211 protein-coding genes, 6 tRNA genes, 2 pseudogenes and 2 riboswitches (2 of these 221 cut by a window edge) are annotated in these 223,988 nt (G+C 72.8%); of the genes and pseudogenes, 101 read left to right on the top strand and 118 right to left on the bottom strand.

Translation table 11 applies throughout. The features are described from left to right. A protein-coding gene (locus ACWAT2_RS05650; protein ID WP_402373862.1) for an ATP-dependent Clp protease ATP-binding subunit crosses the window boundary here: on the bottom strand, positions 1-174 show its start. The gene continues 2,394 nt to the left of window position 1, outside the view; only the first 174 of its 2,568 coding nucleotides appear in the window; the start codon lies at positions 172-174; the stop codon falls past the left edge of the window. Positions 175-459: 285 nt separating this feature from the next. On the opposite strand from ACWAT2_RS05650, the gene ACWAT2_RS05645 reads away from it, so the two are divergent. Both ACWAT2_RS05645 and ACWAT2_RS05640 read left to right on the top strand, forming a co-directional pair. After that, positions 460-1,044: a hypothetical protein gene (locus ACWAT2_RS05645; protein WP_402373859.1), complete on the top strand. Its 585-nt coding sequence runs from the start codon at positions 460-462 to the stop codon at positions 1,042-1,044. 23 nt (positions 1,045-1,067) lie between these two features. Beyond that, a complete protein-coding gene (locus ACWAT2_RS05640) occupies positions 1,068-1,934 on the top strand; it encodes a universal stress protein (RefSeq protein WP_402373856.1) in 867 nt (288 codons plus the stop codon). Here ACWAT2_RS05640 and ACWAT2_RS05635 read toward each other — a convergent pair. Then, positions 1,915-2,967: a glycoside hydrolase family 43 protein gene (locus tag ACWAT2_RS05635; protein ID WP_402373853.1), complete on the bottom strand. Its 1,053-nt coding sequence runs from the start codon at positions 2,965-2,967 to the stop codon at positions 1,915-1,917. The genes ACWAT2_RS05640 and ACWAT2_RS05635 overlap by 20 nt on opposite strands. Positions 2,968-3,036: 69 nt before the next feature. Between ACWAT2_RS05635 and ACWAT2_RS05630 the strand changes: the two genes are divergently transcribed. Next, positions 3,037-3,639, top strand: coding sequence for an alpha/beta hydrolase family protein (locus ACWAT2_RS05630; RefSeq protein ID WP_402373850.1), 603 nt, complete (start codon positions 3,037-3,039; stop codon positions 3,637-3,639). 86 nt (positions 3,640-3,725) lie between these two features. After that, positions 3,726-4,505, top strand: coding sequence for a hypothetical protein (locus tag ACWAT2_RS05625; RefSeq protein ID WP_402373847.1), 780 nt, complete (start codon positions 3,726-3,728; stop codon positions 4,503-4,505). A gap of 21 nt (positions 4,506-4,526) precedes the next feature. On the opposite strand, the gene def is transcribed toward ACWAT2_RS05625, so the two are convergent. Then, positions 4,527-5,213: a peptide deformylase gene (def, locus tag ACWAT2_RS05620; protein WP_402373844.1), complete on the bottom strand. Its 687-nt coding sequence runs from the start codon at positions 5,211-5,213 to the stop codon at positions 4,527-4,529. Positions 5,214-5,255: 42 nt separating this feature from the next. Here def and ACWAT2_RS05615 point away from each other — a divergent pair, with 42 nt between their 5' ends. Both ACWAT2_RS05615 and ACWAT2_RS05610 read left to right on the top strand, forming a co-directional pair. Then, positions 5,256-6,215: a CPBP family intramembrane glutamic endopeptidase gene (locus ACWAT2_RS05615; protein ID WP_402373842.1), complete on the top strand. Its 960-nt coding sequence runs from the start codon at positions 5,256-5,258 to the stop codon at positions 6,213-6,215. A 181-nt stretch (positions 6,216-6,396) separates the two neighbouring features. Then, the gene (locus ACWAT2_RS05610; protein ID WP_402373839.1) at positions 6,397-6,744 is read left to right on the top strand and encodes a DUF8129 domain-containing protein; all 348 of its coding nucleotides are present in this window, start codon (positions 6,397-6,399) and stop codon (positions 6,742-6,744) included. 67 nt (positions 6,745-6,811) lie between these two features. Here the strand turns inward: ACWAT2_RS05610 and ACWAT2_RS05605 are convergent, their stop codons facing one another. From ACWAT2_RS05605 to tmk, 9 genes are all read right to left on the bottom strand, one after another. Next, positions 6,812-7,342, bottom strand: coding sequence for a hypothetical protein (locus tag ACWAT2_RS05605; RefSeq protein ID WP_402373837.1), 531 nt, complete (start codon positions 7,340-7,342; stop codon positions 6,812-6,814). Positions 7,343-7,589: 247 nt separating this feature from the next. Next, a complete protein-coding gene (locus tag ACWAT2_RS05600) occupies positions 7,590-8,381 on the bottom strand; it encodes a DUF3800 domain-containing protein (protein WP_402373834.1) in 792 nt (263 codons plus the stop codon). Then, the gene (locus ACWAT2_RS05595) at positions 8,378-8,584 is read right to left on the bottom strand and encodes a hypothetical protein (protein ID WP_402373831.1); all 207 of its coding nucleotides are present in this window, start codon (positions 8,582-8,584) and stop codon (positions 8,378-8,380) included. The genes ACWAT2_RS05600 and ACWAT2_RS05595 overlap by 4 nt, the downstream gene beginning before the upstream one ends. Before the next feature lie 465 nt (positions 8,585-9,049). Further along, positions 9,050-9,559, bottom strand: coding sequence for a hypothetical protein (locus tag ACWAT2_RS05590; RefSeq protein ID WP_402373829.1), 510 nt, complete (start codon positions 9,557-9,559; stop codon positions 9,050-9,052). Positions 9,560-9,697: 138 nt separating this feature from the next. Continuing rightward, positions 9,698-9,770, bottom strand: a tRNA-Thr gene (locus ACWAT2_RS05585). A 174-nt stretch (positions 9,771-9,944) separates the two neighbouring features. Beyond that, the gene (locus ACWAT2_RS05580) at positions 9,945-11,516 is read right to left on the bottom strand and encodes an alpha/beta hydrolase (RefSeq protein ID WP_402373826.1); all 1,572 of its coding nucleotides are present in this window, start codon (positions 11,514-11,516) and stop codon (positions 9,945-9,947) included. A gap of 41 nt (positions 11,517-11,557) precedes the next feature. Then, the gene (locus tag ACWAT2_RS05575; RefSeq protein WP_402373824.1) at positions 11,558-13,255 is read right to left on the bottom strand and encodes an enoyl-CoA hydratase-related protein; all 1,698 of its coding nucleotides are present in this window, start codon (positions 13,253-13,255) and stop codon (positions 11,558-11,560) included. A gap of 111 nt (positions 13,256-13,366) precedes the next feature. After that, on the bottom strand, positions 13,367-14,533 hold the full coding sequence (locus ACWAT2_RS05570) for a DNA polymerase III subunit delta' (RefSeq protein WP_402373822.1): 1,167 nt from the start codon (positions 14,531-14,533) through the stop codon (positions 13,367-13,369). Further along, entirely contained in the window at positions 14,530-15,171 is a 642-nt protein-coding gene (tmk, locus tag ACWAT2_RS05565; protein ID WP_402373821.1) for a dTMP kinase, read from the bottom strand. The genes ACWAT2_RS05570 and tmk overlap by 4 nt, the downstream gene beginning before the upstream one ends. Before the next feature lie 82 nt (positions 15,172-15,253). Here tmk and ACWAT2_RS05560 point away from each other — a divergent pair, with 82 nt between their 5' ends. Then, complete coding sequence (locus ACWAT2_RS05560) at positions 15,254-15,649, top strand: pyridoxamine 5'-phosphate oxidase family protein (protein WP_402373818.1); 396 nt, start codon at positions 15,254-15,256, stop codon at positions 15,647-15,649. A 27-nt stretch (positions 15,650-15,676) separates the two neighbouring features. Here ACWAT2_RS05560 and ACWAT2_RS05555 read toward each other — a convergent pair whose 3' ends face one another. After that, the gene (locus tag ACWAT2_RS05555) at positions 15,677-16,750 is read right to left on the bottom strand and encodes a Gfo/Idh/MocA family protein (protein ID WP_402373815.1); all 1,074 of its coding nucleotides are present in this window, start codon (positions 16,748-16,750) and stop codon (positions 15,677-15,679) included. After that, entirely contained in the window at positions 16,747-17,214 is a 468-nt protein-coding gene (locus tag ACWAT2_RS05550; protein WP_402373813.1) for a MarR family winged helix-turn-helix transcriptional regulator, read from the bottom strand. Before ACWAT2_RS05550 ends, ACWAT2_RS05555 begins: the two co-directional genes overlap by 4 nt. Before the next feature lie 75 nt (positions 17,215-17,289). Here ACWAT2_RS05550 and ACWAT2_RS05545 point away from each other — a divergent pair, with 75 nt between their 5' ends. After that, positions 17,290-17,508 (top strand): hypothetical protein, encoded by a 219-nt coding sequence (locus ACWAT2_RS05545; RefSeq protein ID WP_402373810.1) that lies wholly within the window; start codon positions 17,290-17,292, stop codon positions 17,506-17,508. Between the two features lie 66 nt (positions 17,509-17,574). Here ACWAT2_RS05545 and ACWAT2_RS05540 read toward each other — a convergent pair whose 3' ends face one another. From ACWAT2_RS05540 to ACWAT2_RS05505, 8 genes are all read right to left on the bottom strand, one after another. After that, positions 17,575-18,906 carry a glycoside hydrolase family 11 protein gene (locus ACWAT2_RS05540; RefSeq protein WP_402373807.1) on the bottom strand — a complete coding sequence of 444 codons (1,332 nt, stop codon included), beginning with the start codon at positions 18,904-18,906 and terminating at the stop codon, positions 17,575-17,577. A gap of 267 nt (positions 18,907-19,173) precedes the next feature. Continuing rightward, positions 19,174-21,966 (bottom strand): type I DNA topoisomerase, encoded by a 2,793-nt coding sequence (gene topA / locus ACWAT2_RS05535; protein WP_402373805.1) that lies wholly within the window; start codon positions 21,964-21,966, stop codon positions 19,174-19,176. A gap of 144 nt (positions 21,967-22,110) precedes the next feature. Then, positions 22,111-24,225, bottom strand: coding sequence for a glycosyl hydrolase 53 family protein (locus ACWAT2_RS05530; RefSeq protein WP_402373802.1), 2,115 nt, complete (start codon positions 24,223-24,225; stop codon positions 22,111-22,113). 25 nt (positions 24,226-24,250) lie between these two features. Further along, on the bottom strand, positions 24,251-25,165 hold the full coding sequence (locus ACWAT2_RS05525) for a sugar ABC transporter permease (RefSeq protein ID WP_402373799.1): 915 nt from the start codon (positions 25,163-25,165) through the stop codon (positions 24,251-24,253). After that, complete coding sequence (locus ACWAT2_RS05520) at positions 25,165-26,760, bottom strand: ABC transporter permease subunit (protein ID WP_402373797.1); 1,596 nt, start codon at positions 26,758-26,760, stop codon at positions 25,165-25,167. The genes ACWAT2_RS05525 and ACWAT2_RS05520 overlap by 1 nt, the downstream gene beginning before the upstream one ends. Positions 26,761-26,850: 90 nt before the next feature. Beyond that, complete coding sequence (locus ACWAT2_RS05515; protein ID WP_402373795.1) at positions 26,851-28,110, bottom strand: sugar ABC transporter substrate-binding protein; 1,260 nt, start codon at positions 28,108-28,110, stop codon at positions 26,851-26,853. Positions 28,111-28,236: 126 nt separating this feature from the next. Beyond that, positions 28,237-30,285, bottom strand: a complete 2,049-nt coding sequence (locus tag ACWAT2_RS05510; protein WP_402373794.1) for a beta-galactosidase — start codon at positions 30,283-30,285, stop codon at positions 28,237-28,239. A gap of 158 nt (positions 30,286-30,443) precedes the next feature. After that, positions 30,444-31,493, bottom strand: a complete 1,050-nt coding sequence (locus ACWAT2_RS05505; protein ID WP_402373791.1) for a phosphatase PAP2 family protein — start codon at positions 31,491-31,493, stop codon at positions 30,444-30,446. 96 nt (positions 31,494-31,589) lie between these two features. On the opposite strand from ACWAT2_RS05505, the gene ACWAT2_RS05500 reads away from it, so the two are divergent. After that, positions 31,590-32,618 carry a serine hydrolase domain-containing protein gene (locus ACWAT2_RS05500; RefSeq protein ID WP_402373789.1) on the top strand — a complete coding sequence of 343 codons (1,029 nt, stop codon included), beginning with the start codon at positions 31,590-31,592 and terminating at the stop codon, positions 32,616-32,618. 156 nt (positions 32,619-32,774) lie between these two features. On the opposite strand, the gene ACWAT2_RS05495 is transcribed toward ACWAT2_RS05500, so the two are convergent. After that, positions 32,775-34,481, bottom strand: coding sequence for an HNH endonuclease signature motif containing protein (locus tag ACWAT2_RS05495; RefSeq protein WP_402373786.1), 1,707 nt, complete (start codon positions 34,479-34,481; stop codon positions 32,775-32,777). Positions 34,482-34,585: 104 nt separating this feature from the next. On the opposite strand from ACWAT2_RS05495, the gene ACWAT2_RS05490 reads away from it, so the two are divergent. Further along, positions 34,586-34,954 carry an SdpI family protein gene (locus ACWAT2_RS05490; RefSeq protein WP_402373784.1) on the top strand — a complete coding sequence of 123 codons (369 nt, stop codon included), beginning with the start codon at positions 34,586-34,588 and terminating at the stop codon, positions 34,952-34,954. A gap of 6 nt (positions 34,955-34,960) precedes the next feature. Here ACWAT2_RS05490 and ACWAT2_RS05485 read toward each other — a convergent pair whose 3' ends face one another. From ACWAT2_RS05485 to ACWAT2_RS05475, 3 genes are read right to left on the bottom strand one after another with little or no spacing between them, the layout of a single operon-like run. Further along, entirely contained in the window at positions 34,961-35,296 is a 336-nt protein-coding gene (locus ACWAT2_RS05485) for a YnfA family protein (RefSeq protein ID WP_402373782.1), read from the bottom strand. Positions 35,297-35,342: 46 nt separating this feature from the next. Further along, complete coding sequence (locus ACWAT2_RS05480; RefSeq protein WP_402373780.1) at positions 35,343-36,287, bottom strand: CAP domain-containing protein; 945 nt, start codon at positions 36,285-36,287, stop codon at positions 35,343-35,345. A gap of 43 nt (positions 36,288-36,330) precedes the next feature. Beyond that, positions 36,331-37,284 carry a LysR family transcriptional regulator gene (locus tag ACWAT2_RS05475; protein WP_402373777.1) on the bottom strand — a complete coding sequence of 318 codons (954 nt, stop codon included), beginning with the start codon at positions 37,282-37,284 and terminating at the stop codon, positions 36,331-36,333. Between the two features lie 133 nt (positions 37,285-37,417). On the opposite strand from ACWAT2_RS05475, the gene ACWAT2_RS05470 reads away from it, so the two are divergent. Then, positions 37,418-38,179 carry an alpha/beta hydrolase family protein gene (locus ACWAT2_RS05470; protein ID WP_402373775.1) on the top strand — a complete coding sequence of 254 codons (762 nt, stop codon included), beginning with the start codon at positions 37,418-37,420 and terminating at the stop codon, positions 38,177-38,179. 18 nt (positions 38,180-38,197) lie between these two features. On the opposite strand, the gene ACWAT2_RS05465 is transcribed toward ACWAT2_RS05470, so the two are convergent. From ACWAT2_RS05465 to ACWAT2_RS05455, 3 genes are all read right to left on the bottom strand, one after another. Then, positions 38,198-39,790, bottom strand: coding sequence for a DUF7059 domain-containing protein (locus ACWAT2_RS05465; protein WP_402373772.1), 1,593 nt, complete (start codon positions 39,788-39,790; stop codon positions 38,198-38,200). Then, entirely contained in the window at positions 39,787-40,314 is a 528-nt protein-coding gene (locus ACWAT2_RS05460) for a hypothetical protein (protein WP_402373770.1), read from the bottom strand. The genes ACWAT2_RS05465 and ACWAT2_RS05460 overlap by 4 nt, the downstream gene beginning before the upstream one ends. Positions 40,315-40,466: 152 nt before the next feature. Beyond that, positions 40,467-41,573: a hypothetical protein gene (locus ACWAT2_RS05455; RefSeq protein WP_402373768.1), complete on the bottom strand. Its 1,107-nt coding sequence runs from the start codon at positions 41,571-41,573 to the stop codon at positions 40,467-40,469. A gap of 115 nt (positions 41,574-41,688) precedes the next feature. Between ACWAT2_RS05455 and ACWAT2_RS05450 the strand changes: the two genes are divergently transcribed. Continuing rightward, positions 41,689-42,210: a DinB family protein gene (locus tag ACWAT2_RS05450; protein ID WP_402373765.1), complete on the top strand. Its 522-nt coding sequence runs from the start codon at positions 41,689-41,691 to the stop codon at positions 42,208-42,210. A 386-nt stretch (positions 42,211-42,596) separates the two neighbouring features. Continuing rightward, positions 42,597-44,177 (top strand): glycoside hydrolase family 10 protein, encoded by a 1,581-nt coding sequence (locus tag ACWAT2_RS05445; RefSeq protein ID WP_402373763.1) that lies wholly within the window; start codon positions 42,597-42,599, stop codon positions 44,175-44,177. Between the two features lie 86 nt (positions 44,178-44,263). On the opposite strand, the gene ACWAT2_RS05440 is transcribed toward ACWAT2_RS05445, so the two are convergent. Continuing rightward, positions 44,264-45,244, bottom strand: coding sequence for a LacI family DNA-binding transcriptional regulator (locus tag ACWAT2_RS05440; RefSeq protein WP_402373760.1), 981 nt, complete (start codon positions 45,242-45,244; stop codon positions 44,264-44,266). Positions 45,245-45,399: 155 nt separating this feature from the next. Between ACWAT2_RS05440 and ACWAT2_RS05435 the strand changes: the two genes are divergently transcribed. The 4 genes from ACWAT2_RS05435 to ACWAT2_RS05420 are packed head-to-tail and all read left to right on the top strand — an operon-like array spanning position 45,400 to position 50,772. After that, complete coding sequence (locus tag ACWAT2_RS05435) at positions 45,400-47,067, top strand: HAD family hydrolase (RefSeq protein WP_402373757.1); 1,668 nt, start codon at positions 45,400-45,402, stop codon at positions 47,065-47,067. A gap of 59 nt (positions 47,068-47,126) precedes the next feature. Continuing rightward, the gene (locus ACWAT2_RS05430) at positions 47,127-48,104 is read left to right on the top strand and encodes a DUF8171 family membrane protein (RefSeq protein WP_402373754.1); all 978 of its coding nucleotides are present in this window, start codon (positions 47,127-47,129) and stop codon (positions 48,102-48,104) included. Further along, positions 48,104-49,891 (top strand): ABC transporter ATP-binding protein, encoded by a 1,788-nt coding sequence (locus ACWAT2_RS05425; RefSeq protein WP_402373751.1) that lies wholly within the window; start codon positions 48,104-48,106, stop codon positions 49,889-49,891. Before ACWAT2_RS05430 ends, ACWAT2_RS05425 begins: the two co-directional genes overlap by 1 nt. Next, positions 49,888-50,772 (top strand): energy-coupling factor transporter transmembrane component T family protein, encoded by an 885-nt coding sequence (locus tag ACWAT2_RS05420; RefSeq protein WP_402373748.1) that lies wholly within the window; start codon positions 49,888-49,890, stop codon positions 50,770-50,772. Before ACWAT2_RS05425 ends, ACWAT2_RS05420 begins: the two co-directional genes overlap by 4 nt. A 28-nt stretch (positions 50,773-50,800) precedes the next feature. Here the strand turns inward: ACWAT2_RS05420 and ACWAT2_RS05415 are convergent, their stop codons facing one another. Continuing rightward, complete coding sequence (locus tag ACWAT2_RS05415) at positions 50,801-53,089, bottom strand: sodium-translocating pyrophosphatase (protein WP_402373745.1); 2,289 nt, start codon at positions 53,087-53,089, stop codon at positions 50,801-50,803. Positions 53,090-53,320: 231 nt separating this feature from the next. Here ACWAT2_RS05415 and ACWAT2_RS05410 point away from each other — a divergent pair, with 231 nt between their 5' ends. From ACWAT2_RS05410 to ACWAT2_RS05390, 5 genes are all read left to right on the top strand, one after another. Beyond that, on the top strand, positions 53,321-55,069 hold the full coding sequence (locus tag ACWAT2_RS05410; RefSeq protein ID WP_402373743.1) for a carbon starvation CstA family protein: 1,749 nt from the start codon (positions 53,321-53,323) through the stop codon (positions 55,067-55,069). After that, entirely contained in the window at positions 55,069-55,335 is a 267-nt protein-coding gene (locus tag ACWAT2_RS05405) for a cory-CC-star protein (RefSeq protein WP_402373741.1), read from the top strand. The genes ACWAT2_RS05410 and ACWAT2_RS05405 overlap by 1 nt, the downstream gene beginning before the upstream one ends. Positions 55,336-55,373: 38 nt before the next feature. Beyond that, positions 55,374-56,297 carry an ArsA family ATPase gene (locus ACWAT2_RS05400; protein ID WP_402373738.1) on the top strand — a complete coding sequence of 308 codons (924 nt, stop codon included), beginning with the start codon at positions 55,374-55,376 and terminating at the stop codon, positions 56,295-56,297. A 101-nt stretch (positions 56,298-56,398) separates the two neighbouring features. Beyond that, a complete protein-coding gene (locus tag ACWAT2_RS05395) occupies positions 56,399-57,364 on the top strand; it encodes a glycoside hydrolase family 19 protein (RefSeq protein WP_402373736.1) in 966 nt (321 codons plus the stop codon). 131 nt (positions 57,365-57,495) lie between these two features. Continuing rightward, positions 57,496-58,809, top strand: coding sequence for a M18 family aminopeptidase (locus ACWAT2_RS05390; protein WP_402373734.1), 1,314 nt, complete (start codon positions 57,496-57,498; stop codon positions 58,807-58,809). Positions 58,810-58,827: 18 nt separating this feature from the next. On the opposite strand, the gene ACWAT2_RS05385 is transcribed toward ACWAT2_RS05390, so the two are convergent. Together ACWAT2_RS05385 and ACWAT2_RS05380 are read right to left on the bottom strand one after the other, a co-directional pair. Beyond that, the gene (locus ACWAT2_RS05385) at positions 58,828-59,637 is read right to left on the bottom strand and encodes a transglycosylase family protein (protein ID WP_402373732.1); all 810 of its coding nucleotides are present in this window, start codon (positions 59,635-59,637) and stop codon (positions 58,828-58,830) included. Between the two features lie 186 nt (positions 59,638-59,823). Further along, positions 59,824-60,678 carry an LPXTG cell wall anchor domain-containing protein gene (locus ACWAT2_RS05380; RefSeq protein WP_402373730.1) on the bottom strand — a complete coding sequence of 285 codons (855 nt, stop codon included), beginning with the start codon at positions 60,676-60,678 and terminating at the stop codon, positions 59,824-59,826. A gap of 215 nt (positions 60,679-60,893) precedes the next feature. Here ACWAT2_RS05380 and ACWAT2_RS05375 point away from each other — a divergent pair, with 215 nt between their 5' ends. Beyond that, on the top strand, positions 60,894-63,497 hold the full coding sequence (locus ACWAT2_RS05375) for a DEAD/DEAH box helicase (protein ID WP_402373728.1): 2,604 nt from the start codon (positions 60,894-60,896) through the stop codon (positions 63,495-63,497). 16 nt (positions 63,498-63,513) lie between these two features. Continuing rightward, positions 63,514-64,380, top strand: coding sequence for an HpcH/HpaI aldolase/citrate lyase family protein (locus ACWAT2_RS05370; RefSeq protein WP_402373726.1), 867 nt, complete (start codon positions 63,514-63,516; stop codon positions 64,378-64,380). An 18-nt stretch (positions 64,381-64,398) separates the two neighbouring features. Here ACWAT2_RS05370 and ACWAT2_RS05365 read toward each other — a convergent pair. From ACWAT2_RS05365 to ACWAT2_RS05325, 9 genes and pseudogenes are all read right to left on the bottom strand, one after another. Then, a pseudogene (locus tag ACWAT2_RS05365) lies at positions 64,399-64,758 on the bottom strand (Rv3654c family TadE-like protein); the annotation flags it as partial. Then, the gene (locus ACWAT2_RS05360) at positions 64,755-65,105 is read right to left on the bottom strand and encodes a TadE family type IV pilus minor pilin (protein ID WP_402373723.1); all 351 of its coding nucleotides are present in this window, start codon (positions 65,103-65,105) and stop codon (positions 64,755-64,757) included. The gene ACWAT2_RS05360 and the pseudogene ACWAT2_RS05365, both read right to left, overlap by 4 nt. Further along, positions 65,102-65,344 (bottom strand): DUF4244 domain-containing protein, encoded by a 243-nt coding sequence (locus ACWAT2_RS05355; protein WP_402373720.1) that lies wholly within the window; start codon positions 65,342-65,344, stop codon positions 65,102-65,104. The genes ACWAT2_RS05360 and ACWAT2_RS05355 overlap by 4 nt, the downstream gene beginning before the upstream one ends. Before the next feature lie 100 nt (positions 65,345-65,444). Continuing rightward, the gene (locus ACWAT2_RS05350) at positions 65,445-66,185 is read right to left on the bottom strand and encodes a type II secretion system F family protein (protein ID WP_402373718.1); all 741 of its coding nucleotides are present in this window, start codon (positions 66,183-66,185) and stop codon (positions 65,445-65,447) included. Further along, entirely contained in the window at positions 66,182-66,865 is a 684-nt protein-coding gene (locus ACWAT2_RS05345; protein ID WP_402373716.1) for a hypothetical protein, read from the bottom strand. The genes ACWAT2_RS05350 and ACWAT2_RS05345 overlap by 4 nt, the downstream gene beginning before the upstream one ends. After that, positions 66,850-68,049: a TadA family conjugal transfer-associated ATPase gene (locus ACWAT2_RS05340; protein WP_402373714.1), complete on the bottom strand. Its 1,200-nt coding sequence runs from the start codon at positions 68,047-68,049 to the stop codon at positions 66,850-66,852. The genes ACWAT2_RS05345 and ACWAT2_RS05340 overlap by 16 nt, the downstream gene beginning before the upstream one ends. After that, positions 68,046-68,861: a CpaE-like family protein gene (locus tag ACWAT2_RS05335; RefSeq protein ID WP_402373712.1), complete on the bottom strand. Its 816-nt coding sequence runs from the start codon at positions 68,859-68,861 to the stop codon at positions 68,046-68,048. Before ACWAT2_RS05335 ends, ACWAT2_RS05340 begins: the two co-directional genes overlap by 4 nt. An 89-nt stretch (positions 68,862-68,950) precedes the next feature. Then, positions 68,951-70,243, bottom strand: a complete 1,293-nt coding sequence (locus tag ACWAT2_RS05330; protein WP_402373709.1) for an MFS transporter — start codon at positions 70,241-70,243, stop codon at positions 68,951-68,953. Beyond that, a complete protein-coding gene (locus ACWAT2_RS05325; RefSeq protein WP_402373707.1) occupies positions 70,240-70,848 on the bottom strand; it encodes an ArsR/SmtB family transcription factor in 609 nt (202 codons plus the stop codon). The genes ACWAT2_RS05330 and ACWAT2_RS05325 overlap by 4 nt, the downstream gene beginning before the upstream one ends. A gap of 111 nt (positions 70,849-70,959) precedes the next feature. On the opposite strand from ACWAT2_RS05325, the gene ACWAT2_RS05320 reads away from it, so the two are divergent. The 5 genes from ACWAT2_RS05320 (at position 70,960) to ACWAT2_RS05300 (ending at position 78,677) form a co-directional block, all read left to right on the top strand. Then, positions 70,960-71,886, top strand: a complete 927-nt coding sequence (locus ACWAT2_RS05320; protein ID WP_402373704.1) for an HAD family hydrolase — start codon at positions 70,960-70,962, stop codon at positions 71,884-71,886. Positions 71,887-72,218: 332 nt separating this feature from the next. Then, complete coding sequence (gene acs / locus ACWAT2_RS05315; protein WP_402373701.1) at positions 72,219-74,225, top strand: acetate--CoA ligase; 2,007 nt, start codon at positions 72,219-72,221, stop codon at positions 74,223-74,225. 61 nt (positions 74,226-74,286) lie between these two features. Beyond that, a complete protein-coding gene (gene mshD, locus ACWAT2_RS05310) occupies positions 74,287-75,225 on the top strand; it encodes a mycothiol synthase (protein ID WP_402373699.1) in 939 nt (312 codons plus the stop codon). A gap of 159 nt (positions 75,226-75,384) precedes the next feature. Beyond that, a complete protein-coding gene (locus ACWAT2_RS05305) occupies positions 75,385-77,622 on the top strand; it encodes an RNA degradosome polyphosphate kinase (RefSeq protein ID WP_402373944.1) in 2,238 nt (745 codons plus the stop codon). Positions 77,623-77,720: 98 nt separating this feature from the next. Further along, complete coding sequence (locus ACWAT2_RS05300; protein ID WP_402373696.1) at positions 77,721-78,677, top strand: NUDIX domain-containing protein; 957 nt, start codon at positions 77,721-77,723, stop codon at positions 78,675-78,677. A gap of 7 nt (positions 78,678-78,684) precedes the next feature. Here ACWAT2_RS05300 and ACWAT2_RS05295 read toward each other — a convergent pair whose 3' ends face one another. The 3 genes from ACWAT2_RS05295 to ACWAT2_RS05285 form a co-directional block, all read right to left on the bottom strand. Beyond that, positions 78,685-79,689 (bottom strand): inorganic phosphate transporter, encoded by a 1,005-nt coding sequence (locus ACWAT2_RS05295; RefSeq protein ID WP_402373693.1) that lies wholly within the window; start codon positions 79,687-79,689, stop codon positions 78,685-78,687. A gap of 2 nt (positions 79,690-79,691) precedes the next feature. After that, the gene (locus tag ACWAT2_RS05290) at positions 79,692-80,312 is read right to left on the bottom strand and encodes a DUF47 domain-containing protein (protein ID WP_402373690.1); all 621 of its coding nucleotides are present in this window, start codon (positions 80,310-80,312) and stop codon (positions 79,692-79,694) included. A 217-nt stretch (positions 80,313-80,529) separates the two neighbouring features. Continuing rightward, complete coding sequence (locus ACWAT2_RS05285; protein WP_402373942.1) at positions 80,530-81,129, bottom strand: hypothetical protein; 600 nt, start codon at positions 81,127-81,129, stop codon at positions 80,530-80,532. Between the two features lie 189 nt (positions 81,130-81,318). Here ACWAT2_RS05285 and ACWAT2_RS05280 point away from each other — a divergent pair, with 189 nt between their 5' ends. From ACWAT2_RS05280 to ACWAT2_RS05265, 4 genes are all read left to right on the top strand, one after another. Continuing rightward, complete coding sequence (locus ACWAT2_RS05280; protein WP_402373688.1) at positions 81,319-82,779, top strand: sugar porter family MFS transporter; 1,461 nt, start codon at positions 81,319-81,321, stop codon at positions 82,777-82,779. A 132-nt stretch (positions 82,780-82,911) separates the two neighbouring features. Further along, positions 82,912-83,364 carry a MarR family winged helix-turn-helix transcriptional regulator gene (locus tag ACWAT2_RS05275; protein WP_402373685.1) on the top strand — a complete coding sequence of 151 codons (453 nt, stop codon included), beginning with the start codon at positions 82,912-82,914 and terminating at the stop codon, positions 83,362-83,364. Next, positions 83,361-84,998, top strand: a complete 1,638-nt coding sequence (locus tag ACWAT2_RS05270; protein ID WP_402373682.1) for an MDR family MFS transporter — start codon at positions 83,361-83,363, stop codon at positions 84,996-84,998. Before ACWAT2_RS05275 ends, ACWAT2_RS05270 begins: the two co-directional genes overlap by 4 nt. A 182-nt stretch (positions 84,999-85,180) precedes the next feature. Further along, entirely contained in the window at positions 85,181-85,714 is a 534-nt protein-coding gene (locus ACWAT2_RS05265) for a MarR family winged helix-turn-helix transcriptional regulator (RefSeq protein ID WP_402373679.1), read from the top strand. On the opposite strand, the gene ACWAT2_RS05260 is transcribed toward ACWAT2_RS05265, so the two are convergent. Genes ACWAT2_RS05260 through ACWAT2_RS05250 form a run of 3 tightly spaced genes read right to left on the bottom strand, consistent with a single transcriptional unit; the run spans position 85,683 to position 88,294 of the window. Further along, positions 85,683-86,402, bottom strand: coding sequence for a tyrosine-protein phosphatase (locus ACWAT2_RS05260; RefSeq protein ID WP_402373676.1), 720 nt, complete (start codon positions 86,400-86,402; stop codon positions 85,683-85,685). The two genes, ACWAT2_RS05265 and ACWAT2_RS05260, sit on opposite strands and share 32 nt — an antisense overlap. A gap of 33 nt (positions 86,403-86,435) precedes the next feature. Beyond that, positions 86,436-86,840, bottom strand: coding sequence for a peptide-methionine (R)-S-oxide reductase MsrB (gene msrB / locus ACWAT2_RS05255; protein WP_402373673.1), 405 nt, complete (start codon positions 86,838-86,840; stop codon positions 86,436-86,438). Positions 86,841-86,899: 59 nt separating this feature from the next. After that, the gene (locus tag ACWAT2_RS05250; protein ID WP_402373670.1) at positions 86,900-88,294 is read right to left on the bottom strand and encodes a DEAD/DEAH box helicase; all 1,395 of its coding nucleotides are present in this window, start codon (positions 88,292-88,294) and stop codon (positions 86,900-86,902) included. 168 nt (positions 88,295-88,462) lie between these two features. Here ACWAT2_RS05250 and ACWAT2_RS05245 point away from each other — a divergent pair, with 168 nt between their 5' ends. After that, positions 88,463-89,212, top strand: a complete 750-nt coding sequence (locus ACWAT2_RS05245) for a M50 family metallopeptidase (RefSeq protein ID WP_402373667.1) — start codon at positions 88,463-88,465, stop codon at positions 89,210-89,212. A 42-nt stretch (positions 89,213-89,254) separates the two neighbouring features. Here ACWAT2_RS05245 and ACWAT2_RS05240 read toward each other — a convergent pair whose 3' ends face one another. Together ACWAT2_RS05240 and ACWAT2_RS05235 are read right to left on the bottom strand one after the other, a co-directional pair. Further along, on the bottom strand, positions 89,255-90,076 hold the full coding sequence (locus ACWAT2_RS05240; RefSeq protein WP_402373664.1) for a DUF1206 domain-containing protein: 822 nt from the start codon (positions 90,074-90,076) through the stop codon (positions 89,255-89,257). 137 nt (positions 90,077-90,213) lie between these two features. Then, the gene (locus tag ACWAT2_RS05235; RefSeq protein ID WP_402373661.1) at positions 90,214-90,501 is read right to left on the bottom strand and encodes an iron-sulfur cluster biosynthesis family protein; all 288 of its coding nucleotides are present in this window, start codon (positions 90,499-90,501) and stop codon (positions 90,214-90,216) included. Between the two features lie 244 nt (positions 90,502-90,745). Between ACWAT2_RS05235 and ACWAT2_RS05230 the strand changes: the two genes are divergently transcribed. Together ACWAT2_RS05230 and ACWAT2_RS05225 are read left to right on the top strand one after the other, a co-directional pair. Next, positions 90,746-90,818 (top strand) — tRNA-Lys (locus ACWAT2_RS05230). 37 nt (positions 90,819-90,855) lie between these two features. Continuing rightward, positions 90,856-91,638 carry a glycerophosphodiester phosphodiesterase gene (locus ACWAT2_RS05225; protein WP_402373658.1) on the top strand — a complete coding sequence of 261 codons (783 nt, stop codon included), beginning with the start codon at positions 90,856-90,858 and terminating at the stop codon, positions 91,636-91,638. Between the two features lie 35 nt (positions 91,639-91,673). Here ACWAT2_RS05225 and ACWAT2_RS05220 read toward each other — a convergent pair whose 3' ends face one another. Then, positions 91,674-93,362, bottom strand: a complete 1,689-nt coding sequence (locus ACWAT2_RS05220; protein ID WP_402373657.1) for a mechanosensitive ion channel family protein — start codon at positions 93,360-93,362, stop codon at positions 91,674-91,676. A gap of 245 nt (positions 93,363-93,607) precedes the next feature. Between ACWAT2_RS05220 and ACWAT2_RS05215 the strand changes: the two genes are divergently transcribed. Beyond that, a complete protein-coding gene (locus ACWAT2_RS05215; RefSeq protein WP_402373655.1) occupies positions 93,608-94,792 on the top strand; it encodes a D-alanyl-D-alanine carboxypeptidase family protein in 1,185 nt (394 codons plus the stop codon). A 21-nt stretch (positions 94,793-94,813) separates the two neighbouring features. Here the strand turns inward: ACWAT2_RS05215 and ACWAT2_RS05210 are convergent, their stop codons facing one another. Next, entirely contained in the window at positions 94,814-95,158 is a 345-nt protein-coding gene (locus ACWAT2_RS05210) for a metallopeptidase family protein (protein WP_402373940.1), read from the bottom strand. Positions 95,159-95,246: 88 nt separating this feature from the next. Here ACWAT2_RS05210 and ACWAT2_RS05205 point away from each other — a divergent pair. The 3 genes from ACWAT2_RS05205 (at position 95,247) to ACWAT2_RS05195 (ending at position 95,671) form a co-directional block, all read left to right on the top strand. Next, positions 95,247-95,319: transfer RNA gene (locus tag ACWAT2_RS05205), tRNA-Glu, on the top strand. Positions 95,320-95,468: 149 nt separating this feature from the next. Continuing rightward, a tRNA-Asp gene (locus tag ACWAT2_RS05200) sits at positions 95,469-95,542 on the top strand. Between the two features lie 56 nt (positions 95,543-95,598). Then, a tRNA-Phe gene (locus ACWAT2_RS05195) sits at positions 95,599-95,671 on the top strand. 27 nt (positions 95,672-95,698) lie between these two features. Here the strand turns inward: ACWAT2_RS05195 and ACWAT2_RS05190 are convergent. The 7 genes from ACWAT2_RS05190 to ACWAT2_RS05160 all read right to left on the bottom strand — a co-directional run bounded on the left by ACWAT2_RS05190 (position 95,699) and on the right by ACWAT2_RS05160 (position 101,794). Then, complete coding sequence (locus ACWAT2_RS05190) at positions 95,699-96,853, bottom strand: tyrosine-type recombinase/integrase (protein ID WP_402373652.1); 1,155 nt, start codon at positions 96,851-96,853, stop codon at positions 95,699-95,701. Between the two features lie 1,102 nt (positions 96,854-97,955). After that, positions 97,956-98,972: a hypothetical protein gene (locus ACWAT2_RS05185; protein WP_402373649.1), complete on the bottom strand. Its 1,017-nt coding sequence runs from the start codon at positions 98,970-98,972 to the stop codon at positions 97,956-97,958. A gap of 60 nt (positions 98,973-99,032) precedes the next feature. Beyond that, positions 99,033-99,620 (bottom strand): hypothetical protein, encoded by a 588-nt coding sequence (locus ACWAT2_RS05180; protein ID WP_402373646.1) that lies wholly within the window; start codon positions 99,618-99,620, stop codon positions 99,033-99,035. Continuing rightward, a complete protein-coding gene (locus ACWAT2_RS05175; RefSeq protein ID WP_402373644.1) occupies positions 99,617-100,237 on the bottom strand; it encodes a hypothetical protein in 621 nt (206 codons plus the stop codon). The genes ACWAT2_RS05180 and ACWAT2_RS05175 overlap by 4 nt, the downstream gene beginning before the upstream one ends. Positions 100,238-100,267: 30 nt before the next feature. Continuing rightward, positions 100,268-100,507, bottom strand: coding sequence for a hypothetical protein (locus ACWAT2_RS05170; RefSeq protein WP_402373642.1), 240 nt, complete (start codon positions 100,505-100,507; stop codon positions 100,268-100,270). Between the two features lie 163 nt (positions 100,508-100,670). Further along, a complete protein-coding gene (locus tag ACWAT2_RS05165) occupies positions 100,671-101,468 on the bottom strand; it encodes a hypothetical protein (protein WP_402373639.1) in 798 nt (265 codons plus the stop codon). 98 nt (positions 101,469-101,566) lie between these two features. Beyond that, entirely contained in the window at positions 101,567-101,794 is a 228-nt protein-coding gene (locus tag ACWAT2_RS05160; RefSeq protein WP_402373637.1) for a helix-turn-helix domain-containing protein, read from the bottom strand. A gap of 552 nt (positions 101,795-102,346) precedes the next feature. Here ACWAT2_RS05160 and ACWAT2_RS05155 point away from each other — a divergent pair. Both ACWAT2_RS05155 and ACWAT2_RS05150 read left to right on the top strand, forming a co-directional pair. Further along, a complete protein-coding gene (locus ACWAT2_RS05155) occupies positions 102,347-102,763 on the top strand; it encodes a phage holin family protein (RefSeq protein WP_402373635.1) in 417 nt (138 codons plus the stop codon). Then, positions 102,760-103,092 (top strand): DUF3618 domain-containing protein, encoded by a 333-nt coding sequence (locus ACWAT2_RS05150; RefSeq protein ID WP_402373632.1) that lies wholly within the window; start codon positions 102,760-102,762, stop codon positions 103,090-103,092. Before ACWAT2_RS05155 ends, ACWAT2_RS05150 begins: the two co-directional genes overlap by 4 nt. A gap of 57 nt (positions 103,093-103,149) precedes the next feature. Here ACWAT2_RS05150 and ACWAT2_RS05145 read toward each other — a convergent pair whose 3' ends face one another. Continuing rightward, positions 103,150-103,404 carry a BldC family transcriptional regulator gene (locus ACWAT2_RS05145; protein ID WP_402373629.1) on the bottom strand — a complete coding sequence of 85 codons (255 nt, stop codon included), beginning with the start codon at positions 103,402-103,404 and terminating at the stop codon, positions 103,150-103,152. 360 nt (positions 103,405-103,764) lie between these two features. Here ACWAT2_RS05145 and ACWAT2_RS05140 point away from each other — a divergent pair, with 360 nt between their 5' ends. Beyond that, the gene (locus ACWAT2_RS05140) at positions 103,765-103,968 is read left to right on the top strand and encodes a DUF3073 domain-containing protein (protein ID WP_402373627.1); all 204 of its coding nucleotides are present in this window, start codon (positions 103,765-103,767) and stop codon (positions 103,966-103,968) included. 72 nt (positions 103,969-104,040) lie between these two features. Here the strand turns inward: ACWAT2_RS05140 and purM are convergent, their stop codons facing one another. The 6 genes from purM to ACWAT2_RS05110 all read right to left on the bottom strand — a co-directional run bounded on the left by purM (position 104,041) and on the right by ACWAT2_RS05110 (position 112,137). Beyond that, complete coding sequence (gene purM, locus ACWAT2_RS05135; protein ID WP_402373625.1) at positions 104,041-105,144, bottom strand: phosphoribosylformylglycinamidine cyclo-ligase; 1,104 nt, start codon at positions 105,142-105,144, stop codon at positions 104,041-104,043. Between the two features lie 31 nt (positions 105,145-105,175). After that, positions 105,176-106,723 carry an amidophosphoribosyltransferase gene (gene purF / locus ACWAT2_RS05130; RefSeq protein ID WP_402373624.1) on the bottom strand — a complete coding sequence of 516 codons (1,548 nt, stop codon included), beginning with the start codon at positions 106,721-106,723 and terminating at the stop codon, positions 105,176-105,178. A 43-nt stretch (positions 106,724-106,766) separates the two neighbouring features. Beyond that, positions 106,767-107,102, bottom strand: a complete 336-nt coding sequence (locus ACWAT2_RS05125) for a histidine kinase (RefSeq protein WP_402373622.1) — start codon at positions 107,100-107,102, stop codon at positions 106,767-106,769. A 30-nt stretch (positions 107,103-107,132) separates the two neighbouring features. Next, positions 107,133-109,916: an ExeM/NucH family extracellular endonuclease gene (locus ACWAT2_RS05120; RefSeq protein WP_402373619.1), complete on the bottom strand. Its 2,784-nt coding sequence runs from the start codon at positions 109,914-109,916 to the stop codon at positions 107,133-107,135. 309 nt (positions 109,917-110,225) lie between these two features. Beyond that, positions 110,226-110,597: a sterol carrier family protein gene (locus tag ACWAT2_RS05115; RefSeq protein ID WP_402373617.1), complete on the bottom strand. Its 372-nt coding sequence runs from the start codon at positions 110,595-110,597 to the stop codon at positions 110,226-110,228. A 46-nt stretch (positions 110,598-110,643) separates the two neighbouring features. Next, on the bottom strand, positions 110,644-112,137 hold the full coding sequence (locus ACWAT2_RS05110; RefSeq protein ID WP_402373614.1) for an RNB domain-containing ribonuclease: 1,494 nt from the start codon (positions 112,135-112,137) through the stop codon (positions 110,644-110,646). Positions 112,138-112,259: 122 nt separating this feature from the next. On the opposite strand from ACWAT2_RS05110, the gene ACWAT2_RS05105 reads away from it, so the two are divergent. Next, complete coding sequence (locus tag ACWAT2_RS05105; RefSeq protein WP_402373611.1) at positions 112,260-114,491, top strand: NADP-dependent isocitrate dehydrogenase; 2,232 nt, start codon at positions 112,260-112,262, stop codon at positions 114,489-114,491. An 88-nt stretch (positions 114,492-114,579) separates the two neighbouring features. On the opposite strand, the gene ACWAT2_RS05100 is transcribed toward ACWAT2_RS05105, so the two are convergent. After that, positions 114,580-114,972 carry a hypothetical protein gene (locus ACWAT2_RS05100; RefSeq protein WP_402373609.1) on the bottom strand — a complete coding sequence of 131 codons (393 nt, stop codon included), beginning with the start codon at positions 114,970-114,972 and terminating at the stop codon, positions 114,580-114,582. Positions 114,973-115,193: 221 nt separating this feature from the next. On the opposite strand from ACWAT2_RS05100, the gene ACWAT2_RS05095 reads away from it, so the two are divergent. Beyond that, positions 115,194-115,679 (top strand): Dps family protein, encoded by a 486-nt coding sequence (locus tag ACWAT2_RS05095; RefSeq protein ID WP_402373607.1) that lies wholly within the window; start codon positions 115,194-115,196, stop codon positions 115,677-115,679. Positions 115,680-115,776: 97 nt separating this feature from the next. On the opposite strand, the gene gdhA is transcribed toward ACWAT2_RS05095, so the two are convergent. The 3 genes from gdhA to ACWAT2_RS05080 all read right to left on the bottom strand — a co-directional run bounded on the left by gdhA (position 115,777) and on the right by ACWAT2_RS05080 (position 120,335). After that, positions 115,777-117,114, bottom strand: a complete 1,338-nt coding sequence (gdhA, locus tag ACWAT2_RS05090) for an NADP-specific glutamate dehydrogenase (protein ID WP_402373605.1) — start codon at positions 117,112-117,114, stop codon at positions 115,777-115,779. Positions 117,115-117,250: 136 nt separating this feature from the next. After that, entirely contained in the window at positions 117,251-119,596 is a 2,346-nt protein-coding gene (purL, locus tag ACWAT2_RS05085) for a phosphoribosylformylglycinamidine synthase subunit PurL (RefSeq protein ID WP_402373602.1), read from the bottom strand. A 169-nt stretch (positions 119,597-119,765) separates the two neighbouring features. Then, positions 119,766-120,335, bottom strand: a complete 570-nt coding sequence (locus ACWAT2_RS05080; RefSeq protein WP_402373600.1) for a MarR family winged helix-turn-helix transcriptional regulator — start codon at positions 120,333-120,335, stop codon at positions 119,766-119,768. Between the two features lie 112 nt (positions 120,336-120,447). Between ACWAT2_RS05080 and ACWAT2_RS05075 the strand changes: the two genes are divergently transcribed. The 5 genes from ACWAT2_RS05075 to ACWAT2_RS05055 are packed head-to-tail and all read left to right on the top strand — an operon-like array spanning position 120,448 to position 124,475. After that, positions 120,448-121,329 (top strand): phytoene/squalene synthase family protein, encoded by an 882-nt coding sequence (locus ACWAT2_RS05075; protein ID WP_480048577.1) that lies wholly within the window; start codon positions 120,448-120,450, stop codon positions 121,327-121,329. Beyond that, complete coding sequence (crtI, locus tag ACWAT2_RS05070) at positions 121,326-122,930, top strand: phytoene desaturase family protein (protein ID WP_402373594.1); 1,605 nt, start codon at positions 121,326-121,328, stop codon at positions 122,928-122,930. The genes ACWAT2_RS05075 and crtI overlap by 4 nt, the downstream gene beginning before the upstream one ends. Beyond that, on the top strand, positions 122,927-123,274 hold the full coding sequence (locus tag ACWAT2_RS05065) for a lycopene cyclase domain-containing protein (RefSeq protein WP_402373592.1): 348 nt from the start codon (positions 122,927-122,929) through the stop codon (positions 123,272-123,274). Before crtI ends, ACWAT2_RS05065 begins: the two co-directional genes overlap by 4 nt. Beyond that, entirely contained in the window at positions 123,271-123,582 is a 312-nt protein-coding gene (locus ACWAT2_RS05060) for a lycopene cyclase domain-containing protein (protein WP_402373591.1), read from the top strand. The genes ACWAT2_RS05065 and ACWAT2_RS05060 overlap by 4 nt, the downstream gene beginning before the upstream one ends. Next, complete coding sequence (locus ACWAT2_RS05055) at positions 123,579-124,475, top strand: prenyltransferase (RefSeq protein WP_402373588.1); 897 nt, start codon at positions 123,579-123,581, stop codon at positions 124,473-124,475. Before ACWAT2_RS05060 ends, ACWAT2_RS05055 begins: the two co-directional genes overlap by 4 nt. Here the strand turns inward: ACWAT2_RS05055 and ACWAT2_RS05050 are convergent. Further along, entirely contained in the window at positions 124,441-124,995 is a 555-nt protein-coding gene (locus ACWAT2_RS05050; RefSeq protein ID WP_402373585.1) for a hypothetical protein, read from the bottom strand. The genes ACWAT2_RS05055 and ACWAT2_RS05050 overlap by 35 nt on opposite strands. 154 nt (positions 124,996-125,149) lie before the next feature. On the opposite strand from ACWAT2_RS05050, the gene ACWAT2_RS05045 reads away from it, so the two are divergent. Next, positions 125,150-125,623, top strand: coding sequence for a hypothetical protein (locus ACWAT2_RS05045; protein ID WP_402373583.1), 474 nt, complete (start codon positions 125,150-125,152; stop codon positions 125,621-125,623). Positions 125,624-125,779: 156 nt separating this feature from the next. Next, positions 125,780-126,103: a hypothetical protein gene (locus ACWAT2_RS05040; protein WP_402373581.1), complete on the top strand. Its 324-nt coding sequence runs from the start codon at positions 125,780-125,782 to the stop codon at positions 126,101-126,103. A 33-nt stretch (positions 126,104-126,136) separates the two neighbouring features. Here ACWAT2_RS05040 and ACWAT2_RS05035 read toward each other — a convergent pair whose 3' ends face one another. Continuing rightward, positions 126,137-128,245 (bottom strand): acyl-CoA dehydrogenase family protein, encoded by a 2,109-nt coding sequence (locus tag ACWAT2_RS05035; protein WP_402373578.1) that lies wholly within the window; start codon positions 128,243-128,245, stop codon positions 126,137-126,139. After that, positions 128,245-128,979: a TetR/AcrR family transcriptional regulator gene (locus ACWAT2_RS05030; protein ID WP_402373576.1), complete on the bottom strand. Its 735-nt coding sequence runs from the start codon at positions 128,977-128,979 to the stop codon at positions 128,245-128,247. The genes ACWAT2_RS05035 and ACWAT2_RS05030 overlap by 1 nt, the downstream gene beginning before the upstream one ends. An 88-nt stretch (positions 128,980-129,067) precedes the next feature. Between ACWAT2_RS05030 and ACWAT2_RS05025 the strand changes: the two genes are divergently transcribed. Genes ACWAT2_RS05025 through ACWAT2_RS05010 form a run of 4 tightly spaced genes read left to right on the top strand, consistent with a single transcriptional unit; the run spans position 129,068 to position 134,283 of the window. Beyond that, entirely contained in the window at positions 129,068-130,423 is a 1,356-nt protein-coding gene (locus tag ACWAT2_RS05025; RefSeq protein ID WP_402373574.1) for an acetyl-CoA C-acetyltransferase, read from the top strand. A 16-nt stretch (positions 130,424-130,439) separates the two neighbouring features. Further along, positions 130,440-131,786 carry a 3-oxoacyl-ACP reductase gene (locus ACWAT2_RS05020; protein WP_402373571.1) on the top strand — a complete coding sequence of 449 codons (1,347 nt, stop codon included), beginning with the start codon at positions 130,440-130,442 and terminating at the stop codon, positions 131,784-131,786. Next, positions 131,783-132,775 (top strand): MaoC family dehydratase, encoded by a 993-nt coding sequence (locus ACWAT2_RS05015; RefSeq protein ID WP_402373568.1) that lies wholly within the window; start codon positions 131,783-131,785, stop codon positions 132,773-132,775. Before ACWAT2_RS05020 ends, ACWAT2_RS05015 begins: the two co-directional genes overlap by 4 nt. A gap of 35 nt (positions 132,776-132,810) precedes the next feature. After that, entirely contained in the window at positions 132,811-134,283 is a 1,473-nt protein-coding gene (locus ACWAT2_RS05010) for an amidase (RefSeq protein ID WP_402373565.1), read from the top strand. Between the two features lie 24 nt (positions 134,284-134,307). Here the strand turns inward: ACWAT2_RS05010 and ACWAT2_RS05005 are convergent, their stop codons facing one another. After that, entirely contained in the window at positions 134,308-135,738 is a 1,431-nt protein-coding gene (locus ACWAT2_RS05005; RefSeq protein ID WP_402373562.1) for an aminotransferase class V-fold PLP-dependent enzyme, read from the bottom strand. Positions 135,739-135,768: 30 nt separating this feature from the next. Beyond that, positions 135,769-135,884, bottom strand: a riboswitch (SAM riboswitch). A gap of 107 nt (positions 135,885-135,991) precedes the next feature. Between ACWAT2_RS05005 and ACWAT2_RS05000 the strand changes: the two genes are divergently transcribed. Further along, positions 135,992-136,663, top strand: a complete 672-nt coding sequence (locus ACWAT2_RS05000) for an HAD family hydrolase (protein ID WP_402373559.1) — start codon at positions 135,992-135,994, stop codon at positions 136,661-136,663. Here the strand turns inward: ACWAT2_RS05000 and ACWAT2_RS04995 are convergent. Then, complete coding sequence (locus ACWAT2_RS04995) at positions 136,646-137,941, bottom strand: ATP-binding protein (protein ID WP_402373556.1); 1,296 nt, start codon at positions 137,939-137,941, stop codon at positions 136,646-136,648. The genes ACWAT2_RS05000 and ACWAT2_RS04995 overlap by 18 nt on opposite strands. A gap of 291 nt (positions 137,942-138,232) precedes the next feature. Between ACWAT2_RS04995 and ACWAT2_RS04990 the strand changes: the two genes are divergently transcribed. Both ACWAT2_RS04990 and ACWAT2_RS04985 read left to right on the top strand, forming a co-directional pair. After that, positions 138,233-138,688, top strand: a complete 456-nt coding sequence (locus tag ACWAT2_RS04990; RefSeq protein WP_402373554.1) for a rhodanese-like domain-containing protein — start codon at positions 138,233-138,235, stop codon at positions 138,686-138,688. Beyond that, positions 138,685-139,956, top strand: coding sequence for an O-succinylhomoserine sulfhydrylase (locus ACWAT2_RS04985; RefSeq protein ID WP_402373551.1), 1,272 nt, complete (start codon positions 138,685-138,687; stop codon positions 139,954-139,956). The genes ACWAT2_RS04990 and ACWAT2_RS04985 overlap by 4 nt, the downstream gene beginning before the upstream one ends. A 44-nt stretch (positions 139,957-140,000) precedes the next feature. Here the strand turns inward: ACWAT2_RS04985 and ACWAT2_RS04980 are convergent, their stop codons facing one another. Continuing rightward, positions 140,001-141,056 carry an aromatic acid exporter family protein gene (locus ACWAT2_RS04980; RefSeq protein ID WP_402373549.1) on the bottom strand — a complete coding sequence of 352 codons (1,056 nt, stop codon included), beginning with the start codon at positions 141,054-141,056 and terminating at the stop codon, positions 140,001-140,003. A 132-nt stretch (positions 141,057-141,188) separates the two neighbouring features. On the opposite strand from ACWAT2_RS04980, the gene ACWAT2_RS04975 reads away from it, so the two are divergent. The 3 genes from ACWAT2_RS04975 to ACWAT2_RS04965 are packed head-to-tail and all read left to right on the top strand — an operon-like array spanning position 141,189 to position 143,956. After that, a complete protein-coding gene (locus tag ACWAT2_RS04975) occupies positions 141,189-142,226 on the top strand; it encodes an LLM class flavin-dependent oxidoreductase (protein WP_402373546.1) in 1,038 nt (345 codons plus the stop codon). Positions 142,227-142,244: 18 nt separating this feature from the next. After that, complete coding sequence (locus ACWAT2_RS04970; RefSeq protein WP_402373543.1) at positions 142,245-143,018, top strand: MBL fold metallo-hydrolase; 774 nt, start codon at positions 142,245-142,247, stop codon at positions 143,016-143,018. A 32-nt stretch (positions 143,019-143,050) separates the two neighbouring features. Next, positions 143,051-143,956 (top strand): LLM class flavin-dependent oxidoreductase, encoded by a 906-nt coding sequence (locus tag ACWAT2_RS04965; protein WP_402373540.1) that lies wholly within the window; start codon positions 143,051-143,053, stop codon positions 143,954-143,956. Here ACWAT2_RS04965 and ACWAT2_RS04960 read toward each other — a convergent pair whose 3' ends face one another. The 7 genes from ACWAT2_RS04960 to ACWAT2_RS04930 form a co-directional block, all read right to left on the bottom strand. Continuing rightward, complete coding sequence (locus ACWAT2_RS04960; RefSeq protein ID WP_402373537.1) at positions 143,957-144,466, bottom strand: GNAT family N-acetyltransferase; 510 nt, start codon at positions 144,464-144,466, stop codon at positions 143,957-143,959. It abuts the gene before it with no gap. A gap of 16 nt (positions 144,467-144,482) precedes the next feature. After that, positions 144,483-145,214, bottom strand: coding sequence for a phosphoribosylformylglycinamidine synthase subunit PurQ (gene purQ / locus ACWAT2_RS04955; RefSeq protein ID WP_402373534.1), 732 nt, complete (start codon positions 145,212-145,214; stop codon positions 144,483-144,485). Continuing rightward, complete coding sequence (purS, locus tag ACWAT2_RS04950; RefSeq protein ID WP_402373532.1) at positions 145,214-145,486, bottom strand: phosphoribosylformylglycinamidine synthase subunit PurS; 273 nt, start codon at positions 145,484-145,486, stop codon at positions 145,214-145,216. Before purS ends, purQ begins: the two co-directional genes overlap by 1 nt. Positions 145,487-145,691: 205 nt before the next feature. Continuing rightward, the gene (locus ACWAT2_RS04945) at positions 145,692-146,669 is read right to left on the bottom strand and encodes a phosphoribosylaminoimidazolesuccinocarboxamide synthase (protein WP_402373530.1); all 978 of its coding nucleotides are present in this window, start codon (positions 146,667-146,669) and stop codon (positions 145,692-145,694) included. Then, a complete protein-coding gene (purD, locus tag ACWAT2_RS04940; RefSeq protein ID WP_402373527.1) occupies positions 146,666-147,955 on the bottom strand; it encodes a phosphoribosylamine--glycine ligase in 1,290 nt (429 codons plus the stop codon). The genes ACWAT2_RS04945 and purD overlap by 4 nt, the downstream gene beginning before the upstream one ends. A gap of 58 nt (positions 147,956-148,013) precedes the next feature. Beyond that, positions 148,014-149,309, bottom strand: coding sequence for an adenylosuccinate synthase (locus ACWAT2_RS04935; RefSeq protein ID WP_402373525.1), 1,296 nt, complete (start codon positions 149,307-149,309; stop codon positions 148,014-148,016). Positions 149,310-149,424: 115 nt separating this feature from the next. Then, positions 149,425-149,802 (bottom strand): STAS domain-containing protein, encoded by a 378-nt coding sequence (locus ACWAT2_RS04930; protein ID WP_402373522.1) that lies wholly within the window; start codon positions 149,800-149,802, stop codon positions 149,425-149,427. Between the two features lie 113 nt (positions 149,803-149,915). Here ACWAT2_RS04930 and ACWAT2_RS04925 point away from each other — a divergent pair, with 113 nt between their 5' ends. Next, positions 149,916-150,359, top strand: a complete 444-nt coding sequence (locus ACWAT2_RS04925; protein WP_402373520.1) for a DUF3151 domain-containing protein — start codon at positions 149,916-149,918, stop codon at positions 150,357-150,359. A gap of 10 nt (positions 150,360-150,369) precedes the next feature. On the opposite strand, the gene ACWAT2_RS04920 is transcribed toward ACWAT2_RS04925, so the two are convergent. After that, positions 150,370-152,625, bottom strand: coding sequence for an ATP-binding SpoIIE family protein phosphatase (locus ACWAT2_RS04920; RefSeq protein ID WP_402373518.1), 2,256 nt, complete (start codon positions 152,623-152,625; stop codon positions 150,370-150,372). Between the two features lie 114 nt (positions 152,626-152,739). Here ACWAT2_RS04920 and ACWAT2_RS04915 point away from each other — a divergent pair, with 114 nt between their 5' ends. Further along, positions 152,740-153,162 carry an STAS domain-containing protein gene (locus ACWAT2_RS04915; protein WP_402373515.1) on the top strand — a complete coding sequence of 141 codons (423 nt, stop codon included), beginning with the start codon at positions 152,740-152,742 and terminating at the stop codon, positions 153,160-153,162. A gap of 64 nt (positions 153,163-153,226) precedes the next feature. On the opposite strand, the gene fbaA is transcribed toward ACWAT2_RS04915, so the two are convergent. From fbaA to ACWAT2_RS04900, 3 genes are all read right to left on the bottom strand, one after another. Continuing rightward, positions 153,227-154,246, bottom strand: a complete 1,020-nt coding sequence (fbaA, locus tag ACWAT2_RS04910) for a class II fructose-bisphosphate aldolase (RefSeq protein WP_402373512.1) — start codon at positions 154,244-154,246, stop codon at positions 153,227-153,229. A 160-nt stretch (positions 154,247-154,406) separates the two neighbouring features. Then, the gene (locus ACWAT2_RS04905) at positions 154,407-155,087 is read right to left on the bottom strand and encodes a TrmH family RNA methyltransferase (RefSeq protein WP_402373509.1); all 681 of its coding nucleotides are present in this window, start codon (positions 155,085-155,087) and stop codon (positions 154,407-154,409) included. Further along, a complete protein-coding gene (locus tag ACWAT2_RS04900; protein ID WP_402373506.1) occupies positions 155,080-156,054 on the bottom strand; it encodes a DUF368 domain-containing protein in 975 nt (324 codons plus the stop codon). The genes ACWAT2_RS04905 and ACWAT2_RS04900 overlap by 8 nt, the downstream gene beginning before the upstream one ends. A gap of 29 nt (positions 156,055-156,083) precedes the next feature. Between ACWAT2_RS04900 and ACWAT2_RS04895 the strand changes: the two genes are divergently transcribed. Next, positions 156,084-156,860 carry an HAD-IIA family hydrolase gene (locus ACWAT2_RS04895; RefSeq protein WP_402373504.1) on the top strand — a complete coding sequence of 259 codons (777 nt, stop codon included), beginning with the start codon at positions 156,084-156,086 and terminating at the stop codon, positions 156,858-156,860. Positions 156,861-156,965: 105 nt separating this feature from the next. On the opposite strand, the gene pyrE is transcribed toward ACWAT2_RS04895, so the two are convergent. After that, positions 156,966-157,571, bottom strand: a complete 606-nt coding sequence (gene pyrE / locus ACWAT2_RS04890; RefSeq protein ID WP_402373501.1) for an orotate phosphoribosyltransferase — start codon at positions 157,569-157,571, stop codon at positions 156,966-156,968. A 186-nt stretch (positions 157,572-157,757) separates the two neighbouring features. Here pyrE and ACWAT2_RS04885 point away from each other — a divergent pair, with 186 nt between their 5' ends. From ACWAT2_RS04885 to ACWAT2_RS04875, 3 genes are read left to right on the top strand one after another with little or no spacing between them, the layout of a single operon-like run. After that, on the top strand, positions 157,758-158,720 hold the full coding sequence (locus ACWAT2_RS04885; RefSeq protein ID WP_480048560.1) for an ATP-binding cassette domain-containing protein: 963 nt from the start codon (positions 157,758-157,760) through the stop codon (positions 158,718-158,720). Then, entirely contained in the window at positions 158,717-159,541 is an 825-nt protein-coding gene (locus tag ACWAT2_RS04880) for an ABC transporter permease (protein ID WP_402373496.1), read from the top strand. Before ACWAT2_RS04885 ends, ACWAT2_RS04880 begins: the two co-directional genes overlap by 4 nt. Positions 159,542-159,597: 56 nt before the next feature. After that, the gene (locus tag ACWAT2_RS04875; protein ID WP_402373494.1) at positions 159,598-160,629 is read left to right on the top strand and encodes a TetR/AcrR family transcriptional regulator; all 1,032 of its coding nucleotides are present in this window, start codon (positions 159,598-159,600) and stop codon (positions 160,627-160,629) included. Between the two features lie 35 nt (positions 160,630-160,664). Here ACWAT2_RS04875 and ACWAT2_RS04870 read toward each other — a convergent pair whose 3' ends face one another. Continuing rightward, positions 160,665-161,438, bottom strand: a complete 774-nt coding sequence (locus ACWAT2_RS04870; RefSeq protein ID WP_402373491.1) for an SDR family NAD(P)-dependent oxidoreductase — start codon at positions 161,436-161,438, stop codon at positions 160,665-160,667. Positions 161,439-161,468: 30 nt separating this feature from the next. On the opposite strand from ACWAT2_RS04870, the gene ACWAT2_RS04865 reads away from it, so the two are divergent. The 7 genes from ACWAT2_RS04865 (at position 161,469) to ACWAT2_RS04835 (ending at position 168,274) form a co-directional block, all read left to right on the top strand. Next, positions 161,469-162,269 carry an exodeoxyribonuclease III gene (locus ACWAT2_RS04865; RefSeq protein WP_402373489.1) on the top strand — a complete coding sequence of 267 codons (801 nt, stop codon included), beginning with the start codon at positions 161,469-161,471 and terminating at the stop codon, positions 162,267-162,269. 43 nt (positions 162,270-162,312) lie between these two features. Beyond that, positions 162,313-163,065, top strand: a complete 753-nt coding sequence (locus tag ACWAT2_RS04860) for a septum formation family protein (RefSeq protein ID WP_402373487.1) — start codon at positions 162,313-162,315, stop codon at positions 163,063-163,065. Between the two features lie 325 nt (positions 163,066-163,390). Continuing rightward, a riboswitch (cyclic di-AMP (ydaO/yuaA leader) is annotated at positions 163,391-163,540 on the top strand. 1 nt (position 163,541) lies between these two features. Then, positions 163,542-164,411 carry a C40 family peptidase gene (locus tag ACWAT2_RS04855; protein ID WP_402373485.1) on the top strand — a complete coding sequence of 290 codons (870 nt, stop codon included), beginning with the start codon at positions 163,542-163,544 and terminating at the stop codon, positions 164,409-164,411. 188 nt (positions 164,412-164,599) lie between these two features. Continuing rightward, on the top strand, positions 164,600-165,313 hold the full coding sequence (locus ACWAT2_RS04850; RefSeq protein WP_402373482.1) for an ABC transporter ATP-binding protein: 714 nt from the start codon (positions 164,600-164,602) through the stop codon (positions 165,311-165,313). Continuing rightward, positions 165,313-166,191 carry a hypothetical protein gene (locus ACWAT2_RS04845; RefSeq protein WP_402373480.1) on the top strand — a complete coding sequence of 293 codons (879 nt, stop codon included), beginning with the start codon at positions 165,313-165,315 and terminating at the stop codon, positions 166,189-166,191. Before ACWAT2_RS04850 ends, ACWAT2_RS04845 begins: the two co-directional genes overlap by 1 nt. Before the next feature lie 92 nt (positions 166,192-166,283). After that, positions 166,284-167,615, top strand: coding sequence for a sensor histidine kinase (locus tag ACWAT2_RS04840; RefSeq protein WP_402373478.1), 1,332 nt, complete (start codon positions 166,284-166,286; stop codon positions 167,613-167,615). Continuing rightward, complete coding sequence (locus ACWAT2_RS04835) at positions 167,612-168,274, top strand: response regulator transcription factor (protein WP_402373476.1); 663 nt, start codon at positions 167,612-167,614, stop codon at positions 168,272-168,274. The genes ACWAT2_RS04840 and ACWAT2_RS04835 overlap by 4 nt, the downstream gene beginning before the upstream one ends. On the opposite strand, the gene clpB is transcribed toward ACWAT2_RS04835, so the two are convergent. Continuing rightward, on the bottom strand, positions 168,264-170,891 hold the full coding sequence (gene clpB / locus ACWAT2_RS04830; protein ID WP_402373474.1) for an ATP-dependent chaperone ClpB: 2,628 nt from the start codon (positions 170,889-170,891) through the stop codon (positions 168,264-168,266). The genes ACWAT2_RS04835 and clpB overlap by 11 nt on opposite strands. Positions 170,892-171,048: 157 nt before the next feature. On the opposite strand from clpB, the gene ACWAT2_RS04825 reads away from it, so the two are divergent. The 4 genes from ACWAT2_RS04825 (at position 171,049) to ACWAT2_RS04810 (ending at position 175,103) form a co-directional block, all read left to right on the top strand. Beyond that, positions 171,049-172,005, top strand: coding sequence for an LppM family (lipo)protein (locus ACWAT2_RS04825; protein WP_402373471.1), 957 nt, complete (start codon positions 171,049-171,051; stop codon positions 172,003-172,005). A 14-nt stretch (positions 172,006-172,019) separates the two neighbouring features. After that, complete coding sequence (locus tag ACWAT2_RS04820) at positions 172,020-172,997, top strand: alpha/beta hydrolase (protein WP_402373469.1); 978 nt, start codon at positions 172,020-172,022, stop codon at positions 172,995-172,997. A gap of 67 nt (positions 172,998-173,064) precedes the next feature. Then, positions 173,065-174,591, top strand: a complete 1,527-nt coding sequence (locus ACWAT2_RS04815) for an AlkA N-terminal domain-containing protein (protein ID WP_480048555.1) — start codon at positions 173,065-173,067, stop codon at positions 174,589-174,591. Next, complete coding sequence (locus ACWAT2_RS04810; RefSeq protein ID WP_402373463.1) at positions 174,588-175,103, top strand: methylated-DNA--[protein]-cysteine S-methyltransferase; 516 nt, start codon at positions 174,588-174,590, stop codon at positions 175,101-175,103. Before ACWAT2_RS04815 ends, ACWAT2_RS04810 begins: the two co-directional genes overlap by 4 nt. A gap of 30 nt (positions 175,104-175,133) precedes the next feature. Here the strand turns inward: ACWAT2_RS04810 and mnhG are convergent, their stop codons facing one another. From mnhG to dcd, 8 genes are all read right to left on the bottom strand, one after another. Further along, complete coding sequence (gene mnhG / locus ACWAT2_RS04805) at positions 175,134-175,601, bottom strand: monovalent cation/H(+) antiporter subunit G (RefSeq protein WP_402373460.1); 468 nt, start codon at positions 175,599-175,601, stop codon at positions 175,134-175,136. Beyond that, the gene (locus tag ACWAT2_RS04800; protein WP_402373458.1) at positions 175,598-175,939 is read right to left on the bottom strand and encodes an MrpF/PhaF family protein; all 342 of its coding nucleotides are present in this window, start codon (positions 175,937-175,939) and stop codon (positions 175,598-175,600) included. Before ACWAT2_RS04800 ends, mnhG begins: the two co-directional genes overlap by 4 nt. Further along, complete coding sequence (locus ACWAT2_RS04795) at positions 175,939-176,541, bottom strand: Na+/H+ antiporter subunit E (RefSeq protein WP_402373455.1); 603 nt, start codon at positions 176,539-176,541, stop codon at positions 175,939-175,941. Before ACWAT2_RS04795 ends, ACWAT2_RS04800 begins: the two co-directional genes overlap by 1 nt. Then, complete coding sequence (locus tag ACWAT2_RS04790) at positions 176,538-178,145, bottom strand: Na+/H+ antiporter subunit D (protein WP_402373453.1); 1,608 nt, start codon at positions 178,143-178,145, stop codon at positions 176,538-176,540. The genes ACWAT2_RS04795 and ACWAT2_RS04790 overlap by 4 nt, the downstream gene beginning before the upstream one ends. Next, positions 178,142-178,684 (bottom strand): Na(+)/H(+) antiporter subunit C, encoded by a 543-nt coding sequence (locus ACWAT2_RS04785; protein WP_402373451.1) that lies wholly within the window; start codon positions 178,682-178,684, stop codon positions 178,142-178,144. The genes ACWAT2_RS04790 and ACWAT2_RS04785 overlap by 4 nt, the downstream gene beginning before the upstream one ends. Further along, a complete protein-coding gene (locus ACWAT2_RS04780) occupies positions 178,681-181,560 on the bottom strand; it encodes a Na+/H+ antiporter subunit A (protein ID WP_402373449.1) in 2,880 nt (959 codons plus the stop codon). Before ACWAT2_RS04780 ends, ACWAT2_RS04785 begins: the two co-directional genes overlap by 4 nt. A gap of 79 nt (positions 181,561-181,639) precedes the next feature. After that, positions 181,640-182,764: a hypothetical protein gene (locus ACWAT2_RS04775; RefSeq protein ID WP_402373447.1), complete on the bottom strand. Its 1,125-nt coding sequence runs from the start codon at positions 182,762-182,764 to the stop codon at positions 181,640-181,642. 104 nt (positions 182,765-182,868) lie between these two features. Then, entirely contained in the window at positions 182,869-183,444 is a 576-nt protein-coding gene (gene dcd, locus ACWAT2_RS04770; RefSeq protein ID WP_402373446.1) for a dCTP deaminase, read from the bottom strand. 160 nt (positions 183,445-183,604) lie between these two features. Between dcd and ACWAT2_RS04765 the strand changes: the two genes are divergently transcribed. Further along, positions 183,605-183,678: transfer RNA gene (locus ACWAT2_RS04765), tRNA-Gly, on the top strand. Between the two features lie 230 nt (positions 183,679-183,908). On the opposite strand, the gene ACWAT2_RS04760 is transcribed toward ACWAT2_RS04765, so the two are convergent. After that, a complete protein-coding gene (locus ACWAT2_RS04760; RefSeq protein ID WP_402373443.1) occupies positions 183,909-184,280 on the bottom strand; it encodes a type II toxin-antitoxin system RelE family toxin in 372 nt (123 codons plus the stop codon). 2 nt (positions 184,281-184,282) lie between these two features. Continuing rightward, a complete protein-coding gene (locus tag ACWAT2_RS04755; protein WP_402373440.1) occupies positions 184,283-184,576 on the bottom strand; it encodes a type II toxin-antitoxin system Phd/YefM family antitoxin in 294 nt (97 codons plus the stop codon). 185 nt (positions 184,577-184,761) lie between these two features. Here ACWAT2_RS04755 and ACWAT2_RS04750 point away from each other — a divergent pair, with 185 nt between their 5' ends. Then, positions 184,762-185,253, top strand: a complete 492-nt coding sequence (locus ACWAT2_RS04750) for a DUF6328 family protein (protein WP_402373438.1) — start codon at positions 184,762-184,764, stop codon at positions 185,251-185,253. 135 nt (positions 185,254-185,388) lie between these two features. Then, positions 185,389-186,708: a hypothetical protein gene (locus ACWAT2_RS04745; RefSeq protein WP_402373436.1), complete on the top strand. Its 1,320-nt coding sequence runs from the start codon at positions 185,389-185,391 to the stop codon at positions 186,706-186,708. Between the two features lie 6 nt (positions 186,709-186,714). Here the strand turns inward: ACWAT2_RS04745 and ACWAT2_RS04740 are convergent, their stop codons facing one another. From ACWAT2_RS04740 to ACWAT2_RS04730, 3 genes are all read right to left on the bottom strand, one after another. Then, positions 186,715-187,761, bottom strand: a complete 1,047-nt coding sequence (locus ACWAT2_RS04740; protein ID WP_402373433.1) for a pirin family protein — start codon at positions 187,759-187,761, stop codon at positions 186,715-186,717. Between the two features lie 757 nt (positions 187,762-188,518). Further along, the gene (locus tag ACWAT2_RS04735; RefSeq protein ID WP_402373431.1) at positions 188,519-189,520 is read right to left on the bottom strand and encodes a hypothetical protein; all 1,002 of its coding nucleotides are present in this window, start codon (positions 189,518-189,520) and stop codon (positions 188,519-188,521) included. A gap of 67 nt (positions 189,521-189,587) precedes the next feature. Beyond that, complete coding sequence (locus tag ACWAT2_RS04730; protein ID WP_402373429.1) at positions 189,588-190,142, bottom strand: DinB family protein; 555 nt, start codon at positions 190,140-190,142, stop codon at positions 189,588-189,590. Between the two features lie 52 nt (positions 190,143-190,194). On the opposite strand from ACWAT2_RS04730, the gene ACWAT2_RS04725 reads away from it, so the two are divergent. Further along, positions 190,195-190,800 carry a TetR/AcrR family transcriptional regulator gene (locus ACWAT2_RS04725; RefSeq protein WP_402373426.1) on the top strand — a complete coding sequence of 202 codons (606 nt, stop codon included), beginning with the start codon at positions 190,195-190,197 and terminating at the stop codon, positions 190,798-190,800. Positions 190,801-190,811: 11 nt separating this feature from the next. On the opposite strand, the gene ACWAT2_RS04720 is transcribed toward ACWAT2_RS04725, so the two are convergent. Continuing rightward, complete coding sequence (locus ACWAT2_RS04720; protein WP_402373423.1) at positions 190,812-191,699, bottom strand: sugar phosphate isomerase/epimerase family protein; 888 nt, start codon at positions 191,697-191,699, stop codon at positions 190,812-190,814. 102 nt (positions 191,700-191,801) lie between these two features. Between ACWAT2_RS04720 and ACWAT2_RS04715 the strand changes: the two genes are divergently transcribed. Further along, complete coding sequence (locus ACWAT2_RS04715) at positions 191,802-192,443, top strand: HAD family hydrolase (RefSeq protein ID WP_402373421.1); 642 nt, start codon at positions 191,802-191,804, stop codon at positions 192,441-192,443. Between the two features lie 7 nt (positions 192,444-192,450). Here ACWAT2_RS04715 and ACWAT2_RS04710 read toward each other — a convergent pair whose 3' ends face one another. Next, complete coding sequence (locus ACWAT2_RS04710) at positions 192,451-193,215, bottom strand: GAP family protein (protein WP_402373419.1); 765 nt, start codon at positions 193,213-193,215, stop codon at positions 192,451-192,453. Positions 193,216-193,352: 137 nt separating this feature from the next. Here ACWAT2_RS04710 and ACWAT2_RS04705 point away from each other — a divergent pair, with 137 nt between their 5' ends. The 4 genes from ACWAT2_RS04705 to ACWAT2_RS04690 are packed head-to-tail and all read left to right on the top strand — an operon-like array spanning position 193,353 to position 197,306. Beyond that, complete coding sequence (locus tag ACWAT2_RS04705) at positions 193,353-194,711, top strand: sensor histidine kinase (protein WP_402373416.1); 1,359 nt, start codon at positions 193,353-193,355, stop codon at positions 194,709-194,711. Further along, positions 194,708-195,400: a response regulator gene (locus tag ACWAT2_RS04700; protein ID WP_402373413.1), complete on the top strand. Its 693-nt coding sequence runs from the start codon at positions 194,708-194,710 to the stop codon at positions 195,398-195,400. Before ACWAT2_RS04705 ends, ACWAT2_RS04700 begins: the two co-directional genes overlap by 4 nt. Before the next feature lie 41 nt (positions 195,401-195,441). Then, entirely contained in the window at positions 195,442-196,437 is a 996-nt protein-coding gene (locus tag ACWAT2_RS04695) for a phosphotransferase family protein (protein ID WP_402373410.1), read from the top strand. Positions 196,438-196,487: 50 nt separating this feature from the next. After that, a complete protein-coding gene (locus ACWAT2_RS04690; protein WP_402373407.1) occupies positions 196,488-197,306 on the top strand; it encodes an SDR family NAD(P)-dependent oxidoreductase in 819 nt (272 codons plus the stop codon). A 1-nt stretch (position 197,307) separates the two neighbouring features. Here the strand turns inward: ACWAT2_RS04690 and ACWAT2_RS04685 are convergent, their stop codons facing one another. The 3 genes from ACWAT2_RS04685 to ACWAT2_RS04675 form a co-directional block, all read right to left on the bottom strand. Continuing rightward, entirely contained in the window at positions 197,308-198,183 is an 876-nt protein-coding gene (locus ACWAT2_RS04685; RefSeq protein ID WP_402373404.1) for a carbohydrate kinase family protein, read from the bottom strand. Positions 198,184-198,185: 2 nt separating this feature from the next. Further along, entirely contained in the window at positions 198,186-200,180 is a 1,995-nt protein-coding gene (locus ACWAT2_RS04680; protein ID WP_402373402.1) for an NHL domain-containing thioredoxin family protein, read from the bottom strand. Positions 200,181-201,078: 898 nt separating this feature from the next. Then, a complete protein-coding gene (locus ACWAT2_RS04675) occupies positions 201,079-201,420 on the bottom strand; it encodes a TetR family transcriptional regulator C-terminal domain-containing protein (protein WP_402373400.1) in 342 nt (113 codons plus the stop codon). Positions 201,421-201,463: 43 nt separating this feature from the next. Between ACWAT2_RS04675 and ACWAT2_RS04670 the strand changes: the two genes are divergently transcribed. The 4 genes from ACWAT2_RS04670 (at position 201,464) to ACWAT2_RS04655 (ending at position 203,440) form a co-directional block, all read left to right on the top strand. Further along, complete coding sequence (locus ACWAT2_RS04670; RefSeq protein ID WP_402373398.1) at positions 201,464-202,000, top strand: DnaJ family domain-containing protein; 537 nt, start codon at positions 201,464-201,466, stop codon at positions 201,998-202,000. Between the two features lie 96 nt (positions 202,001-202,096). Then, positions 202,097-202,510 (top strand): ChaB family protein, encoded by a 414-nt coding sequence (locus ACWAT2_RS04665; RefSeq protein ID WP_402373396.1) that lies wholly within the window; start codon positions 202,097-202,099, stop codon positions 202,508-202,510. Positions 202,511-202,681: 171 nt separating this feature from the next. Next, entirely contained in the window at positions 202,682-203,206 is a 525-nt protein-coding gene (locus ACWAT2_RS04660) for a potassium channel family protein (RefSeq protein WP_402373394.1), read from the top strand. Between the two features lie 102 nt (positions 203,207-203,308). After that, on the top strand, positions 203,309-203,440 hold the full coding sequence (locus ACWAT2_RS04655; RefSeq protein WP_402373392.1) for a hypothetical protein: 132 nt from the start codon (positions 203,309-203,311) through the stop codon (positions 203,438-203,440). A 31-nt stretch (positions 203,441-203,471) separates the two neighbouring features. On the opposite strand, the gene ACWAT2_RS04650 is transcribed toward ACWAT2_RS04655, so the two are convergent. Next, the gene (locus tag ACWAT2_RS04650; protein ID WP_402373389.1) at positions 203,472-203,693 is read right to left on the bottom strand and encodes a hypothetical protein; all 222 of its coding nucleotides are present in this window, start codon (positions 203,691-203,693) and stop codon (positions 203,472-203,474) included. Between the two features lie 79 nt (positions 203,694-203,772). On the opposite strand from ACWAT2_RS04650, the gene ACWAT2_RS04645 reads away from it, so the two are divergent. Then, positions 203,773-204,615: an aldo/keto reductase gene (locus tag ACWAT2_RS04645; protein WP_402373387.1), complete on the top strand. Its 843-nt coding sequence runs from the start codon at positions 203,773-203,775 to the stop codon at positions 204,613-204,615. Between the two features lie 94 nt (positions 204,616-204,709). On the opposite strand, the gene ACWAT2_RS04640 is transcribed toward ACWAT2_RS04645, so the two are convergent. Beyond that, positions 204,710-205,543, bottom strand: a complete 834-nt coding sequence (locus ACWAT2_RS04640) for an ABC transporter permease (RefSeq protein WP_402373385.1) — start codon at positions 205,541-205,543, stop codon at positions 204,710-204,712. A gap of 80 nt (positions 205,544-205,623) precedes the next feature. Beyond that, complete coding sequence (locus tag ACWAT2_RS04635) at positions 205,624-206,622, bottom strand: ABC transporter ATP-binding protein (protein WP_402373382.1); 999 nt, start codon at positions 206,620-206,622, stop codon at positions 205,624-205,626. 92 nt (positions 206,623-206,714) lie between these two features. Here ACWAT2_RS04635 and ACWAT2_RS04630 point away from each other — a divergent pair, with 92 nt between their 5' ends. The 3 genes from ACWAT2_RS04630 to ACWAT2_RS04620 all read left to right on the top strand — a co-directional run bounded on the left by ACWAT2_RS04630 (position 206,715) and on the right by ACWAT2_RS04620 (position 209,340). Then, entirely contained in the window at positions 206,715-207,467 is a 753-nt protein-coding gene (locus ACWAT2_RS04630) for a TetR/AcrR family transcriptional regulator (protein ID WP_402373380.1), read from the top strand. A gap of 98 nt (positions 207,468-207,565) precedes the next feature. Then, complete coding sequence (gene rox / locus ACWAT2_RS04625) at positions 207,566-208,993, top strand: rifampin monooxygenase (protein ID WP_402373377.1); 1,428 nt, start codon at positions 207,566-207,568, stop codon at positions 208,991-208,993. A gap of 59 nt (positions 208,994-209,052) precedes the next feature. Continuing rightward, positions 209,053-209,340 carry an HPr family phosphocarrier protein gene (locus ACWAT2_RS04620; protein ID WP_402373375.1) on the top strand — a complete coding sequence of 96 codons (288 nt, stop codon included), beginning with the start codon at positions 209,053-209,055 and terminating at the stop codon, positions 209,338-209,340. Here the strand turns inward: ACWAT2_RS04620 and ptsP are convergent. Next, entirely contained in the window at positions 209,321-210,994 is a 1,674-nt protein-coding gene (gene ptsP, locus ACWAT2_RS04615) for a phosphoenolpyruvate--protein phosphotransferase (protein ID WP_402373372.1), read from the bottom strand. The two genes, ACWAT2_RS04620 and ptsP, sit on opposite strands and share 20 nt — an antisense overlap. Before the next feature lie 130 nt (positions 210,995-211,124). Here ptsP and ACWAT2_RS04610 point away from each other — a divergent pair, with 130 nt between their 5' ends. The 3 genes and pseudogenes from ACWAT2_RS04610 to ACWAT2_RS04600 all read left to right on the top strand — a co-directional run bounded on the left by ACWAT2_RS04610 (position 211,125) and on the right by ACWAT2_RS04600 (position 212,830). Continuing rightward, a complete protein-coding gene (locus ACWAT2_RS04610; RefSeq protein ID WP_402373370.1) occupies positions 211,125-211,589 on the top strand; it encodes a PTS sugar transporter subunit IIA in 465 nt (154 codons plus the stop codon). Continuing rightward, positions 211,586-212,305, top strand: a complete 720-nt coding sequence (locus ACWAT2_RS04605) for a GntR family transcriptional regulator (protein WP_402373367.1) — start codon at positions 211,586-211,588, stop codon at positions 212,303-212,305. Before ACWAT2_RS04610 ends, ACWAT2_RS04605 begins: the two co-directional genes overlap by 4 nt. A 77-nt stretch (positions 212,306-212,382) precedes the next feature. Continuing rightward, positions 212,383-212,830 (top strand): annotated as a pseudogene (locus tag ACWAT2_RS04600) (helix-turn-helix domain-containing protein). Positions 212,831-214,219: 1,389 nt separating this feature from the next. Here ACWAT2_RS04600 and ACWAT2_RS04595 read toward each other — a convergent pair. After that, a complete protein-coding gene (locus ACWAT2_RS04595; protein WP_402373364.1) occupies positions 214,220-215,296 on the bottom strand; it encodes a chymotrypsin family serine protease in 1,077 nt (358 codons plus the stop codon). Positions 215,297-215,425: 129 nt separating this feature from the next. Here ACWAT2_RS04595 and ACWAT2_RS04590 point away from each other — a divergent pair, with 129 nt between their 5' ends. Then, positions 215,426-215,644 carry a hypothetical protein gene (locus ACWAT2_RS04590; RefSeq protein WP_402373362.1) on the top strand — a complete coding sequence of 73 codons (219 nt, stop codon included), beginning with the start codon at positions 215,426-215,428 and terminating at the stop codon, positions 215,642-215,644. Between the two features lies 1 nt (position 215,645). Here the strand turns inward: ACWAT2_RS04590 and ACWAT2_RS04585 are convergent, their stop codons facing one another. After that, positions 215,646-217,895, bottom strand: a complete 2,250-nt coding sequence (locus tag ACWAT2_RS04585) for a YhgE/Pip family protein (protein WP_402373359.1) — start codon at positions 217,893-217,895, stop codon at positions 215,646-215,648. Continuing rightward, on the bottom strand, positions 217,892-220,747 hold the full coding sequence (locus ACWAT2_RS04580; protein WP_402373356.1) for an MMPL family transporter: 2,856 nt from the start codon (positions 220,745-220,747) through the stop codon (positions 217,892-217,894). Before ACWAT2_RS04580 ends, ACWAT2_RS04585 begins: the two co-directional genes overlap by 4 nt. Before the next feature lie 135 nt (positions 220,748-220,882). Here ACWAT2_RS04580 and ACWAT2_RS04575 point away from each other — a divergent pair, with 135 nt between their 5' ends. Then, positions 220,883-221,557 (top strand): TetR/AcrR family transcriptional regulator, encoded by a 675-nt coding sequence (locus tag ACWAT2_RS04575; protein WP_402373354.1) that lies wholly within the window; start codon positions 220,883-220,885, stop codon positions 221,555-221,557. Here ACWAT2_RS04575 and ACWAT2_RS04570 read toward each other — a convergent pair. The 3 genes in view from ACWAT2_RS04570 to ACWAT2_RS04560 are tightly spaced (each overlapping or abutting the next) and all read right to left on the bottom strand, a layout consistent with a single transcriptional unit that may run on beyond the window. Further along, positions 221,550-222,425: a carbohydrate ABC transporter permease gene (locus tag ACWAT2_RS04570; protein ID WP_402373351.1), complete on the bottom strand. Its 876-nt coding sequence runs from the start codon at positions 222,423-222,425 to the stop codon at positions 221,550-221,552. The two genes, ACWAT2_RS04575 and ACWAT2_RS04570, sit on opposite strands and share 8 nt — an antisense overlap. Beyond that, entirely contained in the window at positions 222,422-223,378 is a 957-nt protein-coding gene (locus ACWAT2_RS04565) for a carbohydrate ABC transporter permease (protein ID WP_402373348.1), read from the bottom strand. Before ACWAT2_RS04565 ends, ACWAT2_RS04570 begins: the two co-directional genes overlap by 4 nt. Further along, a protein-coding gene (locus ACWAT2_RS04560; protein ID WP_402373345.1) for an ABC transporter substrate-binding protein crosses the window boundary here: on the bottom strand, positions 223,378-223,988 show its end. 805 nt of this gene lie beyond the right edge of the window; the window shows 611 of its 1,416 coding nt (coding positions 806-1,416); its start codon lies beyond the right edge, outside the window; its stop codon occupies positions 223,378-223,380. Before ACWAT2_RS04560 ends, ACWAT2_RS04565 begins: the two co-directional genes overlap by 1 nt.

Here is a 223,988-nt window from a genome sequence, read left to right as displayed (position 1 = left end):
GCCGTCGAGCGAGATGCCCAGCGACTCCAGCGCCTTGGCGGCGACGCCCTCACCCTCGTGGATGAGACCGAGGAGGATGTGCTCCGTGCCGATGTAGTTGTGGTTGAGCATCCTCGCTTCTTCCTGAGCGAGGACGACCACCCGACGGGCTCGATCCGTGAATCTCTCGAACATGTGCTGCTCCCTCACGAGCGGCGTTTTCCTGGCCCCGTCGGATCGACGGCGACAGCCTGACCGCTACGACTCTATTCGCTCCCAACACGCCGACCCCCCTCCAGATGCCCGTGTTCGCCAGGGGCGTGACGGCGCGCCCCGTTGCCGAGACGCCGCCCCCGGAGCAATGGTGGTCGGAACAGGTCGCCGCACACGGGGAGGGCCACCATGGACGACGTCGGGCACGAGGCGGGGCAGGGCAGGAACAGTCGGCCGAGAGGGGCCCGGCCCGGCCCGGATCATCCGGTGGACGCCCGCATGGCGCGCTTCTCGGGAGTGGTCGGCGAGGTCGTGGACCCGTTGACGTGGGGCCTCGACCTGGAGGACGAGGCGCTGACAGGGTACGACGACGAGACGGACCCGACGTCGGACCGGTTCGTCCGGTCGTACCGCACCTTCGCGCGGGAGTCCTTCGAGGTGGAGACGCTGCGGACGCCGGTGGCGGCCGACGCGGTGGAGGACGTGGTCCGTGCGGCGGCGAGCGGCGCGCTGGTTGCCCCGCTGCACGCCGACATCGCCTCCCCCGTCGAACCCGACACGACGCAGACGCCGCGCGGCACCTCGGACTTCGCCGACGACTTCGCGGACTACCGCAGCGCGATGCAGTCGATCGTGGCGGAGGTGGACGGCGTCCCGCTGGAGTCCTCGGAGCTCACCGTGGACGGCACGGCCCGGCCGGCCACCCGGGTCCGAGTCCGGGACGTCGAGGCCGTGCACGTCGCGCTGCGCGGGCGCGACCTCGTCGTGACGGGACCCGCGGACCTGGTCGACCGGGTCGAGGTCGTCACCCGGCCGATCCGTTCCCTGCTGCAACCGCCCGGGCGGCGCTGACCCGGCACCACTAGGCTGGCCGCATGGAAGGCATCCTCGTGGGCGTCAACGGAACCGTCGAGGCCGACGAGGCGCTGGACTGGGCGGTCAGGGAGGCCTCGTCGAGCGGCCACCCGCTCACCGTCGTCCGGGTCGCCCCGGCCGTGGACGAGGCCCGGCTCACCGGCGTCCTGGAGGAGGTGCGGGCCGAGACGGCGGCCATCCTGGACCGAGCCCGGGAGCGGCACGAACCGTTCGACGCCGAGTACGCCGTGCTCCCCGGCCCGGTCCCCGACGCGTTGCTCACCGCGAGCGCCGACGCACAGATGCTCGTGCTCGGCCGACGACGGCGTGGCCGGATCGGGCGCCGCGTGCTCGGTTCCGTCTCCACGACCGTCGTGGAGAACGCGCAGGTACCCGTCACGGTGGTGCGCCACATCGACCGGCCGACCGGCGAGCCGCTCGACGTCCCTCCGCCGTCGGACGGCCCGCGCGTGGTGGTGGGTGTGGACACGTCCACCCCGTCCGTCGCCGCGCTGCGGCACGCTGCGGAGGTCGCGGCGCACTCCGGGGCGCTGCTGGAACCCGTGTTCGCCTGGCAGATCACGACGCTCGCGCCGCTGCCCGGCTCGTGGGGCTGGGCGCCGCCGATCGACGACTACGAGAACTTCGCGCGGGAGTGCCTCGACGCAGCGATCTCCGCGGCCGAGGTCGACCTGCCGGCGGGCCGCCTGCGCCCTCGGGTGGTGCACGGGCAGGCCGCGAAGGTCCTCATCGAGGCCTCCCAGGGCGCGGACCGGCTGGTGGTCGGCGCTCGCGGTCTGGGCGGCTTCGACCGCCTGCTGCTCGGTTCCACGAGCCGTCAGGTGCTGGACTTCGCCGGCTGCCCGGTCACCGTCCTGCGGGGGTGAGGTCGCCGGCGCTCCGGGCCCCGGTCCCGTCCGGGGCGAGCACCTCGGTCGAGGTCGGCACCGGGCGCGTTCCCGCCACCGGTGCGCCCCAGAGCGGGTTGCCGGCCGCGTCGAAGGGCAGCACCTGGGCGCACGCGTGCCGGTTGGGGTCCCACAGCGGGTCCCCGACGATCTCCGTGTACGTGCGCGCGTGGTAGACGAGGACGGTCTCGCCGTCGGGCGTCTGCGTGAACGAGTTGTGCCCCGGGCCGAACTGACCTGCTGCCGGGTCCGAGACGAAGACCGGCTCCGCGCTCTTGGTCCACGACGCCGGGTCGAGGAGGTCGGCGTCCGCGTCGGCGGTCAGCAGGCCCATGGCGTAGTCGACGCCGGTCGCCGCACCCGAGTAGGTCAGCAGGACCCGTCCGTCGCGGACGAGCACCGAGGGCCCTTCGTTGACCCAGAAGCCCTTGGTCTCCCAGTCGTGCTCCGGCCGGGTGAGCTCCACGGCCGCCGTGGCGAGCGTCCACGGGTTCGCCATCCGGGCGATGTAGAGGTTGGAGTGGCCCCGGACGGCGAGGTCCTGCTGGGCCCAGACGAGGTACTGGTCGCCGCCGTGGACGAACGTCGTCGCGTCGAGCGCGAAGCTCTCCCAGCCGGTGTCCACCTGGCCGCGGTCGACCCACCCGCCGGTCAGGGGGTCGTCGGCCGTGCACTCCAGGACGAACACCCGGTGGTTGAAGGTCTCGTCGGCACCGGGGGCGTCCGCGGTGCCGTGGTCGTCGGGCGCGGCGGCGTAGTAGACGTACCAGGCGCCGTCGACCCGGTGGATCTCGGGAGCCCAGATCAGGTGGGACTGCGGGCCGGACTCGTGGCGGGTCCAGATGGTGACCTCGGGGGCCTCCTGGAGGTCCTCGAGCCGGCCGGCCCGGCGCAGCACGACCCGGTCGTACGCCGGGTACGAGCCGGTGAAGTAGTACTGCCCGTCGTGGCGCAGCACGTGCGGGTCGGCGCGCTGGAGCACGATCGGGTTGCTGGCGACCTGGTCCGTCATGGATGTCCTCGTTCAGTCGTATACAACGATGTAGAACGCCACGGTACCTGGTGCGCGAGACTGGGGTCCATGTCGACCACGCAGCACCCCCGCCCGGCCGGGCTCCTCCTGACCCCCGGAGCCGGGGCCGGCCGCGACCACCACACCCTGCGCGCCGTCGCCGACCGGCTCGCAGCACCTCCGGAAGGGTCGACGCGGCTCCCGCTGCCCGTCCGGCGGGTCGACTTCCCGTACCGCCTCGCCGGCAGACGGATGCCCGACCGCCCGCCCGTGGCGATCGCCCACCTGCGGGCCGAGGCGGAGAGCTTCGCGACGGAGCTCGACGTCGGCACGGACCAGATCCTGCTCGGTGGACGCTCCTACGGAGGGCGCATGTGCTCGATGGCGGTGGCCGACGGGCTGCCGTCCGCCGGGCTGGTGCTCCTCAGCTACCCCCTCCACCCGCCCGGCAAGCCCGAGAAGCTGCGGGTCGACCACTTCGGCGACCTCGACGTCCCCGTGCTGTTCGTCTCCGGCGACCGGGACCCCTTCGGCAGCCCCGCCGAGCTCGCCGCCCACACCGGCGCCATCCCGGGCCAGGTCACCCGCGTCACCCTGCCGGGCGCCCACGACGTGCGGAACCAGGACGACGCCGTCGCGGAAGCCGTCGCCGACTGGCTCACCGTGTTCTGACCAGGCGTCCCGGCCGGACGGGCGCGTCCCTTACGATGTGGTTCGCCCCCGCCGGAGCCCCGGCACCCAGCGTCGGAAGGTCACGCGTGCGCGTCGCCAGCCTTGCGGTCCGTGCCGTGCTCGTCGGTGCCCTCGGCGCCGGCCTCGCCCTCGCGGCACCGCTGCCAGCGACGGCAGACGACCTCGACGTGACCACGGACGGCGTCGCCTTCGACGGCAGGGAGCTCGACCACCGGGACCGGGACCGGCACGTCGGCTACTCGATCCGCAGCCTCGAGGGCTGGGACTACGCCTGGCTCACGGAGTCGCTCGACGGCGGCCGACGCGGCTACGTGACCTTCGCGTCCGCGGCGGACGAGATGCCCGAGGGCTACTGCGTCGCCTACGTCCACGTCCCCGGCGTCGGCGAGTGGTACGAGTCCCACCGCAACCCACGGTGCACCGAGCCCGCGGCGGCAGAGGCCGCCCCGCCGGACGAGCCGTCCCCGACGCCAGCACCCAGCGAGTCCGCCGACCCCTCCCCCAGCCCGACGGCGGAACCGTCGGCCGAGGCGCCGTCGTCGACCCCCAGCGCCTCGCCCACCCCGGAACCGACACCGAGTGCCACCCCGACGCCGAGCCCGTCGGACGAGCCGAGCCCGTCCCCGTCCGCCGTGGCGACCGGCGCGGCGATGGGTGCCGAGCAGTTCGAGGCGCTGGGCCGCAGCTTCAGCGGCGAGCTGCCCGCCGTCGACGAGCGGAACGAGGCCGCGGAGCCGGCGGTGAACGACAGCGAGCTGTGGGCTGTCACCGGGCTCGGGCTCGCCGCGGCCGGGCTCACCGCCGGCGGCGTCGTCGTCTGGCGGCTCCGCGCACGCGGCGACTGACGGCGCCCGTCGCGGAAGGGCTCAGCGTCCGCCCGCGGGCTCCGCGGGATAGTCGGCCGGCGTCTTGTCCAGCTCGATCGCGATCTCGCGACGCGCCGCCAGGACCTCCGCCCGCTCCTCGTCCCGCTGCCGCAGGGCGTCGCGCTGGTCCTCCGCCGACAGGTGGTCCCAGTAGAGCGTGCCGTCGAGGTGCTGGGACTCGTGCACGAAGCACCTCGCCAGGAACCCGGTGGCCTCGAGCCGGACCGGGCCGCCGTGCTGGTCCACGCCCCGGACGGACGCCCTGGACCTGCGCGCCAGCGGCACGTACGCACCCGGCACGGAGAGGCAGCCCTCCTCCTCTGTGACGAGCTCGGCCGAGGTGTCGATCTCGAGCAGCGGGTTCACCACGTGACCCACGTGGCGGTCGCCGCGCTCGTCCGTCACGTCGTAGACGAAGACCCGCAGGTCCACGCCGACCTGCGGGGCCGCCAGCCCGACGCCCTGCGCGACCTCCATCGTCGCGAACATGTCGTCCACCAGGCGGGCCAGCTCCGGGGTCGAGAACTTCTCCACAGCACGAGCCGGCGTGTGCAGGACAGGCTCACCGATCTCCGTGATCCGCCGGACCCGGCCGCGCCGCGACTCGGGCGCCTGGGCAGGGTACGGGTCGACCGCCTCGCCGAGCAGATACGTGGTGGGACGCCGCCGACCGAAGCTCCAAGCCATGGGCCCGAGCCTACCGGCGCGCCGCTCCGCTACGGTGTCCGCGTGCGCGCGCTGACCACCTACCTCGTGATCTCGTTCGGCCTGTCATGGCTGGTGGCGCTGCCGCTGTGGCTCGGGGACGGCCTGGACAGCCCGCTGCTGGGAGTGGTGGCGATCACCATGATGCTCGCGCCGGCGATCGCTGCGCTCGTCGTGGTGCGGTGCGTCGAGCGCCGATCTCTCGCCCGGTCGCTCGGCCTGGCTCCGGTACGCCCGTGGGGACGGTTCCTCGGGTGGCTGACGCTGGCGTTCCTGGTGCCCGTCCTCCTCGTCCTGGCCGCCCTGCCGGTCGCCTCCGCCCTCGGGCTCTACGAGATGGACCTGGAGACGTTCTCCGGGTTCCAGGAGGTGGTGGACGGCCAGCTCGCCGCCGTCGGCGTGGCGGGCCAGGTGGACGTCCCGATCCAGGTGCTCGTCGCCCTGCAGCTGGTGAACGTCATGATCGGCGCGGTGGTCAACCTCGTCCCCGCGCTCGGCGAGGAGCTGGGCTGGCGGGGCTGGCTGCTCCCCCACCTGGCATGCCGGACGCACGTGGCGACCGCCGTCGTCGTCTCCGGGGTGGTCTGGGGGCTGTGGCACGCCCCGCTGGTGCTCCTCGGGTACAACTACCCGAACGCCTCGCCCTGGCTCGCGCTCGTCACGATGGTGGGATCGTGCACCGTCGTCGGGGCGATCTTCTCGTGGCTGCGCCTGCGCAGCGGCACCGTGTGGGCGCCCGCGCTCGCGCACGGCGCGCTCAACGCCGCCGCGGGCATGCACCTCGTCCTCGGCGCGGCCGGCACCACCGTGGACACCACGCGAGCGACGATCCTGGGCTGGAGCGGGTGGATCGTGCCGGTCGTGCTGATCGCCGTCCTGGCAGCCACCGGACAGTTCCGGGAGCGGCGCGCACCCGGAGCGCCGGCGGCTCCCGGAGCGCCGGCCGCACCCGTGCCGGGGAGCGAGCACGCGCCCGGCGCGTGATCCTTCACCGAGCGCGGCGCCGACCTGCGCACCACGCACGCGGCAGTGGCCTGAGCGGGGCGGCCTCCGGCTGGCTGCGGACGGCGTTCGGGCGGCGTCCGACGCGAGGATGCGGGCCGACGAGGTGCGTGCCTACGGTCGTCAGGTACAGGTACCGCCGTGAGCCCGCGAGGAGGACACCATGACCGACGACCGGACGAACGAGCCGGACCACGACGACCTGCCGCTGCCCGACTACGACCACCTGCCGGTGGGCACGCTCGCCCACCGTGTCCGGCAGCTCGACGCCGACGGGCTGGAGAAGATCCTCGCCTACGAGCGCGCCCACGGGAACCGGATGCCTGTGCTGACCGTGCTCCAGCAGCGCCTCGACGAGGTGCGCCAGGGTGCCACCCCCTCGGGCGGCGACCCCGACGCGGCACCCCCGCAGGGCGAGACACGGCACGGGAGCAAGGCCTCGCCGCAGACGGCGGCCGAGCCGAGCCCGCCGGACCGGTTCCAGCAGACCAGCTCGCAGCCGCGCGGCTGAGTCGGCGCCTCGCGGCCGGTGGGCCGACGACCAGCCTGTGCGCTGCTGCCTCAGTCCAACTGAGGCCTCACCAGAACTTCCACCACGGATCCTTCTGCTCGTCAGAGATGCCCACGTCGGCGTCGATCTCTCGCCGCATTGCCACCATCACGGGACGCTCCTGCGTCTCCCAGTCGCGGAAGCCTGGTTCTCGCTGGAGCAACACCTCATGGACCGCGGCCCTGAACCACGCGAGGTACGCGGTGATGGCCGCCTCAACGTCTGGACCCACCAGTAGGAGTGCGCGACGCTCCAAGGCGTCGAGTTCATGGGTCCACTGCCTGAGGTCACGGGCGAACGCGGGAACAAGTTCCTCCCGTGTGAGGTCCTTGCCAGTGGAATCCATCCAGGTTGCGACCTCGTCGACCACACCTTGCATGTGGACCAGGAGCGCCGCATATGCGGTCCGGCGGACTTCTGCCCGCTCCTGGCGCCTAACCTCGTGATGTTCCTCGCGCCGCCAACCGTGTGTGAGCCGTGCAGTGAGCAGCCCGATGATCCCGGTGATCGCGACGCCACCCAGCGCGCCGATCACGCCCTGCCACTCGCTCCACGCCACGCCGTCACACTACGGCGGATGGCTCGCCCAGGCATCCGACGACCGGCGCTCGGACGCGCGCTGTCTATCGACCCGCGGGGGTAAGACACTTTGCGGACCATCCCGATTCGACACGGCTGTGACGCGCCTCATTGCAATGCGCTGTGCAACGTGCTCTAGTGGACGTGCACGCTGATCCTGGCTGCTGCCAGGGGTAGGCATGCGATCAAGGGAGGCCCCTCTGGGGGCCTCCCCTTCTCTCTTCTTCCTACGTGGGGTACACGACAATCCCGTGCGTGTTGCTTCGGCTCACCTCAATGCGATGGATGCCTGCCAGTTCGCTCCACATGCGCTCGTTGCAGACCGAGGCGACCTTTCGGCCCGGTGGCTGGAACCGTCGGAAGGCCGCATAGGCCGCGAGATCGGCGGACTGGACAAAGTACGACAGCGCCGAGTCGCGGACGACCGGATCTTCCACGAGGAGCGGAGCGTCCACCGAGTGCCCACCTGGTGCCCACGAGTGCCTGCGGAATCGACGGTGATGCTTGCGGACGGCAGCATTCTCGCCATCATCGTGGACGACGATGATCGGGTGTCTCTGCGTACGGGACCGCATCCTCAGTCGCTGGAACAGGTACTCCCACGCCCGCTCGTGTGCGTCGCCCGCGTAGCGCCCGTGCTCCTTATCGATGATGACGGCGAATGTCCCGCTCGCAGCAACCGCCGTCGCGCGTAATAGCCGCTGGTAGATGTCACGCCGCTGACCGTCTCCCAGCCTCATCTCCGAAAGCGGTCCGCGTCCGCGGATCAGGTAATTCGCCTTGAGCTCGTCGCGGAGGCGCACACCGTAGATACGTCGGATGTCGCGCCGCGCCTCTGTAAGAATGCCTAGGCGGTCGGTCCACTGATCCAGCGGGACCAACACGCACCCGAGGGTGAAAGTGCGGGTCCCACCCTTAGTCGTGGGGCCGACGTCTCCCGACTCATCGATGTATGCAAACTCAGCGCTCGGACTGCGGTCCGACGCCTGGAGCGCCCCGAACGTGCTAATGACGCTCACACATCCTCCTGCTGCGCCTCGGCCTCTTCGTCGTCCACCTCGCACGCGGCGAGCGTGTGGTCGTCGGGGTCGATCCGATCACCCTGAAGAGTGGTTAAGGTTGCGCGACCATCCACAGCTTCACGGTCGCGCATGGAGGCCTTGTCGGTCGCGATGATGGACGCGCCAGCAGTGACGACGGACGCTAGTACGCGGCGAGGCATGGCCGAAGCCTACGCCGCCGCCGTCGGGGCAAACCCTTGCAGCGGTTCCGTTCGATCCACCAGCCAACGTTGCGACGGGTCCAGCTGAGAGGTCAGAGCGACGCGCACAGGCCCCCGTGGTGCCACCTGCTCGCCAGGTCTGGCTGGGAAACCGAGGCTACTGAAGCCGTACGGCGCCAGATCGAGGTGATGTCAGACGGTGAGGACCAGCAAAGCCTGGACGGCGTAGTAGATGTCCGGCTTGCCAGACGTCGGCGGAGGGACGGTTCGCGGCATCGAGCTCGTGCCGCCAAGAACCGCGCTCCGGGTCGACGATCTGTTGCCCGGATCAGCTCCCATCAGTCCGCGGCCAGGTCGGCGTACCGGGACGGAGCCGATGACGTCGGCCTCGGTGGCGACGAGAGCGACGGTACGAAGAAGTGTGCGCATGCCCAACACAGTGAGGGCGGCGCGCGTGATGCCCCGTCAGGGCTCTCTGGCAAGAGTCAGCCGGCACTCACTCTCGATGGCGCGCACGCCCGCGAGCACTTCTCCCTTCACCCGCTCAAACTCAGGCGGGTTATTCATTGTGCGTTCCCACTCGTCGAGGAGCGCCTCCATCTCTACGAAGGCGTCATAGGTGCCGCGAAAGCTCTCGTCCTCCACCACGGCTGGTGCTATGCGCTCGATTCTCGGCTCGAGGTCGGTACGGAGGTCGGCGATGAGGTCGTTGATCTCAGCGGACTCATCTCGAGCAGGTTCGTCCCGGGGCGACGGTTTCGGTGTCCCGACAGGCCCAAGGTAAGCCCGCTCACCCTCGTTGTCCCCGGCGGCTTGGGGGCTCGTGGCTGGAGCCTCACCCCAGCCGACGCAGGCTGCTTGTGCCGCGGCCACGGCGTCGCTGCTCCCAGTGCTGCAGGAGCCGGTGGCGAGAACGAGCACTCCAGCACCAGCAGCACGGAGCGCGTAACCCGTCCATCGCGCCGTCAATCCCACGACACAACGGTACTCGGCATCTTTGCAAAGCGGCTGGCGCCCACCGGGCGAAGTTCGACGTTTCCGTCGACCTGCCTGCCGGGCTCGCCAACGAAGAAGCCCCTCACCAGGGTTTGCACTGGTGAGGGGCTTTTCCTGAGCCGCCTATCAGAATCGAACTGATGACCTGTTCATTACGAGTGAACCGCTCTACCGACTGAGCTAAGGCGGCGCGCCCGACGACGTACGAGGCAGGGCCTCGTTCAGCGGGCGCGCCCAGACTACCCGACGCCTGGCCGCGACTCCAAAAGTATCGCCCGGGCCGACGGCGTCACGTGGCTCACACCCGGCGCCGGACCTCCTACCCCGGCCAAGCCGGTACTACCCCGGCGAGCGACCCAGTACCTCAGCAGGTGAGGCCGTCCTCGGGGACCGTGCCGTCCACGAGGTAGTCCTCCAGCGCGTTGTCGATGCAGCTGTTGGAGCGCCCGTACGCGGTGTGCCCCTCGCCCTCGTAGGTGACGAGCACGGAGGTGTCCAGCGCCTCCGCCATGCCCTCCGCCCAGACGTACGGCGTCGCGGGGTCGTTGGTGGTGCCGACCACGACGATCGGTGCGGCGTCCGGGGCGGCGACGTCGTACTCCTGCTCCGCCACGGGGTAGGGCCAGTCGGCGCAGGTGATCCCGCCATAGCTGAAGAACGTCCCCACGGTGGGGGCCGCCGCCTCGATCTCGGCCGCCTCGGCCCGCATGGCCTCGACGTCCGGGTCGCTGCGACCGTCCAGGCAGTTGACCGCCGTGAACGCCTCGGTCGAGTTGGTGGAGAAGGACCCGTCGGCGTTCCGGTCGTTGTAGAAGTCGGCGAGGAACAGCAGCATCGTGCCGGTGCGCTGGTCGATGGCCTCCTCGAGCGCCTGCGTGAGCAGCGACCAGTTCTGCTCGTCGTACAGCGTGACGGCCACGCCGTAGAACGCGAGCGTCTGCGTCACCTCGCGGTCGCTGTCCGTGGGGTACGGCCGGTCGAGTGCCTGGTCGAGGACGTCCCGCACCTGCTGCATGCCGTCGTCGACGGAGCCGGTCAGCGGGCACCCGGAGCCGCCCTGGCAGTCGGCGACGTAGGCGCGCAGGGCGTTCTCGAACCCGACGGCCTGCCCGGCCGACATCTCGGCCGAGTCGATGCGCGGGTCGATGGCGCCGTCCAGCACGAGCCGGCCGGTCCGCTCCGGGAACAGTCCCGCGTACGTCGCCCCGAGGCTCGTCCCGTACGACGCGCCGAGGTAGTGGAGCTGGTCGTCACCGAGGGCGGCACGGAGCATGTCCATGTCCTTGGCGGCGCTCTGGGTGTCCACGTTGCCGAGCAGCTCCCCGGTGTTCTCCGCGCAGGCCTCGGCCCAGGCGGCGCTCGACTCGCGCGCGGCCGCCAGACCCTCGTCCGTCGAGCGGTCGAAGTCCTCGCTGAGGTACCGGTCCTTCTCCGCGTCGTCGTAGCACTCGACCTCCGTCGAGTCCCGCACGCCCCGCGGGTCGAAGCCGACGACGTCGTACGCCTCGAGCAGCCGGTCCCCGAAGGTTCCCGCCGCGGCCTCGAGGTAGTCGACGCCGGACCCGCCCGGTCCGCCCGGGTTGATCAGGAGCGAGCCGATCTTGTCCCCGGTGGCGCGGGTGCGCATGATCGACAGCTCGATCTCGCCGGCGTCCGGGTCGCTCCAGGACAGCGGCGCGGAGACGGTGGCGCACTCGAACTCGGTGCGGCACTCCGTCCAGACGATGTCCTGGGAGTAGTGCTTCTCGAAGCCCTCGGGCGCCCCGCTCCCGGAGGCGGTCGGCGCCTGGTCGGCCGGAGTCTGGTCCTTCGCGGGGGCGTCCGCCGTGCATCCGGCGACCACGAGCAGCGCGGCGACGACGGCGGTCACGCCGACGGCCCGCCGGCCGTTCGAGCGGGCGGGCGGCGGGCTCGGGCGGCGGTGGGTGAAGATCACGGGGCCAACCTACCGGCCAGGGCCGGGCGTCCGGCGACCATTCACCGAACCTCCTCGCGCGCGCCTCCTGCCAGCGAGAACCGGAGCCGCTCGGGAGTCTCCGGTGCCGCCGACTTGCGCAGGAAGTCCCGCCGGCGGGCGGCGAACCCGTGGCGGTCGTCGAAGATGTCGCGGGCCATCTCGGCCAGCTCGATCGTCCGGTGGTAGGACAACGGGCGGTCCGGTGCCCGGCGGTCCGCCACCTCGGTCGCGGCGGCCAGCTCCGCGGGGCCCGCGAGCTCGGCGACACGCTTGGCGAGCCACGCGTCGAACTCGCCGGTGTTCCGCGGACCGACGGCGTCGATCAGCCCGAGCTCGGCGGCCCGGACGGCGGAGACGGGCAGCCGGCCCGTGAGGAGCATGTCCGCGACCTCGGGCCCGACGCGCGCTGCGACGGTCCACGTGTGCAGCTCGGAGCCGTAGATCCCCATGTCGTAGAACGGGTTGAGCACGACCCCGTCGCGCGAGAGGACGACGTCGGCGCACAGCCCGGCCATCACGCCGCCCGCGCCCGCGCTGGCGGTGAAGGCGGCCACGGTGAGCTGCTCCGCACGGGCCACGGCCTCGCACAGGTCGTCGATGGCCTGGATGTTGGCCCAGGCCTCGGCGGCCGGGTCGTCGGAGGCCTCGATGACGCCGAGGTGGATGCCGTTGGAGAACAGGCTCTCCGTGCCACGCAGCACGAGCACCCTCGTGTCCTCGGCGAGCGCGTCGTCGACGGCGGCGGCGAGCCGGTGGCACTGGGCGGTGTGCATCGCGCCGTTGTAGGAGCGGATCGTCAGGAGGCCGACCTCGCCGTCGCGCTCGTAGTGCGTCTCGGCCAGCTCGGACGGGCCGGCGTGCCGCGGCGACGTGCCGGCGGGGTCCAGGACCATGCGCGCCGGCAGCTTGGTGCCGCGCCGCTCGGCCAGGGTGGCCGCGTAGCCGACCCACAGCGTGCCCCCGGTGGCGGCGAGCGCCACGGCGTCGACGTCGTGGCCGACGACGGCGCCCGGCTCGGCCTGCGGGTCCAGCACGTCGAGGGTGGCGACGGCGTCGAACAGGCAGAAGCGTGCGCCGTCGACCTGTGCCGGGGCGCCCGGGGCGCCGTCGGCGGCCGCGATGCGGCGTGCCAGCTCCTCGACGGGCAGCGACCAGTCGACCTCGAACGCGGGCCGCCGCAGGAGCGGCAGCTCACTGGTCCCGGGCACCTCGCGCGGCATCTCGTCGGCGGGGACCGGCTGCTCGCCCGCGGCGACCATGCGCACCACCTCGGCGACGCACGCCATGGCGGCGTCCGCGACGGGGCCGTTGTAGAGGGCGCTCTTCGCGACGGGCGCGTCGGGCAGCGTGAAGTTCGACGTCGCCCAGACGGGTCCGGCGTCCATCTCCTCGACGGTGGACAGCGCCGTGACGCCCCAGCGCTCCTGCCGCGTGAGGATGGCGTGGTCCAGCGAGGACGGCCCGCGGTCCCCCACCGGCCCGGGGTGGACGACGACGGTGGTCCACCGGTCCCACACGTCCCGCGGCACGCGGTGCTTGAGGAACGGGCACAGGATCAGGTCGGGGTCGGCGTCCGCCACGGCGGCCGTCAGCGCCTCCGGCGAGTCGAAGGCCGGCGCGATCTCCACCCCGACGTCGTGGCCTTGGTCCTTCAGCGCGCACCAGACGCGCTGCGTCAGGCCGTTGAACGCCGAGACCAGCAGCAGGATCCGCATCATCATCCTCATCGTCGTCGGAATGCCCGGGTGGCACGCCACGGACGATCACAGAGCAAAGCGGGTGAAAACGCAAGCCCCCTCTTGACGCGCGGCGTGGTCCTGGGCTTCTGGTCAGCCCTGCGGGCGCAGCGCGATCGCCATCGCCTCGAGCGCCAACAGCGGCGCGACGTTGCCCTCGAGGCGTTCGCGGGCCGTGCCGATGGCGTCCATCCGGCGCACCGTCTGCTCGGGCGTGGCGTCGCGCGCCAAGGAGCGCACGACGTCGGCGTGCGCGGCGTTCACGAGATCGACGTCGGCGCCGAGCTGAACCACGAGGACGTCCCGGTAGAGCGAGAGCAGATCGACCATGGCCCGGTCGAGCACGTCCCGCTGGCGACGCGTGGCCCGGCGCTTCTGGTCGTCCTCGAGCTGCTTGAGCTGCGAGCGCAGCTTGGGCGGGAGGGTGTCGCCCTCGCCCACGCCGAGCGCCCGCATCAGCTCGGCCTTCTCGGTCGCGTCCCGCTCGACGGTGGCCGCGGCAGCCTCGGCCTTGGCGACCTCGACGAGCTCGGACGCCGCGAGCACGGCGTCCGGGACGCCTCGGATCCGCCGCGCGACCTCCAGGACGGCCGTGCGCCGCGAGCGCGCCTCCGGGTCCCGTGCGAGCCGGCGAGCCAGCCCCACGTGCGACTGCGCCGCCCGCGCGGCGTCCAGCGCCAGGTCCGGGTCGGCTCCGTCGCGGCGCACCAGCAGATCGGCCACGTCCTGCGGCGGCGGCACCCGCAGCGCCACGGCCCGGCAGCGGGACCGGATGGTGGGCAGCACGTCCTGCACGCTGGGGGCGCAGAGCACCCACACGGTGTGCGACGGCGGTTCCTCGACGGACTTCAGCAGCACGTTGGTGGTGCGCTCGGCCATGCGGTCGGCGTCCTCCACGACGATGACCCGGTAGCGCCCGACCGACGGTGTCCGTGCGGCCGCCGTGATGAGGTCGCGCACCTCGTCGATGGTGATGACCACCTTCTCCGTCGCGACCACGGTGAGGTCGGGGTGCGTGCCGGCGAGCGTGGTGGTGCACGCCTGGCACCGGCCGCAGCCGGGGGTGCCGTCCGTGCTGCCGGTGCACTGCAGGGCCGCGGCGAAGGCTCGCGCCGCCACGGAGCGGCCGGAGCCGGGCGGGCCGGTGACCAGCCAGGCGTGGGTCATCGCCGCGGGGTCGGACGCCGCCCGCTGCAGCACGCGCACCGCGTCCGGCTGCCCGACGACGTCGTCCCACACGGTCCCGCTCGTGGCCGTCACGACGGAACCTCCGGCGGCAGGCCGAGGCGCACCGCGACGTCGACCCGGATCTGCCCCTGGACGTCCTCGGGCGAGGCGGCGGCGTCGACGACGAGCCATCGGGCCGGGTCTGCCGAGGCGCGCCGCAGGAACGCGTCGCGCGTGCGGTGGTGGAACGCGCTGCCGGCGCGCTCGAGCCGGTCCGGCGACCCGGTGAGCCGGCCGGCGGCCTCGACCGGGTCCAGGTCGAGCAGCACCGTGACGTCGGGCAGCAGGCCCTCGGTGGCCCAGAGCGAGAGGTTCTCCACCTCGCTCTCGGACAGCTCCCGGCCACCGGCCTGGTAGGCCACCGACGAGTCGAGGTAGCGGTCGGTGACCACGACGGCGCCGCGCGCGAGAGCTGGCCGGACGACGGTGGCGACGTGGTGGGCGCGGTCGGCGGCATACAGCAGCGCCTCGGTCCGGGGGTCGAGGTCCTCGCCGTGCAGGACGGCCTGCCGGAGCTGTGCCCCGAGCTCCGTCCCGCCCGGCTCACGGGTCACCACGATCTCTCGGCCGGTGACCTCGCCCAGCCACTCACCCAGGAGCCGCACGTGCGTGGACTTGCCGGCGCCGTCGCCGCCCTCGAACGAGACGAAGTACCCGGGTGCTGTGCTCACGGCTGCCACCCTAGCCGCGGCCACCCACAGCGGACGCCCGCGTGGCAGGATGGCAAGCACCACCGTCACAGGGAGGCCGCGCATGACCGCACAGACCGTCGAGAAGCTCACCGAGGACGAGTGCTGGGAGTTCCTGCGCGACCGACCGGTGGGCCGGCTCGCGACCGCCGTCGCCGGCGACCCGGAGATCTTCCCCGTGTCGTTCAGGGTTGCCGACCGCGTCGTGTACTTCGTGACGCACCCGGGCAGCAAGCTGGCGGAGGTCGCGATCAACGCCCACGTGGCGTTCGAGTCCGACGAGTGGACGCCGGAGGTCGCCACGAGCGTGGTGGTCAAGGGCACCGCCGAGATCCTCGAGCACCACACCGACGTCGCGGCCGCGGAGGCCACCGGCCTGGTCAGCTACCTCGACGACGGCAAGAGCGTCTGGGTCCGCATCACACCGGTCACGGTGTCCGGGCGGCGCCTGACGCGCTGACCCGCTGGGAGTCCCCGGACGACGGCGTCACTCGCCCGGGTAGACGACCCCGAGCCCGGCGCGCACCTCGTCGAGGACGGCCATGACCTCGAGCGTGTCCGACCAGGGCATCCTGGCGCTCTGGGTCTGCCCCGCGGCCAGGCACCGGGCGACCTCGGCGGCCTCGTACGCCTTGCCCTCGCCGTCGGGCGACGTGAAGGTCCAGGAGGGGCCGTCGTCGCGCACCACCTCGAAGCCCGTCGGGCCGAAGAAGAAGTGCGGGATCTCGATGCGGCCGCGCGTTCCGATGATGCGCGCACCGGCGCCGCCCGACGCCCCGGACGAGGTGTGCAGGATCGCCTGCGCGCCGCCGTCGTACCCGAGGATCATGCTGACGTGGTCGTCGACGCCGGTCTCGGCGAGCGTGCCGTGCGCCAGCACGGTGTCCGGCGCTCCGAGCAGGTCGTGGGCGAACGTGATCGGGTAGATCCCGAGGTCGAGCAGCGCGCCGCCCGCGAGCTCCGGCGCGAAGAGCCGGTGCGACGGGTCGAACGCGAAGGCCACGTCGAACTCGGCGATGACGGTGCGCACCTCGCCGATCTCACCGCGTGCGATCGCGCCGCGGATCGCCGCGACGTGCGGCAGGAAGCGCGTCCACACCGCCTCCATGCAGAACACGCCGGCAGCCTCCGCGGCGTCGAGGAGCGTGCGGGACTCGGACACCGAACGCGTCAGCGGCTTCTCGACCAGCAGGTGCTTGCCCGCCTCGATCGCCAGCAGCGCGTGCTCCAGGTGGTGCGAGTGCGGGGTGGCGACGTAGACGGCGTCCACCTCCTCGTCCGCCACCAGGGCCTCGTACGAGCCGTGGGCACGGGCGCCCGGCGCGTGCGCGTCGGCGAAGGCCTGCGCCTTGTCCGCCGAGCGCGACCCGACGGCGACGACGGAGCCTGCGGTGCGGTCCCGGACGCCGTCCGAGAACGAGGCGGCGATGTTCCCGGCGCCGAGCACGCCCCACCGCAGCGCGGGTGCGTCGAGCAGATCCGGGACGGTGCCCGCCAGGTCGGCGGTGGTCAGGCGGGCAGCGTAGGTGGCCGGGTCGACGGCGGCAGCGGTGTCGGTCATGCGCTCACCGTAGCGGTGCCGTGCGCGGCCGTGATGACGGCGTCCGCCGCCACCTTGACCCGCTGGAGCTCGTCCAGGCTGAGCCCGCTGGACTCGACCACGCGGTGGGGTACCTGGAGCGCCTCCCGGCGCAGCGCGGTTCCTGCCTCGGTCAGGTGCACCTCGACCACCCGGGCGTCCGTGGTGGCGCGGCGTCGCGCGAGGAGGCCCTGCCGCTCCAGCCGTTTGAGCAGCGGCGACAGCGTGCCCGGGTCGAGGTAGAGGCGACCTGCCAGTCCCGTCACCGTCGTGGTGCGGCCGGCCCCGGCGTCCTCCCAGAGCCCGAGCAGCACGAGGTACTGCGGATGGGTGATGCCGAGCGGCTCAAGAATCGGCTTGTACAGGGCCACCATGGCCCGGGCGGACGCCGAGAGCGCGAAGCACACCTGGGCCTCGAGCGCGAGCGAGTCGTCAGGCTGATCCATGCCGATCATCGTACGGCGGGGATACGCTTGGTGCACCAACATCGGGCCGGGGCACCGGCGCACCAAGGAGCACGGATGGGACTTTTCAGCCGCCGCCCCGGCGACGACCGCACCTGGGGCATGCGCCTCACCGAGACGTTCCTGCCGATCTTCGGTCCCGCGTCGATCCGGCGCGGGCCGGCCGTCTCCCCGCGCCCCGAGGACCAGGCGCGCGACGCCGAGCTGCGACGGACCCTGCAGCGCGTCACCGGGCCCGACGGGAACACCTACCTGGTGGAACGCCCGGAAGACTGATCGAGCACGACGTCGGCCCCGGCTCCACGAGGGAACCGGGGCCGACATCCAGCCACGACGGACGAATCAGGCCGCCGAGCAGGAGACCGCCACAGCGTCCGGGTCACCCTGACCGATGAACCCCATCGTCGTCGACGCCCCCGCAGACAGGCTGCCGTTCCAGCCGGCGTCCGAGATCATGTTCCCCGACACCGTGCCGTTCCACGCCTGACTGACCGTCACCCCGTCCACGGTGACCTCCCAGCCACTGACCGGCGCCGAACCAGCGGTGATCGTCACCTCGGCCTGGAAGCCGTCGTTCCAGGAGTTCGGGACCGACACCGAAGCGGAGCACGTCCCGTCACCCCCGCCATCGTTCCCGCCGTCGTTGCCGCCGTCGTTCCCGCCGTCGTTCCCGCCGTCGTTCCCGCCGTCGTTCGGGTCGCCGCCGCTGCCGGAGGAACAGCTCGCGCTCGGGGTGGAGTTGTTGCCGTTCTTGAACAGCGTGATCCCGAACGTGTTCCCGTTACCGTTCGGCGTCGCCGTGAGCGACCCGGTGGACCCGGTCACGTTCGCGTTCCAGCTGTTCTGCAGCTCCTGACCACCGTTGAGCCCGATGTCGACGGTCCAGTCGCTCGCACCACTGACGGCCATCTCGACGTTGAAACGGTCGTCCCACTCGTCAGCGCGCGTCACAGACACCGAGCAGGTCCCGTCACCACCATCGTTGCCACCGTCGTTCCCGCCGTCGTTCCCGCCGTCGTTGCCGCCGCTGGTCCCCAGCGTGACGTTCGAGGAGCCGGAGGACTGATACCCCTCGGTCGCCATGATCTGGTAGTAGTGATTGCCCAGCGGCATTCCGGCCTGCGCCCACGCGTTGAAGTGGTTCGCCGTGGTGATCGTGCCGCTGGTGCGCTTGTTCTGCCGCACGCTCCAGTACTGCGTGAACGTCGCGGTCCCGTCGATCGAGGGCTGGTTGACCCGCTCGGTGGTGTAGATGTCATAGGTGCCACCGTCAGTGGTGACCGTGCCCTTGAACTGACCCGTGGGCCGGTAGGTGCCCCAGCTCTCGATGATGTAGTACTCCACCAACGGGTTGCGGGTCCAGCCGTACAGCGTCAGGTACGAGTTGCCCTGCGGGTTGAAGTCCGCGGAGTACTGCACCGTGCGGTCCGTCCCGGTCTGCCAGCCCTTGCCGGCCACGAAGTTACCCGTGTTGCTCCACTGCGTGGAGTAGTTGCCTCCCGGGCCGAGGTCCATCGACACCGTCCCGGGCGAATCAGTCCAGAACGAGTAGAAGTACCCGTCGTGGAAGTCCTCGGTGTTCTCCGAGACCGCAGACGCAGCCGGAGCACCAGCCACCAGCCCGCTCGCGAGCAGCGTCGCCGCGGCACCCAGCGCCGCCAACCTGCGACGCACCCGTCGGCCTCGAGATGGAGAAATCGATTTCGAACGAGTCATGATCCAGCACTCCCTCGTGCAGTCGGATTTGGCGTGAGATTACCCCCCGCGCCGATCACGCTCCCGCCACCCGCTGGCCGCCACAAGACTCGTAAACGTTTAACAAGAACTGTCAGGGCGGCACGGGGAAGCTCGTGCGGCAGGGTGGACGCCCGCTGCGGCACCAAGGGGAACCGGCAGCCCGCGTCTACCCCCCGGCATGGACACCCGGGAGCAGGCGACCGCCTACGTCGACGAGGACTTGCCGGCCGCCTTCTTTGCCGGCGCCTTCTTCGCGGCCGGCTTCTTGGCGGGAGCCTTCTTCGCCGGTGCCTTGCGCTTCTTCGGGCCCTGCGCCCGCTTGTCGGCGAGGAGCTCGATCGCACGGTCCGGCGTGATCGACTCGGGGGTGAGGTCCCGCGGCAGCGTGCGGTTCGTCTCGCCGTCGGTCACGTAGGCGCCGAACCGGCCGTCCTTGACGACGATGGGCTTGCCGCTGTTCGGGTCGTCGCCCAGCTCGCGCAGGGGAGGCGCCGCAGCAGCCCGTCCCCGCCGCTTCGGCTCGGCGTAGATCTTCAACGCCTCGTCCAGCGTGATCGTGAAGAGCTGCTCCTCCGAGGAGATGGTGCGCGAGTCCGTGCCCTTCTTCAGGTACGGGCCGTACCGGCCGTTCTGCGCGGTGATCTCGTCGCCCGACTCGGGGTCCTTGCCGACCACCCGCGGCAGCGACAGGATCTTCAGCGCGTCGTCGAGGGTCACCGTGTCCAGCGCCATCGACTTGAGCAGCGAGCCGGTGCGGGGCTTCGGCTGGGCGGCCTTCGCCTTCTTCTTCGCGGCGGCCGACAGGTCCGGGTCGATCTCCGGCAGGTCGAGCACCTCGGTCACGTACGGGCCGTAGCGCCCGTTCTTCGCGACGACCTCGTTCCCGGACTCCGGGTCGACGCCGAGCACGCGGCCGTCGTCGGCACCCGCGGCGAGCAGCTCGCGCGCCTTCGCCACCGTCAGCTCGTCCGGTGCGATGTCCTCGGGCACGGAGGCGCGCGGAGCCTTGCCCTCCTTGTCGGGCTCGGCACGCAGGTCCTCCAGATAGGGCCCGTACCGGCCCACCCGCACGCGGATGCCCTCGCCGATCTCGACGGAGTTGATGGCCACCGGGTCGATCTCTCCCAGGTCCGCCACCAGGTCGCGCAGGCCCCAGGTCTCCGCGCCCTCGCCCTCCCCGAAGTAGAACCGGGTCAACCACGCGACGCGCTCCCGCTCACCCGCCGCGATCTCGTCGAGGTCCGCCTCCATCGTGGCCGTGAAGTCGTAGTCGATGAGGCGGCCGAAGTGCTCCTCGAGGAGCTTCACGACGGCGAACGCCAGCCACGTGGGCACCATCGCCTGGCCCTTGGTGCGCACGTAGCCGCGGTCCTGGACGGTCGAGATCGTCGCGGCGTAGGTCGACGGACGGCCGATGCCGAGCTCCTCCAACGCCTTGACCAGCGAGGCCTCCGTGTAGCGCGCGGGCGGGGATGTCGAGTGCCCCTCCGCCGCCAGCTCGGTGCTCGCGAGGGCGTCGCCCTCGGCCATGCGCGGCAGCCTGCTCTCCTTCGTCGCGCCCGAGCCCCCGGCCGCGCCACCCGCACCAGCCTCGGCCTCGTCGACGTCGCGCGACTCCTCGTACGCCGCGAGGAACCCGCGGAACGTGATCACCGTGCCGGACGCCGAGAAGATCGCGTCGCTGCCAGCACGCTCGCCCGCGCCCTGTCCGAGCCGCGCCGCGAGCCGCACGGACGCCGTCGACCCCTTCGCGTCGGCCATCTGGGAGGCGACGGTGCGCTTCCAGATGAGCTCGTAGAGCTTGAACTGATCGCCGGAGATCTCGCGGGCGACCTGCGCCGGGGTGCGGAACGAGTCCCCGGCGGGACGGATCGCCTCGTGCGCCTCCTGGGCGCCCTTGTTCTTCGAGGCGTACAGCCGCGGCGCACCCGGCACGTACTCCGGGCCGTACAGCTCGGCGGCCTGGCGGCGCGCCGCGTCGGTCGCCTCCGCGGACAACGCCGGCGAGTCGGTCCGCATGTAGGTGATGTAGCCGTTCTCGTACAGCGCCTGCGCCGTGCGCATCGTCTGCCGCGAGGCCATCCGCAGCTTGCGCGACGCCTCCTGCTGCAGCGTGGACGTGGTGAACGGCGCGGCGGGCTTGCGGGAGTACGGCTTGGTCTCGAGCGAGCGGACGGCGAACGACGCGTCGTCGAGCCCGGCGACGACGGCGCTCGCCCCGGCCTCGTCGAGATGCACGACGCCGGTCCGCACCTTGAGGCGGCCGCGGTCGTCGAAGTCCCGGCCCGCCGCGACGCGGTCGCCGCCGAGGCCGGTCAGCCGGGCGCGGAAGAGCTGGCCCGCGTCGTCGCCCTCCTGCGGCGCGAACGACCCGGTCACGTCCCAGTAGTCGGCCGTGACGAACGCCATGCGGTCGCGCTCGCGCTCCACGACCAGCCGCGTCGCCACGGACTGCACCCGGCCCGCCGACAGGCCCTGGCGGACCTTGCGCCACAGCACCGGCGACACCTCGTAGCCGTAGAGGCGGTCGAGGATGCGGCGGGTCTCCTGGGCGTCCACCAGGTCGGAGTCGAGCTCGCGGGTGTTCTGCAGGGCGCGCGCGATGGCCTCACGGGTGATCTCGTGGAACACCATGCGGTGCACCGGCACCTTGGGCTTGAGCGCCTCGATGAGGTGCCAGGCGATGGCCTCGCCCTCGCGGTCCTCGTCCGTCGCGAGGAAGAGCTCGTCGGCGTCCTTGAGCGCGGCCTTCAGCTCGCGCACCTTCGCCTTCTTGTCCGCGTACACCTCGTAGTACGGGTCGAACCCGTTGTCGACGTCGACGGCGAACTTCTTGTACGGGCCCTTCTTCATCTCCGCCGGCAGGTCGGACGGCTGCGGCAGGTCACGGATGTGGCCGACGCTGGCCTCGACGACGTAGTCGTCGCCGAGGTAGCCCTGGATCTTGCGAGCCTTGGTGGGAGACTCGACGATCACGAGCTTGCGGGCCTGTGGCATCCGTTCCTGCTTTCCGACGGTGTAGGGGTGGGGCGGTGCTGCGCGGGCGCTGTGGTCATGTCACGGTACGACACGGACGACGACGGCGGCACTCTACCGAGGAGTGCCGCCGTCGTCGTCCGGGGTCCACAGGACCTCGCCGGCTCAGTCCACGACCACCCACGGCGAGCTCGCCGCCGCAGCGTGCGCCGGTTGCCGCGGGGACCGGGCGGTCCCCGGCTCCTTGCCGCGGTTCGGGCGGACCGCGGCGTACGTCACGTCGCCGTGCACGACGACGTCACCCCTGCTGTACCGGACGGTGCGGTCCCAGGCAGGGTACGACGGCGCCGTCTCGCCGACGCGCTCCAGCACGAACGCGTCGATCGTGCCCCAGGCACCGGCGGCGAGCTCGAACGACGCCGTCACGGTCGCGGTACCGTCGGCGCCCACCGTCACGGTCCCCGTCGTGGTCGTGTCCCAGGCCTGCCAGCCGGCCAGCGCGAGCGGGGCCTCCGCGACGCCGTCGGCCGCGAGCCGCAGGCGCCGCACGTCGGTGCCCGCGCCGTCACCACCCTGGGTGGTCGCCGAGACGCGGTACTCCCCCGGCTCCAGGCCCGTCACGGTCTGCGAGACGGTGAACGCGTAGTCCTGCTCGGCCCAGAACTTCACCGCCCGGTCGAGGTCGGCGGCGTCGGCCGTCTCCTCCACCGCGGCGCCGGTGCCCGAGATCTCCCACGCGGCACCGCCGTCCTCGAAGCTCGGGTCGGCCAGGTGGTTGCGCACCTGGACCACCACCGTGAGCGTCACCTCGAGACCTGTCCCGGTGACCCCGGCGACGGCGTAGGTGCCGACCTCCCCGACCGCTGCGACGTCGTCGGCGTCCCACGTCACGCCCTGGGACTCCACGGAACCGTCGTTGTAGGCGACCTCGACCGTGCCGGGCAGCACGACCGGGTCTCCCGCGACGAGCCGCACCTCGGCCGGCGTCACGCCGGTGACGTCACGGGGCGCGACCGCTCCGGTCCGGACGTGGCGGAACACGTCCAGGGACTCCAGCGGCCGCCCGTCGAACCCGAACATCGCCTGGTTCTCCCACGACGAGCCGCCGTACCACTGGCCGGCGTCCTCCGGGTCGTACTCCCCGGCGTGGCTGGTGGCCCAGCCCGACCCGTGCTCCTCCCAGAGCTGCTGGTTCGCCACCCGGTCCTCCGGCGGACCGACGGGCAGCCAGGCGGGCTCCCAGTAGTACACGCCCGTGCCGGCCGCGCCGACGGCAGCGACGGCAGCGACGACGTCCCGCACCTGCGAGGCCTGCCCCTGGACGCTCGTGGGGTACTGCGGGTACGTCGTCTCGATCGTGTTGGTGTGGCCGTCGCCGTCCTCGAGCGTGTACGCCCAGGAGGTCTCGGCGACCATCACGTCCTTGCCGTACGTGGACGCGACGTCGTCCAGCACCGCCGTCAGGTTGTCGAGCGAGCCGTGCCAGTAGGGGTAGTAGGAGCTCGCGAAGACGTCGTAGTCCACGCCGTGGGTCTCGAGCTGCTCCGCGTAGCCCGCGTAGCGGCCCGCCGACTCGGGGTTGGTGAAGTGCAGCGCGACACGGGCGCCCGGCAGCACCTCGCGCACGGCGGCGCTGCCGGCGGAGAACATCCGGGCGCGGTCCGCCCAGGCGGAGACGCCCGCGACGCCGTTGTTGGTCTCGTTGCCGATCTGCACGGTCTCGACGTCGACCCCGGCGTCCCGGAACTCGGTCAGCGCGGCGGTGGTGAACTCCCCCAGCGCGGCGACCTTGCCGTCCACGCCCAGGCCCTGCCACGCCTTCGGAGCCTGCTGCTTGGCCGGGTCCGCCCAGAAGTCGGAGTAGTGCAGGTCGACGAGGACGCCGAGCCCGGCGGCGGTGGCCCGCTGCCCGATCTCGACCGCGCGCGGCACGTCGGTGTTGCCACCGCCGTAGCCGTTGCCGTCCGCGTCCCAGGGGTCGTTCCAGACCCGCACCCTGACGTCGGTGACGCCCGCGCCGGCCAGCACGGCGAACAGGTCCGCGGGCTCGCCGTCGGCGTCCCGGAAGACGACGCCGCTCTCCTCGAGCGACAGCACGGAAGAGACGTCGACCCCGAGGTCGAAGTCCTCGGCCAGCCCGTCGACCTTCGGTACGGTGATGCCCGCCTCGACGGGGCCGTCCTGCGCGTCGTCCGCCACGGCGGGCACGGCCAGCATGGCCCCACCGACGACGGCGACGGCAGTGATCGCCCCCAGGTGGCGGTGCGGTCCGGGTCTCATGATGCTTCCTCTCGATCGACGGTGGTCAGCCCTTGACGGAGCCCGCGGTGAGCCCGCCCACGATGTACTTCTGCAGGAACAGGAAGAGGGCGAGGATCGGCAGGCTCGCCAGCACGGCACCGGCGGCGAAGAGGCCCCAGTTCGCGTTGAGCTGGTCGGAGACCCAGCCGTACATGCCGACGGCGAGGGTCCAGTTCTGCTCGGACGTGAGCACGACGCGCGCCAGGATGAAGTCGCCGAACGTCGCGACGAACGTCAGCAGCGCGACGACCGCCAGGATCGGGGTGACCAGGCGCAGGATGATCGTCCAGTACGTCTGGGCGTGCGTGGCGCCGTCGATCTTGGCGGCCTCGTCCAGCTCGCGCGGGATCGTGTTGAAGAACCCGTACATGAGGAACGTGTTGCTGCCGAGCGCACCGCCCAGGTACACGCAGATCAGCGCGATCTTCGAGTTCAGCCCCAGGATCGGCACGGCGTCGCCGAGCGTGACGAGCAGCAGGAAGATCGCGATGAAGGCCAGCATCTGCGGGAACATCTGCACGATCAGCAGCGACGTCAGCGACAGCCGGCGCCCCGTGAACCGGAACCGGCTGAACGCGTACGCCGCGGCCGCACCCATGAGCACGGCACCGACGACCACGCTGACCCCGATCACGAGGCTGTTGGCGGCCCACTGCCAGAACCTCGTGTCGCCGAGCGCCGCGAAGTTCTGCCCCGAGATCTCCCGGAACAGCTGCGTGCTGCCGGTCAGGGTGCCCGACGGCGCCAGCGAGGCGGAGAGCACGTAGGCCAGCGGGAACGCGGCGTAGAAGACGACCAGCGCGGCCAGCGGGTACTTCCAGCCGACCTCCAGCCACCATCGGCGGCGGCGCGCCGTCATCCGTGAGGCGTCCGGGCGGTGCGGGGACACGGTGCCCGCGGCACCCTCGGTGCGGGTCATCACAGGACCTCCTCGTGCTTGCGGGTGCGGCGGAACGCGAGCGCCGAGACCAGCCCGACGACGACGAAGACGATGATCGACAACGCGCTCGCCAGGCCGTAGTCGGCGCTGCCGCCCTGCACGCCGGAGATCTGGTAGATCATCGTGATGAGGATGTCGGTGTGGCCCAGCGGCGCCGACGTGTCCGTGAACCGTGGCCCGCCGCCCGTGAGCATGTAGATGATCACGAAGTTGTTGAAGTTGAACGCGAAGCTCGCGATGAGCAGCGGCGTCGTCGAGATCAGGAGCAGGGGGAGCTGGATCGCGCGGAACTGGCGCCACCGGCTCGCGCCGTCGATCCGGGCAGCCTCCTCGATGTCCGTCGGCAACGACTGGAGAGCGCCGGTGCAGACCAGGAAGAAGTACGGGAAGGTCAGCCACAGGTTCACGCCGAGGATCGCGAGCTTCGCGAGCGTCGGGTCGGTGAGCCACTCGATGCGCTGACCGAAGAAGAAGAGGCTGTTGACGATCCCGTAGTCGGGGTTCGAGTTGAGCATGCCGCGCCACAGCAGGGCGGACAGGAACGCCGGGAAGGCGTACGGGAGGATGAACAGCGTCCGCATCACCGTCCGGCCGCGGATCCGCCGGTCGTTGAACAGCAGCGCGATAGCCAGCCCGAGCAGGAAGCTCGTCGCCACCGTCAGGAACGCGAAGGCGAACGTCCACGCGGTGATCTTCCAGAACGGCCCCGAGTAGTTGGTGTCGGTGAACGCCTTCGTGAAGTTCTCGAACCCGACGCCGACGCGCCACCCCACCGGGAGCGAGCTGCCGTCCTCCGCGACGAACTCGCCGTCGTCGCTCGCCGCATACACGGTCCCCGTGACGGCGTCCGTCATGGTCTGCGCCTCCGGGTCCCAGTCCAGGGACGAGGCGTACACCGTGGCCCGGGTGCCCTCGCGGGTGCGGTACGAGCCGTCGTCGGCGTCCTCGGAGACGGGTACCCGCAGCTCGAGGACGTCCTCCTGCAGCGCGGGGTCGGCCAGCAGCGCCGGCAGGCCGACGACGTCGTGGCCCGGCACGGAGGTGACGCGGTCGCCCTCGACCGTGGCGCCGTCGGCGGGCGTCAGCGGGTCCTCGGCGGTGCCGACCAGCACCTGACCGGTCTCGGAGACGACGGCGAAACCGGGCCCGTCCTCCCCCTCGACGATCGTCAGCGGGTAGGTCGGTGCCCCCTCGACGGGTCGCTCGTTCTGGATGAGCAGGGCGTCGACCGCCTGCTCCTGGGTGCTGTTGTGGCCGGTCCCGTAGTTGGTTGTGGCGACGTACACGGTGTAGGCCATGGTGAAGACCTGGAAGACCAGGAGGAACACCAGGCCCGGCAGGATGTACTTCCCGGCCAGGCGCCGTCGCGAGAAGTACACGACGTCGGCGACGGCGACCAGTGCCAGCGAGCCGATCAGCACGCCCCACTGCTCGACGTCCCACGCGGACCAGGCGATGTACAGCCCGACGGCGTTGACGGCCGCCATGAGCACGAGCTTCACGGCGAAGCCCCAGCCGGTGCCCTCCCAGGCCCGGGCGTGCGACTCCCGCACCACGGCGTTGTCGATCGACATCAGTCCTCCGGTCGAGCTGGTAGGGCCGAACAGGATGTCGAGCCCGGGAAGACCGGTGGTCCCGGGCTCGACATCCTGTACGGCCGGGGGTCAGTTGGTGAGCGTCGCGTCGAGGTCGGCGAGCATCTTGTCCCACGCCTCCTGCGGCTCCGCGTCACCCGCGATGATCGCCGCCTCGGCAGCGTTCCAGTGCTCCCACACATCGCCCATCTCGGGGATCGACGGCATGGGGGCGCCGTTCTGCGCCGCGGCCAGGAATCCGGCGACCACCGGGTCCTCGGCGACGGCCTCGGCCGTCTCGGCGAACGCGGGCAGGCGCGGGTCGGCGTCGTACAGGGCCTGCATCGCCTCGGGCGTGGCCATGTAGTTCGTCAGGAACTGCGTGGCGACCAGCTTGTTCTCGCTCCGGGCCGAGAGGTAGAAGCCCTGCACGCCCACGAACGGAGCGGCCGTCTCGCCGCCCGCGGAGGGGATCGGCTCCACGGCGACGTCGATGCCCGCGTCGGTGAACATAGCGATGGACCACGGCCCGGCGACCGTGTAGGGGGCGTTGCCGTCGGCGAACTCCTGCTCGGCGATGTCGGGCGTCCAGTCGGTGCTGAACACCCCTTCGCCGGCCTGCCCGTTCTCGCCCAGCCACTCGGCGAAGGCGTACCCCTCGTCGCCACCCATGCCGATCTCGGTCGTGTACGAGCCGTCGTCCTCCTGGGTGAAGACGGGTGCGCCGAACGACGTCTGGAAGGCGTAGTAGGCGTAGCCGTCACCGTCGGCCCCGCCGGTGTTGATGACGAACGGCAGGTCGGTCCCGGCGTCCCGGCCCTGCGCGATCATCTCGTCGAAGGTCTCCGGCACCGGGTCCGGCGCGAGCTCGGTGTTGCGGACGAGTCCCACCGACTCCAGGGCGTAGGGCAGGCCGTAGAGCTGGCCGTCATAGGTCATGGCCTCGACCGCGACGTCCTCGAACTCACCCTCGCGACCGCCGAGGTCGACGGTGTCCACGACGCCGTTGACGATGAACGAGCCCAGCCAGTCGTGCGCGCCGATGGTGAGGTCGGGGCCCTCACCGGTGGGGACCTGGGCGAGGAAGTCCGCCCGGATGTCCTCGAAGTTCTTCACCACCGTCTCGATCTCGACGCCGGTCTCGGCGGTGAAGCTCTCGGCCGCCGCCTCGACGGCGGGCTGCCGGTTCTCGTCGACCCAGATGACGAGGTTCCCGGTCGCCTCCGGGGCGGCCTCGGTGGCCGCGGGCTCGGACGTCTCGGTCTCGGCGGGCTCGGTGCCGCCGCTGCACGCGGTGGCGAGCAGGGTGACGGCCGCGACCGCGGCGACCGACAAGGTGGTCTTGCGCATGGCTCTTCCTTCCGGACGGGGCCGCGATGCCTTCCGCAGGAGGAGGATCGCGACGTTGCGACCTGAGCGGCGCCCAGGTTCTCGAGGTGGTGGCCGGGACCGGCTCGAGCCGGTCCCGGCGGGGGTTCAGCGGTCCGGACCTCCTCCGTCACGAGGAGCGGTCCGGACGACGGCGACGCCGCCGGCGGGGATCTTGAGCTCTGGACCGGCCGGCACGCCGGCCAGCAGCTCGGTGCCCGCGACGCCCGGCAGAGTGGCCGGGGCGTCGGTGTGGTTGATCGCCACGACGTAGTCCGCCTCGGCGCCCCGACGGACGACGACCTCGACGTCCTCGGCCACCTCCGGTGGCGTGATGCCGGCGTCGGCGTAGGCCGCGCGCAGCACCGGGGCGAGGTCCTCGATCCCGAGGCGCGTCGAGACGTACCAGGCATGGCCGGCACCGTGCGCGTTGCGGGTGATCGCCGCGGTGCCCGCCGCCGGTCCGTCGAGGTGCCGCGCCACGATCTCGGCCGTGTCGAGCGCCAGGTCCTCGGCCCACACGTCAGCAGCGAGGGTGCGCGCCTCGGCGGCGTCGCCCGGCGACCACGCGAGCGTCACCTCCTCGCCCTCGCGCAGCGGCAGGAACTCGTCGACGCCCAGGCCGAGAACCTCGCGCAGGGGCGCGGCGTACCCACCGGGGTGGACGGCGTCGTGCGCGTCCACGATGCCGGAGAAGAAGGACACGACCAGCGTGCCGCCGTCGGCCACGTAGCGCGTCAGGTTCGCGGCGTCCTCCGCCGTGAGCAGGTACGACGCCGGGGCCACGACCATCCGGTAGCCCGACAGGTCCTGGCCGGGGTGCGCGAGGTCGACCGTGAGGCCGTCGCGCCACAGGCGCTCGTAGTACGCGCGCACCCGTTCCTTGTGCCGCACGTCGACCGACGGGCGCCACTCCTGGTCCTGCGCCCAGAACGACTCCGTGTCCCACAGCAGCGCGACGTCCGCCGAGACCGTGGACCCCTGCAGCTCGGCCAGCGCCCCCACCTGACGCCCGAGCTCGACCACCTCGCGCCACACGCGCGAGCCGGTGCCGGCGTGCGGCAGCATCGCCGAGTGGAACTTCTCGGCACCGTACCGGGAGGCGCGCCACTGGAAGAAGCCGACGACGTCGGCACCCCGCGCCACGTGGGCGAGGGAGTTGCGAGCCATCTCGCCCGGCCGCTTGGCGATGTTGCGGGGCTGCCAGTTCACCGCGGAGCTGGAGTGCTCCATGAGGATCCACGGCTTGCCACCGGCGACCGAACGCGTGAGGTCCGCGGCGAGGGCGAGGCCCACGTGGCCGCGCGGGTCGGCAGCGGTGAGGTAGTGGTCGTTGGAGACGACGTCGACCTCGCGCGCCCAGGCCCACAGGTCGGTGGTGGGGCACTCGGCGGCCATGAAGTTGGTGGTCACCGGCTTGTCGGAGTGCTCGCGGATCGCGTCGCGCTCCGCCGTGAACAGCGCGCGGAGCTGGTGGTCGGTGAACCGCGCGTAGTCGAGCTTCTGCGCCTGGTTGACGGTCGACGGCGTCGGGCCCGGCGCGGTGACGTGCTCCCACTCGCCGTAGACCTGGCCCCAGAACCGGGTGCCCCACGCCTCGTTGAGCGCGTCGAGCGTGCCGTACCGGCCGCGGAGCCACTCGCGCCAGGCGGCGACCGCGGCGTCGGAGAAGTCCTCGCCGACCGGTGCGCCGTACTCGTTGTGGACGTGCCACATGACGACGGTGGGGTGGTCGGCATAGCGCTCGGCGATCCGGCTCGCGATGTTGCGTGCGGCGGTCTGGTACGCGGGGTGCGACGGCGAGGCCGCCCCGCGGGAGCCTGGCCCGAGGGCGATGCCGTCGTGGGTGACCACCCGTGCGTCGGGGTAGGTCGCGTAGAACCAGGCCGGCGGGGCGGCGGTGGGGGTGGCGAGGTCGACCATGATGCCGTTCGCGTGCAGCAGGTCGAGAAGCTCGTCCATCCAGGCGAAGTCGTACTCGCCCTCGCGCGGCTCGAGCAGCACCCAGGAGAAGATCCCGACGCTGACGTAGTTGACGCCCGCCTCGCGCATCAGGCGCACGTCCTCGTCCCACGTCTCGCGGGGCCACTGCTCCGGGTTGTAGTCACCCCCGTAGCCGAGGGTGCGACCCGTGGGCCAGGTGCCGGTGACTGCCATGTCGCTGGGGATCCTCCTGCGCGCCGTGGGGACGCTCGATGCTGTGAACGGTCACAGCATAAGCCGACCGCGCCGTATGGTGACAAGAGGAAGGCAGCGTCGTTACGCGACTGTGACCGCGCACGGCCGGGCCCGCTGCTACCTCGCCGGACCCGCCGCTACGTCGCCGGGCCCGCTGCTACGTCGGCGGGGCGGGCCGTCGCCTGGCGCACCAGCAGCAGGAGCGCGAAGGTGGCCGCCGTGGCGGCCAGCACCCCCAGCACCCCGGCCGCATAGGCCGTGACGTCCTCGGCGATCGGCACGGTGCCCGCCCCGACGAGCCGCACGCCCGCGGCCAGCGCGATCCCGCCGGTGATCGCCGCACCCAGGAGCAGCAGCCCGACGAGGACGGACGACCCCGGCGACGCGAAGGCGTTCGGCCGCGGCAGCCCGGCCGGGAGGCGACGGCGGCGTGGCGCGACGTCGAGCGAGCCGGCGGGCGTCACGGCGCAGACCAGCGCTCCCCACGCCAGCACGACGAACAGCGCGGCGACGACGTCGGACGGCCGGTGCCACTGCCCGACGAGCGTCGACACCCCCGTGGCCCCCGTGTACGCCGCCCCGAGCACCGTGACGACCGGGCGCCACGCCCGGGGCGTGGCGAGGAGTATCGCCACGGACACGCTCGCCGCGACCGTCGTGTGCCCGCTGGGCAGCGTGTTCTCCCCGTTCCAGCCGGGCAGGAGGTCCGGGCGGGTGAGCAGCTGGTGCTTGAGCACCTGCGTCGTGAGGTTCGCCCCACCGACCAGCACGGCCACCTGCAGGGCGAGCACCCACCGCCGTCGGACCAGTGCCACGACCATGGCCGCGCCGATGCCGCCCACGACGAACGCGACGGAGACCACGTCGAGCACCGGCTCGGCCACCTGCCAGAGCCGGCCCTGACCGTAGGCCGCGCCGAAGAAGGCGAGCTCGTCGAGCCGTTGCCCAGGAACCGTCGTGACGAACACCCGGTAGGTGAGCCAGAAGGCGACCGCGGCGAGCAGGCCGACCGCCACGGCCGTCGCCTGCGTCCCTGGCCGGCCACGCGGCGCGGGAGCCGTCACGGACGCGACCGGGGTGCGGCCTCCGCCCGCGGGAGCGGGCCGCACCCGCGCGGGGGCAGGCGCGACCGGTGCGGCGCCCGCTGGGGGCTCCGCTGCCGGGAGCTCACGAGTGTCACCGTTCACGCAGGTCACAGTATCCGCTCCGTGTGGCGGACCGGTGGACGAGCCGTGCGGTCCGCGGGCGAGCCGTGCGCGGTCCCCGGGCCCTATCGTGGAGCCGTGCCCGGCGCCGACGAGATCCTCGACCTCACCGCGAACCGCCTCGGCCGGCGGCGCGTCGGCGTCGTCGTCGGACACCTCGCGGCCGACGGCACGACGACGGTACGCGGCACCGGCCGCACCTCGCTGCCCGACGGCGGCACCCCGGACGCGCGGACGAGGTTCGAGATCGGCTCGATCACCAAGACCTTCACCGCTCTGGCGCTGGCCCGTGCCGTGACCGCCGGGGGCCTGGACCTGGAGACGCCCGTCGGTGATCTCGTCCCGGAGGTCGCGCCCTTGGGGCGCGGCGGCACACCGGTCACCCTGCGGCACCTCGCCACCCACACCTCGGGCCTGCCGCGCGTCCACATCTCGATGCTGCGCGGCACCCTCGACGCCTACCGCGGCCTGGATCCTTACCGGAACCACTCGGAAGAGGCGCTCCTCGCCGCGATCCGCTCCGGCCGGCTCCGCCGCACTCCCGGCACCGGGCGGCAGGCCTACTCGAACAGCGGCTTCGGTCTGCTCGGCATCGCCCTGGCGCGGCACGCCGGGCTGACCTATGCCGAGCTCGTCGCCCGCGACGTCACCGGCCCGCTCGGCCTCACCGACACCGGCACCAGTGACGCGGCGACGGCCGAGCAAGCCGCTCGTACCGCCGTCGGGCATCACCGACGGCGCACGCCCGCCGCGGCCTGGAACCTCGATGCGCTGCCCGGCGCCGGGGCGCTGCACTCGACGGCCGACGACCTCCTCACCTGGGCACGGTGGCACCTCGACCCACCACCCGGCGAGCTCGGCGAGGCGCTGCGGTTCGCCGTGGCCGAGCACGGTCCCCGCATCGGGCTCGCCTGGCAGCGCAGCGCGACGGAGGCCGAGCGACGCCGCGGGCGCGACCAGGTGATCTGGCACAGCGGCGGCACCGGCGGGTTCCGCTCCGCGCTGTGCCTGCAGCCCGCCACCGGCGACGCCGTCGTCGTCCTGACCAACCACGGCCGGAGCGCGGCCCTGGCGGCAATCCGCCTGCTGGCGGCACTGTCCCGCTGAACGCGGGCAGGGTCGGCATCGCGTGGGACGACGGTGCGCAGAGCCGCCGCTCAGGACCTTCGTGCATCTGGGCCGTGGCGCACAGCACCTCCGCGCCGCAGAGCCGCCGCTCAGGACCTTCGTGCATCTGGGTCGTTGCTCTCGGGACCGCGGGGCTCAGAACGGGGGCTCGCCAAGGTCCGGCGGGAGCATAGGTCCCGGCTCCGGCGGGATCGGACGCTCCTGCTCCCGCGGGATCGCTGGCCCGGGCAGCACGCGATGGATGCTGGCAGGTGGTCGCCCGTCCGGCCGGGTCACGTGCCGTCTGCCCGTCGGCGACGTCCACTCCAGCGTCCCGCCCAGTCCGGGTGGATCACTGGCCGATCCGTCGGCGTGGACAGCTCTGGCGCGGCGTACGGACCAGCCCGTCTGATGCTTGAGCACATGATGCTTGCGGCACAGGTGAGCAAGATTGTCCGCACTGGTGGTTCCGCCGTCGGCCCAGTCGGTGGTGTGATCGAGGTCGGCGCGATCGGCGGCGACACCGCAACCGGGGAACCGGCAGGTCGCGTCGCGCCGGGCAAGTGCCGCCCTCAGCCCGGACGGCACCGTGTAGGACTCCCGCCCGACCGACAGCGCGAGCCCGGTCTCGGGGTGGGTGAGCACGCGGCGCAGCGACGGCGCCAGCTCGGCCAGCTCGCGGGCGATGTCGGCTCCGATCGGGCCGTGCCCGTCGAGCTCCGCCGGGATGTCGGCCACACCCAGCAGGGTCAGCACCGGCACGGTCACCGTCACGCGGGGCCGGATCGACCGCGCAAGAGCGGCCAACGACGGAATCGTGGACACCGCGGGCCCACCGGACACCGCGAGCCCACCGGACACCGCGAGCTCCCCGACCGCTCCAGGCGTCAAAGGCTCAGCAGACGCCACAGGCTCCCCGGGCGTCACAGGCTCCCCAGAGGCACCGGGCTCGGACCGCGGCCGCGGGGACGCGCGCTCCACGGAATCCTGCTGGGGCGGAGACTGCGACGGCGAGGATCCCGACCACCATCGCTCGGCCGGCGGAGGCGCGAGCGGCAGGCAGGTGCGGTCGAGCGTGCCGTCGTCGAGCAGCAGCGCAGCGAACGCGTCGGCCATCCCGTGGCTTCGTCCACGAGAGCCGTCCTCGCCACGCAGGCTCGTCGCGGCACGGTGCAGCCTGTCGTACGCGGCGTGCGCCACGACCGCGGGCAGGTGCGCCGAGAGCCAGGCCATCCCGTCACGACCGTCGTCGAGGTAGACCCCGCGCGACTCGGCGGCCCGGGCGTGCCGCACCTCGACCGGCTCCGGGTGGACGTCCTCCCGCGCGCGGCGGGCACGGGCATCGACCTGACCCGGTGTGCTGGCCACGAGCGCCGGGGCGACGGCCTCCTCCACGCGCCGCGCGTCCGCGTCGTCCAGGTCGGCGACGTGCCGGGCGACGCGGGAGGCATGCGCCCAGGAGCAACGCCCCGCCGACAACAGCGCGAGCGTGCGCGGCGCCTTCGTGCGCAGAGCAGCGGCGTGGTCGCACAGCGTGCCCGCAGCGTGCTCACCGACGTGCAGCACGGTCGCGACCTCGGCGACCACCGCCCGGCGGGCGAGCTCCTGACGACGCGAGGACGTCGCGCGCGCCGCAGCACCGCCGTCGTCCACGAGACGGGACTCCGCGCGCTCGGCGACCTGGGCTGCCTCGGCGAGCAGGACCGCCCGGCGGCCCTCCAGGGCGCCGATCGCGGACTGGACCTCGGCCAGGGAGTCGAGGAGCTCGTCGAGCCGTGACAGCTCGACGTCCGCCGGTGCGGACGCCCGCCGCACCACGGCGGTGGCCGTGGTGCTCGGTGGGCTGGCGGGCTGCGTCGTCATGTGTCGAACCTAGCAGGATTCGAACACGCGTTCTATACCCTGTGGAGAACGATCACGCTTCTCCCCGCCGTCGGTGTGGCCCACGCCGGGTACGGTCGTTCACGATGGAAGACCTGGGCGTGAGGATCCTGCTGTTCGTCGTCATGCTGGCCTCCGGCGTGCTCCTCGTCTGGTCGGCTCATGCCGCCGCGTCGGGACGCCTCAAGCGGAACCAGCTCGCGGGGATCCGCGTCCCGAGCACGATGGCGAGCGACGAAGCCTGGCTGGCGGCTCACGTCCGGGCCGAGCGACCGACACGACTCGCCGGGTTCGCCTCGATGGCGAGCGCGGTGTTCGCGCTCCTCCCGCTCTCCACTCCCCTGCTGGCGGCCGGGGTGCTCCTGGGAGGCCTCGCGATGCTCGGGTTCGTGCTCTACGGCGCCCGCGTCGGCATCCGGGCAGCCACCGAGGTGTCCAAGAGCTCCAACGGCTGAACCTCCCTACGCCGGCCGCGGGGCGTACATGATGACGGCCACCCCGACGAGGCAGATCAGTGCCCCCGTGACGTCCCAGCGGGCGGGCCGGAAGCCGTCGACCACCATGCCCCAGACCAGCGAGCCCGCCACGAACACGCCGCCGTACGCGGCCAGGATGCGGCCGAAGTGCGCGTCGGGCTGGAGGCTCGCGAAGAACCCGTACAGACCCAGGGCGATCACGCCCGCGCCGATCCACAACCATCCGCGGTGCTCGCGGAACCCTTGCCACACGAGCCAGGCGCCGCCGATCTCGAACAGTGCGGCTCCCAGGAACAGGACGATCGATCGGGCAGTGTTCATGATGACCATCCTGCGGGACCGGGTGGCACAGCGCGTCGGGCTCCGCTCAGCGTCCGAACACCTGGGTCCACCACGGGCCGCCCGCGCCGGGCTCCATCCCCAGGCCGTGCCGGGTGAGGTCGCAGTTCAGGATGTTGGCGCGGTGCCCAGGGCTGGCCATCCACGCCGCGACGACGGCCCGGGCGTCCGCCTGCCCGCGAGCGATGTTCTCCGCGCCGAGCCCCGCCACCCCGGCGGCGTCGGCACGGTCCCACGGGCTCCGCCCGTCGGGTGTCACGTGGTCGAAGAATCCCCGGGCGGCCATGTCCCGCGAGTGGGCCAGTGCCAGGGCGTCCAGGGCAGAGTCCGCGCGCAGGGCGCCACAGCCCGCCGCAGCACGCTCCGCGTTGACGAGCCCCAGGACGCCGTCGGCCTCGCTCGCGGCCGTCCGGGCACCGGCAGCCTTGCCGGCCGCCTTGACCTCGGCCCCGCCGTCGGCGTCACCGTCGGCGCCCTGGTCGGCGCCGTCCCCGCCAGCGTCCTCCCCGGCGGCGCCGTCCCCGTCGGCACCGTCCTCGTCAGTTCCGTCGCCGTCAGCAGCCTCCCCGTCAGCAGGTGGTGCGCCGGCGTCCGACGGCGCGTCCTCGGCGTCGGCAGCGTCGGAGCCCGAGTCCGAGTCCGAGTCAGCGTCCTCACCGTCCGCCGAGTCCTCGTCCACGAAGCCCTCGCCGTCGGTCGCGACCTCGCCGTCCGCGGAACCCGCTCCGCCGGCCGGGCCGCCACTGCCGTCCGGTGCACCGCCGTCGTCCCCATCGGTCCCGGCCTCCGGGCGCTCCAGCGATGCCTCAACCGCCATGACCGTCGGGGCGCCGCCACCCAGGTGGTCGCTGATCCGGAGGGCTCCCGGCGCGACCAGCGCCGTCGCGAGCACGAGGACCAGGCCCACGGCAAAGGTGGCCAGGAGCGCACCGAGCTGACGCAGGCCGCTGCGGGGTCTCCGTCGACGCGACACGCAGGAACCGTAGCGCCCCGGCCGCCCCGGGCGAAAGGCACGGCTACAGGGCCGAGCCCTGCGCGATCACGTATCGCTCGTACGCCGGAGTGCGGCGCACGGCCTCCGCGTGGGCGTAGACGGCGGCCGCCCGGACACGGTCCACGTCGAAACGTTCCCCGGCGTCGCCTCGCCAGGCGACGTACTGCGTCCAGCGCAGCGGCTCGCCCTCGAGGGCGACCGCCCGGACACCCGGCAGGTCGAGCAGCAGCGGCTGCACGAGCGCGATCGCGTGCCCGCCCTTGACCTGCTCGACCGCGGAGGCGCGCTCGGTCTCGCTGACCTCCCGGGGTGTGAACCCCGAGCGCGCGCAGGCGGCGACGAAGCACCGCTCGAAGCATCCGTCGCCGGGGGCGGACAGCCAGTTCTCCTGCGCGAGCTCGCCCAGCGGCACCTCGTCGTCGCCGGCGAGGCGGTGGTCCTCCGGCAGCAGCACGAACACCGGGTCCGTGCGGAGCCGGGTCCACTCGACACCACCGTCGGTGGGCAGGACGGCGTCGCCGCACGCACCGACCAGCGCGATGTCGAGCGTGCCGTCGGCCAGCCGCACCGCCGCCGCGTCCGCCGACCAGGACGTGAAGGACGTGACGTTCACCCCGGCGAGGTCGGCGCGCAGGCGGTTGAGGAAGATCCCGCCCAGGACGGTCGAGACCGTCCCCACGCGCAGGGACGTGGCGGCGTCGGGCCGGGCGAGCACGTGCCGGCGTACGTCGTCGTGGAAGGCCTCCATGGCCGGCAGCAGGACGCGCGCGTGCCGCAGCACGAGCTCGCCCAGCGGGGTGGTGCGCGTCCCGTGCCGGTCGCGCACGAACACGGGCCCGCCGAGGGCCTGGTCGATGCGGTTGAGCTGTGCGGACAGGGCCGGCTGCGCCATGCCGAGGGCAGCGGACGCCTTCGTGACGCTGCCCTGCTCGGCGACGACGGTCACCAGCCTCAGGTGCCGGAGGTCGATCTCCATACCGAGAAGATATCTCCGCCAGAGCATTCGTGGGATGACCCGTTGGTCACATCGGCCCCGGACCGGCCGTGGTGCGCTCCAGGCACGGGCAGTGTGCACACTGTTCCCCACAGTACCGACGAGAGGAACCACGATGGCGGAACGCGTGACGTTCGCGTCCAGCACCGGGCCCCGGCTGGCCGGGATCATCGACGAGCCAGAGGGCGACGTGCGCGGCTGGGGACTGTTCGTCCACGGCTTCACGCTGGGCAAGGACTCCCCCGCAGCGGCACGGATCTGCAAGCAGCTCGCGTCCGAGGGCATCGGCATGCTGCGCTACGACAACCTGGGGCTGGGCGACTCCGAGGGAGACTGGGGCGACGGGTCGTTCACGGTGAAGGTCGCGGACACGGTGCTCGCGGCCGAGCTCATGGCCGCCCGCGGGACGCCGGTGAGCCTCGTGGCGGGCCACTCCTGGGGCGGCGCCGCCGCCATCGCGGCAGCGCCGGAGATCCCCGACGCACGGGCGGTGGTCACCGCGTGCGCGCCGTTCGACCCGAGCCACGCCGAGCACCACTACGACGAGCTGGTCGACGAGGTCCTCGAGAGTGGCAACGCCGTCTGGCAGGTCGGCGGCAAGCGCCTCAATCTCAAGCGCGGCATGGTCGAGGACGTCCGCGAGGCCGACCTCGAGCACCGCATCCCGCAGCTCGGGCTGCCGCTTCTCGTCATGCACTCCCCCACCGACAACATGGTCGGGATCGACAACGCGAGCGAGATCTTCCGCGCCGCGCGACACCCCCGCAGCTTCGTCTCGCTGGAGGGCTCGAACCACCTGCTGACCAAGCCCGGTCAGGCGCAGCGCGCGGGCCGCATCATCAGCGCGTGGGCCGACCCGTACCTCACGCCGGCCTGAGCCCGGGCGGGCAGCCGCTCAGGCCGGCGCGAGGAACCCGTCGCGGACCATCCCGCGCACCGCGGGCAGCAGGTCCGCCGCGAGGTCCGACGGCGGCACGTCCAGCAGCGCTGCCAGCGCACCCACGGTCTGACCGACCGTCAGCTCGCCGTCGCACACGCCCACGAAGGCCGCCAGGCCGGTCGAGGCCTGCACGCCGCGGCCCAGCCCGTCGCCCTGCCGCACCACGATGACGTTCGGGTCGGTGGCACCCGGTGAGAGGTACCGCTCCTCGGTGACGTCGCCCGCCACGACCAGGCGCTGGCCAGCCAGCGCCTGGTCGTCGTGGCGCTCCAGCCAGTCGTGCGCGGCCAGCGAGGCCGCGAGGTGCCCGCCGAGCGGCTGCCGCAGCGACCCGTGGTGCTCCTCCAGCCGCCGCAAGGTGACGCGCCCGGCGTCCGTGCCGCCGTCGGCCGCTGCCACCGGCCGGCGCAACGTGACGATGCCGAAGCCGACGGCCTCGACGTCGCGGGAGGCGAAGTCGTCCAGCCAGGCGCCGTAGGCCGCCGTCCAGGCTCCCGGCTCCCGGGCGGCCGTGGTGCCCCCGTCGCGGATCCACGTCTCGGCGTACTCCGCCGGGTCGAGCACCTCGCGCTCGATGACCCAGCCGTCCAGCCCGGAGTCGTCCAGCCAGGCACCCACGCGCTCCGTCCAGGGCTCGCCGCGGCGGTGCTCCCAGTTCACGAGCATCTGGGCCACACCGCCCGGGGCGAGGACGGACCCGACACCGGTGACGAGGTCCCGCACGAGGTCGTCGCCCGACCGCCCGCCGTCGCGGTACTCGAAGTCGCCGAGCGCCTCGGCCACGGTGGCGCCCGGCGCGCCTGTGCGCGGCGTGATGACGAACGGCGGGTTGGAGACGACCAGGTCGAACCGGTCGTCGGCGACCGGCTCCAGCATCGAGCCGCGCCGCAGCGTCAGGTCGGCGCCGGGCACGTTCAGGGCCGCGTTGAAGCGGGCGAAGGCCAGGGCACGGTGCGAGATGTCCGTGCCGACGACCGAGTCCGCGTGCCGAGCGGCGTGCAGCGCCTGGATGCCGCAGCCCGTGCCGAGGTCCAGCACCCGCCCGACCTGCTCGCGCACCGTGACCTGGGCCAGCGTCAGCGCCGCACCACCGGCGCCCAGCACGTGGTCACCGGCGAGCCGGCGTCCCGTCACCGCCTCGCCGAGATCGCTGGCGAGCCACCAGGCGACCGGCCCGCTCGCGTCGGTGGCGGCGTACGGGCGCAGGTCGACGACGGCGCGGACGGGATCGGCCGAGCCCTGGCCGGCCGCTCGGACCAGCCCGAGCCGTGCGGCGCCGTCGGCCCCGACCCCGGGCAGCGCGCCGTCCAGCGCGGCCCGCGAGACGTCGTCGCCGAGCAGGAAGAGCGAGGTGAGCGTCGCCCGCGCGTCGTGGAGCCCGGCCACGACGCGGCGGGCGGGCAGCGGCTGCTCTCGGTGCAGCGCGGCCGACGCGACGTCGCCCAGCAGGTCCTCGACGCCGTCGACGGTGAAGCCGGAGGTCTCCAGCGCCGACCGCAGCGCCTCCACCTGCCCGGTGTCCCCGGACGGCGCGGGCGCAGAGGTCATCCGCGGCACCCGGCGTCGAGGTACTCGGTCACCGAGGCGTGCGCGGTGGTGGCCCGGGCCGTGTCCACGTCGGAGACGGCCAGGGTCATCGCCGAGGCGACCGCCTGGTCGTCGTCGGCGTCGATGTCCTCGAACGCGCCGACCGCCTTGTCGAGGTAGGCGGTCATCCCGTCCCAGCCCGGCACCTCCGCCGTGTCCTCCACCGAGCTGATGGAGCGGTGCGCCTCGCGGAACCCCGCGACCAGCAGGCGCGGGTGCTCCTCGTCGACCCCGGCCAGAGCGCGGTTGGTCTCGGCCCAGGCCTCCTGGAGCGCCACGCACTCCTCGTCGACCGACGGGGAGGGGGACGCGCCGTCGCCTCCGCCCATCGAGAGGTCGGACTCGATCGAGATGGCGGGGGCCGGCTCGGAGGCCGCCTGCGGCGACCCCTCGGAGGAGCCGCAGGCGCCCGCGACCGTCCCGGCGGACACCGCGACCACGAGGGCGACGACGGTGCGGCGGGTGCGCGGACGGAGCGGCAGCATCCCACCATGGTGGCCTATCGGTCGTCCGCGCGGGAAATCGCGGTGCCGCCCGGTGAGGCGTCTCACGCGGCAGATCGGACGAGTCCGGACGAGTCGGTGCGCGTCGGGGGCGTCGGGGGCGTCGGCGCGCGTGGGGACGAGCCAGGGCGCCGTCAGGGCGCGTCAGGAACCGCGGAAGCGGCGCAGTCAGCGCCCAGGTACTCGGTGATGCGCTGGGACGCGGCGGTCATCGCCTGGGTGTCGTGCTGCTGCAGCGCACCGGCGACGGCCTCCTCGACCTCGTCGTCCTCGGCGGCCTGCGCCGCGTCGGCTGCCGCCGTCACGTACGTCAGCACGGTGGCCCAGTCGGTGATGACCGCGCCGGGAGGGTCGACCTTGCTCAGGTTGTCCCGCGCGCCGACGAACCCCGTGCGCAGCGACTTCGGCGACTCCGCATCCATCTGGACCTGCGCGGACGCGGCACGCGACCACGCGACCTGGGCGGACGCGCACACCTCCGGGGACACGACGGCGGCGGTCGCGACGTCGGAGCTGCCCTGCGCGTCGCCACGGATCAGGTCGACACCGGCGGCGGCTCCGATCCCCGCCACGAGCGCCACGCCCGTCGCGACGAAGAGCGTGGGCCTGCGCGCGAAGAGGCCCGTGGCCTTCCGGCGCGGCAGCGAGATGGCCGCGGAGCGGGCGCGGGTCGTGACGTCCTGCACGACGGCGGCACCCCCGGCCGGCTCGCCGCCTCGACGGGTCGCGGGGCGGCGAGAGGAGCGGGACCGGCGGGACGGCGCCGGGTCCGGAGCCGTGTCCGGCGCGTCCGGCGCGGGGGTGCCCGACAGTCGGGCGTCCGACGCCGGGGCGTCCGGCGGGGCGGCATGCGTCGCGGCGGGTGCGGCGCCGACGACCGGGTCTGCACCCGACGGCTTGCGCGACCGGGACGTGCGGCGGGACTGCTTCTTCCTGCGGGTCTTGCGGTCCTTGTCGCGGAACGTCCCGGCGACGTCCGTCGTGCCGTCGAGGACGTCGTCGAGCGCCGGGACGTCGGTCGGGACGGCGGAGCTCGCCCAGGGCGGTGCCGGTGCGGCGGCCGGCGCGTCCCAGGGCGGTGCCGGCAGGCCGCCGTCGACGGCAGTCGGCGCCTCCCACGGGGCAGGTTCATCGACCCCGCCCGCCGCCACCGGACCGAACGGGAAACCGGCCTGACCAGCGGCGACGGAAGAACCGTCGGCGGGCGGCAGCGCCTCGTCGTCCGCTCTGCTCCGCCTCATGTTGGCGAAGGCTACCCAATGACGCTCCGAAGGTGTCCAGATCGTTGTCTTCCCGCCCTTGACCCGGGCACCCCCCGACGGCCAGATTGTGCGAGTGAGCGCAACCATGACGGGCATGTGGGTCCCCCCTGAGCAGGATCCGCGGGCGACCGGCATCGACCCGGTCGGTGAGAAGGAGACCCTCTGGGAGTACCTCTGCCGGTACCGCATGACCCTCGTCATGAAGTGCGAGGGTCTGGACGCCGAGCAGCTCTCCCGGCGGAGCGTGCCGCCGTCGAACCTGTCCCTGCTGGGCCTCGTGCGCCACCTCGCGAACGCTGAGCACCACTGGTTCACGCGGGTGCTCCAGGGCACCTCGGCGCCCGGGCCGTTCGAGCGCCCGCGCGCCGTGGACGTCGACTTCGACGAGGTCTACCCCACCGAGGAGTGCGCCGACGACGCCTGGGAGGCGTGGCACGCCGCCGTGGACGCCGCCGACGAGCAGATGGTCCACGAGGAGCTCGGCCGCGAGGTGCCGTTCGACGGCGGCACCGTCGAGGTGCGTGACGTCATCATCCACATGGTGGAGGAGTACGCCCGCCACATGGGTCACGCGGACCTGCTGCGGGAGTGCATCGACGGGCGCACCGGGCTCTGAGGAGACCCGGGGCGGACGGCGCGCAAGAGGTCTCCCGACGCGCCGCCGAGCAGTCATCACGCTATAAGGATTCAATGCGGTGACCGCGCGGCTCCGCACGGTCGCCCGGCGCCCGTGTCGAGATAGCTGAGACACTGTCTCAGCGGGTGCACGAGCCCCTGATCAGCAGGTATTCCTGCGGCAACTGTCGCCGGGCGCCTGGTCGACCGATCGTCGAAAACGATTGCCAACATCGACCATGGCCACTAACGTTGTCATCGAAAACCTTTTCGCACGGCGGGCCAACGGAGGCTCGTCCCGGGAGAACAGGATCAATGATGACCCGAGCACCATCCTCGCGAGCCAAGGCCGCACGGCGGACAGGGGCACTCGCCACCCTCGCCGCCATGGTGATGTCGACCGGCATCGGCATCGGCGCCGCACAGGCCGCCGGCTCCACGCTGCACGAGGCCGCCGACGAGTCCAACCGCTACTTCGGCACCGCGATCGCGGCCAGCCGGATGAACGACCAGCAGTACATGAACATCGCCAACACCGAGTTCGACATGATCTCGGCCGAGAACGAGATGAAGCTCGACGCCCTCGAGCCGCAGCAGGGCCAGTTCAACTTCAGCACCGCCGACCAGATGGTCGACTGGGCGATCAGCAACGGCAAGCAGGTGCGCGGCCACACGCTGGCGTGGCACTCGCAGCAGCCCGGCTGGATGCAGAACATGGAGGGCCAGCAGCTCCGCAACGCGATGCTCAACCACGTCACCAGGGTGGCCGAGCACTTCGAGGGCAAGATCCACTCGTGGGACGTCGTGAACGAGGCGTTCGCGGACGGCTCGTCCGGCGCCCGCCGCGACTCCAACCTGCAGCGCACCGGTAACGACTGGATCGAGGCGGCCTTCTACGCGGCCCGCGAGGCGGACCCCAACGCGCGGCTCTGCTACAACGACTACAACACCGACGACTGGAACCACGCCAAGACCCAGGCCGTGTACAACATGGTCGCGGACTTCAAGTCCCGTGGCGTGCCGATCGACTGCGTCGGCTTCCAGGCCCACTTCAACTCGGGCAACCCGGTGCCCAGCAACTACCACGAGACCCTGCAGAACTTCGCCGACCTCGGCGTCGACGTGCAGATCACCGAGCTCGATATCGAGGGTTCCGGCACCTCGCAGGCGGAGCAGTTCCGCGGCGTGACCCAGGCCTGCATGGCGGTCACTCGCTGCGCCGGTATCACCGTGTGGGGCGTGCGGGACACCGACTCGTGGCGTGCGCAGGGCACCCCGCTGCTGTTCGACGGCAACGGCAACAAGAAGCAGGCCTACAACTACGTGCTGGACCAGCTCAACAGCGGTGACGGCAACGCGTACGAGGGCGACAACGGCGCCGGCAACCCGGGCGACCCCGGTGACCCCGGTGACCCGGGCGACGGCTCCTGCACGGTCACCGTCTCCTCCGGCGAGTCCTGGGGCGACCGGTTCAACACCACCTTCGAGGTCTCCGGCGCGGACGACTGGGTCGTGACCATCAACACCGGATCCGGCCAGTCCCTCCAGAATTCCTGGAACGCCGACGTCTCCGGCACCAGCGGAACGCTGACCGCCACGCCCAACGGCAACGGCAACGCCTTCGGGATCACTCTGTACTCGAACGGCAACACCTCCACGCCGACCGCCAGCTGCTCGTCCAGCGACGGCGACACCCCGGCGGCCGACGACTGCACGGTCTCGGTGACGAAGACCGACGAGTGGGGCGACCGGTTCAACACGACCTTCGAGGTCGCCGACGCCGACGACTGGACCGTGACGATCAACCTCGGTTCCGGCCAGTCGCTCCAGAACTCCTGGAACGCCGACGTCTCCGGCTCCACCGGAACGCTGACCGCCACACCGAACGGCAACGGAGACAGCTTCGGCATCACGCTGTACTCCAACGGCAACACCTCGGCCCCGACGGCGACCTGCACCACCGCCTGACGGACTGACCGACCCCTTGATCCCCGCTTCCGGGGTGCCGCACAGGCACCCCGGAAGCGGGGATCTCGTCGTTCCCGACTGGTCCGTCAGCTCGAGGCACGCACCACGAGGCGCGCCTCCAGGACCTCGTGGACGTCGGCGGTACGCCCCGCGAGCCGCTGCCCGAGGAGCGCCACCGCCTGCGCGCCCATGACCTCCCGCTGCTGCTGCACGCTGGTCAGCGAAGGCCGTGCCCGGCGAGCGAGCATCGTGTCGTCGTAGCCGACGACGGCGAGGTCGGCCGGGACGCGCAGCCCGGCGTCGAGCGCGTGGTCCAGCGCGTCGACCGCCTCGACGTCGTTGCGGGCGAACACGGCGGTGGTGCCGTCGTCGAGCAGCGCGTCGAGCGCCGCCGGACTCGGCTCGACGACCTGCACGCGGTCGGCGAGCCCGGCGGCGTGCATCGCCGCCTCGTACCCGCGGCGCCGGGCGACCCCGGCCGGACGGGTCGACGACGTCACGTGCGCGATGCGTGTGTGCCCCCGCGCCACGAGGTGGTCGACGACGAGCGCCGCGCCCTGCTCGTCGTCGTTGTTCACGGAGTCGACGCCGACCACGGGCGCTGCCGTGCGGCCGACCATCACCACCGGCGCACGCCGCGCGGCCGCCGCGAGCACCTCCTCGGGCACCCACGACGACACGACGACGAGCCCGTCGACGCCGAGGTCGAGGAGCTGCTGGACGCGGTCTGCGAGACGTCCGCGATCGCGCGAACCGTGCGCGAGGACCACGGACAGCCCGGCTTCCTCGGCGGCGGCCTCGACCGACGCGACGATCTCCGTGTGGTACGGGTTGTCCAGGCTCGAGATGACGGCGCCGAGCAGCATGGACCGTCCCTGCTTGAGGGTGCGTGCCGTCAGCGACGGCCGGTAGCCGACCTGGTCGGCGACGACGAGGATGCGTTCCCGCGTCCGCTCGGAGACGCCGGGGTCGCCCCGCATGGCCAGCGAGACGAGGGACTTCGACACCCCGGCGGCGGCGGCGACGTCGAGCAGGGTAGGTCGGGAGCGGGCTGAGGCGGCGGGCACGGACTCATCCTGCACCGGCCGGGCCCGATGTCGTGCAAGGGAGCCCGGTGTGCGGCGCGCCCCCATCTGGAACGTTCCAGAAGTTCCGTCGTCGTTCACCGTGCCGCCACCCGCACGACGCCGCCGCGTCGACGCCCGTCCCTAGCGTCGCCGTCGTGACGATCGCCCCCAGCCCTGAGGCTCCGCGCCCCGAGACCCTGCCCGCCGTGCCCGAGCTCCCCGCTGCCCTGCGCACCCGGCCCACCGCGCTCCTGCTCGACTTCGGCGGCGTCGTGCTCACCACGAGCAAGCGCCCCGGCGGGCTGGACGCGATGGCCGAGCACGTCTCCGCGACGCTCGCCCGCGCCGGGCACCAGCGCTCCGCGGCGGAGCTCCTGCCGGTGCTGCGCGGCGGCAAGAAGGCCCTCAAGGACTGGAAGAACGCCTCGTCCCGGCTGCTGGCGCCCACCGAGCTGGACCACCGCACCATCTGGCGCGAGTTCTACGGCTCTCCCCTGCCGGCCCCCGAGCGGGAGGTGCTCGCCGGGTCGGCGGGCCAGCTCCAGGAGACGATGACCCGCACCCTCACCGACCACACCGTGCGACCCGGCGTGCGCGAGCTGCTGGACGCCGCCCGCGACCTCGGCGTCCCGGTCGGGATCGTCTCCAACGCCCACTCGGGCCGCGCGCACCGCGCGATCCTCGCCGAGCACGGCCTCGCCGGCGCCTTCGCCGTGCAGGTGTACTCGGACGAGGTCGGGATCCGCAAGCCGCACCCGGGCATGATCGAGCTGGCCGCCCGCGCACTGGGCACCACTCCGGAGCGCTGCTGGTACGTCGGCGACACGTTCGACCGCGACGTCGTCGCCGGACGCCGCGCGGGCACCGGCGCGGTGATCCTCACCCGTGACCACCACACCGACCGGCCGCCGTTCCCCGTCGCCGAGCAGCCCGACGTCGTCCTGGAGGACCCCAGCGGGCTCGTCGAGCTGTTGGCGCGCTCGCAGCCGGGCGCCCCAGGCCGGCCGCCGGTCCCGCCGTCGTCCGCAGCCGAGCGTCCCGTCAGCGCGCTGCTGCTCGACCACGGCGGGGTCATCGCCGTCTCCCGGCCCGACGACGCCACGCGGCGCGCGTTCGCCGCCCGCCTTGCGGCCGGGCTCAGCGCCGCCGGGTACCCGACCGCCACCGACGAGGCAGCGCAGGTCCTGGAGAGGGCGCGCGCCGCGCACAAGGGCTGGAAGAACGCGTACGACGGCGGGACCACCGTCCCGGAGATCGACGCGACGACGTTCTGGGTGGAGCTCGTCGGACCGCTGCTCGACCACCATGGCCCGGCGGTGCGGTACTGGCTGCGCGCCGAGGCGCACGCCCTCATGGTCGACTACGCCCGGACCAAGTCCACCCCCACGGTGCGACCCGGCGTGCGCGAGCTGCTGGCCGAGGCGCGCGACGCCGGCATCCCCGTCGCCGTCGTCTCCAACACGGTGTGCGGGCGGGCCGTGCGCTCCGAGCTCGTCGAGCACGGCCTCGACGACCTGATCGGCGCGCACGTCTACTCCGACGAGCTCGGGCTCCGCAAGCCCGACCCCACCACCGTCCGCACCGCGCTGGCCGCGCTCGGCGTCGACGGTGCCCGCGCGGTGTTCGTCGGCGACAAGCCGCACCGCGACGTCGCCGCCGCCCGTGCAGCCGGCGTCGGGACCGTCGTCGTGGTCCGTGGTGGTGCCACACCCGACGCGACGCTCGACGCTCTCGGCGCCGACGACCCGCTCCGGCCCGACCACCTCGCGGCGGGCATGACCGACGTCGTGTCCCTGCTGCGCACCCACGCCGCGACCCCCTGATCGCCGGCACCCGCCGGTCGCCCTGGAAGACCCGAGACGAACCTTCGAGGAAGGCACCCATGTCCAGCAACGTCGCCGCCACGGTCGACAAGGTCCGCAGCTCGCTGCCGCGGTCCGAACAGCTCTCCGGCCCCCAGAAGCTCATGATCCTGGTCCTGTCCATGACGCTGTACGGCGTGGGCGACATCGTCGCCAACGTCGTGCCCGAGGTCCAGGTCGGGCCCCTCGAGCTCGGCGTCTCCTACTTCGCGTTCATCGCCGTGGTGCTCGCGGCCCTCCTGTCGCCGCTGTGGGTGGCGCTCGGCGCCCCGCTCGGCGAGCTGGTCTTCTCCGACATGCTGCTCGGCGACTTCGGCGGCCTGAGCGAGATCGAGGGCTTCCTCCAGACGGCCCTGGCGATCTACGTCGCGGGCTGCCTCGTGCGCAACCCGCTCAACAAGGTGCAGGTCGCCCTCGCACCGATCGTCATGGTGCTGGTCGACAAGGTCAGCGGCGGCGTCGTCGACATCCTCAAGGTCGTCATCGGCATCGACCCCGAGGCGCTCGAGGAGGCCGACGGCCTGCTGGGGGCCTTCCTGCTCGCCGAGGGCCTCGACATCGTGGTGACCGTCGTGTTCTCCGGCATCCTGTTCGGCGCGCTGCCCGCCCTGTGGCTGACGCCCCGTCTCTACGGGAAGATCGAGCCCGTCATGGGGCTGCGCCCCCGCGACCCCGAGCATCCGCCACGACTGACCGGACCCGCCGGGATGCAGTTCTGGCCGGTCGCCGTCCTGGCTGTCCTTGCCGCCGGCGCGATCGCGCTGTTCGCCACGTGGGAGGAGTTCGTCGGCCGCGAGGACGGGCTCTCCACCCTCGGGGCGTTCGAGCCGGACTTCGTCGACCAGTTCGGCGAGGCCTGGATGTGGGTGGCCGGCGCCGTCGCTCTCACCATCGGCTTCGGGATCTTCGTCGTCGTCGCCGTGACCCGGTCCCGCCGGGCGCGCGCCGTCGTCACACCGACGCGCACCTCGGCCGAGGACGACGAGGCGAGCTTCTGATGCCCACGCCGACCACGGTGGCGACCACCGCACCGGCCGACCGACGGACCGACGCCCCGGCGATCGAGGTGCGCGGGCTCACCTTCCGCTACCCCGGGGCCGCGCAGGACTCCCTGCACGACGTCGACCTGACGATCGAACCCGGTGACTTCGTCGCCGTGGTCGGCGGCAACGGCTCGGGCAAGACCACGCTGTGCAAGGCCTTCAACGGCCTGGTCCCCCACTTCTGGAACGGCGACATCACCGGCCGGGTCCGGGTTCACGGGCGCAGCACCGCACGGCGCAGCGTGGGCGAGATCGCCCACGACGTCGGCTACGTCTTCCAGGACTTCGGCAACCAGCTCGTACGGCCCACCGTCCGCGACGACGTGTCCTTCGGTCCCCTGAACTTCGGGCACGAGGACTGGGCGGACCGGACCGGGCGGGCACTGGAAGACCTCGGTCTCGGGGACGTGGCGGGGACCCACACCTGGCAGCTCTCCGGCGGGCAGCAGCACCTCACGGCACTGGCCGGGGCGCTGGCCCTCGCGCCGTCCGTCCTCGTGGTGGACGAGCCTGCCGCCGAGGTCGACCCCCACCGGGCGGCCGCCGTGTACGACCACCTGACGCGGCTCAACCAGGAGCAGGGGATCACGGTCGTCGTCATCGAGCACCACGCCGAGCTCATCGCCCGGTACGCGCGCAGCGTCGTGCTCATGTCCGGCGGACGGGTGCGCTGGCACCTGCCGGTCCGCGAGGCTCTCGCGCGCCGCGAGGACCTCGCCGACGCGCACGTCCCCGATCCCCCCGTGGTCGCTCTGGGCCGCGCCCTCGTCGCGGAGGTCGACCGCGGGGAGCGCCCCGTGCCGATCACCGTCGACGAGTGCGTCGACCTGCTGCGGTCGGTCGTCCGAGCCGCGCCGGACGCGTCGGCGGTCGCCGAGCCCGCGCCGTCGGGTGCGATGCCGCGTGCCCGTCGGCGTGGTGCTCTCGTGGCTCGGATGGTGGGGGTCGAGCACGGCTACCGCACGGTCTCCGGCGACCGTCACACCGTGCTCCAGGGCCTCGACCTCGACCTCCACGACGGCGACCGCGTGGCTCTCGTCGGGTCGAACGGTGCGGGCAAGTCGACGCTGCTCTCCGTCCTGGCGGGCCTGGCGGTCCCCCGGGCCGGAGCAGTCGAGGTCGACGGCCGCGACACACGGTCGGTCTCGGCCGCCACTCTCGCCGACACCGTCTGCTACCTGATGCAGCGGCCGGAGGAGATGTTCCTGCAGGACTCGGTGCGCGCCGACGTCGCGATGCATCCGCACGGGCGTGGCCTGCCCGACGCCGACGCCCTGGTCGAGCGGGTGCTGGACCGGGTGGACCTCACGCGGCTCGCCGACCGGGACGGACGTCTGCTCTCGGGCGGCCAGCAGCGACGTTCCACGCTCGCCATCGGCCTGGCGATGCGTCCTCGGCTCCTGCTGCTGGACGAGCCGACGTCCAGTCTCGACCTCCGCTCGCGCGACGACGTCATCGGCATGCTCGAGGCACTCAGCGACCACATCCGCTGCACGGTGGTGGCCACGCACGACATGCACCTCGTCGCCGAGTGGGCGAGCCGCGTCGTCGTGCTCGACCACGGCCAGGTCATCGCCGACACCGACCCCAGGACGTTGTTCTCGTCCCCCGACGTGCTCGAGCGGGCGCGCCTCGTCTCGCCACAGGTCGCCCAGGTGGGCGCCGCGCTGGCGCTGCCGGAGCTGCCCCTGACCGTCGACGAGCTGGTCCGTCAGGTCCGAACCATCGAGGAGCTCGCATGACCTCCGTCGTCACGACCCCGCCACGGACCACCGGTGCGGACGGTCGCCGCGATCCGAGGACCACCGGCCGCAAGAACTCCTCGCGGTCCGGGTTCGACCGCGTGACGGTCGAGTGGGTCAAGCTCGAGCTGGTGCGCGTCGCGTACGCCACCCGAGGCGGATTCCTCGCCCGCCGCGACCCCCGCGCCGTCCTGGGGTGGTACCTCGTGTGCGCGCTGGCACCCTGGCTGACGTACTCGACCCCCGCACTGGCCGTGTTCTTCGTGCTGTCGCTCGCCTGCGCGCTGGCCGCACGGATCGGGCCGCTCCTGCTAGGGCTGTTCAGCCTGGGCCTGCTCGGCCAGGCCGCCTACGTGCTGGTGCTGGTGCTCGTCCTCGGCGGGAGCCCGGCGGCGGTCGACGGGCTCGTCCAGATCTCCCTCAAGCTCGGCGCGATCTCTTTGGTCTCCATGGCCGCGTTCGTGTCCCTCGACCCGGAGAAGCTGTCCGACGGGCTGCAGGCCCTGCGCGCACCAGCAGTGCTCGGCTTCGGCGTCAGCTACGGCTACCGGATGGTGCCGATGCTCATCGACGAGTTCCAGACCATCGTCGACGGCCATCGGATGCGCGGGGCACCGCACTGCGGGCACGGGTTCCTGGGGTGGCGGACGGCGGCCCGGGTCGGGAGGATCGCCGTCCAGGCGTTCTACCCGCTCATCCTCAACACCGCCCAGCGCACCCGGACGACCGTCGAGGCCCTCGAGACTCGCGGTTTCTCGCTCACAGGCTCGGACGATCCGGGACGTCGACTCCGGCTCGCGCACTTGCGGTTCACTGTCGCGGACGCCGCGCTGCTGCTGGTGACCCTCACCATCGTGGTGGTGACCCTCGCCGTCCTGTGACGCCAGAGATCCTCGATGTGACGCGCGGTCAGCGTGCGGCGACGGCGCGCACCTCGTCCTCCTGCTCACGGTCCACACGGGCCGCGCGCAGGCGGGAGAGCACGACGGCGCCCATCGCGATGCCGGCAGCCACCAGGGCGATGACGATGCGCAGCACGTGGTTGGCGTCAGCGGGCACCGAGAGCATGACCACCGCGGGAGCGATGAGGAGCGAGACCAGGTTCATCACCTTGATCAGCGGGTTGATCGCCGGCCCGGCGGTGTCCTTGAACGGGTCGCCCACGGTGTCGCCGATGATCGTGGCCTCGTGCGCCTCCGAGCCCTTGCCGCCGTGCGCGCCGTCCTCCACGATCTTCTTCGCGTTGTCCCAGGCGCCACCGGAGTTGGCCAGGAAGATCGCCATGAGCACGCCGGCGCCGATGGTGCCGGCGAGGAACCCGGCCAGCGGGCCGACACCGAGCCCGAAGCCCACCGCGATCGGCGCGAAGGCCGCGAGCAGGCCCGGGGTGGCGAGCTCTCGCAGGGAGTCCTTGGTGCAGATGTCCACGACCTTGCCGTACTCGGGGCGCTCGTCGTAGGTCATGATCCCGGGGTGCTCGCGGAACTGGCGGCGCACCTCGTACACGATCGCCCCGGCGGCCCGGGTGACGGCGTCGATCGCCAGGCCGGAGAACAGGAACACCGTGGCGGCGCCGAGGATCACCCCGACCAGGGTGATCGGGGAGATGATCTCGTAGCTCAGCATCGCGCCCACCAGGCCGCTGCCGACCGTCGTGACCTCCGCGACCGCCGTCTCGACCGCGTCCGCGTAGGAGCCGAACAGCGCGGTCGCCGCGAGCACCGCCGTCGCGATCGCGATGCCCTTGGTGATGGCCTTGGTGGTGTTGCCGACGGCGTCGAGGTCCGTGAGGATCTGGGCGCCTTCTTCGTCGACGTCGCCGGACATCTCGGCGATGCCCTGCGCGTTGTCGCTCACGGGACCGAACGTGTCCATGGCGACGATCACGCCGACCGTGGTCAGCAGGCCGCAGCCCGCGAGCGCCACGAGGAACAGCGACAGCCAGATGGAGCCGCCGGCGAGCAGGAAGACGCCGCAGATCGCGGCGGCGATGACGCCGGCGGTGTACACGGCGGACTCGAACCCGACGCCGATGCCGGACAGCACCACGGTGGCCGCACCGGTGCGGGACGTGGCCGCGACGTGCTTGGTCGGCTTGGACTCCGTCCCGGTGAAGTAGCCGGTGATCCACAGGATGATGCCGGCCAGCACGATGCCGATGAGCACGGCGAGCGACGCGACGACCCGCGGGTCCGAGGTGACGCCGGTGAGGTCGGCGGTGCCGCCCATCCCGTCGAACGAGCTCGGCAGGTACAGGAACGCCGCGACGGCCGCGAGGGCAGCGCCGACGACGGCGGAGACGTAGAAGCCGCGGTTGATGGCGGTCAGGCCGGACTCGTTCGCCCGCACGCGGGTGATCGCGACGCCCAGCAGCGCGACGAACGCCCCCACCGCGGTGACGACGAGCGGGAACACGAGCCCTTGCTCGCCCATGACGGCCTTGCCGAGGATCAGGGCAGCGACGAGGGTCACGGCGTAGGACTCGAAGAGGTCGGCGGCCATGCCCGCGCAGTCGCCGACGTTGTCGCCCACGTTGTCGGCGATGGTCGCGGCGTTGCGCGGGTCGTCCTCCGGGATGCCCTGCTCGACCTTGCCGACCAGGTCGGCGCCGACGTCGGCCGCCTTGGTGAAGATGCCGCCGCCGACGCGCATGAACATCGCGAGCAGCGCGGCGCCGAACCCGAAGCCCTCCAGCACGGCGGGGGCGTCGGACCGGTAGACGAGCACGACCACGGCGGCGCCGAGCAGACCGAGCCCGACGACGGACATCCCGACGACGCCACCGGTGCGGAACGCGATCCGGGCGCCCGTCCGCCGCCCGTCGGGGCGGATGGCGGCCGCGGCGACGCGGACGTTGGCCCGGACGGCGAGCGACATCCCGAGGTAGCCGATCGCCGCGGAGAAGCCGGCCCCTACGAGGAACGCGACCGACCGCCCGACACGCACGCCGCCGTCGCCCGGCAGTAGGAAGAGCAGCGCGAACACCACGACGGCGAAGAGCGCGAGTGTCCGGAACTGCCGGCTGAGGTAGGCGGAAGCACCTTCCTGGACCGCCTGGGCGATGTCCTGCATCTTGTCCGTGCCGCCGCGTGCGGCGAGCACCTGCCGCCGGAGCACCGCTGCGCACACGAGCGCTGCCAGGGCGATCACCGCGATGACCGCGACGATCGTGATGCTGTCGGACCCGAGTGTGAGCATCCGTCCTCCTCGACGTGTGCCAACCGCGCCCCCGGTCGTCGACCTGGGCCGAGCGTCTGTTGGATACCCCGCCGTCGCCGTTGACGGCGGGATGCGCGTGAGTCTACTCACACGTGATGACTGTCACGAACCGACACGTGCCTTGGGCACCTGGCGACGGCGTCTGGACTCCTGGGCACCGCGCCGTAGACTCCCGGCACAAGGTCAACGACGACTGGATCGGAGCGCAGCGTGAACTCCTTGGTGCTGATGGTGGTAGGCCTCGCCATGGTCCTCGCCGGGTACTTCCTCTACTCGAAGTTCCTGGCCAACCGCGTCTACAGGCTGGACGAGACCTACCGCACGCCGTCCCACGAGATGCGCGACGGCGTCGACTACGTGCCGACCAACAAGTTCGTGCTCTGGGGTCACCACTTCACCTCGGTGGCTGGTGCCGCGCCGATCGTCGGGCCCGCCATCGCGGTCATCTGGGGCTGGGTGCCGGCGTTCCTCTGGGTCACGCTGGGCACCGTCTTCTTCGCGGGCATGCACGACATGGGCGCGCTGTGGGCGTCGGTCCGCAACAAGGGGCGCTCGATGGGCATGCTGTCCGGGCGCTACATCGGTGCCCGCGGGCGCGGCCTGTTCCTCGTGGTCATCTTCCTGCTGCTGCTGATGGTCATCGCGGCCTTCGCCGTGGTCATCAAGAACCTGCTCATCGCCACGCCCACCTCGGTCATCCCGGTCTGGGGAGCCATCGCCGTGGCGGCCGTCATCGGCCAGATGATCTACCGCTGGAAGATCAACCTGCTGGTCACCACCGTCATCGGCGTCGTCGCCCTGTACTCGCTGATCCTCGTCGGCGACCGGTTCCCCGTGGTCCTGCCCGACCCGATCCTCGGCATGTCGCCGGCCACGTTCTGGATCGTTGCCCTGTTCGTGTACGCGGGCATCGCGTCGCTGCTGCCGGTGTGGGTCCTGCTGCAGCCCCGCGACTACATCAACGGCGTCCAGCTCTTCATCGGTCTGGGCATCCTGTACGGCGCCGTGCTGTTCTCGACCCCGGCGGTCGTCGCCCCCGCGTTCAACGAGAACGTCCCGGCGGACACGCCGAGCCTCGTGCCGCTGCTGTTCGTGACGATCGCCTGCGGTGCGATCTCCGGCTTCCACGGCATGGTCTCGTCCGGCACGTCGTCCAAGCAGCTCGACAAGGAGACCGATGGCCGGTTCGTCGGCTACTTCGGCGCGGTCGGCGAGGGCATGTTGGCGCTCGGCGCGATCATCGCCACGACCGCGGGCTTCCGGACCGTGGCGGACTGGGAGGCGGTCTACTCGTCGTTCGCCGTCAACGGCGTCGGCGCGTTCGTCGACGGCGGTGCCGCGATCGTCAACGCCGGGCTCGGCATCCCGGCCTCGTTGTCGGCGACCATCCTGGCGACGATGGCCGTGCTGTTCGCCGCCACGACGATGGACACCGGGGTGCGCCTGCAGCGGTTCGTCGTCCAGGAGGCGGGCGAGCTCGCAGGCGTCCGGGTCAACAAGGGCGTGGGGACCGTCGTCGTGCTCGTGGTCGCGATGGGGCTGGTCTTCAGCTCCGGCGGCGAGGGTGACGGCGGGCTGCTCATCTGGCCGCTCTTCGGCACCACGAACCAGCTCCTGGCGTCCCTGACGCTCGCGGTGGTTGCGGTCATCCTGCTGCGCAAGAAGCGCAACCCTTTGCCGGTGCTGATCCCGCTGGTCTTCGTCCTGGTGATGTCGATCTACGCGCTGGTCGTGCAGCTCGGGACGTTCTGGGCGGACCAGAGCTGGCTCCTCCTGGTGCTCGACGTCATCATCCTCGTGGCGTCGCTGTGGGTCTCCGTCGAGGCCGCCGCCGCGATGAACGCCGCACGGAAGGGCTCGTTCGACCCGGAGTCCGACGAGCCGGTGCCCACCGGCACCTCCGCCGCGGGCACCGGTGCGGCGGGCGCGAGCGGTGGGAAGCCGTCGAAGGAGGCGTGATGGCGGGCACCCTGAGCGCCCTGACCTCCCTGTCAGCAGGGCTGCGCGAGTTCTACGAGGCGCCGTACCGGCGCACGATGGCTCGCGCCCGGCGGGACGAGGACGACCTGTTCACGCTGGTCGTGCTCGCCGAGGCGCTCGGGGTGCCCAACCCCGCGTCGTACTACACGGTCGAGCTGCTGCCCCTGGTGGCTGATCGTGTCCACGAGTGGCACACCCGGCTCGGCCTGGACCGATCGCCTCTGGACCACGTGTCGTGCTGCTAGACCTGCACGGCCTAGCCGCCCGACGCCGGGTGGTCCTCGTGGGTGGCAAGGGCGGGGTGGGCAAGACGTCGGTCGCCTCGGCGGTCGCGCTGGCCCAGGCCCGGGCGGGCCGCCGGGTGCTGGTCGTCTCGACCGACCCGGCCCACAACCTCGGCCACCTGTGGCAGCGCACGGTGGGCGACGACGTCGCGCGCCTGGCCGACGAGGCGCCCGGCCACCTCGACGGTGTCGAGATCGACCCGGAGCGGACGACGGCGGCACACCTGTCCGCGGTCCGTGCCACGTTGCGCCGGCTCATGCCCGAGCACCTCGGCGGTGAGGTCGACCGGCACCTCGACCTGGCTCGTGACGCGCCCGGCATGCACGAGGCGGCGATCCTGGAGCGGGTGGCCGACCTCGTGCAGCGGGGCACGGCCGCCTACGACCTGGTGGTCCTCGACACCGCACCGTCGGGGCACACCGCCCGGCTGCTCTCCTTGCCGGAGACGATGGGGGCCTGGACCGACGGCCTTTTGCGGCGCCGAGACCGATCCGACCGGCTGGGCGCCGCCGCCCAGATGCTGGGCGGTCGGGGCGAGGCCACCGCGCGGCGCGACGCCGAGATCCGGTCCGTGCTGACCCGGCGACGGGAGCGGTTCGCGCACCTGCGCGACGTGCTCACGGACCATGAGGCCTGCACGTTCGTCGTGGTGCTGGCCGCCGAGCGGCTGCCCGTGCTGGAGACGGTCGAGCTGACGCGGCGGCTCACCGGGCTCGGTGTCGCGGTGGGCGGGCTCGTGGTCAACAAGCGCTCGCCCGCCGACGCCGGCGAGCTGCTCGCCGCCCGCCACGCCGCGGAGGCGTCGCACCTGGCCACGCTGCGGACCGAGCTGCCCGACGTGCCCATGCGAGAGGTGCCCCTCCTGGCGCGCGACGTGGTCGGCCGCGAGGCGCTCGAGCGGCTCGGCGACCTGCTCGCGTAAGGGTTCTCCACAACGCCCGGTGACGGACGTACGGGTGTTGTCCATCGTGGGGCCGGCGCTTCAGACTCGAATCTGTTAGCACCTCTGACGAAAGGTTCGACATGACCCGGTCGACAGTCCTGAACCTCCGCGGCGGCGCGGCGCGGCGGCGCGCGCTCTCCGCACTCACCGCCCTGACGATCGCCGCCGCCGGCGCGCTGGCGTGGACCACCGCCGGCCCGGCCGCGTCCGCCTCCGCCGTGAGCTGCGCGCCCGGCTGGTCGGCGGGCACGGTGTACACCGCCGGCGACACCGTGTCGCACGTCGGCCAGAACTGGGACGCCCAGTGGTGGACCCGCGGCGAGACCCCCGGCACCACCGGCCAGTGGGGCGTCTGGCGCTCCGCGGGCGCCTGCGACGGCGGCTCCACGCCCGACCCCGACCCCACCGACCCGCCCGTCGACCCCGGTGAATTCGTGGTGTCCGCTGCCCAGTTCGACGAGATGTTCCCCCAGCGGAACTCGTTCTACACCTACCAGGGGCTGGTCGACGCGCTCGGGGCGTACCCCGACTTCGCCTCGGCCGGCGGCCCGGAGATCGCCAAGCGCGAGGCGGCCGCGTTCCTGGCCAACGTGGACCACGAGACCGGTGGGCTGCGCTACGTCAAGGAGATCAACGAGGCCAACTACTCCCACTACTGCGACGAGACGCAGCCGTTCGGGTGCCCCGCCGGCCAGTCGGCCTACTACGGCAAGGGCCCGGTCCAGCTCTCCTGGAACTACAACTACAAGGCCGCGGGCGACGCCCTGGGCATCGACCTGCTCAACAACCCGTACCTGGTGGAGACCGACCCGGCCGTCGCCTGGAAGACCGGCCTCTGGTACTGGAACACCCAGTCCGGCCCCGGCACCATGACAGGCCACCAGGCGATCGTGACCGGCGCCGGGTTCGGGGAGTCGATCCGCTCCATCAACGGCGCTCTCGAGTGCGACGGTGGCAACCCGGCCCAGGTGCAGAGCCGGATCGCCTCGTTCCAGCGGTTCGCGCAGATCCTCGGCACGACGACGGGTGGCAACCTCGGCTGCTGACCCGCAGGCGACGGCGGGCTGGCCTCGGTTCGGCAGGAAGGGACCTGTTCGGCAGGACGGACTGCCGAACAGGTCACTTCGTGCCGAGCAGAACCGGGCGAGTGCGCGCAGGCGCGTGGCAAGATGCGCGCATGTCCACGCCACACACCCCAGTGCCCGCGAAGGCTCGCGACCACGCCGAGGACCTCGGCGCGTTCGTCACCGCCGCGCCGTCGTCGTACCACGCCGCCGCCGAGGTCGCCCGCCGCGCCGAGGCCGCCGGGTTCGTCCCGCTCGCCGAGACCGACACCTGGGACGTCACACCGGGCGGACGTTACGTCGTCGTGCGCGACGGCTCGGCCATCGCCTTCGTCGTGCCGCCGTCGGCGGAGGCGACCACCCCGTTCACGGTGCTCGGCACCCACACCGACTCACCCGGGTTCAAGCTCAAGCCGCGGCCCACCACCGGGCGCGAGGGCTGGGTGCAGGCCGGCGTCGAGGTGTACGGCGGACCCCTGCTCAACTCCTGGCTGGACCGCGAGCTCGAGCTTGCCGGCCGCATCGTCACCCGGGACGGGGCGGAGCACCTGGTGCGCACCGGGCCGTTCGCCCGCATCCCCCAGCTCGCCATCCACCTCGACCGGCAGGTCAACGACGGCCTCACCCTCGACAAGCAGCGGCACACCCAGCCCGTGATCGGCCTGGGCGAGGTCAGCGACGCCGACGTGCTCGCCGAGCTGGCCTCGCGCATCGAGGTGCCCGACGGCGCGGTCGACCCGGCGGACATCCTCGGCTACGACGTCGTGGTCGCCGACACCCAGGTACCGCGAGCCTTCGGCGCGCGCGAGGAGCTGTGGGCGTCCGGCCGGCTGGACAACCTGCTCTCCACGCACGCGGCGCTCACGGCGCTGCTCGGCGCCGCGCCCGCGGACCTCACCGGTGTCGCGGTGCTGGCCGCGTTCGACCACGAGGAGATCGGCTCCGAGTCGCGCTCCGGCGCCGCCGGGCCGTTCCTCAGCGACGTCCTGGGCCGCATCTCGCGCGCGCTCGGCGCCGGGGGCGAGGACCGCCGTCGGGCGCTGGCGTCCTCGCTGTGCGTCTCGTCGGACGTCGGCCACGCCGTGCACCCCAACTACCCGGAGCGGCACGACCCCGCCAACCACCCGCGGGCGGGCGGCGGCCCGATCCTCAAGATCAACGCCAACCAGCGCTACACGACGGACGCCCACGGGGCCGCGCTCTGGCAGACGGCCTGCGGGGCCGCCGGAGTGCCCACCCAGGAGTTCGTCTCGAACAACACCATCCCGTGCGGCTCCACCATCGGGCCGATCACCGCCACGCGGCTCGGCATCCGCGTCGTGGACGTGGGCGTACCGATCCTGTCGATGCACTCCGCCCGCGAGCTGACCGCCGTCGTCGACCCCTGGTACCTGGCGCGTGCGATGAGCGCCGTCCTCGTCCGGTAGCGGCGAACCGGGCCCGCCTCAGCGCAGCCCGAGCTTGCGGGTGCAGTGCGGCCACTGGCCCCAGCCCGCGCGGGCCTGCAGGATCTGCGCGCGCTTGGTCTGCTCGCGGGCCCCGTGCCGGTGCGGCAGGCCCGAGCCGCCGACGGAACGCCAGGTGCGCGCCGTGAACTGGTACATGCCGTAGTAGCCGTTCCCGGTGGCGATCTGCGGGCGACCGCCGGACTCGCACCGCGCGAGCTGACCCCACACGTCGCGGGTCCGCAGCTTGTCCGCCGAGACCCAGCCCGTCCTGCCGCCGGGCAGCTTGACCTTGACGCGGTCGACGCCGCGGCCCGTGGTCCGGGCGAGCTTGGTGACCTTCGTGCCGAGCGCCGCCCGGGTCACGGTGCGGGACGCCCCACGGACCTCCCGGGTGACCTTGACCCGCTTGGTCGTGAACCGCTTGCCGCCGACGTCTCGCAGCGGCGTGGCGGTCACGTGCCGCTTGCCGACCCAACCGACCTTGCCGTTCGGCAGCCGGACCTTCAGCAGCTTCGTGCGACGGTCGAGCACAGCCAGCCGCGTGCCGTCGTCCGGCCGGGCCACGACGCGGCTCGACCGATCGCGCTTCTTCGTGACCTTGGCCCGGTCGGCCTTGATCCAGCGCACGCCGCGCTGGGAGCCGGTGGCGAGGGGAGAGCCGCCGAGCTGAGCGGGCACGGAGGCGGGCACGGTGGCCGGCGCTGTGGCCGGCGCGGCGTTCGCCGGGACGACCGTGAGCGGGACGAGGGTGACCGCGGTCGCCGCCGCGAGGGCAGCGACGAGCCGCCGGGTCCTGGTGGTGGGCATGAGAACCAGGAAACGACGATCACGAACGGATAACAGCCGCGGGCGGAGTACTTCCACGGAATGTCCACGGCGAGAGCCCGGTCCGTCCACCAAAGAATGGACCATTCTTCAAGACCGGCCGAAACGGTCGTGCGTTCCTTGTCGCCTTTCAGCGCACTATCAGGGCGGAAGCCGGCCGGCCCTGAATCAGACGCTCCGGCGACCACGCACGGCCAGGAACCCCACGCCTCCGAGGACGAGGACGACGGCGGCCACGAGGACGGCGGTGACCGTCGCGCCGGTCCGCGGCAGCTCGGCCGGAGCCTCTGCACGGACCTCCTGCGCGGACTCCGTGCTCGGCCCCTGGGCGGCGTCACCACCGGAGCCCGGCGTCACTGGCACTCCCTGCGGGCGGCCCGGAGTGCTGCCGGCTTCCTCGTCCGTCCCGGTCTCGTCCGCGACCGGGACCGGCGACCCGCTCGGCACCGGCTCGTCGGTCCCGGGCTGGTCGGTTCCGGGCTCGTCGGTCCCGGGCTCGTTGCCCTCGGGGTCCGTGCCCTCGGTCGGCGGGGTCGGCTCGCCCTCGCCGGGCTCGGTCGGCGGCGTGTCCGGGAAGTCCGGGGTCGGCTTGGGCTCCGGCGTCGCCACCGGCTCAGGGTCCTCGACGCAGACGGGCTCCTGGCCGCCCTCGCCGAAGTGCTCGTTGTGGTGGCCGAGCTGCACCCACTCCACGCAGTCGCCGCCCTCGACCCCCAGCACGGACCAGGGGAGGAAGGACTGGCCGATGTACTGGGCCCACTCGTGCTCCACGCCGGCACACCCGGCGTCGTCGCGCTCGACGCACTTGCCTTCGAAGTGGACGTTGGCCTCCTTCGCCTCATCACCGGCGGTGTATCTGATGTTCACGTGCCCGTTGTCCGGGAACACGTCGCCCTCGGGGAGCTGGATCCCCTTGCCCGTCACCTCGTACGGCGTGGGGTCGTCCGAGCCACCGGCCCAGGCCAACGAGGCCGGGGCGATGACGAGTGCGGCGGTGAGAACGGCGGCCGAGAGCGTGCGCATGCGAGTCCTTCGTCGAGGCGGGGCCCGGCGGCCGTGCTCGCCGATGGCTCCTGCAGGAGTGTTCGCAGGCCGGACATGTCTCATCCGACGGATGAGAGGGACACGGCGGCGATGCCCGGCTGATGCTTCGACGTCCGATCCTAGGCCTTCAGTCGGCGAGTCAGCGCGATTTGTGGTAAGCGGAGCGGGTGAATTCCAGGTGCGAGACTGTCGGCGTGCCACCCGAGACCTCGTCCGCCGACCACCCGCTGCTGGACGTGCTCACCGCTCGGGGGGCACGGTCCGACCGGCTCAAGCACGCCCGGACGTTCCCGGCCCGGTCGGCGCAGCACGCCGACTGGCCCGACTGGGCCGATCCGCAGCTCGTCGAGGGCTACCAGGCGCTCGGGGTCGAGCGTCCGTGGACCCACCAGGTCACCGCGGCCGACGCCGCGTGGCGCGGCGAGAACGTCGCCCTGGCGAGCTCGACCGGCTCCGGCAAGTCCCTGGCCTTCTGGCTGCCCGCACTGACCGCCGTCCGCGCCGGACGCGCCGCGACGCAGGACGGGCAGGGGCGGATCGAGTCGACGGTCCGCCGCAGCACCGTCCTGTACCTCTCCCCCACCAAGGCCCTCGCCGCGGATCAGCTCACCGCGCTGACACGGCTCCTGGACGCCGCCGGCACCCGCGACGTCCGGGCCACCACGTGCGACGGCGACACCCCGTCGGAGGAGCGCCGCTGGGCCGCCGAGCACGCGGACGTCGTCCTCACCAACCCCGACTTCCTGCACTTCGCCCTGCTGCCGGCGCACCGCCGCTGGACCCGCCTGCTGCGCGGGCTGCGCTACGTCGTCGTCGACGAGGGCCACGCCTACCGCGGCGTGTTCGGCGCGCACGTCGCCCTCGTGCTGCGACGGCTCGCGCGGCTCGCCGAGCACTACGGCGGCACGGCGCCGACGTTCGTCGTGGCGAGCGCGACGACGGCGGACCCCGCCGCGAGCGTCGCCCGGTTGCTCGGGACCTCGGCCGACGACGTCACGGAGGTCAGCGCTGACGGCTCGCCGGCGGGGCGGCGGACCGTCGTCCTCTGGCAGCCGCCCGAGATCACCGGACCGGCGTTCGAGCGCTCGGGCAGCACGACGGCGGACGGCCACCCGGCCGGGGTGTCGGACGACGACCCCTGGGCCCTGCCCGACCCCCTCGATCCCGCGGCGAACGAGGCCGATGCCGTCCTGACGGTCGAGGGTGCCGCCGAGCACCCCCGTCGATCCGCCACCGCGGAGGTGGCCGACCTGCTCGCCGACCTCGCCTCGCACGGTGCCCGCACGCTCGCCTTCACGCGCTCGCGCCGTGGCGCGGAGTCGGTGGCCGAGCAGGTGCGGGACCACCTGCGCCCCGTGTCGACCGGGCTCGCCGGGCGGGTCGCGGCCTACCGGGGCGGCTACCTGCCCGAGGAGCGCCGCGAGCTCGAGCAGGCGATCCGGTCGGGTGACCTCCTCGGCCTCGCCACCACGAACGCTCTCGAGCTCGGCGTCGACATCTCCGGCCTCGACGCGGTGCTCGTCGCGGGCTGGCCGGGCACGCGCATGTCCCTGTGGCAGCAGGCCGGACGAGCCGGGCGAGCGGGTGCCGACGGGCTCGTGGCGTTCGTCGCGCGCGAGGACCCGCTGGACACGTACCTGGTCACCCACCCCGAGGCGGTGTTCGACGCCCCGCTCGAGGCGACCGTGTTCGACCCGGGGAACCCCTACGTGCTCGCCCCGCAGCTGTGCGCGGCCGCGCAGGAGGTGCCGCTGCGCACCGAGGACCTCGCCCGGTTCGGTGATCCCGCCCGGGTCCGGGAGGTGCTCGACGTCCTCGTCGCCCGCGGCCTCCTGCGACGCCGCCCCTCCGGCTGGTACTGGACGCACGCCCAGCCGGCGGCCGGCATGGCGGACCTGCGCGGGTCCGGCGGTCGCCCCGTCCGGGTCGTCGAGGCCGCCACGGGCCGCCTGCTGGGGACCGTCGACGCCGCGTCGGCAGACGGTCAGGTGCACGACGGCGCGGTGTACGTCCACCAGGGTGTCACCTACGTGGTCGACCACCTCGACCTGGCCGACCACGTGGCGCTCGTGGTGCGACGGGACGTGGACCACGGCACCTGGTCGCGCGACGTCATGGAGATCTCCCTCGAGGAACCCGGCGATCCCGACCACCCTGCTCCCGAGGGTTCGCGCCCCGCCCAGCGCCGCGAGTGGGGTCCCGTCACCTGGGGGCTGGGACCGGTGGAGGTGACGAGCCAGGTGGTGAGCTTCCAGCGCCGCCGCATCCCGGACATGCAGGTGCTCGACACCGAGGCCCTCGACCTGCCGTCCCGCACGCTCGGCACCACCGCCGTGTGGTGGTCCGTGCCGGACCACGTGCTGCGGGCTGCCGGGGTCGACGCCGACGAGACACCGGGAGCCCTCCACGCGGCGGAGCACGCCGCGATCGGGCTGCTGCCCCTGCTCGCCACGTGCGACCGCTGGGACCTGGGCGGGGTCTCCACCGCCCAGCACCCCGACACCGGCGAGGCGACCGTCTTCGTCTACGACGCCTATCCCGGCGGCGCAGGGTTCGCCGAGCGGGGCTACGAGCTCGGCGAACGGTGGCTGCGCGCCACCCGGGACGCCGTCGCGGCCTGCCCGTGCGCCGCCGGCTGCCCCGCCTGCGTCCAGTCGCCCAAGTGCGGCAACGACAACTCTCCGTTGGACAAGGCAGCGGCCGTGCGGGTCCTGGACGCGCTGCTGCGGCACGCGCCGGACGGTTCCCCGCCGAGCGCGCCCCGACCCCGGCCGTCGACGCCGGCGACGGCTTCGTAGCGCCTACGATCGTCGCGTGACCACCGAGGACCTGACCGCGCTGCGCCGCACCCGCGAGGCACGCCGCGTGGATCCCGCCAACGCCCGCTCCTGGCTGCTGCTCAACGCGCTGCGCCGCGACGACTTCGACGCCGCACAGCTCTCGCGCGCCGACCAGCTCGTCCTCGACTGCGAGGACGCGGTCGACGAGTCCCGCAAGGACGAGGCCCGACGCGACGTCCTGGACTGGTTCGCCCGCGGCGGGCGCGCGTGGGTGCGCATCAACGAGCGCGGTTCCGCCGCCTGGGCCGACGACGTCCGCGCGTTCCGTGACGCCGACGGCCTGTGCGGGGTCATGCTCGCCAAGACCGAGAGCCCCGACCAGGTGGTCGACACGGTGCAGCGGCTCGGCGGGCACCTGCCCGTGGTGCCGCTGGTGGAGTCGGCGCTCGGGATCGAGGACGCGGTGAGCATCGCCCGCGCGCCCGGCACGTTCCGCCTCGCGTTCGGCTCCGGCGACTACCGGCGCGACACCGGTGCCGCGAACGAGCCGCTGGCGATGGCCTACCCGCGCTCCCGCCTGGTGACCGCCAGCCGCATCGGCGGTCTGCCAGGGCCCGTGGACGGCCCGACCGTGGGCTCCAGCCACCCGCTGCTGCGCGAGCAGTCCGGCGACGCCGTCGCCATGGGCATGACGGGCCGACTCTGCCTCGACCTGGAGCAGCCCGCCGTGGTCAACGAGGTCCTGTCCCCCGCCCCTGCCGACGTCGCGTGGGCGCTCGACTTCCTCGCGGAGTTCGAGGCGTCCGGGTCGGTCATCCGCGACGGCTCCGACAAGCCGCGGCTCGGCCGGGCGCGCCTCATCACCGAGCGCGCCCAGCGGTTCGGCATCGAGCCGAGCTGACGGACGGGGCCCGGCCCGCGCCGTCGCCTCGGCGGTCCCGAGCCCGCCCCACGACCCGGCGGAGCGGACGACGGCCCTCGCGGCGGTGACCGTCACCACACCGCCGTCCTCGACGCCGCAGGCCACCGCCAGTCCGTCGTTCTGCCAGACGACGCGCTCCGCCGTCGTGCACGGGTCGTGGCCCCAGCGCAGCGCGGTCGCCCCCGCGAGCGCACCGAGGTCCGCGGCCGACCGTGCCACGGAGCGTGCCTGCTGAGCCGCACCGAGCGCCGCGACCGCCGTGACGAGCAGCAGCACCACCGCCGCGAGCCCGAGCACCAGCACGGTGCCGGCGCCTCGTTCGCCGCCGACGGTCCGGGCGCCGTCCGGAGCCGTCACGGTTCGACCCAGGCGACCGCCTCGCCGGTCGCGCGCAGGGGTGCCCCGGCGAACCAGCCGCCCACGACCGACGTGCTGACCACCACACGGACCCACTCGCCGTCGCGCGTCACGGTGGCCTCGGCGTCAGCACCGGCGACCTGCGAGACGGCGGCGTGCGCCGCGCCGAGGTCCGCGCTCACGGCGGCCTGACGGGCCCCGGCCCGGGCCGCGTCCGCCGCGCGCAGCTGCGCGGTGGACGCGGCCGCGAGCGTGAGCACCGCGACGAGGAGCAGGACGACCACCGGCATGCCGACGGCGAGCTCGGCCGTCACCGAACCGCGTTCTCCCCGGTCGCGGGCGCTCACACCGACAGCGCCGAGCTGATGATCGACTCGAGCATCCCGCGCACGGAGTCGCTCTGGAGCACCAGGATGAGCAGCCCCGCGAAGCCGACGGCGGCGATGGTCGCGATCGCGTACTCGGCCGTGGCGAGGCCGGCCTCAGGGTCGGGCGCGTCGGGTCGGTCGGGCGCGTCGCGTCGGTCGGGCGAACCCGTCGGCTCCGCCGGGTCCTGGTCGTCGACGATCTGCGTCGTGTCGGTCATGCGTTCTCCCTTCTCCACCGGGCTCCCGCCCGGTTCCGTGCCCTCGGTCGGCCGGCCGAGGGCGATCTCCGCCCCGGCCGTCGGGCCGGGGCGGGCACGCTCAGCCGGACAACAGGTCCACACCGAGCGCGAGCAGCACGGGCACGAGCCCGACGAGCACGAAGGCCGGCAGGTAGCACAGGCCGAGGGGCAGGACGAGCCGGACGGCCAGGCGCGCGGCAGCCGTCCGCGCGGCAGCCTGGCGTTCGTGCCGGTGCTCGGCACCGGCGGCCCGCAGCGACTCGCCCGGCGCCGCGCCCTCGGCCCACGCGCCGCGGAGCGCACGCCGCAGCACGTCGAGCCGTGGAGCGACCGCGTCCCGCCCTGATCGGGCGGGGACGTCGCGCGCCCCGGCCCACGCCGCGTCCTGTCGTCGTGATCGGGCGGGGACGTCGCGCGCCCCGGTCCATGCCGCGTCCCATCCGGCCCCGAGCCGGAGCGCCGCGGCGACCCGTCCGAGGGCACGGCCGTCCGGCCCACCGACGGCGGCACCCACCGCCTCCAGCGCCCGCGGGACGCCCGCACCGGACCGCACGGCCGCGGCGACCAGCTCGAGCAGGCACGGCACGTCCAGCGCGGCGGACGCCTGCCCCGCCTCTCGGCCGGCGTGGTCCGCGGCCCGGTCGCCGGGTGTGACGAGGCCCGCCACCCGGCGGCGTGCGGCGCGCGCCGCCCAGCGCCACGGCGACAGGCCGGCGAAAGCCACGAGCGCGACCAGACCGCCCACGGCGGCAGGGCTCAGACCGGCGGGGCTCAGACCGGCGAGGTCGGGGCCGACGGCGAGCGCGGCCACGGCGTTCACGGCTCGGCCCCCGCCGTCCGGGCCGCGGCCACCAGCCGCCGGGTCCAGGCACGGCCGGCGAGGAGGGCGAGCACGCCGAGCAGGACGGCGGCCGTGCCCAGCCCGCCGTCGGTGGCCGTGGCGAGCGGGTCGGCTCCGAGGGCTGTCCCGAGCACCACGCCGAGCGCCGGCAGCCACAGCAGGACGCGCGCGGTGGCCTGCGGCCCGGCGAGGGACGCCTCCCGTTCCGCGTCCGCCTCGGCCTGCGCGACGAGCGCGGCCCCGACGGCCTCCAGCACCCCGCCCAACGGTGCGCCGACGTCGCGGGCGAGCCGGGCGGCGGCGACGACGGCGCGTGCGGGCCGGGCGCCGCCGACGGCAGCGGCCAGCGCCTCACGGTCGGGGACGCCCTCGGCGTCGACCGGCACCCCGAGCGCCCGCGACCAGGCGCGTGCCGGTGACGCCCCGGAGCGCAGCAGTGCTCCTACCTGGGAGACGGCGAGCCGGACCTGGTCCGGAGCGGTCTCTGGCTGCCGCGTCAGCCGACGCCACCAGCCCGCGCGGGCGAGCGTGCGGCGGGCACGCCGTCCGCGGGGAGGATGCACGACGGCCGTGGCTGGGCGGCCGCCCGGCGCCGCCACGCACCATGCCGCGCACGCCACGCACAGGCCGGCCAGCCACGCGCTCAGCACGGTTCCCACCGCCTCAGCAGGTCGTCCCAGCCGGGTCCGGGCACCGGGTCGCCTCCACCCGGACCGCCCCACGTCGCCACCGGCCGGACCTCCAGCTCACCGGGAGCGGCGCTGCGCACCACCGCGACCTGAGCGAGGTGCCGCACCCCGCGGCGGCGGCGCAGGTGCAGCACCACGTCGAGGGCAGCGGCTGCCTGCGCGGCGACGGCGGCACGCGGCATCCCGGCGAGCGCGGCGAGGGCCTCGAGGCGGGCCGGGACGTGCTCGGCCGCGTTCGCGTGCACCGTGGCCATCCCGCCGTCGTGCCCGGTGTTGAGGGCGAGCAGCAGCTCGCGCACCTCGGCGCCGCGGCACTCGCCGAGCACGATCCGGTCGGGCCGCATCCGCAGCGCACCGTGGACGAGGTCGGTCAGGGTGACCTCGCCCGAGCCCTCCACGTTCGCCCGGCGGGCCGCGAGCGCCACCACGTGGGGGTGGACGGGCGCGAGCTCGCGGGCCTCCTCCACCGTGACCAGGCGTTCGCCCGGCGGCACCAGGCCGAGCAGCGCGGCGAGCAGGGTCGTCTTGCCCGTTCCGGTGCCCCCGGTGACCAGCAGGTTCGCGCGACCGCCGACCAGACCGGCCAGGAGCGAGCCCCAGGCGGCGGGCACCGCACCACGGGCGGTGAGCGCCGGCAGGTCGAGGACGGCCTGGCGCAGCACGCGGAGCGCGATCACGGCACCCGCCGGTGCGATCGGCTCGACCGCGGCGTGCAGGCGGGTCCCGTCCGGGAGGCGTGCGTCCACCACGGGGCTGGCGTCGTCGAGCCGGGCGCCGGCGACGGCGGCCATGCGGACCGCGAGCGCCCGGACGTCCGCGGCGCCCGGCAGGCGGACGTCGCTGCGCCGCAGCCCGTCGCCGCGATCGACCCAGACGTCGTCGGGACCGTTGACGAGGACGTCGGTCACGCCGGGCTCCTCCAGGAGCGGCTGCAGCGGGCCGGCGCCGGACAGCTCTGCCCGGGCGGCGCGGGTGAGGTCGGCGAGCGCGTCGGAGCCGAGGACGCGGCCGCTGGCCCGCAGCGCGTCGGCGACGGCGTCGTCGTCGGGCGGGCCGGCCGCCCCGGGCGCCGCACCGAGCCGTGCGCGCAGACCGTCCAGCAGCGTGGGGTCGAGCACGGCGGACCGCCCGCGGGGCGACGCTCCGGTGCTCATGCGACGGCCACGGTGCTCGCGGCGGCGGGGGCCGTCCCGGAAGGTCCGCCGTTCGGTCGGACGAGCGCCTCCACGAGCCGTTCGGCGGCGACGCCCAGCGGGCTGCGACGGCCGCTGCGGGGGCCGTCGCCGCGTTCGACGGCCGCGGCCAGGCGACCGTCCCAGCCGACGGTGACGGCGGCACGGCGGCCGAGCGCCCGCTCGACCCCGGCCGTGTCGACCCGGCCGGGGGCGGGGCGGCGCGGCACGAGGTGCACGGGGCCGGCGCCGAGCGCGTCGAGCACCTCGAGGGTGGCCAGCGCTCCGGCGACGGCTGGTGCGGTGAGCGGGACGACGAGGAGCACGGCGTCGGCGGCGGTGACGAGGGACCGGCTCGCCTCGCCCCAGCCGGACGGACGCGGCAGGTCGAGCACCACCCGGTGGCCGGCGCGCAGCAGGGCCGTCGCCACATCCAGCACCACGGCGTCCTCCGGCACGCCGTGGGCGGCTCCTTCCCGGCTGCCGGAGAGCAGCGGCACGGCGCGCCAGCGCGGCAGCGCGGCGACGAGCCCGTCGGCGTCGAGGCTGCCCCGGGCGTCGGCCAGCTCGGGCCAGCGGGCGCCGGGGTCGGCCTCGACGCCGAGCAGCACGTCGAGCCCCGCCCCGGGGACGTCGAGGTCCACGAGGGCGGCAGCACCGGCCCGCCGTCGCAGGGCACGTGCGAGCGCCGCCGCGAGGACGCTGGTCCCGGCACCGCCGCACGCGCCGACGACGGCGGTCAGGCGGGCCGGTCCTCGCTGCACGGCGGCGGGTGGTTCGGTGGCGTGGTCCATGGCGCCACCCTGGTGCGGGCCGGGGCTGTGCCGTCGGCTGCACGAGCCCGGCGGTGGAGGCGGTGCTCTGGGGGCGGCTTCCAGGCGGGCTACACGCTCACGGCGACCTTCCCGGCGCGCCGCAGCTCGCGCTCACGACGCAGGGCAGGCAGGAAGCAGAAGACGCCGAGCACGCTCACCGCGCCGCCGATCACCATCGCCGCGCCGGTGGAGGTGGCGTCCGCCGTCCAGCCCAGCACGGGGGACGCGACCGCGTAGGTGGCGAACGCCGTCATCGAGGCCAGGGAGAGCACGGTCGACCGGTTGCGGGACGCGGCCTCCCGGTGCAGCAGCGTGTTGTACAGGGGTCCGGCCGCACCATGCAGGCCGTAGGTGACGAGGTAGGCCGCCACCAGAGCCGCCGGCCCGGCCACCACTCCCATCCACACCGCGCCGAGCCCGTTGAGGACGCGGGCCGCCATGGCTGCACGCGCCACCCCGACGCGCTTCGAGGCCAGGCCGGCGAGCGCCGCGCCGAGCGCGAACACGCCCCACCCCACGGACGCCGTCGGGCCCATGATGGCGCCGGCTCGCGCCCCGCTGCCGACGAGCTCGGCGAGGCGGATCGGCTGCAGGGACTCGAAGACGACCATCGCCGTCGACCAGAACACCTCGACGAGGAGCAGGCCCAGCAGCACCCGGTTGGTCGCGGCGAGCCGCAGCCCGTCGGCGACGACGGCGGGCGTCCGGCGGGCCGAGGCGAGCGCTCGGCGGGCCGCTCCCCCACGTCCCGCGCCGCCGTCGGGCACCGCGCGGACCTCCCGGAGCAGGACGCACAGCGCCACGAGGTGGACGACGGCGAGGCCGGCGTAGACCACGTACGGCAGCGTGAGCGCGGACCAGGTCGTCACGGGGTGCCACCACACGAGGCCGCCCGAGACGAGCGCGCCGGCCGCGACGGACAGGCCGACGACGACGCCGTGCCGCGCGAGGGTCCGGTCGACGTCGGCACCCGGGCTGGTCGCGTGCACGGCGTCCACGAACCATGCTTCGAGCGGGCCGGAGTCCAGCGCGCGGAAGGCGCCCAGGGCGGCGGCCGCGACCGCGAACTGCCAGAAGGTGCCCGCCACCGCGAACGCCGTCGCCGCGACCACCTGCGTCGCTGCGGCGGTGACGAGCACCGGCTTGCGACCGAACGCGTCGGCCGTGCCACCGGTGGGCAGCTCGAGGGCGAACACGACGATCCCGGTGATCGACGCGAGCGTCAGGGTCTGCGTCACGGTGAGCCCGCGCTCGACCGGGAGCAGGGTCGTCGCCGCGACGACGAGACCCACGGGGAACCAGCGGGTGGCGCTCAGCAGCAGGAAGACCCGGCGCGCGGCGGACGGCGTGAGCACCGTCATGAGCCGGTGCCCTCGGCGTCGGGGACGTCGTCCGGCTCGAGCGGGAACGACGTCATGTACAGGTGCAGGCGCCGCGCGCTGGGGTCGTCCGCACCGGCGCGGACGTACCGGGCGACGACGGCGTCGAGCTCGGCCTGCATCTGGCGTGCCTGGTCGGGCGTCACCTCGACCCAGGCGTCACCCATCCCGGAGACCTCCTGCCAGGGCGTCGGCCAGGACTCGGCGACGTCGAGCCAGCGGGAGTACGCGACGTCGAACTGCCGGTGGTAGTCGCGCACCAGCCAGCCGAGCGCGGTGCGGGCGTCCTCGTCCTCGGCGAAGTCCGCGGCGGACCAGGCGTGGCTCTCGGTCGCGGCCTGCCAGATGCGTTCCTTGCCGCGGCCCGCGCCGGTGTCCTCCACGAGCCCGACGGACTCGAGCTTGCGCAGGTGGTAGCTGGTGGCGCCCGTGTTGGTCGTCAGCTCGGCGGCGAGCGCCGTGGCCGACGCCGGTCCGCCGCGCCGCAGGGCGCTCAGCAGCCGGGAGCGCAGCGGGTGGGCCAGGACCTTGACGGACTCGGCGGTGAGGTCGAGGCGGGACCAGGGCTGCTCAGGGTTCGCATCCATGTATGCAGAATAAGCGTGCACGCTTTTTATGCACAATACCTGTGCACGCAGTCCCGGCTCGAGGCCGGGGGATCCATCGAGATCGGCGTCACAGGCCATAGGCTCTGTCGGGTGATCACCTCGTCGCCGGGAACGCCCCCGCCGCCGCACGGGCGGGTGCGGTCACGAGCAGGGCACCGGGTCGCGGCGTTCTTCGACCTGGACAAGACCGTCATCGCGACCAGCTCGACCGCCGCGTTCTCCCGGTCATTCTTCGCGGGCGGGCTCATCACCCGTGGCGACGTGCTGCGCAGCGCCTACGCGCATTTCCTGTACATGGCGAGCAGCGCCGACGCCGCCCAGACCGAGCGCATGCGCCAGCACCTGTCCGAGCTCGCCACCGGGTGGGACGTCGCCAAGGTCGAGCAGATCGTCGCCGAGACGCTCCACGAGCACATCGACCCCTACGTCTACGCGGAGGCCGTCGACCTCATCGCGGAGCACCACGCGATGGGCCACGACGTCGTGGTGGTCTCGGCGTCGGGCACCGAGCTGGTGGAACCGATCGCGGCGATGCTCGGGGCGGACCACGTCGTGGCGACCCGGATGGCGGTCGCCGACGGCCGCTTCACCGGCGAGATCGACTTCTACGCCTACGGGGAGAACAAGGCCACGGCCATCACCGAGCTGGCGGCCGCGCGCGGTTACGACCTGCAACGCTGCTACGCCTACTCCGACTCGATCACGGACGCCCCGATGCTCGCCGCGGTCGGGCACGGGTTCGCCGTCAACCCCGACCGCACCCTGCGCCGGCTCGCCGCGCAGAACGGCTGGGGCACGCTCACCTTCACCAGGCCTGTCGCGCTGCGTCCCACGATCCGCCCGACGCCGGTGCTCGCCGTCGTCGGGACGCTCGCACTCGCCGGGCTCGCCTGGGCTCTGTGGCGGCGGTGGCGCCGTCGGACCGGACAACCCGCTCCTCTTGCGGGCACCCGCAGCCAGGCGTTCCATGGTGCTAACAGGACGGGGCACGGGACCCACGCACAGACAGTCCACTGAGGACTCGTCGAGCGGGCTTGACCCGGTACGACGACGCGAGGACCACGCGCCTGCTACCCGCGAACCGTCCGGCGCGAGCGGCGCTCGGTGGAAGGAACCCGGGCGCCGCCCTCGTGCGTCGGACCGCTCGGCAACGGGCTGCGACCGCTCGGGAGGGCAGAGCGACCGCTCGCCCGGGAGCGGCGCGGGAGCATCGGCGGGAGCAGTAAGTCCGCTTCCCTTACTATTGCCTCCGCGGGGCGTGATCTGCACCACGACGCGGGTCTACACTCCCCACAGGGCGGCCCTCGGACGCCCCTCACGGACGGAACGCGACGACGCGGAGGAACCCAGTGACCGACAGCCAAGCCACCAGCCCGAGCCTCGAGAACCTGCTCCACGAGACCCGCGCGTTCCCGCCGAGTCCGGAGTTCGCCGACCAGGCCAACGCCCAGGCCTCGATGTACGACGAGGCCGCCGCCGACGGCGTGGAGTTCTGGGCCCGGCAGGCCCGCGAGCTCGTCTCCTGGAAGACACCTTTCACCCAGACGCTCGACTGGTCCGAGGCCCCCGTCGCGAAGTGGTTCGCCGACGGCACCCTCAACGCCGCGTACAACGCCGTCGACCGCCACGTCGAGGCCGGGCTCGGCGACCGCGTCGCCATCCACTTCGAGGGCGAGCCCGGCGACACCCGCACCATCACCTACGCCGACCTGCAGCGCGAGGTGTCCCGCGCGGCCAACGCCCTCGCCGCGCTGGGCGTCGAGTCCGGCGACCGCGTCGTCATCTACCTGCCGATGCTCGTCGAGTCCGTCGTCGCGATGCTCGCGTGCGCCCGCCTGGGAGCCGCGCACTCCGTCGTCTTCGGCGGGTTCAGCGCCGACGCGCTGCGCAGCCGCATCGCCGACGCCGGCGCCAAGCTCGTCATCACCGCCGACGGCGGGCACCGCCGCGGGGCGCCCAGCGCACTGAAGCCCGCCGTCGACGCGGCGCTCGCCCCCAAGGACGGCGAACCGGCCACCACCGTCGAGCACGTGCTCGTGGTGCGACGCACCGAGCAGGACGTCGAGTGGACCGACGGCCGCGACGTCTGGTGGCACGACGCCGTCGAGGCCGCCGACACGTTCCACGAGCCCGCCTGGGTCGACGCCGAGCACCCCCTGTTCATCCTGTACACCTCCGGCACCACCGGGAAGCCGAAGGGCATCCTGCACACCACCGGCGGCTACCTCACGCAGACGGCGTTCACGCACAAGCACGTGTTCGACCTCAAGGCGGACTCGGACGTCTACTGGTGCACCGCCGACATCGGCTGGGTCACCGGCCACTCGTACATCGTCTACGGCCCGCTGCTCAACGGCGCCACCCAGGTGATCTACGAGGGCACCCCGGACACCCCGCACCGCGGCCGCTGGTGGGAGATCATCCAGAAGTACGGCGTCTCCATCTTCTACACCGCGCCCACGGCCATCCGCGCCTGCATGAAGTGGGGCGAGGAGATCCCCGCGGAGTTCGACCTCTCCTCCCTGCGCGTGCTCGGCTCGGTGGGCGAACCCATCAACCCCGAGGCGTGGATGTGGTACCGCCGCGTCATCGGGTCGGACAAGACCCCGGTCGTGGACACTTGGTGGCAGACGGAGACCGGCGCCATCATGATCTCCCCGCTGCCCGGCGTCACCGCGGCCAAGCCCGGCTCTGCCCAGGTGCCCCTGCCCGGGATCGCCGCCACGGTCGTCGACGACGAGGCGCGCCCCGTGCCGGACGGCGGCGGCGGGTACCTCGTGCTCTCGGAACCCTGGCCGGCCATGCTGCGCGGCATCTGGGGCGACCTGCAGCGGTTCAAGGACACCTACTGGTCGCGGTTCCCCGGCATCTACTTCGCGGGCGACGGCGCCAAGAAGGACGACGACGGCGACATCTGGCTGCTCGGCCGCGTCGACGACGTCATGAACGTCTCGGGGCACCGGCTGTCCACCACCGAGATCGAGTCCGCCCTCGTGTCGAACGAGCTCGTCGCGGAGGCCGCCGTCGTCGGCGCCGCGGACGAGGTGTCGGGCCAGGCAGTGGTCGCGTTCGTCATCCTGCGAGGCGAGCACGCCGACGAGGCGGCCACGGACGAGGGGTCCGCCCGCATCGAGAAGACCCTGCGCGACCACGTCGCCCAGGAGATCGGCCCGATCGCCAAGCCGAAGCGGATCCTCGTGGTGGCCGAGCTGCCGAAGACCCGCTCGGGCAAGATCATGCGCCGTCTCCTGCGCGACGTGGCGGAGAACCGCGAGGTCGGCGACGCGACGACGCTGGCCGACTCCTCGGTCATGGACCTCATCCAGGCGGGCCTGGCCAAGCCGTCGGAGGACTGACACACCGGTCCACCGGGGCGGGGGGCCCACCGCCCCCTGCCCCGGCATGGACAATGGGCTTGTGCGCTTCCCCTTCCCGATCGAGATCCTCCCGCTGACCGCCGCGTCGCAGGACGCCGTGCGCGAGCTGGCCGCCGCCGCCGGGGCTCACGACGGCGTGGCCCCGCTCTCGGAGCAGCCCTTGCTGCGCCTCGGGGACGACGACCCGGACCTCACGCACGTCCGGGTGCAGACCCGGACCGGAGCCACCACGGGCTACCTGCAGGTGGACCGTGGCGGCGACGTCGCGAGCGCCGAGCTCGTCGTCCACCCCGACCACCGCCGCACCGGCATCGGCTCCGTCCTGCTGCGCACGGCCGAGCGCGACGCCCGCCTGCCCGACCGGTCCGGCGCACCCGACCAGCGGGGCAAGGCGTTGCGCGTCTGGGCGCACGGCGACCTGCCCGCCGCCCAGGCCTTCGCCGCCGCCCGCGGCTACACGAGCGTGCGCGAGCTCCTCTTCCTCGCGCTCCCGCTCGACGACGCCCCGGCCGTGCCGACGCCACCCCAGGGCTACCGGCTGCGCAACTTCCGGGCCGGGTCCGACGACGACGCCTGGGTCGCGCTCAACGCCCGGGCCTTCGCCGACCACCCCGAGCAGGGCCGCCTCACCGTGCACGACCTGCACGCCCGGATCGCCGAGCCGTGGTTCGACGCCGAGGGCTTCCGGCTCCTGGAGGGCCCCGACGGGCACCTCGCCGGCTCCATCTGGACGAAGGTGCCCACCGACCAGCCGGAGGGTTCGCGTGACGGCGAGATCTACGCCGTCGGCGTCGACCCGGCCGCGCAGGGCCGCGGCCTCGGTGCGCTGCTCACCGCGGCGGGACTGCACCACCTGGCGGCCGTGGGCTGCACGCGGGCCGTGCTCTACGTCGACGGCGACAACCCCGCGGCGCTCGCCACCTACGAGCGAGCAGGCTTCGAGCGGGCCGCGATCGACGTCCAGTACGCGCCCGCCTGAGTCCTCCGTCACCCACCGTTCATCAAACGATGCCAACATGGGCTCATGACTGCGTCCAGCCCGCGTACGGCCCGGCGTGACTCCCGCGGGCGGTTCGTCGCCGCGGCCACCGCCAGCACCTCCGAGACACGCACGACCGCGAAGGCAGGACCGCCACGCATGGACCCCCAGCTCGCCGCCCACATCGCCGAGCACATCGCCGAGGACTCGGGGGACACGACCGACCAGGTCCAGATCGTCCCGCCGGAGCCGATCGAGCTCCCGGCCGACCGGTTCGCCGACCGCGAGCTCAGCTGGTTGGCCTTCAACGAGCGCGTGCTGGAGCTGGCCGAGGACTCGTCGCTGCCCCTGCTCGAGCGGGTCCGGTTCCTGGCGATCTTCGCCTCGAACCTCGACGAGTTCTTCATGGTCCGGGTGGCGGGCCTGAAGCGGCGCATCGCCACCGGCATCGCCGTCACCGCGGCCTCGGGACTCAACCCCCGCGAGGTGCTCCAGGGCATCGGTGAGAACGCCCACCGACTGATGGAGCGGCACGCCGCCGTGTTCCGCAGCGACGTGCAGCCGGCGCTCGCCACCGAGGGCATCACGATCGTGCACTGGGACGAGCTGCTCGACAAGGAGCAGCAGCGGCTGCACAAGTTCTTCCGCAAGCACATCTTCCCGGTGCTCACCCCCCTGGCCGTCGACCCGGCGCACCCGTTCCCGTACATCTCGGGTCTCTCGCTCAACCTCGCGGTCGTGGTGATGAACCCGCTGACCGGCAAGGAGCACTTCGCCCGCGTCAAGGTGCCGCCGCTGCTGCCCCGCTTCATCGCCGTCGACGACCGCGGCCGCCCGAGCGCGCCCACACCGACGCAGGCCGGCGGCACGCAGAAGTCGTTCGTGCCGCTCGAGGAAGTGATCGCCCAGCACCTGGACCACCTCTTCCCCGGGATGGAGGTGCGCGAGCACCACACCTTCCGCGTCACGCGCAACGAGGACGTGGAGGTGGAGGAGGACGACGCCGAGAACCTTCTGCAGGCCATGGAGAAGGAGCTGCTGCGCCGCCGGTTCGGCCCGCCGGTCCGGCTCGAGCTCGCCGGCGGGATCTCGTCGCGCATCCGGGAGCTGCTGGTCCGCGAGCTCGGCGTCGTCGAGGAGGAGGTCTACGAGCTGGACGGCCCGCTGGACCTCACCGGCCTGAACGTCATCGCGGACATCGACCGGGCCGAGCTGCACTACCCGCCGTTCATCCCCACCACCCACCGCCAGCTCGCCGAGGTCGAGTCCGCGATGCCGGGCGACGTCTTCGCCGCCATCCGCGAGCGCGACGTGCTGCTGCACCACCCGTACGACTCGTTCTCCACCTCCGTGCAGACGTTCCTCGAGCAGGCTGCCGCCGACCCCAAGGTCCTGGCGATCAAGCAGACGCTGTACCGGACCTCGGGCGACTCCCCCATCGTCGACGCCCTGATCGACGCCGCCGAGGCAGGCAAGCAGGTGCTCGCGCTGGTGGAGATCAAGGCACGGTTCGACGAGCAGGCGAACATCTCCTGGGCCCGCAAGCTCGAGCAGGCCGGCGTGCACGTCGTCTACGGCATCGTCGGCCTCAAGACCCACTGCAAGCTCTCGCTGGTGGTACGCCAGGAGTCCGACGGGCTGCGCCGCTACTGCCACGTGGGCACGGGCAACTACCACCCGAAGACGGCCCGGCTGTACACCGACCACGGCCTGCTGACCTGCGACCCCGACGTCGGCCAGGACCTCACCCGCCTGTTCAACCAGCTGTCCGGCTACGCGCCCCGGTCCCGGTTCCACCGCCTGCTGGTCGCGCCCCGCACGGTACGGTCCGGGCTGATCGAGCGCATCGACCGCGAGGCCGCAGCCGCCGCCGCCGGCCACGAGGCGTGGGTCAAGATGAAGGTCAACTCCGCCGTCGACGAGGCCACCATCGACGCGCTCTACCGGGCGTCGCAGGCCGGGGCGAAGGTCGACCTCGTGGTGCGCGGCATCTGCGCCCTGCGGCCCGGGGTCCCCGGGCTGAGCGAGAACATCCGGGTGCGCTCCATCCTGGGCCGGTTCCTGGAGCACTCGCGGATCTTCGCCTTCGCCAACTCCGCCGGACCCGCGATCGGCGAGGGGCCGGAGACCGGGCCGGAGGTGTTCATCGGCTCGGCCGACCTCATGCACCGCAACCTCGACCGTCGCGTCGAGGCGCTGGTGCGCATCAGCGACGAGAGCCAGATCCTCGAGCTCCTCGAGCTGATCGACGAGTCGATGTCGGACGAGTCAGCCTCCTGGCACCTGCAGCAGGACGACACCTGGGTGCGTGCCACAGGGCCGGAGGGCGAACCTCTGGTCGACCTGCAGTCGCAGCTCGTTCGCCGTCACCGCCGCCGCCCCGCCAGGACGCGCTGACCCACCCGATGGCCGCCGCACCGCAGTCGCCCCGCCGGCTCCGCACCGCGACACCGTTCGTCGACCCCCTCGGCGCGACGTCGGTGCAGCATGCGCCCGTGATCGAGACCGCCGGTGCGCTCGTGTGGCGCATCCGGCACAAGAAGCTCCAGGTGCAGCTCGTGCACCGGCCCCGCTACGACGACTGGTCGTGGCCGAAGGGCAAGCACGAGGAGGGCGAGTCCCTCGCCACGACGGCGACGCGCGAGGTCGCCGAGGAGACGGGCCGCGCCGTGGTGCTCGGCCTGCCGCTGTCCGGCCTGCAGTACCTCACCCCGGAAGGCCGCGTGAAGCGCGTGCACTACTGGGCGGCACGCCGCGCCGCCTCCGAGCGCGACGCCCACCCGCTCGCCGCCCGGGCGCCCGTCGCCCCGGTGGACAAGCGCGAGATCGACCGCTGCGAGTGGGTCGACGCCGACGTCGCCGCCGAGCGCCTCACGCGCGCGACCGACCGCGGGCCGCTGGACGCCCTCGTCGAGGCCGCACACGACGACCACCTCGCCACGCACGCCGTCGTCATCGTCCGGCACGGCCGGGCGCTGCCCCGCGCGGCCTGGTACGGCGCCGAGCAGGAGCGCCCCCTGACGCCGGTCGGCCACGCGCAGGCCGCCGCGCTGGTCCCGGTGCTCGCCGCCTACGGCGTCGACTCGGTGGTCTCCAGCCGCTGGGAACGGTGCGCGACGTCGATCGACCCGTACGTGCGGGCGTCCGGCGTGCGTCCCGAGTACAGCGACAACCTCGGCGAGGCGCAGCACGAACGCTCGCCCGCCCGCGTCGCCGGGGCCGTCCGCGACCTGCTGGAGTCCGGCCGGTCGTCGGTGCTGTGCACGCACCGCCCCGTGCTCCCGACGGTGCTCGACGTGCTCGGGCAGCACTCGCGCCGCGCGGTGGCCAACGCCCTGCCCCGGCGGGACCCGTATCTGGAGCCCGGCGAGGCCCTCGTCGCGCACGTCGCCACGACTCGACGCGGACCGCGGGTGGTCGCGGCCGAACGGGTCGCGCCGCCGGTGTTCTGAGCCGGTCTCAGCCCACGGAGCCCAGCACGAGCCACGTGGCCCCGGCGGCCATCAGACCCGCTGCGGGCGCGGTCAGCAGCCAGAACACGGCGATCGTCCGAGCCACTCCCCAGCGCACCGCGGAGAGCCGCCGGGTGGACCCCACGCCCACGATCGCGGCGGTGATGGTGTGCGTGGTGGACACCGGGGCGTGCAGCACGATCGCGCTGACGTACAGCACGATCGCGGAGACCGACTCGGCGACGAAGCCGCGCGCGGGGTCGATCTCGATGATCCGCCGTCCGAGGGTCCGCATGATGCGCCAGCCGCCGGCGTACGTGCCCGCCGCCATCGCGGTCGCCGCCGCGAGCTTGACCCACAGCGGGATGCCCTCGACGGGGCTGACGGCGCCGACCGTGAGGAGCGCCAGCCAGACGACGCCCATCGTCTTCTGCGCCGCCTGCAGGCCGTGCCCGAGCGCCATGGCGGCGGCCGACGCCGTCTGCGCGATCCGGAAGCGTCGGTTCACGCGGGACGGCGCCGCGTTCCGGAACGTCCACAGCAGGGCGACCATGAGCGCGAACGCCCCCACGAACCCGATGACGGGCGACACGAGCAGGGGGACCACCACCCGGTCGAAGACCTCTTCGCCGTGGACCGCCATGCCGCCGGCGAGACCGGCCCCGAGCAGGCCGCCCACGAGCGAGTGGGTGGACGACGTCGGCATGCCGAACCACCAGGCGACGAGGTTCCACGCGATGGCGCCCAGCAGCGCGCACAGCAGCACGACGAGCGCGTCCACGGCCGGCGCCCCGTCGAGGTCCACGACCGACGTCGCGATCGTCTCGGCGACGGCGGTCCCGAGCAGGGCGCCGACGAAGTTCATCGCCGCCGCCATCGCGACGGCGATGCGGGGCGTGAGCGCCCGGGTCGAGATGGAGGTCGCGACCGAGTTCGCCGCGTCGAGGAACCCGTTCGTGCAGGCGAAGCCGAGTGCGACGACCACGACCACGACGACGAGGGCGACCTCCACGCTCACGACTCCTTGAGGACGATCGTCTCGACGAGGTTCGCGACCTTCTCGAAGGCGTCCGTGGCCTCCTCGAGGATGTCGACGACCTCCTTGAGCTTGATCAGCAGGATCGGGTCGGCCACACGGTCGAAGAGGTGGGCGAGCAGCGTGCGGTGCAGCTTGTCGCCCTGGTTCTCGAGCCGGTTGATCTCGACCCAGTACTCGGGGAGCTGGTCGAGCTTGCGCAGCCGGGGCATGGCGTCGGCCGTCAGCTCGGCGCAGCGCAGCAGCACCTGGATCTGCTCGGAGACGGCCATCGGCAGCTCGTCGATCTTGTAGAGGACGATGAGGTGCCCCGCCTCGTCCATCGCGTCCATGCAGTCGTCCAGCGCGGAGGCGAGGCTGTAGATCTCGTCCCGGCCGAAGGGTGTGACGAACGTCTTGTTGAGCCGCCGCATGATGGAGTGCGTCGCCTCGTCGGCCTCGTGCTCCGCCTCGGTCAGGCGGTCCACGATCTCCTCGCGCTCACGACGCGACGCTCCGAGGAGCTCGGCCAGCAGGGTTGCTCCGGTGACGGTGTGTCCGGCCAGCACGGCCAGCAGGTCGAAGAAGGTGGTGTCGCGCGGTGTGAGGCGCAGGCGCACGTGAGGCTCCCGGTGAGGAGGGACGCTCGGTCAGTCACAGAGTAGGTCCCGGCTCGCGACCGGGCTAAATCGGCTGTCCGGCGTGGGCGCGCCCGGACGCAGAAGTGCGACGCCGGACCGGGAGCGCCTCTCGGCGCGTGGCCGCTCGAAGCGGCTCGAGGTGGAGCCCGGGGCTACCGCGGCCCGACGTCGCCCGTCCATCGTACGGCCGCTTCCGTCAGTCGAGCGAACCCGCACGCCACAGCGCGGCCGCGTGCTCGAGCTCGCCGGCGGTCCCCACCAGGTCCGCTGCGCCGCTCGTCATGCGCGCCGCCGCCTGCGGGTCGGCGACCTCCCGCGCGTCGGCGTCGTAGGCCGCACCGGTCGCCAGGATCCGGCAGAACGCCGCGGCTCGCTCCAGCGCGACGGCCAGGTCACCGGCATAGACCCCGGACAGCACCGTGTCCGCGAGCTCGCGCAGGTCCGACGGCGTAGGCGGGCGCGGCACTCCGGCCACGACCTCCTGCACCGGCGCGACGTCGACGCCGAGGCGGTAGCGCAGGCCGATGGTGCGCGGGTCGCGCCGCACCCACTCGCGCAGCGCGTACAGCCGCCAGAGGGCACCGGGCAGGCTGGCCGGCGCGGCGTCCGACCAGAGCTCGGCGACCACGTCGAGGCCTTCGTCCTCGACGAGCCGGACGAGCCGTGCGACCACCTCGGGGTCCTCGGCGGCGCGGGCGCGGTGGACGACGGCGCGAGCGGTGGTGTGGGCCACCTCGTCGCGCCGCGCAGGGTCGAGCGCGCCCGGCAGGGCGTCGGCATCGCGCGGGTCGAGCATGGCCGGGCGACGGAAACGTCGGTCGTTCACCGACCCAGTCTCGCAGGTCGGTCAGGTACTACGACGGCGTCGGTGGGCACCGCGTCTCCTGTGGCGGTCGCCAAAGGCACTCGCCGTGCCCGCTCACCGCATCACTCCTAGCATCACCAGGAGAAGGCCCCGGGACCGGGGCGTGGGAGGAGACCTGAGATGACCTCAGCAGCACCGACCGGTGCCGGCGCCAGATCAGCGCACCGCAAGGCGATCAGCCTGTCGATCGCCGCCGCCGTCGGAGGCTTCCTGTTCGGCTTCGACTCGTCGGTGATCAACGGCGCGGTGTCGGCGATCGAGGGTGAGTTCGAGCTCGAGGCGACGGTCACCGGCCTGGTCGTGGCGGTGGCGCTGCTCGGCTGCGCCCTGGGTGCCTGGGGCGCCGGCCGGCTCGCGGACCGCATCGGTCGCGTCAAGGTGATGCTGCTGGGTTCCGCCCTGTTCCTGTTCTCCGCGGTGATGTCGGCCCTGGCGTGGACCGCGCTGGACCTGTCGCTCTGGCGCTTCCTCGGCGGCATCGGCATCGGTATCGCGTCGGTCATCGCCCCGGCGTACATCGCCGAGATCTCGCCGGCCTCGATCCGCGGCAGCCTGGCCTCCCTGCAGCAGCTCGCCATCACGGTGGGCATCTTCGGCGCCCTGCTGAGCGACCAGCTCCTGGCGAACGCGTCCGGTGGTGCCGCGAACGAGCTGTGGCTGGGGTGGGAGGCCTGGCGCTGGATGTTCTTCGTCGAGGCGGTGCCCGCCGTCGTGTACGGGTTGCTGGCGCTGCGGATGCCGGAGTCTCCGCGCTACCTCGTCGCGCGAGGTGCCACCGACGAGGCCCGTCGGGTGCTCTCCTCGGTCCTCGGACCGCAGGAGGACGTCGACGAGCGGATCGCCGAGATCGAGAAGTCGATCGCCGTCGACGAGGAGAGCGCCCACCTCGGTTCGCTCAAGGGCTCCGGGTTCCTCGGCCTGAAGTCCATCGTCTGGGTGGGCATCCTGCTGGCGATCTTCCAGCAGTTCGTCGGCATCAACATCATCTTCTACTACTCGACCACGCTGTGGCAGGCGGTGGGCTTCGACGAGTCGCAGGCGTTCCTCGTCTCGACGATCACGGCGGTGACGAACATCGCGGTGACCTTCATCGCCATCGCGCTCATCGACAAGGTGGGCCGGCGTCCGATGCTGCTCATCGGCTCCGCGGGCATGGCGGTCTCCCTGCTGCTGATGGCGGCGGCGTTCACCCAGGGCAACGCCGTCGTGGACCAGGCGACCGGGGAGTCGTCGCTGTCGTTGGAGGGTGCGTGGGCGACCATCGCGCTCATCGCGGCCAACGCGTTCGTCGTCTTCTTCGGCGCCACGTGGGGCCCGCTGATGTGGGTGATGCTCGGCGAGATGTTCCCGAACCGGATCCGTGCGGCGGCTCTCGGCGTCGGCGCGGCGGCGAACTGGCTGGCGAACTTCACGATCACGCTGACCTTCCCGCCGATGCTGTCGACGTTCGGGCCGGCCGTCCCGTACGGCATGTACGGGTTCTTCGCCGCGTTGTCCTTCGTCTTCGTGTGGTTCAAGGTGTCGGAGACGAAGGGCAAGCAGCTCGAGGACATGACCGAACAGGTGCGCCGCCGCACCTGACGCCCGCCGCCGAGGTGGTGGGGCGCTCCACTACCTCGGCGGCGGACGTCCTGCCTCGGGCAGGCTCGCTCGATCACTTGCTTGGTGCAAGCAATCTACACTACGGTGCCCGAGGCAATGAAAGGGGTCGACGTGTCAGAAGGTGCCTCGACAGCACTCGTCTCAGCGCTCGAGTCGCTCGCACGCGCTCAGCGGGCGGCGGCGAGTCGGATCGCGCGTGACCTCGACTGGCCACGGGCCGGGCTCGGCATCGTGCGGCTGGTCCGGAACCGCGGGTCGGTCCAGCTCTGCGACGTGGCCGAGGCGCTGCGCGTCGACGCCTCCGTCGCGAGCCGCCAGGTCAGCGCACTGGTCGACGCAGGCTACGTGCGCCGCACCGTCGACCGGGCGGACCGCCGCGCTCGCACCCTGGAGCTCACCGACGCCGGGCGCGCGTTCGCCACGGAGTCGGACCGCTACTTCGACGACTTCGTCGACGAGGCCTTCGCGGACTGGTCCGCGGACGACCTCGCCGACGCCATCACCCGGATCCGCGACGTCGCGGCCGCCATCAGCTCCGTGACCCAGGAGGTCCCGCCTCGATGACCGACACCACCAGCTCCGCGCCGGGCACACCCGGCACCACGGAGAGGCCGGCCGCGCCGCTCGACGCTCCGGCCGAGAACAACCCCGCGATGACCCGCCGCGAGACGCTCGAGGCACTCTCCGGCATCCTGCTCGGCGTCTTCGTCTCGCTGCTCGCCACCACGATCACGTCGACCGCTCTGCCGCGCATCGTCGCGGACCTCGGCGGCTCGCAGCACTCCTACACGTGGGTCGTCACGGCCATGCTGCTGACGATGACCGTCTCCACGCCGTTGTGGGGCAAGCTGGCGGACCTCACGAACCGCAAGGCCCTCATCCAGGTCGCGCTGGTGATCACCGTGGTCTCCGCGGCGGCGGCCGGGTTCTCCCAGGACATGTCGGCGCTGATCACCTTCCGTGCCCTGCAGGGCATCGGGGCCGGCGGCCTGATGTCGCTGGCGACGGTCCTGATGTCCGACATCATCAGCCCGCGCGAGCGCGGCAAGTACATGGGCCTCATGGGCGGAGTCATGGCCGTGGCGCAGATCGGCGGCCCGTTGCTCGGCGGCGTCATCACCGACTCGTTCCTCGGCTGGCGGTGGACGTTCTTCGTCGGCGTCCCGTTCGCGGTCGCCGCCCTCGTCGTGCTGCACAAGACGCTCCACCTGCCGGCCCGGGGCGTGCGCAAGGTCACCATCGACTACCTCGGCGCCGCGCTCATCGCCGTCGGTGTCGCACTGCTGCTGGTCTGGGTCACGTTCGCGGGCGACCAGTTCGCGTGGGCCTCCTGGCAGACCGCCGCGATGGTGGGTGCCGCCGTCGTCTCCCTCGCCGCGGTGGTGCTGGTGGAGCGGAAGGTGACGGAGCCGATCATCCCGCTGCACCTGTTCCGCAACCGCACGTTCGTGCTGTCGATCGTCGCGTCCGCGGCCGTCGGCGTGGCCATGTTCGGCACGGCGGTGTTCCTGTCCCAGTACCTGCAGCTCGCCCGGGGCAAGACTCCCACCGAGGCTGGTCTGCTGACGGTCCCGATGGTCGTCGGCACCATGATCGGCGGCATCGTGCTCGGGCGGATCATCTCCCGCACCGGGCGCTACAAGGCGATCATGGTCGGTAGCGCCGCGCTGCTGTCGCTGTCGCTGCTCGGGATGTCCACCATCGGCACCCAGACGAGCTTCGTCATCATCTCGGTCTACCTGTTCGGGCTCGGGCTGTCCGTCGGCGCGCTCATGCAGAACCTGGTGCTCGCCACCCAGAACACCCTCGACGTGCGCGAGATGGGCGCCGGCACCGCCACCGTGGCGTTCTTCCGTTCCCTCGGCGGGGCCGTCGGCGTCTCGGTGCTCGGCGCCGTCCTGGCAGGCTCCGTCAAGGAGGACCTCGCCGCCGGTCTCGCTCGGCTCGGTGTCCCCGTGTCTGCCATGGGCGACTCGGCCGGCGCGGTCCCGGACATGTCGCAGCTCCCCGCGCCGGTGGTGGACGTCGTCGCCGGCGCCTACACCGACGGCATCACGGGGATCTTCCTCATCGCGGTGCCGATGGCCCTCGTGGCGCTGGTCGCGATCTGCTTCATCCGCGAGATCCCGCTCGGCGAGCGCTCCGGCATCCAGCAGGCCCGCGACCTGACCGCGGCGCAGGCCGCCGACGAGCGCTGAGGCCGAGCCAGGGCCCGGCGCGTCGGGGCGGGCACGGAGGCAGGCTGAGGGACACGACGAGGTGCTGTCTCGGTCATGGATGGAACCTGCGGCGCCATTTTCACCCGCTCGGAGCGGCTGAATAACCAGATCGTGACCTATAGAGGGTCCCGAACACCTCCGCACGAGGCCATGATGGGGCCATGCACGACGTCGACTCCGCCCACACCCGTCTGCCGGATCCGCAGACCGATCCCTTCGGCGCGCTCGAGCGCGAGGTCCGCGTGCTCATCCGGCGGGCGCAGTCCACCTCGGCGCAGACGGCGCGGCTCATCCATCCGGAGCTCGACGCGTCGGCGTACCCGCTGCTCGCCCACATCGCCATGAACCCGGGCACCCGCGGCTCGGACCTCGCGGCGCACTTCGGCGTCGGCCGGGCGACGGTGTCGCGCCAGCTGAGCCGGCTCGCGGAGCTGGGCCTCGTGCACCGCGAGACCGACCCCGAGGACACCCGCGGGCAGCAGATCACCCTGACCGACGACGGCGCGGCCCGCTTCCAGCATGCCCGCGACGCCCGCCTCGCGATGCTCGAGGTCGCCCTGTCGCAGTGGGAGAAGGAGGACGTCGCCACGCTGGCGCGCCTGCTGAACCTGTACTCGAAGGATGTCGTCACCTGGCTGGGCAGCCAGCAGTCCGCCGCGCTGCTCAGCGCAGCAGACGCTCGCGCAGCGCGCTGACCGCCTCCGGCTCACCGCCGTGCGCGGCGAACCAGCCTGCCGCGCCGCCGTCGTGCGCCGCGAGGACGTCCAGCACCGCACCGATCGCGTGCGCCGGTGCCGTGAGCAGCTCGGGCGGGAGCGCAGCGAGCACGTGGGCGTCCTCCTCCCGGGTCCGGTGCGCGGGGCGGGCCCGGGCGATGATCCCCGGCATGTTCGGCTCGGTGCGGACGTAGTCCGTGACGATCTCCGCCCGCTCGGCACCCACCAGGAGGAGCAGGATCGCCACCAGCACACCGGTCCGGTCCTTGCCGGCGGTGCAGTGCACCAGCACGGGGGCGTCCTCGGTCGCGACGGCGCGCACCCCGTCGACGAGGTAGGCGGCGCCGGCGCCGTGGAGCAGCTCGACGTAGAAGCGGCCCAGGTCGAACGGGGCGACGTCGCCGGCTCGTCGCGTCCGGGTGGCGCCGGTGAGGACCGGCAGACTCACCACCCGGGCGACCTCGCGCAGCGGGTGCTCACGTCCGCCCTCGCCGACGTCGCGCAGGTCGAGCACGGTGCGGGGCGGCCAGACGACATCGCGCGGCCCGACGTCGCCGACGTGCGGCGCGTCGGAGCGCAGCAGGACGCCGGGACGCAGGCGTGGGGACGCCGCCCCGACGTCACGCAGGTTCACGAGCCGGTCCGGCACGACGGAGGTCTCGGTCATGGGGCGACGGTAGCGGTCGCGGAGGCCGCAGCGTCAGTGGGTGCCGGGCTCGAACGTCAGGCTGACGGAGTTCATGCAGAACCGGTCGCCCGTGGGGGTCTGCGGCGCGTCGTCGAACACGTGACCCAGGTGGGAGCCGCAGCGCGCGCACCGCACCTCGGTGCGGACCATGCCGAGCGACCGGTCCTCGATGAGCTCGACCCGGTCACCGGCCAGCGGCGTGTAGAAGGACGGCCAGCCGCAGTGCGAGTCGAACTTGGACTCGCTGCGGAACAGCTCGTTGCTGCAGGCGCGACACCGGTAGACACCCTCGCGGTCCTCGCCGAGGAGCTCACCCGTCCAGGCCCGTTCGGTACCCGCCTGGCGCAGCACCGTGAACTCTTGTGGCGACAGCTCGACGCGCCACTCGTCCTCGCTCTTGGAGACCTCGTACGTCATGCCGATGACAACAGGCGCCGGACGGGAGGTGTTCCCGTCCGGCGCCTGTCGGGCACTCGTCAGCGACGACCGCCGGCCTGCCCGGCGCCCTGGGCGGCGCGGCCGCCGGCACCCTGACCTCCGCGGCCCCGACGACGGCGGTTGCGGCCGCCCCCGGCACCCTGCGGTCCGGAGGCACCCGAGCGGGACTGCCCGCCGCCCGACCGCTGGCCCTGCGGCTTCTTGCGGGCCGGCTGCTGCTCGACGGGCGGTGCCGGCTTGACGTACGCGGCGACCTCGCCGACCAGTGCCGCGACCACCGGGTCTCCCGGTGCCACCTGCTGCGGGCGGGCGGCGATGCGGGCCTTGCGCGTCAGGTCGCGCACGTCGCCGCGCTCCTCGGGGAGCATGACCGTCACGACGTCCCCGACCGAGCCCGCACGGGCCGTCCGACCGGAACGGTGCAGGTACGCCTTGTGCTCGGCGGGCGGGTCCACGTGCACCACGAGCTCGACCTCGTCGACGTGGATGCCGCGCGCGGCGATGTCCGTGGCGACCATGACCTTGACGTCGCCGGAGGAGAACGCCGCGAGGTTGCGCTCGCGGGCACCCTGGCCGAGGTTGCCGTGCAGGTCCACGGCGGGCACGCCGGCTGCCGTGAGCTGCTTGGCCAGCTTCTTCGCCTGGTGCTTGGTGCGCATGAACAGGACGCGGCGACCGGTGCCCTGGGCGAGCTGGTGCACGACCTGCTTCTTCGCCTCCTTGTCGGACACGGCGAGGATGTGGTGGGTCATCTGCGGCGGCGGGGCCGCGGCGTCGTCCACCGAGTGCGTGACCGGGCTCTTCAGGTAGCGCTTGACCAGCACGTCCACGCCGTTGTCGAGCGTGGCGGAGAACAGCAGCCGCTGACCGGTGCGTGGCGTGCGGTCCATGATCCGCTTGACGCCCGGGAGGAACCCGAGGTCGGCCATGTGGTCGGCCTCGTCGAGCACCGTCACCGAGATGTCGTCGAGCGTCAGGAGCTTCTGGTTGAGAAGGTCCTCGAGCCGGCCCGGGCAGGCGATGACGATGTCGACACCCTGGTTGAGCGCGGTCACCTGACGCGACTGCGCCACGCCGCCGAAGATCGTCGTGGTGCGCAGGCCGAGCGACTGGGCGATCGGCTTCATGACGGCGTCGATCTGGTTGGCGAGCTCGCGGGTGGGGCACAGCACGAGCGCCATCGGGGCGGCGCTGCGCAGGGCGCGGCGGCCGGCGGACTTGGCCGCGGCCTTCTGGCGGGCGAGCTCCGTCACGGTCGGCAGGGAGAACGCGAGCGTCTTGCCGGAGCCGGTGCGGCCGCGGCCGAGCACGTCCTTGCCGGCGAGAGAGTCCGGCAGCGACGCCGCCTGGATGGGGAACGGGGTGGTGATGCCGGCGTCCGTCAGGTGCTTCACGACAGGGGTCGGCAGGCCGAAATCGGCAAAGGTAGTCACAGATGAGCCTCTCTGGGGACGTCGTACGACGTCCGGGTCGGGGTCCGCCGCACGTAATCCGGGGGGATCTCCACGACGTGGGGCGCGCGGGTTCGCACTGCCCTCTCACGACCATTGTCGCACGTCGATGCCGATCGACCGCACCGGCTCTCAGGGGGACGTGGTGGAATGTGCCGCGTGGACGACTTCTTCGCGACCGTCGGTGACGTGCTCGGACGGATCTGGACGGCGGCCACCACGCCGGTGGACCCGCCCGACCAGCCCGTCGTGCTCGCCGTCGCGCTGGTGGCGCTCGCCGTCGTCGTCGTCGGCCCGGTGTGGCGGGTGGCGCGGCACGTCGTGACCATCGCGCACGAGGGAGCGCACGCCGTCGTCGCCATGCTCACCGGACGCCGGCTCGACGGGATCCGCCTGCACTCGGACACCTCCGGCCTGACCGTCACCGCCGGGCGCCCGCGGGGTCTCGGGATGATCCTCACGGCGTTCGCCGGCTACGTGGGGCCGGGCCTGGTCGGCCTCGGCGCGGCGTGGCTGCTCCGAGCGGGCTACGCCGTCGGGCTGCTGTGGCTGCTCGTGCTGCTGCTCGCGCTGCTGCTGCTCAAGATCCGCAACTGGTTCGGGCTGTGGTCGGTGCTCGTCAGCGGCGCGGCGCTGGTCGCCGTCTCCTGGTGGCTGGAGCCCGCGACGCAGTCGGCCGTCGCCTACGCCGTGACGTGGTTCCTGCTGCTCGGCGCGGTCCGGCCGGTCTTCGAGCTGCAGGCGCAGCGGGCCCGGGGCCGGGCGCGCTCCTCCGACGCCGACCAGCTCGGACGGCTCACCGGGGTCCCCGGCATCCTCTGGGTGGTCGTGTTCGCCCTGGTCACCCTCGGCTGCCTCGTGCTCGGCGCGGGCTGGATCGTCGGCCCCGTCGGCACCTGACGGCACACGGTGGCACCAGGCGGCCGGGGCAGATCCGCGCGGTCAGATCCGCGCGTACCGCGCGCGGGCGAACGAGTAGACGCCGTACGCCGCGATGCCGACGCCCGTGACGATCAGCAGGGCCGTCCCGAACGGCTGGTCCCGGATGGTGCGCAGGGCGTCGTCGAGGCCGCCCGCCTTGTCCGCGTCGTGCGTGACGCCGGCCGCCACGAACAGCCCGCCCAGGACGGCGAGCGCCACGCCCTTGGCGATGTAGCCGACCTGGCCGAGCCGGACGACGGCGACGCCGACCTTGCCCCCGCCGGCGCCACGCAGGTCCTCGAGGAACTTCTTGCGCCACCCCTTGACGACGTGGAAGACGCCGACGCCCACGATGACGAGACCTGCCGCGACCACGAGCCAGCGGCCGGCCGGGTCCTGCATGAGCGTCGCCGTCAGGCTCTCCTGCTGGCCGCCGCCACCACCGCCCCCACCGCCGACGGCGTAGCGCGCCGCCATGGCCGCCAGGACGCCGTACAGCACGCCCTTGCCGCCGGCCTTGACGCGTGCGCCGGCCTCCTGGGCGTCGTCCACGCCCGGCACGCCGACGAGCGCCTCGGTGAGCTGCCACAGCGCGAGGGCCGCGAACCCGAGCGTCACCGCCCAGAGGACGACCATCCCGCCGGGCGCGCTCGCGAGCTGGCGGAAGGCCCCGGACTCGTCGGCGCTGCCGGACGAGGACCCGAGCGCCAGCCGGACGGCCAACCACCCGATGAGCAGGTGCACCACGCCCGACGCCGCGTACCCGGCGCGGGCCAGGACCCGCAGCCCGGTGCTGTTCCGGGCCCGGCGGGCCGCTCCCTGCGCTCGCCCTGATGTCGACACGGTTCACCTCCGGCGCGCCGCGTCCCTCGCGGCGTCGTCGCCACCCTGTCGCAGATCTGCCGCGTGTGCCACGCGTCCGGACAGCACGACGGCGGGCCGCCCCGAGGGGCGACCCGCCGTCGGACGGGCTGGGGAGCTCAGGCCTCCTGAGGCGTGAGCACGAATCCCGGGCCCTCGGTGGAGGGCTCGGCGTCGAGCTGCAGCGAGTCGAGCGCGCTGGCAGCCTCGTTGTCGACGAAGACCTTGGTCTCGCCGGAGTCGTCGACGACCGCGTCGTCGGGCTGGGGCGCAGGGACGAGCGCGAGCTCGAAGTTCCCCGGCTGACCCGAGGACTGCGCGATGCGCAGGCCTCCCTCGCTGGGGACGCCGGCCTGCTGGGCCAGCGATTCGACGGCGGTGCGGGCGTTGTCCGTCACGGTGAGCATGAGTGCTCCTCTCGTCGGGTACGCGACCTGTCCACCGAAGCAGCAACCGGGGGTCTCGCGCAACGGGGAGGGCCGAGAGCGAGATTTCTCTCGGGGGCTGAGACACCGGCTGCCGACGCCCGGCAGGCGGCATAGTCTGCCCCCCGGCCGCCGAGTGGCTGGTCGCACGGCGTCGGCACGGATCTCGCCGAGCACGTCGCCCGCGTAGGCTGACCCGCAGCCACCGCTCCCACCGGACGGCGGCGGGCCTCTAGCTCAACTGGCAGAGCAGCGGACTTTTAATCCGCGGGTTCCGGGTTCGATCCCCGGGGGGCCCACTGGCCCGGTCCCCCTCGTGCAGGACAGGATGGCCGGGTGACCACGCTCCTGCCCGACGCCCCGCACCCCGCCGGACCCGTCGTCGTCGCGCACCGCGGCTACTGCGCCGTCGCCCCGCAGAACACCCTCGTCGCCTTCGAGGCGGCCTGGCGCGCCGGCGCCCCGGCCTTGGAGCTGGACGTGCGCCTGACGGCGGACGGCGTCCCCGTGGTGATCCACGACCCGGTCGTCGAGCGCGTGTCCGACGGCGTCGGTGCGGTGGACGAGCTCGACGCCGCCACGGTCCGGGGTCTCGACGCCGGGTCGCGGTTCTCGCCGGTCCACGCCGGGCAGCGCATCCCGACGTTCGCCCAGGCGGTCGACTTCCTCGCCGATCGTCCAGGCATGGACCTGCTGTGCGAGTACAAGGGCCTGTGGACGCCCGAGCAGCTCGCCCCCACCATCGCGGCGATCGACGCGGCGGGGCTCAGCGGCCGCACGATCGTGCAGGGCTTCGACCGCCGGACCGTCGCCGCGCTGCGTCAGGCGGCGCACCACCTGCCCCGGGGCTACCTGTGCGAGGACGCCCCGGCCGACCTCTTCGAGGCCGCGGCGGAGCTCGGCGTCGTCACCGTCAACCCGGCCGTGGCCGCCGTGCTCGCGGACCCGGGTCTGGTCGCCACGGCGCACGGTGCCGGGCTGCGTGTCATGCCGTGGACGTCGAACGAGACGAGCGAGTGGGAGGGCCTCGTCGCCGCTGGCGTCGACGCGATCATCACCGACCGGCCCGGGGAGCTGCGCGGCTGGCTGGCCGGGCGCGCGGGCACAGCGCTGCGCTGACGCGCGCACAGCGGGCTACTGCCCGGCGGCCGGCGCTACTGCCCGTCGCCGCCGTCGCCACGACCACCGCCGTCGCCCGGCCCGTCGGTCGGGCCGCCGTCTTCCGAGTCCGGGGCGGGACGACCGCGCCACCGTGAGGCAGTCCGCGACTCGTCCTGATCGTCGACCTCGTCGTCGATCGCGACCTCGCCGGTCATGCGCCGCTCGGCCACGGCCTCGCGCTCGTCGATGGCGTCCTGGCCCGGTCCCTCGAAGTTCTCCCGCCGGGCCTCGGCCTCCTCGCTGCCGCTGTAGAGCCCGACCGGCTGGGAGGGCGGCATCACCGTGGTCTCGTCCACTCCTCGTTGCGGTGCGGGGACCTCGCCGATCAGGACGGTCGCGTCCTCGTCCGGGCCCGACGCCGGCACCCCGGCGCGCTGCCGGTCCCGCACGGACGAGCGGCGGGGCCGCCCGGTGCTCGTCCGCCCGGGTACGACCACCGTCTCGTCGCCGCGGCGTCCGCCCCCCGGCGCCGGTGAGGCGGCGGACGCAGCGCTCGACGGCGGCTCGACCGAGACGGGCATCGGCATGGGCTCCTGCTCGCCGGGCTCGAGCTCGGCCGAGGCCTCCGCGTCCGCAGCATCCGGCAGCTCCGGGGCACCGCCGTCGGGCAGGGGCACCGCGTCCTCGAAGCGGCGGCGGGGCATGGCGTACGGGGCCTCGCGCTGGAGCCATTGCACCAGGCCCTCGCGGACGTGGCAGCGCAGGTCCCACAGCGTCCCGGCGTCGGCGGCGCTGACCAGCGCCCAAGCCTTCACCATGCCGCCGGTCGCGTCGGTGATCTGCAGGATGCCGAGGCGTTGGTCCCACAGCGGCGAGTCCTCGAGGAGCCGCTCCAGCTCTGCACGCATCGCGGGCAACGGGACGTTGAAGTCCACGTCGACCTCCACCGTGCCGAGGAGGTCGGCGGCGCGCCGGGTCCAGTTCTCGAACGGTGTGGTCGTGAACTGCGTGCTCGGCAGGATGAGCCGGCGGTCGTCCCAGATGTGCACGACGACGTAGGTCAGGGTGATCTCCTCGATGCGGCCGAACTGCCCGTCCAGGACGACGACGTCATCGACGCGGATCGCGTCGGTGAACGCGATCTGGATCCCGGCGAAGGTGTTGGCGAGGCTCGACTGGGCGGCGATGCCGGCCACCACGGACAGCACACCGGCCGAGGCCAGGATCGAGGCTCCCGCCGCCCGCATCGCCGGGAACGTGAGCAGGACCGCCGCGATCGCGAGGATGACGATGATCGCCACGGTGACGCGGCGCAGGATCGAGATCTGCGTCTTGACGCGGCGCGCGTGCCGGTCGTTCGAGGCGACGCTCGTCCGCGCGATGGTGCGGTCCTCGACCACGAACGCCATCGCGCCGACGAGCCAGGCGCTCGAGACGATCGTGGCGATGAGCAGGCCGTGCTGCAGCACGTCGAACCATGCCTCGTCCTCGTGTGCCGAGAGTCGGAAGGCCACCCACACGGCGACGATCATCAGCAGCATGCGCAGGGGGTGCCGCAGCCTGGTGGCGAGGTCGTGCATCAACCGGCGACGTCGCGCGAACCGCCGGATGAGCACCGACAGCAACGTGGCCGCGATGTAGGCCGTCACGAGGGCCGCCGCCGCCCATGCGAGCGTGACGGTCAGGGACACGGTCGACTGGACGGTGTCCGAATCGATCGGGGAGTCGCCGTCGAAAAGCATGGGCTCAGCCTAGGTACGACCCCCGAGGGCTGCGCTGCGAGTGGCCGGTCGGCACCCGCACGATCCGGACGTGTTCGCGCTCACACCGCCGTGCAGGAGGCAAGACGCGGCATCTGTCCGGACCTTCACCGGCACTTCTCAGATTTTTCGCCGGATCCTTGGTCGATCGTCGCGCAGCTCCCAGAGTCCGGTCACAACCGGACGTCACGATGGACGACGGCCCCGAGACCCGAGGAACAACACCCTTGACCACACGTCGCTTCACCCTGCCCCGGCTGCGCCCGCGGCGCAACCCCGGCAGGCACTTCCAGCCCCGCGCACGCCGCACCAAAGACAGTGCCCGCACCTACCGCACCGGGATCGCCGCCGCGACGGCCATCCTGGCGCTCACGGCCGGCACGGCCACCGCCGTCGGCCCGCTCGCCGGCGGCCCGGTCGCCGAGACCGGCGCCTCGACCACCGCAGAGATCGCCCCGTCGGCCGACCCCACCGCAGGGTCGGAGCCCACCTCGGGCCCGACGGACGACACCGGCGAGGCGACCGAGACCACCGAGGTCGCGGCGACCGACGCCCTCCAGCGCGCCGAGCTCGTCACCACCGAGTCGACGTCGGTGTCGAAGAAGCAGGAGAAGAAGATCGCCGCGCAGGCCGAGGAGGTCGCCGAGATCCTCACGAGCCGCGGCGGCGAGCCCGCGTCGCGGTCCGCCGAGCGCACCCCGCTGCCCACGCCCGCCCTGCCCGACGCAGAGGGCTCCGCCTCCCCGCAGCCCTCCGCGCAGGGCGAAGCACCGCCGTCGGGCAGGGACGCCGAGGCGGAGGCCGAGCCCGCGCTCGAGGCCGAGCCCGCGGCGGACGAGGAGGCGGCGCTCACCGCTGCCACCGAAGAGCTCATGGTGCTGCTCGAGGACGCCGAGTCCACCGTCGAGGTCGAGGCCGCGCCCCCGACGCCGGCGGAGATCCTGGCCAACCAGAAGGCCCGGGCCGACGACGCCGCCAAGGAGCTCGCCGAGCAGGCCGGTTCGGTCGCCGACTTCGAGAACGGGCGGATCCCGACCGACGCGATGTGCGAGCTCTCGTTCGCGTCCGGCGAGACGTTGCGCTGCGACGCGGGCGCGCAGCTCGAGCGGCTCGACAAGGCGTACAGGGCGAAGTTCGGCTCGCACCTGTCCATCACGGACTCGTACCGCTCGTACACGTCGCAGGTCTCCACGAAGGCCATGAAGGGCTATCTGGCGGCCGTCCCCGGCCACTCGAACCACGGGTGGGGCGTCGCGCTCGACCTCGGCGACGGCGTGGAGTCGTTCGGTTCCGCGAAGTACGAGTGGCTGCGCAAGCACGGGCCGGCGTTCGGCTGGGACAACCCCGGCTGGGCACGGGCGGACGGGCGCAAGCCGGAGGCCTGGCACTGGGAGTACGTGCCGATCGACTGAACGCCCGGCACGACGGCGCGCTCAGCCCCAGCCGAGCGCGTGCAGCCGGTCGTCGTCGATCCCGAAGTGGTGCGCGATCTCGTGGACCACGGTGACGGCGACCTCCTCGGCGACGTCGTCGGCGGACTCGCAGAACGCGAGCGTCGGGTTGCGGTAGATCGTGATCCGGTCCGGCAGCGAGCCCGCGGCCCAGAACTCGCCGCGCTCGGTCAGCGGGACGCCCTCGTAGAGCCCGAGCAACCCGGGGTCGTCCGCGGGGGCGTCGTCCTCCACGAGGACGACGACGTTGTCCATGAGCCTGGTCAGCTCGGCCGGTACCTGGTCCAGGCCTTCGGAGACGGCCGTCTCGAAGTCCTCGCGCGACATCTCCACCACCGGGCCATCCTCCCCCACGCCGGCGGCGGCAGCCGCGACGTTCACCCACGCCCTGCTCCCCGGTATGCTGTCTCGGCCGGCCCCCATCGTCTAGCGGCCTAGGACCCCGCCCTTTCACGGCGGTAGCACGGGTTCGAATCCCGTTGGGGGTACTCGAGTGACGTGACCCCCGTCACCTCGGATGTTCCGCTGCGGAGCATCGTTCCTGGTCAGGATTCGATTTTAGGATCAAGCCAGGCATGGGGTACGCTTTTCCTCGGCTCGAAAAGAGCCCCTCGATCGGCCGTTCACGACCGATCTTGGCCCTGTAGCGCAGTTGGTTAGCGCGCCGCCCTGTCACGGCGGAGGTCGCGGGTTCAAGTCCCGTCAGGGTCGCGCATGATGCGCCCGGTTCGTCGGTCACGGCGCCCCGGGCGTTCGTGTCATGGCTTGGCTCTGTAGCTCAGTTGGTAGAGCGTTCGACTGAAAATCGAAAGGTCACCGGATCGACGCCGGTCGGAGCCACCGCAGCAAGACGGGTAACGCCGCAGGTCACACGACCTGCGGCGTTTCTCGTGTCCGCAGCCCGACGACGGGCGGCGACGGCTCGGGCGACATCCGGGCGACATCCTGGGAACGCCACCGCTCGTCGAGGCGCCGGGCGACGTCGTCGAGGTCCTGCGGGAACAGGTCGGCGTACACGTCCAGGGTCATCGCCGCCGACTTGTGCCCCAGCATGGCCTGGACGGCCTTCACATTCGCCCCGGCGGACACAGCCAGGGACGCGGCGGTGTGCCGCAGGTCGTGCAGGTGGAGACCGGGGAGCCCGACGGCGGTCGCGGCGGGGTCGAACAGGCGCCGCACGTTCCCGGCCCGCAGCGGCGTCCCGGCGGACGTCGCGAACAGGTGATCGTCGGCGCCGGTGATGCGGCCCTGGAGGATGTCGACCAGGAAGCCGGGCACGGGCACGTCGCGGGCCTCTCCATTCTTCGGCGGGCCGTACACCTGCCGTCCGCCTACCTCGGTCACAGCTTCTTCCACGCGGATGCGGCGGCGCAGCAGGTCGACGTGACGGCCCCTCAGCGCGACGGCCTCCCCGAACCTCAGCCCGGTGAACGCGAGCACGAGCACGAGCGCATGCATCTGGTCGCATGTCGCGGTGTCAGGGCGTGCGCGCTCGGTCACGGTCGTGGTGCCGTCCTCGACCTTCCGGGTCGTCCAGCGGCCCACGGCGGCAGCGAGAGTGCCCGCCTGAGACTCCGTGAGGTACATCCGGCGGCGCCTGTGGTGCTTCGGCACCGGGACACCGGTCGCCGGGTTGGTGGCCAGCCTGCGGGCGCGCACGGCGCCGTCGAGCACAGCGTGCACGAGCACGTGCGCGGACCGCACGTGCGACGCGGACAGGTCGCGCGCGACGAGATCCGCGACCCACTCCGCGACGGCCTCGTGCGTGACCTTTGCGAGAGGCACGGACGCGAGCGGGTCCGCCAGGCGCAGCGTCGAGGTGTACCCGGCGCGGGTCGTGGGCTTCAGGTCATGGCGGCCCTTCAGCCACCGGTCGGCATACTCCCCGAACGTGACCCGCCCGGCTGCGGGGTCAACCCACTCCCCCGATGCGAGCGCGGTCCGCTGCTCCTCTTCCCACCTGCGGGCGTCGGTCTTCCGGTCGAACGAACGTGAGCGCGGGCGCCCGTCGGCTCCGCGCACGCTCGCGCGGTACCTCTTGCCTGTGCCGTGCCGCTCAGTGCGCTCGGTCGCCCTGGTGCCGTCCGGACGCTGCACACTCCGGGTCCAGCGGTCTTCGATAGCCACGCGAGGTCTCCGATCTTCGGTTGTGCTGACCCTTCAACTTTACCGCCAGAAACCGAAAGCTACCGGGAAGACTGGGCACGCGAAAAGTTGAACCACTCACCACCGAGCCGCGCTCCCCTGCGTCGGTAGTGCAGCGCAGGCTCGCCCTGCGATAGTTCGTTGCGGAGGTATGCACGCGTGACCACAGTCCTGAATGTTCTAGCACCCCTCATCGGCCTCGTGGCATCCGCCGTCGGCGTCGTCGTGGCATTGGATCAGCTGATCCAACGGTCGAGAATGCGACGGGTTGCGCAGTGGACCAAGGAACTTGCGGAGGTCGAACACGACTCTGAGCGAGCCCGGGTCCTCCACCAAATCCAAGCGTGGGCCGCGGCTCACCTGACGGCGAGCGTGTTGGTGCCCGCCCGATACTTCGCTGACGCTCTCGTGACACTCGCGGGAGTTCCACTCGCGATCTTCGCGGTCTTCGCAGTCGGCCACAGAGTCGGACGACCGCCGGATGCCCCCACCATCATTGCCGTGCTCGTTCTCGGCTTTGTCGCACTCTGGCTCTCGCTTGGCTTTGGAGTCCGCGCATACTGGGAACGTAGCCGGGTCGCTTCAGAGTATCTGAATCGCGTACACGTCCGTTCGCCGGACCTACGTTCGTATCTTCACCTGAGGACCGAACTCACGTGGAGAGACCGCGGTTGGGCTGCCGTAGTCGCGGCAGGCGCATGTGCGTTCAGCGCAGCAGTCGCGGACCTTGTCTTCTTTCGACCCTCCGACTGGGCTCTACCGGTGATCGTCCTGGGTTTCGGCGCCATCGCTCAAGGCGCCGATACGATCCGGCGCAAGGCAGCGAGAGTCGTGGTTCTCGATATCGAATAGCCGCTGATCGTCCCCGACATCGGTCGCCGGGCAGGACTGTCAGAGTTCATCGTCGGCTCACCGCCTACTCCACGGTTTCGAGCGGCTCGTCGGGCAGGCGTACCGTGACGGCCGTTTAGCGTCCGCATCAACTCGGCGTCAGCACGAAGTTCCCGAGAGTTGCATGGAATGCGTCGCCTGCGTCCGCAGGCTTGACCCGGCGGAAGCTGAGAGTGAGGCGCGCCGGAACATCGCTCCCCGTCACGGGCAAGGCGAGGTTGACCACGGCGCCTTCGAGTTGCTCGATATCCTCTCGGGAGACGACCGCCGCGGGGATGCTGGCAATGCACTCGATGTGTGCGCGGCCTGGCCCCGTCACCAGCAGGCCATCATCCCGCGCCTCAATTCCGTGCAGACTGGCCGGAGGGACCTGCGCTCCCTTCATAGGACGGTGGGGCGGTCGCACCTTCAATGGAATGATGCGGCCTCCAGCATCGAGGCTCACGGTCATCGCATGCTGAGGAAACATGACGAAGTCCGAGGCGAGGTGCTCAACGAAGACGAACAACGACGCGTAGACGCTCGTGTACTCGTCGCGGCGTTTTCCGTCAGCCGGATTCTTCTCGGCGTACCAGGTGAAGTTGAGGTGCGAGTCAGCAAGTGGGACGACGTTCGGTGTGTGAACCCGTCGCGCGAGCATGCGGATGAGGTCGCTTCGGTGCGCCCATCCCGTGCCGGTTGCTGTGCGAATCGGCACCTCCCTTTCGGGCCCTTTGCCGGTGAGGTTCTTTACAACATACGGTGCCCCATCGGTTCGGAACGCGAACGCAACGACTGTCTGCCCATCTCTGACGTGCACGATCTTGTGGATCGTCGGGTCAGGTGCCTCCAATTCGTCGAATCCACTGCGAACCTGGGACCACCATGTCTCCGGATCGATATCGTCCCCGAGTTCTACTACCCGATGGTTGTCTTCGTCAATGCCAACGATCAGGATTATCTCGGTCCCGGCCGCACGGTTGGCGGCGCCAGCCAACCGCCGCGGGAACGACTTGACGTCGGGCCAGTCAGCCTTGAGTTCGACGACGTCGTCCTCGTGCTTGCCACCGCCAAGCACGTGCTCGACGGCCTGCATGACTCGGCTTTCAAGGATGATTCTGTCCATGAGCGCAGGCTAGCGACGGTCCGCCTACTCGATGTGTAGGCGGACCGTCGCGGGTCCTCTTCAGGCGTCGTCACGGCGCAGGTCGAGGGCACGAGCGACGGCGGCTTCGTCGGCATCCCAGGCAGCCATGCGTCGTTCAGTCTCGCGGTGCAGGACAGTGAGGCGTTCCCGACGTTCCTCGTCGGTCATGATGTCCACAGCGACCGGGACGGCGCCCCCGGCCGGGCCGGAGATCTCCAGCCGCTGCGCGGTGTCGATTCCGAGAGCGCGGGCTTCCACCTTCGTCGCGACGTCGAGCCACGCGACCAGGTCCCGCGGCGACAGGTCAGCAGGGTCGAGGCTCTCCAGGGCCTCGGTCACCTTCGCGAGCGCGGCAGCTGCGGCGTCGGCATGCCTGCGGCCCATCGTGCGGGCTCGCCCGCGCCACGCGTCGTCTTCAGCGCGCTGGACGTGGGCGTCCCACGCATCGGAGCGCATGACCCACTGCCAGCGGACCGACCAGCGGGACATCAGCGCCGACGACTTGCCCAACTCCTGAGCGACCTTCGCCAGACTGCGGGTCAATCCGGCGTCGCGGTAGGCGATGAAGGCCGCGTAGGCGGGCCGCGACTCCCCCGCGGCCCGGTCCCACGGCTCCCGGGCGGTCATCGGGTCTCCCCGAGGGCGCGCGCCGAGAAGATCCCCCGCGGTCCCGGTCGCAGGCTCGTGCGGGACGCGTCGTGCATGAGCAGGTCGGACTGGTCGACGCCGTCGCGGGGCGTACGTCCGCTGCCCCTGGGCCAGGAGTTGTTGAGGACCCGGACGCGGCTCTCGGCGGCGCTCAGACGATCCGCGGCGACCTTCAGTGCGGCAGTGGCGTCGGCGTGGGCGTCGGTCGCTGCGGCGACTTCCGCGGTTGCGGTGGCGAGGTTCCGGTCCAGGATCTCCTCTGCGTGCACGCACCACGTCGCGACGATGTCCTGACGCACGTTGCTGCGCTCCCGCTCGAACACCTCACCGCCGGGGGTCGGCTGCCACTCCGGCGGCGGGTCGGCGGGCTGCGGCTGTCCGGCGAGCGCTGCCGCTTCAGCTTCGGCACGCCACGCAGTGACGGCCTTCTCGTGGTCGGCGTAGCGGGCGCGCTCACGGCTGGCGAACGTGCCCTCCGCGGCGTTGATCTCCTCCAGGCGTGCCCGGTGAGGCGCGAACACCTTCTCGGAGTCGAACAGGTCCAGTGGCGGGCGGACGCCCTCGGAGATCTTGAACAGGACAAGCGTGTGGCTCATCGACATGACGGGTTCCTTTCGGTGGTGGGTTCAGCGCTTCGGACCGAAGCGACGTGCGGCTTCGCGGCGACCGTGCGCACCGCGGTGCGGTGCGTCGGGCTCGGGGCGCCGAGCGGTGAGCGCGTCGCGGATGACGGCCTGGTCGTCAGGCGGGTAGTGGCGCTCCAGGCGGATCCAGCGAGAACGCTCAGCGAGGGTCAGCGGGTGTGCGGTGCCGTCAGCGGCGGCGGTGAGACGGTCACGGTTGGTGTCGGAGAGTGTCGGTTTCACGTGTGGTTCCTTTCGGTCAGGCGGCGGTAGGTGTCAGGTCGGCATACTGGACAGGGTCGGGGTGCGTCTTCGGTGCTCGTGAGAGCCCACCCGTCCCGGCAGACGTGTCCGACGTAGGGCACGGGCACGCCCCGATCTGACGGATCGTCGAGGTCGTCGCGCGTCACGTCGCGGCCTCCCGTCGGAGCGGGACCACGTTGCTCGGCTTTGCAGCAGGGGGATCGTCAGCCGCAACGGCCTCGGCGTGACGCGCGAGGGCGGCGAGCACGACGGCTCGCTGCTCCGGCGACAGGGCGAGCGTGAGGGTGTCCATGTCGGTTGCTCCGTTCGGGGGTCCCATAGACCTGGCGGGGGTCCCAGCGGGCTCGACGGCGGGGGTCCCATAGACCTGGGCCGGGGGTCCCATAGACCGGGTCCCCCGGTACAGGTATGCGGCGTCGAGGGCGTCGCGGTCGGGCAGCCGATAAAGGGATGCGCGTCGGCGGTTGCTGCCGGGTGCAGCGGGTCGTCCGCGCACCACGCAGGTGAGCAGGCGACGGCGGTCCAGGCGGTCGAGGGCGTCGCGGACGGCTCGCTCTCCGAGTCCGGTCGAGGCGGCGAGCGCGCGCCTGGGCAGCGCGGGCCGGGTGGTGCGGTGGTGCTCGGCGAGGTCGCACGCGGCGGCAAGGACCTCGCGGTCGGTGTCGGTCAGGGGCGCGTCGGCATCCTCCACGAACGCGCGCACGGCGGCGATGGTCGCGGTGACGTCGGCAGGGGAGATCGGCGCGGGTGCCTCGTCGACCCATGCGGCGGCGGTGACCCACGCGGATCGGAGGGTGCGTTCCCGGTCGCGGGGCGGGCGATCCTTGCCGCTCGCCTTCACGGCAACCTGCCGTCCCAGGTTCGACCGTGCTTCGGTCACGAGCGCGGCCCACTCGGCGAACGTGTGCCCGCGCTGGACAGCGGATGCGGCGGTGCGCACGAGCGCGGTCCACACGGCGCGGTCGCCCCGGGCTCGCAGGTCGTCGCGGCGAACACCATCGCGGATGAGATCGACGACCGGCCCGGGAAGGGCCCGGTTCACCGCGCGGCGGGCTCGGGGCGGACGGTGCCAGCGCCGGTGTACGCAGCGAGCGCGTCAGGCGAGTAGCGAACGCGGGCGCGGCGCCCGGTACCGAGCCGGATGTACTCCGGGCCCTCTTCGCGGGTAAGACGCCATGATGCGAGCGTGCGCACGCTGACATTCAGGTACTCGGCGGCCTCGGCAGGGGTCAGCAGGGCTGCGGGGCGGCTGGTCGTCGTAGTCACGGGGACGGGTCCTCTCAGGTGGCGGTGCAGTCACCGGCCTCCTGGGGCCATCTCCGCGATGCGCTAAGGCTTCCTGCGGGCCGCGCGGTCATCGGCCCGTTCGTCACCTGTAACGCTAGCCGGTCTCCGCCATGCTTTGCCAGCGTTTCCGGCAGTTGTCACCGAGTGTTCCCACAGCCCGAGGGCAGGCGAGATCCTGGGCGACATCTGGGCGACACGGGCGACATCTGGGCGAGATTTTTCCCGGTCTACGTCGGTAACTACCGGTCTTCGTCCGATAAGGTGTTCCAGCAGATCAGGGCAGTTTCTAGGGGTTGTCGCAGGCCAACCCGGCCGACGCCGATCCGGGCGACGTTCGACTGAAAATCGAAAGGTCACCGGATCGACGCCGGTCGGAGCCACCACCACGAAGACCCTCGGGCCGCAGCCCGGGGGTCTTCGTCGTTTCAGGGCACCGGGTGCCGACTCACCAGCGCTCTGGAATTGCCTGGACCAGTCAGGACGGGTTGAGTGGGACCACACGCACGCACTCGTCGAGGATCGGAGCAGCCGATGACGGACTGGGACGACGGGCAGACGCCCCCGGCAGACCGGCCTCCCAGCATGGGCCGGCTCGTCGAACAGCTCTCGGAGCAGGCCACCCGCCTGGTCCGGGCGGAGATCGCCCTCGCCAAGGCGGAGCTGACCGAGAAGGCCAAGCGATCCGGGATCGGCGTCGGGCTGGTGTGCGCGGCGCTCGTCATCGTGCTCTACGCGGTCGGCGTCCTCGTCTGGTCCGCGATCATCGGCCTCGCCGAGGCCTGGCCGCTATGGCTCTCGGCGCTCGTCGTCGGCGTCGCCATGCTCCTGGTGGCCGCGCTGCTCGTGCTGGTGGCCGTCCGCCAGCTCAAGCAGGCCGCCCGGCGTCCAGAGACGATCGACCGGGTCAAGGAGGACGTCAACACGCTCAAGGAGGGGATCAAGGGATGAGCCCGGAGCGAGCAGGCCGGACGGCGGCACCCGACGACAGCACGGCCGGCATGAGCCGGGCGGAGCTCGAGGCGCAGGTGGCCCAGGCCCGTCGCCAGGTCGGCGACACCCTCGACGAGCTGACGACGCGACTGTCTCCCTCGTACCAGGCGGCGCAGCTCGCTCACGGGACGAAGCAGGCCGCGGCCGACGCGGGCGGTCTCCTCACGGGCCACGGGCTCCCGGCGCACGATGCCCAGCGGGCCCGCAACGCCAAGCTCCTCCTCGGCGTGGCCGCCGTCGGGGCGGCGACGGTCACGATCCTCGTCGTCCGTGCGATCCGTCACTGACCGCCCCGCGGTCGTCGGCCAGCCCATGGTCGTCGGCCCGGTCACCGGGCCGGCGGCTCACCTCTGCGAGTCGTCGTTCCGCGTGTCGGCCGCGGCGGCGTTCGCCGCCGCCTCGGCCTCGGCAGCCTCGGAGGCCGCCCCGAGCAGCGCCCGGACCTCGGACTCCTTGTAGCGCCGGTGCCCGCCGAGCGTGCGGATGGACGAGAGCTTGCCCGCCTTGGCCCAGCGGGTCACGGTCTTCGGATCGACACGAAAGAGGCTGGCTACCTCAGCGGGCGTCAACAGGACCTCGGAGTCACCGTGAAACGACATCCCCTGCACCTCCTGGTACGCGACCGGTTCGGGCGGCGCCCTGAAGCTCCACGGTCGTGTCGTTCCATTGTGTGCAGAAAGCGGGATTGAGGCGACTTGAACCGAGCGTGAACTTGCGGTGGTCAAGGTCCGACTCGCCCCGTCGGTCCGGAACTGCGCACCCCGACGGCGTGACATGAGTCACGTTCGGAGCACTCCACGACCTGACCAGGCGCGGGTCAGCCGGTTGGCGACGTCATGCCGAGTGGAGGGAATGCCGTTCCAGCATGTACCGTTAGAACCTGAACAGACGAAATCTTCTCTCGGGGCCGCACGTCTGCGACGTTGCCGCCCCGCTCTTACGTTGAGGGGGTCGGAGCCATGGGCCGGGGCCGTCAGAAGGCTAAGCACACGAAGGTCGCTCGCGAGCTGAAGTACTACAGCCCCGAGACGAACTACCACGCGCTGGAGCAAGAGCTCAAGGCCGACCAGTCGACCGACGTCGTCACCGAGGACCGCTGGAACGACAGCGCGGACTCGGCGTACGACAACAGCTACGCGTCGTGGGACGACGACCGCCGCTGAGTCGCAGCTCCACCACCAGCTCGGTCTCGACAGGGTCGGACGGCACCAGCCGTCCGACCCTTCGTGCGTCCGTCAGCGGTAGTCGCCGACGAGCCGGACCGCCCCCGCGTGCACGCCCTTGGTCCCCACCACGAGGTCCTCGACCGGAGCCGCCGGGTCGAGCTCGGCGACCGTGCCCATCACCCAGGCGTCCACGCCGAGGGTGCGCAGCCGGTCGAGAGCCGCGTCGACGCCGTCGGCCCCCACCACGGCGACCATGCCCACGCCGAGGTTCAGCGTGTTCTCCAGGTCCTGACGAGGTACTCCGCCGAGCTCCCGCACCGTCCGGAAGACGGCCGGCACCTCCCAGGACGCCCGGTCCACCGTCGCCACGACACCCTGCGGGAGCACGCGCGCGAGGTTCGCCGCGAGCCCTCCCCCGGTGACGTGCGTGAAGGCGTGCACCTGCGCCGCATCGTCCCGGGCCAGCGCCAGGCAGTCGCTCGCGTACACGCGGGTCGGCTCGAGCAGCTCCTCGCCCAGCGTCCGCCCGAACTCCTCGACGTGCCGGTCGAGCTCCCAACCGGCGTGCTTGATGACGGCCCGCACGAGCGAGTAGCCGTTCGAGTGGATGCCGCTGGAGGCCATGCCGAGCAGGACGTCCCCGGCACGGACCCGCTCCGGGCCGAGCACGGCGTCCGCCTCGACGATCCCGGTGGCCGCCCCCGCGACGTCGTACTCGTCGGGGGCGAGGAGCCCGGGGTGCTCTGCCGTCTCGCCGCCCACCAGCGCGGTCCCGGCGACCTCGCACGCCTGGGCGATACCGCGCACGATGTCGGCCACCCGCTCGGGCACGACCTTGCCCGTGGCGATGTAGTCCGTCATGAACAGCGGCTCCGCGCCGACCACCACGATGTCGTCGACGACCATGCCGACCAGGTCGAACCCGATGGTGTCGTGCTTGTCGAGCGCCTGCGCGATCGCCACCTTGGTGCCGACGCCGTCCGTCGAGGTGGCGAGCAGCGGCTTGCGGTACTGCTGGAACGCCGAGAGGTCGTAGAGCCCGGCGAACCCGCCCACGCCCCCGAGGACGGCGGTGCCCTGCGTGCGGCGGACGGCGTCCTTCATCAGCTCGACGGCCTTGTCCCCGGCCTCGGTGTCGACGCCGGCGGCGGCGTAGGTCAGTCCATCAGTCACGGCGTCAGGCTCCTGGGTGTTGCGGGGTGGGTCAGGGGTGGTCGAGCGCGGTCTGGCCGCCCACGCCCACCGAGAGCTGGGAGAGGCCGTCCTGCGGCGCTCCGAGGGGCAGCTCGGCCTGCTCGAGCTGGTACTTGCCCAGCTGGTGCTCCTCGGGGAGCTCGATCGGGTACTCCCCGGTGAAGCAGGCGGCGCACAGCTGCGACGCCGGCTGCTCGGTCGCGGCGATCATGCCCTCGGTCGAGATGTAGCCCAGGCTGTCCGCGCCGAGCGACTGGCCGATCTCCTCGGGGGTGAGCCCGTTCGCGATGAGCTCCGCACGCGAGGCGAAGTCGATGCCGTAGAAGCAGGGCCACTTCACCGGGGGCGACGAGATCCGCACGTGCACCTCGGCCACACCGGCCTCGCGCAGCATGCGGATCAGCGCGCGCTGGGTGTTGCCGCGCACGATGGAGTCGTCCACGACGACGAGCCGCTTGCCGCGGATCACCTCGCGCAGCGGGTTCAGCTTGAGCCGGATGCCGAGCTGGCGCAGCGTGTCGGACGGCTGGATGAACGTGCGGCCGACGTAGGCGTTCTTGGTCAGCCCTTGGCCGAACGGGATCCCGGACTCCTGGGCGTAGCCGACGGCCGCCGGCGTGCCCGACTCGGGCACCGGGATCACCAGGTCGGCGTCCACCGGGTGCTCCCGGGCCAGGATCCTGCCCATCTCGAGCCGGGCGGCGTGCACCGGCCGGTCCTTGATCGACGTGTCGGGCCGGGCCAGGTAGACGTACTCGAAGACGCAGCCGGCGCGCTCGGTCGGGGCGAACCGCGTGGACCGCAGCCCGTCGTCGTCGATGCAGATCAGCTCGCCCGGCTCCACCTCCCGCACGAAGGACGCGCCGACGATGTCGAGGGCAGGCGTCTCGGAGGCCACGACCCACCCGCGCTGGGTGCGGCCCAGGACGAGCGGTCGCACGCCCTGCGGGTCGCGGGCCGCGTAGAGGGTGTGCTCGTCCATGAAGACGAGCGAGAAGGCGCCGCGCAGCCGCGGGAGCACCTCGAGCGCGGTCTGCTCGAGGGTGTGGTCCTCGTCCCCGACGAGCAGCGCCGTCACCAGCGCGGTGTCCGTCGTGTTGCCGCGGGCGAGCTCACCGCGACGCTGGGCGCCGTAGCGCTCGGCCACCAGGTCGACGAGCTCGGCGGAGTTGGTCAGGTTCCCGTTGTGGCCGAGGGCGACCGTCCCGGACGCCGTCGCGCCGAGCGTGGGCTGGGCGTTCTCCCACGTGACGCCACCGGTCGTGGAGTAGCGGCAGTGGCCGACGGCGATGTGCCCCGTCAGGGCGTTCAGCGCGGTCTCGTCGAACACCTGGGAGACCAGGCCCATGTCCTTGTAGACGAGGATCTGCTCACCGTTGCTGGTGGCGATCCCGGCGGACTCCTGGCCGCGGTGCTGCAGGGCGTACAGGCCGAAGTAGGCGAGCTTCGCGACCTCCTCGCCGGGAGCCCAGACACCGAAGACGCCGCAGGCGTCCTGCGGCCCCTTCTCGCCGGGCATGAGGTCGTGGTTCAGACGGCCGTCAGGGCGCAAGGGCATGCCCCGAGTATCCCACAGCCGACCGCCCGGGCCCGCGCCGTGCTCACCTGCGACGCAGGCTCCGGCGGTCCGCCAGGACGGCGAGAGCGCCGGCGAGCAGCACGAAGAAGGTCGTGGTGCCCAGCACGATCACCGAGACGTACACGCCCGGCTTGAGCAGCAGGGCGCCGTCGTCGCTCGCGATGCCGGACAGCCAGACGCCGAGGACCACGCCGACCACGACGCCGACGACGGCACCCACCGTGAAGAATCCCCGGTACCGGGGCGCGCGGCGCACCCGGGCAGGGTCGACGAGCAGGTGCTCGTCGGGCTCGGCGTGCTCGTCGGGCTCGGCGCGCTCGACCGGCGCGGGAGACGGGTCGGGACTGGTGCTGCTCACACCTCGAGCCTATCCCCCGCGCCGTGCAGGTCAGTCGAGCGGCTCCCACGGACCGTGGCGGTCTCCCGGCTCCTGGTTCCGCGTCCACCAGCGGGCCTGCCACCGCTCGCCGTCGTGCACCACGGTCTCGCCACCCACGTACACCTGCGAGGCCGTCCAGGCGGGGAAGGTGCCGGCGTCGGTCTCGACCGGCGCGCCGATCTCCGCCCAGGCACCCCAGGGGCTGGCGCCCGGCGTCTCGCCGCGCGTCCACCACATCGCCTCGAAGACCCGGCCGCTCGAGGACACCCGGTCTCCGGCCGTGTAGACGACGTCGGCCTGCCAGGCGGGCTCGGTGGGTTCGCCGGGCCCGCCGGCCGTGAGGTCCATCCCGACCAGCAGCGGGTCGTGGTCGGAGGACCGGAACGGCGACTCGTCGTAGAGGAGCGTCACGTTGTAGGCGTACCGGCTGTACTCGTTCGCCACCGGCTCGTACGCGTTGATGTTCCAGATGTCCGTGCCCGTCACGGCGTCGAGCGCCGCCGGGGAGGCCAGCACGTGGTCGAGCGACCCCACCTGGCCGCCGAAGGAGTACGTGTACTTGCCCGTCGTCGGGCCGAGGTCGGTGTAGCCCGCGTCGGTCAGGACCACGACCGGGTCCTCCTGCTCGTAGGCGTTGAAGTCGCCGACCAGCAGCACCCGGTCGGTGCCGGCGTCGGCCGCGACCTCGTCCGCGAAGCCCACCAGCGCCGTCGCCTGCCGCACCCGCGACTCGTTGGACGAGCCCTGACCGTCACCCGCGTCGCCGTCGCCCGGCCAGGGACCGGCCGAGCCCTTGGACTTGAAGTGGTTGGTGATCACCACGACGTCGTCGTCCGGGTCGTCGGCGGCCCCGCCGGCCGGCTGGAAGGTCTGCGCGAGCGGCTCGCGGGCGTTGCCGAAGGCGTCGGACCCGAGCAGGATGCGCGACTCGCCGACCGTCTCGGCCGTGGCGGGACGGTAGACGAACGCGTTGCGGATGACGTCCTCGTCGGTCGGCACGTCGGCGGGCGAGGGCACGAGCTCCCAGGTGCCCGCACCGTCCACCTCGTTCAGCGCGTCGACCAGGTCGGAGAGCGCCTGGTCGCGATCCTTGCCGAACGCGGCCGAGTTCTCGATCTCCTCGAGGGCGACGACGTCGGCGCCGAGCTCGCTGATCGCGGCGACGATCTTGGCCTGCTGCCGCTCCAGGTTCTCGGCGTCGGCGGCGCCCCGGGCGAGGCACCCGCCGCGGACGCTGATCGGGTCGCCGTCGCGATCGGTGTAGTACTGGCACCCGTCGAGCTGGTCGCCGGTGGTCGTGAAGTAGTTGAGCACGTTGAAGGTGCCCACGGTGAGGTCGCCGCCCACGTCGGCGGGCGACGCCTCACGGGTGTCGGCGAACTCGGCCGGCTGCACGGCGGCGGCGTTGTCGCCCGTGAGCTGCTCGAGCGGCTGGAACGACCAGGCGCCGTACCGGTAGTCGAGGACGACGGGACCGGTGAAGGTCACCGGCGCGCCGACACGCAGCGGGTCGGTGCCGTTCAGCCACGGCAGCGGTGTCGACGACCTCGACGACCCCGAGTAGTCCCACGTCGAGCCGTCGTCGAGCTGGACGGCGCGCGCCGCGTTGTCGGCGGCCTGCGCGGCCGCCTCGTCCGAACCGGGGCGACCCGCCGTCGTCGGCTGCACGAGCGGCGAGTCTCCCGCCGCGAGACCCACGGTGCCGTAGAGGTTCGTCGAGTAGTTGTCCGTCACGGTGAGCTCGCCCTGCGGGGCCAGCAGCATGCCCTCGAGGGCCTCGCGCTCGGCGTCGGTGGCCGGCCAGGTCGTGGGGGTCGGCTTCACCGCCTCGGCGGGCTCGTCGAGCACGGTCCACGACGACGGCGTGACCTGCGTCAGGTCGAAGTACTCGCCGGCCTCGCCCGTCACCTCGAGGTGGTCGCCGAGCCCGACCTCCTGGGCCGCGGCGGCGGAATAGACGAAGAGGGCGTCGGAGGCGCCGGGGGTGGCGTCGTCGGCCGGGTCGCCGCCGCTGCCCGAGGTCTGCAGGTAGAGGCCGTCGAACCCGCCCGTCGGGTAGACGGCGGTCACGACGCCGCGGGTGGTGACGACCTGCCCGTCGAGCGGCGAGGAGTCGCCCGTCCCCTGGATCTCCGCGATCGTGGCGGCCTTCGGGTCCGGGTCCGGGTCGGGGTCCGGGTCGGTCTGCGCGCCGCTATTCGCCGGCGTCGGCTCGCCGGCCGTGAAGTCGGCGGCGTTGTCGACCGTGTGTCCGTGGTCGGTCCGCGCGACCGACGTCGCGTTGGTCGTGCCCGGCGCGGGACCGGACCCGAGGAAGGTGTTCGCCGAGCCCCACCCGACCAGGTCGACCAGGTCCGCGACGTCGGCGCACGCCGCACCGGTGCAGTCGAGGCGGTCCGTGGAGGAGACCAGCGCCACCTCGGCACCCGAGCCGGACATGAAGATCGATCCCTCGACGTCGGGCGTCGGAAGGTCCGGCAGGTCGGTGTCGTTGCCGTGCGCCTGCCCCACGAGGAACGAACCGCCCGCCGGGATCTCGCCCGCCAGGTCGGTCTGCCCCGACCAGGTGGTGCCGCCCGCCGACCCGTACTGGACGGACCAGCCGTCCAGGGGGACGGGCTCGTCGCCCGGGTTGTACAGCTCCACGAAGTCCTGGTCGTAGACGGCGCCGTTGTTGCCACCGCCGCCGTAGACCTCCTCGACGAGGACGACGGCGTCCGACGACGGCACGGCTGCGGCAGGGACGGCGGGGACCGCGGCAGCCGGGACGAGCAGGGCGGCGAACGTCGCCACGCCCGCGGTCCGTCGGCAACGCGGGATCCGTGACAGAACAGTCACTCTGGTCCTCCTCGATCAGGGTCGACAGGGCGGGCTCAGCCAAGCAGCCCGGTGTGAACGCTGCTTGAACCCCAGGTCACGACCACGCTGCCGAGAGGAGACCGGTGCTCGACCGTAGCGTCCCCCACCGACGAGCGCAGCCCCGGGAGCCGATGCAGGGGCCGCTGTTCGCCCGGGACTCCGCCTGGTCGCGACGGTGCGGCCGCCTGGCGGGCCAGCGCAGGCGCACCGCCGCCTGCCCCCGCCCGGTGGTCGGTGCTGTGGTCAGCGCGGGCGGGCCGCCTGCAGCGGGAGCATCCCGGTGAGGTCGGCCCGCTCCCCGGAGGCGTGCACCCGCCCCGACGCGACGGCTTCCACCCACGTCTGCCGGCCCGTCGCGAGCGCCAGCCAAGTCTGGACGTCGGTCTCCACGACGTTCGGCGGGGTGCCCCTCGTGTGCCGCGGACCCTGGACGGCCTGCACGGCGCCGGCCGGCGGGACGCGCACCTCGACGGCGTTCCCGGGCGCGACGTCGGCCAGCTCCTCGAGCGTGAACCGGACCGCCGTCGTCGTGCTCCGGCGGTCCGCCGTCCCGGCGAGCCACTCGGCCACCGCAGCCCGGCCCGCGGCCGGGTCCGTCCGTCGTCGTGCAGGCATGGGCCCAGGCTATGTCGGTCGAGCCCGCTGATGATCCGGGCGGGCTTCACGGCAGGGTGAAGAGCACCCGCCGCTCGGCCACCGAGGCCTCCGCCAGCGTCACCCGGGCGCGCTCCCCCAGCGGCAGCTCCACGCCCTCCGCGCCGACGACGGCGGCACGCACCGCCGGGTCGCGCAGCATGACCTGGCCTCGCGCCCGCCGGGGACGGCCGTGCTGGTCCACGGCAGCGTCGGCGTCCACGACGACCCCGTCGAACTGTCTCCCGACGCGGGACCCGAGCAGCACCGCCTCGACGATGTCGACGCACGCCCGCTCGAAGGCGTTCGCGCGGCGTGCCGCCGCCTGCATCGTCGCGGGCAGGGCGGGCAGCGCGGCCAGCGCCCACTCCGGCACGTCACGGCCGGCGGACTGCGCGACGCAGATCTCCGTGCCGTACCGGTCGACGAGCCGGCGCAGCGGCGCCGTGACGTGGGCGTACTCCGCCCCGATGGCCGCGTGCCGGGCGTCCGCAGGCAGCGGGACCCGCGCGCCGCCGTCGGGTCCTGGCACGCCGAACGCCAGGTAACCCGCACCGCGGAACAGCGTCGTCGCCTCGTTGAGGAACGCCGCGTGCGCCGATCGCCGGGACTCGAGGCGCGGCAGCAGCTCGGCGTAGGTCGTGTGCTCGGGCCAGTCGATCCCCAGGGCGGCCGCCGTGTGCCGCAGGCGTGCGACGTCGCCCGACGCCGCGGGCGGCAGCGTCCGGAAGACGCCCACCCCGGCCTCGCGCATGAGCCGGGCCGCCGCGATGCCGGTGAGGAGCGAGATCTGGGCGTTCCACTCCTCGATCGGCAGGGTGCGCCGGAGCTCCAGGTCGTAGGAGCCGTCCGCGCGCCGCACCACCTCCTGCTCGGGGACCGCCAGCGAGACCCCGCCGCGCTCCTGCTCGCGAGCGTGCCGCAGCCGGCCGACGTCGGCCAGGAGCGTCAGGGACTCCGGCGCGGACCCGGCGTCGAGCGTGGTCTGCGCCTCGCCGTACGTGAGCCGTGCCCGCGAGCGCACGACGGCGCGGGTGACGGTGGTGCTCGAGATCTCGCCGGACGAGTCGACGGCGATGGTCCACAGGACCGCCGGACGGTCCTCGCCCGGCAGGAGGCTCGCCGCACCCTCGGACAGCACGGTCGGGTGCAGGGGTGTGCGCGAGTCCGGGCCGTAGAACGTCAGCCCGCGGCGGTGCACCTCCGCGTCCAGGGCGCCTCCCGCCGAGACGAACGCGGCGACGTCGGCGATGGCGTAGCGCACGATGTACCCGTGGCCGGACGACGCGACGTGGACCGCCTGGTCGAGGTCGAGGGAGCCCGGCGGGTCGATCGTGACGAAGTCGATGTCCCGGCGGTCCTGGCGGAAGTCCTTCAGGTCGCCGCGCGCCGCACGCTCCGCCTCCGCCCGGGCGTCGGCCGGGTACATGGCGGGCACGCCGATCTCGGCGCGCAGCGCGGCCAGCGCGGACACGACGTCGTCGGAGCTGACGGGCACGAGTCGCAGGTCTCGGGTGGGCACGCCACGACCGTAGTTCTGCCTGTGCGCCGCCGCGCGCGGAGGGAGATGCTGTTTCGACACGGCCGCTCGGAGCAAAGTATCTTGATATCAAACGATCTCGACGTCCCCAGGAGCATCTCCGCATGACGACCCAGCCCCAGTCAGCCGCCGCCCGGATCTACTACACGTACACCGACGAGGCGCCGCTGCTGGCGACGTACTCGTTTCTCCCGATCGTCCAGGCGTACGCGGCGAAGGCCGGCGTCGAGGTCGACACGCGCGACATCTCCCTCGCCGGGCGCATCCTCGCGCTGTTCCCCGACCACCTGACCGAGTCCCAGCGCGTCGGCGACGCCCTGGACGAGCTCGGCCGGCTGGCCACCACGCCCGAGGCGAACATCATCAAGCTGCCCAACATCTCCGCGTCGGTGCCGCAGCTCAAGGCGGCGATCACCGAGCTGCAGGGCCAGGGCTACGCCATCCCGGACTACCCGGAGGACCCGTCCACGGACGCCGAGCGCGAGGCCCGCGCCCGCTACGACAGGGTCAAGGGCTCCGCGGTGAACCCCGTCCTGCGCGAGGGCAACTCCGACCGCCGTGCACCGGCGGCCGTGAAGAACTACGCCAAGGCGCACCCCCACAGCATGGGCGAGTGGTCCCCCGAGTCGAAGACCAACGTCGCCACGATGGGTGCCGACGACTTCTTCTCGAACGAGAAGTCGGTGACGATGCCCGCCGCCGACACGCTGACGATCCGCCTGCGCACGGGCGACGGCACCCGGGTGCTCAAGGAGGGCCTGGCCGTCGAGGAGGGTGAGGTCGTCGACGGGACGTTCATGTCGGTCGCGGCGCTGCACCGCTTCCTCGCGGAGCAGATCGAGCGCGCGAAGACCGAGGGCGTGCTGTTCTCCGCACACCTCAAGGCCACCATGATGAAGGTCTCCGACCCGATCATCTTCGGCCACATCGTCGAGGCGTTCCTGCCCGAGGTCTTCGAGCAGTACGGCGCGCAGCTCAAGGCGGCCGGGCTCTCGTCCCGCGACGGCCTCGGCGGCATCCTGTCCGGCGTCGACGCCCTGCCCGACGGCGAGGCGGTCAAGGCCGCCGTCGCGAAGGGCCTCGAGGACGGCCCGGCGCTCGCGATGGTGAACTCGGACAAGGGCATCACGAACCTGCACGTGCCCTCGGACGTCATCATCGACGCCTCGATGCCCGCGATGATCCGCATCGGCGGTCACATGTGGGGCCCGGACGGCGCCGAGCACGACACGCTCGCCGTCATCCCCGACTCCTCCTACGCCGGCGTCTACCAGGCCGTCATCGACGACTGCCGCGCCAAGGGCGCCCTCGACCCGGCCACCATGGGCTCCGTGCCGAACGTCGGCCTCATGGCCCGCAAGGCCGAGGAGTACGGGTCGCACGACAAGACCTTCGAGATCCCGGCCGACGGCACCGTGGAGGTCGTGAACGCCGCCGGCGAGGTGCTCATGTCGCACGACGTCGCCGCCGGAGACGTCTGGCGCGCGTGCCAGACCAAGGACGCCCCGATCCGCGACTGGGTGGGCCTGGCGGTACGCCGTGCCCGCGAGTCGGGCGACCCGGCCGTCTTCTGGCTCGACGTCGACCGCGCGCACGACGCGCAGCTCATCGCCAAGGTGGAGGAGTACCTCGGCGACCACGACACCGACGGGCTCGAGATCCTCGTCATGGCTCCGGCCGAGGCGACGCGCTACTCCCTCGACCGGATCCGCGAGGGCCTGGACACGATCTCGGTGACGGGCAACGTGCTCCGCGACTACAACACGGACCTCTTCCCGATCCTCGAGGTCGGCACGTCGGCCAAGATGCTGTCGATCGTGCCGCTGATGAACGGCGGCGGGCTCTTCGAGACCGGCGCGGGCGGATCGGCCCCGAAGCACGTCCAGCAGCTCCTGGCCGAGAACTACCTGCGCTGGGACTCGCTCGGCGAGTTCTTCGCGCTGTCGGCGTCGTTCGAGCACCTGGCCCGCGTGGCCGGCAACGCGAGCGCACAGGTCCTCGCGGACACCCTCGACCGCGCGACCGGGACGTTCCTCGACCAGGACAAGTCGCCGACCCGTCGCGTGGGCGGCATCGACAACCGCGGCTCGCACTTCTACCTCGCCCTGTACTGGGCGCAGGAGCTGGCCACGCAGACCGAGGACGCGGAGCTCGCCGCGGCGTTCGCGCCGCTCGCAGCCACCCTGGCGGAGCAGGAGTCGACCATCGTCGACGAGCTGCTCGCGGCCCAGGGCAACCCCGTCGACGTCGGCGGGTACTACTACCCGGACGGCGACAAGGCCGCTGCGGTCATGCGACCGTCGCGGACCCTCAACTCGGCGGTCGACACGTTCTGACCCGAGCTCCGCACCGGCCCGGTCGAGGTACCGCCTCGGCCGGGCCGGCCCTGTCTCCGCCGAGGAAGTGCGACGTCCGCCGAGGTAGTCACCAGGACCAGCCTCGGGCGCTGAGCTCCAGCTCCTCGCGCAGCCGTTCGTCCTCGGTGACCCGCTCGTCGGCGCGCAGGGGCCGGTCGACGACGGCGAGCCCGGCCGCGCGGCAGGCGTCCCGCAGCATCGCGTCGTAGGCGTCCTGCGCGGCCCGCCAGTGGTGGGCGCGGGCATAGACGTCCGGGTCCTCGGTCACCTTGTGCAGCTCGTGGGAGAGCTCGCCGAGGCGGATCTGGATCGCCAGCGTGACGAGAGGGTCCGGTCCGTCCCGGCGACGACGACGTCGTTCCCGTGCCGCTCGGTGCGGCGCCGAGCGCAGCCAGGTACCGACAGCCATGATCGCGAGCACGAGCACGACCGACATCAGGTACGCCAGCGGCCACGTCATCGGAAGCCTCCCTGCGCCCCAGCATAGTGACCCGCGCCACGTCGCGCCGGTCAGGAGCGTGTCCGCCGAAGGGTTGCCTGCCCTGCCCCGCTCCCCCAAGGCACGCCTGTCCTTGCTGGCGGACCTGCGGAATTGTTCCTAACCTGGAATCGTTCAAGAGAACGGCGCAGCACCAGCACGGTGACCGCCGCCGGGCGATCCCCGAGAGAGCGAGGAACATCATGTCCGCACCGTCGATCCATCGCAGCACGCACCGGGCCGAGGCGTCGGAGAAGCTCCACGCCCACCTGCAGCGGGTCCTCGTGGCCCTCGTCGACCTGCACGTCCAGGGCAAGCAGGCCCACTGGAACGTCACGGGGCGCGGGTTCCGCGACCTGCACCTCCAGCTCGACGAGCTGGTCGACGTCGCCCGCGAGCACAGCGACACCGTCGCCGAGCGTCTGCGGGCGCTGCAGGCCGTGCCGGACGGCCGCACCGAGACCGTCGCCACGAAGACCGACCTCTCGCCCTACCCTGCCGGGCTGGTGTCGGTGGGCGACACCGTGGACGCGGTCGTCGAGCGCGTGGCGCAGACCGTCGAGGTCGTCCGCGACGTGCACGACGAGGTCGACGCCGAGGACCCGACCTCGGCCGACCTCCTGCACGAGATCATCGCCGACCTGGAGAAGCAGGCCTGGATGATCTCCTCGGAGAACTCCGAGGTCTGAGCACCGCGGTGGCCCCGCGCAGCACGACGGCGCGGCTCCTCGATCGAGGAGCCGCGCCGTCGGCGCGTCCGGGGCCGTCGCCTCCGGTGCTGTCGGGTCAGACGACGCCGAGCGAGATGATGGCGTCGGCCACGCGCGTGAAACCGCCCACGTTGGCGCCCACCACGTAGTCTCCCGGGGCGTCGTACTCGTCAGCGGTCGCGAGGCACTGGTCATGGATCGTGGCCATGATCTCGCCGAGCCGCTGCTCGGTGTAGTCGAAGCTCCAGGAGTCCCGCGAGGCGTTCTGCTGCATCTCGAGGGCCGACGTCGCCACGCCACCGGCGTTCGCGGCCTTGCCCGGCCCGAAGAGGACCTTGTGCTCGCGCAGCAGGGCCACGGCCTCGCGCGTGCACGGCATGTTGGCGCCCTCCGCCACGGCACGGACGCCGTTGGCCACCAGCCGCTCGGCGTCCTTGTCGGTGAGCTCGTTCTGCGTGGCGCAGGGCAGGGCGACGTCGGTCGGCACCTCCCAGAGGTTGCCCTCGGTGACGAACCGGGCGCCCGGGCGACGGTCGACGTAGTCGGACACCCGCCCCCGCTCGACCTCCTTGATCTGCTTGAGCAGGTCGAGGTCGATGCCCGCCTCGTCCACCACGTAACCGGAGGAGTCGGAGAACGTGATGACGCGGCTGCCGAGCTGCTGCGCCTTCTCGGCGGCGTAGATGGCGACGTTCCCCGAGCCGGAGATCGAGACGCGCAGACCGTCGAGCGACTCGCTGCGGGTCGCCAGCATGCGGTCCGCGAAGATGACGCACCCGTAGCCCGTCGCCTCCTTGCGGACCAGCGAACCGCCCCAGGTCAGCCCCTTGCCCGTCAGCACGCCGGACTCGTACCGGTTGGTGATCCGCTTGTACTGGCCGAAGAGGAAGCCGATCTCGCGAGCGCCCACACCGATGTCACCGGCAGGGACGTCGGTGTACTCGCCGATGTGGCGGTACAGCTCCGTCATGAACGACTGGCAGAAGCGCATGACCTCGCCGTCGGAGCGACCGCGGGGGTCGAAGTCCGAGCCGCCCTTGCCGCCGCCGATGGGCAGGCCGGTGAGAGCGTTCTTGAAGACCTGCTCGAACCCGAGGAACTTGACGGTTCCCAGGTAGACGGACGGGTGGAAGCGCAGGCCGCCCTTGTACGGCCCCAGGGCCGAGTTGTACTCCACCCGGAAGCCGCGGTTGATCCGGACCTGACCGGAGTCGTCGACCCACGGGACGCGGAAGATGATCTGGCGCTCGGGCTCGCAGATGCGCTCGAGCACCGCCGCCTCCGTGTACTGCGGGTTCTTGCGCAGCACCGGGACGAGCGACTCGAAGACCTCGCGCACGGCTTGGTGCAGCTCCACCTCGCCCGGGTTGCGCTGCAGCACCTCGGCAAAGGTCCCCTGCAGTTGGTCTTCCATCAGTTCTCCTCCGGTTCGACGGTGACGACGTGCCGGTCACGGCGCGCCCCTGGTGCTCCGGCCAGCATGACGATCTCATTCGCGCATGGCGAATCGTCCCGGAACGTGAGACGGCGAACCGGGCGCACGGCGACGATCAACCGAAGATGCGCGGCAGGGTGGCCTCGTGCACCTCGCGCGCCTCGTCCAGCGCGATCGCGAACGACTCGGCGCCGAACGACACCGTGACCGTGTCGCCGCCGGTCTCGCCGATCCGCGCGACCGGCACACCGGCCGCCTCGGCCGCCGCGACGATCTGGGCCTCCCGCTCCGGCGCCACCGCGACCAGCGCGCGTGCGGTGGTCTCGCTGAACAACGCAGCGAACGGCGTCACGCCGTCACGGCCGGTGACCGCGTCGAGCGAGGCGGTCACGCCGACACCGTAGCGCAGCGAGGCCTCGAGCAACGACTGCACGAGCCCGCCCTCGGACAGGTCGTGCGCCGCCGTCGCCGCCTGCGAGCGGCGCGCCTCCACGAGCACGCCGGCCAGCGCACGCTCGGCCTCGAGGTCGACCCGCGGGGGCAGCCCGCCGAGGTGGCGGTGCACGACGTCGGCCCAGGCGGACCCGTCGAGCTCGTCGGCGGTGGCGCCCAGCAGCAGCACCGACAGACCCGCGGCGCGCCAGCCCGAGGGCAGCGCGGTGCGCACGTCCTCGATGACACCGAGGACGCCGACCACCGGCGTCGGGTGGATCGACGAGTCGATCTGCCCGGGCTCACCCGAGCCGTTGTACAGCGAGACGTTGCCGCCGGTGACGGGCACGCCCAGCTCCTGGCACGCGTCGGCCAGGCCCTCGATCGCCTCGACGAGCTGCCACATCGAGTCGGGGTGCTCCGGCGAGCCGAAGTTGAGGCAGTCGGTGACGGCGAGCGGCGTCGCGCCCGTCGTCGCCACGTTGCGGTAGGCCTCGGCGAGCGCGAGCCGTGCGCCGGCCCGCGGATCGAGCTTGCCGTAGCGGCCGTTGGCGTCGGTGGCCAGGGCGACGCCCAGGCCGGTGGACTCGTCCACGCGCACCACGCCGCCGTCGTCGGGCTGGGACAGCGCGGTGTTGCCCTGGACGTAACGGTCGTACTGGTCGGTCACCCAGGCGGGTGAGGCGAGGTTGGGCGAGGCGAGCAGGCGCAGCGCCGTGGACCGCAGCTCGTCGGCGGTCTCCGGGCGGGCCAGCCCGAGGCCGGCCACGGACGCCCGCTGCAGGTCGTCCTGCCAGGCGGGGCGCGCGTAGGGGCGGTCGTAGACGGGGCCCTCGTGCGCGACGGTCCGCGGGTCGACGTCGACGATGCGCTGGCCGTGGTGGTCGATGGTGAGGCGGCCGGAACCGTTGACCTCGCCGATCACGGACGTCTCGACGTCCCACCGGTCGGTGATGGCCAGGAACGCGTCGAGCTTCTCCGGCGTGACGACCGCCATCATCCGCTCCTGCGACTCCGACATGAGGATCTCGCCGGCGTTCAGCGACGGGTCGCGCAGCAGCACGTCGTCGAGGTCGACGTGCATGCCGCCGTCGCCGTTCGAGGCGAGCTCGGAGGTGGCGCAGGAGATGCCGGCCGCACCGAGGTCCTGGATGCCCTCGACGACCTTCGCCGCGTAGAGATCCAGGCAGCACTCGATGAGCACCTTCTCCATGAAGGGGTCGCCCACCTGCACGCTCGGGCGCTTCGCGGGGACGCCGTCCTCGAAGGTCTCGGACGCGAGGATGGACGCCCCGCCGATGCCGTCGCCGCCGGTGCGCGCACCGAAGAGGATCACCTTGTTGCCGGTGCCGGAGGCGTTGGCGAGGTGGATGTCCTCGTGCCGCAGCACGCCCAGGCACAGCGCGTTGACGAGGGGGTTGCCCTGGTAGGAGGCGTCGAACACGAGCTCGCCGCCGATGTTCGGCAGGCCGAGCGAGTTGCCGTACCCGCCGACGCCGGAGACGACGCCGTGCACGACCCGCGCCGTGTCGGGGTGGTCGACCGCACCGAACCGCAGCTGGTCCATCACGGCCACGGGGCGGGCGCCCATCGAGATGATGTCGCGCACGATGCCGCCGACGCCGGTGGCGGCGCCCTGGTACGGCTCGACGTAGCTCGGGTGGTTGTGCGACTCGACCTTGAAGGTGACGGCCCAGCCGTCGCCGATGTCGACGACGCCGGCGTTCTCGCCGATGCCGACGAGCAGGTGCTCGGTCATCTCGGGCGTGACCCGCTCGCCGAACTTGCGCAGGTGGTTCTTCGACGACTTGTAGGAGCAGTGCTCGGACCACATCACCGAGTACATCGCGAGCTCGGCGGCCGTCGGGCGGCGCCCGAGGATGTCGCGGATCCGCTGGTACTCCTCGGCCTTGAGCCCGAGCTCGCCGTACGGCTGGGTCTCGTCGGGGTTCGCGGCGGCGTTCTCGACGGTGTCGAGCGTCGGGCGCAGGGGCGGCGCGGTGTCGGCGCGGTCGGCAGCGGCGGTCATCAACATCCCTCGGTTCGCACGGGGCGCCGGACCGGGTGATCTCCGTGCGCACGCGGCGGTCGCCGCACGCCCACGGAATCCGGCGTCGGTCCGGGCCAGGTCGCGCGCGACCCCGTGCCCCGACGACGTGCCACGAGCGCGGCTCGACGCGGGACGGGGCGGCGCAGGCTCAGTCTACCGGGGCGGCGGCGGTACCCGACGCGGCGGTAGGAGCGTCCGAGGAGACCGTGACGACGTGCGTCGCGGCGTCGTCGTCCTCCCTCGAGAGCTCCTCCGCCATCGCCAGCAGGAAATCGCGGACAGCCGGCCGCGCCGACGCCGGGACGGTCCGGGCGACGTCGAGCATGCGCGAGTGCATGCCCCCGAGGCGTTCCCGCACCTCGTGGTGGGCGTCGGGGGTGACCCGGAGCACCACGGAGCGGCGGTCGTCGGGGTGCGGTCCGCGTTCCAGGTGGCCCGACCGGCAGAGCCGGTCGACGAGCTTGGTGGTGGCGGCGGTGGAGACGTCGAGGTGCGTGCTGAGCATCCGGGGGGTCGCCGGCACGTCGGTGTGCTCACGCTCGATCACGAACCGCAGCGCGCGGAGGTCGTTGACGTTCATGCCCATGTCGCGGCTCGCGCGCTGCCGCATGGCCTCGTCGGCCCGGCGGAGGGTGCGCACGGCCTCGAGGAGGTCGCGCAGGTCCTCGTCGGCGGGTCCGTACCAGTACCGCGACGTCCCGCTGCTCGGCTGGGTCACGGGGACAGCGTAGCCCTGTCGTGGTTATTATCTAACCTGGCAAGATACTTTCCAAGTGTTCTAGTTCCCTGAGGAGAAGGCCGTGAGCAGGCAGAGCCCGGCGCCTTGCGCCATGCTGGAAGACGTGCTGGCGAGGGCGGGGCGAGCGGCGACGGCCACCGAGTACGACCGTGCCGCGCGACGGACGGCTGCCGTCGTCGTCGACACCTACTCGACGTCGTTCGGATGGGCCTGCCGACTCCTCGGGCCCTCGGTGCGGGACCACGTCCGTGCCGTCTACGCCCTCGTCCGGGTCGCGGACGAGATCGTCGACGACATCGCCGCCGACCTGACGGTCGCGCAGCGCGAGGAGCTGCTCACCGGGCTCGAGGAGGAGGTCGCCTTCGCCGCGAAGCGCGGCTACAGCCACAACCTCGTGGTCCACGGGTTCGTCAGGACCGCACGGCGATACGGGATCGGTCCCGACCTGGTCGACCCGTTCTTCGCGTCGATGCGCACGGACCTGTCCGTCACCCGGCACGACGACGAGAGCTTCGCGCGCTACGTGCACGGCTCGGCGGAGGTCGTCGGGCTCATGTGCCTGCGCATCTTCGTCGACGGGGCCGACGGCGCCTACGCACGCCGGGCGGCCGGCGCGGCCCGCCTCGGCGCGGCCTTCCAGAAGGTGAACTTCCTGCGCGACCTGGCCGACGACGTCGACGGCCGCGGGCGGAGCTACTTCCCCGGGCTCGACCCCGCGGCGTTCGACGACGCCACGAAGGACCGGCTGCTGGACGACATCGAGGCCGACCTGGCCGTGGCCCAGCGCGCGATCCGTGACCTGCCGCGATCCAGCCGGGTGGCCGTGCAGCTCGCGCACGACCTCTTCGCCGAGCTGACCCGTCGGATGCGCAGCACGCCCGCCGCCGTGCTGCGGCACCAGCGCGTGCGCGTGCCCGACGTCGTCAAGCTGCGCCAGGCGGCGCGCGCCGTGAGCCGGGAGATGACCCGATGAGGGTCGTCGTCGTCGGCGGCGGGATCGCCGGCCTGGCGACCGCCGGGCTCCTGGCCCGCGAGGGGCACGACGTCGAGGTCCTCGAGCGCCAGGACGCCGTCGGGGGACGCGCCGGCTCGTGGGAGTCGGGCGGCTTCCGCTTCGACACCGGCCCGTCCTGGTACCTGATGCCCGAGGTGTTCGACCGCTGGTTCCGTCTCATGGGCAGCAGCGCGGAGGCGGAGCTGGACCCCCGACCGCTCGACCCCGCCTACCGGGTGTTCTTCGACGGGCACGCGGGGCCCTTCGACGTGGCACCGGACCGCGCGCGCAACGTCGCTGCCTTCGAAGCCGTCGAACCCGGTGCCGGGGCACGGCTGGACCGCTACCTCGACTCGGCGCACGACACCTACGACATGGCGATGCGGCACTTCCTGTACACGACCTTCGCGTCGTGGCGGGGCCTCGCCTCGCGCGACGTGCTGACCCGCCTGCCGCGCCTCGGGACGCTCCTGGGCCGGTCGCTCGAGTCGTTCGTCGCCGGCAGGTTCGACGACGTCCGGCTGCGCCAGCTCCTCGGCTACCCGGCCGTGTTCCTCGGGTCCTCGCCGCAGCGTGCGCCCAGCATGTACCACCTCATGAGCGCGCTCGACCTGGACGGCGGCGTGCGGTACCCGCAGGGCGGCTTCCACGCCGTCGTCACCGCCGTCGCGCGCCTGACCGAGGACGCGGGAGCACGCGTCCGCACGGGTGCCCGCGTCACGGCGATCACGACGGCGCCCGGCCCCGGACCCGCCGGCGTCCCGGCCCCGCGCGGCCCCCGGGCGCACGCCACCGGGGTGCGGTGGACCGACGACACCGGCGCCGAGCACCAGACGCGTGCCGACGTCGTCGTCGCCGCCGCCGACCTGCACCACGTCGAGACCGAGCTGCTGCCGCCCCCGCTGCAGACCTACCCGCAGCGCTGGTGGGACCGGCGCGACCCCGGGCCCGGCGGCGTGCTCGCACTGCTGGGCGTCCGTGGGCGGCTTCCCGGGCTGGCCCACCACTCGCTGTTCTTCACCCGCGACTGGCACGCGAACTTCGGTGACATCGCCGCAGGGCGCGTGCCCGACCCGGCATCGCTGTACGTGTGCGCGCCCTCGCGCACCGACCCGACGGTCGCACCCGACGGCGACGAGAACCTGTTCGTCCTCGTGCCCGTCCCGGCCGACCCGGCGCTCGGCCGTGGCGGGGTCGACGGTGCCGGCGACGCCCGGATCGAGCAGGTCGCCGACGCCGCGATCGAGCGCGTCGCCGAGCAGGCAGGCGTGCCGGACCTGGCCGAGCGGGTCACGGTGCGCCGCACCCTCGGTCCCGGGGACTTCGCCGCTGACCTGTCCGCGTGGTCCGGCGGGATGCTCGGACCCGCGCACACGCTGCGCCAGAGCGCCATGTTCCGCGCCGGCAACCGGTCGCGCCGCGTGACCGGGCTGCTCTACGCGGGCGGATCGACCATCCCCGGCGTGGGGCTGCCCATGTGCCTCATCAGTGCCGAGCTGGTGCTCAAGCGCCTGCGGGGCGACACGAGCAGCGGCCCCGTACCGCTCCCCGGCCCCACCGCGACGGCGGAGGTCCCGTGAGCTGGGACCAGCTCGTGTACCTCGCTCTGCTGCTCGGAGCCCTGGCCTGCATGGCCCTGATCGACCACCGCGCACGCCTGCTCCTCTTCTCGGCGCACCCGGTGCGCGGCGCCGCCGTGCTGCTCGCCGGGACGGCCGTGTTCCTCGCCTGGGACGTCGTGGCGATCGCGGAGGGCTACTACGAGCGGGGCGGTGCCGCGATGACCGGCATCGAGCTCGCCCCGCACCTGCCGCTCGAGGAGCTGTTCTTCATCCTGTTCCTCTGCTACGTCACGCTCGTGCTGCACGGGCTGCTGGCACGATGGGCCACCCGGAGGACGAGCCGAGGAAGGACGGTCCGATGACGTACGCGCTGCTCGCCGTCGTGGTCGTCGCCGCCTGCCTGGCGCTCGCCGTCGCGGCCTCCGTGGCACGCGGGCTGGGCCCGCGGTGGTGGGCCCTGGTCGCTGTGACGGCCGCCGTCCTGGTCGTGCTGACGATGGTGTTCGACAGCCTGATGATCGCCGCGGACCTGTTCCGCTACGGCGACGGCGCCCTGCTCGGCCCCCGGGTCTGGCTCACGCCGGTCGAGGACCTGGCATGGCCGGTCGTGGCCGCCCTGCTGCTGCCCAGCCTCTGGGCCCTGGCCGCACCGAAGGAGATCACCGGATGACGGCCGTCGCTCACGACGGGCCCGCGGTCGCGCTGCGCCAGCTCGTCGGCTCGTCCCGCCCGGTCAGCTGGGTCAACACCGCCTACCCGTTCGCCGCCGCCTTCGTCATGGCGGGCGGCATCGCGGGCACCGGCGTCACCGAGCTGGTCCTGGGGACGCTGTACTTCCTGGTGCCGTACAACCTGCTCATGTACGGGCTGAACGACGTGTGGGACTACGAGTCCGACCTGCGCAACCCCCGCAAGGGCGGCATCGAGGGCGTGGTCCTGTCGCGCCGCTGGCACCGGCTGACCGTGTGGGCCGCCGTGGTGACCAACCTGCCGTTCCTCGGCTACCTCGTGACCGTGGGCGACGCGGCGTCGACGGCGGTGCTCGCCGTCAGCGTGTTCGCCGTGGTCGCGTACTCGGCACCGCGCCTGCGCTTCAAGGAGCGCCCGGTGCTGGACTCCGCCACGTCCAGCACCCACTTCGTCAGCCCCGCCGTCTTCGGGGTCGCGCTGGCGGACGGTTCCTTCAGCGGACCCGTGCTGGCGGCGCTCACGGGGTTCTTCTGCTGGGGCATGGCGTCGCAGGCCTTCGGGGCGGTGCAGGACGTCGAGGCCGACCGTGCTGCCGGGATCGGGTCGGTGGCCACCTGGCTCGGCGCGGGCCGGACGGTCCGGGCGGCGATGGCCGGTTACGCCGTCGGCGGTCTGGTGCTGCTCGCCTGCGGCTGGCCGGGCATGCTGGCCGCGCTGCTGACCGTGCCGTACCTGCTGAGCATCGCGCCCTTCCGGAACCTGGCGGACGCCGACTGCGAGCGGGCGAACGCCGGCTGGCGCCGGTTCCTGTGGCTCAACATCGTCACCGGGTTCCTCGTCACTCAGCTGTTGATCTGGACAGCCCTGCGCTGAACCGCCCCTCGACCACCGCGAGACCCGCGGTGGCCGCACCGAGCACCAGACCGACCGTCGTGTGCGGTGCCCGCACGCCGCGCGCCCGCAGGTGCTCGCCCGCGCGATACGCCCACCGCTCGCCGAGCACCGCGACGGTGCCGGCGACCGCCAGCCCACCGACGACCACGGCGCCGGTCAGCACCGGGCGGCCGGTGCCGTCGGCATCTCCCGCGCCGGTGGGGCAGGCGGGGCCACCAGGGTCGGCAGGGTCGACGGCACCGAAGGCACCGACGGCGTCACGGACGTCGCGGGCTGCAGCGCGCGCCTCGGAGCCCCCTCGCGTCGCCATGGCGAGCGCGAAGCCCGAGACGAGCACGGCGGTCTTGACGAGGGCGCGTGCGCGGCGCGAACGGACGACGTCGGGCACGGCGTACCACGCGAGCGTGGCGCCCCCGCTGATCGCCACCTCACGGAGGTCGATGCGCGGCGCGGCCGGTCCGGACGGTGCGGTGCTGGACGAGATGTCGGTCTGGCTCATGCCCGGGACAACGTGCCGCACCGGACCCAGGTTCCCGGCCGGTCCCGCATTGAACAACCCATGGACCACGTGACCCGTGTCCGTGAAACCGGTCACATCTTGTTCAGTTGCGTCAAGGGTTTGCTTGTGCGGCACACCGTGCTTTGATGCGCTCGTGGAACTTCTTCGACCATTCACCCCCGGTGCCTTCGCCTACGGGCTGGCGTCCTGGTCGTGGCTGGGCATCCACGGAAAGACGCCCCGGTTCGCCTCCCTGTTCGGCGACGTGTTCCTCGAGTCCCTCGAGGGATGGTGGTTCCTGGACACGGTGGAGGGCACGCTCGAGCTGCGCTGGCCCACCGCCGTCGAGCTCAGCGCCGAGCTCGAGTCCCCGGACGGCCGCACCGACCTCCTGCTCGAGGACCTCGTCATCGAGGCGGCCCGGTACGGCGTCGTCCCGCAGGACGACGAGGTCCTGACCTTCATGCCCCACCCGCGGCTCGGCGGTCGGTTCAGCGCCGAGAGCGTGGTCGCCGTCCGGTTCGAGCTCGCGCTGCGCCTCGCCGGCGAGGTGCACCGCCAGACCACCCCGGAGCCGTCCCCGCTGCTGCTGGGCCACAGCCTCGCAGGACGCCACACCCACACCTGAGAAGTCTGACCTTCACGCCCCCCTGAGGTCGCTCAGAGGTCCCGACGTGGTCGGTACCGACTTGTGACCTGCGAGCGATCCCCTGCGGATGCGGCCGCAAGGTTTCTGTCGTGTCCTGGAGTAGCACGGATGAGGCGGACCGTGGAGGTCAGGACGATGAGACGGGTGTTGCTCGCCGGGAGCGTCGTCGCCGTCGGCGACGGGTTGCTCCTCGGTTCGGCGATGGCGTTCGGATGGACGATGGTGGCGCTGCTGGCGATCACCGTGGGAGCGGCCGGCACGCTCGGCGTCGCGATGATGACGCCGCCCCCACGCGCACCGGCCCGTCCCGCCACCGTCACGCTGGGCCTGCCGCTGCGAGAGGTCACCACCGAGGACGCCGAGGACACGGTTCCTGACGGCGGCCCGCTCGTGCACCCGGCAGCCCAGGAACGCGGACCGGATTCCGCCGTCGTGCGGCCCGCCCCGCTCGCCGCCTGAGCCGGCGGCGGCGCGGACCGCTCCCGGCGGCGCTCAGCGCTTCTTCTTGAGAGCCTTTTCGCTCACCGGTGCCTCGCCGCTCGCGCGCCGGGCCGCGTAGTAGGCGCGTGCCTCGTCCTGGCGCTCGGCCTCCGCACCCGAGGCGATCTTGGCCCGCAGGTGCTCCTGGCCGAAGCCCCAGGCGTCGACCAGGTCCACGGCGTGGGGGCGCAGCCGCAGCAGCAGCCGGTCGACGTACGCCGTGACCGTGCGGGCACGCTGGTCGGAGAGCCGGCCGTGCAGCAGGTACCACGCGAGGTTGCGCTCGATCACGGTGAGCCCGAAGACGTCCCGCACCCACGTCATCACTCGGCGGGTGCCCGGGTCGTCGATCGACGGCAGGGCGTCGGTGAACGCCTCCCAGCGCAGGAGGTCGGCGTGCGCGCGCGCAGCCTCCACCAGGGCCACCTGGTTCTCGTCGAGGATGCGGGCCGCCTCGGCCGGGGACGCCTTCTGCGCGGGCCGCAGCGCCAGCGCCACCTCCTCGACCATGGTCGCCACCCGGTCGGCGAGCAGCTCGCGCTGCGTGTCGGCGTCGCGCAGGTGCCCCGCCGCCCGGCGCGGGTCACCGATGTCGGCGATCGCCTGCGTCACCCGGCGCAGGCCCGTCCGGTGCAGCGCGGCGTCGGTTGCCCGCTCCACGACGAACCGAGCCATGCCGGTCGGTGTCTTCGTCGCACCCTTGAGCTCGCGCCCGTAGTCGCCGACGAGCCGCTTGGCGACGAGCTGCGCCAGCACGGTGTTGTCCCCCTCGAACGTGGCGTAGACGTCGAGGTCGGCGTGCAGCGAGGTGATGCGGTTCTCGGTGAGGAACCCGGCGCCCCCGCACGCCTCGCGGCACTCCTGCAGCGTGTCGAGCGCGAACGCCGTCGACGTGGACTTCAGGGCTGCCGCCGTCGTCTCCAGGTCCTCCCGGTTCTCCGGGGTGTCGTGCTCGCCGGAGAAGACGTCGTCGAACAGGTCGAGGAGGCGCTCGTTCGCGAAGTGCCCGGCGTACGCCTCCGCGATCCGCGGGAAGAGCCGGCGACGGTGCGTCGCGTAGTCCAGCACCACCATCTCGTCGACGCCGGGCCCGGCGAACTGCCGGCGCTCCGCCGCGTACTTCACCGCGATGGCGAGACCGATCTTGGCCGCGTTGACGGCCGAGCCGTCGAGGGAGACACGGCCCTGCACCAGCGAGCCCAGCATGGTGAAGAAGCGACGCCCGGGGCTGTCGATCGGGGACGAGTACGTGCCGTCCGCCGCCACGGAGCCGTAGCGGGCCAGCAGATCGGTGCGCGGGACGCGGACGCCCGTGAAGTGCAGGCGGCCGTTGTCGACGCCGCGCAGACCGCCCTTGAGACCGTCGTCCTCGCCGCCGACGCCGGGCAGGAAGGCTCCGGCGCTGCCGTCGGGGTTCGTCTCGCGGATCGGCACGTAGAAGCAGTGCACGCCGTGGTCGACGCCGTCCGTGATCAGCTGGGCGAACACCGTGGCGGCCGTCGCGTGCTGCGCCGCGTTGCCGAGGTAGTCCTTCCAGGCCCCGCGGAACGGGGTGTCGATGACGAACTCCTCGGTCGCGGGGTCGTAGGTCGCCGTGGTGCCGATCGAGGCGACGTCGGACCCGTGCCCCGTCTCGGTCATGGCGAAGGCGCCCGGGACGCTCAGGTCCATCGCACCCGGGAGCAGCCGGTCCTGCTGCTCGGGCGTGCCCAGGTGCAGGATCGCCGCACCGAACAGGCCCCACTGCACCCCGGCCTTGATCTGCAGCGACGGGTCGGCCGCGACCAGCTCGGAGAAGCAGGCCAGGTTCGCGCCGGGCTGGTCGTAGCCGCCCAGGCGCTCCGGGAAGGCGAGCCAGGAGATCCGCTCGCCGTCGGCGACCATCTCGCGCATCTGCTCGAGGGTGCGCTCCCGGTGCTCCGCCGGCGTCAGCGTCTCGTCCTTGTGGAAGCGCGCCTCGCCGGCGCGCTCGCGCGCACGACGGCGGTCCTCGGGCCAGCGGCCCAGCAGCAGCTGGGTCAGCCCGTCGACATCGATCCGGAGGTCGCCGGTCGCGGAGGCTGCGCTCGCGGAAGTGGTGCTGGCGTGGTCGGCCGCGGGGCGGTCGGACGTCGTCGTCATCAGGACTCCTGCTTCTCGGTGGTGGGTGTGTCCGTCAGGCCCGCGGGCCGGCCGGAGGTGCCGTGGTGCAGCACCCCGACGGGCCCGTTCCAGAGCCAGGTCGTGATCTGGTCCGTGAGCTCCTCGCGCGTGAGACCCGCGGCGAGGGCGTGACCGAGCCACCACTCGCCGGTGCCCCGCACGAAGCCGACGGCTCCGGCGGCCCAGGCGGCCGCCGTCGGCTCCGGGACTCCCGCGGCCTGCGCGGCAGGCTCGGCGACGAGCGTGATGACCGAGTCCAGGTAGGCGCCGAGCGCCTCCACCTGGCCCGAGGCGCCGTCGTCGGGCACGTTGCCGCCGATGGACGTGCGCGTGACGAACCAGTAGACGTGCGGCGAGGCCTCGATGGTCTGCAGGTAGACGCGCACCATCGCCCGGAGGGCGGCGTGCGGCGTCGGCGCCTCGTGGGCCGCCGCGGCCAGCCGCCGGTGCATGCCCGCCACGACCGCCTCGGCGACGGCGAGCCGCAGCCCGGCCTTGTCGTCGAAGTAGCGGTAGAAGATGGACTTGGAGGTGCCGGCCACGGCCGCGATGTCGTCCATCGACGCGCCGGGGCCGAGCTCGTGGATCGCCCGGCGCGCGTCGCGCACGAGCGAGGTGCGCCGCTGGGCGCGATGATCGTCCCAGCGGGTCGACCGGCCGTCGGGCCTCGGGCGGGATGCGTTGTCCGCGCGTCCCTGTGCTGCGACCGTCATCGGTCACCCCCTCCTCGCCTCACGAAACTCAGAGTATCAGGTACTGTGAGTACCACCTGAAACCGTCGGAGTGTAAGGAAGCACCGCAGTGGCTACTCGCCAGAAGACCAGCGCCCCCGCGGCCGGCGGCACAGCCGCCCAGCCCCAGGGTGTCCGCGACGCCGTCATCGTCGGCGGCAACCGCATCCCCTTCTCGCGCGCGGGGAAGAAGTACGCGGACGCCTCCAACCAGGAGATGTTCACCGCCGCGCTCGAAGGCCTCGTCGCCCGGTTCGGCCTCCAGGGCGAACGCCTCGGCGAGGTCGTCGGCGGCGCCGTGCTCAAGCACTCGCGCGACTTCAACCTGATCCGCGAGTCCGTGCTCGGCTCCTCCCTGTCCCCCGCCACGCCGGCCTTCGACCTCCAGCAGGCCTGCGCCACCGGCCTCGAGGCGACCATCAACATCGCCAACAAGATCCGCCTCGGCCAGATCGAGTCCGGCGTCGCCGGCGGCAGCGACACCGTCTCCGACGCACCGATCGCCGTCAGCGAGGGCCTGCGCCGCGCCCTGCTCGAGGCCCAGCACGCCAAGACCTGGCAGGCCCGCGCCAAGGCGCTCGCCGCCATCCGCCCCGGCGACCTCAAACCGCTGGTGCCCGCCACCGACGAACCCCGCACCGGGCTGTCGATGGGTGAGCACCAGGCCGTCACCACCGCCCGCTGGGGCATCGCCCGCGAGGCGCAGGACGAGGTCGCGCTCGCCAGCCACCAGCACCTCGCCGCCGCGTGGGAGGCCGGGTTCTTCGACGACCTGGTGACCCCGTTCCGCGGCGTGACCCGCGACGACAACCTGCGCGCCGACACCTCGCTCGAGAAGCTCGCGAGCCTCAAGCCCGTCTTCGGCCGGTCGCTCGAGACGACCCCCACCATGACGGCCGGCAACTCCACGCCGCTGACCGACGGCGCCTCCACCGTGCTGCTCGGTTCGCGCGAGTGGGCCGAGTCCCACGACCTGCCCGTCCTCGCCCGGTTCGTCGACGCCGAGACCGCCGCGGTCGACTTCGTGCACGGCCACGAGGGCCTCCTCATGGCCCCCGTGCACGCCGTGCCCCGTCTGCTCGCCCGCACCGGGCTCACCCTGGACGACATCGACTTCTTCGAGATCCACGAGGCGTTCGCGTCGACCGTGCTCACCACGCTGGCCGCCTGGGAGGACCCCGACTACTGCCGCGACGAGCTCGGGCTGGACGGCGCCTTCGGTACCGTGGACCGCGCCAAGATCAACGTCAACGGCTCCTCGCTCGCCGCCGGGCACCCCTTCGCCGCCACCGGCGGGCGGATCGTCGCCACCGCCGCCAAGCTCGTCGCCCAGCGTGCCGCGGAGACCGGCCGGCCCGCCCGCGCCCTCATCTCCGTCTGCGCCGCAGGCGGCCTCGGGGCCACCGCCGTCGTCGAGTCCGTCTGACCCGGGAAGGAAACCGATGACCGACCGCTACACCCAGGCCGTCAACTCCGGGTTCACCAAGACGCTCGCCAAGAAGCTCGGCCTCCCCCGCCCCGCGATCCTGCGCCGCTACCGCGCCGGCGACCCGCTCGCCGTCGGCCCCGTGCTCGTGGTGTCCGACGGCGCCTCCCAGAAGGACGCCGACGTGCTCGCCCAGGCACTCCTCGCATGGGACGTCGACGTGCGCCGCCAGCCCACGGACGACGTCCGCTGGGGAGCCGTGCTGCTCGTCGTGACAGAGGCCGAGACGCCCCCCGACCTCGCCGAGCCGATCCTCGCCGTCGGCTCCGTGCTGCGCCGGCTGGCCCCCAACGGCCGCGTCGTCACCGTCTCGCGAGCGCCGGCCGAGGGCGACTCCCCCGCGCTGTCCGCCACCCGCAACGGCGTCGACGGGTTCCTGCGCTCGCTCGCCAAGGAGCTGCGCGCCGGCGCCACCGGCAACGGCGTGGTGCTCACCGACGGCGCGGCCGTCGGCGCCGGGTCGACCCTCGCCACCGTGCGCTTCTTCCTGTCGGCGAAGAGCGCGTACGTCGACGGCCAGCTCCTGCGCGTCGGCCCGGCCGAACCGACCGGAGCGGACCTGACGACGGACCGCCCGCTGGCGGGCAAGGTCGCCGTGGTCACCGGTGCCGCCCGCGGCATCGGCGCCTCGATCGCGCAGACCCTGGCCCGCGACGGCGCGACGGTGGTCTGCGTGGACGTCCCCGCCGCCGGCGAAGGGCTCAGCCGCACGGCCAACGACGTCGGCGGCACCGCGCTGCAGCTCGACGTCACCGCGGACGACGCGGGGACGCGCATCCTCGCCCACGCCCGCGAGCGCCACGGCGCCCTGGACATCGTGGTGCACAACGCGGGGATCCTGCGCGACAAGCTGCTGGCCAACATGAAGCCGGCCCAGTGGGAGGCGGTCGTCGCGGTGAACCTCGCCGCGCAGCTGCGGATCAACGAGACGCTGCTCGCCGCCGGGCTCGACGGGCTGCACATCGTCTCGCTCGCCTCCACGTCGGGCATCGCCGGCAACAAGGGGCAGTCGAACTACGCCTTCTCCAAGGCCGGCGTCATCGGGCACACCCGCGCGACGGCTCCCCTCCTGGCTGCGCAGGGCGGAACCGCCAACGCCGTCGCCCCCGGTTTCATCGAGACCGACATGACGTCCTCGATCCCCTTCGCCACCCGGGAGGTGGCCCGCCGCCTGCCGACCCTCGCGCAGGGCGGCCGGCCGGTCGACGTCGCCGAGGCGATCTCGTTCCTCGCCTCCCCGGCGGCCGCCGGCGTCAACGGCCAGGTCCTGCGGGTGTGCGGCCAGCACATGGTGGGCCAGTGACGGCCGAACCGCTGCGGACCAGCGACGGAACCGCGCTCCGCGTCGAGACCCAGCCGAGCCTCCCGGGGCTCGGCGGGCTCTACGCGCGAGGAGCCGCGGCGTCGGGCCGGATCGCCGCCGGCCGTGCCCTGCCCGCGCTGCCGGTCATCGGGGCCGGTCGCTCGGCGTCGGACACGGAGCACGACGGAGGCCCGCTCACGCTTCCCGACGTCGCGTACCGCGTCGCGGGAGTGACGACCACCGGCCTCGCCCGGCACCTGCACGAGTACCAGCGTCTGCTGCACGAGCCCGTCGCCGACGTGCTGCCCGCCGGCTACCTGCACGTGCTGGCGTTCCCCCTGGCCACCGCGGTCATGGTGCGCGGCGACTTCCCGCTGCCCCTGCTGGGCATGGTGCACCTGCGCAACGCGGTGGAGCTGCGCGGCCCGGTCCGGGTGGGGGACGTCCTCGAGGTGCGGGCCTGGGCGGAGAACCTGCGTCCGCACCGGCGCGGGGTGCAGGTGGACCTCGTCGCGGAGATCCGGCGGGACGGCGCCGGCCCGGAGGAGCAGGCCGTCTGGCGCGGGGTGTCGACGTACCTCGCCAAGGGTTTCTCGCTGCCGGACGCCCCGGCGGTCGACGACGAGTCCCGCCCGGAGTGGCACCTGCCGCTGCCGACCGGCCGCTGGGCGCTCGGCCCCGGTACGGGCCGCGCCTACGGTGCCGTCTCCGGCGACCGCAACCCGATCCACCTGTCGGCGCTCTCTGCGAAGGCGTTCGGCTTCCCGCGGGCGATCGCGCACGGCATGTACACCGCCGCGCGCGCCCTGGCCGACGTCGGGCACCAGCGCGGGGACGCCTACCGCTGGACGGTGGAGTTCGGCAAGCCGGTGCTGCTGCCCGGGACGGTGGATCTCGCCGTGACCCAGGAGGAGGACGGCTTCGCGTACGTCGGCTGGAACGGCCGGCGTCGCCAGAAGCACTTCTCGGGGACGGTCACGCCGCTCTGACGGGATGTTCGCGGCCGACGACGTAGCCTCGAGTCATGGACGCCCTGCACGAGCAGACCGCCGTCGAGCTGCGCGACCGCCTCCGATCCGGCGAGCTCGCACCGACCGAGGTGACCGAGCACTTCCTGGCCCGCATCGCGGCGCGCAACGACGCGCTCGGCGCGTTCTCCCGGGTGACCGCCGACCTGGCGCGGGAGCGCGTCGCGACGCTCGGGCCGCCGTCGGGCACGCTGTGGGGCATGCCGACGGGCGACAAGGACCTGTTCGCCCGCGCCGGGGTGCCGACGGGGTTCGGTTCCCGGGCGCTCGCCGGGTTCGTGCCGCAGGTCTCGGACGGGGTCGTGCTCGATCTCGACGCGGCGGGTGCCGTGAGCCTCGGGCGCACCACCGCTCCTGAGCTCGGCTTCCCCGCCTACACCGAACCGCTCGCCGGGCCGGTCGCGCGCAACCCGTGGGACCTCCAGCGGGGTGCGGGCGGCTCCAGCGGCGGCGCGGCGGTCGCCGTCGCGGCCGGGCTGCTCCCCTTCGCCCCGGGGTCCGACGGCGGAGGTTCCGTCCGCATCCCGGCCGCGGCCTGCGGGGTGGTCGGGCTGAAGCCCTCGCGCGGCCTGCTGCCCTCCGGCTCGGGGATCGAGTCGCCGGGCGGGCTCGTCGTCAACGGGCCGCTCGCCCGGACCACCGCGGACACCGCTCTGCTCCTGGAGGGGATGCTCGCGCGGCGCGCCGACGGCCGGGTGGCGCACCCGTACACGCTGCGCACGGAGGCGGCGGGCGCGGGGGCGTACCTCGCGGCGGCACAGCGCGGCGAGGTGGTCGGCCCGGACGGTACCGCGCGGGCCGTGGGGGCCGAGCACGGCGGCCGGTTCCGGCTGGGGGTGAGCACCTGGTCCGCGTGGGACGACTACTACGACGTCACCGTGGCCCCGGAGGCGACGGCGGCGCTCGACGCGGGCGTGGCGGCCCTGAGCGGGCTCGGCCACGGCGTCGAGGAGCACCGGTGGGACCCGACGCCCGAGTACGGCGACGCGTTCCGCAGCCTGTGGATGGGCGGCGCCTCGGCGGTGCCGATCGACGACCAGGCCGCGCTGGACCAGCTCGAGCCGCTGACCCGCTGGCTGATCGGGCGTGGCCGCGAGGTGCCCGCCCGCGAGCTGGTCGAGGCGCTGCGGGTGCTCACCGCGTTCGAGCGCCGGCTCATCGCGGGCCTGGGTTCGTTGGATGCGGTGGTGACGCCCGCGCTGGCCATGACGCCGCGGCCCGTCGGGTGGTTCGACCCCGAGGACCCCGACCGGAACTTCGCCCAGCAGTGCCAGTACACGCCGTTCACGTCGTGGCTCAACGTCGCCGGGCTGCCGGCGATCACCGTGCCCACGCACTGGACCGACGACGGCCTGCCGATGGGCATCCAGATCATCGGGCGCCCCGGCGGCGAGCTGACGCTGCTGGCCCTGGCCGCCCAGCTCGAGGACGTGCTGCGCTGGCCGGAGCGGCGCCCGCCGGTCTGGTGAGCCGTACTACCTCGGCGTGGGCCGTCAGGCGTCTTCGGGGAGGCAGCCGAACGCCTCGTCCCGGCCGGGGCCGGCGGTGACGAGCAGCCCTTCCAGCCCTGATCCCTCGGGCACCGGACGCGGGTCGTCGACCACGATCCAGAGGCCGTCGACCACGTCGTAGTGCGCCTGCGGGCCGTCCGTCACCAGGGTGCCCACGGCTGCGACCAGCCGTTCGACCTCTTCGCCGGCGGTGCCGACACCCACGGACGACCGGACCGCCCCGGCGCCGTACCCGAGCCGGGAGAGCAGCGGATGCGCGCAGAACCGGCCGTCGCGCACCCCGATGCCGTGCTCGGCCGACAGGTAGGCCGCGACCTGTCCGGGCTCGTACCCGTCCACGGTGAACGTCACGACCCCGACGGCGTCGGCCGCGTCGGGCCAGAGCCGCACCACCTCGACGCCCTCGATCGCCTCGAGGCCCGTGACGAGCCGCTGGCGCAGGGTGTCCTCGTGCTCGCGCAGCGTCTGGCCGTCGATCTCGCCGAGCGCCTCGCAGGCGGCGGCGAGCGCCACCGCCCCGAGCACGTTGGGCGACCCGGCCTCGTGCCGCGCCGGGCCGTCGTGCCACTCCGTGCCGTCGACGCGCACGCTGCGCACGGCGCCACCGCCCGCGAGGTACGGCGTGCCGGTGTCGAGCCAGTCGCGACGGCCCACGAGCACGCCCGCGCCGAACGGGGCGTACGTCTTGTGCCCGGAGAACGCGAGGTAGTCGACGCCGGTCTCGGCCAGCGAGAAGCGGCGGTGCGGCACGAGCTGCGCCCCGTCGAGCAGCACGCGGGCGCCGACGGCGTGCGCGGACTCGACCAGCTCCGCGACCGGCAGCACCTCGCCCGTGACGTTCGAGGCGCCGGTCAGGGCCAGGAGCGCGTACCCCTGCCCGACGGCGGCAGCCGCCGCGAGCTCCTCGCGCAGCGCCGTGACGGTGGCGGCGGCCGTCTCGCAGCCGGTCAGCACCGTGGCGCGGGCGGACCGCTGCCAGGGCAGGAAGTTCGCGTGGTGCTCCACGTCGAGGACGAGCACCCGGCCCGGCTCGCCGTCGTCGGCCGCCGGGACGCAGCCCGCGAGCAGGTTGAGCGCGTCGGTGGTGTTGCGCACGATCAGTGTGGCGTCGTCGTCCCGGGCCCCGACGAACTCGCCGATGGTGCGCCGAGCGGTCTCGTACAGGGAGGTGGCCACCTGCGAGAGATAGCCGGCACCGCGGTGCACGGAGGCGTACAGCGGGAGCGTGCGCGTGATGCGGTCGGCGACGGCCTGCAGCGCGGGGGCGGAGGCCGCGACGTCGAGGTTCGCGTAGGGGACGCGGCGTCCGTCGACGAGCGGGGCGGGCGTGTCGTGGCCGACCACCGGCAGGACGGGGCGCAGGTGGCCCACCTCGGCGTCGGGACAGGCGAGGGTCTCGGTGAGAGCGGTCATGCGGTCCTCCTCAGGTTCCGGGGAGCGACCTCCCCGCGCTTGCCCGACGCCGGACGGCGCGGAGCCAGGTCGTCACCCGGGGCACCCCGCCGCGAGGGGAGGGTTGCCGGCCAGCGAGCCGGGGCTTCGCGCTGGCGCTCATGACCTGTCGCCATGGTCACCAATCGCGAGCGGCGATGTCAACAGATGGGCGCGTTGTCTCAGGATGCGGGCACCTGAGGGTCGCGTGCCGGAGAGGAGGAGACGATCTGGCATGAAGAAGTACATCCTCTTCGACCATGACGGCGTGCTCGTGGACACCGAGCACTGGTACTTCAAGGCCGGCGAACGCGCCTTCGCCGACGTCGACCTGACGTTGGACAAGCCGCAGTACCTGAGCGACATGAGCAACGGCCTGGGCACGTGGGTCCAGGCCAGGTCGGCGGGTGTCGACGAGCAGACGATCGATCGGCTCCGCGAGGCACGCGACGACTACTACCAGGAGTACCTGCGGACGCAGCAGATCGAGATCGACGGCGTCGTCGAGGTGCTGGCCGAGCTGTCACGGCACGCGCGTCTGGCCGTCGTGACGACCGCCAAGCGCGCGGACTTCGACCTCATCCACGAGAAGCGGCAGATCCGCGCCTTCATGGACTTCGTCCTCGTGCGTGAGGACTACGAGCGCGCCAAGCCGGACCCCGAGCCGTACCTCATGGGCTTGGAGCGCTTCGGCGCCACCAGGGCCGAGACCTTGGTCGTGGAGGACTCGGCCCGTGGGCTGCGGTCAGCAGTGGCGGCCGGCATCGACTGCGCCGTCGTCCACCACGAGTTCACTCGGTCCGGCGACTTCTCGGGTGCGACCTTTCGAATCGAAGCGCTGGGCGAGCTGACCGACATCGTCCGGGGCGATGGGCTCCCCTCGGAGAGCTCACGGACCAAGCAGTGACAGCGGAACGACGGCGATCCCGTCCTCGGGGCGCCGGTAGGCGATGGGCCCTGTGGTGACGACGACGGCGTCGAGCAGGTCGTCCCCCAGCTTCTCCTTGAGCCACCGCAGGTGCTTGACATCATGATCTGTCGGGTGCGGCGCGACCTTGACCTCGATGGCCACCACCTTGCCGTCGTCCCGCTCGACGATCAGGTCGACCTCGTGGTCACCCTGCTTGGTCCGCAGGTGCGAGACCTTGGCCTCGTGCGTCTCGGCATGGACGAGGACCGACAGTGCGACCAGGTGCTCGAACATGGCGCCGAGCAGGAGTCCGTCGCGGATGGTCACCTTTCCCGGGTGAGGACGCTCGAGAAGACCACGCGCACCGACACCGAGCAGCCTCATGGCCAAGGCAGGGTCTGCCAGGAAATGCTTGGGCGACTGCGCGAGCGACGCCAGGCGCCGCCGGGGCCCGAGCCACGCCGGCACCTGGTCGATCAGCCAGAGCCGGGCGAGCGTGTCCCGGTAGGCAATGGTCGCCGAACGCGACGGCTTGTCGACCTGCCCCGACGTCGATGCGTTGAGGATGGACTCGTAGGACGCCGTCGAGCTCGTGGCCGCGGCGAAGGCCGTCAGCCAGGCACGGAGCGTCTCCGGCCTGCGCACCACGTGCCCGACCTCACTGAACTCGTGATCCACGATGCGCGCGACATACCCGTTCAACGCCCGCACCCGCATCCGCTCAGGAAGGGTCCGCATTCCGGGGAACCCTGACGCAGCGATCTCCTCGGCGTAGTCGCGCAGCACCAGCTCGGATCGTCCACTGACGGGCGCCGGGTGATCGCCGAGCAGTTCACCGAACGACACCGTGGGTTCGACCAGGCCTCGCTCGTCCATCGACATGGGGCGCATGCGGAGTCGCACGATGCGCCCCGCGCCCGAGTGCGTCCGCTCGGTCGGTGTTGCTGACCCGGTCAGCAGGTAGCTTCCTGGCGGCGCCCCGCGGTCCACCGCGCGGCGCACCCTGTCCCACGTAGCGGGCACCTGCTGCCATTCGTCGACGAGCACGGGCCGCGGCTCCTCGGTGAGCCACGAGGTGTCGATCTCGGCGAGCCGCGCCTCATCCGGGTCGTCGAGCGAGAGCACGGTTCGGGCCAGACGACGTGCCGTCGCCGTCTTCCCGACGCCCTTCGGCCCTTCGAGCGCGACGGCAGGCAGACCCGACATGACGTCGTCCAACAGGCCATCAACTGCTCGCGGGGTGTAGTCCATGGAGTCGACATTACCCCAGGCCATGCACTCAAGACTACAGATCGACGCACTTAAACACTACAGATTTACGGTCCTGTACACGACAGATCGACGTACCGCGGACCGGCCGGACTGAGACACGGCGTCCGGCCTGCGAGACGCCCGTCCCGCAGGCCGGACGCCGTGTCGTACGATCGCGGTGACCATCCCGAGCGGCCGAGTGACGTGGCACGTCGACGCCGCAGCAACCCGCGGGACCTCGCCGCCGTCGTCGGCCGACGCGACAGCGAGGGACCGGGCGTGGGTGCTACCGCCACGACCGATGGGAGGAGTGCCATGACCGCACCGCTCGAACCGATCGAACCTCGCCCCGCCGAGGGCTACGCCGGGGACATCACGCCGCAGCAGGCGTGGGACCTGCTCGCCGCCGATCCCGACGCCGTCCTCGTCGACGTCCGCACCGACGGCGAGTGGCGCACCGTCGGCGTCCCCGACGTCGGCGAGCTGGGCAAGGAACCCGTCCTCAGCCAGTGGGTGACGGCCGACGGCCGACCCAACCCCGGCTTCCTCACCGAGCTCGAGACCGCCGGCGTGGGCCCCGGCCGCCCCGTGGTGTTCCTGTGCCGGTCGGGCCAGCGCTCCATCGGCGCCGCCCGGCTCGCCACGTCCGCCGGGATCAGCCCCTCCTACAACGTCCTGGAGGGCTTCGAGGGCGCACCCGGGTTCGGCGGGGTCCGCGACCAGACCGGCTGGAAGGTCCGCGGGCTCCCCCACCAGGAGCACACCCCGTGAACCGCGCCGACATCCCGACCGGCCCCGGCGCCAACCCCACGCTGCTCGGCGGTGCCGGTCACCGGCCGCTGCCCGCGTCGGCCCGCCCCGCCACGCTGGCCGTGCGCGGTGGCCACCGTCGCTCGGACTTCTCCGAGACGTCCGAGGCGATGTTCCTCACGCAGGGGTACACGTACGACACCGCCGCCGACGCCGAGGCAGCGTTCACCGGAGACCACTCCCGGTTCGTGTACTCCCGCTACGGCAACCCGACCGTGCGCACGTTCGAGGAGCGGCTGCGACTGATCGAGGGCGCCGAGGCGTGCTACGCCACGACGACCGGCATGTCTGCCGTGTTCACCACGCTCGCGGCGCTGGTGTCCAGCGGCTCGCGCATCGTCTCCGCCCGCGCGCTCTTCGGCTCCACCAACGTCATCTACGACGAGATCCTCGCCAAGTGGGGCGTGCACGTGGACCTCGTCGACGGGCACGTCGACTCGCAGTGGGAGGAGGCGCTCGCCACGCCGGCCGACGTCGTCTTCTTCGAGACGCCGTCGAACCCCATGCAGGACCTGGTGGACGTGCGGCGCGTGTGCGAGCTCGCCCACGCGGCGGGCGCCGTCGTCGTCGTCGACAACGTGTTCGCCACCCCCGTGCTGCAGAAGCCGCTCGAGCTCGGGGCGGACATCGTCGTCTACTCGGCGACGAAGCACATCGACGGACAGGGCCGCGTGCTCGGCGGGGCGATCCTCGGACCGGAGGAGTTCCTGTCCGGGCCGGTCGAGACGTTCCTGCGGCACACCGGGCCGTCGCTGAGCCCGTTCAACGCCTGGGTGCTGCTCAAGGGCCTGGAGACGCTGGACGTGCGCGTCCGCGCCCAGAACGCGGCCGCGCTCCAGGTCGCCGAGCACCTCGAGGCGGCCGACGGCGTCACGCGGGTGCGCTATCCGTTCCTGGCCTCGCACCCCCAGCACGAGCTGGCCGTCGCGCAGCAGACGGGCGGCGGCACCGTGGTGACGTTCGATCTCGACGTGCCCACCGGGAGCGCGCCCGAGGAGGCCAAGAAGCGCGCCTTCGCGTTCCTCGACGCGCTGCAGATCGTGGACATCTCGAACAACCTCGGCGACGCGAAGTCCCTGATCACCCACCCGGCGACCACCACCCACCGGCGCCTCGGGGCCGCGGGGCGTGCCGCCGTCGGGATCCACGAGACCACCGTGCGCCTGTCGGTCGGCCTGGAGGACCCGCTGGACGTCATCGAGGACGTCGAGCAGGCGCTGCGGGCCTGACCCGCGAGCCGTGCACGAGCCGGGCACGTCCCGTCCCCGCCGGCTCACCACCGGAACGCGTCGGCAGCACGCTGCAGGGCGACAGCCAGTGCCCCGGCCACCAGCTCCGCGTCGTTCTGCGGACCCTCCTGACGCGCTTGTCCGGTGAACGACCGTGCCACCTCGTCGAACCGGTCGGCCAGCTCCTGACGGTCCGGGTCCCACGCGTGCGCACGCAGCAGCTTGACGAGCGCCCGCAGCACGTCGGCGAACGACCGGCGCAGCGGATCGCCCAGATCGACCGGGTCCCCGGTGTCCATGAGCAGACTGATGGCCTGGTCCAACGACGCGGCCACCGTCTCGAGCTCCTTGACGCGGACCTGCTGCCTCCGGGTCCACTCCCGGTGCCGACGCACCCGAGGGTTCGCCCGCTCCGCCTCGCGCGTACGACGCGCCGACCGCCGGCCCTGCTCGAGCACCTGGTCCATCGTCTGACGACGGCGGTTCCACTCGTCGACGGACAGCGTCTCTGCCTCCCCGACCTCGTCCGCCAGATCCTCCGCCTGGTCCGCCAGGACGTTGCTGAGCCGGTCGAGCGCGTCCTCGGTGGGCGTGAGCGGCAACGGCGGCAGCGCCAGGTTGACGCCGATCCCGATCGCGGCACCGGCGGCGACGAGGCCGGAGAACGATCCCACGTACTCCAGGGCGTCAGCGTTGCCGAGGATGAGCACGAAGATGGCCGACGTCGCGACCCAGTTGCCCATCTCGCCGAAGTACCGCCAGCCCGAGATGAGCAGCGCGGCACCCACCACCACGGCCACCGCCGGCGCACCCGGCGCCAGGAACGCGTCGGCAGCACGCGCGATGCCCGCCCCGACCAGGACCGCCAAGGTGACCTGGGCGGAGTCGCGCACGGAACGCACCAGCGTGCTGGTGGTCGCGATGACCGCCCCGAGCGGCGCGTAGTACGGGTACTCCGACAGCGGCGCCGGGGCGATGAGCCCGACGTACCAGGCGATCCCCGCGGCGATCGCCCCGCGGGTCGCCAACGACCACCGCGGGTGGCGCAGCCATGCGCGGTGCGCGGCGTTGAGCGCCCCGGTGATCCTGCGGGCAACCATGTTCCTCCTTCTCGCCGTTCCGGTCCCCGCTGATCGTGGGCACGACCGACGGTCGCCGCATCCGGGGGCGTCCTCGGGGTCTCCTGCACGGCGGGCGGATGATTCCGTGGCCCGTGACGGTTGCTCCAGACGATGAGCACCTCACCCTCCCTCTCCGTCCTGGACCTGGTCCCCGTGCGCACCGGGCAGACGAGCGCCCAGGCGCTGGCCTCCTCGCTCGAGCTCGTCGCGCGCGCCGACGAGCTCGGGTACGAGCGCTACTGGTTCGCCGAGCACCACAACATGGCCGCCGTCGCGGCCTCGACGCCACCCGTCATGATCGCGGCCGCGGCCGCCCGCACGTCGCGGATCCGCGTCGGCTCGGGCGGTGTCATGCTCCCCAACCACGCTCCGCTGGTGGTCGCCGAGCAGTTCGCCGCACTGGAAGCCCTCGCCCCGGGCCGGATCGACCTCGGCATCGGCCGCGCGCCCGGCTCCGACCCCGTGGTGACGGCGCTGCTGCGCGCGTCCGGACCGACGTCGGACGTCGAGCGGTTCCCCGAGCACGTGCAGAACATCCTCGCGCTCATGGAGCCCGACGGCGCCCGGCTGCGGCTGACCGACGGCAAGATCTACGACGTGCGCGCCACCCCCGCGGCCACCGGCTCCCCGACCGTGTGGCTGCTCGGCTCGAGCGACTTCTCGGCACGCCTCGCCGCGGAGCTCGGCCTGCCCTACGTGTTCGCCAACCACTTCTCCGGTGCCGGCATCGACCAGGTGCTCGCGCTGTACCGCGACGGCTACCGGCCGAGCGACGCGCACCCGGAGCCGCGGACGTTCCTGACCGTCAACGCCGTCGTAGCTCCCACGCGGGAGGAGGCGGAGGAACGCGCGCTCCCCCAGCTGCGGGCGATGGCCCGGTTGCGGACCGGCAGGCCGATGGGACGTGCCGAGACCGTCGAGGAGGCGCTCGCGACCCCGCTGGACGGGCTCGGCCAGCAGATGGTCGACGACATGCGGTCCCGCTGGGTGGTCGGCGAGCCGGAGGTCGCCCGTCAGGAGGTCGCGGACCTCGCCGCGCGGCACGGCGCCGGCGAGGTCATGGTGGTCCCCGTGGCCGGAACGTACGCCAGCGAGCCGCTGGAAGCCACCCCCGGCCGCGTGCAGACCCTGGAGCTGCTCGCGGGCTGAGCGCGGACCCGTGCCACGATGGGCAGCGTGACACGTTCGGTGACGGTGCGGCGCGCGGACAACCCCGGCCCGATGACCCTGGACGGCACCCGTTCGGTGCTGCTGCGAGCGCCGGGCTCGCCGTCGTGCGTGGTGGTGGACCCCGGGCCCGACGACGGCACCCACCTGCGCGCGCTAGCCGCGGCCGGCCCGGTGTCCCTGGTGCTGATCACGCACCGGCACCCCGACCACACGGCCGGGTCGCCGCGCCTGCGCGAGCTGACCGGCGCGCCGGTGCGGGCGGCGGACCCGGAGCACAGCCACGGCGGGGCGCCGCTGCGCGACGGCGAGACGATCGAGGCCGCCGGCCTACGGGTCCAGGTGGTCGCCACCCCGGGACACACCCTGGACTCCGTCTCGTTCGTGGTCGAGAGCCCCGGCGAGGCGCCCGTGCTGCTCACCGGGGACACGGTGCTGGGCCGTGGCACCACCGTCATCGCGGAGCCGGACGGGTCCCTCGCCGACTACCTGGCCAGCCTCGACATCCTGGAACGCCTGGGTGACGGACGCCGTGCGGTCCCGGCGCACGGCCCCGAGATCGACGACCTCGGGGTCGCCGTGCGCGCCTACCGCGCACACCGCCTGGAACGACTGGCCCAGGTGCGCGCGGCGCTGGACATCCTCGGCCCCGCCCGAGACGCGACCGTCGACGACGTCGTCGCCCACGTGTACGCGGACGTCGACCCCGCCGTGCTGCCCGCCGCGCGCCAGTCCGTCGCGGCACAGCTCGACTACCTGCGCGAGCACGGCTGAGCGCGGTGGGCGGCGACCGGCATGATGGAGGCATGACGTCAGCCACGCCGCACCGTCCACCGACGCCCCGGCTCGGGGTCGCCTTCGTCCCGACCTACCCGCCCGAGAGCCTGCGCACGCTGGCCACCGCCGTCGAGGCCGCCGGTCTGGACGACCTGTGGGTCTGGGAGGACTGCTTCGAGCAGAGCGGTCTCGCCTCGGCGGCCGCCGCGCTGGCGTGGACCGACCGGGTCCGTGTCGGCCTCGGGCTCATGCCCGCGCCGCTGCGCAGCACCGCGATCACCGCGATGGAGATCGCGACGCTCGCGCGGATGTTCCCCGGCCGGTTCGTGCCGGCCGTCGGGCACGGGGTGCAGGGGTGGATGGCGCAGTCCGGCGTCAAGGTGGGCTCGCCGCTGACGCTGCTGCGCGAGACGACCCACGCGCTCCACCGGCTCCTGGCCGGCGAGGAGGTGACGACGTCGGGCCGCTACGTGAACCTGGAGGCCGTCCGCCTCGGCTGGCCGCCCGCCGACGGCGTGCCGATCTGGCTGGGCGGCGTCGGGCCGCGCTCCCTCGCGCTGGCCGGCGAGGTGGGCGACGGGCTGATCCTGGCCAACGCCCTCACACCCGACGACGTCCGCGCGGCGGTCGGTACGGCCCGGGACGCTGCTCGGGCGGCCGGGCGGGAGCTGACCGACGTGCACGCCACGCTCATCTGCGCGACCGGCCCGGGCGCCGAGGAGCGCCTGGCGCGGGAGCTGCCGCGGTGGGGCGCCGCGCCCGACCGGGGCATCGGTGCCGCCGGGGACGCCGCAGCCGTCGCCGCGGGCGTCCGGGCGCTCGCCGACGCGGGGGCCACCGCCGTCGCGATCCAGCCGACGGCGGACGAACCGGACCTGGCCGGCTTCGTCGAGCTGCTCGGACGCGAGGTGCGTCCGCTGCTCGGCGAGGAGTGATCAGAGGCGCTTGCCGTAGCAGCGCTGGTCCGCCTCGCCCGCGTACCGTCCGTAGGCCTCGATCTGCTCGTAGCCCAGCGCGGGGTACAGGGCCATCGCCTCCGGCTGCGCCGTCCCGGTCTCCAGGACGAGCTGCCGAAAGCCTGCCTGCCGGGCGACCCGCTCGAGCTCACCCATCAGTCGACGGGCGACGCCGCGGCCCCGGTAGCCGTCGAGCACGTAGACCCGCTTGACCTCTCCGGTGGCGGCGGGGTGCGTGGCGCCCCGGCCGCGCCGGTCGTCGGTGCCCGAGACGTCCCGGACGCTGCCGCAGCCCACCGCGACGCCGTCGACCCGCGCCAGCAGGGTCACGACGATGCTCGCCGGGTCGATGACCTCCTTCGCGTCCTCGTCCCCGCCATAGCGGCGCCCGAGGTCCGCGACGGCCTCGGCCCGCAGCGCGACGACGTCGGCGTCGTCCCACGGGACCTCGACCAGCTCGACGACGTCGGTACCCACCTCGGCAGTCATACGGAGCTCCTCGCGGTCATGCGTGGACGAGAGAGGCCAGCACGGAGGTGAAGAAGCCCAGGCCGTCGGTCCCGGCACGCCGGCCGTCGGCGCTGTCCGGGCCGAAGCCGGCCTCGACGGCGTGCTCGGGGTGCGGCATCAGACCGACCACGTTGCCCGCCGCGTTGCTGATCCCCGCGATGTCGCGGCGCGACCCGTTCGGGTTGGTCCCCACGTAACGGAACGCGACCCGGCCCTCCCCCTCGAGCTCGTCGAGGGTGCGCTCGTCGGCGACGAACTGGCCGTCCTGGTTCTTCAACGGGATCGTGATCTGCTGGCCCACGCTGTACCGGTTGGTCCACGCGGTCCCGGCGTTCTCGACCGAGAGGATCTGCTCGCGGCACACGAAGTGCAGATGGTCGTTCTTGACCATCGAGCCCGGCAGCAGGTGCGCCTCGGTGAGGACCTGGAAACCGTTGCAGATACCGAGCACGGGCATCCCGCCCCGCGCGGCGTCCACGACGGCGTCCATGGCGGGCGCGAACCGGGAGATCGCCCCCGCACGCAGGTAGTCGCCGTAGGAGAACCCGCCCGGCAGCACGACCGCGTCGACACCCTGCAGGTCGCCGTCGGCGTGGAACAGCGACACCGGTTCACCGCCCGCGAGGCGCACGGCGCGGGCCGCGTCCCGGTCGTCCAGCGTGCCGGGGAAGGTGATGACGCCGATGCGGGCGCTGCTCAACGTCGTCCCCGCGGTGTCGGCGCTCATCAGGCGGACACCTCGGTGGACTCCTCGGAGGCGTCGGCGACGCGCACGACGTCCTCGATGACCGGGTTGGACAGCAGCGTCCCGGCGGCCTGGCGGGCGGCCTCGAGCACCTCGGGCGTCACCTCGCCGTCGACCTCGAGCTCGAACCGCTTGCCCTGACGGACACCGGAGAACTGGGTGAAGCCAAGGCGCGGCAGCGCCCCGACCACGGCCTTGCCCTGGGGGTCCAGGATCTCGGGCTTGGGCATGACCTCGACGACGACGCGTCCCACTACGGGCTCCTCAGGGGCTCTGCACGGGCCGTCGCTCCGGGATCCCGGTCCACGCGAGCGGTACGACGCGAGACGGGCGGGAGCACGACGGCGGGATTCCGGCGCCAGTCTACCCGCCGTCGCGCATGGGCCCCGTCCCGTCCACGTCCCGACACCGCCAGGGTCGCTGCCGACCCGGCAGGCACGACGCCGGGGCGCTGAGCGGTCAGGCCAGCGCCGCGCCCGTGATCCGCTCGTACGCCTCGAGATAGCGGTCGCGGGTGCGGCGCACGACGTCGGCGGGCAGCGCGGGCGGCTCGGCACCGGACGCGCGGTCCCAGCCGGACGCGGCCGAGGTGAGCCAGTCCCGCACGAACTGCTTGTCGAAGCTCGGCTGTGCGCGGCCCGGCTCCCAGGAGTCGGCCGGCCAGAACCGCGAGCTGTCCGGGGTGAGCACCTCGTCGCCGAGGACGATCCGCCCCGCGTCCGTGCCGCCGTCGGGCACCACGCCGAACTCGAGCTTGGTGTCGGCGAGGACGACGCCGCGCTCCCGGGCGATCTGCTCGGCGCGGGAGTACACCGCGAGGGTGAGGTCGCGCAGGCGAGCGGCATCCTCGCCGCCGATCCGCCGCGCCACCTCGTCGAACGGCACGTTCTCGTCGTGCTCCCCCACCTCCGCCTTGGTGGCCGGCGTGAAGATCGGCTCCGGCAGCCGGGAGCCGTCCACGAGGCCGTCCGGCAGCGGGATGCCGGTCACCTCGCCGTTCGTCCGGTACTCCGCGAGCCCCGAGCCGGTGAGGTAGCCACGGGCCACGCACTCCACGGGGAACATGTCGAGACGGCGGCAGATCATCGCGCGGCCGACGACGACGTCCGGCACCAGCCCGTCGCCCGGCTCGGCGCTGGGCTCGGTGGTCACCACGTGGTTGTCCACCAGGTCGGCGAGCTGCTCGAACCACCACAGGCTGAGCTGGGTGAGCACCACACCCTTGTCGGGGATGCCCGGGGTCAGCACGTGGTCGTAGGCGGAGATCCGGTCCGACGCCACGACGAGGACCACGTCTCCCAGCGGGTGCGCCCCGCCGAGCCTCGGCAGGTCCGGCTCGTACAGGTCGCGGACCTTGCCGGAGTAGACGTGCCGCCAGCACGGCAGGTCCAGCGGGCCGCCGTCGAAGGCGTCGGGCGTGGGGCGCGCGTCGCTCACGGGACCTCCACCTCGCCGCGCTCGGCCGTCAGGGCGATGTCGGTGCGGTGGTGCGAGCCCGGCAGGTCGACCCGGGCGACTCCCGCGTACGACGCCGCCCGGGCCGCCGCGAGGTCGTCGCCCCGTCCCACCACGGACAGGACGCGACCGCCTGCGCTGACGAGCGCGCCGTCGGACACCGCGGTGCCGGCGTGCAGCACGTGCACGCCGTCCAGCGCGGCCGCAGCGTCGATCCCGCTGATCGGGTCGCCCTTGCGGGGTGACTCGGGGTAACCCTGCGAGGCCACGACCACGTTGACGACGGCGTCGTCCGTCCAGCTCAGTGGTTCGATCTCGGAGAGCCGCCCCTGGGCCGCGGCCAGCAGCACGCCCGACAGCGGCGTGCGCAGCCGCGCGAGCACGGCCTGGATCTCCGGGTCGCCGAAGCGCACGTTGAACTCGACCACCCGGGTGCCCCGCGAGGTCAGCGCGAGCCCCACGTACAGCACGCCCGTGAACGGGGTGCCGCGGCGGGCCATCTCGTCGACGGTGGGCTGGGCGATACGGTCGACCACCTCTCCCACCAGCCCTGACGGTGCCCAGTCGAGCGGGGTGTAGGCGCCCATGCCGCCCGTGTTGGGCCCGGCGTCGTCGTCCCCGACCCGCTTGAAGTCCTGGGCGGGCACCATCGGCACCACCGTGGCGCCGTCGCACACGCAGAACAGGGACACCTCGGGACCGTCCAGGTACTCCTCGATCACGACGGTGCCCGCGTCGCCATGCGCGGCCAGGGAGGCCCGTGCGTGCTCGACGGCGGCGTCCCGGTCGTCGGTCACCACGACGCCCTTGCCGGCCGCCAGGCCGTCGTCCTTGACGACGAACGGCGGTCCGAAGGCGTCAAGGGCCGCGGTGACCTCGTCGAGGGTGGTGCACACGTGGGCCATCGCCGTCGGCACGTTCGCGGTGGCCATGACCTCCTTGGCGAAGGCCTTCGAGCCCTCCAGGCGGGCGGCCTCCGCGGACGGCCCGAACACCGGGACGCCCGCGTCCCGCACGGCGTCGGCGACCCCGGCCACCAGCGGCGCCTCGGGGCCGACCACGACGAGGTCCACGCCCAGCGAGGTGGCGAGCGCGGCGACCGCGGCGCCGTCCGTCGCGTCGACGGGGTGCAGGGTCGCGTGCCCCCCGATGCCCGGGTTGCCGGGCGCGGCGTGCAGCTCGTTCGCGGTGTCGACCGCCGGCTCCGCGGCGAGGGAGTGGACGATGGCGTGCTCGCGAGCACCGTTCCCGACGACGAGGATCTTCACGGGCAGCCAGTGTAGGTGGCGACGCCGGTTGCGCCAGAGCGTCTCATCGGAGCTCGCCTCAGGCCCGCGGGTGGATCAGGTCGTGGATGCCGATGATCTCGTCACGCCGCGGGCCGACGCCGATGGCCGACACGCGGCAGCCCGAGATCTCCTCGAGCCGGCGGACGTACCGCTGGGCGTTCACCGGCAGGTCGGCGAAGGACCGGCACTGCGAGATGTCCTCCCACCAGCCGTCGAGCTCCTCGTAGATCGGCTTCGCGTGGTGGAACGCCGTCTGGTCGATCGGCATCTCGTCGTACCGCTCGCCGTCGACGTCGTACGCGACGCAGACCGGGACCTTCTCCAGGCCGGTCAGCACGTCGAGCTTGGTCAGCACGAGGTCCGTCAGGCCGTTGACGCGTGCGGCATAGCGCGAGATGACCGCGTCGTACCAGCCGCAGCGGCGCGGCCGCCCGGTGGTCACGCCGAACTCGCCGCCGGCCTTCTGCAGGTAGGCGCCCATGTCGTCGAAGAGCTCCGTGGGGAACGGCCCCTCGCCCACCCGGGTGGTGTACGCCTTGACCACGCCGATCACGGAGTCGACCCGCGTGGGCCCGACGCCGGAGCCCGTCACCGCGCCACCGGCCGTCGCGTTGGACGACGTGACGAACGGGTACGTGCCGTGGTCGACGTCGAGCATCGTCGCCTGGCCGCCCTCGAACAGGACGTTCTCGCCGCGGTCGAGCGCCTGGTTCAGGACGAGCCCGGTGTCGGCCACCATCGGCCGGAGCCGCTCGGCGTGCTGCAGCAGCTCCTCGACCGTCTCCTGGACCTCGATGGCCCGGCGGTTGTAGACCTTCACCAGCAGGTGGTTCTTCTGGTCGAGCGCACCCTCGATCTTCTCCGCGAGGATCTTCTCGTCGAAGAGGTCCGCGACGCGCAGACCGACACGGTTGATCTTGTCCGCGTACGCGGGCCCGATGCCTCGGCCCGTCGTGCCGATGCGGCGCTTGCCCAGGAACCGCTCGGTCACCTTGTCGACGGTGCGGTGGTAGCCGGCGATGACGTGCGCACCGGACGAGACGAGCAGGCGGGAGACGTCCACACCCCGCTCGATCAGCCCGTCCAGCTCCTCGAAGAGGACCTCGATGTCCACCACGACGCCGTTCGAGATGACCGGCGTGACGCCGGGCGACAGGATGCCGGACGGCAGGAGGTGCAGGGCGTACTTCTCGTCCCCGATGACGACGGTGTGCCCGGCGTTGTTCCCGCCGTTGAACTTGACCACGTAGTCGACGCGGTCTCCGAGAAGATCGGTCGCCTTCCCCTTGCCCTCATCGCCCCACTGGGCGCCGACGAGCACCACGGCTGGCATGGATCAACTCTCCTCGTGAATCGGTGAGCCCGGGGACTGCCGCCGGGCTCACCGAAGTTTACCCGGCCATGACCTGGGCCCCGGCGGGGACGACGCCGGACGGCCGGACGGCGCGTCAGGACGGCCGCGGGCGTTGCGGCAGCTGGACCGGCGTCGCGCCGGTGGACGTGTCCGACGGCTCGCACTGGTGGTCGTGGTCGATGCGGAACAGGTCGAGGGCGCCGCAGACCTCCAGCACGAACAGGTCGCGCTCGTCGGCTCCGCGCAGCACCGTCGCACCTCCCCGCTTGCGGCCGGAGTCGGCCAGGGAGATGAGGAACGCCGCCCCCGTGGAGTCCATGAACGTGACCCCGCACATGTCGATCACCAGCAGCTGCCGGCGCAGCCCCACCACCCGCGCCGCAATCTCGGGGAACTGATCTCGCTCGGCAAGATCCAGGTCCCCGGCGATCACGAGCGTCGTCGTCGTCGAGGACGTCGCGATCTCGATCATGCGCACGAGACTACCCGCGTCCAGCGCTCGACGACCCCTCGAAGCCGCATCTCGCCGCTCACCCCCGGTGCACAGCGTGTGCGGCGCGTCGATCGCCTGGGACAATGGTCGGCATGAGCACCTCCCAGCCTGTGGAAAACCTTCTCGGTGGGCCGCCCCCGACGCACCTGCCGGACGAGCACGCCGCATCGCGGGCCGCCCTCGAGGAGGGTCAGAACCCCGCCCACGTCGCCGCCGCGGACCCGGCGTCGAGCCTCGCGTGGGCAGTCCTGGCCGAGCAGACGCTCGACGGTGGCGACGACGTCGTCCACGCGGTGACCGCCTACGCCTACGCCCGCACCGGCTACCACCGCGGGCTCGACGCGCTGCGTCGCGCCGGCTGGCGCGGCCAGGGGAAGATCCCCGCCGACCATCTCCCCAACCAGGGGTTCCTCCGGGCGCTGCTCGCCCTGTCCCGGGCCGCCGACCGGATCGGGGAGGACGCCGAGGCCCACCGGTGCGCCCAGTTCCTCGTCGACGCCGGCACCTCCGCGAGCGAGGTGCGCGCGCTGAGCTGAGCCGCCCGGCTCAACCGGGCAGCGGCGCCGAGCTCTCCGGCTCGGTCGGCTGCGGCCGCAGCTTCGCCCACACCAGCTTGCCGGAGCCCGCCGGGCGCCAGCCCCAGTCCGCCAGCCGCTCGACGATCTGCATGCCGAACCCGCCGACCCGGTTCGGGTGCCCGTCCGTGGCCACCGGCGGTGCCGGGTTGGCGTCCTCCACCTCGATCCGCAGACCGTCGCCCGTGTCGAAGAGCCGCAGCGCGATGTTGCCCCATCCGTGCAGCACGCCGTTCGCCACGAGCTCGGAGACGACCAGCTCGGCAGCGGCCGACTCCGACAGCCCCCAGGCCTGGCAGGTGCGCAGCACCGCGTGCCTCGCCCGCCCGATCGACGCCGGCTCGCTCGGCAGCAGCCAGCGCCGCGAGCGCGGGCTCAGGGCCGTCACCTGGGCGTCCTGCACCGGGTCCGGGACCCGCACGACCACGATCGCCACGTCGTCCTCCGGCGAGTCGGCGAGCCGGGAGAGCAGCTCCTCGCCGACGCCCGCGGCGTCCCGCGCCGTGATGCGGGCCGACATCTCCACCAGGGTGTCCAGGCCGACCTTCAGCGACCGGTCGCGGCGCTCGATGAGGCCGTCCGTGTAGAAGAGCAGGATGTCGCCGCGGTGCAGCACCTCGCGGCCCGTCGTCCGGGTCGTGTTGCCGAACCCGACGAGCGAACCGCCCGCTCCCGAGAGCTGTCGGACGTCGCCGTCGCGCAGCAGCAGCGGCGGCAGGTGCCCGGCGCGGGTGTACTCGACCGACCACGAGTCGTCGTCGGCCACGTGCCGCAGCGTGGCGTAGACCATCGAGGCGGGGCGCGGGACGCGCATCCCGGCGACGAGCTGGTCGACACGGTCGAGCACGGTCCCGGGCGTCGTCAGCTCGTAGGCGTAGGCGCGCACCACCGACCGGAGCTGGCCCATCGCGGCCGCGGCCTCGACGTCGTGCCCGACGACGTCACCGATGACGAGGCCGACCGTGCCGTCCGTGATCTGCAGGACGTCGTACCAGTCGCCGCCCACCTGGGCGTGCTCCGCGTTGGGCGCGTAGTAGGTCCACACGTCGAGGCCCGAGACGTCGGCCTGCTCGGGGAGCATGGCACGCTGCAGCGCCTCGGCCAGGCGGTGCTCGCGGGCGTACAGGCGGGCGTTGTCGATCGCCGTGCCGGCGCGGCGGGCGACGACCTCGACGACGGTGAAGATGTGCTCGGGCCCGGGTTCCGACCAGCCGCCGACGTCGGCGGACCCCGGCCCCCGGGCGGCGTCCCCGTGCCACGTCACCAGCAGGCCCAGCACGCGGCGTCGGCCCGCCACGGCGTGCACGACGACGGAGCGGGGCACGACGCCGGACTCCTCCACGACGCGGTGCACCAGGTCGCGGCGCAGCCAGCCGGACGCGGAGTGCGGGCCGTAGGACCCGCTGAGGTCGAGCCGGACCGGGCCGTCCAAGACGCCGTCGAGCAGCTCCTGGACGTGGTCGACCGAGGGCGAGGTCTCCGGCGTGCGGGCGCTCCCGTCCGTGCCGCCCGCCGGTTCCTGCGGCGGCACGTCACCGTTCAGGTCGTCGGTGTGCCAGCTCTCCGGCACGTATCTGGTGTGACGGCGGCCGCGGCCGGACGGCGGCGACGCGACGTCGACCCCCTCGGCGTGCTGCAGGCCGTCGTCGTTGAGGTAGAAGCTGCTCCACGGCACGATCGAGCGCAGCAGGTCCGCGATGTCCCGCAGCGCGTACGGGTACTCCAGGTCGCCCAGGAGCTCCGTCGTCTGGGCGATGAGGTCCAGATCGGCGCGCTGGCGGCGCTCGACCTCCAGGGAGGCGAGCTGGGCCGCCTGCTGGTCGACGTACTCGGAGACGTCGGTCGTGATCCCGACCCAGCGCACCTCCTCGCCCTCGGCGTGCGCCATCGGCGTGACGTCCACCTGGAGCCAGCTGACGCCGCCGTCCCGCTTGCGCGCGCTGACGATGCGACGCATCGAGCGCCCCGCGGCCAGGTCGGCCTGCGCCGCGGCACGGTTCGGGTCGTCCTCGACGAGCGCCAGGAGCGGGTGCGGCCCCAGCATCCGCAGCCCGTCGACACCCACGCCGACGAGCCGCTCGAACGCGTCGTTGACCCAGATCACCGGCATGCCGGTCTCCCAGGGGCCCGTGACGAAGGCGGGGACGGTGGTCGTGGTGATCGCGACGGCGAGCTGCTCGCCGGAAACGGGCGCCGCGATCGACGGATGGTGGGGCAAATCGGTCATCAGCCCTCCGTTTCCGACGTGTCGCGGCGAAGTTGGTGCATTCGATGCACATTCAACCGTAGATTGGTGTCCGCTGAGACCCGAGAAGAGCGAGCAGCTCGAGGAAGGAGCACCGTGCAGGAGGGATCGAACGCGACGCCGAGCACCCCCACGTCCGGCGACGGCACGGAGCACACCGCTCCCCAGATCGGTGACCCGGCGAGCATCCACGTCATCGTGGGCACGTCCCGGGCACGCGTGGTCCTCTCGGGCGAGATCGACGCCGACGTCAGCGCAGAGCTCGGCGAGGCGATCTCCGACGCCGAGGCCTCCGGCCTCCCGGTGGAGCTCGACGCGCACCACGTCACCTTCATGGACTCCTCCGGGGTCGCGTTCCTGGCACGCCTGGCATCCCGGAGCCCCCACAAGGTGCGGGTGCTGCGCGCACCGCCCACCGTGCGGTTCCTCCTCGAGGTGACGCGCATCGGCGAGCTGCTCGAGATCGTGGACGAGGACCCCGGCGTCGACCTGGACATCACCACCGCCGGCCCTCGATGACGCACGACGCCCCTCCGCCGGGTCACCGGCGAAGGGGCGTCGTGCACGCTCCCTCAGGAGAGGGTCACATCTTGTGCCCGGCCGAGCGCAGCCACTGGCAGGCCTCGACGATGCGGGCGGCCATGCCGGCCTCGGCCAGCTTGCCCCACGCGCGCGGGTCGTAGGCCTTCTTGTTGCCGACCTCGCCGTCGACCTTCAGGACGCCGTCGTAGTTGGTGAAGAAGTGACCCGCCACCGGACGCGAGAACGCGTACTGGGTGTCGGTGTCGATGTTCATCTTGATGACGCCGTTGTCGACCGCCGTGGCGACCTCCTCGGCGGTGGAGCCCGACCCGCCGTGGAACACGAGGTCGAACGGGTTCTCCTGGCCGATCTCGGCGCCCACGGCCTGCTGGATCTCCGCGAGGATCTCCGGGCGCAGCTTGACCGCACCGGGCTTGTACACGCCGTGCACGTTGCCGAACGTGAGGGCCGTCAGGTAGCGGCCCTTCTCGCCGGCACCGAGGGCGCGGACCGTGGCCAGGCCGTCCTCGACCGTCGTGTAGAGCTTCTCGTTGATCTCCGCCACGTGGCCGTCCTCCTCGCCACCGACGACGCCGATCTCGACCTCGAGGATGGTGCGCGCGGCCTGCGACAGCTCGAGCAGCTCCTCGGCGATGACGAGGTTCTCCTCCAGCGGGATGTCCGAGCCGTCGAACATGTGCGACTGGAAGGTCGGGTTCTTGCCGGCCTTGACCTGCTCCGCCTCGAGGGCGAGCAGCGGGCGGACCCAGGAGTCGAGGTTCTTCTTGACGCAGTGGTCGGTGTGGATCGCGATGTTGACGGGGTAGTTCTTCGCGACCTCGGCGGCGTACGCGGCGAGGGCCAGCGAGCCGGTGACCCGGTCCTTGATCGTGGCGCCCGACGCGTACTCGCCGCCGCCCACGGAGACCTGGATGATGCCGTCCGACTCCGCCTCGGCGAAGCCCTGGAGCGCGGCGGTGACGGTCTGCGACGAGGTGATGTTGACGGCGGGGTAGGCGAACTTGCCGGCCTTCGCCCGGTCGATCATCTCGGCGTAGACCTCGGGGGTTGCGATAGGCATCTGCGGTACTCCAATGAGGGAACGTACGAGGAACGCAGGCGGGCGGTGACACACCCTCGCTGGTGGCTGGCGGCCTCCTGGGCCCACATGCACCCGGATTTTCTCATGACCGGGTCATGGGCGTCACATCCGGGCTCGCAGAGCGAGACGGTCGCCCGCGTCACGCGTGCTGCAACGCCCAGGAGTGCATCGCGATCGCGGCCGCCGCACCGGCGTTCAGGGAGCGTGTGGAGCCGTGCTGGGTGATGTGGACGACGACGTCGCACGCCGCCTGGGCCTCGGGCGTCAGCCCGCTCGACTCCTGACCGAACAGCAGCACGCAGCGGGCGGGCAGGTCCCGACGCTCCAGCGGGACGGAACCCGGCACGTTGTCGACGCCGACGATCGGCAGCCGCTCCCCCTGCGGGCCTGCACCTGCCGCCCAGGCGACCAGCGCCGCCGCGTCCGGGTGGTGGTCCACGTGCAGGTAGCGGTCGGTGACCATCGCGCCCCGACGGTTCCACCGCCGTCGGCCCACGATGTGCACCCCGGCGACGTTGAACGCGTTGGCCGTACGCACCACGGAACCGATGTTGAGGTCGTGCGCCCAGTTCTCGATCGCCACGTGCAGGAACGCGTCGGTGGCGCGGCGGTGGTCCAGGTCCGCGACGATCGCCTCGACGGTCCAGTACCGGTAACGGTCGACGACGTTGCGGCGGTCGCCGTGAGCGAGCAGCTCGGGGTCGTACCGGGGGTCGTCCGGCAGCTCGCCGGGCCAGGGCCCCACGCCGACCCGCTCGCCGGCGGGCTCACCGGCGGGCTCACCGGCGGGCTCACCGGCGGGCTCACCGGCGTCAGGCATGCTCCTCGCTCCGCGACGACTCCCACCAGATCGCGGCGCCGACGACGGCGGCACCCGCCACGGCGAGCAGGGCCGGCCCGACGACGGTACCGGCGCCCGGCGGGGCGAGGAGGCCCTGGTCGGCGTCCTGCCACGGCCACAGCGCCCGCAGGGAGCCGATCATGAGCCCCGCCAGGACCGCCATGGTGACCTGCCGGCGATGCTCCAGGAGCCAGTGCAGCAGCTTGACGAAGCTCGCCAGGCCGGCCACGGCGCCGAGGGCGAACGCACCGACGAACGCCAGGTCGCGGTCCTGGACCGCCTGCTGCACGGGCACGTAGAGCCCCATGACCAGGAGCAGCGTCGATCCGGACACGCCGGGCAGCACGAGCGCGTTGATGGCGATGGCCGCACCGACGAAGACGTACCAGAGGGAGGGCTCGGCGACCTCGGCAGGAGGCAGGCCCACCAGGAAGAACCCGACCACGACGGACGGCACGAGGATCGCGCCGTCGAGCAGGCGGAAGCGGTGCGGCATCATCCGCAGCGGGACGACGACCGCCACCGCGATCATGCCGAAGAACAGCGCTCGCATCATGACGGGGTGGGACTCGACGAGCGGGGCGACGACGCTCAGCGAGACGAGCAGGAAGACGGCCATGCCCACCAGGACCGGGAGCAGGAAGCGCCAGTCCACCGCCCGCAACGCCCGGCCGGCCGGGCGGAGCCCCTTGCCCTGCGCGACACCCTGGACCAGCTCCCGACCCGCGTGCACCACCTGGTTCGCGCCCGTCAGCAACCGGTCGTAGAGGCCGGTCACCAGGGCGATGGTGCCGCCGGAGATCCCGGGCACGGACTCGGCCATCCCCACGAACCCGCCACGCAGGGCGAGCCCGGGCGCCGCCCGCCACGTGGTGCCTGCAGGAGGGACGGCGTGGCGGCGCACGGCGCCGGAGTGCGTCGGGGGTTCGTGGGCCTCGTCAGTCACGGGACGAAGCCTACGGCTACGGTGTGCCCATGACGGACCGACAGATCGAGTGCTGGCTCACCGACATGGACGGCGTCCTCGTGCACGAGGGCGAGGCGATCCCCGGCGCCGCGGAGTTCATCGCGACGCTGCGCGACGCGGGGCGACCATTCCTCGTCCTGACGAACAACTCGATCTTCACGGCACGCGACCTGGCGGCCCGGTTGTCCCGCTCCGGCATCGAGGTGCCGGAGTCGGCGATCTGGACGTCCGCCCTCGCGACCGCCAAGTTCCTGGCCGACCAGGTGCCGAACGGCTCCGCCTACGCCATCGGCGAGGCCGGCCTGACCACGGCGCTCCACGCGGCCGGCTACACCCTCACCGAGACCGACCCGGACTACGTGGTGCTCGGTGAGACGCGCACCTACTCGTTCGAGGCGATCACCAAGGCGATCCGGCTCATCAAGGGCGGCGCGCGGTTCATCGCGACCAACCCGGACACGACCGGGCCGTCCACGGAAGGGCCGTTGCCGGCCACCGGTGCCGTCGCCGCGATGATCACCGCGGCGACGGACCGCTCGCCGTACTACGTGGGCAAGCCGAACCCGATGATGTTCCGCTCGGCCCTCAACCGCATCGACGCCCACTCGGAGACGACGGCGATGATCGGCGACCGCATGGACACCGACGTCGTGGCGGGCATCGAGGCCGGGCTGGAGACGTTCCTCGTGCTCACCGGCTCGACCGCGCGGGACGAGGTCGACCACCACCCGTTCCGCCCGTCGCACGTGGTCGACTCGATCGCGGATCTCATCGCCCGCGTCTGACCCGCCCCGCCACTTTGTTGTGGGCGCGATTTCTGGCCCGAATTGCCTCGATTGCCCGGCTTGAGGCACCAGAAATCGCGCCCACAACGCCTCGGCCCGGCGGGGCTATCGGCTGAGGCCGAGGTCGTCCAGGTCGAAGAGGTAGTGGTACGGCACGCCGAGGGCCTCGATCTTCTCCCCCGCCCCGGTCGCACGGTCGACGATCGTCGCGCAGCCGAGCACCTCGGCACCCGCCGCGCGCAGCGCCTCGATCGCGGTGATGGGTGACCCGCCCGTCGTGGTGGTGTCCTCCAGCACGACGACCTTGCGGCCCGCGACCTCGGGCCCTTCGATCTGCCGCTGCATGCCGTGCGTCTTGGCCGACTTGCGCACGACGAACGCGTCGAGATCCTGCCCGCGCGACGCCGCGGCGTGCAGGAGCGCGTCGGCGATGGGGTCGGCGCCGAGCGTGAGGCCGCCGACGGCGTCGACCTCGGCCGTACCCAGCCCGACCTCCTCGAGGTGGTCCAGCAGCACGTGCCCCACGAGCGGGGCCGCCCGGTGGTGCAGCGTGATGCGGCGCAGGTCGACGTAGTAGTCGGCCTCCGCACCGGAGGAGAGAGTCACCTTCCCGTGCACGACGGCGAGCTCCTTGACGAGCTCGAGCAGCTGCTCACGGGGGGTCGGGGAGAAGTCCGCGGAAGTCACGGCACCAGGGTACGCGGGCCGCATCCTCTCCCACGGCGCACGGCCGCGCCCTCGACACGGGCGCACTACCTCGCGCTGGCGGGGCACTACCTCGGCTGGCGACCTCGGCGATGTGCGGGGCACACACGATATATGGCCAACACTACGTGTATGCCATATACTCGTGTACGGCATACACAGTCCTGAGGAGGCACCGCCGTGAACCCACCGATGATCGAGACCCGAGGGCTCCGCAAGTCCTACGGGCACCACCCCGTCCTGCGCGGCGTCGACCTGACGGTCCGCCGCGGCGAGATCTTCGCCCTGCTCGGCGCGAACGGCGCCGGCAAGACCACCACCGTCAACATCCTCACCACGCTGCTGCGGCCGGACGGCGGCACCGCCGCCGTCGCGGGCGCCGACGTGATCCGCGAGGCCGCGACCGTCCGCCGTCGGATCGCACTGACCGGGCAGTACGCCTCGGTGGACGAGTTCTCCACCGGGACCGAGAACCTCGTGATGATGGCCGACCTGGCCCACCTGCCCCGGCGTGCCGTCCGCCGCCGTGCCACCGAGCTGCTGGACAGGTTCGACCTCGCCGACGCCGGCCGGCGCAAGGTCGCCACCTACTCCGGCGGCATGCGGCGCCGGCTCGACCTGGCGATCAGCCTCGTCGCCGACCCGGACGTCCTGGTGCTCGACGAGCCGACGACAGGACTCGACCCGGCCTCGCGCTCCCAGCTCTGGGAGGTGGTCCGCGGGCTCGCCGCCGACGGCACCACCGTGCTGCTCACGACCCAGTACCTGGAGGAGGCCGACCGCCTCGCGGACACCATCGCCGTGCTGGCCGACGGCCAGGTCGCCGCCCGCGGGACCGCCACCGAGCTCAAGACGCTGGTCTCCGGCGAGCACGTCCGCGTCACGTTCGACGACGCGACGAGCCTCGCCGCCGCGCGCGACGTCACGTTCGTCGGCATGCCCGGGCTCGACGGCGCCGAGACCGACCACCGGACCCTCGCGCTGACCATCCCCAGCATCGAGCCCGTGCGGACGATCCGTGCCGTGCTCGACCGCGCCGACGCCGGCGGCCTCGCCGTCTCCGGCGTGAGCGTCGTGAAGCCGACGCTCGACGACGTCTTCCTCGCCCTGACCCAGCAGCCCGCCCACCAGCCCGCACCGGAGGCCGCACGATGACCACCACGACGCCGGCCGCACCGCCAGCGGCCTCGACAGCACCGACCCGCCGCAGCCCGCACCGCCACGCCCCGCTGCGCGACGTCGCGACGATGTCCCGGCGTGAGGCCCGCCGCAGCATCCGCTCGGTCGACGGCATCATCACCGCCTTCGCCCTGCCCGTCCTGATCATGGTCGTGTTCGTCGTCATCTTCGGCGGCGCGATCAGCGGCGGCAGCGGCTCGTACATCGACTACGTGGTGCCCGGGGTGCTCATCATGTGCCTCGGGATGAACTCCGCGACGGCGGCGGCCGCCGTCGCGCAGGACATGACCTCCGGCACCATCGACCGGTTCAAGACCCTGCCGATCTTCTCGCCGTCGGTGCTGTGGGGGCACGTCGTCGCGAGCGTCGTGCGCAACCTCGCCTCCGCCGTCCTCGTCGTGCTCGTCGCCCTCGCCCTCGGGTTCCGGCCCGACGCCGGCCCGGCAGGCTGGCTCGGGCTGGTCGCCTTCGCGACGTTCGCGATCGTCACGTTCACCTGGATCAGTGCCGTCCTCGGACTGGTGATGAGCGTGGACTCGGCGCCGTCGCTCAACATGCTCTTCCTGTTCGTGCCGTACCTCAGCTCGGGCTTCGTGCCGGTGGAGACCATGCCCGACTGGCTGCACGGGTTCGCCGAGAACCAGCCGTTCACGCCGATCATCGAGACGGTGCGCGGCCTGCTGATGGGGAACCTCGAGACGTCCACGCTCCTGGTGGCGTGCGCCTGGCTCGCCGGGTTCCTCGCGCTCAGCCTGGTGGCGGGGTCGCTGCTCTACCGCCGGCGCACTGCCCGGTGACACCCACGTCGCCGGCGGTCGCCCCTCGGTGGGCGGCCGTCGGCGATGATGTCCCCATGACGGACGCACCCGAGCTCCCTCCCCGCCTCGCCCTCGCGTGGGGGGTCGCCGAACGCCCGGAGCGCGCACCCCGGCGCGAGCTGAGCATCGAGCGCATCGTGGCCGCCGCCGTCGCGATCGCGGACGCCGACGGGCTCGGCGCCGTCTCGATGGCTCGCGTCGCCAAGAGCCTCGGCTTCACCACGATGTCGCTGTACCGGCACGTCACCAGCAAGGACGACCTGCTGCTGCTCATGCAGGAGTCGGTGATCGGCGCCGAGTTCCCGCCTGCGCACGAACCGGCCGACTGGCGCGCCGAGCTGAGCGAGTGGGCGCTGTTCACCCTGGAGATCTTCCGGCAGCACGGATGGGTGCTCGACATCCCCGTCACCGGCGCACCCATGACGCCGAACAACCTGCGCGCCACGGACGCCGGGCTGCGCGCGCTGCGGTCCACGCCGCTCGCGGACGGCGAGAAGATCGCGGCGCTCCTCCTGGTCAGCGGGTACGTGCGCAACGCTGCCCTGCTGGCCCGCGACCTCGACCGGGCGATCGCGGATGCGGGCGGCGACCAGGGGGCCACCGGCGTCGCGTACGCCGAAGCCCTGGCCGAGCTCGTCGACGAGGTCCGCTTCCCGTACCTGCGCCCGCTCGTCGAGCACGGCACGTACGTGAACCAGCCGGGCGGCCTCGACGAGGTGGACGACATCCGCTGGGGCCTGGACCGGACGCTCGACGGCCTCGCCGTCCTCATCGACGCACGCTCCGCCGATGCCGGGGGCCACTGCACCGGGGCAGACGGCGTCGCACCGCCGTCGGGCACCGACACCGGGGATGGCGACACCCTCACCGAGGAGGCCGCCGAGCGGGCGCGGGTCTACGCGGGCGACCCCAAGGTCAAGAAGGCGGCGACCAAGCGCAAGGACGCCGAGCGCAAGGTGCGCGAGGCTCGCAAGAGGCTCCGCGAGCTGGAGAAGGCCGAGCAGGCCGCCCGCAAGGTCGAGGCCGAGGCCGCGCACCAGGCGGCGGACCGCGCCGCCCGGCAGTAGGCCTCAGCCCGGCAGCACGTCAGCCCGGGAGGGTCTCAGCGCTGTCGGCCGATCGCCCGCACCGCCGAGCGTGGCAGCACCCGAAGGAGCGCCGAGGCGGCCTTGTAGCGGACCGACGGCGTGGAGATGACCACGCCGCGACGGACGTCCGCGAGCGCCTGCGCGACGACGAAGGGCGCGTCGAGCCAGGCGGCGTCGGGCATCTGACTCATCGAGAGCCCGGCACGGTCGTGGAACTCGGTGTGCGTGTAGCCGGGGGACAGCACGGTGGCGGTGACGCCGGAGCCCTGCAGCTCGACGGCGAGCCCTTCGGTGAAGGAACGCACGTAGGCCTTGGCGGCGGCGTACGTGCCGCCCGCGGTGAGGGCGGCGACCGAGCCGACGTTGAGGACGGCGCCACGCCCGCGGGTGGACATCTGCCCGACGGCGGCGTGGCTGAGCTGGACGACGGCGCGCACCATGACGTCGACGGCGTCCAGCTCCGTGCCGACGTCCCCGCCGACGAACCGTTGCGCGGTCGTGAACCCGGCGTTGTTGACGAGCAGGCCCACGGGGCGCCGCTCGTCGCCCGGCTCGTCCCCGGTGACGGCGAGCCGCTCGGCGACCCGGGCGACGTCGTCCGGGTCGGACAGGTCGGCGGGCAGGACCTCCACCTGGACCCCGGCGGCGGCGCGGATCTGCCCGGCCACCTGCTCGAGGCGCTCGGTGGTGCGCGCCACGAGCACGAGGTCGTGGCGTGCCGTGGCGAGCTGCCAGGCGAACTCCAGTCCGAGGCCGGCGGTGGCGCCGGTGACGAGCGCGGTTCCCATGAACGCACTCTATGGCCCTAGGGTGCGTGCGTGCGTATCGCCACGTGGAACGTCAACTCCCTGCGGACCCGGCTGGACCGCGTGCTGGCGTTCCTGGAGCGCTCGAGCATCGACGTGCTCGCGCTGCAGGAGACGAAGTGCCGCGACGACCAGCTCCCGGTGGCCCCGTTCGAGGCGGCCGGCTACGAGGTCGCGCACACGGGGTACCACCAGTGGAACGGTGTCGCGATGGTCTCCCGCGTGGGCCTGGAGGACGTCGCGACGTCGTTCGCCGACCAGCCGGCGTTCGGCAAGCCGGGCCAGGAGCCGCGGGTCGAGGCGCGCGCGATCGGCGCGACCTGTGGCGGCGTGCGGCTCTGGTCGCTCTACGTGCCGCACGGGCGTGCGCTGACGGACCCGCACTACGCGTACAAGCTCGCCTGGCTCGACGGGCTGCGCGCGGACGCCGCGGCGTGGCTGCAGGCCGACCCGAGGGCGCAGGTCGGCCTGCTTGGCGACTGGAACGTGATCCCTCGTGACACGGACGTGTGGGACGTGACCGCGTTCGAGGGGCACACGCACGTCTCCGCCCCGGAACGGGCGGCCTTCGCGGCGTTCGAGGAGGCCGGGTACACCGAGGTCACCCGCGAGCACCTGCCGGCCGAGCACACCTACACCTACTGGGACTACCAGCAGCTCGCGTTCCCGCGGAACCGCGGGATGCGCATCGACTTCGCCTACGCCTCGCCGGCGCTGCGCGACCGCGTCACGTCGGTGGCGATCGACCGGGACGAGCGGCGCGGCAAGGGCGCCAGCGACCATGTCCCGGTCGTGCTGGACCTCGCCGGTTGACCGCGGCGCCGGCAGATCGATCGACACGCTCTAGGTTGTTCCCATGACCGACGTTCCCGACCGCTCCGAGGACCCGCTGTTCGTCTCGCCCGGCCCGGGGCCGGCCGGGACGCCAGGCCCGGAGGGAACGCCGGGCCCGGAGGGGACGCCAGGCCCGGGGCACCGCGGGTCCGACGGCGGCACCCCGGCAGGCCGGTCCGCGGCGGTCCACCGGCCGGTCGTGCCCGAGGACCCGGCCGCGTACGGGGCGCGCTGGGGAGCTCCCGGCGGGCCGACGCCGGCCGACCGCGCCGCCGCCCGCCGTCGGGCACGGGTCTGGGTGTTCTCGGTGCTGGCCGTGGTGGTGCTGGTCGTGGCGGTGGCCGCGGGGGGTTCGTGGTGGGCGAACCGGGCGCACGACCGCGCGTGGGAGCCGGTGGCAGCCGACGTCGTCGAGCCGACCTCGGCTCACGCGGTCCAGCTCGTGCTGGGCTCGTGCGTGGCCGACGTCCCGGGCTCGACGTCGGTGGACACGGTCGAGGTGGTCCCGTGCCGGGACGAGCACACGGCGCAGGTGGTGGGGCGGCACGACTCGGCGGCCGACGAGGTGTGGCCGGGCACCGACGTCGTGGTGGCGCGTGCCGCACGCGGGTGCACCCCGGAGCTGCTCGGTGCGGGAGCGAGAGGCTCCGACGACGTGGCCGACCTGACCTGGGTGCTGTGGACTCCCAGCGAGGAGTCGTGGGCCGAGGGCGACCGAGCAGGTCTGTGCGTCGGCGTCTGGCCCGCTCCCCGGACGGGCAGCCTGCTCGAGTGAGCCGGTCCGGCGCGCCCTCACCCTGAGTTGTGAAGGTCTCGGCATGACCTGCGAGAACGGTGCCCCGCAGCCCTCGGATGGTGGCGCTCTCATCGGGCACTCGTGATATATCGGGCGTCGATCCGTCCCTGTGTGGCGAGAAATAGAGCGATTTGCCGTATCGAGGAGGAATGCGCCCGCCGACGCATTTCTTCACACCTTCTCCCCGAGTGGCCCCACAACCCATCGTTATCTGATTGTGATCTGCGAGGAACTCGCCGCTAGCGTGCCCGGGTCGCCCCATGTCCGGGGTGAACGGTCGGGCCGCAAGCCGAGTGCTGCCGGCGGCCCGACATCACCGAACCCACGGCAGCAGCGGGAGAACCACGTTCTTCGGGCGGACTCGTGCCGCCCTCGGGGTTAAGCCGTCTCACGACGGCGGGCCATCACTTCTCGGCCTCATCCGACAGCTCATCTCGCAGGCTGGAGAGGTCGCCATGTCAATGCACCACAGTGCTGCGCGCCCGCAGGGCGCCACCACCGCGCGCATGCCGCGCCTGCGACGCTCGACCGTCGCCATCGCCCTGTCCGCCGCGCTCGCCGGCGGCACCGTCGTCGCCGGAGCCGGGCAATCGTCGGCAGCGCCCTCGCCCTCCGCGGCGACCGTCTCGACGACACACCTGCCGACCGCCGGCCACGGCGTCATCACGGCCAAGAAGTCGAAGCCCGTCGTCAAGGCGTCGGTCTCGCGCAAGACCGCCAAGCAGGGCAAGGGCAAGACCCGCCCCAAGTTCACCGTGCAGGTCACGAAGGGCGGCGACGCCGTGAAGGGCCGCGTCCGGCTCTTCGTCGACGGCAAGAAGGTCAACGTCAAGAAGCTGAACAAGAACGGCATCGTGCGCATGAAGCCGCTCCTGAAGCGCTACGACGTGGGCAAGAACCGGATCCGCCTGACCGTGGTGCCCGCCAGGTCGACCGGGCTGGCCAAGGTCAAGAAGCACCGCACCATCACGCTCAAGGCGAAGCAGAGCCGCGGCGCCAAGGTCGTCAAGGTGGCCAACCGCTACGTCGGCCACCGCTACTCCTACGGCGGCACCAGCCCGTCGTCCGGGTTCGACTGCTCGGGCTTCACCTCGTACGTGTACAAGAAGGCGGTCGGCAAGAAGCTGCCGCGCACGACGTCCGCACAGAAGCGGGCCGGCAAGACGGTCTCGCGGTCCAAGGCCCGCCCCGGCGACATCGTCTACACCCCGGGTCACGTCTCCATCTACGCCGGCAACGGCAGGATCATCGAGTCGGCGCGTCCCGGCGTCGGCGTCGTGAAGCGCAAGATGTGGCAGAACAACCCGACGTTCATCCGCATCTGAACCGTCCGGACGGCACGTCAGGCTGGGCCCGCACTCCCCCGGAGTGCGGGCCCAGCCTGTTCTGCCGCGAGGCCTCCACCAAAAGTCGTAGCCCACGTTCCCCCTCCCGCCAGAAGCGACGACGGCGTCGCCCCGGCCAGTCTGGAGGCACCGCACCGCACCGGCGCGGACACACGAGAGGGGAACACGTGCCCGCCATACAGATCACCGGCCTGCGCAAGTCGTACGGAACGTTCGACGCCGTGCAGGGCGTCGACCTCACGGTCGAGAGCGGACGCGTCGTCGGGCTGCTCGGCCCGAACGGCGCGGGCAAGACCACGACGCTGCACGTCCTGCTCGGCCTCGCCGCGCCCACCGCCGGCGAGGCCCTCGTCCAGGGCCGCCGTCACAGCGACCTCGACGACCCCGCGCGGACCGTCGGCGCGCTCCTCGACGCCGGGGGTCTGCACCCCGGACGCACCGGCCGCGACCACCTGCGCATCCTCGCCCTGGCCGGCGGGATGCCGGCCCGCCGGGTCGACGACGTCCTGGAGATCGTCGGGATGACGCCCGCCGCCGACCGCCGCGTCCGCACCTACTCGCTGGGCATGCGGCAACGTCTGGGCCTCGCCGCGGCACTCCTCGGCGATCCCGGGATCCTCGTCCTCGACGAGCCCGCCAACGGCCTCGACCCGGCAGGTATGCGCTGGCTGCGCGAGATGCTGAGGTCCTTCGCCGACGGCGGTGGCGCCGTCCTGCTCGCCAGCCACGTCCTCGCCGAGGTCACCCAGGTGGCCGACGACGTCGTCGTGGTCGGCCAGGGCCGCGTCATCACCGCGGGCCCGCTCGACGAGCTCGTCCAGGACTCCTCCCTCGAGGACGTCTACCTCGACCTGACCGCCACCACCGCAGGAGTGCGCTGATGTTCCGTGCCGAGATGCTCAAGCTCCGTTCCACCCGCTCTCCCTGGGTCATCGGGATCGTCGCCGTCGCGGGCGCCGCGCTCGTCCAGGCCCTGACCATCCTGATGCCCCGTGTGCTCCAGGGCCTCGACGCGTTCGCGGCGTCCACCGGTTCCGCCGGGCCCTCGGCGGACCTGATGCCCGAGCTCGGCGCCCTGACCGACGTCGGCGACGCCACGGTCCAGCGCGGCATGCTCGACCTGCTCGGCAACGGCCCCTCGGGCACCGGCTCCGTCGGTGTCGTGACGCTCTGCCTGCTGATCCTGGGTGCGCTGGCGGGCACCACCGACTTCCGCACGGGCGGCATCGTCCCGACCGCTCTCGTGGTGCCCTCCCGCACCCGGATCCTGCTCGGCAAGGCGACCGCGACGGCGGTCGCAGCGCTGGTGATCGGCGTCGCGCTCGCACTCGTCTCAGCCCTCGGCCTCGCGACGGCCGTGCTGACCGCCCCGGGCGCCGAGCTGGCCGTCGGTGCCGATGAGATCCTCGGCATCTGGGCACGCGGCCTGGGCGTCCTCGTGGCGTTCACCTGGCTCGGCCTCGGCATCGGCGTCCTCGTGCGCGGACAGGTCGCGGCGATCGTCGTCGTGGTGGCGCTCGCGTTCGTCGAACCCATGGTCCAGGCGATCGTCGCGCTGCTGTCCGCCGGCGGGTCGTCGGCCATGTCGTGGCTGCCGCTGACCATCGGGGCACTCGCCTCGGCCGGCCAGGGCGCCGGCGGCATGCTCGGCGGTACCGAGACGATCGGCGTGGCGGCCGCCCTCGCCGGGCTCGCGGCGTGGGTCGCCGTCGTGCTCGGCTCCGGAGCGGTGACGTTCCGCCGCCGCGACCTCCTCTGAGACCGCCCGGTCCGGAGGCACCCGGCCTGCGGGCCCGGTATCTCCGGCCGGTAGTCTCGGCCCCAGCACCCGACGGACGAGAGGCAGCTCGCGTGATCGGCTCCCTGCGCCGGCGTCTCCGCGCCGACCCCACCACGCCCGTCGGCCGCGACGCCGTCCTCGGAGCGGTGGTCGCCGTGCTGACCATCGCGTTCTTCCTGGTGGTCGAGAAGATCGCGCTCGACGACGTCGTCGTCCTGCTCGTCGACCAGGGCACCGACGCGGCGCAGATCGAGGGCCGCGGCCGGTTCGCGGTGGTCGCCGTGATCGTCGCCCAGGCGATGTTCCTGACGCTGCGCCGGCGGTCACCGCTGCTGTGCCTCGCGCTCGTCGCGGGCGCGCAGGTGGCCCTCGTGGCCGTCATGTCCCCGATCATGTCGTTCCAGGCGCCGGCCACGCTCGTCGCGGCCTACTCGGTGGGCGCGTACGCCCGGCGACACGTCGCGCTCGGGTGGGCCGGCGGCGCGGCCGTGGTGCAGACGCTCCTCGGCTTCGTGCTCACCGGGCCCGTCCCCGAGCACCTGCCCGCCACCGGGACGGCCGCGACCCAGCTGTGGACCGGGCTCCTCTCGGCGCTGGTGGCGTACGTGGGCGCGACGCTGATCGGTGTGTACGTGGGCACCCGCCGGGAGCTCGAGACCCAGCTGCGCGGACGTGCCGAGCAGGCGGAGCGCGAACGGGAGGCCCTGGCCTCCCGCGCGGTGCTCGAGGAGCGCAACCGCATGGCGCGCGAGCTGCACGACATCGCCGCGCACCACCTGTCCGGGATCGTCGTCCAGGCCGCCGCGGCGGAACGCCTCGTCGGCACCGACCCGGACCGCGCCCGGGAGTCCCTGCGCTGGATCCGCACCCAGGGGCGCTCCACCCTGGACGACCTGCGGCTCGTCGTCGGCCTCCTGCGGTCCGGGGACCGACCGGACGGCCGGGACGGCAACGACGGGGACGCGCCGCAGCCGACCCTCGCCGACGTGCCGCAGCTGTTCGCGCTCGCCCGCTCCACGGGCGCCGACGTCCACCACGAGACCCGCGGCGAGGAGCAGGACGTCCCGCCCCACACCCAGCGCACCGTCTACCGGGTGCTGCAGGAGTCCCTCGCGAACGCCCGTCGCCACGCCCCCGGGCAGCCCGTCACCGTCGTGCTCGACCACCGGCCGGCCGAGCTCGTGCTCACCGTCCGCAACCGGGTGACCGTGCCCGGCGGCGCGTCGCGCACGGCGGCCGACGGCAGGAGCTCCCGTGCCGCGCCACCGGGGCACGGCCTCATCGGCATGTCGGAGCGCGCCGTGCTCGTCGGCGGGACCCTGGAGGCGGGCGCCACGCCGGACGGCGCCTGGCGGGTGCGGCTGACGGTCCCCCGCGCCGTCGTCACGCAGGAGGCCTCATGACCCGCGTCGTGCTGGTGGACGACCAGAGCGTCGTCCGCGCAGGGTTCGCCGTCATCCTCGGCAGCGAGGGGATCGACGTCGTCGGCGAGGCATCGAGCGGCACGCAGGCCGTCCAGGTCGTGCGCGCGCTGCGCCCCGACGTCGTCTGCATGGACGTGCGCATGCCCGGCGGGGACGGCATCACCGCGACGCGGGAGCTGGCGGGCCCCGGCGTCGCCGACCCGGTCCCCGTGCTCGTGGTGAGCACGTTCGACCTGGACGACTACGTGTTCGGCGCGCTGGAGGCCGGCGCCAGCGGGTTCCTCCTCAAGGACGCCGACCCGGACGTGCTGGTCGACGCCGTCCGGCGGGTGGCGTCCGGCGACGGCCTGGTGGACTCCTCGCTCACGCGCCGGGTCCTCGACGAGTTCGCCCGTCGCCGGGCGCCGGCCGCCCGCGACGACGGCGCGGCCGCCCTCCTGACCCCGCGCGAGCACGAGATCGTGACCCTGCTGTGCCAGGGCTCGTCCAACGCGGAGATCGCCGCCGCGCTGTTCCTCGAGCCCAGCACCGTGAAGTCGCACCTGGGCCGCGCCATGACCAAGACCGGCACCCGCGACCGCGTCCAGCTCGTCGTCTGGGCGTTCGAGCACGGGCTCGCCGGCTCCGTCAGGCGTTGAGCACCTCGGGGGCCACGGTGAGGCCCTCGCCCTCCGGGTCGCGGTCGACCACGACGACGTCGCCGTCGGCCACGTCCCCAGAGAGCAGGAGCCGGGCGAGCCGGTCGCCGATCTCGCGCTGCACCAGACGCCGCAGCGGGCGGGCGCCGTACGCCGGGTCGAACCCCTCGAGCGCGAGCCATTCGCGCGCCGCCTCTGTCACCGACAGGGTGATACGGCGGTCCGCGAGCCGCGCCGCGAAGGCCGCGACCTGCAGCTCGACGATCCGTCCCAGCTCGGTGATCGACAGCGCGTCGAACACGACGACGTCGTCCAACCGGTTGAGGAACTCGGGCTTGAACGACGCGCGCACCGTCGTCAGGACGCTCTCCCGCTTCGTGGCGTCGTCCAGGGTTGGGTCCACGAGGAACTGCGAGCCCAGGTTCGACGTCAGCACCAGGATGGTGTTGCGGAAGTCGACCGTGCGTCCCTGGCCGTCGGTGAGGCGGCCGTCGTCGAGCACCTGCAGCAGGATGTCGAAGACCTCGGGATGGGCCTTCTCGACCTCGTCCAGCAGCACCACGGAGTAGGGCCGACGGCGCACCGCCTCGGTGAGCTGGCCGCCCTCCTCGTAGCCGACGTATCCCGGAGGAGCACCGACCAGGCGTGCGACCGAGTGCTTCTCGCCGTACTCCGACATGTCGATGCGGACCATCGCCCGCTCGTCGTCGAACAGGAAGTCCGCGAGCGACTTCGCGAGCTCCGTCTTGCCCACGCCGGTGGGGCCGAGGAACAGGAACGATCCCGTCGGCCGGTCGGGGTCGGCGACGCCGGCCCGCGAGCGCCGCACCGCGTCGGACACCGTGCGGACGGCGCTGCGCTGCCCGATGAGCCGCTCGCCGATGACGTCCTCCATGGCCAGCAGCTTCTCCTGCTCGCCCTGCAGCATGCGGCCGGCGGGGATGCCGGTCCAGGCCGCGACGACCTCGGCGATCTCGTCGGCGCCGACCTTGTCGGCGATCATCGGGGCCTCCTGCGCGACGTCCTCGGCCGCGGCGACGGAGGCCTCGGCCTGCTCGGCGTCGGTCAGCTCGCGCTCGACGGCGGGGATCTCGCCGTACTGGACGCGCGCCGCACCCTCGAGGTCGCCCTCGCGAAGCTTGCGCTCGGCCTCCACGCGGAGCTCGTCGAGCCGGGCGCGCAGGTCGCCGACCCGGTTGTGCCCGGCCTTCTCGGCCTCCCAGCGGGCGGTCAGGGCCGCGAGCTGCTCGCGCTTGTCGGCGAGGTCGGACCGGAGGCGCTCGAGGCGCTCCTGCGAGGTGGCGTCGGCCGAGTTGTCGGCCTCGGAGAGCACGACCTCCTCCATCTCGAGCCGTGTGACAGCGCGCTGCAGCTCGTCGATCTCCACCGGCGAGGAGTCGAGCTCCATGCGCAGGCGGGACGCGGCCTCGTCGACCAGGTCGATGGCCTTGTCGGGGAGCTGGCGGCCGGAGACGTACCGGTCGGACAGCGTGGCGGCCGCCACGAGCGCGGAGTCGGCGATGGTCACCTTGTGGTGGGCCTCGTACCGCTCCTTGAGTCCGCGCAGGATCGCGACCGTGTCCTCGACCGAGGGCTCGCCGACGAACACCTGCTGGAAGCGGCGCTCCAGCGCCGGGTCGGTCTCGATGTGCTCGCGGAACTCGTCCAGGGTGGTGGCGCCCACCATCCGCAGCTCGCCGCGGGCCAGCATGGGCTTGAGCATGTTGCCCGCGTCCATGGCACCTTCCCCGCCGGCGCCGGCACCCACGACGGTGTGCAGCTCGTCGATGAAGGTGACGACCTCGCCGTCGGACGACGCGATCTCCTCGAGGACGGCCTTGAGGCGTTCCTCGAACTCGCCGCGGTACTTCGCCCCGGCGACCATGCCGACCAGGTCGAGCGCGACGAGGCGCTTGCCCTGCAGCGAGGTCGGGACGTCGCCGGCGACGATGCGCTGCGCGAGCCCTTCGACGACGGCGGTCTTGCCGACGCCCGGGTCACCGATCAGCACAGGGTTGTTCTTGGTGCGGCGGGACAGCACCTGCACGACGCGGCGGATCTCGGCGTCCCGGCCGATGACGGGGTCGAGCTTGCCGTCGCGGGCGCGCGCGGTGAGGTCGGTGCCGTACTGCTCCAGCGCCTTGTAGGTGCCCTCGGGGTTGGGGCTGGTGACCCGGCCCGAGCCACGGACGGCGGGCAGCGCGGCGCGCAGCGCGTCGGCCGTCGCACCCGCCGTCGTCAGCGCCTGCGCCGCCGAGGACTGACCGGCGGCCAGGGCGATGAGCAGGTGCTCGGTGGAGACGTACTCGTCACCGAGCGCCTCCGCCTCCTGGGCGGAGGTGGTCAGGGCGGACTGCATCGACCGGGACGGGGACGGCTGGGCCACTCCCTCGCCGCTCACGGTGGGCAGCGCGACGAGCGCCGCGCGCGTCTTCTGGCCGATCTGCTGCGGGTCGGCCCCGACGGCCTCGAGGAGCCCGACGGCGACACCACCGGACTGCTGCAGCAGCGCGGCGAGCAGGTGGGCCGGCTCGAGCTGGGGGTTGCCGGCCGCCGACGCCGACTGCACGGCGTCGCCGATGGCCTGCTGCGACATGGTCGTGAACTTGGTGTCCATGGATCCTCTCCGTGTCCGCTCTGGGGTGCTGCCGAGTTCAACCTCCGCAAAGTTGAGTCTATTCCACTCAACCCTGTGGTGCATCACGCCGGGACGCCCCCGGGACGATCTGCCGCCAGCGCGTGCCACCGCCGCTCCCGTGGGCGATGCTGGACGGGTGCAGACACCCACCCGAGGCCGAGGCCGCCTCCGCACCGCCGTCGTCGCCCTGCTCGCCGCCGTCGGGCTGTTCGCCCTCGCCGGCTGCATGAAGGTCGACATGGACATGACCCTGTCGGACGACGACACCGTCTCGGGCTCACTGACCATGGCCTTCTCCGACGAGCTCGCCAGCACCATGGGCATGGACCCGCAGGAGCTCTGGGACCAGGCCGGCGGCGAGATCGCCAGCGACCTGCCGGAGGGTGCGACCCAGGAGCCGTACGCGGACGGCGAGTACACCGGCACCACGATGACCTTCAGCGACATGCCGATCGACGAGCTCTCCGGCGCCGGCACCGAGGAGCTGTCCATCACCCGCGAGGGCGACGAGTACGTCATCCAGGGCACCATGGACATGACCGACGACACCGGGCAGCTCGAGTCCCTGCCGGGCGGCGTCGCGGAGAGCTTCGACGTCCGGCTGGCCGTCACGTTCCCGGGCGAGATCACCGACACGAACGGCACCGTCGACGGCAGCACGGTCGAGTGGCGTCCCGCGATGGGCGAGAGCACCGAGATCTTCGCCCGCGGCGAGGCCGGCGGAGGGTTCGGCTCCGGGTTCCCGTGGTGGATCGTGGGCGTCGTCGTGGGTCTGGCCGTGATCGCACTCGTCGCGGTCCTCGTCGTGCGCAACAACCGCCGCCCCGGCACCGCGCCGGCCGGGACCGCGCCGGCCGGGACCGTCCCGCCCGGCGGGGCGCAGGCGCCGAACCCGTACATGCCCGGCGGCACGCCGCCCCAGCCCGGTTCGCCGCTCAGCCAGCCGCCCGTGGCCACGCCGGCACAGCCGCCGGTCGCTTCCCCGCAGCCGCCGGCGGAGCCGCCGCACCCGGCCTCCGAGCCGCCGCAGGCTCCCGGCGGCGCACCGGAGGAGCCGGGCGAGCCGGGCGAGCGCCCTGACCCGCCGCGCTGAGTAGGCTCGGCCGGATGATGCCCGCAACCGGCCCGACCGCAGCAACCCCGGAACCGGCCGCCTGGCACCCCGACCTGCTGGGCGACGGTTTCGAGGCGCGCACGCTGTCGCTGCCCGACGGCGCCGAGGCCACCCTCGTGCGGTACACGCCCTCGGTGGCACCCGGGGGCCACCCGGCGCGGGTGGCCGTGCTGGCGGTGCACGGGTTCGTGGACTACTTCTTCCACCCGCACGTGGCCCGCGCGCTCGCCGCCGGAGGGTACGCGTTCTACGCCGTGGACCTGCGCGGGCACGGACGCTCCTGGGACGCCCACGCGGCGGCGGGCCGCGACCCGAACCAGGTGCCGGACATCGCCGTCTACGCCCAGGACCTGGACGCCGCCGCCGCCGCCGTGCGGGAGGCGGGGCACGAGCGGCTCGTCGTGCTCGGCCACTCCACGGGCGGTCTGGTCGCCCCGCTGTGGGCCGCCGCGCGGCCCGGCCGAGCGGACGCCCTGGTGCTCAACAGCCCGTGGTTCCGGCTCAACAAGCCCCGCCTCACGCGGTGGGCGGCGACGGCGATGGTGGAGACGGTCGCTCCCGTGGCGCCCCGGACCGTCGTGAGCCACCTGGTCGCGGACTACGCCCGCGCCCTGCACGCGGCGCACGGCGGCGAGTGGGAGTTCGACCCCGCCTGGAAGTGGCACGAACCCTTCGCCGTGCGGGCGGCGTGGCTGCGCTCCGTGCTGCGGTCCCAGCGGCGGCTCGCCCGCGGCCTGGACCTGGAGGTCCCGGTGCTGGTGCTCGCCTCCGACCGGTCCAGCCGCGACGAGCACCTGACGACCGACAGCGTGCTGGACGTGGAGCACATGCGGTCGGTCGCACCGGCGCTCGGCGACGACGTCAGCCATATGACGATCCGCAGCGGCGCCCACGACCTGGCGCTCTCCCCCGCTCCGGCCCGCGACGAGTTCCTGGGCGCCGTCGTCGACTGGCTCGACGCGTCCGTCTGAGCGCGGCTCGCCGTCATGTCCGATTCCCGCTAGCCCTGCGCCGCTGCCACGCGCGAGGATGGGTCTCGTGACCATCCAGACCGCACCGGACCCGGTGTTCGCCGAGCGCTACCGAGCGATCGCCGCACGCGACGTCCGGTTCGACGGCCAGTTCTTCACCGCCGTGCACACCACGGGCATCTACTGCCGCCCCTCCTGCCCGGCCCGCACGCCGCGCCCCGAGAACGTCTCCTTCTACCTCACGAGCGCCGCCGCGCACGGCGCCGGGTACCGCGCCTGCAAGCGCTGCCTGCCGGAGGCCACGCCCGGCACCCCGGCCTGGGACCTGCGCGGTGACCTCGCGGGCCGCGCCATGCGGCTCGTCGCCGACGGCGTCGTGGACCGCGAAGGCGTCGACGGCCTGGCCGCGCGCCTCGGGTACAGCCCTCGGCACGTGTCCCGGGTGCTGCGGGAGGATCTCGGCGCCGCACCCCTCACCCTCGCCCGGGCGCACCGCGCGCAGACCGCCCGCACGCTGCTGACCAGCACCGACCTTCCCGTCGCGGACGTGGCGTTCGCCGCCGGGTTCGGCAGCATCCGCCAGCTCAACGACACCGTCCGGGAGATCTTCGCGACCACGCCCACGGAGCTCCGGGCGCGTCGCGCCGGCGCCGCCCTCGCGTCCGCCCGGACCGAGACCGCCGACCGCGTGCGCCTGCACGTCACGCTGCCCGTGCGGGAACCCTTCGACGCCGCCGGGACCGTCGCCTACCTGGGGGCGCGCGCCGTCGAGGGCGTCGAGACCGCCACGACCGACGGCCCCGAGGTCACCTACGCCCGCACGCTCCTGCTCCCCCACGGACCGGGAGCCGTGCACGTGAGCGTCGGCGCCGCCGTCGGCCCCGGACGGGTGGCGCTGCGCCTTGAGCTCGCGTCCCTGCAGGACGTCGCCACCGCCGTCGCCCGCGTGCGGCGCCTGCTCGACCTCGACGCCGACCCGGTCGCCGTGGACACCGCACTCGGCGCCGACCCCGCGCTCGCCGCGAGCGTCGCCGCGACGCCGGGCACCCGCGTCCCGGGAGCCGCCGACCCGCACGAGCTGGTGGTGCGCGCCATCGTCGGCCAGCAGATCTCCGTCGCGGCCGCCCGCACCCACCTCGGCCGTCTCGCCGCGGCGGCCGGCACGCCGTACGACTCCGGGTTCGCCGGCCTGACGCGGCTGTTCCCCACGGCGGGACAGGTCGCCGACGACGACGGCACCCACCTCGCGCTGCCCACCCGCCAACGGCAGACGGTCACCGCCACCGCCCGCGCGCTGGCCGACGGCACGCTCGACGTCGACATCGGCGCCGACGCCGCCACCCTGCGCACCGACCTGGAGACCCGCCCCGGGATCGGCCCCTGGACGTCCGGGTACGTCGCGCTACGCGTGCTGGGACATCCCGACACCTGGCTCACCGGCGACGTGGCGCTGCGGGCCGGCGCCCGCGCCCTCGGGCTGCCCGACGACCACCGCGCGCTCGCCGAGCGCGCCGACTCCTGGGCGCCCTGGCGCTCCTACGCCGCCCGGCACGTCTGGCGTGCCGCCGCCCCGATCGGAAGGACCCTCGCATGACCGCCTCGACCACCCTCGACACGCCCGACGGCCCGTTCACGATCGTCGCCGACGACGGCGTCGTGCTCGCCTCCGGCTGGACCGACGACGTCGCGTCCCTGCTCGCGCTGATCCACCCCGGCCTGCTGCCGGGCGGCGCGGACGTCCCCGCCGTGGCCGAGTCGGCCCCTGAGGTGGCGGGCCCCGCCACGGCGGTGCGTGCCTACTACACCGGCGACCCGACCGCCGTCGGGCAGGTGCCCGTGCGGCAACGCTCCGGCCCCTTCCGCCAGCACGCGTGGGAGGTGCTGCGCACCGTGCCCGCGGGCGCCCCGCTCACCTACACCGAGTACGCCGACCGGGCGGGACGGCCCGCAGCCGTGCGCGCCGCCGCCGGGGCGTGCGCCCGCAACGCCGCCGCGCTGTTCGTCCCGTGCCACCGGGTGCTGCGCAGCGACGGCACGCTCGGCGGCTTCCGCTACGGACTGCTTATCAAGGAGGCGCTGCTCGCCCGCGAACGCGCCGCGGCCTGACCGCCCAGCGGTCCAGGTGCGGCTCAGCGGTCAGCTCTCCTGGGGCCGCCGGGCGGGACCGTCGTCCGCGTGGTCGTCGTCGTACGCGTCGTCGTCTTCGTCGTCGTCTTCGTCGTCGGCGTCGTCGTCGTACGGGTCGTCGTCGGCCTCTTCGGGCATCTCGTTCGGGTAGAGCGCCGCCTCGTCCACCTTGCCCGTGCGGAATCCCGCGCGGCTGAGCAGGTGGGCCGCGACCGGTGCCGTCGCCAGCTGGAACACCGCCACCAGCACGAGCATGGAGACCGCCGACCAGCTGCGCACCCGCAGGGCGAGGGCCAGGAGGAGCAGGAGCAGCCCGAGCACCTGCGGCTTGGTCACGACGTGCATCCGGTCGAGCAACGTCGGGAACCGCAGGACGCCGACGCCGGCTGCGAACGTCAGGAAGGCGCCGACCAGGAGGCACAGCGCCGCCACGACGTCCATGATCGTCGTCCACGTGCTGGCGTCGACCTCGGTCATGAGCGCCCCTCCTCGTCGGCCGGGCCGGTCTCGCGAGGCGCACCGGCCTCGGGCGGCGGGTCCCAGGCGGACCGGTCAGCCTGTGCAGCACGGGCGCCGAACCGGGAGATGACCACCGAGCCGACGAATCCCACCAGGGAGAACGCCAGCAGGATCGGCACCGTCTCGGTGCGGCGCGACCAGACCGCCTCGATGGCGATCGCGCACACCAGGCTCGCCGTGAACAGGTCCAGCCCGAGGGCCCGGTCGAGCATGGTGGGGCCACGCTCCATGCGCACCAGCGCCATCAGGGCGGCGCAGGTGACCAGCACCGCCGCGATCACGACGACCACGATCATCAGCTTCCCACCTCTCGCTGGTCCGCCGACCGCTTGGCGAGCCCGGTCCGCTCGAGGACGGCGTCAGCGGCGAAGGCGCGCAGCACGCGCTCCTCGAGCTGCTGGACGTTGCGTCGTACGCCCTCCGGCCCGCCCGAGCTGTCGATGTCCAGCACGTGCACGAACACTCGGCCCGTCCGCCGGCTGGCCTCCACCGCGAGCGACCCGGGCACCAGGGTGGCCAGGATCGCCGTGAGCGTGAGGAGGACGTCGTCCGGGTTGCGCAGCTGCACCCGGACGATGGCGCCCTCCGGTCCCGGCCCGGGACGCAGCGCCGTCCAGGCGATCTGGAGCGACGCGACGACGAGGTCGGCGACGAACCGCAGCGCGAGGCGGCAGAACGGCAGGACCCGGAAGTGCGCGTCGGCAGGGACCGGCGGCAGGGGGAAGGCGATCACCACCACGACACCGAGCGCGGTGCCCGCGATGACGTTGGCCCAGGAGAGGTCGCCCCAGAGCAGCACCCAGACGGCGGCGAGCATCGCCACGGCCGGCCACTGCGTGATCGGGTTCTTCAGCCTGCGCCGCACGGCACGGGTGCGACGGCGCCGTTGATCGGTCATGAGCCCTCGCCCTCCTCGGAGACCTCCACCGACTCGCCCTGGCCACGCTCCGCACCGCCCGGGTACACGGCGTTGACATAGGTGAAGCCGTCCATCGAGGTCCGCGCGGCCCGCTCCGCGTACCCGTAGAGCGGCCCGGCGACCACGGTCAGCGCGAGGCCGAAGGCGATGAGGGCACCCGTCGGCAGCACCAGTCCCCGGGGCAGGGCACGGTCGGGGACGATGTCGGACGGCGCATCCTGCCAGAACGCCTTGTTCCACGCCTTCACCACGGCGTAGAGCGTCAGCAGCGACGTGGCGACCGAACCCACGACGAGCGCCCACGCGAGGCCCGACCCGTCCCGCACGCCCTCGGTGATCAACCCGACCTTGCCGAGGAACCCGGAGAACGGCGGGATGCCCGCGAGGTTCATCGCCGGGACGAAGAACAGGATCGCCAGCACGGGGGCGAGGCGGGCGAGACCGCCCAGCCGGTCCAGCGACGTGGACCCGCCCCGCCACTCGACAAGACCCACCACGAGGAACAACGCCGTCTGGACAGAGATGTGGTGCACGACGTAGAAGATCGCGGCCGCGGTCCCCCCCTCGGAGGCGAGGGCGACACCGAAGATCATGTAGCCGATGTGACTGACCAGGGTGAACGACAGCAGCCGCTTCACGTCGTTCTGCGCGACGGCACCCAGGATGCCGATCAGCATCGTGGCCAGCGCGAGAGCCATCAGCACCTGGTCGACGGCAGCACTGCTGGGGAACAGCAACGTCTGGGTCCGCAGGATCGCATAGACACCCACCTTGGTCAGCAGGCCGGCGAAGACCGCGGTCACCGGTGCTGGCGCCGTCGGGTAGGAGTCCGGGAGCCAGGCGGCCAGCGGGAAGATCGCCGCCTTGATGCCGAACGCCAGGAGCAGCAGCGCCTGCAGCGCCACCCGCACCGTGGGGTCGATCTCAGGCAGGCGCTCGGCGAGCTGTGCCATGTTCACGGTGCCCGTCGCGCCGTAGATCAGCGCGATCGCCGTGAGGAAGAGCAGCGACGACATGACCGTCACGACGATGTACACCGACCCCGCGCGGACCCGTTCGGCGGTGCCACCGAGCGTCAGCAGCACCGACGACGCCGCGAGCAGGATCTCGAAACCGACGTAGAGGTTGAACAGGTCGCCGGTCAGGAACGCGTTGGCGACGCCGGCGGCGAGCACCAGGTAGGTCGGGTGGAAGATCGCGACCGGGATGGTGCCGCCCACGCGGCCGTCCCCGGCCGGGTCGTCCTCCCCCTCCGCGATGCCCTGCCCGAGCGAGTAGAGCAGCACGCACAGCAGCACCACGCCGCTCACCGTGACCATGAGGGCCGACAACCTGTCGGCCACCAGCGCGATACCGACCGGTGCCGCCCAGCCGCCGACGTCGACCACCACCGGGCCGTTGTCGGCCGCCCAGATCAGGCCCGCCGACGCCGCCGTCGTGATCGACAGCGCCGCGACGCTGACGATCCGCTGGACGTTGGCGTACCGGTGCAGGGCGAGCGTCAGGCCGGCGGCGAAGAGCGGCACCAGCACGGGCAGCGGGACGAGGGTCTGGACGGACCACAGTGCAGCGGTGTCGATCATCGCGGTCCCTCCCCGGGCTCCGGCTCGTCGCCGTCGCCACGTTCGCGCTCGACACGTTCCCGCTCAGCGCGCTCCAGGACCTCGTCGTAGAGCCCGGCGGCCTCCTCGTCCAACGTCTCGCCCGTCTCCGCCGCGTCGGTGTCGACGAACGCCGGCTCGTTGACGGCCGCCTGGCGCGCCACCCGCCGGTCCTCGACGTCGTCAGCGACCTCGTCGTGGCCGTGGAGCTGCCACGAGCGGTACGCCATGGCCAGGATGAAGGCCGACAGGGCGAGCGTGATGACGATCGCCGTGAGGATCATCGCCTGCGCGAGGGGGTCGCTCATCCGGACGGTCGGCGGCGCGTTGCCCACGATGGGCGAGGCACCGGCGCGGCCGCCGGCCACGAGAAGCATGAGGTTGGCACCGTTGCTCAGCAGGATGATGCCGAGCAGCACCCGCGTGAGCGGACGCTCCAGCAGCAGGTAGACGCCGGCGCCGCACAGCACCCCGACGGCGAGGACGAGCACGAGGGACGGGGTGTTCTCCAGGACGATCACGAGGCCACCTCGGTGCGTGCGGCGGGCCGGGAGGGGGTGTCGCTCTGCCGGTCTATCTCGGCGCCCAGCGTGCGCAGCAGGTCGAGGACCAGGCCGATGACCACGAGCATCACGCCGATGTCGAAGAAGAGCGACGTCACCATGTGTACCGTGCCCAGCACGGGGACGTGCAGGTCGATGATGACGCTCTCCAGAACCTCGTTGCCGGTCAGGAGCGCAACGAGACCGACCCCCGCGGAGAGGAAGAGGCCGGTGCCGAGCAGCAGGCCGGGCTGCAGGGGCAGCGCCTCACCCAGCTCGTACCTGCCGCCCGCCAGGTAGCGCACGGTCAGCGCGATACCCACCATCAGGCCGGCGGCGAACCCTCCGCCCGGGTAGTTGTGCCCGCTGAACAGCAGGAACAGCCCCACCAGGACCATGGCGTGGAAGATGAGGCGGGTGACCACCTCGAACATCACCGAGCGCCGCTCGGGGTCCAGGGTGCGTCCGGCCACGATCCACACGTCTCGGGTCTGTTCGTCCGAGGCGTCGCCGTCGACCTGCGACAGCCGCAGCATCTCCCCGCTGCGCTGCCGCAGGAAGACCATCGAGGCGACGCCCGTGGCCGCGACGAGGATCACGGAGATCTCCCCGACGGTGTCCCACGAGCGGATGTCGACCAGCGTCACGTTGACGATGTTGTTGCCGCCGCCGTACTCCACGGCCTCGTCGGGGAAGTCCACGCTGATCGGGTCGGCGACCCGCGCCAGCGGTGCGGTGAACGTCAGGGCCATCATGACCGCGCCGGTGACGACGGCGAGGGCGAGCCGCACCCAGCGGCTGGCCGGCAGCGGCCGGTCGGAGAAGTACGACGGCATCCGGCGCAGGACGAGCACCAGGACGACGAGCGTCACCGTCTCGGTCAGCACCTGCGTCAGCGCCAGGTCCGGTGCGCCGTGCAGGAGGAACAGCCCGGCGTTGGCGTAGCCCGCCACACCGACCATCACGACGGCCTTGAGCCGCCGGCGTGCGCGCGTGGCGAGGATCGCGGCGATCACGACCACCACTACGACGGCAGCCTGCGCCGGCTGGTCCCAGGCGACCGCCGCGGGCTCGACGGTGGTGCCGAGCAGCAGGCCCGAGGCGATCACCGCTCCCGGCGCCAGAGCGAGCACCACGAGGATGATGCCCAGGTAGACCGGCAGGGAGCCGCGCTGCGTCGCACCCGTGACGTCGGCCGCGACGTCGTCCAGGCGGCGCATCGTCCGGCGGTACACCAGGTCGGCCGCCCGCGGCGACCAGAGACGGTCCTGCAGTCGTTCGACCCGCTGCCGCTGCCAGAAAAGGACGGCGCCACCGGCGAGCACCAGGGCCGACAGCCCGAGCGCCGGTGTCAGCCCGGCCCAGAGGACGAGGTGTCCGGGCTCGCCCGCGGGGTATTCGTCGGCGTAGGGGCCGAGCAGCCGCTCGCCCATCGCCGGTGCCAGCCCGGCGAGGAGCCCCAGCAGGCCGAGGGTCAGCGGGGGCAGGATGAGCATCCACGAGCGGCGGTGCACCGGCGTCGGCTCGTGCGCCGCGCCGTCGGCAGCTCGCTTCGTCGCGAACGCGCCCCACAGGAACCGCAGGCTGTAGGCGACCGTCAGCCCGGAGCCGGCGACGACGGCGACCAGCGCCGCCGCCATGTATCCGCCACCGCCGTGCGTCGCGTCGTGCCACAGTCCTTCGAGCGCCGCCTCCTTCGCCACGAATCCCGCGAACGGAGGCAGGCCGATCATCGAGGCAGTGGCGAGCGCGGCAGCCGTGGCCGCCACCGGCATCGAGCGCCACAGACCGGAGAGCTTGCGCATGTCCCGGGTGCCCGCGGCCACGTCCACCGCGCCGGCCACGAGGAACAGTGCGCCTTTGAACATCGCGTGCGCGCCCAGCATCGCGAGCCCGGCGAGCGCGAGCGCGCGGCTCTCCATGCCGACCAGCAGCACGATCAGCCCGAGCTGCGAGACGGTTCCGAAGGCCAGGATGAGCTTGAGGTCGTGCTGGCGCAGCGCCCGGTAGCCACCGAGCAGCAGCGTGCCACCACCCAGGAGGAGGACGAGCCAGCGCCAGACGGCCGCGTCGGCGAAGGCGGGGGCGAACCGGGCCACCAGGTAGACGCCGGCCTTGACCATCGCCGCGGCGTGCAGGTAGGCGGAGACCGGTGTGGGGGCGGCCATGGCGGCCGGCAGCCAGAAGTGGAACGGGATGAGTGCTGCTTTGGTCGCGGCGCCCGCCAGCAGGCACACGATGGCGACGACGGCGGGGGCACCGGTGGGTGGATTCGCCACCACCTCCGAGATGCGCCAGGTGTCCGCGGCGACCCCGAGCACGATGAGGCCGACCAGCATCGCCAGCCCGCCCGCCGTCGTGATGACGATCGCCTGCATGGCGGCCCGGCGGGAGGCTTTGCGGTCCGCGTAGTGCCCGATCAGCAGGTAGGAGAAGACCGTGGTCAACTCCCAGAAGATGAACAGGAGCAGCAGGTCGTCCGCCGTGACGACGCCGATCATCGCGCCGGCGAAGGCCGTCAGGACGGCGGCGAACCGGCCGGTGCCCTCCGCGTCCCGGGAGAAGTACGCCGAGCAGTACACGAGCACGAGGGCTCCGACACCGCCGACGACGACGAGCATCAGCCACGACAGCGTGTCGAGCCGCAGGTCGATCGAGAGATCGAGGCCGGGGACCCACGGCGTGCTCGAGACGGGGAAGTCGCCCGCCTGGACGCGACCCGTGCTGGCCAGGGCGTAGGCCGCGGCCGCAGCAGGACCGATGGAGAGCACCCAGAACGCCTGCCGTCCCAGCCGGGCGACCAGCGCCGGCGCGGCGAGCGCGAGCGCGAAGGTGAGCAGCAGGACCGGCAGCACAGGTCTCCGTCCGTCAGGGGGCGGGGGAGGCTTTACTCTATCCGATCGGTCGGGTTGGCCGTGACGCGCTGCGCCGCTCCTAGAGGTCCTCGGGCGCCAGCAGGAACTCCGACTCGTCCGCGATCTCGCCGCCGACGGCCCCCTGGATCGCGGCCGCGACCTTCCCCACCAGGTCCGCCGCACGGCGTCGCGCCACCACGAGCGCAGGCTGCGGGAACTCACGCTGGGCCTCGTGCAGGTCCGGCGGGTCCCACACGACGCGGTAGCAGATGGCGCCGCCGGCCGCCCACGGCAGCTCCTTGACCAGGAGCGGCAGCACCTCGTCACCGCTGACCTCCACTGTGACGTATCCGTCATGGCCGAGGTCGACCGTGAGGCCGTAGCCGTCCAGCACCACCGGCTCCTGGAGCGCCGCGATGTCGAAGTCGTCCGCCTTGGCGTGCAGCTCGCGGCGCACGTCGGGATCCATCTTCTCGCCCGGGTAGAGCGGCTTGTCGGCGATGCCAGGAGGCGGGCCCTGGTAGTCGGCGCCCTCCGTGGCGAGCACGGCGCGCGGGTGCACCTCCTGCATGACCCGGTGAGCGGCCTGCGGGTCCAGCCAGATGTCGGACCAGACAGTGAGGTCGACGGCGGCACCCGGGTCCGGGGTGAGCACGACGCCGGCACCCGGTCCACGCCGTGCGGCCTCCGCCGGGTCCCACAGTGCGGCGACGTCGAGCCGCGCCGAACCGCCCAGCCGGCGGGCCGCCGCGACGAGCCAGGCGACGACGCGCTCCTCCTCGCGGTTCGGCAGCCCCCCGGGGAAGGCCCGGGCGATCCCGTCGCGGTCCCCTCCCCCGGGGAACGGCGGGTCGTCCCAGCGCTCCCGCGGGGTGATCACGTCGAACACCATCTCGGTGCTGCTGGGCAGCCCGAGGTCCATGCCGTCGGCCCGCGGGGCGTAGGGGCCGTGCACGTGGCTGTGGCGACTCAGCCGCAGCACGCCCGGCTCCCCCGGTGCAGCGATCCGGCCGGCCGGCAGGTCGGCACCGGGCAGCGTGGACGGCGCCACGTCCCAGCGCGCGCCCGAGAACCGGGACATCGCCAGCACCTCGACCTCGTCGACCTGGACGTCGGCGGGCACGGCAAGCAGGTGCCGGGCCTGGTGACCCTGCGTGGTCGCACGAGGCAGCGGTGGCAGGGACGGTGACGACTGCTTGGCCATCTGACGGAGCTCCTTCCGGGACCGGGGCGCCGCGTCGTACCTGGTCGTGGACCCCGCGCGGCGGGACCGAGCGTACCGACGTCGGCCACCCCGGTAGTACGCGCTCATACGTCCGAGCGGTGGAAGGACTTCCAGGACCGGCTCGCCGTCGGGCCACGCTGGCCCTGGTACCGCGAACCGTAGCGCTCCGAGCCGTACGGGTGCTCGGCCGGCGAGGAGAGCCGGAAGAAGCAGAGCTGGCCGATCTTCATCCCCGGCCACAGGGTGATCGGCAGGGTCGCCACGTTGCTCAGCTCGAGGGTGACGTGCCCTGAGAAGCCGGGGTCGATGAAGCCCGCCGTGCTGTGCGTCAGCAGGCCGAGACGCCCGAGGCTGGACTTCCCCTCCAGCCGCGCAGCGACGTCGTCCGGCAGCGTGACGGCCTCGTACGTGGAGCCGAGGACGAACTCGCCCGGGTGCAGCACCATGGGCTCCTCGGGGTCCACCTCGACGAGGCGGGTGAGCTCGGGCTGCTCCTGCGAGGGATCGATGTACGGGTACCGGTGGTTGTCGAACAGCCGGAAGAACCGGTCGAGCCGCACGTCGATGCTCGACGGCTGGACCATCGCCGGGTCGTAGGGATCCAGGGCGACGCGCCCGGCGTCGAGCTCGGCACGGATGTCGCGGTCGGAGAGCAGCACGTGGACACGGTAGTCGGCCGCACCTGGCCGTGCACCGTGGTCTCGCAGGGCGGGTCCGTCGGTGCCCCGCGAGGGCCGGCGCCGTGCGGCGCGCACCCCGGTTTCGGCGTCGGGCGGGGTGTTGGGTATGATCAGGACGCGCATCGTCGTGAACGATCGTGCGGGTGTAGTTCAATGGTAGAACTTCAGCTTCCCAAGCTGATAGCGCGGGTTCGATTCCCGTCACCCGCTCCAGCAGGTTTCCGCAGGTCAGCGACTTCGCAACGGGGTCATGCACCGTCTGCGAACTTCCTCCCGGGTCATCCCGACGGGCCGACATGGGCGCGACCGACGGGTTGATCCTCGGGGAAGTGGTCGAGGGCGCCAAGGAGCAGCGGGCCTACCCATAGCGATCGCCCTCCCTCGACGAGTACGGCGACGCCCCACCGACCCTGTTGCGGGGGCGGCACCCTCTGGCCCGGCGACTACGGGCGGGAAGGTTCCCAGGCAGTGTCGAGGATCTTCTGGATGAGCGCCGCCATCTTGTCGTCGCTGTACAGCTTGATGCGCGACTTCGCGAGCTCGCAGCACTCGCCGTCGACGCGGTTCCCGACGACCCACACCACACAGACCGTGCCGTCTTCCTCGACGCGATAGATGATCCGGTAGTCCCGATCGCCCACGACGAGCTTGCGGAAGGTCGCGAGGTTCCCTCCGGTCCTGCTGCCGAGCGGGGCGCCGCGTTGTTCGGGGGATTCCTCAAGCTTCTTCATGGCCTTGAGGACCAATTTCCGGGCGGACCCGTCGAGGTCGCGGACATCGTCTCGCGCCTCGTCGGTCAGTAGGGCCTTCGCCACGATCAGTCCTGATCAACGAGGTCGATATCGAACTCGGCTGCGACGTCGTCGAGGGTGTGGCGGACCCCGCTGTCGGTCAGGGTCCGGGTGTAGGCGATCGCTAGCATTCGCAGGTCCTCCTCCAGTTCTTCGACCCTGTCGAGTCGTTCCATCGTCCGCACGGACACGAGTGCGGCGGTGGGCTCGTTGTTCTTGAGGACAACCACAGTCCGGCCGTTCGCGACGTCGCTGGTGAGACGGCCGAGGCTGCGTCCGGCTTCGGTGACACTGAGCATGTCGCGGGTGTCGGTTCTCATGGGACTCTCTCTTCGTCTCCTGCCGGGCATCGGGCCCCGGGATATCTGTCACAGAATTCTATGCAGAATCTGTCGCACTTGAGGTCACGTTTTGGTCACAACGTGCGAGACGCCTGACCGGTGCGGCGTGCGACCCGCGGTGGCACCATGAGAGCGCAGCGGAGGACGGGAGCGAGGAGGGCACGATGGCCGACAGCGCCGGGATGCCGGAACGGCGTCCGGACGGCCGCGAGGAGTCGCCGGAGGAACGGTCGGACCGCAACTGGGTCGAGCTCCTCCAGGAGCTCCGGGTCATGCAGACGGGCGTGCAGATCCTCACCGGGTTCCTGCTGATCCTGCCCTTCCAGTCCCGGTTCCAGGACCTCGACGCGTTCCAGCGCAACGTCTACCTGGCCGACCTGCTCACCTGCATCCTGGCCACGGGACTGTTCGTCGCGCCTGTCGCGATCCACCGGGCGCTGTTCCGCAAGCACCTCAAGCTGTCGGTCGTCACGGTCGGCGACCGCATGACCCGCGTCGCCCTGGTGCTCCTCGCCGTCGCGCTGTCCTGCACCGCGCTGCTCGTGTTCGACGTGGTCCTGGACCGCACCGCGGGACTCGTCGTCGGCAGCGGGTGCGCCGTGCTGTTGCTGGGGCTCTGGGCGGTGCTGCCTATGGTCGTCCGACGCCGACACTGAAACATATAACAGGCGAAAAGGACATTCCTTCTCGACAGGCACGTTCCGCACTTCATCGATACGCTCCGACAAATCGATGTCGATCGGCTCGGGGGCCTCGATATGTCGCTTCGCTTTCCTGTCGTCGCCGCTATCGTGGGCGCCCTTCTCCTGGTCGACGCCACCGCTGCCACGGCTTCGCCTGATCTGCGGGATCCGCACTCCGGCAGCCCGGTGACCTGGGAGTCCACCGTCGACTCGTCACGATTCGGACGGTCGTCGGCGAACGACGGCATCCGTGCGCTCTCGACGGCCGCCACCACCAGCACGAAGCGGCACACGGTCCAGGTCGTCGTCGCGACGCCGAAGAACATCCCCAAGAAGCGCGTGAAGAAATGGGTCCGCGGTACCGACGTCGACCGGCTCCTGAAGAAGACGTCGAGCTACTGGTCGAAGCAGTCCCGCGGCAAGGTGAAGTTCGTCCGGTCGGGAAAGGTGCGTCGCATCAACACGGGCGACGGGGCGTGCCGCACCACCAAGCAGGTGCTCAAGCAGGTCAAGCGCGGCGGCAAGAAGCACTACGGCAAGGGTTGGTACAGCTCGAGCACCCGCGGGCCGGACCGCCGCGCCCACCTCGTGGTGCTCTTCCCCTACCGCAGTGGCGACTACCCGGGCGGCTCCCGTTACGGCAAGACCTGCCGCGGGAAGGTCGGCCTCGGCTCGATGCCGTCCAAGGCCGGGCGCAACTCACCGGGCGGATGGACGTTCTCGCTCTTCGGCGGGCCGAACGGTCAGCGTTCCGGGCAGCGGTGGAACCACCCCCAGTACGAGAAGGGCGTGGCCACGCTCGCCCACGAGCTCGCGCACAACATGGGCCTCGAGCACTCGGGTGTCGGCTGGTGCCGGGGCAAGGCGGACGGGAGCTTCTCGAGCAAGCGCTGCGGCGCCGCCGAGGGCCTGGACCCGCTCGACCTGATGGGGGCCGAGTTCGCCGCGGACGGCGTCCCCTCGCTCTCCGGCGCCCAGAAGCGCCGGCTGGGCGTGCTGCCGACGTCCGAGCAGCGATACATGAGCAAGAAGAAGGGCAGCCGGACCGTGACCCTCACCGCGCGGGACCGGGACACGAAGCGGCCCACGCTGGTCCGCGCCCGTGACCCGCGCACGGGCGACGTCTACTTCATCGAGCTGCGGCGCAAGGAGTCCGGCGTGCGCTACCCGTACACGCGGCTGCCCTACCGGGCGTCCTCCGACTACACGGTGCGGTACGGCGTCACCGTCAGCCGGCTGGCGCCCAAGAGCTCCAGGTGGGCCTACCCGGGAGAGCATCTCGTGGTGCCGATGGGCCGGGAGTCGAAGCGGCGCTCGACCATGAAGCAGGGGCAGACGTTCACCAGCCGCAGCGGCCACCTGAAGATCAAGGTGGTCGACGTCGGCAAGGGGAAGAAGAACGCGAAGCTCCGGATCACCTTCCGCTGACGGCGGTCACTCCCCCGGACGCCGGCGGGGGCGGAGCCGGACGTCCGGGAGGGCGGGAGCACGCAGCGGTCCGCTCGCGTACCCGTCGACCCGCCCGAAGCGCCGCCCCGCCGATCCCTCCTCGTAGTCCGTGCCGCCGTCGTCCCCCTCGGCGACCTGCGCGGACCAGTCGGCGCGCGCCTGGACGATCTCCTCGTGGCTGCGCCCCACGAAGTTCCACCACATGACGACGTCCTCGCCGAACGGCGTACCGCCGATGAGCACGGCCCGGACCGGCGCCGCGCCGGCCGCCACGACCAGCCGGGTGCGTCCCGGACCGGAGTAGGCGAGCGCGCCGACCGGCACGGGCACGTCCTCGAGCCGGGCGTCCCCTGCGTCGACGAGGAGCCCGTGCTCGAACCCGGGGTCGACGTCGAGCTCGACCGACGCCCCGGCGTCGAGGTCGAGCTGTGCCCCCACGAGCGGCGTCCACGTGCGGGCCGGGGAGACCAGCGCCTCGCCGGCCACCCGCAGCGTGCCCATGAACACCTGCACCCGGGCGCCCTCGTGCGTGGCCACCGGCAGGTCGGCGTGGTGCTCGAAGGTGGGCTCGCCGTCCTTCGCCTCGCGCGGCAGCACGGTCCAGAGCTGGACGCCGTGCAGGGTCGGCGGCCGCGGGTGCTCGGCCGTCCCCTGCGGCGACTCCTCCGAGTGCGAGATGCCCCGGCCGGCCGTCATGAGGTTGAGCTCGCCCGGGCGCACGGTCCGCAGCGAACCGACGGAGTCGCGGTGCAAGACCTCGCCGGCGAACAACCAGCTCACGGTCTGCAGGCCGATGTGCGGGTGGGGCGGTACCTGCATGCCCGCGGACACCGACACGTCGTCCGGGCCGTAGTGGTCGCAGAAGCACCAGGCACCGATCAGGGACCGGCGGCGCTGCGGGATGGTGCGGCGGACGTTCATGGCGCGCGGGCCGCCGAGCGGGACGTCGCGCGCCTCCAGCAGCTCGATCCCGCCGACGGCACGTCCGGCCTCGCACACCTGCTCGGCGGGACGCGTCTCGAGGTTGCTCATGGGCCCGAGGCTACGCGCGGTCGCGCTCCCACGGACGGCCGAGGCCCCCCGGGGCGGCCGGGGGGCCTCGGCATCACCGCGTTCCCCGGCGATCGCTGTCGGGGCGCTGCGTCGACGTCACAGCTCCGGACCCCCTGCCGACCCGGTCGAGGCCTGACGCGTCGTCGCCCCGGCCGGCCCGTTCTCCGCAGAGGCCCCCGGACGCGGCTGGTCTTCCGGCGCCGCCGGACACCCGTGTCGTCACCCACGGCCCGCACTCGGTGCGGATCGGCCCGTCGTTCTCCGGTCGACCTTCGTCCCGACGGCCTGCGCCCCTCCCACGTCACCGTGATCCGAGCCACATTCTGTCGAGACCGATAGCCACGTTTCTAGACCCGCTGGAGAAGGTCTGCAAGGGGTGCGCGGAGGAAGATTTTCAGTCACAGGTTCATCCACAGCGGGACGCCCGGAATCCCCACGCCGTCCACACCCCTGTGGACAAAATCTGTGGACGACACGCCCGCTCCGGCGCGCCGCCCGCATGCACGGCGGCGAGGTAGCGCCCAGGTTGTCGTCCGGCGGAACAGCGTGGTAACAGCGAGGACCCGCGAGATTCCGCGGATCCGGAACCTTCGGGCGGGCCGTCCCGATCGTCCGGCTCACGCCGCGGCGCGAGGGAGAAACCGGTGTTCACCAGCATCGGCGCTGGTACCGGTACCTGCTGTGGACTCTCCACACGCCTGTGGACAACATCGTCGTCATCCCCCGCAGGCTCCGGTCAGACCCAGGCGCGCGACGACGCGCGCTGGTCCTCGGACGTGCGCCGCTCGATCTCCGCCGTCGTCGCCAGGAACGCCCCGTCGTCGACCATCGCCCCGCCGACCTTCGCGTGCAGCAGGAGCGTGAGCCGGGCGATCATCGCCCGCATGCGCGAACGGGCGATCACGTGGACGCCCGAGGGCTGCTCGAGGCCCAGCTCGTAGGGGTCCTGCGGCACCCACACCATCCGGTAGGCGTGCGGGCCGTACTCGGTCGGGTCGAGGTCGACCAGGGCGCGCGGCACCCGGTCCACGCGCTCCGACTCCACCACGACCGTGCCGTCGTAAGGCGTGCGCGCCGCCAGGCGCACGGGCGCCGCCCCCGGGGCCGGCGGCGGCTCCTCGTCCGCCGTCGCGACGACCGAACGCAGCAGACCGAGCAGCTCGGAGGGCGGGAGCGGGTGCACCGCGTAGAGGGTGAGGTCCACGGCGCTCGTGGGGTCGGGGTGCAGGAGCTGGCGTCCGTCGGCGAGCAGCACCCCGCCGGTCTTGCGCGCCACCGCGACGCCCCACTGGACCAGCCGCAGCTCCTCGCCGTCGGGCAGGCCGGCCGCGAAGACCCGGGCGATGCCGTCCCGGTCCTCCGTGGTCGCCGGCCGGCCGACGCGTGCGTCGGGCGTGCCGTCGACGCGGCCGAGCGCGTAGACCGCGGCGCGCCCGGTCAGCCCTGCCTGGGGCGACTGCGACTCGCTCACCGCGAACGGCCCCGCGGCGCCGTGCTCGTCGCCGACGCCGAGGACGCCGGGACCGACCTGCGGCTCCGGTGCGGCGGCCATGCCCCGGAAGCGGGCGCCGCCCCTGGCGCGCGGGTCGACCTCGGCCCGCGGTTCCTTCAACCACCGCACCTCGGGGAACCAGGCGTCGGCGAGGGACCGGACGCGGTCGGGTCCCCACACCTCCGGCACCACGAGCAGGTGGTTCGTGGCGTGCTCAGGCGGGACGAGCGTCTGCGTGTACGACATGACGCGCAAGGTACTCCTCCCCGTCGCTCCCCATCAGCCCCGTCTGTGGCGAGCAGGTGACGGCGGGTCAGGCGCGCACGTCGTGGAGGTGGTGCGCCACGTCGTGCAGGAAGTACCGGCCGAAGGTCCGCACGGTGAAGGTGGACCCGTTGGAGCGCCGTCCGACCCGCTCGAGCTGGTCGGCGCGCACGGCGTCGAACCGGTCCGCCACCGCGTCGCCGGCGGCGGCGAGCTCGGTGGCGACGGTGCCGGGATCGGCCTGCGCGTAGCCTCCGGCGAGCGCCGCCGCGTCCTGGTCCCAGTCCGGGAACCCCGCGCCGTCGGTCTCCAGGATGAGCGCGAGCCGCCCGTCGAAGACCCGGAAGACGTCGCGCACGTGGGCTGCGTACTCCAGCGGCGACCAGACCCCCGGGGCGGGCCGACGGCGGACGTCGGGCCGGGCGAGCACGGCCTGCCACGCCGGCACGGCCGACCGGACGGCGTCGCCGACGGCGAGGGGGTCGACGACGAGGGGGTCGAAGCCGCACTCGTCGCACCGTCGCTCGACGACCCACGTCCAGTCCTTGGTGTCGGGCACGATGCCGTCGTCCTGCGGTTCCTGGCCAGCGGTGTCATCAGTCACAACGGCGAGGATAGCGACACGCGTCCTGACACCGCTTGCCTATGATGTCAGCATGCCCAAGATCATCGGGAAGAGTCTGCACGAGCACCGGCAGATGACTCGGCACAAGCTGTTCACGGCGTTGTCCACGCTCATGGCGGAGCGCGGGTTCGACACGATCACGCTGGCCGACATCGCGACCGCCGCCGGGGTGGGGCGCACCGCGGTCTACAACCACTTCTCCGACAAGGAGGCGCTGCTCCTCGGGTTCATCACGCACGAGACCGAGCAGTACGCCCTGACGCTCGAGCGGGCGCTGGCCGAGGTCCGCGACCCCGTCGAACAGCTGCGCACCTACATCCGCCAGCAGGCCCAGCTCGCGCGGGTCTTCCACCTGGCCCCCGGCCCCGACCTGCGCACCGTGCTGTCCCGGTCGACCCAGGCGAGGCTGCGCGAGCACGCCGAGATCGTGGAGTCGATCCTCAAGCGGATCCTGCACGAGGGCATCGACGTCGGGTCGTTCCCGCGCCAGGACATCGAGCCGACGGTCCAGCTCGTCAACGCCTGCCTGTCGGGTCGGCTCATCCCCGAGGAGCCCGCAGCCCGGGAACGCGCCATCAGCGCGGCGGAGACGTTCGTGCTCCGCGCCGTGGGAGCCCGGCCGGCCCTGGCCGCCTGACCGGCAGCCCCTCAGACGCTCGACGTACCGGGATGCTCCGGCTCCCACGCGTCCGTCGGCCGGTGGCGGTGCTCCGGCGGCGGCGGCGTGTACGGCACGGGCTCGGGCGCGAGGTACGAACGCGCGAACTCCAGACCCGCCACGAGGTCGGTGTGCCGCTCGTGGGCGTCGTACGCCTTGCGGGTCGAGATCTCCAGGACGACGTCGCCGTCGAACCCGGAGTGGGCCAGCTCGGTGAGCACCTTGTCGCAGTGCATGTCGCCGCGGCCCGGCACCAGGTGCTCGTCGCGCGCGTTGAAGGTGCCGTCCGCCAGGTGCACGTGCCGCAGCCGGTCGCCGAACTCCCGCAGCAGGTCGAGGCCGTCCTGCTGCGCGACCGCGGCGTGCGAGAGGTCGAGCGTCACGGCGTCGTAGCCGTGCTCCATCGGGTCCCAGCCCGGCAGGTACGCCTTGAGCTCCCGGTCGAGCCGGGAGTGCGGGCGCCACGGGTACATGTTCTCCACCGCGACGGTCACCGGGCCGCCCGCGTTGAGCTCGCGCACCTGCTCCTCGAAGCTGCGCGCGTAGCGGTACTGCCAGCGGAACGGCGGGTGAACGACGACGGTCCGCGCACCCAGCTCGCCGGCCATGTCGACCGCGCGAGCGAGCTTGTCCGCCGGGGACCGCCCCCAGACCCGCTGGCTGACGAGGAGCGTCGGGGCGTGGATGGAGCGGATCGGCATGCCGGTGTCGGCCGCGAGCTTCGACAGCGCATTCGGGTCCTGCGTCGCCGGGTCGGACCAGACCATGACCTCCACACCGTCGAAGCCGATCTCGGCCGCCGACTCGAAGGCGAAGGCCGCACGGCGCGGATAGACCGACGCTGTCGAGAGCGTCACAGGAATCGCCGGATGGGTCATGCCACTCACCTTAATCCGGGGGTCTGGACGTCTTCTGAACACGCTACCGCCGTACCCCGGCGAACACGCAACCCGGCAGCCTCTGACGCTACGCTCGGGCCCATGGTGCGCGCGGTGGTCTTCGACGTCGGTGAGACCCTCGTCGACGAGACCCGCATCTTCTCCCGCTGGGCCGAGCGGCTCGGCATCCCCGCCGGCACGTTCCTCGGCCTGATCGGTGCCTGCGCCGCCACGGACCGGCCTCTGCAGGACGCGTTCCAGATCGCGCGGCCGGGCATCGACCTGGCCGCGGAGATCGCCCGGTGGGCCGTCGACGATCCCGACGACCTGCGAGAGAACTTCGACGCCGACGACCTGTACGACGACGTCCGCCCCGGGCTGGCCGCGCTGCGCGACGCCGGGTTCGCCGTCGTCGTCGCCGGGAACCAGCCGCCCCAGGCGCGGGCCGCGCTCGAGGCCATGAACCTGCCCGTGGACAGCATCCGCACCTCCGACGAGTGGGGCGTCCAGAAGCCCGACCCCCGGTTCTTCGCCGCGGTGGCGGACCTCACCGGGGTGCCGCCGTCGGGCATCGCCTACGTGGGCGACCGCCTCGACAACGACGTGCTGCCGGCGGCCGACGCCGGGATGCGGCCCGTGCTGATCCGCCGCGGCCCGTGGGGATACCTGCACGCGGCGCGGCCCGAGGCGAGCCAGGTCGACGTCGTCGGCTCGCTGCTCGAGCTGCCGGACCTCCTCGCCTGACGGCGGCTCACGCCCAGCCGAGGCGCCCGACGGCGTCGAGGGCCAGCAGCACACCGACGATGCCCAGCACCCAGCCGGTCATCTCGGCGGCGTTCTTGGACAACCACCGCTCCAGGCGGCGCAGCAGCGGGTCGATCCAGCGCGACGCGACGAGGCGGCCGCTGAGCAGGAGCAGCGCCGGCAGCACCATCACCACGCAGTACAGGGCCAGGACGCCCAGCGTCACGGGCGTCGCGAGGTCCGACGCCGTCAGGAGGCCGATCGCCGCCAGGTACGGCAGCATCGTGGCCACCTCGATCGTGACGGCACCGAGCGCCAGCCCCATCAGGGGCAGCACCGGGGAGGCGGCGGCGGGGTCGAGGCCGAGGGCGCGCTCGCGCCACCGCGTCAGACGGCCCGGCCGGCCGCCGTTCGCCTCGGCCCGGCGCGCGGGCCGCTTGCCGTCGAACCGGAAGCTGAGCGCCAGCAGCCCGACGCCCAGCACGAGCTGGACCAGCAGCGCCGGCCGCGACTCCAGCGCCTCGCCGTACCGTTCGAGCAGGGCGTCCGCACCGAGCAGCACCGCGACGCCGATCAGCAGGTAGGCGGCGGCGACCGTGCCGAGGTAGGCGAGCACGCGCCCGGCCCGCACCCGGCCCGGGGCCAGGAGCAGCCAGACCGGGATAAGGAGGGTGCCGAAGCTGGTCGAGTCGACGAGCGCGAGCACGGCGAGCACGCCAGCCATCGCGACGAGCCCGCCCTCGGTCCCGACGAGATCCACAGGGAGGTTCATGCCCCGAGCATCGCCCGGGGCCCGGGCCGGTGGCGTCCGCCGGACGGATGATCCTCGCGGCGGCCCCGGTACGCGCAGCGCGCGGCGTACATCGTTCCACCGATCCGCGGCGCGGCGCGCTGTGCTGGGATGGGACCGTGAGCACCGAGTCCCCGCCCGCCGCGACCGTGCAGCCGCACCGCCTGCGCGGCCTGCACCGGGCGTGGAGCGGCGAGAACCTGCTCGCGGACGTGGTCGGCGCCGTCGCGGCCTTCGCCCTCGGCCTGGTGCTCCTGGCGGTCGGCCTGGTGGACCTCGTGCCGCCGGTCGGTCCGCTGGCCTCGGTCGAGCCGGAACCGTGGTGGCGCGTCGCGCTGCTCGCCGTCGGCTGCCTGGTGCTCCTCGCCAAGCGCACGCGCCCCCTGCTCGCGCTCGCCGCGGGCCTCGCCGTCGTCGCCGTCGACCTCGTGTGGGGCGGCAGCCTCTCGATCCTGGTCGTGGTGCTGTGGGAGCTGCTGTACGAGGCCGTGCTGCGGACCGGCCGGACGGCACGCACCGTGCTGTGGACGGCCGCGGCGGTGCTCACCCTCGCCGTCGCGGTCGCGGCCGGGGAGGCCAGCCGGGACCTGCAGTACTTCGTGTTCGCCGGCCTGCAGATCGGCGCGGTCGTCGTCATGCCGATGTGGTGGGCGGACAACGTGCGGCAGAAGTCCGAGCTCGCCGACCTCGAGCGCGCCCGGGCCGACGAGGCCGCCCGCGCCGCCGAGCTGGAGCGCGAGCGCGCCGCCGACGTCGCCCGCATCGCCGTCCTCGACCGGCACGAGGCCGTCCAGGCGGAGCGCGCGGCCATGGCCCGCGACCTGCACGACGTCATCGCCTCGCACCTGTCCTCGATCGCGATCCACTCCGGTGCGGCGCTCGCCCTGTCGCCGGACGCGGCGCGCGACCGCAGCGCGCTGGAGCAGGTGCGCGAGAGCTCGGTCGCCTCGCTCACCGAGATGCGGTCCATGATCGAGCTGCTCCGCGCCGACCTCCCGCCGGAACCCGTCGCCGCGCCGGGGAGGCTCGACGGCCTGGGCGAGCTGGTGCGGTCCGCACGCTCCGCCGGCGACGACGTCACGGTCGACGACCCGCAGCAGGTCTCGGAGCGGGTCGTCCCGGCCGTCGTCGGGCAGGCATTGCACCGGATCGCTCAGGAGGCGCTGACCAACGCCCGCAAGCACGCCCCCGGCCGGCCCGTGACGATCCGGCTCGACGGCGGTGCGGCGGGGACGGTGACCCTGCGAGTCCGCAACCCCCTCCCCCCGCTGTGGGTGCACGACGCGCCGTCGGATCACGCGACACAGCGGCGTGTCGTGCACCCACAGCGGCGGGAGGTGCCGCTCAGCGCGGGCACCGGGATGATCACCATGCGCGAGCGCGCCGAAGGTCTCGGCGGTACGTTCACGGCGGGGCCGACGGCGGACCACGCCTGGCAGGTCGAGGCCAGCCTGCCCGTCGGCAAGGAGGTCGCATGACGGTGCCGACGGACCGACCGGTCCGGGTGCTGGTCGCGGACGACCACGCCGCCATCCGTGCGGGCCTGCGACTGCTGCTGGATGCCGCCGACGACGTCGAGGTGGTCGCGGAGGCCGCCGACGGCGACGCCGCGATCGCCAACGCACGGGCGCTGCGCCCCGACGTCGTGCTGATGGACCTGCGGATGCCCGGCACGGACGGGATCGGAGCGACACGGACGATCACCGCCGAAGGGCTGGCGGAAGTGCTCGTGCTCACCACGTTCGACCTCGACGAGTACGTCCACGGCGCGCTCGACGCCGGCGCCGCAGGGTTCCTGCTCAAGTCGGCCGAGCCCGCCGACCTGCTCCGCGCCGTGCGGCGGGTGGCGGCCGGGGACGGCGTGCTCGCCCCCGAGGTGACCCGGCGGGTGCTGGCCCGGCTCGCCGGCACCCCCACGACGCCGTCGGACGCCGCGGCACCCGAGCCCGTGGCTCGCGAGGCCGACCCGCGGCTGGACGGTCTGACCCCGCGGGAGGTGGACGTGCTGGCCGCGCTCGGCCGCGGGCTGTCCAACCAGGACATCTCCGCCGAGCTGGTGATCTCCGAGGCCACCACCAAGACCCACGTGTCCCGGGTGCTCGCCAAGCTGCAGGTGCCTTCGCGGATGCAGGCGGCCGTGGTGGCCCGGCGGAGCGGCCTGGCCTGAGGGGCCTGTCCGCCGCGTCGGCGCGGGGCTAGGCTCGGCGCGTGCTGACCAAGACCGCCGTCACGGACGACCAGGTCGCGGCGGTCCTGGCTCCGGTCGGGACCGTCCAGGACGTCGAGCCACTGGTGGGCGGGTTGTTCGCCACCGTGCTCCGTGTGGGTCTCGCGGACGGCCGGCACGTGGTCGTCAAGGTGACCGGCGCGGACACCACCCGGCTGCTGCGGTACGAGCACGGCGTCTCGGGCACGGAGGCCGCCGTCTACCGCATCGCCCACCGTGCCGGCCTGCCCGTTCCGGCGGTGCTGCACGTGGATGGTAGCCAGGAGCACGTCGCCGGCGACGTGCTCGTCACCGAGTACCTGCCCGGCGTGCTCTGGGACGGCCTGGACCTCGATCCCTCCGCCTCGCGCCGCGTGCGGCGTGCGCTGGGCACGGTCATGGCCCGCCTGCACCGGATCACCGGCGACCGCTTCGGCTATCCCGCGCCGTCGTCCGGGCTCAGCCGGGCGACGTGGCCCGAGGCGTTCAGCGCGATGATCGAGGCCGTCCTCGCCGACGCCGCACGCTGGGACGTGCCGCTGCCGCACGCCCGCCTGCGTGCCGCCGTCGCCGGCCACCGGCACGTCCTGGCCGCCGTCACCACGCCCCGGCTGGTGCACGCCGACCTGTGGCCCGGCAACGTCCTGCTCGACCCGGCCGACCACCGCCTCACCGCGTTCCTCGACGCCGAGCGCGCCATGTGGGGCGACCCGGTGTTCGAGCTGGTGGGTGCCGACCAGCTCGGCGTGGGCGCCGTCGACCCCGCCCTGCTCGCCGGGTACCGGGACGCGGGCGGGGACCTCGGCCTCGGTGACGGGACGCCCGGTGCGGGCGACCCCGCCGCGTGGACGCGGCTGCGGTTGTACCGGGCCTACTTCGCGTGCCTGCTCGTGGTCGAGATCGTGCCGCGCGCCTACGCCGGCGACTGGGTCGAGGGGTACGCGGCGACCGCCCGCGGCAACCTCGAGCGCATGCTCGACGAGCTGGCGGCGCCCTGACCCGCCCGCCGACCGACCGCACGCCGACCGACCTCACGACGGGAGAACACATGCCGCGGACCATCGTCCTCACCGGAGCCAGCGACGGGGTCGGCGCGGCCGCCGCCCGCCGGCTGGTCCGCGACGGCCACCACGTGGTGCTCGTCGGCCGCTCGGCGGCCAAGACCGAGGCGGTCGCCGCCGAGCTGGACGCCCCCTTCTTCCTGGCCGACTTCGCCGAGCTGGCCCAGGTGCGCCGGCTCGCCGCCGACCTGCTCGCCGCACACCCGCGGATCGACGTGCTCGCCAACAACGCCGGCGGCATCATGGGCGAGCGCGAGCTCACCGTCGACCGGTACGAGAAGACCTTCCAGGTCAACCACCTGGCGCCGTTCCTGCTGACCGAGCTGCTGCTGCCCGCCCTGGTCGCCGGGCGCGCCACCGTGATCCAGACGGCCAGCCGGGCCGCGCAGCTGTTCAGCCGGTTCGACGTCGACGACCTCCAGAACGCCCACCGCTACGCCGCGCACCGGGCGTACGGCAACGCCAAGCTGGCCAACATCCTGTTCACGCAGGAGCTGCAGCGCCGGTACGGTGGCCAGGGTCTCAGCGCGGTCGCGTTCCACCCCGGCGTGGTGGGCACGAGCTTCGCCGGGGAGACGAACCACGTGCTGCGGCACCTCTACCGCGGCCCGCTCCGGCGGCTGTTCACCGTCAGCCCCGACAAGGGCGCCGACCAGCTCGTCCGGTTCGCCGAGGGCACCCCGGGCACGACGTTTCAGCCGGGCGCCTACTACGAGGGCCACCGGATCGCGGCAGGGATCAGCCGGGAGGCCACGGACCCCCGGGTCGCCCACGAGCTCTGGGAGCGGTCGGCCGCGCTGGTGTGAGTCAGCGGGCCGCCGGAGCCAGCTCGGGGCTCCGGACCACGCGCGCGGCGTGCTCTGCGCCCGCCCGCATCGCCGCATCCACCCCGGCACCGCCGAGGTGGGCGTCGAGGAACCCCGCGAAGAACCCGTCCCCGGCGCCGTTGGTGTCCACGACCTGGTCGACCCGCACCGCGGGGACGTCGACGAACCCCGCGTCCGTCAGGGCCGTGGCACCCCCTGCCCCGTGGGTGCAGACCACGAGGCGGGCACCGGCGTCGTGCCGGGACCGCAGGAAGTCGCGGTAGCCGGGCATCCGGTCGGAGCTGAGGAACACGTGCGTCCCGGCGTCGACCCAGGGCTGGTGGAACGCCGAGGCGCCGTCGTAGTCGTGCAGGTCGACCCACACGTCGGCGCCCCGCGCCGTTGCGGCCTCCAGCACGGGGCGGGCCGTGACGGCGAGGTCGACGACGACGGCGCGGGCGGCGTCGACGGCACGCCCGAGCGCTGCTGCCTCAGCCGCGGCCTCCGCGCCGTGGTCCTGCTCCGGCGCGTCGGGTGCCTGGAGGTAGATCGACACGCGTCCGCCGTCGGGGTCCAGCAGGTTGAGGTGCCGCTCCGTGCGGCCGTCCGGGGCGTCGGTCGCGACGAGGTCCACGCCCGCGGACTCGAGCCGCCGGCGCACGCGCGCACCCTCGGCTTCCGTGCCGAGCACCGTGCGGAGCTGGACGCTGCGGCCGAGCCACCGCAGGTTGAGCGCCTTCCCGGCCGACGTCCCGCCCACCGTGGCGTGGTGGCCGCGGGCGAACACGGTGTGCGGGCGCGGGTCCGGCAGCCGGTCGAGGTGGACGAGCTGGTTCCACGACGCCGGCCCGGCGACGAGGATCTCGGCGGGCTCCACGGCTATGCGCCCCGCAGCGGGAGCGAGAGCGTGGTGCCACCGTCGGGCGTGACGCGGACCGGCACGCCCCAGTCCTGCTGGGCGAGGTGGCAGGCCGGGAAGACGTCCGGGTCGGGCTCGCCGTCCGGCCCGAGCGGCACCTCGTCGCACGAGGCGGCCTTGGCGGTCACGTGCAGGACGCCCTCGGGTACCTCGGGGTTGATGCGCAGGGCGCGGGCGAGGTCGGTGCCGTCGCCGGCGCCGTCGAGCAGCAGCTCGGGCGGTGTCGCACTGACGCGGAGCTCGGTGGACGGACCGAACCGGTCGTCGAGCTTCTGCCCTGGTGCCGGCACGAACGGCACCTCCAGGCGCAGCACGCCCGGGGCGACGCCGGTGGCCGCGCGGGCGACCCGGTGGGCTCCGCCGTCGAGCACCTCGCCGGCAAGGTCCGCGGGCAGCGCGACCCGGGTGAGCCGGTGCGCGGCGGACTCGACCACCAGCAGGTGCACCGTGCCGCCGTCGGCGTCCGGCTGCACGACGACGTCGCTCGGCTCGGCGAGGCCGGTCGCCAGGGTGGTCACCTCCCCGGAGGCCGGGTCGTACCGGCGCAGCGCGCCGTTGTACGTGTCGGCGACGACGGCGCTCCCGTCGGGCAGCGTGGCCACCCCGAGGGGGTGCTGCAGCAGCGCCTCGGCGGCCGGTCCGTCGCGGTGGCCGAAGTCGAAGAGCCCCTGCCCGACCGCGGTCCGCACCTCGACCCCGTCCGCACCGGTCGGCGCGACGTGGCGCAGGGCGGAGGTCTCGGCGTCGGCGAGCCAGAACCCGCCGTCGGGCGCGCCGTCGGCGTCGAGTGACGGCGCGAGGCCCGACGGCTGGGCGAACCAGGCGTCGGCACCGGGACCGTCCTCGAGGCCCTCGTTCATGGTGCCGGCGAGCAGCCGGAGGGAGGAGTCCTCCGGGTCGAGCGCCCAGAGGGTGTGGTTTCCCGCCATCGCGACCACGAACGCGGCCAGCGGCTCGGACCAGGCGACGTCCCAGGGTGAGGAGAGGTTGACCTGGGTGGCCGGGAGCCGGTCGTCGGGGTGGTGCGGGCGTCGCTGACCGCCGGGCGGCGCGACGTTCTCCTGCCCGCCGATCATGTACTGCCGACCGGTCCCGGCGACCGTGTACACCTGGCCGGTGGCGAGATGTACACCACGCAGGGCGTGGTTCACGGTGTCCGCGACCAGCACGTCGTAGCCGAGCCGCTCGCGCAGACCGGTCGGCACCAGGCACAGGCCGTTCGGCTCGCTGAACCGGGCGGTGTGGGTGCCGTCCGGGCCGGGGCCGCCGTCGGTGCACCCGCGCTCGCCGGAGCCGATGCGCCGGACCAGCGTCTCGCCGTCGGGCGCCAGCTCCGCGAGGGAGTGGTGGCCCGCGTCGGCCACGAGCAGGTTGCCGCCCGGCAGCTCCACCGCCTTGGCCGGGAAGCGCAGCGTGCTGGGCTCCGGCGTCGGCGGGACGTACGGGCCGTCGCCGCGGTGGAGCGTGCCCTTGGCCTCGTGCTCCGCGACCAGCTCGTCCACGATGGCCGCGACGGCCGAGGCGTGCCCCTCCCCCGCCATCTGGGCCACCACGTAGCCCTCGGGGTCGACGACCACCAGCGTGGGCCAGGCGCGCGCCGCGTAGGCGTCCCAGGTAGTCAGCTCCGGGTCGTCGAGGACGGGGTGGCGCACGTCGTAACGCTCGACGGCGGCGGCCAGGGCGTCCGGGTCGGCCTCGTGCGCGAACTTCGGGGAGTGCACGCCGATGATGACGAGCTCGTCGCGGCGGGACTCCTCGAGCTCGCGGAGCTCGTCCAGGACGTGCAGGCAGTTCAAGCAGCAGAAGGTCCAGAAATCTATGACGACGACCTTGCCGCGCAGGTCCGCGAGGCTGACGTCGCGGCCGCCCGTGTTCAACCAGCCGCGGCCGACCAGCTCGGAGGCGCGGACGCGGGGCAGGCGGGGCGAGGAAGTCACCAGGCCATTCTGCGGCATCGCGTGGATGTGGCCGACACCGAGAGAAAGCCTCGACGAGCGTTGCAGCGCTCCCGAGGGCACGGCCGAGACGGGGCCCCCGGCTTGAAGGACTTGAGGCTTCGGTGGTGCTCCGACTTCGGCTGAGAGTTCGATCTCGTAGTGCTTGTGGCAGGCCACGCAACGGGGCGGTAGCCCTCGGGGTTGATGCTGAAGCCCTGTACCGCTATGGGGCAGCTCTAAACCACTGCACTGCCAGCCAGTCGAGGACGAAGTAACCCCCGGTCACGACTGCTGCAGCGAGCACGAGCATCACCACGAAGGTCACGAGCGGGCTCATCCTGCGTCGCCTACTGGGCATCGCATGCATCCTTTTCAGTCCTCGGGAGGGGCTACGTAGAGACCGCGGATCGACGCCGCGGCGCCAACGTCACCGGCGAGGGTGCGCAGGTTGCCGCACGGGCCTTCGGGGTCGTGTTCAATCCACTCATCTGGTGGCGTCCTCTCGGGTTCAGAAGTGCTGAAACGGCGCTGTCAACCGGCCGGCCGAGGGCTGGGGCATTTCATCGCATTCTGCGTTCTTCTAGCAACTCAGGAGAGTGCGGAACGCAAGCACCGATGTCGGCGGCGCCAGGCGGGGGCGTCTGGAAGCGGGCGAGGATGGCGGCGGCGGCCGTGCGGGTAAGGCGGCTTTCGACCTGGGCAGGGTGGACAACCTGGCCCGTGCTGCCAGTGGCGACGTCGCCGTCGGCGCGGCCGGCTACGGCGAAGTTGTCGGCGACGGTGATGAGTTCGGCGGCCTCGCGGAGCGATGCGAGGTCGGCGCCGTCCAGGTCGGGGCGGACCTCGAGGACCTCGGCGACGGCGTCGGAAGGGGCGGTCCTCCATCGGGCGGAGTGCCTCGTGCGGGCGCGCGAGGTCAGGATGCCGCGGCGAAGAGGCGGTCCAGATGCTGATCGATGGCAGCCAGTGCGGCGCGGGGCTCGATCACCTCCAGCTCGAGCAGCGGGGTGAACCTTGTCAGCGCAAGGAGGAGATCTGTCTCGATGTCCGGGTCGCGGTCCGGTGTGATCTGCCCCTGAGCGATCGCCTGGCGGACGAGGCGTTCGACCAGGGCGCGACCGTCCCGTAGCCCGAGGCCCGCCTGCTTGCGCAGTGCGGGGTCGTGCAGGGCCTCCAGGACGTACGCGGCACTCATGCGGCTCGACGCGTGCGCCTCGGGACCCAGGGGAAGCATCTCGGCGAGAACCAGCCGCAGCACGTCCCTGGGGTGCGGAGGCTGGTCGAGCGCGGCCAGTCGCCGCGTGACCCGGTCGACGATGGCCGACCCGCACCCACCCGCCGCGTGCTTCAACCCGTCCGCGGTCGCCATCGACGACGAGGTGGCGATCGCGCTGCTGGCCGACATGCATGTTCGCAAGGCGATCGAACGAGGCGAGTTCGACGACCTGCCCGGCAGCGGCAAGCCGCTCGACCTGCCTGATCGCCATGACCCCGACTGGTGGCTGAAGAACCTCGTGGTTCGCGAGAAGATCGTGCTGCTGCCGGCCACCATCCAGCTGCGCAAGGAGGATGCCGCGCTCGACGAACGTCTCGACCAGCTGTGGAGCGAGGCCGACGTGCGTCACGAGATCGAGGAGTTCAACAAACGAGTGCTCCGTGGCCGATATCAGCCGCCCACCGGGCCGCCCCTGGTCACGATGCCGCGGGACGTCGAAGCGACGGTAGGTGCATGGGCGGAGCGCCGGGCGGCGCGAGCCGCGGAGGCGCGAGCGGAGGCACGTGCGGAGGCTCCTGAGGAGGGTCGCCCTCGGCGTCGACTCCTACGACGGCGTCAGTAGCTGCTGCCACCGCACGGAGCCTCGGCCTCGACGAACCGCGCTGCGAGCGCCCGCCCGCTGACGCACCGTAGGGATCGAGAAGAAGGAGGTGCCGCCATGCCGAAGACCACCCGACGGGGCGACGCCCGACAGAGCGAGCTCCCCTCGACCCTCCAGCGCTCCGACGACAAGGCGCAGCGCACGTTCGCCAAGGCGTACGACTCCGCGATGGACGAGTACGACGACGAGGAACGGGCGTACCGCGTCGCCTACGCCGCGCTGAAGCACACGCACGAGAAGGTCGGCGACCGCTGGCAGCCCAAGGAGGAGGCGGGCCCCTCCGACCCGCAGGCCGAGGGCGGGGTGGGCACGTCCCGCTCCACGGCCGGCGGCGTCGACGCGAACGCCTCGAAGGAGCACCTGTACGAGATCGCCCAGGAGCTCGACGTCCCGGGACGCTCGACGATGGACAAGGACGAGCTCGTCGAGGCGAACGACCGCGAGAGCCGCCGGGCCCGCGAGGACGGCTAGGCCCTGCCCTGCCCCGCGCTCCGGCGTGCCAGCACCCGCCGGCCCGCCTAGCGTCCGAGGGTGAGCTGGTTGCTGACGGGACTGGGCGCCGCGCTCGTCCTGATCGTGATGTGGGACGTGTTCCACACGCTGTGGCACCCCCAGGGCTAAGGACGCCTCAGCAAGGCGCTCATGCACGGCGTCTGGATGGCGTCGCGCCATCTCGGGGACCTCGGCCGCCGCCTCAGCGGCGCGGCAGCCATGGTGGCGGCGATCGGCGGCTGGGGCGTGCTGATGGTGCTCGGCTGGGCACTGATCTTCGGGCCGTGGATGCCCGACGGCTTCCTCTACGCCCCCGGCGCGGACCCCGCGACGCGCAGCACCGTGGTGGACGCGCTCTACCTCTCGCTCGTCTCCGTGACGACCATGGGGTTCGGCGACATCACGCCGCTGACGCCGTGGCTGCGGATCGCCACGCCGATCGAGGGGCTCCTGGGTTTCGCCCTGCTCACCGCCGCCGTCTCCTGGGTGCTGCAGGTCTACCCGGCGCTGACCCGGCGGCGCGTGCTCGCCCTACGGCTCATGACCTTGCACCGCAGCGGCGCCGTGGAGGCCGTGCCCTCGATGGAGACCACCACCGCCGCTCTCCTGCTGGGTGTGGCGCAGCAGGTCGAGCAGGTGCACGTCGACCTGATCCAGTACTCCGAGACCTACTAATTCCGCGACCAGGACCCGTCGACGTCGCTCGCCGACACGATCGTCCACGCCCAGGCGCTGACGGACGCGGCCAACGGTTCGGAGCACCGGGACGTCCGCCGGTTGGGCACCGTCCTCGAGGACGCCCTCGACGAGTTCGCCCGCGTGCTCGACGACCAGTTCCTGCGCGTCGGCGGCGGGACGGAACGCATCGTGGACGCCTTCCGCGCGGACCACGGCGTCGACGCGGCCTGAGCGGAGCACCGGGCGCCCGCTGGTGGGGCGGTCAGAGCGCCTCGACGGCACCGACCACGCGGACGCGCACCGGCACGCCGTCGACGTCGGGCGGCACGTCCTTGCGGGCGCTGAGGCTCCGCACGTTGACCTGCAGCACCCAGTCATGGTCGTCGCCGCGCTGCGCGAGGCCGACCCCGCACACGCCGTCGACCTGACCGAGCTTCTCGCGCAGTGCGCTCTTGGCCGTCCGCGCCTCGTCCCTCGTGACCATCGGACACCTCCTGGTGCACCTCCATTGTGCACCAGTTCGGCGGGTCGCATCCGGTCCGGGGTGTGGGCAGGATGGGCGGATGAGCAACGAGCCGGTCCCGTCCCTCCCCCTCAACAACGGCGTGCAGATCCCGCAGCTCGGTTTCGGGGTGTTCAAGGTGCCGCCGGAGCAGACCCGCGACGCGGTCTCCACCGCCCTGGAGATCGGCTACCGGCACATCGACACGGCGCAGATGTACCGCAACGAGCGCGGCGTCGGCGAGGCGCTGGCAGCCTCCGGCCTGGACCGCGCGGACTACTTCGTCACCAGCAAGCTCAACAACGCGTTCCACGCGCACGACGACGCCCTGGCGGCCTTCGACCGGACGCTCGCGGAGCTGCAGCTCGAGCACGTCGACCTGTTCCTGATCCACTGGCCGCTGCCGGCGGTCGACAGGTACGTGGAGGCGTGGGGGGCGTTGGAGGAGATCTATCGCTCGGGCCGGGCTCGCGCGATCGGGGTGTCCAACTTCGAGCCGCACCACCTGCGCCGGCTGATGGACGACACCACCGTGGTACCGGCCGTCAACCAGGTCGAGGTGCACCCGTGGCTGGGCAACGAGGACGTCCGCGCGGTGGACTCCGAGCACGGCATCGTGACGGAGGCCTGGTCGCCGCTGGGCCGGGGGCGGGTGCTGGAGGATCCGACGATCGCGCGTATCGCGGAGAACCTGGGCCGGACGCCGGCCCAGGTGGTGCTGCGCTGGCACATCGAGCGCGGCGACGTCGTCTTCCCCAAGTCGGTGACGCCGGCGCGGGTCGAGGAGAACTTCCGGCTGTTCGACTTCGAGCTGTCCCAGGCCGACATGGCGGACATCACCGCCCTCGACCGGGGCGAGCGCGTCGGCTCGCACCCGGACGAGATGAACAACACCGGCCGCTGAGCGTTGTGGGCGCGAAATCTGGGAGCCAGACCGGGGCATATGGCCCATATCAGGCCAGATTTCGCGCCCACAACACAGCTCGGGGAGGGGTCGGTCAGGTGGCGTGGCGGGTGGTGCGGATGCCGACGAGCAGGCCGCCCGCGCACGTGACCACGGCGGCGACCAGACCCCACAGCACCACGGCGTCGCCGAGCTCCCCGGCGAACAGTGCGCGCTCCGCGTCGACGATGTAGGTCAGCGGGTTGAAGCGGGCCGCGACCTGCATCCACCCCGGGCCCGCCTCGAGCGGCAGCATCATGCCCGACAGGATGAGCAGCGGGAAGATCAGCGCCTGCTGCACGCCCCAGAACAGCCACTCGCGGTTCTTGGCGGCCAGCCCCAGCGCGTAGGACAGCGCCCCGACGCCGACGCCGAAGATCCCCAGCAGCACCAGCGCGGCCACGGCGTGCAGCGGGTTGAACCGGAAGCCGAACGGCAGGCACAGCACCGCGATCAGGAGCCCCTGGACCACCAGCGGGGCGAACTCCTTGAGCGCGCGCCCCACCAGGATGGCGGAGCGGTCGAGCGGCGTGGCCAGCACCCGCTCGTAGGACCCGGTCATCAGCTCGTACAGCAGGTTGGACCCGGTCATCGACGTCCCGAACAGCGAGATCATGACGATCACGCCGGGGACGAACCACTGCAGGGTGTCCGCCGTGGACAACCCCGTGCCGCCGAACGTCCCGGTCAGCAGCGGGGCGAACAGCCCGAGGAACACCAGCGGCTGCAGCAGGGAGAAGATGAGCGTGAACGGGTCGCGCAGCATCAGCAGGATCTCGCGGACGAACACCGCGCGGGTGTCCGCCACGAACTTGCCCGGTCCGGTGCGCACCACGATGCGCGGTTCCTCGTGCGCGACGGCGCCGGTCGTCTCGGTCTGTGCGCTCACACCTTCCTGCATGACCGCTGCGGTGCCTCGCTCCGGAGGCACCTCGTTCCTCGGCGCTCCTGCGCGGGGGCTCCTCGCGCTCATGCTGCCGCCTCCTCTCGCAGGCTCCGGCCGGTCAGGTTGAGGAACACGTCGTCGAGGCTCGCCTGCCGCGCGGTCGCCGACGTCGTGGTCAGGCCCGCGACCCGTAGCGCCTCGATCGCCTCGGGCAGGCGGTCCGCCCCGTGCGAGGTGGCCACCTGGACGCGCAGGCCGTCGTCCCCGGCCGGGGTGCCGCCGTCGGCCACCGTGAGCGTGCCGGGGTGGACGGCGTCCGGCCCGACGGCGGGGGCGAGCGCGGAGCGGACGGCCTCGGCCGAGCCGCCGCGCACGGTGAGGGTGAGGAGGTCGTCGGCGTGCTCGCGCTTGAGCGCCTCGGGCGGGGCGTCGGCGATGATCTCGCCGTGGTCGATGACGACGACGCGCTCGGCCATGTCGTCCGCCTCGTCGAGGTAGTGGGTGGTCAGCACGACGGTCATGCCGTACCGCTCGCGCATGGCGACGATGTGCTCCCACAGGTTGGCGCGCGCGTGCGGGTCGAGCCCGGTGCTCGGCTCGTCGAGGAACAGCAGCGGCGGGTGGTTCATCAGGCCGAGCGCCACGTCGAGGCGTCGCCGCTGGCCGCCGGAGAGCGACTGGACGGTGCGTTTCTCGAGCCCGCCCAGCTCGAGCGCCTCGACGAGCTCGCCGGCCCGGCGCTTGTACTCGGCCGGAGCCAGGCCGTAGAAGCGCCCCTGGTTGTGCAGCTCGTCGCGCACCTGGTAGCTGAAGCCGCCGCCGTTGCCCTGGCCGATGAAGCCCAGGCGGGCTCGCACCTGCGCGGGGTGGGTGCCGACGTCGTACCCGGCCACCGACGCGGTGCCCGCGGTGGGTTCCAGCAGCGACGTGAGCATGCGCAGCGTCGTGGACTTGCCGGCCCCGTTGGGCCCGAGGAAGGCGACGAGCTCGCCCTCCGCGACGTCGATGTCGACTCCCTTGACTGCCTCGACCGTGCCCTTGCCTCGCGTGAAGGTCTTCGTGAGACCTCTCGCTCGGATCATTCGCGACCCGCCTCTCGTACGTTGTACCGAAATGATGGAGCGGATTGAGCATACGCTGTACGAGAATGACGCGGAACCCCCGGAGAGGACCCATGACGAGCAGCACGCCGACCCCCGACACCACTGACGCCGCGCGTCGGCTCGCGCTGCTGTGGGACCCTCCTCAGCCGTCGACCCAGGGGCGCAAGGCCCGCCTCACGCTCGACGACGTCGTCGAGGCCGGGACCGTCGTCGTCCAGGACGCCGGGCTCGACGGACTCTCCATGCGCAAGGTGGCCGCGCACCTCGGCGTCGGCGCCATGACGCTCTACACCTACGTGCCGGGCCGCACCGAGCTCATCGACCTCATGGTCGACCGCGCCTTCGCCGAGCTCGACCTGCCCGGCGCCGACCTGCCGTGGCGCACCGCCCTGACCCGGTACGCGCGCGAGCACCGTGACCTCTACCTGCGCCGCCCGTGGATCCTGCAGACCAACATGTGGCGGCTGCCCCTGGCGCCGCACGTCCTCGACGCCGAGGAGGCCGGGCTGCGCGTCCTCGCCGGTACCGGCCTGGGGCCCGCACGGGTGGTCGAGCTCATCGGCCTCGTCGACACCTACGTGCGCGGGATCGCGCGGGCCACCGTCGCCGAACGCGCCGAGGGCAGCAGCTCCGGCCTGAGCAACGACGACTACTTCGACACGATGTCCGGCTTCTGGACCACCTGGTTCGACCCCGAGCGCTACCCGACCATGACGCGCATCTGGGAGGCCGGCGGCTTCGACGCGGGCCACGCGTCGTTCGACGCGACGCTCGACCGCCTGCTCGACGGCATCGAGCTCGCGATCGACCGCGCGGCGGCCTGACGCGTTCCTGCCATCTTCAGGATATGGCCCACCCCCGGTCTTGCCGCAAGGCCCCCCTGAGGTCTGACGATGGTCGCCTCGACGAACAGGGGGACCACATGATCGACGTCATCGTCGTCGGCGGCGGACCGACCGGCATGATGCTGGCGAGCGAGCTACGCCTGCACGAGGCCCGGGTGACCGTCCTCGAGAAGAACACGGAGCCCACCCCGCAGGTGCGAGCGCTCGGGCTGCACGCGCGGAGCATCGAGATCCTCGACCAGCGCGGGCTGCTCGACCGATTCCTGGCCCACGGGCGACAGTTCCCCGGCGCCGGGCACTTCGCCGGGATCGACAAACCGTGGCCCACTTCCCTCGACACGGCGCACGGCTACGTCCTCGGCATCCCCCAGCCGCTCACCGACCGGCTCCTGACCGAACGGGCCATCGAGCTCGGCGCCGAGATCCGCCGCGGCTGCGAGGTGGTCGGCCTGGCGCAGGACGACGACGGCGTCACGGTGGACCTGGCCGACGGGAACCAGGTGCGAGCCCGCTACCTGGTCGGTTGCGACGGAGGACGGAGCACGGTGCGCCGGCTCCTCGGCGTCGCCTTCCCGGGAGAGCCGCCCACCACCGAGTGGCTGACGGGCGAGATGGAGGTGACCGCGCCGGCGGAGGAGGTGGCCGCGGTCGTCGCCGAGGTCCGCGAGACCCAGCGCGGGTTCGGCGTCGGGCCGTCCGGCGACGCGCTGCACCGCGTCGTCGTGCCCGCCGCCGACGTCGCCGAGGACCGTACCGCTCCCCCGACGCTCGACGAGGTCCGCCGGCAGCTGCGGGCCGTCGCCGGCACCGACTTCGGCGTGCACAGCCCGCGCTGGCTCTCCCGGTTCGGCGACGCCACGCGACTGGCCGAGCGCTACCGCAGCGGACGCGTGCTTCTCGCCGGCGACGCGGCGCACGTACATCCGCCCTTGGGCGGGCAGGGCCTCAACCTCGGCATCCAGGACGCGTTCAACCTCGGCTGGAAGCTCGCCGCCACCCTCGACGGCTGGGCTCCCGACGGCCTGCTGGACAGCTATCACGCCGAGAGACACCCGGTCGCGGCCGACGTGCTCACCAACACCCGGGCACAGTCCACCCTGCTCTCCACCGAAGCAGGGCCCCAGGCCGTCCGTCGCCTGCTCACCGAGCTGATGGACTTCGAGGAGGTGAGCCGGCACCTGATCGAGAAGATCACTGCCCTCGGAGTCCGCTACGACCTCGGCGACGGGCCCGCCCGCCTCGGCACCCGCCAACGCGACGTTCGCCTCGAGGGCGGGCGTCTCTACGAGCACATGCACGACGGACGCGGGCTGCTGCTCGACCAGACGGGCGTGCTGACCGCCGACGGCTGGTCGGACCGGGTCGAGCTCGTCGTCGGCACCAGCGACGAGCTCGACGAGCCCGCCGTCCTTCTCCGCCCGGACGGGCACATCGCCTGGGCCGGGTCCGACCAGCACGACCTCGCCGGGGCGCTGGCGAGGTGGTTCGGCGCGCCCACTCCGTAGGAAGGCTGCGCGGCAGCCCCCGTGCCACGCCGAGCCGCCGGTTCGGGCAGGATGGGCGGATGGAACGCCACGCCGTGGTCGCGATCCCCGAGGGACTGCACGCCCGCCCCGCCGCGCAGTTCGCCCGGCTCGCCGCCGCCCAGCCCGTGCCCGTGCGCATCGCCCGCGCCGACGGCGCACCCGTCGACGCAGCGAGCATCCTCGCGATCATGACGCTCGGGGCCGACGCCGGCACCGACGTCACGCTGCGGGTCGATGTGCCCGACGGCGCCGCTCAGGCGGACGTGGAGGTCGCGCGCACCGCGCTCGACGCCCTCGAGAAGTTCCTCACAGACCCAGGTCGGTGAGCACCGGGCGGATCGCGTCGCGCACGGCGTTGCGGGCCGCGACCGGGTCGTGCTCCGCCAGGGCCACCCGGGCCAGCTCACGGCACTCGTCGAGCGTCACCTCGGCGAGCACCGCGGCGACGTCCGCGAGCGCCCGCGGGGTCATGGACAGCGACCGCACGCCCAGGCCGACGAGCACCGGGGCCAGCGTGGCGTCCGCAGCGGCCTCCCCGCACACCCCCACGGGCCGGCCGTGGGCGGCGGCCCCCTCGCACGAGAGCCGGACCAGCTCCAGCACGGCGGGCTGCCACGGCGTCGAGAGCGCCGCGAGCTCGCCCAGCATGCGGTCCGCGGCCAGCGTGTACTGGATGAGGTCGTTGGTGCCCAGGCTCCCGAACGCTGCGCGGGCGAAGATGTCGGCGGAGCGCAGCGCCGCGGCCGGCACCTCGATCATCACGCCCGCGGTGTCCAGGCCGTGCCGTGCGCAGGCCGCCACGAACTCGGCCGTCTCGGTGGCCGTGGCGACCATGGGCGCCATCACCCACACCTCGGCGTTCTCGGCCTCGGCGGCGGTGGCGATCGCCTGGAGCTGACGGTCCAGCACGCCGGGACGGGCCGCCGCCGTCCGCAGTCCTCGCACACCGAGCGCAGGGTTGGGTTCGCCGTCGGACGTGACGAAGGGCAGCGGTTTGTCCGCGCCCGCGTCGAGCGTTCGCACGACGACCTTGCGGTGCGGGAACGCCGAGAGGACGCGGCGGTAGGCGGCGACCTGCTCGTCGACCGAGGGTTCCGAGCTGCGGCCCAGGAAGCAGAACTCGGTGCGGAACAGTCCGACGCCCTCGGCCGCGGCCTCGATCGCGGCCTGCGCCCCGGCCGGGTCTGCCACGTTCGCCATCAGCTCCACGCGGGTGCCGTCGGCGGTACGCCCGCGGCCGCCGAAGGCTCGCCGGGTTGCCTCGCGCTGCTGCGCGGCGGCCACCGTGTCCGGCGCGGGGTCGAGGACGACGACGCCGGCGCCCCCGTCCAGCAGCACCGTCTCGCCGTCGCTGATCTTCGCCGCGCCACGGACCGCCACCACGGCCGGGATGCCGAGCGCGCGGGCGAGGATCGCGGTGTGCGACGTCGGTCCGCCGCCGCTCGTGACGACGCCGAGGACGACGGCGGGGTCGAGCGTCGCGGTGTCCGCGGGTGCGAGGTCGTCGGCCACCAGGACGAACGGGTGGCCGGGCCGCGGGACGCCGGGCGGCCGCACCCCGATGAGCTCCGCCACGATCCGGTCGCGGACGTCGCGCACGTCGCGGGCGCGCTCGGACAGCGGCGGACCGAGCTTCTCGAGCTGCTTGACCAGCGCTCGGGCGGCGTCCCAGACCGCGCGCTCCGGGGTGAGGTGGTCGGCCCGGACGAGTCGTTCGGCGTCGGCGGCCAGCGTCGGGTCCGCCGCGATCGCCGCCGTGACGGACAGCAGGTCGGCGGCCGTCCCGGTGACCTGGCCCGCGCGGTCGGTGAGGTCGTCGCGCACGGCGGCCGCGGCCGCGGTGAGGTGCTCGACGGCGGCCTCGACGTCGTCGCTCGCCAGGCGGGTCGTCCGGGGCTCGGGCACCGGGTCGGGCATGGTGACGGCAGGGCCCGCGGCGCGGCCGGGGCTGACCGGTGCACCGGTGAGAGTCGTGCTCATCGACATTGACCTCCGTACGCCCCGGGTGGCGTCGTCCGACGCGCAAGCAGGACCGTTGGCTCGCACAGTGGTCGATGCGGCACCCTGTGTCAATATCCGGCACGCCGCTGGACCACACGCCAGGAGAACCATGCCCCTGCTCGTCCGCTCGCCCGTCAGCGGGACCGTCGTGCCCGTGGCCGACGTGCCCGACCCCGTGTTCGCCGAGGGGATGGTCGGCCCCGGCACCGCCGTCGAGCCCGGTGAAGGCTCCGACGGGCGAGTCGTCGCGCCGCTGGGCGGCCGCCTCGTGAAGCTGCACCCGCACGCCTGCGTGGTGCAGTCCCCCGGCGGCCAGGCGGTCCTGGTCCACCTCGGCATCGACACCGTCCGGCTCGCCGGCGAGGGGTTCACCGTGCACGTCGCCGAGGGCGACACGGTCCGCGCCGGCGACCTGCTCCTGGAGTGGGACCCGGCCGCCGTCCGGGAGCGCGGACTGTCCGCCGTGTGCCCCGTCGTGCTGCTCGAGGCCACCGTCGAGGACGTCCGGCTCAGCGCGCTGCCCGGCACCGAGGTGTCCGCCGGCGACCTTCTCCTCGAGCTCGGCGACCGGTGAGCCAGAAGTACGTCGCGGTGCGCTCCTACCTGGCGGACCTCGTCGCCCGCGAGCTCACGGTGGGCGACGCCGTCCCCTCGGAACGGGAGCTGACCCGGCAGCTCGGCGTCTCGCGCAGCACCGTGCGCCAGGCGATCGACGCCCTCGTCGTCGAGGGCGTCCTCGAGCGCGCCCAGGGCCGCGGCACCTTCGTCGCGGCCCCGCGGGCCGACCTCGAGATGCGGCTGACCACGTTCGGCGAGGAGGTGCGTCGCCGCGGCATGACCCCCGCGTCCCAGGTGCTGCAGGCCCGCACGACGCCGTGCCCCGCCGCCGTCGCAGAGCTCCTCGCCCTCGCCGTCGGCGAGCCCGCCCACCGGGTGCTGCGGGTCCGGACGGCGGACGCCGAGCCCTGGGCCGTCGAGGACGCCTGGATCCCGGCGCAGCTCGCCCCCGACCTTCTCGACGACGGCGTACCCGAGTCCCTGGACCAGGCCTTGCGCGACCGGGGGCACGTGCCGACCGGCGGCGAGGAGACCATCAGCGCCGCGGACGCGACCGACTCAGAGCGGCGGCTGCTCGCCATGACCACCACGCACGCCGTCATGCGGATCGAACGGCGCACGTACGCCGCGGACGTACCGCTGGTCCACTCGCGCTTCTCCTACCGGGGCGACCGGTACAGCGTGTTCGTCCCCCTGGGCGAGGCCCGGTCCCCGGTTCCCCGTTGGGCGTGAGCCGGTGCGTCGAGCGGCCGCGCCCGATCCCCGACGGGGTTCGGCGTTCACGTCCTGGGTCTCTCCGGTAGAACCGGGTGGCCAGCTGCGCCGACACCGACGGCGACATCCGCCCGTGGCAGCGCGCCGCGACCACGCGCACTCAGGCGCTGCTGGTGCTGCGCTGGTTCAAGGAAGGCGCGCGCCTGCGCCTGCTGGCTCGTGATGCGGGGATCTCGATGGCGACGGCCTACCGGTACCTGCACGAGGCTGTCGACGTCATCGTCCTGCGGGCTCCGGGTCTCGCCGGTCTCGCCGGGCTCGACGCACGACATCACCGCCGCCAGAGCCTTCGTCCTGCCCGCGATCTACCCCGCGGCCGCCGCCGGCCTGCCCATACTCACCGATGCCGGATACCAAGGCGCCGACATCGGGATCTGGCACCCGCTACGCCTGCCCACCAACCCGCACCGCCTCACCGAGATCACCGCAGCAGCCCTCGTCCTGCTCCACCTCCAACGAGGAACCCGACGATCACGCTGGTGAGAACACCTCTGAGACTCCCGCCAGCCCGGCTACTCGTGCTCGCGGTGATTTTCACCCGAAAGCGCGTGGATGACGATTCCTGCGCCAACGGCGGCGGCGCCTATCGAAATCAATGGCCATCGAAGCGCAATGGCAATTGATACCAGAGCGCCTTGATTGCCAGATCCAAAGAAAATTTGCCCTGCGAATATAGGCTCAAGAAAAGTTCCTACAACTAGGGCGACACTTCCATATATGAGACTATACTTCGTAGCTTTATTCACAATCGTCACCTTCCAGATGCCGGTATGATGGCGCATTAGCCCTGCCAGTCAACCAACCAGCCCGTTGCAAACGACTGAGAGTATGCACGTGCCGCAGGGTTTCCAAGCACGTTGCCCCACGGGACCGAGACGCCCGAGTTAAAGGATCCGCAGCCACCTGTGTACCAGGTCCGCGCCTTGGCAGAGTTGTAACCCCTGAACTGTACGCACCCATACGTATCACTAAATCGCGCCCAGGAGTATCCGTGATTGTACCCTCGATGGCCGAATACAGCGACGCCACACGTTGACGTTGCCCCCCAGTTGCTGCCGGGAGGCCCCCATGCCTGGAGTGTGCAGTTGGGCCATGCACGGGTCGTCAGGTCCTGTCCGTCAATAGGCACACCCTCGGTGTCAAGGATCAACTGGCCGGGCTCGTAGGACTCGTCGATGTGCACGTCGGATTGCTGGATCTCCTCAGGGAGCGAGGTGATGACTTCTTCCGCGACGCTAGGATTGGCCTTGGCCACGGGAAGATCGCGCCAGTCATCGACCGTTTCGCTCGACGTCCCATTCGCGAACTCAGTGGTCCCGCCAGCCGCGGGCGCAGAAATGGTAAGAGCCAGTGCCGCCGTGGCGAGTGCGCTGAGAAGAGTCTTCGAGTACTGCACGGCTTGCTCTCCGATCGTCAACGTGCGATGCACCCTCACGCTATCCATATAATGAGGGAGTTGTCGAGGTCGAGACCAGAAGCGAGTTGATATTGTGGACGCAAGAGGTTTGACGCCATTGGCTTCCGAGAGAATGGCGTGTGGTGGCATATTTGCGTGTCTGCGTCGGCGATGCGGTCTCGGCGTCCGCACCGACGCTGGGCCTGCCGTCGGGGCCGGCCCGGCGTCGAAGGGCACTGGTCGTCGTTCTACACATGTCTTCGCCGGCAGCCTCGCCTGGGCTACACGGGCAAAGATGACCGTTATCTAATCGTTATAACGTTCCGTGCTGCTCCTGCTCCTCACCGGCCTGCCTCCTGCGCATGGAGCGAATGCACAAACGACCGGTTATGGAGCGAGTGCCCCACGCTCGCACGCGCGGTCGACACGCCGAACTCTCGACGAGAGGCGCGTCGCGCCGCGAGGCGTCTGCCAGATCAGCGCAGCCGCACACCCAGCGCGCTGAACACCGCGTCGACCGGGTTGACGTACGTCAGCCCGGTCCCGTCCGGGCCACCGGTCTCGGAACCCGCGAAGAGCAGCCCGAGCGCGACGCCGTCGGCCCGGTACACGAGCGAGCCCGAGTCGCCACCGCGCGAGAACGGCCCCGGGCCGGTGGACTCGACCTCGATCTGGCCGTCGAACGCGAGCACGCCCAGCTCCGGGCCGTAGCCGACCAGCACGTCGTCCATCTCGATCGCGGAGACCCGCCCGTGGGTGTGCCCCGTGGTGCGACCGATCTTGGCGACCTCGTCGCCCGGCACCGCCTCCGCCGTCGTCGTGACCCGGCCCACGGGGTAGTCGAGGTCCACCTGCGGGTCGTCGAGCAGCGCGACGGCCGCGTCGACCGAGGCCCGCTCACCGCGGGCGAGCGGCACGACGGCCGCGACCGTGCCGACCCGGTCGGCGGGGTCCGTGCCGCCGTCCGCGGGGCCGGGCTGCAGCACGCCGTCGCCCGGGACGCCGTCGAGCACGTGCCGGTTGGACAGTGCGTACAGCGCGTCGGCACCGCCGGGCAGTTGCGGGGCGTCGTCGCCGGACCGGTCGGGGTCCGCGACGACGAACCCGCCCAGCGTGCCCGCCGTGACGTCGACGTGCGCGAGCGACACCCCGGGGCGCAGGGGGCGGACGCGGCCCGTCTCCCCCTCGGCGAGGGCTGTGACGACCGGCGGCTGCGGCTCGAGCACGTCGGCCCGCACGCTGCCCCGCCGGCCCGGGCCGAGGCGCCGGATGCGCCCGGTGCGGCGCACGTCCGGTGCGGGGCCGGCCTCCGCCGCCACCCGGCGAACGACGGCGCGCGCCGCAGGCACACCCAGGCGGTAGCGCACCGCGATCTCGTAGCCGCCCGGCTCCGTCGACGGCGCGATGCCGATCGCGAGGGTGGGGGCGCGGACCGCGTCCGCCGGTGTGCAGTCGGCGGCCTGCGTGCTGGCGACCACCCCGTAGCGCTCGGCCAGGTCACGGGCGTAGGCGGTGAGCTGTTCCTTCGTCTCGCGGGCGCGCTTCAGGTCCATGGTGGGAGTGTGGCGGAACCTGCCGCGAGGCGCGCGCCCGGCGCGCCGGAGGCACCTCGGCGAAGCGCTTCGAAGAAATGTGACCAAACCCACGTCATGAATCCGGTCGTCGGCACTCCCAAGACGGTGATGAGACATCCGACGCCCGACGACGTGCACGCAGCGGTCCACTGGGCACTGAGTCACGACCTGCCCACGCTGCTCGCCTACCGCCAGGTGGGCCACCTCGACCGATCGGCGCGCTGGCAGGCCGACGCGGCCCTCGTCGCGCGCTGGCAGCAGGTCACGCAGGCCGGCGGCGTCGCCCCGCGGGAGCTCGTGCACGAGCTCCCGCGGGTGCACTGCTGAGTCAGGCCCGCAGCAGGGCCGCGACGCGCGTGCGCCGCGCCCGAGCCGCAGCCCCGACGCCGAGACCGAGGCCCACCAGGCCCCACAGCACCACCCACGTCAGCGCCCCGCCGAGCCCACCGACCTCGGGCACGACGGCGGCCGCGAGCGCGTCGCGAGCCGCCCCGGTCGGCAGCGCGTCCGCCACGGAGACCAGCACGTCCGGCACGGTCGCCACCACCCCCGTGCCGATCATGAGCACGGCGATCAGCAGGCTGATCCCCCGGCCGAGGTTCCCCAGCCACGCGAGGAAGCCCAGGTGCACCGCCACGAAGGCGATCGACACCAGCGCCCCGAGCAGGATCGTGCCGACCCACCCGGCCGGCGAGAGTCCCTCCACCCCGGCGAGGACGGCGCCGACGGCGGCACCCGTCCCGGCGCCGACCGCCACGGGTGCGGCGAGGACCCCCAGCGTGAGGCGCAGCGCGGACCGCGTCGAGCCGAGCGCGCGCCCCGCGACGGGCGGCAGGATCGTCAGCAGCCCGAGAGCACCGAGCCACAGGGCGACGACGGCGAACAGCGGCCCGGTCGCACCGGTCGACAGGTCGTCCACCCCCGGTGCAGCGACCGGGTCCGCCACGACCGACGCGAGGTTCTCCCGATCCCCGTCCGAGTAGGTCGGGATGCCGTCGGCGGCCTCGTCGAGACCACCGGCCAGGTCGTCCGCGCCCCCGGCGAGCTGGTCGACGCCGTCGGCCAGGCCGGACACTCCGTCGGCGATCCCGTCGGTGCCCGTGGCGAGCTCGTCGACGCCCGTCCCGAGCTGACCGACGCCGTCGGCCAGGCCGGACGCGCCGGCAGAGATCCCCGAGGCGCCGGACGTGAGTTGCGCGGCGCCCGTCGCGAGCTCGTCCGTGCCGGTCGCGACGCCTGACGCGCCCGATGCCACCTTCCGGTTGCCGTCGGCGAGCTGGTGGAGCCCGTCGCCGAGCTCGGCCGTGCCGTCGGCGATCCCTCGCGTGCCGGTGGCGAGATCGCCGGCACCGTCGGCGAGGTCCTGAGTTCCTTGAGCCAGCTCGGTGAGCTGACCGCGGGCCTTCATGATCTCCTTCGACACCGAGGTGAACTCGTCGGTGAAGTCCTTGGACGCGCCGGCGAGCGTGGACTGCGCTGTGGAGATCTGTGCGCAGGCGTCCGGGTCGAGCACCTCGTCGGTGCCGCATCCGAGCGCGGCCGAGGCGTCCTCAAGGACCCCCCCGACGACGGCGCTGCTGCCCCCGAGCCTCTGCTCGATCTGGTCGAGGCCCGCCTGGATCTCGCCAGAGCCGGGCACGCTGCTCTCGATCCCGCCGACCTGCTCGGCCAGCTCCTCCGTACCCGCAGCGAGCTCGTCCGCACCGTCCGCCAGCTGGTAGCCCCCGGCGGCCAGGTCGTCGGCGCCCCGCGCGCTCTCGACGATCCCGCCGGTGATGCCGTCGACGCCGTCCGCGACCTGCCCGGCCCCGTCGGCGAGCTGCGAGGCACCCCGGGAGAGCCCGCTCGCGCCGTCGGCCACCTGGTCCGCACCACCGGCGAGCTCGCTCGCGCCGCCTGCCGCCTCGCGGGCTCCGCCGGCGAGCTGGTCGGCCCCGTCGGCGAGCTGGCCGGCGCCGTCGGACAGGTCGTCCGCGCCGGACGCCGCATCGTCCGCGCCCGAGGCGAGCTCGCCCGCACCGTCCGCGGCCTCGCCGATGCCGTCGGAGAGCTCGTTGAACCCGACGAGCACGTTGTCCAGGTACGTCTCGGTGAGCGTCGATCCCATCACCGACGTCGCGGCCGTCGCCACCACCCGTGCCAGCGCGTCGTCGACGACCCGGCCGCCCGGCGGCGTCGTGATGCCGATCGTCGCCTGGCGGGCGTCCGCGGCGTCGTCCCCGCCGAACGACGTCGCCGCCGCGGAGAACTCCTCCGGGATCGTCACCACCGCGGCGTACGTGCCGTCGGCGAGGCCCTCGGTGGCGTGCTCGGCGTCGGTGACGGTCCAGTCGTAGTTGACGTCGGAGCCGTCCGCGTCCTCCGTGCCGCCGTCCACGAGCCCCGCCGCGAGCTGCCGCCCGAGCGGTGCGGTCTGGCCATCCACCTCGACCGGCTCGTCGTTGTTGACGATCGCCGCCGGCACCGTGTCGAGCCGGTCCATCGGGTTCCACAGGGCGGCCAGCAGGATGCCGAGCACCAGCACGGGCAGGAGCGCGACCAGCACGATCGCCCAGGGGTTCTGCTTGACGCGGTTCATGCCCGCACCTCCTCGGTGGTGACGTCGGTCGTGTCGGTGTCGGTGTCGGTGGTCTCGGTGTCGGTGTCGGTGCCGGCGGGATCCTGCCGGGGCACCGGTGGTGGCACCTCACCGCCGTGCAGCGTCGCCGCCGCACCCCAGCCGGCGCCCACGTCGAGCACCGGGGTGCCCGCCGGCAGCAGGTCGGTCGCGGCGACGCCGGTCGCGCCCACCAGGAGCGTCACACCGGAGCCGTGCGCCGCCGTGAGCGCCGCGGCCAGGGCGGCCCGCGCCGGGCGGTCCGCGACCACGTCCGTGCGGTCGACCACCACGATCCCGGCGCCCTCGCGCACGGCGGTCCCCACGGCGTCGGCCGGCCGGCCGTGCTCCGTCACGGCGTCGACGACGGCGACCCGGGAGCGCACCGCCGGCGCCCGCTCGGGCAGCACCAGCCCGGCGACCTTGGCCGCGCCCGCATCCGGGTGGATCCGCCCGGCGACGGCCAGGAGGAACGCGTTGACCGGTGCCGCAGCGTCACCGTGCACGGCGAGCGCGCCGCCGTCGGGCACCCGGACGCTGACCGGGCCGACGAGCGGCGGGTCACCCAGGCCTGGTCCACGGGGGCCGCTCACCTCGAGGTCGCGCACGGCGACCGCGCTCTCCCGGCCGTCGGGGTGCGCGCCGGGCCACGGGGCCAGCCGCAGCTCCTTGGCGAGGCCCTCGCCCTCGACGTCGAAGGTCGGCAGGGCTCGGTCGAGCCAGCGCGGCATCCACCACGCCTTGTCCCCGAGCAGCGCCAGCACCGCCGGCACGAGGACCATGCGCACCACGAACGCGTCGACGGCGACCCCGACCGCCAGCCCGAGCGCGATCGCCTTGAGCGTCATGTCGCCCTCGGGCACGAACGCCACGAACACGCTGAACATGATGATCGCCGCGGCGGTGACGACCTTGGCCGACCCCTGGAACCCGGTCAGGATCGCCTGGCGCGCCCGGCCGCCGTTGTGGACGAAGTCCTCACGGATGCGCGAGACCAGGAACACCTCGTAGTCCATCGCCAGCCCGAACAGCACTCCCATGAGGATGATCGGCATGAAGCTGATCACCGGGCCGAGCTTGGTGACGTTCAGGGCCTCGGCGAAGACGCCGTTCTCGAAGACGAGGGCCACCGCGCCGAACGCCGCGCCCACGCTCAGCAGATAGCCGAGGGTGGCCTTGACCGGCACCCAGACCGACCGGAACACCATCGTCAGCAGCAGCAGCGAGAGCCCTACCACCACGAGCCCGAACGGCACCAGCGCGTCCCCCAGCTTGTCGGAGACGTCGATGCCCACGGCGGTGAAGCCGGTGACGGCGAGGTCGACGCCGTACTCGTCGAGGAAGTGGTCGTGCAGGCCGCGGATCTCCGCGACCAGTGCCTTCGTCTCCTCCGAGTCCGGCGCGCCCTCGGGCACGACCTGGATGATGCCGGTGTCCGCCGACTGGTTCGGCGTCGCCAAGGGGACGTCCGCGACGCCGGGCAGGTCCTCGATCTCGGCGGCGAGGTCGTCCATCAGCCCGACCGGGTCGGTGCTGGTGATGATCGAGCCCGTCACGATGAGCGGCCCGTTGAAGCCGTCGCCGAAGTGCTCGCTGACCAGGTCGTACGTCTGGCGGGCCGACGTGTCCTCGGGGAGGTACCCGGCGTCGGGCAGCGCGAGGCGCAGGTTCGCCGCGGGCAGCGTGAGCGCGCCGAGGGCGACGACGACGATGACGATCGTCACGATCGGTGCGCGGGTGACGCCCCGGACCCAGCCGGCGAAGAACCGGTTCTGCTGGGTGCCGGAGCGCGTGCCGCGACGCTTCCTCGCACGCGGGCGCAGCCGGTCCCCCGCCATGGCGAGCAGGGCGGGCAGCAGCGTGAGGGAGACCAGGACGGCGATGCCGACGGCGGCGGCCGCCGCCACGCCCATCACGGTGAGGAACGGGATGCCCGCGACGCCCAGGCCGACCAGCGCGATCATGACCGTGAGCCCCGCGAAGATCACGGCCGACCCGGCGGTGGCGGTCGCACGGGCGATGGACTCGCGCAGCTCGACGCCGTCCTGGAGCTGTTCCTGGTGCCGCGAGACGATGAACAGCGCGTAGTCGATGCCGACGGCGAGGCCGAGCATCAGCCCGAGCATCGGCGTCGTGGAGTTGATCGGGCCGAACACGGTGGCCGCCAGGAGCAGCAGCATCGACACGCCGACGCCGAGCAGCGCGTTGACCAGCGGCAGTCCGGCGGCGACGAACGAGCCCAGGGTGAACAGCAGCACGACGAGGGCGACGACGACGCCGACGGCCTCGACGATGCTCAGGTGCGGCAGCTCGGTGGCGAACAACTCGCCGCCGAGCTCGGCGCGGGAGTCGGCGGGCAGCGCGCTCGCGAGCTCGTCGGTGATCTCGGTCAGGTCGTCCTTGGTCGCGTCGCTGACGGACATCGCGTCGCCGTCGAGCTGGACCGTGAGGATCGTGGCGGTCTCGTCGTCGCTGACGGGCGAGGACGCCTGCTCGTCGTACGGCGTCGCGACGGCGGCGACCTCGTCCAGCTCGGCGATCTCGTCCGCGGCGCGCTCCACGGGGGCGCGGACGGCGTCGTCGGAGACGGCCTGCCCGTCAGGTGCGACCACCACGACCTGCGCCGAGGACCCGCTCACCTCGGGGAAGGTCGCGGAGAGCTGGTCGAGCGCCTGCTGCGACTCGGTGCCGGGGATGGTGATGGAGTTGTCGAACCCCTGGAACACGAAGGCGCCGGCTGCTCCGGTGACGACGAGGATGCCGAGCCAGGCCATCACGACGAGGCGGCGTGCGCCCACGGTCCAGTGGCCGAGCGAGTACAGGACGGAGGACACAGAGGGCTCCCGGGGCATACGACAGGGCGATCGAGACGGCGGTTCGATACGGCACTGTATCCGATACAGGAATGTATCCGATACAGCGCTGCATTGGCTAGAGTGGACCTACCGCCAGACCGAGGAGGCCTCGCCGTGACCACCGCCGAGCACGCCACCAGCGTGCGTTCCCCGCGCCGCGAGCGCACCCGGGAGCGTCTGCTCGACGCGGCGCTCGACGTGTTCGCCGAGGTCGGGATGCAGGCGACGTCCATCGAGGCCGTCTGCGAGGCGGCCGGGTTCACGCGGGGCGCCTTCTACTCCAACTTCGCGTCCAAGGAAGAGCTGTTCGTCGCGCTCATGCAGCGCGACGCGAGACGTCAGCTCCGCGCGCTCGAGCAGGCCGTCGAGACCCTCGACGCGGACAGCATCGGCACCCCGGAGGGTTTCCGCGCCGCCCTCGGCACGGTGATGGCTGCCGTGCGGCCCGACGGCGGCGCGCGCCGGCAGTGGTGCCTCGTGGCGGCAGAGTTCGAGCTCCTCGCCCTGCGCGACGCCGTCGTCGCCGAGCTGTACCTCACCGAGCACCGGCGCATCAGGTCGGAGGTCGGCGCCGTGCTCGGCCGGATCCTCGACAGCCTCGGGCTGCGGTTCGTCGTCGACATGCCCACCGCCGTCGACCTGCTGATCTCCGCCGAGGACGCCGCAGGGCGGGCGGACCTGCTCGAGCGGCCGGCCCGCGGCGCGGGTGAGCCCGCGCCGCCGACCCGCCGCCTCGAAGCCCTCGCCGACCTCCTCCTCGCCCCGCGGGAGGACCCGCCGGCTACTTGATGGCGCCCATCGACAGGCCGCGCACGAGCTGCTTCTGCGCGATCCACCCAGCGATGATGACCGGCAGCGACGCCAGCAGCGCCGCGGCGCACAGCCGGGCCAGGAACAGGCCCTCGCTCGTCATCGTCGAGACGATGAAGATCGGCACGGTCGCCGCCTGCGACGCCGTGAGGTTGAGCGCGAAGAAGAACTCGTTCCACGCGAAGATCACGCAGATGAGAGCGGTCGCCGCGATGCCCGGCGCGACCATCGGCAGCAGGACGGACCGCATCGTCCGCAGCAGGCTGGCGCCGTCCACCGACGCCGCCTCGAGGACCTCGGCGGGTACCTCCTGGAGGAACGAGCGCATCATCCACACGGCGATCGGCAGGTTCATCGCCGTGTAGAGCACCACGAGCGTCCAGATGTTGTCGAGGACCTTCAGCTGCCCCGCGATGACGTAGATCGGGACGATGACGGCCACGACGGGCAGCATCTTCGTCGAGATGAAGAAGAACAGCACGTCACCGACCTTCTCCACCGGCCGGATCGACAGGGCGTAGGCCGCCGGGATGCCGAGGAGCAGCACGAGCAGCGTCGAGACCCCGGTCGCGATGAGCGAGTTGGCCACGTAGGTGCCCGACTCGCCGACCACGGCACGGAACTGGTCGAGCGTGGGCTCGAAGAAGAACGTGGGCGGGTTCGACGACGCCTGGCTCTCCTGCTTGAAGGCCGTCATCGCCATCCAGGCCACGGGGAAGAAGAACCCGATGGCCAGGATCCAGGTGAGCGCCGTCAGGAGCGTGCCTGCGGTCCGGCGGCGAGGTCGCCGCACACCGCCGGGAGCGGCGGCCCTCGGGGCGGTCGTGGCCGGTGCGGTGGTGGTCATGAGCGCTCCTTGACGTCAAAGCTGCGGAAGATGAGGCGCAGCGCGGCCATCGCGACGAAGATCGTGGCGATCACGACGACCACACCCATCGCGGCGGCCTGCCCGACGTCGAAGCCGAGGAACGCGCGCTGGTAGATGTAGAAGGGCAGGTTCGCGCTCGCTGTGCCGGGCCCGCCCGCCGTCATGAGGTAGATCTGGTCGAACGTGTTGACCACGTAGATGATCCCGAGCAGCACGCCCAGCTCCACGTAGCGGCGCAGGTGCGGCATGGTGATCCAGGTGAACGTGCGCCACGGACCGGCGCCGTCGACCGACGCCGCCTCGAGGACGTCCTTCGGCTGCGCCTGGAGGCCGGCGAGGACCAGCAGCATCATGAACGGCGTCCACTGCCACACGAGCGCCATGAGGATCGCGACGATCGGGTAGGTCGACGTCCAGTCGACCGGGTCGATCCCCACCAGGCCCAACGTCCAGTTGAACAGGCCGTACGTCGGGTTGAGCATCGCCATCGACCAGAGCACCGAGCTGGCGACAGGCATGATGAGAAACGGTGTGATGAGCAGCGTCCGGGCCACGCCGCGCCCCCGGAACGGCCGGTCGAGGAGCAGCGCCAGCACGATGCCCAGGACCATCGCGACCAGCACGCACCCGAGCGTGATGACGACCGAGTTCACCGCCGCCCCGCGGAAGGTCGAGTCGCTGACGATGTCGCCGTAGTTGGCGAAGCCGACGAACAGGTCGGAGTCGGGGCGCAGCAGGTTGCGCGAGTGCAGCGAGTACCAGATCGTCACGAGGAACGGGATCTGCGTGACGACGATCGTGAAGAGCAGGGCGGGCAGCAGCGGGCCCCGGCGTCGCCAGCGCTCGGCACGGCTCAGGGTGCGCCCGTCGCGCGCGGCCCGCAGCTCCTGTGCGCGACGGGCGCTGGCGGCCTGGGTGGTGAGCGTGGTCATCAGGAGCCTCCGGCAGTGGTGGACGCGGCGTCGGACCCGGCCTGGTACGTCTCGGCGACGGTCTCGGCGAAGGACTGGGCCTGGTCGAGCGCCTCGTCGACCGTCTGCTGCCCGGCGATCGCCGCCGACATCTGCTGACCCACGCGGGTGCCGAGGTCCTGGAACTCGGGGATGCCGACGAACTGGATGCCCGGGTACGGCACCGGCTCGGTCATCGTGTTCTGCTGCGTCGCCTCGCCCATCGCGGTCAGCGTGGCCTCGGCGTACGCCTCGGAGACCTCGGCGTACTCGGGGATCTCGTAGGTGGAGAGCCGGCTGCCGGGCGGCACCCGCTCCCAGGACAGCTCCTCGCCGACCAGCTCGATGTAGCCCTGGTCGGTCATCCAGGACACGAAGTCCCAGGCGGTGTCCTTGTGCTCGCTCGTCGAGGGGATGGCGAGCGACCAGGAGTAGAGCCATCCGGCGGCGTCGGTCTCGCTGACGGGCGCGGGGACGTAGCCGACGTCGCCGGCGACGTTGGACGACGCCGGGTCCTCGACGCTGGAGACCATCGAGGTCGCGTCGTACCACATGGCGGCGTTGCCCTGGGAGAACCGGGTGAGGCAGTCGC

This window comes from Isoptericola sp. GX10416, from assembly GCF_056590155.1.
This window is presented reverse-complemented; position numbering and strand designations above follow the sequence as displayed.

Excerpts from the sequence above, each read along its gene's own strand:
- ACWAT2_RS04710 (WP_402373419.1), bottom strand. The coding sequence starts at position 193,215 with ATGAACCTCCCTGTGGATCTCGTCGGGACCGAGGGCGGGCTCGTCGCG.
- ACWAT2_RS05490 (WP_402373784.1), top strand. The coding sequence starts at position 34,586 with ATGGAAGACCTGGGCGTGAGGATCCTGCTGTTCGTCGTCATGCTGGCC.
- topA (WP_402373805.1), bottom strand. The coding sequence starts at position 21,966 with ATGCCACAGGCCCGCAAGCTCGTGATCGTCGAGTCTCCCACCAAGGCT.
- ACWAT2_RS04905 (WP_402373509.1), bottom strand. The coding sequence starts at position 155,087 with ATGCCTGACGCCGGTGAGCCCGCCGGTGAGCCCGCCGGTGAGCCCGCC.
- clpB (WP_402373474.1), bottom strand. The coding sequence starts at position 170,891 with ATGGACACCAAGTTCACGACCATGTCGCAGCAGGCCATCGGCGACGCC.
- ACWAT2_RS05550 (WP_402373813.1), bottom strand. The coding sequence starts at position 17,214 with ATGGATCAGCCTGACGACTCGCTCGCGCTCGAGGCCCAGGTGTGCTTC.
- ACWAT2_RS04740 (WP_402373433.1), bottom strand. The coding sequence starts at position 187,761 with ATGAGCAACCTCGAGACGCGTCCCGCCGAGCAGGTGTGCGAGGCCGGA.
- def (WP_402373844.1), bottom strand. The coding sequence starts at position 5,213 with ATGGCTTGGAGCTTCGGTCGGCGGCGTCCCACCACGTATCTGCTCGGC.
- ACWAT2_RS05280 (WP_402373688.1), top strand. The coding sequence starts at position 81,319 with ATGACCTCAGCAGCACCGACCGGTGCCGGCGCCAGATCAGCGCACCGC.
- ACWAT2_RS04735 (WP_402373431.1), bottom strand. The coding sequence starts at position 189,520 with ATGTCGTACACGCAGACGCTCGTCCCGCCTGAGCACGCCACGAACCAC.
- ACWAT2_RS05265 (WP_402373679.1), top strand. The coding sequence starts at position 85,181 with ATGCACGACGTCGACTCCGCCCACACCCGTCTGCCGGATCCGCAGACC.
- ACWAT2_RS05560 (WP_402373818.1), top strand. The coding sequence starts at position 15,254 with ATGACCGCACAGACCGTCGAGAAGCTCACCGAGGACGAGTGCTGGGAG.
- ACWAT2_RS04855 (WP_402373485.1), top strand. The coding sequence starts at position 163,542 with ATGTCAATGCACCACAGTGCTGCGCGCCCGCAGGGCGCCACCACCGCG.
- ACWAT2_RS05425 (WP_402373751.1), top strand. The coding sequence starts at position 48,104 with ATGCCCACGCCGACCACGGTGGCGACCACCGCACCGGCCGACCGACGG.
- ACWAT2_RS05485 (WP_402373782.1), bottom strand. The coding sequence starts at position 35,296 with ATGAACACTGCCCGATCGATCGTCCTGTTCCTGGGAGCCGCACTGTTC.
- ACWAT2_RS05030 (WP_402373576.1), bottom strand. The coding sequence starts at position 128,979 with ATGACGGTCGCAGCACAGGGACGCGCGGACAACGCATCCCGCCCGAGG.
- purL (WP_402373602.1), bottom strand. The coding sequence starts at position 119,596 with ATGACCGCCGCTGCCGACCGCGCCGACACCGCGCCGCCCCTGCGCCCG.
- ACWAT2_RS05405 (WP_402373741.1), top strand. The coding sequence starts at position 55,069 with ATGGCGGGCACCCTGAGCGCCCTGACCTCCCTGTCAGCAGGGCTGCGC.
- ACWAT2_RS05460 (WP_402373770.1), bottom strand. The coding sequence starts at position 40,314 with ATGCTGCCGCTCCGTCCGCGCACCCGCCGCACCGTCGTCGCCCTCGTG.
- ACWAT2_RS05155 (WP_402373635.1), top strand. The coding sequence starts at position 102,347 with ATGACGGACTGGGACGACGGGCAGACGCCCCCGGCAGACCGGCCTCCC.
- ACWAT2_RS05055 (WP_402373588.1), top strand. The coding sequence starts at position 123,579 with ATGACGGCCGTCGCTCACGACGGGCCCGCGGTCGCGCTGCGCCAGCTC.
- ACWAT2_RS05445 (WP_402373763.1), top strand. The coding sequence starts at position 42,597 with ATGGTGATGTCGACCGGCATCGGCATCGGCGCCGCACAGGCCGCCGGC.
- ACWAT2_RS05115 (WP_402373617.1), bottom strand. The coding sequence starts at position 110,597 with ATGCCTGCACGACGACGGACGGACCCGGCCGCGGGCCGGGCTGCGGTG.
- ACWAT2_RS04650 (WP_402373389.1), bottom strand. The coding sequence starts at position 203,693 with ATGGTCACGAGGGACGAGGCGCGGACGGCCAAGAGCGCACTGCGCGAG.
- gdhA (WP_402373605.1), bottom strand. The coding sequence starts at position 117,114 with ATGGAAGACCAACTGCAGGGGACCTTTGCCGAGGTGCTGCAGCGCAAC.
- ACWAT2_RS04935 (WP_402373525.1), bottom strand. The coding sequence starts at position 149,309 with ATGCCAGCCGTGGTGCTCGTCGGCGCCCAGTGGGGCGATGAGGGCAAG.
- ACWAT2_RS05260 (WP_402373676.1), bottom strand. The coding sequence starts at position 86,402 with ATGACCGAGACCTCCGTCGTGCCGGACCGGCTCGTGAACCTGCGTGAC.
- ACWAT2_RS05450 (WP_402373765.1), top strand. The coding sequence starts at position 41,689 with ATGTGGGTCCCCCCTGAGCAGGATCCGCGGGCGACCGGCATCGACCCG.
- ACWAT2_RS04755 (WP_402373440.1), bottom strand. The coding sequence starts at position 184,576 with ATGAGAACCGACACCCGCGACATGCTCAGTGTCACCGAAGCCGGACGC.
- ACWAT2_RS05005 (WP_402373562.1), bottom strand. The coding sequence starts at position 135,738 with ATGACCGCTCTCACCGAGACCCTCGCCTGTCCCGACGCCGAGGTGGGC.
- ACWAT2_RS05075 (WP_480048577.1), top strand. The coding sequence starts at position 120,448 with ATGCTGGAAGACGTGCTGGCGAGGGCGGGGCGAGCGGCGACGGCCACC.
- ACWAT2_RS05465 (WP_402373772.1), bottom strand. The coding sequence starts at position 39,790 with ATGACCTCTGCGCCCGCGCCGTCCGGGGACACCGGGCAGGTGGAGGCG.
- ACWAT2_RS05150 (WP_402373632.1), top strand. The coding sequence starts at position 102,760 with ATGAGCCCGGAGCGAGCAGGCCGGACGGCGGCACCCGACGACAGCACG.
- ACWAT2_RS05040 (WP_402373581.1), top strand. The coding sequence starts at position 125,780 with ATGAGACGGGTGTTGCTCGCCGGGAGCGTCGTCGCCGTCGGCGACGGG.
- ACWAT2_RS05380 (WP_402373730.1), bottom strand. The coding sequence starts at position 60,678 with ATGCGCACGCTCTCGGCCGCCGTTCTCACCGCCGCACTCGTCATCGCC.
- ACWAT2_RS04925 (WP_402373520.1), top strand. The coding sequence starts at position 149,916 with ATGAGCACCTCCCAGCCTGTGGAAAACCTTCTCGGTGGGCCGCCCCCG.
- ACWAT2_RS05180 (WP_402373646.1), bottom strand. The coding sequence starts at position 99,620 with ATGACCGCCCGGGAGCCGTGGGACCGGGCCGCGGGGGAGTCGCGGCCC.
- ACWAT2_RS05470 (WP_402373775.1), top strand. The coding sequence starts at position 37,418 with ATGGCGGAACGCGTGACGTTCGCGTCCAGCACCGGGCCCCGGCTGGCC.
- ACWAT2_RS04820 (WP_402373469.1), top strand. The coding sequence starts at position 172,020 with ATGATGCCCGCAACCGGCCCGACCGCAGCAACCCCGGAACCGGCCGCC.
- ACWAT2_RS05595 (WP_402373831.1), bottom strand. The coding sequence starts at position 8,584 with ATGCCTCGCCGCGTACTAGCGTCCGTCGTCACTGCTGGCGCGTCCATC.
- ACWAT2_RS05325 (WP_402373707.1), bottom strand. The coding sequence starts at position 70,848 with ATGGATGCGAACCCTGAGCAGCCCTGGTCCCGCCTCGACCTCACCGCC.
- ACWAT2_RS05010 (WP_402373565.1), top strand. The coding sequence starts at position 132,811 with ATGGACGCCCTGCACGAGCAGACCGCCGTCGAGCTGCGCGACCGCCTC.
- ACWAT2_RS05220 (WP_402373657.1), bottom strand. The coding sequence starts at position 93,362 with ATGCTTTTCGACGGCGACTCCCCGATCGATTCGGACACCGTCCAGTCG.
- ACWAT2_RS05555 (WP_402373815.1), bottom strand. The coding sequence starts at position 16,750 with ATGACCGACACCGCTGCCGCCGTCGACCCGGCCACCTACGCTGCCCGC.
- ACWAT2_RS05270 (WP_402373682.1), top strand. The coding sequence starts at position 83,361 with ATGACCGACACCACCAGCTCCGCGCCGGGCACACCCGGCACCACGGAG.
- ACWAT2_RS04790 (WP_402373453.1), bottom strand. The coding sequence starts at position 178,145 with ATGATCGACACCGCTGCACTGTGGTCCGTCCAGACCCTCGTCCCGCTG.
- ACWAT2_RS05530 (WP_402373802.1), bottom strand. The coding sequence starts at position 24,225 with ATGAGACCCGGACCGCACCGCCACCTGGGGGCGATCACTGCCGTCGCC.
- ACWAT2_RS05390 (WP_402373734.1), top strand. The coding sequence starts at position 57,496 with ATGTCCACGCCACACACCCCAGTGCCCGCGAAGGCTCGCGACCACGCC.
- ACWAT2_RS04645 (WP_402373387.1), top strand. The coding sequence starts at position 203,773 with ATGAGCAACGAGCCGGTCCCGTCCCTCCCCCTCAACAACGGCGTGCAG.
- ACWAT2_RS04595 (WP_402373364.1), bottom strand. The coding sequence starts at position 215,296 with ATGGACCTGAAGCGCGCCCGCGAGACGAAGGAACAGCTCACCGCCTAC.
- ACWAT2_RS04750 (WP_402373438.1), top strand. The coding sequence starts at position 184,762 with ATGGCCGACAGCGCCGGGATGCCGGAACGGCGTCCGGACGGCCGCGAG.
- ACWAT2_RS04880 (WP_402373496.1), top strand. The coding sequence starts at position 158,717 with ATGACCACCACGACGCCGGCCGCACCGCCAGCGGCCTCGACAGCACCG.
- msrB (WP_402373673.1), bottom strand. The coding sequence starts at position 86,840 with ATGACGTACGAGGTCTCCAAGAGCGAGGACGAGTGGCGCGTCGAGCTG.
- ACWAT2_RS05395 (WP_402373736.1), top strand. The coding sequence starts at position 56,399 with ATGACCCGGTCGACAGTCCTGAACCTCCGCGGCGGCGCGGCGCGGCGG.
- crtI (WP_402373594.1), top strand. The coding sequence starts at position 121,326 with ATGAGGGTCGTCGTCGTCGGCGGCGGGATCGCCGGCCTGGCGACCGCC.
- ACWAT2_RS05520 (WP_402373797.1), bottom strand. The coding sequence starts at position 26,760 with ATGTCGATCGACAACGCCGTGGTGCGGGAGTCGCACGCCCGGGCCTGG.
- pyrE (WP_402373501.1), bottom strand. The coding sequence starts at position 157,571 with ATGCGGCCCGCGTACCCTGGTGCCGTGACTTCCGCGGACTTCTCCCCG.
- ACWAT2_RS05330 (WP_402373709.1), bottom strand. The coding sequence starts at position 70,243 with ATGACGGTGCTCACGCCGTCCGCCGCGCGCCGGGTCTTCCTGCTGCTG.
- ACWAT2_RS05575 (WP_402373824.1), bottom strand. The coding sequence starts at position 13,255 with ATGATGCGGATCCTGCTGCTGGTCTCGGCGTTCAACGGCCTGACGCAG.
- ACWAT2_RS05630 (WP_402373850.1), top strand. The coding sequence starts at position 3,037 with ATGTCGACCACGCAGCACCCCCGCCCGGCCGGGCTCCTCCTGACCCCC.
- ACWAT2_RS04630 (WP_402373380.1), top strand. The coding sequence starts at position 206,715 with ATGACGAGCAGCACGCCGACCCCCGACACCACTGACGCCGCGCGTCGG.
- ACWAT2_RS04875 (WP_402373494.1), top strand. The coding sequence starts at position 159,598 with ATGACGGACGCACCCGAGCTCCCTCCCCGCCTCGCCCTCGCGTGGGGG.
- ACWAT2_RS04565 (WP_402373348.1), bottom strand. The coding sequence starts at position 223,378 with ATGACCACGCTCACCACCCAGGCCGCCAGCGCCCGTCGCGCACAGGAG.
- ACWAT2_RS04800 (WP_402373458.1), bottom strand. The coding sequence starts at position 175,939 with ATGATCGTGGTCGTCGTGATCGCGGCGGTGCTGGTCACCTGCGCCGCC.
- ACWAT2_RS05515 (WP_402373795.1), bottom strand. The coding sequence starts at position 28,110 with ATGCGCAAGACCACCTTGTCGGTCGCCGCGGTCGCGGCCGTCACCCTG.
- ACWAT2_RS05060 (WP_402373591.1), top strand. The coding sequence starts at position 123,271 with ATGACGTACGCGCTGCTCGCCGTCGTGGTCGTCGCCGCCTGCCTGGCG.
- ACWAT2_RS05035 (WP_402373578.1), bottom strand. The coding sequence starts at position 128,245 with ATGACGACGACGTCCGACCGCCCCGCGGCCGACCACGCCAGCACCACT.
- ACWAT2_RS04700 (WP_402373413.1), top strand. The coding sequence starts at position 194,708 with ATGACGGTGCCGACGGACCGACCGGTCCGGGTGCTGGTCGCGGACGAC.
- ACWAT2_RS05175 (WP_402373644.1), bottom strand. The coding sequence starts at position 100,237 with ATGAGCCACACGCTTGTCCTGTTCAAGATCTCCGAGGGCGTCCGCCCG.
- ACWAT2_RS04725 (WP_402373426.1), top strand. The coding sequence starts at position 190,195 with ATGCCCAAGATCATCGGGAAGAGTCTGCACGAGCACCGGCAGATGACT.
- ACWAT2_RS05140 (WP_402373627.1), top strand. The coding sequence starts at position 103,765 with ATGGGCCGGGGCCGTCAGAAGGCTAAGCACACGAAGGTCGCTCGCGAG.
- ACWAT2_RS04590 (WP_402373362.1), top strand. The coding sequence starts at position 215,426 with ATGAGACATCCGACGCCCGACGACGTGCACGCAGCGGTCCACTGGGCA.
- ACWAT2_RS04680 (WP_402373402.1), bottom strand. The coding sequence starts at position 200,180 with ATGCCGCAGAATGGCCTGGTGACTTCCTCGCCCCGCCTGCCCCGCGTC.
- ACWAT2_RS04715 (WP_402373421.1), top strand. The coding sequence starts at position 191,802 with ATGGTGCGCGCGGTGGTCTTCGACGTCGGTGAGACCCTCGTCGACGAG.
- ACWAT2_RS05640 (WP_402373856.1), top strand. The coding sequence starts at position 1,068 with ATGGAAGGCATCCTCGTGGGCGTCAACGGAACCGTCGAGGCCGACGAG.
- ACWAT2_RS04960 (WP_402373537.1), bottom strand. The coding sequence starts at position 144,466 with ATGACTGCCGAGGTGGGTACCGACGTCGTCGAGCTGGTCGAGGTCCCG.
- ACWAT2_RS05245 (WP_402373667.1), top strand. The coding sequence starts at position 88,463 with ATGTGCCGCGTGGACGACTTCTTCGCGACCGTCGGTGACGTGCTCGGA.
- ACWAT2_RS05285 (WP_402373942.1), bottom strand. The coding sequence starts at position 81,129 with ATGCTCGACCCGCGCGATGCCGACGCCCTGCCGGGCGCGCTCGACCCT.
- ACWAT2_RS05385 (WP_402373732.1), bottom strand. The coding sequence starts at position 59,637 with ATGCCCACCACCAGGACCCGGCGGCTCGTCGCTGCCCTCGCGGCGGCG.
- ACWAT2_RS04930 (WP_402373522.1), bottom strand. The coding sequence starts at position 149,802 with ATGATCGAGATCGCGACGTCCTCGACGACGACGACGCTCGTGATCGCC.
- ACWAT2_RS04975 (WP_402373546.1), top strand. The coding sequence starts at position 141,189 with ATGAGCACCTCACCCTCCCTCTCCGTCCTGGACCTGGTCCCCGTGCGC.
- rox (WP_402373377.1), top strand. The coding sequence starts at position 207,566 with ATGATCGACGTCATCGTCGTCGGCGGCGGACCGACCGGCATGATGCTG.
- ACWAT2_RS04920 (WP_402373518.1), bottom strand. The coding sequence starts at position 152,625 with ATGACCGATTTGCCCCACCATCCGTCGATCGCGGCGCCCGTTTCCGGC.
- ACWAT2_RS05610 (WP_402373839.1), top strand. The coding sequence starts at position 6,397 with ATGACCGACGACCGGACGAACGAGCCGGACCACGACGACCTGCCGCTG.
- ACWAT2_RS05495 (WP_402373786.1), bottom strand. The coding sequence starts at position 34,481 with ATGACGACGCAGCCCGCCAGCCCACCGAGCACCACGGCCACCGCCGTG.
- ACWAT2_RS04870 (WP_402373491.1), bottom strand. The coding sequence starts at position 161,438 with ATGGGAACCGCGCTCGTCACCGGCGCCACCGCCGGCCTCGGACTGGAG.
- ACWAT2_RS04845 (WP_402373480.1), top strand. The coding sequence starts at position 165,313 with ATGTTCCGTGCCGAGATGCTCAAGCTCCGTTCCACCCGCTCTCCCTGG.
- ACWAT2_RS05475 (WP_402373777.1), bottom strand. The coding sequence starts at position 37,284 with ATGGAGATCGACCTCCGGCACCTGAGGCTGGTGACCGTCGTCGCCGAG.
- ACWAT2_RS05525 (WP_402373799.1), bottom strand. The coding sequence starts at position 25,165 with ATGACCCGCACCGAGGGTGCCGCGGGCACCGTGTCCCCGCACCGCCCG.
- ACWAT2_RS04570 (WP_402373351.1), bottom strand. The coding sequence starts at position 222,425 with ATGACCACCACCGCACCGGCCACGACCGCCCCGAGGGCCGCCGCTCCC.
- ACWAT2_RS05430 (WP_402373754.1), top strand. The coding sequence starts at position 47,127 with ATGTCCAGCAACGTCGCCGCCACGGTCGACAAGGTCCGCAGCTCGCTG.
- ACWAT2_RS05000 (WP_402373559.1), top strand. The coding sequence starts at position 135,992 with ATGAAGAAGTACATCCTCTTCGACCATGACGGCGTGCTCGTGGACACC.
- ACWAT2_RS05635 (WP_402373853.1), bottom strand. The coding sequence starts at position 2,967 with ATGACGGACCAGGTCGCCAGCAACCCGATCGTGCTCCAGCGCGCCGAC.
- ACWAT2_RS05145 (WP_402373629.1), bottom strand. The coding sequence starts at position 103,404 with ATGTCGTTTCACGGTGACTCCGAGGTCCTGTTGACGCCCGCTGAGGTA.
- ACWAT2_RS04585 (WP_402373359.1), bottom strand. The coding sequence starts at position 217,895 with ATGAACCGCGTCAAGCAGAACCCCTGGGCGATCGTGCTGGTCGCGCTC.
- ACWAT2_RS04795 (WP_402373455.1), bottom strand. The coding sequence starts at position 176,541 with ATGACCGATCAACGGCGCCGTCGCACCCGTGCCGTGCGGCGCAGGCTG.
- ACWAT2_RS05340 (WP_402373714.1), bottom strand. The coding sequence starts at position 68,049 with ATGAGCACCGGAGCGTCGCCCCGCGGGCGGTCCGCCGTGCTCGACCCC.
- ACWAT2_RS05020 (WP_402373571.1), top strand. The coding sequence starts at position 130,440 with ATGACCGACCGCTACACCCAGGCCGTCAACTCCGGGTTCACCAAGACG.
- ACWAT2_RS05420 (WP_402373748.1), top strand. The coding sequence starts at position 49,888 with ATGACCTCCGTCGTCACGACCCCGCCACGGACCACCGGTGCGGACGGT.
- ACWAT2_RS04885 (WP_480048560.1), top strand. The coding sequence starts at position 157,758 with ATGATCGAGACCCGAGGGCTCCGCAAGTCCTACGGGCACCACCCCGTC.
- ACWAT2_RS04835 (WP_402373476.1), top strand. The coding sequence starts at position 167,612 with ATGACCCGCGTCGTGCTGGTGGACGACCAGAGCGTCGTCCGCGCAGGG.
- ACWAT2_RS05355 (WP_402373720.1), bottom strand. The coding sequence starts at position 65,344 with ATGACCGACACGACGCAGATCGTCGACGACCAGGACCCGGCGGAGCCG.
- ACWAT2_RS04860 (WP_402373487.1), top strand. The coding sequence starts at position 162,313 with ATGACCGACGTTCCCGACCGCTCCGAGGACCCGCTGTTCGTCTCGCCC.
- ACWAT2_RS05545 (WP_402373810.1), top strand. The coding sequence starts at position 17,290 with ATGGGACTTTTCAGCCGCCGCCCCGGCGACGACCGCACCTGGGGCATG.
- ACWAT2_RS05415 (WP_402373745.1), bottom strand. The coding sequence starts at position 53,089 with ATGCTCACACTCGGGTCCGACAGCATCACGATCGTCGCGGTCATCGCG.
- ACWAT2_RS04720 (WP_402373423.1), bottom strand. The coding sequence starts at position 191,699 with ATGACCCATCCGGCGATTCCTGTGACGCTCTCGACAGCGTCGGTCTAT.
- ACWAT2_RS05095 (WP_402373607.1), top strand. The coding sequence starts at position 115,194 with ATGTCCGCACCGTCGATCCATCGCAGCACGCACCGGGCCGAGGCGTCG.
- ACWAT2_RS05235 (WP_402373661.1), bottom strand. The coding sequence starts at position 90,501 with ATGCTCACCGTGACGGACAACGCCCGCACCGCCGTCGAATCGCTGGCC.
- ACWAT2_RS04635 (WP_402373382.1), bottom strand. The coding sequence starts at position 206,622 with ATGATCCGAGCGAGAGGTCTCACGAAGACCTTCACGCGAGGCAAGGGC.
- ACWAT2_RS04810 (WP_402373463.1), top strand. The coding sequence starts at position 174,588 with ATGACCGCCTCGACCACCCTCGACACGCCCGACGGCCCGTTCACGATC.
- ACWAT2_RS05210 (WP_402373940.1), bottom strand. The coding sequence starts at position 95,158 with ATGTCGCGCGAGGACTTCGAGACGGCCGTCTCCGAAGGCCTGGACCAG.
- ACWAT2_RS05305 (WP_402373944.1), top strand. The coding sequence starts at position 75,385 with ATGGACCCCCAGCTCGCCGCCCACATCGCCGAGCACATCGCCGAGGAC.
- purF (WP_402373624.1), bottom strand. The coding sequence starts at position 106,723 with ATGCCCTTGCGCCCTGACGGCCGTCTGAACCACGACCTCATGCCCGGC.
- ACWAT2_RS04620 (WP_402373375.1), top strand. The coding sequence starts at position 209,053 with ATGGAACGCCACGCCGTGGTCGCGATCCCCGAGGGACTGCACGCCCGC.
- ACWAT2_RS05050 (WP_402373585.1), bottom strand. The coding sequence starts at position 124,995 with ATGAGCCAGACCGACATCTCGTCCAGCACCGCACCGTCCGGACCGGCC.
- ACWAT2_RS04690 (WP_402373407.1), top strand. The coding sequence starts at position 196,488 with ATGCCGCGGACCATCGTCCTCACCGGAGCCAGCGACGGGGTCGGCGCG.
- mnhG (WP_402373460.1), bottom strand. The coding sequence starts at position 175,601 with ATGACCGAGGTCGACGCCAGCACGTGGACGACGATCATGGACGTCGTG.
- ACWAT2_RS04965 (WP_402373540.1), top strand. The coding sequence starts at position 143,051 with ATGACGTCAGCCACGCCGCACCGTCCACCGACGCCCCGGCTCGGGGTC.
- ACWAT2_RS04660 (WP_402373394.1), top strand. The coding sequence starts at position 202,682 with ATGCACGGCGTCTGGATGGCGTCGCGCCATCTCGGGGACCTCGGCCGC.
- purQ (WP_402373534.1), bottom strand. The coding sequence starts at position 145,214 with ATGAGCGCCGACACCGCGGGGACGACGTTGAGCAGCGCCCGCATCGGC.
- ACWAT2_RS05335 (WP_402373712.1), bottom strand. The coding sequence starts at position 68,861 with ATGGACCACGCCACCGAACCACCCGCCGCCGTGCAGCGAGGACCGGCC.
- ACWAT2_RS05455 (WP_402373768.1), bottom strand. The coding sequence starts at position 41,573 with ATGAGGCGGAGCAGAGCGGACGACGAGGCGCTGCCGCCCGCCGACGGT.
- ACWAT2_RS04990 (WP_402373554.1), top strand. The coding sequence starts at position 138,233 with ATGACCGCACCGCTCGAACCGATCGAACCTCGCCCCGCCGAGGGCTAC.
- ACWAT2_RS05185 (WP_402373649.1), bottom strand. The coding sequence starts at position 98,972 with ATGGACAGAATCATCCTTGAAAGCCGAGTCATGCAGGCCGTCGAGCAC.
- ACWAT2_RS04995 (WP_402373556.1), bottom strand. The coding sequence starts at position 137,941 with ATGGCCTGGGGTAATGTCGACTCCATGGACTACACCCCGCGAGCAGTT.
- fbaA (WP_402373512.1), bottom strand. The coding sequence starts at position 154,246 with ATGCCTATCGCAACCCCCGAGGTCTACGCCGAGATGATCGACCGGGCG.
- ACWAT2_RS04775 (WP_402373447.1), bottom strand. The coding sequence starts at position 182,764 with ATGGCCAAGCAGTCGTCACCGTCCCTGCCACCGCTGCCTCGTGCGACC.
- ACWAT2_RS05100 (WP_402373609.1), bottom strand. The coding sequence starts at position 114,972 with ATGACGTGGCCGCTGGCGTACCTGATGTCGGTCGTGCTCGTGCTCGCG.
- ACWAT2_RS04970 (WP_402373543.1), top strand. The coding sequence starts at position 142,245 with ATGGGCAGCGTGACACGTTCGGTGACGGTGCGGCGCGCGGACAACCCC.
- ACWAT2_RS05105 (WP_402373611.1), top strand. The coding sequence starts at position 112,260 with ATGACGACCCAGCCCCAGTCAGCCGCCGCCCGGATCTACTACACGTAC.
- ACWAT2_RS04980 (WP_402373549.1), bottom strand. The coding sequence starts at position 141,056 with ATGGTTGCCCGCAGGATCACCGGGGCGCTCAACGCCGCGCACCGCGCA.
- ACWAT2_RS05510 (WP_402373794.1), bottom strand. The coding sequence starts at position 30,285 with ATGGCAGTCACCGGCACCTGGCCCACGGGTCGCACCCTCGGCTACGGG.
- ptsP (WP_402373372.1), bottom strand. The coding sequence starts at position 210,994 with ATGAGCACGACTCTCACCGGTGCACCGGTCAGCCCCGGCCGCGCCGCG.
- ACWAT2_RS04665 (WP_402373396.1), top strand. The coding sequence starts at position 202,097 with ATGCCGAAGACCACCCGACGGGGCGACGCCCGACAGAGCGAGCTCCCC.
- ACWAT2_RS04610 (WP_402373370.1), top strand. The coding sequence starts at position 211,125 with ATGCCCCTGCTCGTCCGCTCGCCCGTCAGCGGGACCGTCGTGCCCGTG.
- ACWAT2_RS04895 (WP_402373504.1), top strand. The coding sequence starts at position 156,084 with ATGACGGACCGACAGATCGAGTGCTGGCTCACCGACATGGACGGCGTC.